Here is a 226376-nt window from a genome sequence, read left to right on the forward strand (position 1 = left end):
CTTCGCCCTGGGCCGTGACATGACCCAGTTCGAGCGGCAACTGGCCCCTGGCGAGCTCGCTATCAGATGGCGCTGCCACCGGAGCCACCATTGCGACCGAGATAGAGCGCGCTTTCCTTGTATTTGCGCACGGCATAGCGAACCAGGACCGAGGCAATCGCGGCCATGGGCACGGCCAGCAGCAGGCCGACGAAGCCGAAGAGCGCGCCGAGTGCCAGGAGGGCAAACATCATCCAGACCGGATTGATCGAAATCGCCGAGCCAACCAGCTTGGGATAGAGAATATTGCCCTCGATGAACTGCCAGAACAGGAAGATACCGCCGACGAGCACGACCATCCACCAGTTCGGCCAGAACTGGACCAGGGCGATACCGACCGAGAGGCCGAAGCCGAAGATGAAGCCGACGAAGGGCACAAAGCTCAACAGGCCTGCCATCAGGCCGACGACGAGGCCGAAATTGAGCCCGATCAGGCTGAGCGCGGTGGCGTAGAAGGCAGCATCGAGCAGCAGGACACCGCCCTGCCCGCGGATCACGCCGGCCATGGACTTGTCGATGTCGCGCAGGACAGACTGGATCTCGCCCTTGTGCTCCTGGGGAAGCAGGCTGTCGATGCCAGCCACCATGCCTTCCCAGTCGAGCAGGAGATAGAAGGAGATGACGGGCGTCAGCACGATGAAGCCGATGACGGTTGCGCCGGTCAGGCCGATATTGACCAGTTCGCCTGGGATGGTAGCGATGAAGCCAAGGGCCTGGCGGGCCAGATCATTGAGGCTGGTCTGCAGCTGTGCAGCACGTTCAGGGCCAAGCCACTCGGTGATTTCAGGCGACCAGCGGGCGAACAGGGCCTGCAGGTCCGCCACATAACCCGGCAGGCGCTGGATGAGGCCAATAATCTGCTGGCCGATCAACGGCACGAACATGAAAAAGATCGACAGGACCAGAGTGATCACGCTGAGCAACACCACGGTCGTCGCCCAGGCGCGGTTGAACCGCCATTTCTGAAGCTGGTTGACCAGCGGGTTGAGCAGATAGGCCAGAGCCACGCCAACCACGAAGGGCAAAAGGATGCCACGGAACAGCCAGAGCACCAGAACGAGCCCGATCAGCAGCCCAATCCAGATCAGCACTTGATTTCGTAGTGTCATGGTGCCGGGCGGCCCTTGCGTCAGTTGGGTGGAGAAGCTATCAGGCCTCTAGCTTCCGGCTCCGGAATTGGCAACCGCCTTGGCCTTCCGGTTCTGCCTTTTGCGCACGCTTTCCTCATATGGAACAGGGGCCAATGTCCGATCCGCAAAACCTGACACCAAACGGTCTCTCATACAAGCAGGCGGGCGTCGACATCGATGCCGGCAATGCGCTGGTAGAAGCCATCAAGCCCGCCGTTCGTTCCACGCGCCGTCCAGGCGCCGATGGCGAGATCGGCGGCTTTGGCGGATTGTTCGACCTCAAGGCTGCCGGCTTTACCGATCCGGTGCTGGTGGCGGCCAATGACGGCGTCGGTACAAAGCTCAAGATCGCGATCGATACGGGCAATCATTCGACCATCGGGCAGGACCTGGTGGCGATGTGCGTCAACGACATCATCGTGCAGGGTGCCGAGCCGCTGTTCTTCCTCGACTATTTTGCCACCGGCAAGCTCGATGTCGAACAGGGCACGGCCATCGTCAATGGCATTGCCGAGGGCTGTCGGATCGCCGGCTGCGCGTTGATCGGCGGCGAAACGGCCGAAATGCCGGGCATGTATCATGGCAAGGACTATGACCTCGCCGGCTTTGCCGTGGGCGCGGCCGAACGCGGCACGCTGCTGCCTCGCGCCGACATCGCCGAGGGTGACGTGCTGGTCGCCATTGCCTCTTCAGGCGTGCATTCCAACGGCTATTCGCTGGTGCGCAAGATCGTCGAGATCTCGGGCGCCGACTGGTACATGGACGCGCCCTTCCAGTCCGGCACGCCACTCAGCGAAGCGCTGCTGACGCCGACGCGCATATACGTGAAGCCGCTGCTTTCCGCCCTCAAGGCTGGCATCGGCATCAAGGCGCTGGCCCATATCACCGGCGGCGGCTTCATCGACAATATTCCGCGTGTGCTGCCCGACCATCTGGCCGCCCATGTCGACCTCAATGCGATCACCGTGCCGAAGGTCTTCGGCTGGCTGAGCCATGCCGGTGGCATGGAGGAGCGCGAAATGCTGCGCACCTTCAACTGCGGCGTTGGCATGCTGGTGGCGGTTGCGCCGGAAGATGCGGACACGCTGGTCGCGCATCTGAGCGAAGCCGGCGAGATCGCTTCGGTGGTCGGCAGGCTGACGGCGCGCGATGGCGAGCCGGTGACCTTCGAAGGCAAGCTGGCGCTATGAGCCGCAAGCGCGTCGCGATCCTGATTTCGGGCCGCGGCTCGAACATGTCGGCGCTGATCAAGGCGGCCAAGGCGGAGGACTATCCGGCAGAGATCGTCGGTGTCCTGTCCAATCGCGCGGCAGCGCCGGGCCTCGAGATCGCGGCGGCAGAAGGCATTGCCACGGCCTCGCTGGCGCAGAGCAAATTCCCCAGCCGGGACATGTTCGAAGACGTCATGACCCAGATCCTCGAAAGCTGGGACGTGGACCTGGTCTGCCTCGCCGGCTTCATGCGCATTCTGGGCGAGGATTTCGTCAATCGCTGGGAGGGCAAGATGATCAACATCCACCCGTCCCTGCTGCCGCTCTATCGCGGCCTCGACACCCACGCACGTGCCCTGGCCGATGGCGCCACGGTGCACGGCTGCACGGTGCATTTCGTGACGCCGGGGCTTGATGAAGGCGCAGCGATCCTCCAGGCCGAAGTCCCGGTGCTGCCGGGCGACACGCCGGAGACCCTCGCCGATCGCATTCTGGTGGAAGAGCACCGCATCTATCCCGAGGCGCTGCGTTTGCTGGCCTCGGGACAGGTTGTTGCGCCTTAGGGCAGAGCCTTGATGAAGGCCGTGACGACCTTGGCCGAATTGTCCGATGCCAGACCCATGAATGTGCCCATCTCATTCTCGCCTTCGCCGCCGCCGGCCAGATCGGACAGCGAACGGAAGGCGATGAAGGGCACGCCGTTGGCATAGGCGACATGGGCAACTGCGGCGCTTTCCATGTCCAGCACGCGCGCTTCGAAGGTGTCGAAGGCATATTCGCGGAACGCGGCATTGTCGACGAAGGCCGCGCCGGACACGCCATTGCCGCCGACATGGATGCCGGGTGCGCTGGTCAGGCAGGCCTTGTCGGCCGTGCAGTCATCCAGCGTAACATCGGCAGCCACGCTTTCCGCGACGGCCAGCAAGTCCGGGTCAACGGCGAACCAGAACTTGTTCTCCGGTTCTGCGTCAGCACGTGTAACCGTCACTTCCTGCGGGAAGATCATGCCGTAGTTGACATGCGATGCCTCGAGAAACGGCGGCGGCGTGAACTCACCTTCGGCGGTCTCGCGCGCCATGATTACTTCCAGATATTGGCCCCACTGCGCCGGAACGATCACGTCGCCGATATGCCGCTCCGGATCGACACCGCCCGCAATCCCGGAGAACACGATGCTATCCACGTTAAAGGAATCCAGCACCACCTGAGTGTTCATCGCCGCATTGACCATGCTGACGCCGGTCAGGAACAGCACCACCGGCTTGCCCTCGATCAGGCCGGTCGCAAAGGTCGTGCCATTGACGGAATAGTCCTTGCGCTCCTGCAAGACGGTCTGCAGCGCTACCCATTCCGGTGCAAAGGCCGACATCACAGCAATGCGTGGCGTGGTATCCAGCGTTTCCGCGGCCAGCGCTGGCGTGGCGCAGATGGCGCAAACTACCGCCACTGCGGCCAAATTCCCCTTAGTCATTGTATTTCCCTCATAATTGACCGTCGCAGGCTAGTCCGAGCCGATCTCTGGCAATAGCCGGTGGCGCTGCATGGCAGCATCCCATCACGCAAATTGATCGGGCCCATTGTCAAAATCGGTTCGACCTTTGTTCCATCGAGGCGTAGCGTCCGGCCTCTGCGAAGGGGAATCACATGTCTGTCCGCGATTGGTCCTGGATCATCCTGCTTGGCGCCATCTGGGGTTGCTCGTTCATTTTCAACGCGATCCTGATCCGCGAAATCGGCCCACTCTGGGTCACATCCTTCCGGGTCGGCATTGGTGCATTGGGCTGCTGGATAGTCATGGCCGCGCTGCGCAAACCGGTTCCGCGCGATCCAAAGCTATGGGTGCAACTGGGCCTGCTTGGCATTATCGCCTATGCCATCCCCTTCGCCCTGTTTCCCCTTGCCCAGGCGCATCTGGCCAGCGGCGTAGCCGCGATCATCAACGCGCTGACGCCGATGGTGACCGCGGTCATCTCCCATTTCTGGATCGGCGGCGAAAAGGCCTCGCGAACAAAGATGACCGGGGTCGCCATCGGCTTTGTCGGCGCAACCATCCTGGTCTCGCCGGCCCTCAGCGCTGGCGGCAGTTCCAACCTCTGGGCCATTGCGGCCTGTCTCGGCGCGACGCTCTGCTACGCCATTTCGCTCAACATCACGCGCAGCTTCAAGCATGTCGAGCCGACGGCCTTTGCCTCCATCGCACTGACCGGGGCCACGATCATCGCCGTGCCGATCGCTTTTCTGAGCGAAGGCGCGCCGGTGATGACGCGCCCCGAAACCTATGGCGCAGCTTTGGCCATCGGCCTGCTGTCGACGGCCTTCACGTTCCAGATCATGTATCGCATCCTGCCACGCGTCGGCGCGACCAATTTTGCAACCACGACCTTTATCGCGCCAATCTCGGCGCTGATCCTGGGTGTCACGGTGCTGCGCGAAACTGTGCTGCCGATCCAGATCCTGGGCATGGTGGTGATCTTTTTCGGGCTGCTGTTCATCGATGGCCGCATCCGCAAGATCTGGAACCGCGTTCCGGCCTGACGGAACCTGGCCTGGCGCACAGAGTTGGGGTCCTTGAGGAGCCCGACATGAACCAGAATAGACCTGACATCGATCCACGGCCCGTACCGGAAATCGTGCCGCAGCCAGAGCCCGCGCCGCCGCAGCCAGTCGACCCGGTGCCGCCCTCACCGCAGGAATTGCCTGATACTCCACAACCCGTGGAAGATCCCACTCCCGGCCAGCCTGCACCAGAGCCGGGCCCTGGCGGCGACCAGCCACCAACGAGGAGCTAGAGCAATGAGCGAGAAACATCCCCATTCCAAGCCCGAGACGCGCCGCCCCGACCCGGTGCCGCCCATGCCGGTGAACCTGCCCACCAGCAATGCCGATCACCCCGGCACGACCCCGCTCCGCCACGGCGAAAAGGATCCGCTGGACTATAACCTGCCGCCCGAACCCAAGAACGACTGGAATCCCTGAAACAGAAACGGCGCCTCGCGGCGCCGTTCTTTTTGACCCTACTCGATCCCGAGCTTTTGCTTCATCAGCTCGTTGAGAGCCTGCGGATTGGCCTTGCCGCCCGAGGCCTTCATGGCCTGGCCGACGAACCAGCCGAGCATGGTCGGCTTGGCGATGCACCTGCGCCACCTTGTCCGGGATTGGCCGCGATGATCTCGTCCACCGACGCTCTCGATGGCGCCCGTGTCGGTCACCTGCTTCATGCCGCGCGCCTCGACGATCGCGCGCGGTCGCCGCCTTCCTCGCGATGAGGATCTCAGCAGGTCCTTGGCGATCTTGGAGGAGATGGTCCGGTCGGCGATCAGGTCGACGATGGCCGGCGATCTGCGCCGGCTGAGATGGGTCCGAGACGGCGACGCCCTGACTCTTGTTGCAAAGCGCCGAACGTCGCTGATCACGAAATTGGCCGACCGCCTTGCCGTCCGCTGGCGCCTTGGCCACGCGCCTCGTAATAGTCGGCCGTGTCGCGCTCGGCCACCAGCACGCTGGCGTCATAGGCGGTGACGCCGTAGTCGCTGACGAAGCGCGCCTTCTTCTCGTCCGGCAGCTCCGGCAGGCCTCGGCCAGCTTGTCGACGAAGGCGTCGTCGAACTCAAGCGGCAGCAGGTCCGGATCGGGGAAGTAGCGGTAGTCATGCGCCTCTTCCTTGGAGCGCATGGAACGCGTCTCGCCGGCTTCGGGATCGTAGAGACGGGTTTCCTGATCGATGGAACCGCCATCCTCCAGGATCTCGATCTGGCGGCGGGCCTCGACCTCGATGGCCTGGCCGATGAAAGCGGATGGAATTGACGTTCTTGATCTCGCAGCGCGTGCCGAATCGCTCGCCCGGCTTGCGCACGGAGACGTTCACGTCGGCGCGCAGGATTGCCCTTCTCCATGTCGCCGTCGCAGGTGCCCAGATAGCGCAGGATGGTGCGCAGCTTGCGCCACATAGGCCTTGGCCTCCTCGGACGACCGCAGGTCGGGCTTGGAGACGATTTCCATCAGCGCGACGCCCGAGCGGTTGAGATCGACAAAGCTCATGTTCGGATGCTGGTCGTGGATCGACTTGCCGGCATCCTGCTCGAGATGCAGGCGCTCGATGCCAATCTCGATCTGCCCATCGGGCATGTCGAGATAGACCAGCCCTTCGCCGACGATCGGGATCCTTGAACTGGCTGATCTGGTAGCCCTGCGGCAGGTCGGGATAGAAAGTAGTTCTTGCGGTCGAAGACCGAGCGGTTGTTGATCTGCGCCTTGAGGCCCAGGCCTGTGCGCACCGCCTGGCGAACGCATTCCTCGTTGATGGCCGGCAGCATGCCGGGCATGGCCGCATCGACGAAGCTGACGTTGGCATTGGGCGGGCTGCCGAATTCGGTCGACGAGCCGGAGAACAGCTTGCTCTCGCTGGTCACCTGCGCATGCACTCTCCATGCCAATGATGACTTCCCAGTCGCCGGTGGAACCCTTGATGAAGCTCTTGGGATTGGGCGTGCGGGTGTCGATAAGGGTCAATTGAACAGTCCTGCGAGGCAAGGCGAAACTATGCCAAACGCATAGAGCCTAGGGGGAATGGATGCAATTGCTTTGAGCCAGATTCACGGCCCGGACGTCAGTCCTCGTCCTCGATGTCGCCTTCGAAGGGCATGAGGTGCTTTTCGAGATGGACGCTCATGAAGGGTTCGTGGGCGGCGCGGCCATCTGGGCGCAGGGCCAGGATGCGATAGCCCTGCTTTTCATAAAAGCGCACGGCGCGGACATTGTCGGCCGGGGTTTCGAGCTGGACGCGTTCGGCGCCCTCCAGTTCGAGCATGCTCTCCATGCGGCGCAGCAGGCGCGAACCGATGCCGTGGCCCTGCAATTCGGGCATGACGAAGAGGTAGGGAATATAGGCGCGGCGTGAGGAACGGGAGCACCAGCCGACGGCTATGCCATCGACCTCGGCGACAATGATGCGGCTCAGCGTTTCGCCGACCGCCTGGCTCAACCGGCGCTTTTCAGCGTCGCGCATGCCGGTTCGCTCGGTCAAAAGCGGCAGGATGCCCTTCTCCCAGGCGCGATAGGCGATCTCGGCCAAGCGGGGCGCATCAGACTTCTCGGCTTTGCGAATGCTGATACCGGGCATGAGGCCTCCTGCCAGATCAAGGAACTAGCCGCGCCGCCGCGCAGCGATGATGCCCTTCTCGTAGTTGATGTTCCAGTCGATCAGGGTCCGCCACACAAGTTCGGCCTGATCCTCGTCAAGATCAAGTGCCAAACTGCGATCGCGGACCTTGGCAATGACCGCTTCGATACGGGCCGGATCGCGCGCTTCGTGCGGATCGGTCTTGATTTGGGCCATGCGGGTCACATAGGCGTGGCGTTCGGCAAACAGCGTCAGAAGGGCCATGTCGACGCGGTCGATCTCGGCACGGACGTCGTCCTTGGTTTCGCAGGCGTCGGGCAGCTTGGTGGCAGTCACTTGGAATTCCCGTCTCGATTTGCTGTTGCTGGTTTGCACCGGCTGGGTCGCGATTTCAACCACACGGCTTGCGCATTTGGTCCAGTCGGGATTATCAAAACGTCATGTCTAGCCAGTTCGAGATTGCCTGAGACCCCGTCCAAAGCGTGACGGGGCAGAATGAACCAGCCGGGTGCCGGGCGTGATGCCGGCAGCTGGTACTGTTTGTTCGCGGGCTCAGGCCCGCCCAGGGCAACTGACATTTCATGGATATTTCCCGAGACGAACAGCGGGTGCTGCATGCACTGGCGCAGGGCGGCCGCATCGCGCTGCTCAAGACCGAGGCCGGCAAGGTGACGGGCCTCGAATTCTTCAACCGCGAGGGCTGGCTGATGAGCAATTGCAGCCTCGTGCTGTTCAGGAAGCTCAAGGCCAAGAAGGCGATCCGCTCGCAGGGTGGTGGCCCCTACCGGATCACCCGGCGCGGCCTCGAACTGGTGCGCAGCGAGGTGGATAACCGCTGACGATCCGGCTAAACCGCGCGGATAATTTGACAAATCTTCCGCCGCATTGCCCATTGGCAGTGTGGCGGGAGAGCTTTTCATGACGAGCCAGATACGCATGGGCGCCATTTTCTGGCTGCTGACGGTGGAATTCTTCATTGCCCAATTTGTGGCACAGGCTGCATTTGCCGGCTTTTCGCTGACCGAGATGGATATCAGCGTGTTGGGCGTGTCGGGCTGCGCGGGCGAAAATCCCAACGCATTGGCCCCCTACTGCTCGCCACTGCATCTGGTGTTCAATGGCGGCATCATCCTGAATGGCGTGCTGATCCTTCTGGGCATCTGGTTTACGCGCAGGCTCTGGCCACGGGGCGGACTGACCGCGGCGGGGCTCTGGCTGCTGGCCATTGGCGGGGGCGTCGGCAGCATCATGGTTGGCTTTTTTCCCTATGACATCAACCGGCCACTGCACACGGTGGGCGCCATCCTGGCCCTTTGTGTCGCGGGTTTTGGCATGCTGGCTTTGGCAGGCGCATTCTGGCGGCCGTTCCGGAAATTTGCCATCTATACGCTGGCCACCGGCGTGGTGACCCTTGTCGGCTTCGTGCTCTATGGGCTGAATATCCACCTGGGGATCGGTGGCGGCACAATGGAGCGCATCGCCGCCTGGCCCCACACCATCTGGTATGTGGTGGCCGGTGCGCTGATCCTGCGCGGCCATTTCAAAGACCGCGCAGCGCAGGCTTAGTGGCGGGTAACTTCGCTCAGGGCCGCGGCAATGTGTTCCCATTCGTTGGAAACGCTGGCCGTGGCGCGGCGCTTGCCGGCGCGGCGATACCAGTAATCGGCATTGCCCATGTCCGCTTCGATCCAGTGCATCAGGGCATGGACCCAGTCAAAGGCCTGAACGCCTTCCATGGCCTGGACGATATTGTGGGCCATTTCCCATTCGGGACCGACGCGCAATTCGCCCTTCTTCAGCCACCACAGGGCCTGGAGCGGCTTGCTCATGTCCCTTGGCGGCTCGGACCAGTCGAGCGTGGTAAAGATATCAACGGCCATCGGCTTGGTCCCTGTCGGCCCGGACGCAGCGGCAGGCCGCGTCACGACGAGTTTCAACTTATGCATGGGGCGCAAATAGTGCGGAAACGCCGTGCGATCAAGTCACACGCCGATTCTTGCTTACCACCAGGCCTTGGGAGCGAAGTCACCACCGGCGCTTTTCTCGATGACGCGGGCGGCGGCAAAGAGCGTTTCCTCGTCGAACGGCTTGCCGATCAGCTGCAGGCCGAGCGGCAGTCCCTTGCCGTCCTTGCCGGCCGGCAAGGCGATGCCGGGCAGGCCCGCCATGTTCACGGTAACGGTGAAAACGTCCTGCATATACATCGCCACCGGATCGGCGGCCAGGGTCTCATCGCCAATGCCGAAGGCGGCAGACGGCGTGGCCGGGGTCAGGATGGCGTCGACGCCGGCGTGGAAGGCGTCCTCGAAATCCTTCTTGATCAGCGTGCGGACCTTCTGCGCCTTGACGTAATAGGCGTCGAAATAGCCGGCCGACAGCACATAGGTGCCGATCATGATGCGGCGCTTCACCTCGCGGCCGAAGCCAGCGGCGCGGGTGAGCTCGTACATGTCAGTGATGTCCTTGCCCGTGACGCGCAGGCCGTATTTCACGCCGTCATAGCGCGCGAGATTGGACGAGGCCTCGGCGGGGGCGACGATGTAGTAGGCCGGCAGCGCGTATTTGGTGTGCGGCAAGGAAATATCCTTGACCGTGGCGCCTTCGGCCTTGAGCCATTCAAGACCCTGGCTCCAGAGCTTTTCGATCTCTGGCGCCATGCCATCGATGCGATATTCGCGCGGCACGCCGATGGTCAGACCCTTGACGCCACGCTCGACGGCAGCGGCGAAGTCGGGCACGGCGATATCGACGCTGGTCGAATCCTTGGGATCGAAGCCCGACATCGAGGTCAGCAGCAGCGCCGCATCTTCCACCGTACGCGCCATCGGACCAGCCTGGTCGAGCGACGACGCAAACGCAACAGTGCCCCAGCGCGAGGCGCGGCCATAGGTCGGCTTGATGCCAACCGTGCCGGTCAGCGCGGCCGGCTGGCGAATCGAACCGCCCGTATCGGTCGCGGTCGCGCCGGCACAGAGCCAGGCGGCAACGGCTGCAGCCGACCCGCCCGAGGAGCCGCCGGGCACCAGGTTTGCATTGCTGCCCTCGGCCCGGAACGGACTGACCACCGGGCCGTAGTAGGAGGTCTCGTTGGACGAGCCCATGGCGAATTCGTCCATGTTGAGCTTGCCCAGCATGACGGCACCATCGCGCCAGAGATTGGCGGTGACGGTGGATTCGTATTCGGGCTTGAAGCCATCGAGAATGTGACTGGCGGCCTGGGTGTGGACGCCCTTGGTGGCGAACAGGTCCTTGATGCCCAGCGGAATGCCTTCCAGGGTGCCGCCCTGCCCCAAGCCAAGCTTTTCGTCGCTGGCCTTGGCCATGTCGAGCGCCTGGTCAGGCGTCACGGCGACATAGGCATTGAGCGCCGGATTGGCCGTTTCGATCGCCTTGAGATAGGCGCCAGTCAGCTCGGTGGCGGTGAAGCTCTTGGCTTCTAGCCCCTTGCGGGCTTCGGCAATGCTCAGCTTGGTCAGATCAGTCAAAGTCTTGTCTCTCTTGTTCAAACGGCGGCGGCTTCAGCCACACACGCCGGAGCTGACAGGGGGAATTCGAAAAAGGCCGACCATTGGCTGTCGGGATAGTCGAGGAACGGACCACGCGCGACAAAGCCAGCGCGGGTATACAGCCGATGCGCCTCGGCCATGCCATCGCCAGTGCCGGTTTCGAGCATGACGACGGGCAGGTCGCGCTCCCTTGCGAGACCGACGATGCGCTCGAGCAGCAGGCTGCCGACGCGCTGGCCGCGGACCTCGGGAAGCGTGTACATGCGCTTGACTTCGCCCAGCTCGGCAGAATGGACTTTCAGCGCACCCATGCCGACCGCCCTGCCCGTCTCGTCGCGCGCCACAAACAGCGTCGTGTCGCTGTCGGCCATCTGCTCCACCGTCATCTTGAACTGGAATTCCAGCGGCGACAGCGGGATGAGATGGTCGTTGAGATGGGCGACAAGCATGCGCACATCGTCCTGCAGCGGTGTCTCTATGGCGATGGCGATCGCCATTACTCGATCACCTTTGGCACCATGAAGAAATTGTCTTCGGTCAGCGGCGCATTCTTGACGATGGTCTCTGCATAGCCACCATCGCTGATCACGTCATCACGGCGGCGCAGGGTCATCGGCGTGACCGACGTCATGGGCTCGACGCCATCGACATTGACCTCGGCAAGCTGCTCGACGAAGCCGAGGATGGCGTTGAGTTCGCTCTGGTAGGCTTCCACTTCGTTATCTTCGATGCGGATGCGCGCCAGGCGACCAATGCGCTTCACGGTTGCGGCGTCGACGGACATGGGAAACTCCAGATAGAACGGCTCTTGCGGCGTTATTAGCAATGCGTTGCGGCAAAAGACAATGAAAATGGCTGATGCGGCGGATCAGACTTCCAATGCAAGGCCGGGTTCGAGGGAAACCAACCCGCTGCCATCAAGCAGTTCGCGCAATATCGGTATGGCATGATCCACGTCAGCCTCGTCGGCAGCAAGAGCCAGCAGCCGCGGTGGCCGATCCTCCAGCACGGCTTTTCCCAGCCTTGCGATCTGGACACCCGTCCCGAACAGAACTGTGGTCGCAACCTCGGCCCAGCGTCCAAGCACAGGCGGCTCACCCGTGAGTAAAAGCAGCGGCGTCTCGCCCATGGCATCGATCAAAATCGATCCCTGCCCGACCGACCATAGCTCAACCTCCGGCAGCACTCCGCCCTCGTCGATCAAATTGAGCGGCTTGCGCGGTTTCCATTCGCGCCCGCTCACCTCAATCAGCTCCGCGCCGAACTGTTCGATGACGCGATCCGCACCGCTCACGAGCTCCCGTGCATCGATCCCCTTCGGCGCCCGGTTCGCGTCGACAACGAGAATCGCCCCGCCAATGTGGATGCGGATGGTGGTGCCGCCGAACCAGGTGAGTTTCATGAAGGTCGTTATCCTGTCGCCAAACCGGGCGGCACCCTATAGGACAAAGCCATGACCGACGAGCCCACCGAAGACTTTGCCAATCCCTTAGCCGCCATCCCCGCCACTGGCCGGATCATGGCGCTCGATCTCGGTACCAAAACCATCGGCGTCGCGATCAGTGACGGCATGCGCTATTCGGCGACGCCGCTCGAAACCATCAAGCGGACAAAATTCACCCAGGATGCCGAGCGCATTGTGGAACTGATCGGGCAGAATCAGATTGCCGCGATCATCCTCGGCCTCCCACTCAACATGGACGGGTCCGAGGGGCCGCGCGTGCAGTCGACGCGCGCCTTTGCCCGCAATCTGGCGCAGAAGACGCCGCTTCCCATCGCCTTCTGGGATGAGCGGCTTTCCACCAGCGCCGTGACCCGCATGATGATCGAAGCGGACCTCCGTCGTGATCGCCGCGCCGAAGTGGTCGATAAACTCGCCGCCAGCTACATTTTGCAGGGTGCGCTCGACCGTCTTCGTCGTTGATAGAGTCAACATTGGGTTGAACCGAGCCGCTCCCTCCGCTAGACCGCAGCAAATATCAGGGAGCGGAGCCTATGGCCGCAATGACGCTTGCCGGAACTTCCGGCGACTTTCCCCCCTTCGCCCAGCGACATCTTCTATCCATTGCCGATTTGAAGCAGCATGAGATCGTCGACCTGCTGGACCGTGCCGAGCGCATGGTGCCGGTGTCGCGGCAGGAGCGGAAAAGCCATCCGACGCTTTCCGGCAAGACGCAGATCAACCTGTTCTTTGAGCCGTCCACCCGTACGCAGGGCTCGTTCGAGATCGCCGGCAAGCGCCTTGGCGCACAGGTGATGAACATGTCGGTCAAGTCGAGCTCGGTCTCCAAGGGCGAGACGCTGGTCGATACGGCCGCAACGCTCAACGCCATGCGACCGGACGTGATCGTGGTGCGCCATTCGGCGGCTGGCGCGGTGGAGCTGCTGTCCCAGAAGGTGGGTTGCGCGGTGATCAATGCCGGCGACGGCGCGCATGAGCACCCGACCCAGGCGCTGCTCGATGCGCTGACCATCCGCCGACACAAGGGCATGCTGGCCGGGATGACCGTCGCCATCTGCGGCGATATCGCCAATTCCCGCGTCGTTCGGTCCAACCTGCTGCTGCTCGGCGCACTCAATGTCCGCACCCGCGTCATCGCTCCGCGCAATCTGTTGCCCGCTGGCATCGAGCATCTGGCGACGGAGGTCTTCACCGACATGCGCGACGGCCTCAAGGATGTCGACGTGGTGATGATGCTGCGCCTGCAGCATGAGCGCGCCAATGGCCGGATGATCCCATCGGTGCGTGAGTATTACCGCTTCTATGGCCTTGATGCGGAAAAGCTGAGCTATGCCAAGCCCGATGCCATCGTCATGCATCCCGGCCCGATGAACAGGGGGGTCGAGATCGACCCGGCCATTGCCGATGGCCCGGCCTCGGTCATTACAGACCAGGTAGAAATGGGTGTGGCCGTGCGCATGGCTGTGCTCGATGCTCTGCTGCCGGCAGGAGATGACGCATGAGCCGCCCCCTTCTCATTGAAAATGCCCGCGTCATCGATCCGGCTTCCGGCACGGATGCGCGCGGTGCGGTGCTGGTCGAGAACGGGTTGATCTCCGACCTGGCAACCAACGGCCCGGTCGGCGTGCCGGATGGGGCCGAAGTGATCAATGCCAATGGCCTGATCCTTTCCCCTGGCTTGATCGACATGCGGGTCTTTACCGGCGAACCGGGCAAGGAATATCGCGAGACGCTGGCTTCGGCGGGCGATGCGGCCGCTGCCGGCGGCGTCACCAGTTTCGTGATGATGCCCGATACGGCACCGGTGGTAGATGATGGCGCGCTGGTGGATTTTCTCATTCGCCGCGCCAAGGCCACGAGCAAGGTCAATGTGCTGCCAGCGGGCGCCATTACCAAGGGGCTGGCGGGTCAGGAAATGACCGAATTTGGCCTGTTGCAGGAAGCCGGTGCGGTCTGCCTGACGGACGGCCGCAATTCCATCCAGTCCAATTCGCTGCTCCGGACCGTGATGAGCTATGCCGCCAATTACGGCATGACGATCGTCCACCACGTTTCGGACAAGAGCCTGACCGGCGATGGCGTGATGAACGAGGGCCTGTTTGCCACGGTGCTCGGCCTCAAGGGCATTCCGCGCGAGGCCGAGACCATTCCGCTGGCGCGCGATCTGCAGCTGGCGGCACTGACCGCAACGAAGTATCACGCGGCGCAAATTTCATGCGCTGCTTCGGTGGATCTGGTGACGGCGGCCAAGACACGCAACCGGTCGGTTACGGCTGGGATCTCGATCAACAATCTGGCGCTCAACGAGAATGACATCGGGCGCTACCGGACCTTTTTCAAGCTCTCCACGCCCTTGCGCAGCGAGGATGATCGGCAGGCGGTAATCGCCGGGCTCAAGAGCGGCGCGATCGACACGATCCATTCCGACCACGATCCGCAGGATACCGAGGTCAAGCGTCAGCCATTTGCCGAGGCGTCGGATGGCGCCATCGGGCTCGAGACACTGCTCGCTGCGGCGCTGCGGCTGGTGCATTCGGGCGATGTCGACCTGATGACCATCCTGCGGGCCATGACCAGCCGGCCTGCCGATATTCTTGGCCTCCAGTCCGGCCGTATCGCCAGGGGCGCACCGGCCGACCTGATCCTGTTCGATCTCGACTATCCCTGGCAGGTTGCCGAGGGCGAAATCCGGTCGAAATCGCGCAATACAAGCTTTGAAGGCGCGCGCCTTGCTGGCAAGGTAATGCGCACCATCGTGGGCGGGCAAACCGTCCACACACATAAGGACTGAGCATGGACATCAATCTCATCTTTGCGGCGGTCTTTGCCTATCTCTGCGGGTCGATCCCCTTCGGCCTGTTGCTGACGCGGGCGGCTGGCCTTGGCGATATCCGGGCCATCGGCTCAGGCAATATCGGCGCAACCAATGTGCTGCGCACCGGCAACAAGGGCCTCGCGGCCGGCACGCTGGTGCTCGATGCTGCCAAGGCGGCGCTTGCGGTGCTGGTGGCGCGTCACTTCATGGGTGGCGAAACTGCCGCCATGGTGGCGGCGGTCTTTGCCTTCCTCGGCCATTGCTTCCCGGTCTGGCTCGGCTTCAAGGGCGGCAAGGGCGTGGCGGTAATGATCGGCTCGCTGCTGGCGCTGAGCTGGCCCGTGGGCCTGATCTTCTGCGCGGTATGGCTGCTGATCGCCTTTGCCCAGAAGATGAGTTCGCTGGCAGCGCTGACGGCGTCGGCAACCGCGCCGATCTTTGCCTTTGTCATCAGCGGCGATGTGTGGCTCGCCGGCACCGTGGCGCTGATGGCCCTCATGCTGTTCTACCAGCATCGCGAAAACATCTCCCGCCTGATGGCCGGCACCGAGTCCAAGATCGGCTCGGGCAAGCCCAAGGCGTAAGCGATGGCGGCGCGTGGACGTGCCGCCAGTCTTTCCGATCCGCAGCGCATTGCCTGGCTGCGCCTGATTCGCACCGACAATGTCGGTCCCGCCACATTCCGCCAACTGCTCAACCGCTTCGGCTCGGCCGAGGCGGCACTCGACGCCCTGCCCGACCTACTCAAGCGCACCGGCAAGCCAGTACGGATCGCCAGCCAATCGGCGGCAGAGGACGAGATCGCCGGCCTCATGCGCTACGGCGCGCGCCTCGTGGCGTCCAGCGAGCCGGAATACCCTGAATTATTGCATCACATCGCCCAGGCGCCGCCGCTCCTGACGATGGCCGGTGGCGCGCAGCTCGATTGGCAGCGCACGGTGGGGATCGTCGGCGCGCGCAATGCGTCTTCGGCTGGCATCAAGATGACACGGCTGCTGGCCGGCGACCTCGGCGAGCGCGGCTATACGGTGGTCTCGGGGCTGGCGCGGGGCGTTGATACGGCAGCGCATCGGGCGAGCCTCGGCACAGGAACGATTGCCGTGCTGGCCGGCGGTTTCGACAGGATCTATCCCGACGAGAACATCCCCCTGGCGCATGACATTCTCGACAGCGGCGGTGCGCTGCTAACCGAAATGCCGCTGGGCTGGGAGCCACGTGCCAGAGACTTTCCGAGGCGTAACCGGCTGGTGTCAGGTCTGTCGCTCGGGATCGTCGTGGTGGAGGCCGCCAAGCGAAGCGGTTCGCTGATCACCGCGCGGCTGGCGCTGGAGCAGAATCGCGATGTGTTCGCCGTGCCGGGGTCACCTCTCGATCCTCGGGCGGAAGGTGGCAATGCGCTGATCCAGCAGGGTGCAAAACTCATAACCTGCGCCGAGGACGTCATCGAGACGCTGGGCAGTGCCGACCCGGCCCGGCAAGCCCTGTTCGACCGCGACTGGGAGCCGGAGCTGACGCCGGATGAACCAGCACCCGGCGCCAACGACAAGGCGCACCTCCTGGCCGCGCTGACGGCCACGCCGATCGACGTCGACGAACTGATCCGCCAGTCCGGTCTTTCGGCGGCCGCCATGCAGATGCTGCTGCTCGAACTCGATCTGGCCGGGCAGATCGAGTGGTCGAGCGGGCAGCTGGTGGCGCTGAAATATTAGCGCCCGCCCTCGATCTTGCGGTTGCGCTGGCCGATGCCGCCCTCACCATAGGGATAGTCGGACATGTCCGGCTTGCTGACGGCGCTCAGGGTGGCGATTTCCTCGGGCGTCAGCGTGAGCGCTGCCGCGCCCAGATTGTCCTTGAGCTGGTCGGTGGTTCGGGCGCCCAGGATGACCGAGGTCACGGCGGGCTGGGCGGCCACCCAGGCCAGCGCGACCTGGGCCATGCTGGCGCCGCGTGCCTTGGCGATATCTTCCACGGCACCGATCACGTCCCAGGTGACGGCGTTGGAATTGCGCTTGTCGAAAGCTTCCATGCCGCGCTTGGGGTTTTCACCGAGACGGGTCGCGCCGCTCGGCATCTGGTCACGCTTGTATTTGCCGCTGAGCCAGCCACCACCCAGGGGCGACCAGGGCAGCAGACCAATCTCGGCATCGAGCGCAGCCGGCACGATCTCATGCTCGATATCGCGGACCAGCAGATTGTATTGCGGCTGCAGCGTCACCGGCGGCGCAAAGCCATTGGCCTTGGCGATCCAGACGGCCTTGGTCAGCTGCCAGCCGAGAAAATTGGAAAAGCCGTAATAGGCAATCTTGCCGTTACGGATCGAGTCATCGAGGAAACGCAGCGTCTCCTCCAGCGGCGTCAGCGCGTCATAGGCATGCATCTGGTAGAGATCGATATGTTCGACGCCGAGGCGTTTCAGCGAGGCATCGAGCGCCTCGCGCAGGTTCTTGCGCGACAGGCCAAGATGGTTGGGGCCGTCGCCGAGAGGAAAACGGCCCTTGGTGGTGATCACCAGATCGCGCAGCGCGCTCGGCTTGCCCTTTAGCCAGCGACCGAGAATTTCTTCGGACACGCCAGAGCTATAGACATTGGCTGTGTCGATGAAATTGCCGCCGGCGGCGACATAGTCGTCCATCAGGCGGAACGAGGTTGCCTCATCGGATTCTGCGCCGAAGGTCATGGTGCCGAGGGCGTAGTTCGAGACAACGGCGCCACTATTGCCGAGCTTGCGATACTGCATTGCGATTTCTCCTGGGATTATCCCAGTGTGGTCATCTGGTATGGCAGATTCAAGTCGGCGCGCAGAATTGTCCAAAATTCCTCTCTCTAAGAGAGAGTGTGACAGGGAGCGTTTTGCCCACATTGACAGGGGATCGGACCTTCACCATGTTGCGCCACTTCTTATACTGCGTTGCGGAACGGATACTCCATGAAGGTCGTCGTCGTTGAAAGTCCGGCTAAAGCCAAGACAATCAACAAATATCTGGGCTCGGGCTATGAAGTCCTGGCCTCGTTTGGCCATGTCCGCGATTTGCCTGCCAAGGATGGTTCGGTTCGTCCCGACGAAGACTTCGCCATGTCCTGGGAGGTCGATACGGCTTCCAAAAAGCGGCTGTCCGACATTGCCGGCGCGCTCAAGGGCGCTGACGGCCTGATCCTGGCGACCGACCCTGATCGCGAAGGTGAAGCCATTTCCTGGCACGTGCTCGACGTGCTGCGCCAGAAAAAGGCGCTCAAGAAAGATACGCCGGTGCAGCGCGTGGTGTTCAACGCCATCACCAAAGATGCCGTGACCTCTGCCATGGCCAAGCCGCGCGAAATCGACATGCCGCTGGTGGATGCCTATCTGGCTCGCCGGGCGCTGGACTATCTCGTGGGCTTTACCCTTTCGCCCATCCTCTGGCGCAAGCTCCCGGGTTCGCGCTCGGCCGGCCGCGTGCAGTCCGTGGCGCTGCGGCTGGTTTCCGACCGCGAACTCGAAATCGAAAAGTTCAAGTCGGACGAATACTGGTCCGTCGAAGCCAAGCTTGCGCAGAGCGGCAAGAGCTTCCTCGCCCGCCTGTTCTCGGTCGATGGCAAGAAGACCGACAAGCTCGACATCAAGACCGGCGAGAATGCCGCCGAGATCAAGAAGCTGATCGAAGCCGGCCAGTTCAACGTGTCGTCGGTGGAAAAGAAGCCGACCAAGCGCAATCCCTATGCGCCCTTCACCACGTCAAGCCTGCAGCAGGATGCGTCGTCGCGCCTCGGCCTCTCGCCCTCGCGCACCATGCAGATCGCCCAGCGCCTCTACGAGGACGGGTTGATCACCTATATGCGTACCGACGCCGTGCAGATGGCGCCGGAAGGCATTGCCATGGCCCGTTCGGTCATCGGGAAATATTTCGGCGAGGAATATCTCCCGGAAAAGGCGCGCATCTATCAGACCAAGGCCAAGAATGCGCAGGAAGCGCACGAAGCCATTCGCCCGACCGACATGTTCAAGCGCCCGGAAAGCCTGAGCCTTGATGCCGACCAGGCCAAGCTCTACGGCCTGATCTGGCGCCGCACGCTGGCGAGCCAGATGAAGTCGGCCGAAATCGACCGCACCACGGTCGACATCGCCGTCAACGTGCCCGGTCGCGCCGTCGACCTGCGCGCCGTCGGCTCCGTCGTCACCTTCCCCGGTTTCCTCAAGCTCTATGGCGTCGAGGTCAAATCCGACGAAGAGACCGACGACGAAGACGATCGCGAACTGCCGCCGCTGGCTGTCGGCGACAAGCCAAGCTTGCAGTCCGTCGATATCGAGCAGCATTTCACCCAGCCGCCCAGCCGCTATACCGAAGCGAGCATCATCAAGAAGATGGAAGAGCTCGGCATCGGCCGGCCCTCCACCTATGCGGCCACCGTCACCACGCTCAAGGATCGCGACTATGTCCGCCTCGAGGGCAAGGCGCTGCATCCGGAGGATCGCGGTCGCATCGTCACCGCATTCCTCGAAAATTTCTTCAGCCGCTACGTCGAATATGGCTTCACCGCCGGTCTCGAAGAGCAGCTCGACGAAATCTCCGACGGCAAGCTCGACTACAAGCAGGTCCTCCGCGACTTCTGGAAGGACTTCACCGGCGCCACGGACGAGATAAAGGATCTCCGAGTTTCCGAAGTGCTCGATGCGCTCAATGAGTCTCTGGCCAGCCGTATCTTCCCACCCAAGGAAGACGGTTCGGACCCGCGCAAATGCCCGACCTGTGGCACGGGCCAGCTGTCGCTGAAGCTGGGTAAATTCGGCGCCTTCATCGGCTGTTCCAACTATCCGGAATGCCGTCACACGATCCAGCTGTCCGATGCGGCTGCCGGCAAGTCGTCGGAAGCCGCCGCTGGCGATGGCGTACTGGGCACCGATCCCGAGAGCGGCGAAGAGGTTCATCTCAAGACCGGTCGCTTCGGCCCATATGTGCAGCTGGGCGATGGCAAGGAACCCAAGCGCAGTTCGCTGCCCAAGGGCTGGGATGCGGCGACACTTGGCCTTGAAGGCGCATTGAAGCTGCTTTCGCTGCCGCGCGAAGTCGGCCTTCATCCCGAATCCGGCCTGCCGATCTCGGCCGGCATCGGCCGCTATGGTCCCTTCGTGCTGCATGATGGCAAATATGCCAACCTGCCGGATGTGGAAGAGGTATTCACCGTCGGCATCAACCGCGCGGTCGATCTGATCGCGCAAAAGGCCGCTGGTGGCTTCAAGCGCGGCGGTGGCGCAACTGTCGCTGCCATCCAGACCTTCGAGCATGACAATGGCCCCATCACCGTTCGCCCAGGCCGCTATGGCCCCTATGTGAACCAGGGCAAGGTCAATGCGACCATTCCCAAGGATGTGGCGCCGGAAGCCGTGACCTTGGAACAGGCTCTTGCCTGGATCGAAGCCAAGGGCGGCGCGACCAAGAAGAAGGCGCCGGCCAAGAAGGCTGCCGCCAAGAAGCCGGCGGCGAAAAAGACCACGGCCAAGGCTGCAGCAGGCGAGAAGAAGCCCGCGGTCAAGAAGGCGCCGGCCAAGAAGATCGCGAAGTCGGAAGACGTGCCCTTCTAGGGCCGTCATTGTCCGCCACCGTCCAGCCGAAACGCCGGCTGCTGACCGCTATGGCGGTCGTGGGTCACCATGCTCGCGACCCGCTGTCGGCTGAACTCCAAGGTAGATAGATGTCCGAACTCGACGCCCGTATCGCAACCCGGATCGCCAGTGAAATCGCCGCCCGTGCCGAGCAGGTGCGTGCTGCGGTGGAGCTGCTTGATGGCGGCGCTACCGTCCCGTTCATTGCGCGTTACCGCAAGGAAGTGACGGGCGGGCTCGATGACACGCAGTTGCGTCTCCTCGCCGAACGGCTGACCTATCTGCGCGAGTTGGAGTCCCGCCGCGCGGCCATCATCAAATCGGTGGACGAGCAGGGCAAGCTGACCACCGATCTGACGGCCTCGATCATGGGCGCTGCAACCAAGGCAGAGCTGGAAGACCTCTACCTGCCCTTCAAGCCCAAGCGCCGCAGCAAAGCAGAGATCGCCCGCGAGCGTGGACTGGGGCCCCTGGCCGAGGCGATCCTTGGCAATCACGCGGCGGATCCGCTGCGGCTTGCCGGGAGCTATCTCACCGAAGAGGTGCCCGGCACCAAGGAAGCGCTCGAGGGCGCGCGCGACATCGTCATCGAGGGCCTGTCGGAAAACGCGGCTCTCCTGGGTCAGCTGCGCCAGCACATGCGCGACAAGGCGATGCTGAGCGCGAAGGTGCTCAAGGGCAAGGAAGAGGCCGGCGCAAAGTTCTCGGACTATTTCGCCCATTCCGAACGCTGGAACAAGGTGGCCGGGCATCGCGCCCTCGCCGTGATGCGCGGGCGCGACGAGGAGTTTCTGAGCCTCGATATCGAGGTCGATGCCGACAATACGGACCCGGTCAAACCCGCCGAGCGGCTGGTGGCCGGCGCTCTCGCGGCGCAGGGCACCGGCCCCGGTGATGCCTGGCTGCGCGAGGTCGCCGGCTGGGCCTGGCGCACCCGCCTGCGCATTACGCTCTCCATCGACCTGATGGTGGAGTTGCGCGAGCGCGCCGAAGTGGAAGCCATCCAGGTTTTCGCCCGCAATCTCAAAGACCTGCTGCTGGCTGCGCCGGCCGGGGCCCGGGCGACCATGGGCATCGATCCGGGCATTCGCACGGGCTGCAAGATCGCGGTAATCGATACGACCGGCAAGGTGCTCGATACCGAAACGATCTATCCGCTGCAGCCGCGCAATGACGTGGTTGGCGCGCAGGCTGTAATTCAGTTGCTGATCCGCAAGCACGGCGTGGAACTGATCGCCATAGGCAACGGTACCGGCAGCCGCGAGACGGAAAAGCTCGTCACCGACCTCATCGAACGCCTGCCGGCGCCCAAGCCGACCAAGGTGATCGTCTCGGAGGCCGGCGCCTCGGTCTATTCGGCCTCGGAACTGGCGGCGCTGGAATTCCCCAATCTCGACGTCTCGCTGCGCGGCGCGGTGTCGATCGCGCGGCGCCTGCAGGATCCGCTGGCCGAGCTGGTCAAGATCGAGCCCAAGGCGATCGGCGTTGGGCAATATCAGCATGACGTGGATCAATCCCGCTTGGGTCGGTCGCTGGATGCGGTGGTGGAAGATGCCGTGAACGCCGTCGGCGTCGACCTCAACACGGCGTCCGCGCCGCTGCTGGCGCGGATTTCCGGCCTTGGCCCCTCGGTCGCCGACGCCATTGTCGCCCATCGTGACGCCAATGGCCCCTTCGCGTCCCGCAAAGCGCTGCTCGACGTGCCGCGGCTAGGGCAGCGCACCTTCGAGCAGAGCGCGGGCTTTCTGCGCATAACCGGTGGCAAGGAGCCGCTGGATGCCTCGTCCGTGCATCCGGAAGCCTATGGGGTGGCGCGCAAGATCGTGGCGGCCTGCGGGCGTGACCTGCGCACCATCATGGGCGACAAGACGGCGCTCTCGGGCCTTGATGCAAAGAGTTTTGTCGACGACCGCTTTGGCCTGCCGACGGTGCGGGACATTCTCGCCGAGCTGGAAAAGCCCGGCCGCGACCCGCGCCCTGCCTTCAAGACGGCGACCTTTGCCGATGGCGTCGATGACATCAAGCATCTCAAGCCCGGCATGATGCTGGAAGGCACGGTGACCAATGTCGCCGCCTTCGGTGCCTTCGTCGATATCGGCGTGCATCAGGACGGACTGGTCCACGTCTCCCAACTCGCCGATAAATTCGTCAAGGACCCCCATGAGGTCGTCAAGGCCGGCGACGTGGTCAAGGTGCGCGTGGTGGAAGTGGATGTGGCGCGCAAGCGGATCGGCCTGACCATGCGCAGGGAGGTCGATACGACAGCGCCACGCGAGCGCCCGCGGGATGAGCCGCAGCGCTCCAACCGGCGCCCTCCGGCCGAAGCCCCGCGCAGCACGGGATCGCTTGGTGACAGGCTCAGCGAGGCCATGCGCAACAAGCGGTAACCGTAAAGCTGCGATAGAAAACGAGGCCTGTCGGCGGTTACCGATGGCAGGCAGGCAGAGTGGCCGGTCAGCACGAGCTGGCCACGCAGATCCGTCACGAAGCTGGCGACGGGCAGACCATTGGACGGCGAGAACGCGGTCAGTGGGCTCGGCATGGGCAAGAGCGCAATTGCGGACTTCCGCAGGCCCGGCGAGTCAGGCAATAGAATGCAGTCAGGTCGCGGCGCGAAGGGGCGCCTGGCCGTATAGCGTCACTCTTCCAGGTTCAGCCGTGTCCCAGGACTTTTCCGATCTGCTCAAGGTTTTGGCCGTGACCGCGCTGCTGTTTGCGGCCGGCACGCTGGTCATGCTCTACGTCATTCTGCTGTTGGCGACTTACGGCGCCAACCTGCCCATGGTTGGGTCGCTGCCGCTGGCCGCGCCGCCCGAAATGGTGCCGCTGCTGGCCGGCAGCCAGATTTTCAGCACCCTCGCCGCCGCCCATGTGACAGCAGCCGGTCTGGCGCTGATCGGCAATTTCAATACGCTCGACATGGCGCTGCTGATCACGTCGAAAGCCGTGGCGGTGGTGATCACCGCCCTGCTCGGCTTTATCGGCGGCCACATGGTCTATCTGCAGCTGACCGAGGGCACGGCCTTTTCGCTCGGGCCGCTGACGCCAACCGCTGTCGCGCTGGTCGCCTTCCTCGTGCTCTCGAGCTTTCTCAGCGTGCAGAACCTGCGCTCGCTCGGGAACCTGCGCTTCGCCGTGGCCATCGGCATGATCGTGATGGGGCCGATGCTGCTGGTGTGGCTGTAACCAGCTGTTCACGGCTGATTAGGGCAAATAGGCTGGACAGCTGGGCTTTTGCTCCAATCCCGTACAGTGTCAGCCGCCATTGAGCAGGTGGATGAAATGGTGCGTTTGTTATTTTTGGCAGCAGTTCTCGGCGCGGCCGGATATTTTGCCTGGAGCACCTGGCTAAGCCCGGATGCGAGGCAAGCCATGCTTGATGACTGCCACCGGGCAGCAGGCCAGTTTCAGGGTCTTCATGAGAGCCACAGCACTGACATCGCGAAGATGCAGGATGTGATGAGCAGGACACAACACTGCTCATCTGCCTTCGGTCAGATGTGGGCCGCCGACAATAGCGACTACGCCCAAAAGATGCGTGCCGAAGGCGCCGCTCTGAATTGAACGCCTAGGCCGCCAGCGTCACCACAACCGGGCCGCGCGGCGTTGCAACAATCGTATGCTCATACTGCACAGTGGGCGCACTCGGCTGGCTGATCAGCGTCCACTCGTCGTCGTCGGACTTCTGGTCGGCCATCTTGCCACCCAGCGACAGGAATGGCTCGATGGTGAAGACCAGGCCATTGGTCATGCGCCGGCGTTCGCCGCGATCGGGCCAGGTGGAGATTTCACCCGGTTCATCGTGCAGGCTATCGCCCACGCCATGGCTGGCGAGGTTGCGGATCAGCGTATACCCGCCCTTTTTGGCGAATTTGCCGATGGCGTGGCCGATATCGGCCAGCGGCGCGCCGGCCTTGACCACATTGATGCCGGCCCACATGGCTTTCTTGCCATCGCGGCAGAGATTGGCCAGGCGCTGATCGCCTTCGCCCAGGATATGGGACGAACCGCAATCGGCAAAGACGCCGTCCTTGACGGCCGAGACGTCGATATTGACGAGGTCCCCATCCCGCAGCACCCGGTTGCCCGGAATGCCATGGGCAATTTCCTCATTGACCGAAATGCAGGTCGCGCCGGGGAAATTATAGGTCACGATGGGGGCAGAATGCGCGCCATGCTCGGCCAGCAGTTTCGCCCCGATCTCATCAAGCTCCAATGTCGTCATGCCCGGGCGCATGGCCGAGGCCATGGCTTCGCGGGTGATGGCACAGATACGGCCGATGGCCTTGAGCTTTTCGAGTTGTTCTTCAGTCGTAATCGTCACGAAATCAGGCCTTGTTGGCTTGGTAAAAGGCGAGCAGGCCTTGCGTCGAGGCATCGTGGCCTTCGCCACTCTGCTTGCCTTCGACCTTGGGCAACAGGGCCTTGGCAAGCTGCTTGCCCAGTTCCACGCCCCACTGGTCATAGGAATTGACGCCCCAGATAACGCCCTGGGTGAAGACCTTGTGCTCGTAGAGCGCGACCAGCGAGCCCAGCGTCTCGGGCGTGAGTTGGGGGTAGAACAGGGTGTTGGACGGACGGTTGCCGGGAAAGACCTTGTGCGGGGTCAGCGCCTTGATCTCGGCCTTGCCGAGGCCCTGCGCCTTGAGTTCGGCGACGACTTCTTCCTCGCTCTTGCCCAGCATCAGCGCTTCGGACTGGGCCAGGACATTGGCGACCAGCTTGTCGTGGTGCGGCGGCAGCGATTCATGCGGACGGGCGGCGATCAGGAAATCGGCCGGGATGACATCGGTACCCTGGTGGATCAGCTGGTAGAAGGCGTGCTGGCCATTGGTGCCGGGTTCGCCCCAGACGATTGGGCCCGTCGACCAGCCGACCGGCTTGCCGGCCAGCGTCACTGACTTGCCGTTGGACTCCATGTCCTGCTGCTGCAGATAGGCGGCGAAGCGGGAAAGACGCTGGTCATAGGGCAGCACGGCATGCGTGGAAAAGCCCCAGACGTTGCGATACCAGACGCCGAGCAGCGCCATGATGACGGGCAGGTTGTTTTCCAGCTCGGTCGACAGGAAATGCCGGTCCATGGCATCGGCGCCGGCGAGGAATTTGGCGAAATTATCGTAGCCGACGGCCAGCGCAATCGGCAGGCCGATGGCCGACCAGACCGAATAGCGACCGCCAACCCAGTCCCAGAAGCCGAAGATGCGGTCTTCGCGGATGCCGAACTTCTGGCAGGCCGGGATATTGGTGGAAACGGCGGCAAAATGGTTGGGGACCGCGCCCTCACCCAGGGTATCGGCGATCCAGTCGCGTGCCGAATTGGCATTGGTCATGGTTTCGTCGGTGGTGAAGGTCTTGCTCGCCACGATGAACAGCGTGGTCTTGGCATCGAGGCGCTTCAGCACATCGTGGATATGGGCGCCATCGACATTGGAGACGTAATGGGCGCGCAGGTCGGCGCGGGTATAGGGCTCGAGCGCGAGGGTGACCATGGCCGGGCCGAGGTCGGAGCCGCCGATGCCGATATTGACCACGTCGGTGATCTGCGCGCCGCCATGGCCGCGGATTTCGCCGGAGCGGACGGCATTGGTATAGGCCTCGATCGCCTTCAGCACGCCGCGGACGTCGGGCATGACATCCTTGCCATCGACCGGCACAGGCTTGTCGCCCTGGTAGCGCAGCGCCATGTGCATGACGGCGCGGTCTTCGGTGATGTTGATATGCTCGCCTTCGCACATCTGGTCGCGGCGCTCCTCGACGCCGGCCGCGCGGGCCAGGTCGAACAGGGCGGTCATGACCTCTTCGTCGATGCGGTTCTTGGAATAGTCGAGCAGGATGCCGGCGCCTTCGGCCGAATAGCGCTTGAAGCGGTTCGGATCGACGGCGAACTGCACGCGCATGGGCTGCTCTTCGAGGCGCTTCTTGTGCTTGTTCAGGCTCGAAAAACCTGCCTTGCGTCCAGCTTTAGCCATGTCGGGAACCCTTTGTTTGATCAGAGGACCGGCAGATCGCCGGCGGCCCAGGCCGCGCGCGTCTCTGCCGCAAAATCATTGATGCGCTTGCCTTCGATTGCCACCCGGCAGCCCTGCACCAGCTCTTGATAATAGGCCAGGTTGATCTGCGAAAGGATCATCGCGCCCAAAATCTCTTCTGTCTTAACGAGATGATGCAGATAGGCCCGGCTCCAGCGTCGGCAATTCGGATTGGGCGAGGCCTCGTCGATCGGACGGTGATCATCCCTATGTCGGGCATTCTTCAGATTGATGACGCCGAAGCGGGTATAGACGTGACCGTGGCGACCGGCGCGGGTGGGATGCACGCAATCGAACATGTCGATACCGCGCTCGATGCCGCCAAGAATATCGTCGGGCTTGCCGACGCCCATAAGGTAGCGCGGGCGGTCGGTGGGGAGTTCTGGCGTGATGTCGCTGAGGACGCGGAACATGACCTCCTGCGGCTCGCCGACGGCGAGGCCACCGACGGCATAGCCGTCAAAGCCGATGGATTTGAGACCCGCAGCCGATGTGGCACGGAGTTCCGGATCGTCGCCGCCCTGCACGATTCCGAAGAGGGCGCGGTTGAGCTGGTTGTTGAAGGCACTCTTGGAGCGATCGGCCCAGCGCAGCGACAACTGCATGGCGCGCTCGATTTCCTTCTTCTCGGCCGGCAGCTTGAGGCATTCGTCGAGCTGCATGATGATGTCGCTGTCAAGCAGCGTCTGGATCTCGATCGAGCGCTCGGGCGTCAATTCGTAGGACGAGCCGTCGATATGGGAGCGGAAGGTCACGCCCTTTTCGGTCAGCTTGCGCAGCTGGGCCAGCGACATGACCTGGAAGCCGCCGCTATCGGTGAGGATGGGTCGCTGCCAGTCCATGAAATCATGCAGGCCGCCGAAGGAGGCGACACGCTCGGCGCCGGGGCGCAGCATCAGGTGATAGGTATTGCCCAGCACAATATCGGCGCCGGTGTCGCGCACCTGGTCGGGATACATGGCCTTGACCGTGCCGGCCGTGCCCACGGGCATGAAGGCCGGGGTCTGGATATCGCCGCGCGGCGTGTCGATGCGGCCGCGCCGCGCCATGCCGTCAGTGGCTGAAAGGGTGAAGGTGACTCGTTTGGTCGTGTCGCTCATGCGCGCGGTTCTAGCGCTTCGCGCGCCAACTCACAACGGGGAGGCCCATGGTCCGAATTTGGCCATGATTGACCTGATCTGTGGATCACATTGACGTCAATTGTTCAGTTTCATCAGAGTCTTGCCATGCAGCGTTTCCTCCTGCCTCTCCTTGTCGCCTCCCTTTTCGCAACCAGCGCCCATGCGGAGCCGCCTGAAGGCTGGGACGTCGCGGGGACCTATCACGGCTCTGGCGAAGGCGAACTGAGCGCCACCTTCGACCGGAAGGATGGCGACACCTTCGACGTCACACTCGAAACCGTGTCGGGCAGCTGCAGCGGCTCGATCGCGGGTGAGATGAAATTTTCCCTGGACGGCGGCACGCTCAAGGTTGCCAACGAGAATTACGAGGAAGGCGCCGAGACCTACTACGGCAGCGAAGAGTTCTGCGAAGTGACCATGAGTTTCGATGACGACGGTTTCCTCAATCTCGAGGAAAGCTCGGGCTGCGTGAACTTCCACGGCGCCGCCTGCAGCTTCGACGGCCAGATCATGAACATGAGTGCGGCCGGTTGATCCCGGTAATTGTTTCAAGAGGTGATATGATGCTGCGTACCGTTCTGATGACCGCCATTGCTCTTGCCGGCCTCACCGCCCTGCCCGCTCTGGCGCAGGAGCACCAAGGCCATTGGTTCGGTAGCGGCGAAGGCGACTTGACCGTCGACCTGACGCATATCCAGGAAGACCAGTATGGCATCGCCATTTCGACCGTGGTGCCGATTACCGAAGAATTCACCGGCTGTGCTGGCGGCATCGATGGCGAAGTCCTGCTCGACAGCGATGGCGGCAATTTCTTTGTCGAGAACGAAGGCTATATCGGCACCGACCCGGAAAGCCCGATGAACCAGCGCTATTGCGAGATCAGCCTCAAGTTCGACAAGAAGGGCATGCTGATCATCGAGGAGCAGAGCGGCTGCATGTATTACCACGGCGCGTCCTGCGGGTTCAGCGGGACACTGCAGCATGACGCGGCGGGGATCTGATCCCAGCGCAAAGCAGATCAGACCCCCGGAGCAATCCGGGGGTTTTTCTTTGCCTAGAATCCGTCGTCTTCCTCTGGCCGATCCGCCCGCAGCAGCAGCGAGGAATCACCGTAGGAGTAGAAGCGATAGCCGTCGGCAATGGCGTGGGCGTAGGCCTGCTTCATCACATCCATGCCAGCAAAGGCCGAGACCAGCATGAACAGGGTCGACTTCGGCAAGTGGAAATTGGTCATCAGCGCATCGACCGTTGCGAAGCGGAAGCCGGGGGTGATGAAGATATCTGTATCACCCATGAAGGGCTGCAGCGTGCCGGTCTTGCGCGATGCGGTTTCGAGCAGGCGCAGGCTGGTAGTGCCTACGGCGATGACGCGGCCGCCAAGCGCCTTTTTAACATGGATGCGTTCAACCGTCGCCTGATCGATCTCGCCCCATTCGGCATGCATGACATGGTCGTCGGTATCTTCCGCCTTCATCGGCAGGAAGGTCCCTGCCCCGACATGGAGCGTCACGCGCTCAATGGTGACGCCTTTTTCGGCGATCTGCTGCAACAGGCTCTCGGTGAAATGCAGGCCCGCCGTGGGCGCGGCGACGGCGCCGTCCTCGGCGGCATAGACGGTCTGGTAGTCGACGAGGTCGCGCTCCTCGACGCCGCGCTTGGCACCGATATAGGGCGGCAGCGGCATGGCGCCATGCGACTTGATGGCCTCGTCGAGCTGGGCACCGCCCAGATCAAATTCGAGGGTGACTTCACCGGTCTCGCCCTTCCCGGCGACGCGGGCTGTCAGCGCATCGGCCTGGCCATTGCCCAGTTCGAGATGATCGAGGATGGCGAGCTTCTTGGCCGGGCGGGCGAAGGCGCGCCAGGTGTGGGCATCGACGCGCTTGTGCAGGTTGAACGAGACATTGGCGCGGTTTTCCCCGCGGACGCGCGTGCCCTTGAGCTCGGCGGGCAGCACGCGGGTGTCGTTGACGACAAGCACGTCGCCAGGCTTGAGCAGCCAGAGCAGGTCGGGAATATGCCGGTCCGACAGGCCGACCTTAGGGTCGACGACGAGCAGGCGCGCGGAATCGCGCGGCTCGGCCGGATGCAGGGCAATGAGATTTTCAGGCAGGTCGAAGTCGAAGTCGGATACGCGCATGGCGGCTCCCTATCATGGGGCTGACATTGCCGAAACTGTCCGTGACCGCTGGAGGTTGCGGCAGGTCAGCAATGCTTACCCAGCGAGGCTTTGCTACAACACCCGGATCATCAGGGCGCCGGTGACCAGGAGGACGGCGCCGGCAATGCGACCCATGGAAATCTCGCGCACCGCCATGCCCATGAAACCGATCTTGTCGAGGACCATGCCACCCACCAATTGCCCCGCCACAGACAGCGCCATGACGGCTGCGGCGCCAATCATCGGCGTCAGCATGATGTTGGAAAACACGTAGAAGGCGCCCAGCACGCCACCGGCGACGAAAGTCCAGGGCGCCGGCGCACCGAAGTTGATCGGTATGCTGGCGACAGTGCTGTAGATGAAAGCAATGGCCCAGAGCAGGATGGCGCCCGCCACGAATGACACGCCGGCAGCCGCAATCGGCACGCCGAGGTTGCGCCCGAGACTGGCATTGATCGGCGCCTGCGTGGCAATGGCCGCTCCGGCCACGATGCCCATCAGCGCCCAGAGAATGGTGTCCATACGCAATCCATATCCTCACATAAAAAGACCCCCGGGCCTTGAGCCCGAGGGTCTGATGCTTTTGGCACGAGTCGCTGTCAGGCAGCGATGTCTGCCGCGACCTTGACCGAGATCATCTTGTCGGGGTTGATCACGGGCTCGCCGCGCTTGATCTGGTCGACATTGTCCATGCCTTCGATGACCTTGCCCCAGACAGTGTACTGCTTGTTGAGGAAGCCGGCATCGCCGAAGCAGATGAAGAACTGCGAATTGGCGGAGTCGGGGCTCTGAGCGCGGGCCATCGAGGCAGTGCCACGAACATGCGGCTCGGCGTTGAATTCCTGCTTGAGGTCCGGATACTTCGAACCGCCGGTGCCGCGGCCCTGCGGGCAACCGGTCTGGGCCATGAAGCCCTCGATCACGCGGTGGAACACGATGCCATCGTAGAAGCCTTCACGCGCCAGCTTCTTGATGTGGGCGACGTGGTTCGGCGCCAGGTCGGGGCGCATCTCGATGACGACATTGCCCTTGGTGGTTTCGATGATCAGGGTGTTTTCCGGATCGGCGTATTCAGCCATTTGTGCAATTCTCCGTTGGAATCTGTGGGCCGGATGTAAGGCCTATGGGCGTGCCGTGCAAGGCGGGCGTGGTCCGTCGACGCCCGCTCGCCTGGTCCTCGCCTACTTGTATTCGATCTTGGCCGAGACGATCTTGTCCGGATTGGCCACGGCGCCATTCTGTTCCTGCGGGCCCTTTTCGAGGCCGTCCACCAGTTCCATGCCGCTGACGACCTTGCCGAAAACGGTATACTGGCCATCAAGGAAGCTGGCATCGGCCGTGGTGATGAAGAACTGCGAGTTGAACGAGTTCGGATCCTGCGAGCGGGCTGCGCCAAGCACCCCGCGCCCGAAGCTTTCCGAATTGAACTCGGCCTCGACGTCGGGCAGTTGCGACCCGCCCATGCCGGCGCGGCTCAGGTCAAAGCCTTCGGCACCGGACTTGCCGAATTCGACGTCGCCGGTCTGGGCCATGAAGCCGTCGATGACGCGGTGGAAGACCACGCCGTCATAGGCGCCTTCTTCGGTGAGGGTCACGATGCGCTCGACATGCTTGGGCGCCAGCGCCGGCAGCAGTTCGATATCGACGTCGCCACTGTCCAGCGTCAGGATCAGATGCGGCGTGCCGGACTGGGCGAATGCCGGGGCAGAAACAAGCGCCGCGGCGCCGATGACAAGAGCGCCAAACAGGCGACGGGTAAGAGCGGTCATTTGCTTTTCAGAGCCTTGAGAACAATTTGCGGGACGAAGGCGGAGATATCGCCGCCCATTTCAGCGATCTGGCGCACCAATGTGGCCGAGATATGCCGCACCGGTGGGCTGGAGGGCAGGAAAACGGTCTGCAGGTCGGGCGCCATCTGGGCGTTCATCCCCACCATCTGCATCTCATAATTATAGTCGGTGGTGTCGCGCAGGCCCCGGATGATCAGCTTGGCGCCGTTTTCGCGCGCCGCATTGACCATCAGGCCGGAGAAATCGACGATCCTGAATTCGGTATCGGTGCGCTTGCCGACCGGCGCCAGCACCTGTTCCAGGATGGCGATGCGATCCTCATGGGCGAAGAGCGGGTTTTTCTTGGTGGCGCTGATGCCGACGGCGACCACCAGCGTATCGACCAGTTTGCAGGCGCGCTCGATGACATCGAGATGACCATTGGTCAGCGGATCAAACGAGCCCGGATAGAAGCCAACCAGCTTGCCCAAGGCGCCCTCCTTCTTGTTGTTGCATGGGTTTTGTCACGCGGGCGGGATCAAGGCAAGGCGCGGTGGAAGACATCGAGGTCATCCTTGCCGACACCGGTCTCGATCAATATCCAGCCACGTCCCGCATAAAAATCGCGCATTCGCGGCTTGGCCGACAGATAGACCTCTTCAAAGCCAAGCCCCTTCAGCCGAGCGTGCAGCGCGACCATCAGTGCGTCTCCGATGCCCTTGCCTCGCACCTCGGGCTCAACCCAAAGAGCCGCGAGGCATGGGCTCAGGCGCGGGCGATCGGGAATATCGTCCATGACCGCCGTGACCGTACCAAGAAACTGCCCATCGACACTGGCCACCAGTGAAAAGGGAAATCCTTCCGCGATCAGGATCTTGTCCAAGGCTTCGTCGACATCGGCCAGTGATCTGCCATCGGGTTCCCACCAGGCGCGCCAGATGCGGTCGGCGACCGTCGCGCGGTGTTTTGCTACGTCGCGTAGGTGGTCGATGCGATAATCGAGCGCCATGTCTTGGCCTAGGCGCGCTTCTGCAGCGCCAGCCAGATGCCGCCGGCCATCAGGATCAGGCCGGAAACGCGCGAGATCAGACGGACACGGGCGGTGCTGAGCAGGCCCCTCGCCTGCCCGGCCACGACGGCGTAGATCGCGTCGGTCGAGCCGGCGACGATCATGAAAAAGATACCAAGAAGCATGACCTGCGGGAAGGTCGGCTGGGTGACATCGACGAATTGCGGCAGGAAGGCCCCGAGAAAGATCAGCGCCTTGGGGTTGGAGAGAATGACGAGAAAGCCCTCCATGGCCATGGCAAGCCGAGACTTGCTGCGCTCGGCCTGCGCCGTGCCCAGTTCGCCATTGCTGCGCCACATCTTCCAGCCGAGCCACACCAGATAGGCGGCACCGACCAGCTTGATCCAGTCGAAGGCCCAGCCCATGAAGGCCACCAGCGCCTGCATGCCGAGGGCGACCACCAGCGTCATGACAAGAAAACCCGCCTGCGTGCCGGCAACGATCGCCAGTCCTGCACCGGTGCCCCGCGCCAGTGCATTGGCGACAATGACGGTGACCGTCGGGCCAGGCACGATGGCAAGCAGGAAACAGGCACCCAGATAGGGAATAAGTGTGACAGGATCGAACATGGCGAAGACTCCTCACCCAAGACCAAGCCATCGGGCGAGAGAGTTGGCAAGGGGCGTGAACGTGCCACCACTGAGCTTGGCGCGACTCATTGGCTGCGCTAGGTTTGGTGAACAGGCTTGGCCCGCGCCTCCCCCCTCCAATGGGGAAGTATCGTTCATACAGGGTAGCGACATCATCGAACCATCTGTTCGAGCACGCGCATAAGGAGGGATTGCGTTTCCGGCTCGCAATGGAGGTTCCATGACGAAACCAACTACGCCGATTTACCAGCTCAAGCGCCAGGCAAAGCAATTGGCGCGCATTCAGGATATCCAGCATGCCGAAGCCCTGGACATCATCGCCCGCCAACACGGCTTTTCCAGCTGGAGCCTGCTGGCCGCCCAACCCGATGCACCGACGCCATCGCTGCTATCCCGCCTGAGCCATGGCGATCTCTTGTTGCTGGGCGCCCGCCCAGGCCATGGCAAGACCCGGCTGGGCCTGCAGATGCTGCTCGACGCGGTCAGCGAAAGGCGACGGGCAGTTTTCTTCACACTCGAATATACCGAGCCCCAGGCCCGTGAACGCATAGCGAGGCTGGACACTGACGGATGTGGTAGCGCCATCGAGATCGTCACCACGGACGACATAGAGGCCTTCCATATCATCCGCCATCTCCAGGACGCTGCGCCCGGCACCGTGGCCGTCATCGATTTCCTGCAGATCCTTGACCAAAAGCGCAGCAAGCCGGCCCTGTCCGAACAGTTGGCCGATTTGCGTCGCTTCGCCCAGGACGCCGGCGTCATCCTGGCGTTCATCGCCCAGATCGACCGCTCGTTCGACCCTCAGAGCAAGCCGGTGCCGGACCTGGGAGATATTCGCCTGCCCAATCCAGCCGATCTGGGCGTCTTCTCAAAAGCCTGCTTCCTGCAGGGTGACGCCGTCCGGTTTGAAGCCCTCACCTGACCCGCCAATAAAAAGGGGCGCTTTCGCGCCCCCTTCCTTATTCCGTTGCCGGTGCTTCCGGCGGTGCCTCGGGACCATCAGGCGCGTCGGGCACATCCTCGGCCTCGGGCTCGCTGATGTGTTCAACCGACATGACCTTCTCGCCCTCGGCGGTATCGAAGACGATGACGCCCTGCGAGCCACGGCTGACGATACGGATCGGCTTGTCGCCGCCGACCGGCAGGCGGATTGTCTGGCCGCCATCGCTGATCAGCATGATCTGGTCGCTGTCTTCCACCGGGAAGCTCGCGACGAGATTGCCATTGCGCTTGTTGACCGCCATGGCGACGATGCCCTTACCGCCACGGCCGGTGATCCGGTATTCGTGACTGGAGGTGCGCTTGCCATAGCCGTTTTCGGAAATGGTCAGGATGAATTGCTCCTGCGCGCCCATCTTGGCGTAGAGTTCCTGTTCCAGCTCTCCGGCCTCGACACCGGCCTCGTCGGCTGCAGCCTCTTCCGTCTCGACCTCACCGCGCATGGCGCGGCTCCGCTTGAGATAGGCAGCCCGCTGCTCGGCTGTCGCCTCGGAGTGGTTGATCACCGCCATGGAGATGACGGTGTCGCCCTCGGCCAGCTGGATGCCGCGCACGCCCATGGAGTCGCGGCCCTTGAACAGGCGCACGTCGTCGGTGCGGAAGCGGATGGCCTGGCCGAGCGCCGTGGTCATCAGCACGTCGTCATTGACGCTGGCCGTCTCGACGCCGACGATCTGGTCACCCTCGTCGAGCTTCATGGCAATCTTGCCGTTCTGGCGCACTTCGACAAAGTCGGCGAGCGAGTTGCGGCGCACGGTGCCGCGTGTCGTGGCAAACATGATGTCAAGGTTTGCCCAGCTGGTCTCGTCCTCGGGCAGCGGCATGATGGTGGTCAGGCGTTCGCCCTGCTCGAGCGGCAGGATGTTGATCAGCGCCTTGCCGCGCGCATTGGCCTGGGCCAGCGGCAGGCGCCAGACCTTGAGCTTGTAGGCAATGCCGCGGTCGGTGAAGAACAGCACCGGGGTATGGGTATTGGCAACGAAGAGGCGGGACACGAAGTCCTCGTCGCGCGTCGCCATGCCGGAACGACCCTTGCCGCCGCGGTTCTGCGAGCGATAGGTCGAAAGCGGCACGCGCTTGATATAGCCCTCGTGGCTCACGGTCACGACCATGTCCTCGCGGGCGATCAGATCCTCGTCGTCGAAGTCGCCGACCACGTCCGAAATTTCGGTGCGACGCGGCTGGCCGAACTGTTCCTTCACCTCGGTCAGTTCAGCGCGGATGATTTCCACCACGCGCTCGCGGCTGCGCAGGATTTCGAGATAGTCCTCGATCTCGGCGCCCAAACCGTTGAGTTCGTCGCCGATTTCGTCGCGACCCAGCGCCGTCAAACGAGCCAGGCGCAGTTCGAGGATGGCGCGGGCCTGTTCTTCCGAGAGATTGAACGTGCCGTCCTCGTTGATGCGATGGCGCGGATCGTCGATCAGGGCGATCAGCGGGGCCACGTCCTGGGCCGGCCAGCGGCGGGTCATCAACTGCTCGCGCGCCGTCGCCGGATCGGGCGCGGTGCGGATCAGGGCGATGACTTCATCGATATTGGCCACGGCCACGGCGAGACCGACCAGGATATGGGCGCGATCGCGGGCCTTATTGAGGAGGAAGCGGGCGCGACGCGTCACCACTTCATGTCGGAAATCAATAAAGGCCGACAACATCTCGCGCAGGTTCATCAATTGCGGCTTGCCGCCATTGAGGGCGACGAAGTTGCAGCCGAAGGACGACTGCAGCGCGGTGAAGCGATAGAGCTGGTTGAGGACGACGTCGGGCAGCGCATCGCGCTTGATCTCGATGACGACGCGCATGCCTTCGCGCGAGCTCTCGTCGCGCATGTCGGCAATGCCTTCGATACGCTTGTCGCGCACCAGTTCGGCGATCTTTTCGACCAGCGCTGCCTTGTTCACCTGATAGGGCAGCTCGGTGATGATGATGGCTTCGCGTTCCTTGCGGATTTCTTCGATCGCCACGCGGCCGCGAACGAGAATGGAGCCGCGGCCCGTCTCATAGGCAGAGCGAATCCCTGCACGGCCCAGGATGATGCCGCCGGTGGGGAAATCCGGGCCGGGCAGCACTTCGAGCAGCTCTTCTGTGGTCACCTGGTCATTGTCGAGCATCAGCAGCGATGCATCGATGGTCTCGGCCAGATTGTGGGTCGGCACGTTGGTCGCCATGCCCACGGCGATGCCGCTGCCGCCGTTGACCAGCATGTTGGGGAAGCGCGCCGGCAGAACCGTCGGCTCGCGTTCGGAGCCGTCGTAGTTGTCGCGATAATTGACCGTATCCTTGTCGAGGTCATCGAGCAGGGAGTTGGTGATCTTTTGCATGCGCACTTCGGTATAGCGCATGGCCGCCGGCATATCGCCATCGACCGAACCGAAATTGCCCTGACCTTCGATGAGCAGCTCGCCCATGGAGAAGTCCTGCGCCATGCGCACCAGGGCCATGTAGACCGCGCTGTCGCCATGAGGATGATACTTACCGATCACGTCGCCAACGACACGCGCCGACTTGCGGTAGGGCTTGTTGTATTCGTAGCCATTCTCGCTCATCGAGAACAGGATGCGCCGGTGCACGGGCTTGAGACCATCGCGCACGTCGGGCAGTGCGCGGCTCACGATCACGCTCATCGCATAATCGAGATACGACTTGCGCATCTCGTCGGTGATGGAGATCAGCGAAATGTCGGAGGGCGGCAGGTCGCCGGTACCGTTTTCAGGCGTATCGGTCACTGGGGTGATTCTTGGTTGGTTCGGTTCCCTGATAGATAGGCGATTTCACGGAAAAATGCGAATTTTGCACGGCGGAAGCTGTGGAGATCAGGCCGGGGCGATGTGCTTGCGGTTCATCTGGCGGAAACTGGGCACGGCCAGTGGCGTGAGCGTGGCGATCCCATAGAGCATGGCGGTGATGCCAAGCGCCGTCGTTATGCCGAAGCCATCGACCAGCAGGCCTGCGTAAAGTCCGCCAAACGGGATCAGTGCCCAGCTCAGCGCGCCCACGAGGGCCACAACCCGGCCCACCATGGCTTTCGGGATGCGTTCGAAGAGAATGGCGCTGATGATCGGGTTGATGAAGCCCGCAGCCGTGCCACCAATCAGCAGGACCACGACGATGACCGGCAGCGGCAGGTCGACGGCATAGACCCCCATGGCCAGCGGTCCGGCGCAGAGGAAGCCGACTGTATACAGCAGCAGGCGCGGCAGGCGATCGCCCCATGCAGCAGCCATGGCGGACCCCGCGATGGCCGATCCGGAAAACACCGCCAGCAGGATACCCACCCAGGTGACATCCAGGCCTTCTGTCCGCACCCAGACGGGCAGCAGCACCAGCGAATAGGCCTGGTCGAACAGATTGGTGAAGGCGATCATCAGCACGAGCCCGACCAGCACCGCATCCCGGCGCATGAAATGCCAGCCGTCGGCGAGATCGGCGCGATAGCTGGAGACGGGCTTTTCGGCCGCGGTCTCTGCCCGCGCATTGTCTCGCACGCCCAGAGCCAGCACCACGCCCGAGAGCAGGAAGCCAAGTGCATTGACCAGGAGCGCGGACCCCTCGCCCACAAAGGCGATCAGCGCGCCGGCGCTGGCCGCGCCCAGCGTACCCGCCAGGCGTTCACCGGCGCTGACGACACCGGCGACCCGCTCCAGCGGCACGCCGGCAGCAGCAGCGACTGCGGGTACCAGGGATTGCTTCGAGGCATCGGAGGGCGCGCGTAGCACGCCGATCACTGCAACGGCCGGCAAAAGCACCCAGATCGACAAAAGTCCGGCCCAGAACAGCAGCGGCACGACGGCAACGGCTATGGCCGAAACAAGATCGAACCAGACCGCAATCCGCCGCGCACCGATCCGGTCAATCAAGGGACCACCCAAAGCCTTGGCCACCACATAGGGCAGCATTTCGGCAAAGCCGACCAGACCCGTCAGCACCGGGCTACCGGTCGTGGTCAGCACCAGCCAGGGGATAGCGATGGCCGAGAAGCGCGTGCCGGTAATGGAAAGGACGGTGGCTATGGCCAAGGCAATAAAGGGTCGACGCGACGTCATGGCTTGTCCTCGCTGACATGGGGCGCGGCATGCAGGATGATGGAAAAGGGGCGCGTGCCCTTGGGCAATTCGGAGCCGAGCGCCGGAGCGCTGGCGCCAGCCTCTTCGAGCAGGCCCAGGATCTTCTTGATCAGCACTTCTGCCTGCCCAGCCGTCAGCGCCATCGTATAGTCGCTGGCCGTCGAGGCGCTGCGCCATTCGGGAGCCAGCTCGGGATAGTTTGCGAGCGCCCCCTGCATCTGGGTGATCTGCCAGTTCAGCGCCGCCTGTCCAAAGGCCAGGCCCACTTCGAGCGCCTCGCCCTCTGCTTCCCTGGCCAGATAGTTGGTCACCTCATGGCGGGCGCGCCACCACCGGTCGCGCGCATTGCCGCGTTCGGCATCCTCTTCGATGAAACCATGCAGCGCCAGTTGCCGCAGGTGATAGCTCGTCGCCCCCGAGTTGAGCCCGAGCCGTTCGGCCAGCCCCGACGCCGTGGCAGGCCCATCGATGCGCAGCAACCCCAGCATGCGCAGTCGCATCGGATGCGCCAGCGCCTTGAGGGCTGTGGGATCGGGGGTGACGGTGGCAATCTTGCGCGGCTGAATGTCTGGCATGGCCACAAACTAGATCCACAAAGCAATGTTTGCAAATGTTTGCTTGCAATCAATTCAGGTCGCTATGCAGACGTCCAGTCTTTCAGGTTGAGCTCGCATGCCGACTGCAAGTCGACGCGGGACTTAGCTCTTCGGATTCTGGATCAGCCTCACCAGCGTGCAGTCGGGATCGATCAGTGCGGCGACCGTACCACCCCAGGTCTCGACGCGCGGCGGGTGCAGCCTCGGCCAGCCGGTGCGCTGGTTGGGAATGCCGGCCGCGGCGCAGACGGCATAGAGGCTATCGAGATCGTCCACCCGCAGGCAACAACTGAACCAGCTCGTGGCCGGGTCGAGTTCGGGATGGGGAAAGAATTCGAGCTTGAGCAACCCGCGCGTCATGATCATCCAGCCGTCGTCGCGCCACTCCTGCACGAAACCGAGCTTGCTGTAGAAGGCGCTGGTGACGTCGAAATCACGCGATGGCAGGTTGGGCGTGGCGTAGTCGGTCATGGCGGTGTCCCCCTCCATCCCAGTCTAGGAGAAATCCTTGGCTTAGGCTATGCAGCAGCATGGCAGACACCTATCGGGCATGGCTCCGCGGCGCCGTGAAATGGCAGGACATCGCGGTCATCGACCTGCGCGACGTGGACGGCATTGGCAAGCGCCTGCAGTTGGCCGGCCTGCGCACCCTGGGCGAGATCGACAAGATGGATAGCGCGGCGCTTCTCGAACGCGAGGGCATGGGCGTCGGCCTGCTGCGGCGCGTCCGTGGCATTATCCGCAGCTGCAAGGCCGAGGAGCGCCGTCGCAAGCCGGCGGCGCCCAAGCTCAGGATTCCAAAAGTGCGGTTGATGCCCTAGACGGCAGGCCTGGTTCAGCCGATTTCCTGCGCCACTTCCCAGACATGGCCGGCAGGATCTGCGAAAGCTGCGGTGCGGCGCCCCCATGGGCGGTCGATCGGACCGTTGAGGAGCGCAACACCCAGCCCTTCGAGCTCGGCACAGGTCGCATCGACATTCTCGACTTTGATGGTCAGCATCATGCGCACACCGGCGACAGCGGGCGCCACCGGGATCGGCGTGACCAATTCCGGCCCTTGCGTCGCTTGCAGTAGATTGACGATCAACCCACCAAACCGGAGCACTTCAGAAACCGCGTCGGCGAACAGGGATTCTGCCTTGAACACCCGGTGATAGAAGGCCTTGGTGGCCGCGATGTCGTCGGCGAGCAGGGTAATGACTTCGATTTCATTGAGGGCCACGGCGTTTCCTCCACTTAGGTGCTGATCACCATAGACGATTTCAGCCGTCCTCGATCGACACGTCCGTGAAAGATTTCCGGCCCGCCTAGGCGGCCACGTCGAATTCGACGCGGGCCGCACCAATGCGGGAGTGGTTGCTGGAGGCCCATTCGATCAGATGGCCAAACGGCACGATGATCGACTCTCCCAGCGGGGTCAGCCGATATTCCACCGACGGCGGCTTGGTGTCGAAGACCTTTCGCGCCACCATGCCATCGCGCTGCAGGTCACGCAGCGTCTGGGTCAGCATTTTCTGCGAGATATCGGGCACTTCGCGGCGCAGCTGGTTGAAGCGGCGCGGGCCGCTGGCCAGGGTCATCACCAGCAGCATGCTCCACTTGTCGGAAATCTTGTCGAGCACGCCGCGCACGGGGCAGTCGGGCGTCGACCCCTGGGCATTTTCGTTCCAGCGCTGCACGTAGAGGGCAGCTTCTTGGGCAGTGTTGCGCATTGACGGTTACTCCAAAGTGCCTCCTTTCGCTCCCGATCGAAGCGGCCTAGATAGCACTCTCTATTCGATACTTACTCTCCGAATGCAGCCACTGCAAGGACGAGTCGGTGACAACAAGGAGAGTGCAAATGACGCTATTCAAGGATCAGACCCTGCTGGTGACCGGTGCCGGTGGCAATCTCGGCCGTCTCGCGGTGGAAGAGCTGCTGGCGCGCGGCGCGACGAAGATCGTCGCCGGTACCCGTGATACCGCCAAGCTGGCCGATCTGGCTGCGAAGGGTGTGGACGTCCGTCACCTCGATTTCGATGACGCCGACAGCATCGCCAAGGCCCTTGCCGGCGTGGAGCGCATGCTCCTGGTCTCGACCATCGCGCCCAATCGCCTGGAACAGCAGACCAAAGCCGTCGCGGCTGCCAAGGCTGCCGGCGTCAAATACATCGCCTATACCTCGGCCCCCAATGCCCGCCCCAATGCGGACGCTGGCGGCATCACCGATCATTACTGGACCGAACAGGCGGTCGCGGCCTCCGGCCTCGATTTCACCCTGCTGCGCAATCACATCTATGCGGACATGACCATTGTCGGTGCTGGCCCGGCGCTGGCCAGCGGTCAGCTCTTCGATGCCACCAATGGCGGTGGCCGCAACTATGTGACCCGTCTCGATACGGCCCGTACCGCCGCCGGCGCCCTGCTCTCGGCAACGGGCAAGGAGATTGTCGACGTCACCGGCCCTGCCCCGGTCACGCAGGAGGAAGTCGCCGCGCTCTACACCAGACTCACCGGCAAGAGCGTTACCCGCGTCGGCCTCACCGGCGAGCAGTTGCAGGGTGGTCTTGAAGCCGCTGGCGTGCACCCGTTCATGGCGGCGCTGCTGGTTGCCTTCGACCTCGACGCTGCGGCTGGCTTCCACGCCGTCGTTACCGATGTGGTGGAACGCTTCTCCGGCCGCAAGCCGGAAACGCTGGAAAGCTTCCTCACCGCCAACAAGGCCGCCCTCACCGCCTGATGCACAAGGCTCCGCGCTTCGGCGCGGAGCTTTCCGCCCAAAAGCCCTGTGCAGGCAGTATCCTGTCTGCTGGACGGCACTCCGATAAAATCTTACCAATTGGCCGCACTACCCCTCATTGCGGAGTTGGGTTCCTTGGCTGCCGGTTCCCCGTTCAAGCGTCTCTGGGCGCGTTTCGTCCATGATCGATCGATCGGCTTCGGCCTCGAACATGTCGGGCTGACCACGCTGCGCTATCCGCGCGCCATCGCTATGGTCGTGCTGGCCTTTTCCATCTTCTGCATCACGCAACTGCCCAAGCTCGGCATTGATGGCGACCTGATGCGCATCTTCGCCCATTCCGGCGAGCATTACGACGCCTATGAGCACCTGTCCGACACCTTCGGCACTTTCGAGAACGACATCTATGTCCTCGTTTCCTCGCCGCGCCTGACCGAGCCCGAGACGCTGGAGCGGGTGCGCGAGCTCGCCTTCGATCTCGAGCTCAATGACTATGCCGTGGGCAGCATGTCGCCCTTCAGCCTGCGCACGCCGGTCGGCAATGGCGGTTCCGTGCCGTCCGTGCCGGAAAACCTCGACAATTTCGGCGATGTGGCGCGGGCGCTGAGCCACCTGCAGCAGAACGATCCGATGATGCGCAACCTGATCACGCCGGACCTTTCCGGCATGGTCATCATCATGTTCCCCGACCAGCAAAAGGTGCGCCAAGACGGCACTCGGGCCATGATCGAGGCCGTGCGCAAGACCGTCGCCTACTACGCCGATGACAATATTTCCATCGAGCTGACCGGCCCGCCGCTCTGGACTTCGGAGATGCTGGCGGCGGCCGTGACTGACCAGACCCAGTTTACCGTCTGGGGCTTTGCCCTGGGCGCCATCATCGCGCTGTTTGCCCTGCGCTCGCTGCCCGGTGCGCTGCTGGTCGCGGCCACGCCATTCCTGGCCGTCATGTGGACCATGGGCATGGTGCTGCTGCTGTTTGGCTCCTTCTCCTTCCTCACCATCATCGTCACCACGCTGGTGCTGGTGATCAGCTTTGCCGAGTCGATGTTCTTCGTCTTCAACTGGCTGGCCTATTGGCGCGACGGCATGGAGCCCAACAAGGCGGTCGATGCGACGGTCAAGCTCGTCGGCCCGGCCGCGGCGCTGACCATGCTCACCACTTTCGTCAGCTTCGCTTCCCTGGCGCTGACGCCCGGCCAGGGCGTCTATGAATTCGCCATCTCCGGCGCCATCGGCACCTTCCTGCTGTTTGTCTGCCTCATGACCTTCATGCCGCTGATGCTGAAAACCGCGATCCGGCTCGGCTTCAAGGCGCCGCGCCGCAGCAGCTACGTCTTGACCGCTCCCCTGCCCGTCAGCTGGTTCATTGCCAGCCGTTTCGGCCGCCCGCTGTCGATCGCCGCGATCGTTGTGACGGTCCTGCTGCTGATCCCCTACGGCCTGATCAAGCCGCATTTTTCCTTCGAGTATTTCGTCGCCAAGGACTCTGCCGCGCTCAGCACAGCCGAGCAGATCGACGATGGCGTCGGCGGCGTGGCGCCGCTCTATATCCGCGTCCCGCTGGCCGGGAATGATCCCAATATGAGCGATGCCGATTTCGCGACGGTACAGACCGCCCATCGTATCCTCGAAAGCCATATCGGGGAGAACAAGGTGATCTCGGCGGCCAGCATCACCAATTATGTCGAGAGCGGCTTTTCGCGCGAGGAAGTGTTCGAGAGCGTCGGCCCCTTCATGCGTCAGCGTTTCGTCACCGATGATGGCTCCCAGGCGCTGATCACCGGCTTCATGCCGGTCATCCTCGCCTCGGAAGATCTCAAGCAGCTGGTTGCCGACGTCAGCCAGGAACTGCAGGCCGCTGGCGTCGAAGGCGCCGAAATCGGCGGGCTGCGCGTGCTGACGACCTTTGGCACCGATCAGATCGTCACCGGCCTCCAGCTCGACCTGACGCTCTCGGTCATCATCAACATTGCCCTGATCGGCTTTGCCTTCCAGTCCTATCGGGTAGCGCTGGCCTCGGCCATTCCCAACCTCTTCCCGGTGCTGGGCACCATTGCCTGGCTCTATGTCACCGGCCAGGGCATGCAACTGACCACGGTCATCGCCCTCACCATCGCCTTCGGCATTGCCGTGGACGACACGGTGCATTTCCTGTCCCATTACCTCCATTCCCGCCGCGAGGAAGGCCGATCGCATATCGACGCCGTGCGGCACACGCTTGACCGCATCGGTGGCGCCATCGTTGGCACCACCATCATCCTCTGTGCTGGCGTCATCATCGTCGCCTTTTCCGACCTGCCGCAGGTGGCCCTGTTCGGCTCGCTGTTCATCGCCACGCTGCTGTTCGCGCTGGTGGGGGATCTCTTCATCCTGCCGGCCCTGATGGTGGCGGGCGGAAAGTTCTTCCATCCGCTTGGCCGCATCCGCGTCGCCACGGTTGACCATGATGCCACGCCGGACGATCCGACCGGCGACACCATCACCGGCGATGGTGGCACGGAAGGGCATTCGAGCCCTGCTTGAGCCACGCTTGCGGGTCAAAGAAGCGCTGGATTAGATGTTGCAGGCCGATTCGCTCGATGGCCGACAGGTGGCGCAGGAGGCCCAAGCGATGACCCATTCCGGACTTTTGGCGCGCGCGCTCCTGGCTGCCGGCATGCTGGCTGCAGGTGGTCTTGGTGCCCTGCCCGCCTTCGCGGGTCCGGCCGAGGTTGCGCTGATCAAGTCCTATATCGGGGAATGGCGCGGCCGTGGCGTGCTGATCGGCGCCAATACCGAAACCGTGGTCTGCCGCATGACCGTGACCCAGGGCAATCAGGACAAGGTCAACTATAGCGGGCGCTGTTCGCTCGCCGGCACCCAGCTCTCGGTCGCCGGTACCATGGCCTATGTCGAATCCAGCAAGCGCTACGAAGCGGCGATGAGTTCCAACGCAACCTTCACTGGCGTCGCCATCGGCCAGAAGCGCGGCAGCGGGCTGATCTTCAACCTGCGCGAGCGCGACAAGGACGAAGAGGGCAAGGACCTCAACATCACCGCCCAGATCCATCTGGAACAGGAATCGATCGCGGTCGCCTTCGAGGTCGTCTACGTGGAAAACGGGGACTACCTGAAGGCCGAGGTGCCCTTCGAACGGCAGTGAAACGTTACAATTTCTTTTGTTTGTCAGACATTTGCGGCTGACGAAGTGTTAACGATCCCGGCTTATCTTTTGATAAGTATCGGGAACGCCTTCATTGTCCACCATCACTGCCTCACCCCAGTCGGGTCACGACGCCACGGGCGATCTTGACCCGCGACTGCAACGTCTCTGCGCCCTGCTTGGCGTGACAGGAGCAAGGCTGTCTGTCATCAAGCCGACGGGCGCCGAGGTCATAGGGCAGCACGGGCCTTTCCCCGACAATCTGACCGTGCTGGAGACGACAGTGTCGCGTACCGGGCGATCGCGGATCATCGCCGACACGGGCGCGGATTCACCCGGTCTGGCACGGTTCTACATCGGCCTGCTGATCGAGTCCTATACGGGCAGCCACGGTTTCATCCTCAGCCTGTTCGATAACCGCCCGCGCAGCCGCCAGATGGCGGATCATCTGGCCATGCTGGCACGCGAGGCGACGGCTCTGCACCGGATCGAGCACCAGAAGCATCAGCTGGAGATCCAGCAGCGCACCATCACGGATTTCGAAGCCGTCGAGGAGCATCGGCGCAGCCTGTTCGACCGGGCTTCGGCGACCGCACGCATCGGCATCTGGCAGTGCAACCTTGCCGACCACAGCATCACCTGGACCAACGGCGTCTACGATATTTTCGAGATCCCGCGCGACGAACAGATCAGCCGCGCCAGCACCCTGTCGCTCTACACCGACGACTCCCGCCAGCGCATGGAAACGGCGCGGGCCGCGGCGATTGCCAATTGCAGTGACTTCTCGGTGGACTGCGAGATCGTCACCCGCACCGGCAAGCACCGCTGGATGCGTTTGACCGGCGCCGTGGAAAGCCGCGATGGTGTGGCCTATCGCATCTTCGGCATGAAGCAGGACATCACCGAGGAAAAGCTGATGGGTGACCAGACGCGCTTCCTTGCCGAGCATGACGTCATGACGGGCCTCGCCAATCGCAGTCAGTTCCAGTCGCGTCTGTCCGAACTGGATCAGGGCCGTCACACGTTTGGTGCCATGCTGCTGGTCGATCTCGACGGTTTCAAGCAGGTCAACGACACCTATGGCCATGCCGTGGGCGACGAATGCCTGCGCCAGGCCGCACGTCGTCTGCGTGAATGTGCCGATGATGCGGGCCTGGTGGCGCGCATCGGTGGCGACGAATTCGCCCTGCTCCTCCGCAACGGCATGACGGAGACCGACGTAAAGGCCATAGCCGACAGGATCGTCGCCCTGATCGCCCAGCCGTTCCTGCACCACGGCCACAAGATGGTTCTGGGCGCCTCGGTGGGCTTTGCCAGCTATACCGGAGGATCCGCGGAAGACCTGTTCCGTCAGGCCGATACCGCGCTCTATGCGGCCAAGGCTGCCGGGCGCAATACCAGCCGCTCCTTCATCGCCAACGCGGCCTGATCGATTTACTTCGACTTCCGACGGAAATCACCATACAACTATGGAAACGATTTCGGAATTTCTGCCGTTGCTTGAGCGACGGTGAGGCTGGGGAATATTCACATCGATACTGCGCGTTGGACGGCGCGCTTTCGGGGAGAGCAGAGGTGCTTGAACTCGTAGAACCGTTCATTGAACTGAGCCGCCGCATGCGGACTCGCCAGGATGTTCGGGCGGGCCTGGAGAAAACATGCGAAACATTCGGCTTTCGCTCAGCGATACTGATGGAATATACGCCCAGACTGGATGCCATCGTCGACTATATTGATACCGATGAAGCACGCAGCCTGCGGTGGAAAAAGCCGCAAACCACCAACAGCATCCGTCGTGTGGTCGACGACTCACAGCATCTGATCGAGCAGGGGCGCGTGGTCAGCTTTGCCGCTTCCCGCTTCGACAGTGCTGATCCCAGCCGCAAGATGGCCGAGGAACTGGACCTGCTGGACTGTGTCTCCGCGCCCATCGTCGAGGATCACGACGTGGCCGGCGCCATCTTCTTTTCCGGCCTGCCGCCGCTATCGCCCAAGCGGGAAACCGGGCTGCATGCCATTTCCTACCTGTTATTCGCGAGCCTGCGCACCGTGCGCCAGCATGACGATCCCGGCCACAGGGCCAGCCTCACGCCACGCGAGAAAGAGGTGATGATTCAGTCATCGCTGGGCTACACATCGCCCGAGATCGCCGGCATGCTGGGGCTGGCCGAGCGCACGGTCAACCAGCATATCGAGAACGTCGCCTACAAGTTCGGCACCAAGAACCGCATTCACACGGTGGCCAACCTGCTGCGACTGCACCTGCTCGACTAGAGCGTTCTCGGCAAAAGCTCTAGACCGGCTCGGTGGCCTTGTCGCGCGTCACCCAGGCCCCATCGCGCCATTCGCGGACGGTGACGACGATGCGTTCAGAATTGATATCGATGAGGTTATAGGCATTGGGCTCGCCGCGCAGCCGGGTCGAAATGGCGGAGGATGCCTGGACCACGAGGATCGGCGCCACCGTGGACTTGCTGAGCCCCATGGGCTGGCCTTCGCGTTCCTTGGTCTTGGCCTCATGCTTGCGTACGTAGGACAGGTGAAAGTGGCCGGAGAGCACCAGCCGGACGCCGAGGCTGGCGAAGGTTTCCAGCGCGTCGTCGGCGCGTTTGACCCGCTTGGTCTTCTGGATCATCTGCTCGGTCGGAAACAGCAGCGGATGATGGGCCACGATGACCCGGATGGCGTCGGGTGACGCCTTGGCCAGGCGATCGTCGAGATCCTCCAGCTGCCCGCGCGAAATCGTGCCATGACCCCAGTTCCACTCCAGCCGGGCGCGCCGCGAGGTGCGCATGCCGACGAGCACAACACCGTCCATTTCCAAAAAGGGCTCGAGGTCGCGGGAGATGAATTTCTTGTAGAGGCCATAGGGATTGATGAAGCGGCGCAGGATGTTGACCGCCGGCACGTCGTGATTGCCGGGCACGGCAAAGACCGGAGCCTTGAGCTTGTCGAGAAATTCGCGCGCCTGCTCGAATTCCTCCTTGGTGCCGATCTGGGTGAAGTCACCGCTGGCGACGATCAGGTCGGGCGTCTGTGCGTTGATGTCGTCGGCAAAGCCTTCGGCAAGCGCCGGGTCATGATGGCCGAAATGCAGGTCCGAGATATGGAGGATTTTCATTCTGCAGCCGCCGCCTGAACCACTTCTGCCGGAACCACGACCGAGAGGGCCTTGGGCCGGATGGTGAAATTGAGCGGTGTATGCATGGTTTCCACCTCGCCGTCGAACATGACCTTGATCAGGTCCTTGCGCGTGTCGATGGTCACCGAATCCACGCTTTCTACCGTGAGTGCCTCGTCATTGCGCCAGCGACCCAGCAGCATGCCGGTGGTCAGTCGGATGAAATCGCCCGTGGTGAAATGGTGCAGCACGTAAAGCGTGAGCGTGCCGCGATCGAGACTGCCACGCGAGAAGAACTGGCCCAGCCCCTCGTCATAAGCATTGGATGCCACGGCAATGGCCTGCACGCGCTGAACCCGGCGCTCGCCCTCGCCCGGATCGATGACAACCGCCATGCGCTTGGCGCGGGCAATGCGGCGGAAGAAATAGCGCATGAAGCCGATCTTGGCGCCCGGATCCTGCCGACCACGGATCTTTTCGCGTCCGGCCGCCATGCCGGGGATAAGGCCGATGACCACCTTGTGCAGGAAGATGCGGCCATTGACCTCGCCGACGTCGATGCGATGCGTCTCGCCCGTTGCCAGCGCCGCTACGGCTCCCTTGAGATCGAGCGGCACATGCAGGTCCTTGGCCAGGGCATTGACCGTGCCGAGCGGCAGGATGGCAAGGTTGCGGTCCGTTCCGACAAGGGCGGCCGCCAGCGCCGTGATCGTGCCGTCGCCACCCGCGGCCACGATGGTCGGCGCACCGCTCGCCAGGGCATCGTCGATGCGCTGCTGCAGCGGCAATTCGCTGCGGGCGTCCACCTCAGCATCGAGACCATGGTTCTCGAAGATGATCCTGACGGCGTCCGCATCGATGCCCAGCGCATTGGCCGTGCCGGCATTGGCGTTGAGAACGACGTAGTGAGAAATATCAGCCATGGTCGCGTGTGCCCTCGCATGCAAAATGACGCAGGCGGAACGTGCGGCGCGACCATGCGTTGCGTCGGGAAATGAGGAAGCGTCAAAATGTTGCATCGCTGGGGCAAATCTGCCCAGGTCCGCCGCGTGCGGGATTTCGTTACCGCCGAGGCGCCGCTGCTCGCCGCCATTGCCATCATCAGCGGGTTGATCCTTGCTTTCCTCAAGATTGCCGACGAGATGCTCGAAGGCGAGATGGAGGAGTTCGACAGTACGATCCTGTTCTGGTTCCGCGACCCCAACAATATCGACCAGACCATCGGGCCGAGCTGGGTGCATGAAATGGTGCGCGACATCACTGCCCTTGGCAGCTTCTCGTTGCTAGGCCTGATCGTCGTCGTGGTCTGCATCTGTCTCGTCATGGCGAGAATGCGCGGCGCGGCGCTGCTGGTCATCATTTCCGTGCTGGGCGGTACGCTGCTCAGCACCGTGCTCAAGACCAGCTACGATCGCCCGCGCCCGGACCTGACCACCATGTCGGAACAGTTCACCGCCAGCTTTCCCAGCGGCCATGCCATGCTGTCGGCTGTCACCTTCCTGACGCTGGGCGCCGTGCTGGCGCAGCTGGCGCCGACACGCGCGCTGCGCATCTTCAGCTTCACCATGGCCATCATCCTCACCGTCATGGTTGGCATGAGCCGCATCTATATGGGAGTGCACTTTCCCAGCGACGTGCTGGCCGGCTGGTGCCTGGGCGCCGCCTGGGCGCTGATCTGCAGCACGGTGGCGCTGTTTCTTGAGCGACGCGGCACCGTGGACCGCATCAACAAGGGCGGAAACCTAACTGACGGACAGGACCTCTAGCTCGTCATTGCCCAGGCTGACGACATCGCCCACCTGCTTGCCGATCAACAGGCGGGCGATGGGCGAGACGTAGGAAATCGAGCCGGCGGCCGGGTCGGCCTCGTCCTCGCCCACCAGACGATAGGTCTGCACGCGCCCGTCATTGCGGCTGAAAGTCACCGTGCTGCCAAAGGCGATAGTTTCGCCATCGGGCGTTGGCACGAGCTGGGCCGTGCGCAGGCGTTCGGTAAAATAGCGCAGGTCGCGCACCGGACCGGCCGACTGGCGGCGACGTTCGTTGATGTCATCCACGAGACTTGCCGCCTCATAGGCCAACTTTGCCTCAACCAGCTGCCGCTGCAGTGCCGCAAGACCTTCCTGAGTAACCAGATTGGCATGTTCGGAAATGGGCCGGTCCGGCAGCTGCGTTTCCGCCGCCGTCTCGGCACTGTCTTCCTTGGTGAAAGCGACGCTCATGTCCAGACTCCGCAGTCAAAATAGAAATGGGCCGCATGTCGCGGCCCATGATCTTCATTCCACACCGGCGTGTGGAGAATAAGGCTTTGGGACGTCGGAAATTGCACTCCCGTTGCCCCACCCACGATGTCACCCCGGCCTTGAGCCGGGGCCCATCTCGATATCGCACCACAGCCGCAAGGTGGTGGTGACAAATACAACGACCTTGCGGCAGGACGACCATCTCAGGATGGGTCCCGGCTCAAGGCCGGGATGACATCGAGGTAACGGAAACGCCCTGCGACATCTCGTTGTTAGAACGGGATATCGTCGTCCATGCCGCCGGGCTCGAAGGCGGGGGCGTTGGCACGAGGACGCTGACCGCCGCCACCACCATTGCCGCCATTGTCGCGGGCGCCGCGGAAACCGCCGCCGCCGCCATTGTCGCCATAGCCGCCGCCCGAATTGCCGTAGCCGGCATTGTCGCCGCCGCCTTCACCACGACCGTCGAGCAGGGTCATGTTGGAGTTGAAGCCCTGCAGCACGATCTCGGTGGAATACTTGTCCTGGCCGGACTGATCCTGCCACTTGCGGGTCTGCAGCTGGCCTTCGAGATAGACCTTGCTGCCCTTCTTGAGATAGCTCTCGGCGACGCGCGCCAGGCCTTCCGAGAAGATCACCACGCGATGCCATTCGGTCTTTTCGCGGCGCTCGCCGGTGTTCTTGTCCTTCCAGTTCTCGGAGGTTGCGATGGAGAGGTTCACCACCTTGCCGCCGCTGGGAAGGTTGCGCACTTCCGGATCCGCACCGAGATTGCCGACCAGGATCACCTTGTTGACACTGCCTGCCATCGCTCATTCCTTTCGATTCAGTCCCCGGGCCGCTGCCGCAGGGACGCTCACTTACATAGCGGCGGGATCATACTCCCGCGCCCTGCCCGGCGTCTCCGCCACAGACCAATTGTGAACAGCTCTTATTTGTTCCCTTTATGTTCTATTTCCACCTGCCCGTCAAGCGGCTGCTGACAGGAGCTGTCAGCAGGCGTGCCGCATCTGGCTGGTGCAGGCCTTGACCGAATCTGCATTGTTCTCATTATGTTCACGCGAACCAATGGCGCTTTGGCGAATTCCTGTAGACACGCTAAGGTGACCATATCGCGGGGTGGCCATGCGCCGGGGCCGCTTGCGAGAGCGGGAGTGGACGCCTATTTGAGACGCTTCCCGAGACACTGCCCTCTTCCGACTTTGCCGTCGTGCCGCCCCTTCGGCGCACCGAGCCATGGACTTGAATGATGACCGTTAAGCCAAGCCTCAACCGTGAGATCATCGTGCGCGGTGCCCGCGAGCATAATCTCAAGGGCATCGATCTCAAGCTGCCGCGCGACAGCCTGATCGTGATGACGGGCCTGTCGGGCTCGGGCAAGTCGTCGCTCGCCTTCGATACGATCTATGCCGAGGGCCAGCGCCGCTATGTCGAGTCGCTGTCGGCCTATGCGCGTCAGTTCCTCGAGATGATGCAGAAGCCCGATGTGGAACATATCGAGGGCCTGTCCCCCGCCATTTCCATCGAGCAGAAGACGACCTCGCGCAATCCGCGCTCGACGGTCGGCACCGTCACGGAAATCTACGACTATCTGCGCCTGCTGTTCGCCCGCGTCGGCGTGCCCTATTCGCCGGCCACCGGCCTGCCGATCGAGAGCCAGACCGTGTCGCAGATGGTCGATCGCGTCCTCGAACTGCCGGAAGGCACGCGCCTGTTCCTGCTCGCGCCGATCGCGCGCGGCCGCAAGGGCGAATACAAGAAGGAACTGGCCGACCTGATGCGCAAGGGGTTCCAGCGCGTCAAGATCGACGGGGAATATCACGAGATCGAAGAGGCCCCTGCCCTCGACAAGAAGTTCAAGCATGACATCGAGGTCGTGGTCGACCGCGTCGTGGTCGGTCCCGAGATTTCCGGCCGCTTGGCCGAAAGCTTCGAGACGGCGCTCAAGCTCGCCGAGGGCATTGCCCTGGTCGAATTTGCCGACGACAAGAATGAAGACGGCTCTGCCCGCCAGATCACCTTCTCGGAAAAGTTCGCCTGCCCGGTCTCCGGCTTCACCATTGCCGAGATCGAGCCGCGCCTGTTCTCGTTCAACAATCCCTTCGGCGCCTGCCCGGTCTGCGATGGCCTGGGGACCGAGCAGAAGATCGATCCCGACCAGATCGTGCCCGATGCGACGCTGTCGCTGAAGGACGGCGCCATCCTGCCCTGGGCCAAGACCTCGGCACCCTATTACCAGCAGACGCTGCAAGCCGTGGTGAAGCATTTTGGCGCTTCCACCGGCACCGCCTGGAACGAGCTGCCCTTCGAGGTCCAGCATGCCGTGCTCTATGGTACGGACAAGACCAAGATCGACTTCGTCTATGACGACGGTTTGCGCCAGTACAAAACTTCGAAAGTCTTCGAGGGCGTGATCGGCAACCTTGAGCGCCGCTATAAGGAAACCGAAAGCGCCGGCATGCGCGAAGAGATCGAGAAGTATATGTCGGCCAAGCCCTGCGTGGCCTGCGGCGGCTATCGTCTGAAGCCGGAATCACTGGCCGTCAAGATTGACGGTCTGCATGTCGGCCAGGTCACCGAAAAATCGATCCGCGACTCCGTGGCCTGGTTCAACCAGCTGACCGACAAGTTCACGCCCACCCAGGCGCAGATCGGCGAGCGCATCCTCAAGGAAATCCGTGAGCGGCTGAACTTCCTCGTCGACGTCGGCCTCGACTATTTGTCCATGTCGCGCAATTCCGGCACGCTCTCGGGCGGGGAAAGCCAGCGCATTCGTCTCGCCAGCCAGATCGGCTCGGGCCTCACCGGCGTGCTTTACGTGCTGGATGAGCCCTCGATCGGCCTGCATCAGCGCGACAATGCCAAGCTGCTGGAAACCCTCCGTCGCCTGCGTGATCTGGGCAATACGGTCATCGTCGTCGAACATGACGAAGACGCCATCATGACCGCCGACTATGTGGTCGATATCGGTCCCGGCGCGGGCGTGCATGGCGGCCATATCGTCGCCGAAGGCACGCCACAGGACGTGCTCAACCACAAGGATTCGCTGACCGGCCAATATCTCAGCGGCCGCATGGGCATTGCCATGCCGGCGGAACGCCGCGAGGCCAAGAAGGGCAAGACGCTTTCGGTCAAGGGCGCGACGGGCAACAATCTCAAGAATGTCTCGGTCGACGTACCGCTGGGCATGTTCGTCGCCATCACCGGCGTGTCGGGCGGCGGCAAGTCGACCCTGATGATCGACACCATGTACCAGGCCATTGCCCGCCGATTGAACGGCGCCCGCGTCGTCCCGGCCCCCCATGACAGCCTCACGGGCCTCGAATTCCTCGACAAGGTCATCGATATCGACCAGTCGCCGATCGGCCGCACGCCGCGCTCCAATCCAGCCACCTATACCGGCGCCTTCACGCCGCTGCGCGAGTGGTTTGCCGGCCTGCCGGAAGCGAAAACGCGCGGTTACGGACCGGGCCGCTTCTCCTTCAACGTCAAGGGCGGCCGCTGCGAGAAATGCGAGGGCGATGGCGTTCTCAAGATCGAGATGCATTTCCTGCCCGACGTTTACGTCACCTGCGACGTCTGCAAGGGCAAGCGCTACAATCGCGAGACGCTGGAAGTCCAGTTCAAGGGCAAGTCGATCTCGGACGTGCTCGACATGACGATCGACGAAGGCGTCGACTTCTTCTCGGCCGTGCCGGTGATCCGCGACAAGTTCGCCACCCTCCAACGCGTGGGCCTGGGCTATGTAAAGGTCGGCCAGCCGGCCAATACGCTGTCGGGCGGCGAAGCGCAGCGTGTGAAACTCTCCAAGGAGCTCTCCAAGCGCGCCACCGGCCGCACGCTCTACATGCTGGACGAGCCGACGACGGGCCTCCATTTCCACGACGTGGCAAAGCTGCTCGACGTGCTGCATGAGCTCGTCGACGGAGGCAATACAGTGGTGGTCATCGAGCACAATCTCGAGGTCATCAAGACCGCCGACTGGATCATCGACATGGGCCCCGAAGGCGGCGATGGCGGCGGCGAAGTCGTGGCCGTCGGCACGCCCGAAGACGTCGCCCAGGTCAAGCGCTCCTACACCGGCCAGTTCCTCAAGGAAGTCATGGCCCGCCGCCCGCATTTCGCCACCAAGGCGGCCGAGTAGGGCGTCGAGGCAGCCGCGACCACTACGCCCTCCTCCCCCGCCTGCGGGGGAGGTGCCGCCAACGGGCGGCGGAGGGGGGAGCCGCTTGCGTTGCGGCTTCGATTACCCCCAATTCTGGGCCCGCTACACGCCTCTCCGTCAACGGAAGAGAAAAGACAGCATCGCCCCAATCCCCGGTCCAGGCAGCAGGTTCAATTCCGCGCCGACAGTTCCTTACTCCCAAAATCCACTAAGTTTTCCCCCATCCCCTGGCCTGCCCTTATACTCTCCTCATCGCCTGCACACTGAGCACGGTCATGACGAGTGATGGTTGCAGGGACGGTCGGGGAGCATGGGTCGCCAGGCTCCCGCACGCACGCCGACTTTCTGTCCCGTTTCTGCGTGCCGAACAGGTCTTCTGACAAAAGGCCTGGGTGGTGAAGGTGGTGGACGGCTTGATGCCGCTGGGATCGCTCCGGTGAAGCGATCGCATGCTCAGTCGCCCCTGCCCTCAGCGCTCGGCGCAAAGGTCCGCCAGGAAAAAACTCGAAAGAGTCGGACCATCGGAGGCTCGTGCGAAAAATCCCGGCTTGGTGGCGAGGCCCTGCCTCACTTCCAAACTTGACTACCCCCCGAGGCGGCAAGCCTCGCCACCATCGCTCTCCTGGTGAGGGCCCGGACAATCCGAAAACCGCGTCGCAGGCGGCGCTTCTGCACGCGCCGAAGTCGCAAGGCCATGAGACCTAAAGCGAATACGCGCCCAGCGCGGAGTGGCCGACCACCTCGCCCCGTCCCTCCCATGCCCATTTGCAACAGTTTGACGAAAAGCGCCATGCGCATGACGCATGAGGAGCGTGACATTACGCGCATAGCGGAGCCGGACAAATCGGCGCATCTTCCCGCTCACTGCTCAAGGCCACAAAGGAGTAGGACGATGTTTGTACGTGCCGTCTGGCGCATCAAGCGCCTCGTAGATGTTAAGCAAACGTTACGCGAGATGGAGGTTCCCTCCTGCCGTGACGCCGACTTGCTGGGGCTTACAGGTCCCGATTTCTCCAAGATGACCCGGTCGCTGTTCGACCGCTGATCCCAGCCATTTGTAACCCGTGTGTCAGGCCGCAGGATTGTCATCCGGCGGCCTTAGTCCTGCCGGGCGCATTAACGGCAGATGAACCATGCCCTTCCGAGCCCTGCACAAAACGCATGACCCGTTTGACCAATACCCCACTGCTCATTTGTCGGGCACTGCTCTAAATACATCCTTGTAAACGAAAAGGAGACTTCAAATGGACATCCGCAAGACTTTCAAGAAGTGGGCAGCTTACCAGCAGACCGTTCGTGAACTGACCGCTCTCGACAATCGTCAGCTCAACGACCTGGGCATTTCGCGCACCGATATCAATCGTATTGCTCGCGATCATGCAGCCGGCCTCTAAGATTTGCTCTGCTAATCTTAAGCTCGACCCGAACCGAACAGCCGCTTCTCTCTGAGATGCGGCTGTTTTGTTTTGCTGCACAGCCCGCAGTCAAAACGCCAATTTGCCGACAAGTTCGGCATAGCTGACCATGATGGCTTTGCGGAATGCCGGGCGTTCCTGCAACCGGCGGTACCAGTTCTCGACCCCAGGCATGGCCGGTCGATCGATTTCCATGCTGAACCAGCGATAAAGCGCGACCCCGGCCGCGATATCGGCATAGCTGAGCCTGTCTCCCGCCAGATAGTCCCGTTCCGCCAGCGCCACATCGAGAAGGCGCAGCGCCGCAATGCTCTTGCCGAGCGCCGCCGCAATGGCTTTCGCGTCGTGCTGGGCTTTCGGCGTGCGCACGATCAGCCAGAAGGCGGCGATCCAGGCGGGCTGGAATGTGGTCGCCGTCCAGTCCGTCCACTGATCGACCAGCGCCCGCTGCCTTGGGTCTTCGCGCCAAAGCCGGTCCCGCCCATAGCTGGCCGCCAGGTAGCGCAGGATGGAATGGCTCTCCCAAAGCGCAAAATCGCCATCCTGCAGCACCGGCACGAGACCATTCGGGTTGAGCCTGCGGAACGCCGGATCATCGAGCCCGCCGTCACTACCGCCCGCCGGGCGGTGCTGATAGGGCAGTTCCAGTTCCTCCAGCGCCCACAGTGCCTTCTGCACATTGCACGAACTCTTCCGGCCCCACAGGGTCAGGTCTGGAATCATCGCTTGTCCTCCCAAAAGCTATGACATGCTAGTCTGCCGTTCGTGCGCGGCAAGTGGTGCGGCAATCCTGCCGGCTGTCGCCCCCGCAAGGCAATGCTGCCAGCAGAACGCCCGCCTCCTGTTGAAGGCGGGCGCCTGTCGATGCAGCGGGTCGGCTAAAGGTTACGCGTAAAGAACCAATGGGCGATCAGACCGATGCCCCAGGGAAAGATGACCCAGAGCACCCACCACGGTGGCCCGGTCATCACGTTGATAACGGTATTTACGGCAATTACGGCAATATACACAAAGGCGTGGATTTGTAGGCCCTTAGCAGTCGAAGACGCTGTCATTGCAAACCCCCAGATGTGAATCCGGTGTCTGACGTCCGTCCCAGAAGCCAGATCAACCGGCAAGGATGCATTATAGGCGTTGCAATCGCGCCAACAATTGCCTTTCTCTGCGGCTGTTGATTGCGTGGCCCCGGGCCATTTGCTATCTGCCTGCCATGTCCACATCAGAACCCATTCACATCATCGGCGGCGGTCTCGCCGGCTCCGAAGCCGCATGGCAGGCAGCCGAAGCCGGCGCCACGGTCATCGTCCACGAGATGCGCGGCCGTGCGCGAAACCGATGCGCATAGCACCGAGGGCTTCGCCGAGCTCGTCTGCTCCAACAGCTTCCGCTCCGACGACCACGAGCAGAATGCCGTTGGCCTGCTCCACGAGGAAATGCGGCGCCTGCAATTCGCTGATCATGCGCGCCGGCCGACGCAGCATCAGCTGCCCGCCGGCGGCGCTCTGGCGGTCGATCGCGACGGCCTTCTCCGACGACGTCACCGCGCGCCATCCACAGATCACCCCAATATCACGATCGATCGCGGCGAGGAGTCGCCGGCCTGGCCGCCCGAGGACTGGAACAATGTCATCATCGCCACCGGCCCGCTGACCTCCCCTGCCCTGGCCGAGGCCATTCGTCGCTGACCGGCGAGGATTCGCTCGCCTTCTTCGACGCCATCGCCCCGATCGTCCACAGGACAGATCGACATGGACATTGTCTGGGCCCAGTCGCGCTATGACAAGGCCGGCCCCGGCGGCACTGGCGCCGACTATCTCAACTGCCCGATGGACCGGACCAGTACTATGCCTTCGTCGAGGCGCTGCTCGCCGCCGCCGCTGCACCGAGTTCAAGGAATGGGAGACACGTGCCCTATTTCGACGGCTGCCTGCCGATCGAGGTGATGGCCGAGCGCGGCCGCGAGACCCTGCGCTGCGGGCCCGATGAAGCCGGTCGGCCTGACCAATCCGCGCAACCCGACCGTCAAGGCCTATGCCATCGTCCAGCTGCGGCAGGACAACGCGCTGGGCACGCTGTGGAACATGGTCGGCTTCCAGACCAAGATGCGCTACGGCATCCAGGCCGACATCTTCCGGATGATCCCGGGCCTGAGAACGCCAGTTCGCCCGGCTCGGCGGGCTGCATCGCAACACCTTCCTCAATTCGCCGAAGTGCTGCGGCCCGACCTCAAGCTCAAGGCCGATCCGCGCCTGCGCTTTGCCGGCCAGGTCACCGGGCGTCGAGGGCTATGTCGAGAGCGCCGCCTGCGGGCTGCATCGCCGGCCGTCATGGCTGCTGCCGAAGCGCGGGCGCGAAACCTGCCCATGCCGCCGGCACGACGGCGTTGGGCGCCTTGGTTGCACCATATCACCGGTGGTCACATGGAAGCCGAAGGCTATAGCGGCGCCCGCAGCTTCCAGCCGATGAACGTCAATTTCGGCCTGTTCCCGGAAGTCACCATCACCAAGCCGGAAGGCGCCGGCCGCTGGCGCGGCACGGAAAAAACCCAGGCCAAGCGCCGGGCGATCACCTCGCGGGCATTGACGGATCTGGAGGCCTGGGGCTAACGCCCCCGACTTATCCCCCACCACATCAGCCGTGTTATCTTGCGCCAGTCAGCTTCATCGCTGGCTGGCGCAAAGCTGTTGGCGCGACGGTTGAGCGCGGCAAGCTGGGGCTTGAGCAGGGCAATGGCGGCAAAGGCGGGTTTCAGTTTTGCAGGCAGCAGCGCAATGGCGCTTTCCGCCTTGCGCAGGTGCTCACCCGCCAGTTCGGCCAGCTGCCCGATCGCCTCATGCAGGCCTTCGCTCTCGGTGCGGGCAAAGATCTCGCCTTCGCGCACCCCGTTGGCCTCGAACACCGACCAGGGCAGCATGATGCGGCCCTGCGCCGCGACATAGCCAAAGGCGCGGAGATGGCCGATCAGCGCATGGGCGACACCAAGATGGCCGGCGGCGTCGCCAGCCTCGATCTGCTCGCCATCGTTGAGCACCATGGCGGCCAGCTGGTAGAGCGTCGAAACCGTCTCGCCAGCATAGCCCTCAAAACTCTGCAGGTCCGGCATCGGATCGTCATAAAGATCAAAGCGCCGCGCCCCGATCAGGCGCAACAGCGTGCCGGGGGGAATGTTGTAGCGGGCGATGGTCTCGAGCAAAGCATCGGCCACCGGGTTCTGCTGCACCATGCCATGGCCTTCGCCTTCCAGCGCGTCATTCCACCATTGCAGGCGGATTTCGCCGGGCGCCGGATCGGAAACGCGTTCGCGGATGGAGGCGACATCGGCATTGAAGGCATAGAGCGCCGTCACCGCATCGCGCTGCGCGCCGGTCAGCACCAGCGTCGTCAGATAGCGCTCGCGGTCGCCCTGGCGCAGGGCCTCGGCGGCATGGGCAAAGCTGGCTTGGGCCATTCAGCGAACCTTGTCGACGGCAATCAGGGCGGCAGCGACCGCCCGTTCCTCGGCCAGCAGCACATTATAGGTGCGGATGGCGCTGCCGGTATTGATCGCCTCGACGATGATCTTTCGCTCCCGCAGGGCTTCGCGCAAGTCCTTGGGGAAGGCCGCAATATCGGGGCCGAGGCCGATCATCAGCACGTCGATCTGGTCGGCCACGGCGAAAATGGGCGCGAGGGTTTCCAGCGTGATCTCGGCCGGCGTCGTCACCGGCCAGGCCATCATGCCGCTCGGCAGGCAAAGCAGCCCGCCCTTGTGCGACATGCCGGCAAACCGGAACCCGCCATTGCCATAGGCGTCGATCCCGGTCTGCGTCGAAAAGCGCGGCGCCTCGGTCAAGGCCTAGACCGATGCGCCATCGGCGGCCTTGGCAACCGGCTTGTCCTCGTCAACCTTCTGCTTGAGGCCGAAGTTGATCAGGATCGGGCCGTTGACGATGATCGACGAATACATGCCGACCAAGCACCCGAAGGTCATGGCGATGGTAAAGCTGCGGATGACTTCGCCACCCCAGATCACCAGCGGAATCAGCGCCAGGAACACGGTGAACTGAGTGATCGTCGTGCGCACGATGGTCTGGTTGATCGACAGGTCGATCAACTCCGGCAGCGGCATCTTGCGATGCTTGCGCAGGTTTTCGCGGATTCGATCCGACACGACCACGGTTTCGTTGAGACTGAGACCCACCAGCGTCAGCACGGCCGCAATGGAGGTCAGGTTGAATTCCAGCCCGGTTATCGAGAACAGCCCGATGGTCATGATGATGTCATGCGTCGTCGTGGTGACGGCAGCTAGGGCGAATTGCCACTCGAAGCGGAACCAGATGTAGATCAGGATTGCCGCCAGGGCGATCACGACCGCAATGGTGCCCTTCCAGGCCAGTTCGCTCGACACCGTTCCACTCACCGCCTCGGTGCTGCGGACGGTGTAATTCTCTGTCGCCAGTGCTTCGGTGATCGAGCGCACGGCGACCTGGTCAGCGTCCTGGCCGCCCTCCTGAGCCTGCACGCGAACCAGTACGTCCTCGGGCGTACCAAAGCCCTGCACCTGGATTTCGCCCAGGTTGAGCCCATCGAGCACTTCACGCACCTGGCCGACATCGGCGGGGCCGCCGTCATGCTGGATGACAATGGCCGTGCCGCCGACAAAGTCGATGCCGAGGTTGAAGCCCTTGAAATAGGCCGAGCCGATCGAGCCAATGCTGGCAATGATCGAGAAGGCGATCACATAGCGCGAGATCTTCATGAACGGGATATTGGTCCCGTCCGGAACGAAGCGGAAATGCTGGATTTTCAGGGTCTTGGGACGGACGCGGCGATACCAGGTCTGAACCTGGAACGAGGTGACCGTGTAAGAGGTGAAGAGCGACGTCAGGATGCCGAGCGCCAGCGTCACGGCAAAGCCCTGCACCGGGCCCGAGCCCATGAAATAGAGCACGATGGCCGCGATCAGCTGCGTCAGGTGCGAGTCGACGATCGTGCCCCAGGCGCGTTCGAAGCCGGCATTGATGGCCTGGATCGGCGATTTGCCGGCGCGCTGTTCTTCGCGCATGCGCTCATAGATCAGCACGTTGGCGTCCACGGCCATGCCGATGGTCAGGACGATACCGGCAATGCCCGGCAGGGTCAGCGTCGCGCCCAATGCCGCGAGCGCGGCAAAGATCAGCAGGATGTTGAGGATCAGCGAGACATTGGCAAAAACGCCCCACAGGCCATAGGCGGCCACCATGAAGGCGACGACGAGGACGGCGGCGATGACGCCGGCAGTCAGGCCATGCTGGATCGAGTCGGCGCCAAGGCTGGCGTCGACGGTGCGTTCCTCGACAACGTCGAGCGAGGCCGGCAGCGCACCGGCGCGCAGCAGCACGGCGAGATCATTGGCCGTGGCCGTCGTGAAATTTCCGCTGATCTGGCCCGAGCCGCCGGTGATCGGCTGCTGGATGACCGGGGCGGTAATGACCTGGTTGTCGAGCACGATGGCAAAGCGCTGGCCGACGTTCTGGCCGGTGATCTGGCCGAAGGTGATGGCGCCGCGGGTGTCGAACTTGAAGCTGACCACGGGCATGGCGCGCTGCTGGTCATAGCTGGGCTGGGCGTCGACAAGCGACTCGCCGCCAAGAGCAATGTCTTCGTAGAGCAGCTCGCTGCCGCCGTCGTTGCTGGGCAGGATCATGGTGCCGGCCGGCAGGCCCTGGGCCTCGGCCTGGGCAGCGCTCATGCCGGGATAGACCATGTGGAAGGTCAGGCGCGCCGTCTGGGAAATGATGTCCTTGAGGCGTTCGCTGTCGCCGAAGCCGGGGACCTGCACCAGCACGCGATTGGTGCCCTGGCGCTGAATGGAAGGTTCGGTCGTACCCAGTTCGTCGACGCGCTTGCGGATGACTTCGATGGACTGCGCGACAAGCGAGGACATGCGCTCGTTGACGCCGTCTTCGGTCAGGGTCACGGTCAGCTTGCCGTCGGGCGTTTCGCCAAATGCCAGCTCATTGGTGCCGCCGACGGCCATCATGGAATTGCTGATGGTGTTCTGCAAAGCCTCAATGGCGGTGCGGGCGGTTGCCTTCTGGCTGGGATCGGTCAGCTCGACCGTCAGCGTGCGGCTGTTCTGATCGGTGGTGATCAGGTTGCCGATGCCATTCTGGTTGGCCAGCGTGTTGCGAACGTCGCGACGCAGCGTCTGCAGGCGTTCGGTGATGATGCCGTCTTCATTGACCTGGAGCAGCAGATGGGAGCCGCCCTGCAGGTCGAGGCCGAGAACCACAGTCTGCTTGGGCAGGAAACTGGGCCAGGATTCACGCAGCTCCGGCGACAGGAAACTGGGTACGGCAAAGAGCACACCCAGCACGGCGACGAGAGCGATGATGATGGAGCGGATCGGCGAAGACTGCATGAAGGTCGTCCTGAAAGCAGAAAACCGGCGCTCGTGAGCGCCGGTGAAAGGCAGGTGCTGCGCTTAGGCAGGCTTGTTGTCGTTGACCGGCTCGCCCTTGGAGCGGACATCCGCCACCATGCCGCGAACCAGCTTGACCTTGACGCCGGTGGCGATCTCGACTTCGAGGTCTTCACCGTCGACGGCCTTGGTGACCTTGCCGACGATGCCGCCGGTGCTGACCACGGTATCACCGCGCTTGATCGCGCCGAGCATGGCCTGCTGGGCCTTGAGGCGCTTCTGCTGCGGGCGGAAGATCAAGAACCAGAAAATTACGACCAGCAGCAGGATCGGCATCAGCTGGATGAAAATATCGGTCATGCCACCGGCGGGGGCGGCGGCACCGGCTGCCTGGGCATAAGCGGGCGTTACAAACATGGGGCGAGGCTCCTATCGTTTCTTCTTTTGGCTTTTGGAGGGTCGGCGCCAGGGACCAGCATCAGTGTTAAGACGCTACTGGACGCATCTGGGGCTCGTAGCACTTGCACCCCGGTCAAAATCGGGCGGACTATACATTTGCACCCTGTTGAATGCAAAGGCATTCAGGGGGTTACAAAACGACGCGCAGAGCACAGGAAATACTGACTTTGAAGAGCAAAGACTACCTCGCCGAAATCGCTGCTTCGCTGGGCGAAATCGCTCGTTCGCTCAATGCCTTGGCGCCGCAGGAATCGGGCGGGGAGTCAGTTCTGGGTCCGGAAGACGCCTATCATTGGGATGGTGATCGCGAAAAGCTGATCGCCGTGCCCCGCGTCGCCAGGGTCCCGCTGGCCATGCTCAAGGGGATCGACTCCGTGCAGGATATCCTGCTCAGGAACACCGAACAGTTTGCCCGCGGGCATGGGGCCAACAACGCTCTGCTCTGGGGCGCCCGCGGCATGGGCAAGTCCTCGCTGGTCAAGGCCATCCACGGCGACATAGCGGCGCGGGGCGATGAAGGCTTCGAGCGGCTGGTGCTGATCGAGATCGCCCGCGAGGACCTTGAAACCCTCCCTGCCCTTATGCGCCGCATCGGCAGTCAAACCGCGCGCTTCATCGTCTTCTGCGATGACCTGAGCTTTGACACTGGCGAAACCAGCTACAAGTCGCTGAAAACCATTCTCGATGGCGGCCTCGAAGGCCGGCCGGAGAATGTGCTGTTTTACGCCACCTCCAACCGCCGCCACCTGATGCCGCGCGACATGATCGAGAACGAGCGTGCCACGGCGATCAATCCGGGTGAGGCGATCGAGGAAAAGGTGTCGCTGTCGGACCGGTTCGGCCTGTGGCTCGGCTTCCACAATTGCGACCAGCCGACCTTCCTCACCATGGTGCGCACCTATGCCGACCATTATGGTCTCGATCTCGACGACGAGGCCCTGCGCGCCCGGGCGATAGAATGGTCCGCCACCCGTGGCGCCCGCTCCGGCCGCGTCGCGATCCAGCTGGTCCGGACGCTGGCGGGTGAATTGGGGAAAGCGGTTTAAACTCGTTCTGTTCTACGCCAGCGCCTCCACCCTCACGGTGTCACCCCGACCTTGAGCCGGGGCCCATCTCGAGGTGATGCCTCGGCCGCAAGGTGGCAGTGAAAACCCAGACCATCTAGCGGCAGTACACACATCTCAGGATGGGTCCCGGCTCAAGGCCGGGATGACATCGAATTTGCGGAGCGCTCGCCGTTCCAAAACAAAAACCCCCGCTTTCGCGGGGGTTTTCAATTTCAGATGCTCGGATCTCAGCTGGCCAGCAGCGGCACCGGGTCGACCGGCGTGGCGCCCTTGCGCAGTTCGAAGTGCAGCTGCGGCTTGGTCACCGAACCAGTCATGCCGGCAGCGCCGATCGAGTCGCCGCGATTGACCGTGGTCCCCTTGGCGACAGCCATCGACGACAGATGCGCATAGGCCGAAACATAGCCGTTCTGGTGGCGGATCAGCACGAGATTGCCGTAGCCCTCGACGCCCGAGCCGACATAGATGACAGTGCCGGCTTCAGCAGCCTTGACGGTCGAGCCTTCGGGCACTTCGATATTGATGCCGGTGCCCTTGGACGAAGCGAAATCGGTGATCACGCGGCCGCTGGCGGGCCAGCGGAACTTGTCACCGCCCGATGCCGCTGGCTGGGCCGCGGGAACCGCTGCCTGCTGGGCGGGCGCCGCGGGAGCAGCCTGTGCCGGCGCGGTTGGGGTCGGTGTGACCGCAGCCTGGGCCGGAGCGACGGGCGTTGCAGCCTGCAGCGCATTGGCCGACTGCGGCAGTGTCTGCTGGGCTGGAGCGGGTGCTGCCGACGGCGCGATGCTGGCAACCTGGGTGGCGGCCGGCGCCTTGGTGGCGAGCAGATCGGCACGACCCGGGATGATTATCGACTGGCCGACGACGATCTTGTCCGGCGAGGACAGGCCATTGGCCTGCACCAGCGACTGGGTCGTCACCTCATAGCGGCGGGCGATCGTATAGAGCGATTCACCGCCAGCGATCGTGTGCTTGAACTGGCCAGCAGCGGCACTCGCGGCCGGCGCCGGGGTTGCAGCGGCCATGGCCGGCACGGAATTGTTGGTGGGCAGGCTTCCGAGCACGGCAGGCGATGGCATCGGAGCGGCGGAGGCGAGAGCGGGCTGTGCTTGCATGGCGGGCGTTCCCTGGGAAGCTTGGTTACTCAATACGGGAAGAGCTTGGGACTGGACGCCGGATGTCTGGATCGGCTGGTTCCAGGAATTCTGTGCGGGCTGGATCAGCGGCTGGCTTGCCGGCTGATTCCACGCCTGCTGGGCGGGCGGACTGTTCCAGCCGGCACCACCACCAACATTGGCCGGCGGCATATACTGGTTCTCCGCGACCATGGTCTGCGGCGAACCGATGCTGGCTGGCATCTGCTGGTTAAAACTGGACGGAGAATTGGATGGCACCGAACTGGTCGTGGTTCCGTCCCCGAAGGTACGACTACCAAGACTCGAACATCCAGTAAGGGCCACGGCAGCAACCAAAAGGCCAGCCATTGCAACGGCACCTTTGGGCGCCCGACGGGTTAGGCGGATACTCATCAGCTTACTCGTACACAGGTACTCAACACGAGTTTGAAACTAGGCGAGTAAGGTAAAGACGAGTTTAAAGTCGATGCGATTTGAGCAAATTCGGACGGATAAGATTCCGGATTGGGTAAGGTTAAGATCGGGGCACGGGCAGCGCCACGCCCTCATGGTTCGAGGCTCGCGAAGAGCTCGCACCTCACCATGAGGGCTACTGAGAGCTTGATCTTACCAACAGCCCTCATGGTGAGGTGCTTTGCGCAGCAAAGCCTCGAACCACGAGGGCGTGGCACTAAAGACTCAACGTCCCCTGCAACCGTGCAACGACATCCATATCGGTCTGCTGCAGGCGCATCGGCGTGACGGTGACGAATCCATCCCGCCGCATCACTTCAAAATCAGCTTGCCGATCCAGCGGCGTTGGCGTTGCGGGAATTGCCACGAAGAACTTGCCCGCATTGTCACTGGGATAGTGCCGGAAGGGCGAACGCGAGAATCGCTGGTGTGGCACCACGGCGATGCCCTTGGTCGTATCCGGGTCGCAGAAGGGGAAGTTGACGTTGTAATAGTGCTCGCGGCCTTGTGCGGCGGCGATGATGGCGCGGGCAGCGGCGGCGCCATGGCGGATGGAATTTTTCCAGTCCACCTCGCGGCCATTCTCGTAGTTGATGCCCTGGCTCATGGCGATGCCGATGGCGCCCTGCAGGGCCCCCTCGCGCGCACCGGCCGCCGTGCCGGAACAATTGATGATATCGCCCAGGTTCTGGCCGGCATTGACGCCAGAGAGCACGACGTCTGCGGGCTTGTCGCCCAGCAGGTGGGTCATGCCGGCGACAACGCAATCGGCCGGCGAACCGCCGAGCACGGCAAAGGTGCGCTTGTCGCGCTGATCGAGTTCGAGTTCACGACCCAGGGTAAAGCGATGCCCTGCCCCAGACTGGTTGCCATCGGGCGCCACGATCCAGACGTCGTCACTCAGGGTCCGGGCAATGTCGGCCATGATGGCGATGCCCGGCGCATCCACACCATCGTCATTGGTGATGAGGATGCGCAGGTTTTTCATCACTTGCCGCCGATGGAGGTCAGACCGCCCATATAGGGCTGCAGCACGGCGGGAATCGCAATCGAGCCATCGTCCTGCTGGTAGTTTTCCATCAGGGCGATGAGGCAGCGGCCGACAGCCGTGCCCGAGCCGTTGAGCGTGTGCACATAGCGCGGCGGCTGCTTTTCGCCGCTCGGACGATAGCGCGCCTCCATGCGACGGGCCTGGAAATCACCGCAGACCGAGACCGAGGAAATCTCGCGATAGGTGTCCTGGCCGGGCAGCCAGACTTCAAGGTCATAGGTCTTCTTGGCGCCAAAGCCGATATCGCCGGTGCAGAGGTTCATGACGCGATAGTGCAGGCCGAGCTTCTGCAACACGGCCTCGGCGCAGCCGAGCATGCGTTCATGCTCGTCCACCGAGGTTTCGGGCGTCGTGATCGACACCATTTCGACCTTGTTGAACTGATGCTGGCGCAGCATGCCGCGCGTGTCGCGACCGGCCGAACCGGCTTCCGAGCGGAAACAGGGCGTCAGCGCGGTGAGACGCAGCGGCAGCTCTTCTTCCGACAGGATGGATTCGCGGACGAAATTGGTCAGTGGCACTTCGGCAGTCGGGATCAGCGCGAGGCGGCCATCGCCATGCGGGGTGAAGAACAGGTCTTCCTCGAACTTGGGCAGCTGGTTGGTGCCAAACAGGGCTTCGTCGCGCACCAGCAGCGGCGGCTGCACTTCGGTATAGCCATGCTCGGTGGTGTGCAGGTCGAGCATGAACTGGCCAAGAGCGCGTTCGAGCCGGGCCACCTGGCCCTTGAGCACGACAAAGCGGCTGCCCGAAAGCTTGGCCGCCGTTTCGAAATCCATCGCACCCATGGCTTCGCCGAGCTCGTAGTGCTCCTTGGGGGCAAAGCCGAGGCTGGGCCTTGGCGCGCGAGTCTGGGCAACAGTCTCAGGCGAACCGTTGCGACCGAAATATTCGACATTGCCGCTTTCGTCACTGCCCTCAGGCACGTCCTCGAAGACGAGATTGGGGATGACCGAGAGCGCATTGCGCAGTTCGAGCTCGATCGCGCGTTCGTCAGCTTCGCCCTGCGGGATGAATTCCTTGAGTGCGGCGACTTCGGCCATCAGTTCGGCGGCCTTGGCCTCGTCCTTCTGCGCCTTGGCCTGGCCGATCTGCTTGGACAGCGCATTGCGCTTTTCCTGAGCCTCGTTCAGGCGGGCGATGATGTCACGACGCTTGTCGTCGATGGCCAGCAGATCGGCGGAGCGCACCGAAATCCCCTTGCGCCGCGACACGGCAACATTGAAGGCTTCGGGATTGGCTCGGATCCACTTGATATCAAACATCGGTTGTTACGGGTCGCTGCCCGCCTCTGGTTTGCTTGTCTGAGAATGACATTTTGCGACCTGTCTAAGGTCGAAGGGACTGCACGGCAATCCCCAAAGGCCCGAAGTCATCCGGCAGAAGCCGGATGATCTGGGTCAGGACTGATCGGAGGACGTGCCCGTCAGTTCGGCTTCCTGGGCCGCGAGGGCCGTGGCACGGCGCTTTTCGATGATGCGTACCGAAAAGATCGCCATCTCGTAGAGCAGGTAGATCGGCACGGCGAGACCGATCTGGGAGATCGGATCGGGCGGCGTGATGAAGGCGGCAAAGATCAGGATGCCGACGATGGCATAGCGGCGGCCCTTCTTGAGCTGATCGACATTGACCAGATCGATCTGTGCCAGGAGTGTCAGGATAACCGGCAGCTGGAAGGACACGCCAAAGGCCAGGATCAGCACCATGGCAAAGCCCAGATATTCGCTGACCGAGGTCAGCATCTCGATATCTTCGGTCTGCATGCCGGCAAAGAAATGCAGCGCCATGGGCAGGATCAGGAAATAGACCATGGCTGCGCCGGCAACGAAAAACAGCGGCGTCGCGACGAGATAGGGCAGGAATGCCTTGCGCTCGTGCTTGTAGAGGCCCGGCGCGACGAACATGTAGATCTGGCTGGCGATGATCGGGAAGCCGAGGAAAATGGCGCCAAAAAAGGCCACGTTCAGATAGGTGAAGAACAGCTCCTGCGGCGCCGTGAAGATCAGGTTCGTGTTCGGAACGGCGTTGCGATAGGGCTGCAGCAGCCAGTCGTAGATGGTGCTGGCGAAGATGAAACAGAAAGCCATCAGCGCCACCACGGTGACCGCCGAAATGATCAGCCGCTTGCGCAGCTCGATCAGGTGTTCGAGCAATGGCGCTTCGCTGCCGGCCAGTTCGTCGACCGGCTCGTTGGTCTTGTCTTCAATCTGCTTGGCGTCGGCCATAGCTTAGACTTCCTTGGCCGGTGTCGCGGGCTTCTTGACGGCAGGCTTGCGCGGCGCACGGGCCTTGGGCGTCTTGGTTGCCGGGGAATCTGCCGGTTCGGTCGGCAGCGCCGGCTTGGGCTCGGGATTGGTCACCTTGGGCGTGCGCGGCTTGCGGGCCGGCTTGGCGACGGGCTTGGTTTCGGCTGGCGCGGGAACGGCTTCGATCGGGGGCAGCTTGGCCGCAGCGACCGGCTTGGTCGGCGCCGCCTTGGCCCGTGCCGGCGCTTTCGGCCTGGTCGCGGCCTTGACCGGCATTGCCGGAGTGGCAGGAGCCTCGGTGACGACCGGCTTGACCGGGGTCATGCCCGCCTGGGCCTTGATCGCGTCGACGACGCTTTCCTTGCTCGGATCGGTCGGCTTGATCAGCCCGCTGGGCTTGGGACCGGTCGGGGTCATGGCGTTGAACTCGCGACGAATCTCGTCGCTCGTCTTCTTCAAGGGCGCCGTGATGGAATTGCGCAGGTTGCGCACCTCATCGAGACCGGTGGTCTTGTTGATCTCGCGCTGGAACTCGCTGCCCATGCGGCGGATCTGCCCGACAATCTTGCCGACGCGGTTCATCACCACCGGCAAGTCCTTGGGGCCAATGACGATCAGCGCCACAACGCCGATCACCAGCATCTCTGTCCAGCCCAAGCCGAGCATAGTCTATTCCTTCAAAGCAGCAGCGCGGCCGGCAGGACGTCTATCAGACGTCCTTCTTCTCGGTTTCGCGGATCACGTCGCCGTCGGCGGTCGTGGTCACGCGTTCGACCGGCTTGTCGTCGTCCTTCATGCCCTTCTGGAAGGCTTTGATGCCCGAGGCAACTTCACCCATCATGCCGGAGATCTTGCCGCGACCGAACAGCAGGATCACGACGACGGCGACGACGAGAATGCCCCAAATTCCTGGCGCGTGCATTTTGAACTCCTAAGTATTCGTCAGAACGCGTTACACGCGAAAGATAGGTCAGAAATAGGGTCAATCGCGCGGGAACACAAGAACGTGCTCGGGATTGAGGGTGACGAACACGTCTTGTCCAACGCTGAGTGAAGTGTCGGACGGCTGGCGCAGGCCCAGTGGCGCATCGAGGCCATCCACCGAGACCTCGCAGATATCGATGCCAATGGCGTCGCGCTTGGCGATGATGCGGCCCTTGGTGCCCGATCCATGCAGCGCGACGCTGGCGCCACCTGCAGGGCGAATGGCCACGGTGACCGCTGACCCATCGGCCAGGCCGGGCGTGGCAACCGGCCCCAGCGGGGTCCTGGCATGGTGGCCAGAGACAAATGTTTCGACTTCGCTCAGCGGCGAGAAGAAGCGGGCAGCGTTCAGGTCCACGGGCTGGCGATAGATTTCGGCCGGCGTGCCGATCTGGGCAATGCGCCCGTGCCGCAACAGCGCCACGCGATCGCCGAGCAGCATGGCCTCCTCGGGGTCATGGGTGACCATCAGGCTTGTGACATGGGTTTCCCGAAGCACGGCAAGGGTTTCCTCGCGCACGCCCTCGCGCATCCGGGCATCGAGGCTGGAGAATGGTTCGTCCAGCAGCAACACGCCGGGGCGCGGGGCGACGCTGCGGGCCAGGGCGAGGCGCTGCTGCTGACCACCGGATAGCATATGTGGATAGTCGGCCTCGCGATCGGCCAGGCCGACGCGGCGCAGCGCCGTGCGTGCCTGCCCCAAGGCCGCATCGCGGCTCAGGCGGCGGAGGCCGAAGAGGACGTTCTGCAGCACGGTCAGATGCGGGAAAAGCGCGAAATCCTGGAACATCAAGCCGATGCCGCGCTTGTCGGGCGGCGTGGTTTTGTGAGGCGCAGAAACCACTTCGCCATTGATCCGCACCGCGCCGGCCTGCACCGGCTGGATGCCGGCGGCGACGCGCAGGGCCGTGGATTTGCCCGAGCCGGATTCGCCGAGGAGACAAACGATTTCGCCGGGCTTGAGGCTAAGGCTGAGCTGGTCGAGCACCACCCTACCCCCGAGCTCGACCGAGACAGCATCGAAATCGAGCGTGGCGGCAAAGCTGACACCGGCGGAACCGCGGGCGCCCCAGGCGTTGATATCACTCAATATTCCGGCTCCTCGTCAGTGCCGAGGTCGTCCGGATCGAGTGGATCTTCGTCGTCGCGGAGGCTGCCATCGAAGGGCAAAGGGATCTGCAGGTTTGGCGGCAGACGGTTGGACAGCAGGCCCGAGCCCTTGAGCTCGTCCATGCCCGGCAAATCGCTCAGGCTTTCGAGGCCGAAATGGTCGAGGAATGAGTCGGTCGTGCCGTAAGTGACTGGCCGGCCTGGCGTTCTTCGCCGACCACGCATGCGGATCCAGCCTGCTTCCATCAACAGATCCAGCGTTCCCTTGCCCGTTGCGACGCCGCGAACCTCTTCGATTTCGGCGCGGGTGGCGGGCTGGTGATAGGCAATGATCGAGAGCGTTTCGAGGGCGGCGCGGGATAGGGGACGCGTTTCCTGCTCTTCGCGGCGCAACAGCAGGCCGAGGTCCTCGGCGGTGCGGAAAGCCCATTTTTCTCCGCGGCGCACGAGGTTTACGCCACGCGTGGCATAGCGCTGCTGCAGTGTCAGCAGAAGTCCGCCGATATCGGCTCCAGGTCCCACATAGGCTAACAGACTGTTAGCATCGACGGGCTCATCAGAGGCAAAAAGGATAGCCTCGAGGATGCGCAGGTGACGCTCCAGCACTTGGCCCTGTTCGATCGTCGCCTCGCTCACGTCGGCCCCGCCTTGTGGCGACGCATCAGCAGCGGCCCGAAGGTCTCGGTCTGGCGCAGATCGATCTGGCCAAGGCGCACCAATTCGAGGCTCGAGGCAAAGCTCGAGGCGCGGACGGTAGCGCGCTCGGCGGGCGTGGCGAGATAGTCGGCCAGATAGGTATCCATCGGCACCCAGTCGAAACTATCACCGATAAGGCGCTGCAGGATGTCGCGGGCGTCCTGCAGCGACCAGACGGTGCGCAGGTGCGGGGAATATTCGACGGTGGCGCCGCGTTCACGCTGGTTGGCATAGGCTTTGAGCAGATCGTAGAGCGAGGCCTCCCAGATGCTCTTGCGATTGACGACGATCGGCTCGGGCATGCCGCGGGCATAGACCTGAAAGCCGAGGCGCGGCCGGTTCATCAACTGGCTGGCCGCCTTGCGCATGGCTTCGAGGCGTTTCAGCCGGAATTGCAGCATGGCGGCGAGCATTTCGCCGGATGGCTCGTCGTCCGATGCGGCCTGGGGCACCATCAGCCGGCTCTTGAGATAGGCCAGCCAGGCGGCCATCACCAGATAGTCGGCGGCAACCTCGATGCGCTTCTCGCGTACGGTCTCGATGAAGGCGAGGTATTGCTCGGCCAGGGCCAGAACGGAAATGGCCGCCAGATCGACCTTCTGACGCCGCGCCAGGTCGAGCAGCAGGTCGAGCGGGCCTTCATAGCCATTGACGTCGACATGCATGACCTCTTCGGCCGCCGGTGGGGCCGGTGTGTCAAACCAGTCGGTCTGGGCTGTGGTCATGGAAAGTGCCGCGCAAAAAGTTCGCGCCATCCTTGGCCGCTGGGGTGTCCAGCGTCAAGCATGGCGCGATGTACTGTGACGATGTGGACGACCCATGGGCCGCCTGCCCTACATGACGACGCAGTCGCCGCCGGCGGCCTTGACGTTGTTGCACATGGTGTTGGCGGAATCGCGCGACTGGGCCGGGACGCGAACGCGGTAGTAGATGCCGCGCTCGCCGAGATCGACGCGCTGGACTTCAAGGTTGGCGCCGCCAAACAGCGGACCGAAGCGACCGACCATGGACTGGGCGGTGGTGCGGGCCTCGTTTTCGCTGCGCTGCGACGCGAGCTGGACATAGGCCGGCGCGGTATTGCCCAGGGCTTCGACTTCCGTCGCGCCGGGAACGGCGATGGGTGCGCGGTCGGCTTCGGTTGTCGCCGCGGGCGCAGCAGCCTGGGTCGACTGAGCCGCGGGAGCAGAAGTCGCCGTGGAGGTGGTGCCGCCCAGCAGATTGTTGCGTGGTGGCGGCGGCAGCATGTTGCCATTGCCGACACCTGAATTGACCACGGCATTGACCGGCGAGGTCGGCGCCGCGGCGGCAACCTCGGCAGCGCCGGGGCCCGAAAGGCCAGCCGGACGCTGCAGCGGCACGACGATGGTGCGGCCAGCCAGCGGATTGCCCGAAGTATCGAAGGCCGGAACCGTGGAGCCGGGCGTGACCGGGGTGACAGCAGGCGTGGCGGCAGCGGCAGGCGTTTGCGCCGTCGGCGTCTGCGTTGCGGCAGCAGTTTCAGCCGGGGTCGGCGTTGCCGTCGCAGTGCTGGTGGCCGTCGGCGTGGCGGCATCGCCCGCTGCGGCTGCCAGAAGCTCGGGGCTGGCCGTCTCGGCGCCCGGCACTTCGGGGACATTGGGGCGGGCCACGGGCAGGATATTGCTGCCGGCAACGGCGTCGTCGCCGCTGACGATCGTGCCATCGGGGCGGACCGTCACGGTGCGGACCTTGCGATTGGCGAGGCCCTCGTCGCTCGACTCCGTGGTCGGCGGCACCTGGGTGACTTCATTGACGTCGGCCTGATCGCGCGACACCAGCTGCTCTTCGGCACCAGGCACGACGCCGTCGATCTCGTTGAACACGACCGATTGCTGCGGCGTTGCGGCATCGGGATCGACCTCAGGCACTTCCTTGACCGGCGTTGCATCGGCAGTCAGCACCGGCGCCGGGCCGGTTTCGCGGCCAAGGCCAAGCACCCAATAAAGGCCAAAGCCGGCTGCCAGCAGCAGCGTGATGGCGACGAGCGGACCGGCAAAGGAACGCGAGAAGCGGAAGGAGCGCGGTGCGCGCTCGGCCTTCACCTTGCGTGGCTTCTTGCCCTTGGGCGTGACGACCTCGTCGACTTCGGGCGTATCGACCCAGCCGATCTGGACGCCGGCGGCCTGGGCTGCGGCGAAAATGGCTTCATCGGCGCCCGAAAAGTTGCGGCTGTCGGGCGCATGCTGCGGCAGGGTGGGCGTTGCGAGGCTGCGCAGGGCCGGGCTCGGCGCAGGCTGCGGCGCGACCGGCTCATCGGGCACATCGAGCTCGACGCGCATGGCGCGGCCGATCAGGCTTTCGATCTCGTCGATCGGATCACGGCCAAGCGTATCGCTCTCGGGGATCGGGGCTGCTGGCGCGGCAGGTGTCGGCGCCGTCTGCTTCCAGGCAAAGCTTGGTTCGGCGCGAACCGGGCTGCTGGCCGGCGCTGCTTGCTGCGGCGTGACGACGGGCGCCACCACGGGGGCTGCGACAGGCTCGCTGCTGCGCGAGCCAAGGCCGAAGACCGGCGCCACATTGAAGCGATCCTGCTCCGGCTTGGGCTCGGGGCGGACGTCGGTCTGATTGGTAGAAGGCGTCGGCGTCTCGCTGGCGGCAGGACGCTGCGAGGGCGGCAGGCCCCAATTGTGGGTGCGCGGCTGTGGCGTCGGGGCGGCAGCGACGGGCTGCGGCGCTACGGGAGCAGGCTGGGCAGCAGCGATGGGCGCAACCGGCTCAGCTGGCGTCACGGGCTTGGGCTCGGCCTCGCCCAGCAGCTCGGCGGCGATCAGGTCGGCAATGCTGTCGTGATCGACCGGCTTGAAATCGGGATCGGCGGCGGGACGAATCGGTGACGTCGGCGCGCTGGGCGAGGCCGCGGGCGCGCTGGGCGATGCCGTTGGCACGCTGGGCTCATGGCGCAGCGGCATGGAAGGCGCCGCTGCCTTGGGCGTCCCGATATCAAAATCGAAATTGAAGTTTTCGATCGGCTTGGCCGCGGCCGCAACAGCAGGCGCTGCCGCCTGGGGTGCGGGCGTCGGGGTCGGTGCGGCAGCGGTCGGCGCAGGCGCAATGGGCTCAGCAGCGCACGGCGCGACGGGGGCCGTCGCAGGGGCGCTGCTGAAGTCAAAGCGTGGCGTGGGCGCAGCCGGTGGGCGCGGCGGTGGCGAATTGGGAAGGACCAAAGGTGCCGCGTCACCGCCGGGAATGCGGACGGGGAATGTCGCATTTACCGGGGAAGCGGGGGTGTCGCTCTTGGCATCCTGCGCCATGAGCTTTGCCAGTTCGGCAATCAGGTCGTCTGATGTATCTGACTGTCCGGACATAGGCTGCGGTTTCGCTGTCATTTAAGCAGCGCCCTCTCGGTTACGACTTCGGCAAGTGCTGGGAGCATAATGCCGGCAGTCTTCACAGTATTGCGCCGGAATTATGAAAGTTCCTCTGGGGCGGAGACGCCCAGAATTGCTAGCGCGTTGGCGATGACCTGACGCACGGCATCGACCAGCGCGAGTCGAGCCAAAGTCAGCTTTGGATCTTCAGCGTTAACAAACCGTAACGACGCATCCGCCGAACCCTTGGCCCAGAAGCCGTGGAAGGCCGCCGCCAGCTCGTGAACATAGAAGGCAACGCGGTGCGGTTCGTGCGCAATTGCCGCAGCCGTAACGGTCCGCGGCCAGGCGGCCAGCACGCGGATCAGGTCGAGTTCGGCGGGGGTCACGATGCGGTCAACCTCGGCCGCAGCCAAAGCCGCGGGCGAAACATCGAGGTCGGGCATGTCGCGTGCGGCGGTCTTGAAGATCGAATGCGTGCGGGCGTGGGCATACTGCACGTAAAAGACCGGATTGTCCTTGGACTGTTCCTTGACCACGGCAAAGTCGAAATCCATGGCCGCGTCGTTGCGCCGGTACATCAGCATGAAGCGGGTAGCGTCGACGCCGACTTCCTCGACCACGTCGGACAGCAGGACAAGATCGCCGGAGCGCTTGCTCATCTTGAAGGGCTCGCCATTCTTGAGCAGGCGCACCAGCTGGCAGATGCGGACGTCCATATCGGCGGCATCGAGCGAGACGGCCTTCACGGCCGCCTGCAGGCGCTTCACATAGCCCGAGTGATCGGCGCCCAGCACATTGATCATGTGGTTGAAGCCGCGCAGGAACTTGTTGCGATGATAGGCGATGTCGGCGGCGAAATAGGTGTAGGAGCCGTCCGACTTGATCAGCGCGCGATCGGTGTCATCGCCATAGTCGGTGGCGCGGAACAGGGTTTGTTCGCGGTCTTCCCATTCCTCGGGCGTCTTGCCCTTGGGCGCCTCGAGCCGGCCTTCATAGACCATGCCCTTCTCGCGCAGCCAGGCCAGAGTCAGCTCGATATCGCCCCCTGCCCCATGCAGCACGCGCTCGGAAAAGAACGTGTCGTGGTGGATGTTGAGCTGCGCCAGATCGGCCTTGACCAACTCCATCATGCCGGCCAGTGCCGCCTCGCGGGCGATCAGCACGGCGTCCTCTTCCGGCTTGTCGAGCAGCGACGCGCCATACTCGGCAGCCAGCGCCTGTCCCACCGGAATCAGATAGGGGCCGGGATAGTAGCCGGACGGAATTTCGATGGTCTCGCCCAGCGCCTCGCGATAGCGCAGCAGGGCCGACTTGCCGAGGATAATGGTCTGGCCGCCGGTGTCGTTGATGTAATATTCGCGCGTCACTTCATAGCCCGAATAGGCCATCAGCGAAGCCAGCGTGTCGCCGAACACGGCGCCGCGGGTATGGCCGACATGCATCGGGCCGGTCGGATTGGCCGAGACATATTCGATATTGACCGCCTCGCCGCCGCCCAGGGTCGAACGGCCGTAATCGGCGCCCTGCTCGGCCACCGATTTCAGCACCTGGTGCCAGATCGGGGTATCGAGCCGGAAGTTGATGAAGCCGGGACCGGCGACCTCAACCGAGGTCACGTCACTATCGTGCTTGAAATGCTCGACGAGGGTATTGGCCACTTCGCGCGGATTTTTGCCCAGCGGCTTGGCGACGATCATCGCCGCATTGGTGGAAAGGTCGCCATGGCTCGCATCGCGCGGCGGCTCGACCACGATTCGGGCGAGCAGATCGGCACCGACCTCGGGGAAGAGAACCTGCATCGCATTGGCAATGCGCGCTGAGAAGAGGGCAAAAACGTCCATAACGAGACCTGATCCTTAGGGAAAACCGGGGTTAACGGAATTCCGGTCGAGCGTCAAACAGGCGGGCATATTCATCGAGCGCATAGGGGTCGGTCATGCCGGCGATATAGTCGGAAACGACGCGCGCCAGAGCGTGATCGCCATCGGCTTCCGCCGCACGAACACGCCAGTCTCCGGGCAGGTCGCGGGTCGCCATATAGCGCTCGAAGAGGTCGGCAACGATCTTCTCACTTTGGCGCACGGGGACCATTACCGTCTCGTGCCGGTAGACCCGTTCGAAGAGGAAAGCCTTGAGGCCTTTCTCGGCTTCGGCGGCGGCCGGCGAGAAGGTGACAAGAAGTCGTCCAGCATGCCTGACGTCATCCGGCGACCGGATGAAGGCCTCCGAAATATTGGCATAGGTGGTGGCGATGACATCCTCGATGCTGCGGGTGATCAGCCGCCGCTGCACTTCATGAGCCTGCCGCTTGGCATGGATATCGGGATAAAGCTCCAGCACCTCGCGCACGATCGGCCCGGCCAGCGGCACATCCTTGAGGTCTGACAGGCTGATGAGCCCGGCCCGCAAGGCATCGTCGATGTCATGGGCATTATAAGCGCAGTCATCGGCAATGGCGGCGGTCTGGGCTTCCAGCGAGGCAAAGCTCCAGAGTTTGAGGTCACCCCGCGCCGGAATGTCGTCCAGCCCGGTGGGCAGTCCCTCATCGGCATATTTGCCATAGGGGGCGCCGTCCTCATGGATTAAAGGCCCGTTGTGCTTGAGAATTCCTTCCAGGGTTTCCCAAGTGAGGTTGAGCCCGTCATGCTCGGCATAGCGATTTTCGAGCCGCGTCACGACGCGCATGGCCTGGATATTGTGATCGAAGCCGCCATAGGGCGCCATGGCGCGATGCAATGCCCGCTCCCCGGCATGGCCAAACGGTGTGTGGCCGAGATCGTGGCTCAGCGCGACCGCCTCGGCCAGATCCTCGTCCAGCCGTAGGGCCCGTGCCATAGAGCGCGCCATCTGGCTGACCTCCAGCGTATGGGTCAGCCGGTTGCGGAAATGCCCGCCAAACTGGAGAAAAACCTGGGTCTTGTGCTGCAGGCGACGGAAGGCCGTGGCGTGGATGATGCGGTCACGGTCGCGCTGGAACTCGCTGCGCGTCGGGCTGGGGCCGGTGGAGTGGAGGCGGCCCTGGGATTGCTCGGGCCTGCTGGCATAGGAAGCCGGATCGCTCATCGGTGATACTTAGGCCCTTTTCAATTGGGTCGAGAGTTACTATTTTAGCCTGACCGTTATGACATTACGGCTTGGAACTGACATGACCGCCACTGCTCTCGCCACACCCGAAGTCGTGCTGACCGACCGCGCTGCCAAGCGCGTGTCGCGCATTCTCGCCAAGGAGCCGGAAGGCACGGTCTTGCGGATTTCGGTGGCGGGCGGCGGCTGCTCCGGATTTCAGTATGAATACAACCTCGTACAGGAAAAGCCGGCCAGCGACGATATCGTTCTGTCCAAGGGCGATGCAACGGTTCTCATTGACGCAATGAGTCTGGAATTCATGGGCGGTGCCGAGATCGATTTTGTCGACGACCTGATCGGCCAGGCCTTCCAGATCAAGAATCCAAACGCCGTCGCGTCCTGTGGTTGCGGCACGAGCTTTGCGGTCTAACTCGGTAGCTTGCTGAATCTGTCGCGACTTCGCATAGTTGTCCTTCGAGAGGGCAAGCATGTCGAAGCTCGTTGATCGCGTTATCGAAAACGCCATAGACAACAAAAGCATTGTGGGGACGGAAGTCATCGCCGCGATCGGCGGTGAGGTGGTCTATCGGCGCTCAGCCGGATATTTTGACCGCGAGGCCGGCACTGCCATGCCCGTGAACGCGATCTACAGGCTGGCGTCGGTCACCAAACCCATTGTCGCGACCACTGCGCTTGCGATGGTGGACAAGGGCATGCTGCGGCTGAGCGACCTGATCGCCGACTACCTGCCGTATTTTCAGCCCAGGCTCGGCGATGGCAGCGTGGCCAAAATCACCATCGCGCAACTACTGACGCATACAGCGGGACTGAGCTACCGCTATCCGGATGATCCGAGCATTACGACGGGCATGCAGGATACCGAGTTCGATCACGCGGAAAACCTCACACGCATCGCGAATCAGCCGCTACTCTTCGCGCCAGGCGGGGGATGGACCTATTCCGTTGCCACCGACGTGCTCGGTGCAGTGCTTGCGGCAATCGGAGGCGGGAGCCTCGGTGAAGCGGCACGCCGCCATGTGACCGGACCGCTCGGCATGGGCGACACCGGGTTCGAAGTGTCCGACCTTACCCGACTGGCGCCTCCCTATGCTGACGGGGTGCCTGAGCCGACCCGCATGCTGGACCACCAGACCATCGTCACCGAGACTGGCGACACAACGGTATTTTCGCCTGTTCGGCTGTTCAACGCCAAGGCCTTTCAATCCGGCGGCGCGGGCATGGTAGGTACGGGCAGCGACATCCTCAAACTGCTGGAGGCCTTGCGAACGGGCGGTGGCGGGGTTCTTTCCCCTGCCCTGGTCGCGGCGGCCATGAGCAACCAGATCGGTGATCTACCGCGTGACGATGCCGGACTGCGTTTTGGCTATCTGGGCGCCGTGGTCGACGACCCTGCAGCGGCAAATACGCCGGAGTCGAGAGGCAGCGTCAATTGGGGCGGGGTATATGGCCATTCCTGGCTGGTGGACCCGGCCAGCGAACTGATAATGGTCTCGATGAGCAACACGGCCCAGGAAGGCTGCCTCGGGATGTTTCCGCGTAATGTGCGAAACGCCATCTATGCGGACTTCCTGCCTCGCCGAAACGCGTACTGACGGAGATTCGACCCATGCGTATCGCCACCTGGAACATCAATGGCATCAAGGCCCGTATCGAGCTGTTGGTGACGTGGCTGGCGCAGGAGAAGCCGGACATCGTGGTGCTGCAGGAGATCAAGACCGTCGACGAGGGGTTTCCGCGGGCCGAGATCGAGGCGCTGGGCTATAATATCGAGACGCATGGGCAAAAGAGCTGGAATGGTGTGGCGATCCTCTCGCTGCTGCCCTTCGACGAAGTGTCGCGCGGGTTGCCGGGCGATGACGCCGATGAGCAGGCGCGGCTGATCGAGGGCGTGTTTTCGACCGAGAGCGGAGCGATCCGCGTCTGTGGCATCTACCTGCCCAATGGTAACCCGGTGGATACGGAAAAATTTCCCTACAAGCTCAACTGGATGCGGCGGCTGGAGAGCTATGTCGAGGACCGGCTGGCGCTGGAGGAGGCCTTTGTGCTGCTCGGCGATTTCAACATCATTCCCGCCCCGATCGATGCGCATGATCCGCAGGCCTGGTGGGGGGATGCGCTGTTCCGGCCCGAGAGCCAGGAACGCTGGCGCACGCTGGTCAACCTCGGCCTGACTGACGCACTGCGCGCCACGACCTCGGAAGCGGCCTATACATTCTGGGATTTTCAGGCGGGTGCCTGGCGGCGCAATGCCGGTATCCGCATCGACCACCTGCTGCTGTCGCCACAGGCGGCGGATCGGCTGGAGGATGTTACCGTGCACAAGGATGTGCGCGGCTGGGACAAGCCGAGCGACCACGTGCCGGTCGAAGGGCGGTTCAGTTTCTGAAGAGCGTAAGAACCCCCGCCGCTCGGGCGTAGCCCTCGTGGCCTTCCGAGCTAAAAACGCGCCACTGGCGCGTTTTTGCCGCGTAGCGGCCGCTCAGAAGCCAGCGAATTGCGGGGTGATGGTATCCGCAAGCGAATAGGCTTCGGTAGTCTGTTCGGGCTTGGCCATGGCGATGGCCTTGTTGAGCTTTTCGTCGATCCAGCTGGCGTCGGCGGTGGCGGCGCAGCGGTTGTGGGACACGATCAGCCACATCAGGCCCTCGACGGGCTGCGGCTCGACACCGGCAACGCCGTTGAACAGCAGGTCGCCGAGTTGGGCCTGGGCCGGGCAATTGCCCTTGCGCGCGGCGAGCGAGAACCAGCGGGCGCTTTGCAGCGGGTTCACGCCGAGGCCATCGGCGCTCATGTAGAGCAGGCCCACGCGATACTGCGCATCGGCGTCGCCGAAATAGGTCGCGGCATGCAGCAGCAGCGCCTTGGAGCGTTCCATGTCGACGGGGATGCCGGCGTCTGGCACGCCTTCACGATAATATTCGCCAACCTTGACGAAGGACTGGGCCACGATATCGGCCTCGACGCCCTTGGGGGCCGCATCAGCGTGCTGGTTGGCGATCTGGGCAAAATAGCCGAAGGCCTTTGCCGGATCACGCGTCACGCCCTCGCCATTCTCATACATGGTGCCCAACTGCCACATGGCCATGGGCTGGCCGGCGTCGGCCGCATCTTCGAGCGCGGCGAGCAGGTCGTCACCCGACACGCCCCCGCCTGCTCCATCGAGCATATTGGCCATGTCGAGAGCAGCATCGGCTGCCGTCTGGGCGTGCACGGGCAGGACCGACGCAGCGAGCGTCAGAATAGCTGCCGTTGTCACGGAGATCAGGGAATAGTCCCTAAATGTCCGCATCTTGCTCCTTCTTGCCCGCTTTCTTGCGGGCGTACCATGTTCAGGGCCGTTTCTGGCCCAGCACTCGCCTGTTTCAACCATGCCCGAGGCGGATTACCGGGGACAGGAGGTGTTAATCTTTCGGTAAACTTCGTTTGTGACCGGAATCCGCCGGCGGCGTGGCGCCGCCAAGGATTCAGCACTTCGTTGCTTCACCGTTGGTCGCACGAGCAAGCTCGAACGGCCGGACCTTGACTACGGAGGGGAGACAAACGTGTAACCAGAGCGGACTTGTCCACACTGCTCACAGTCATCCGCCCCCAGATGCCTATGCCCTCTCGTTTACGGGGAGATTGTGGCGACAAACATCGCCAAATGGTTGCTTGGGATCGGTCGAAATGGGATTCGGTGACGTTGTTGCTGAATCGTCACAGAGCTGCTGCGGTTGCTGGTATCAGCGCTGTAACCGTCGCCGAGAGATTGAACTGGCTGTCCCGTCTATTTGCCGTATCCCAAGGCTCGATGAACCCGGGTTGGTGCGGTGAGGCGCCGAGTTTTCCACCGTATCTCCACAGAGGTGCTGGTGGTGCGCAAAAGCCACGTCGGCTGTCTCGTGTGCTGCGATGGCTTGTTTCACGATGCGGTGATCGACATAGTGCACAGACGCCAAACGAGGAGTGCGACCATGAAAACCCTGTCCGCAGTGGAAGGAGCAAAAATTCAACAGGACATGATTTCTCATGCAATCGCACAAACCGTGGCAGGAGCAGCGCCAAGACGCGAGCCGTAGCCACTTTCTTTTCAAGCTCGTTTCGAGACTGACCCGAAGCCGGGACGGCGATTCCGCGCGCAATGCGGCGCGGGCGCACAAATTCCTCGGCTACTACCGGCCCTATGTGCCGCTGCTGCTGGCGGACCTCGCCTGCGCCATTCTGGTTGCGGCCACAGCAATCGCCTTGCCGCTCTGCGCCGGCTATATCACCACCCGCCTGCCCGAACTTGCCCAAGCCGACAATGGGTTGTGGCAAATCCTCATCATGGGCGCGGTGATGCTGGCCGTATTCCTTGTGCAGTCGCTGGCGACCTATTTCGTGGATTACCAGGGCCATGTGATGGGCGCGCGCATCGAAGCCGATGTGCGCAAGGAACTGTTCGAACACTGCCAGAAACTCAGCTTCGGCTTTTATGACCGGCAGCGGGTCGGCCAGTTGATGAGCCGGATCAGCAATGACTCGCTGTGGCTGGGCGAGTTGTTTCACCACGGGCCGGAGGACATCGCCATAAGCCTGCTGAAGTTCGGTGGAGCGATGGTGGTACTGCTGCTGATCGATCCAGTGCTGGCCCTGCTGGTCATGCTGCTGGTGCCCTTCGCCGTGGCCTATGCCCGCTATTTCAACCGCCACATGGCCGTTGCCCTCCGCGCCAGCAAGGAGCGGATCGCGGCGGTCAATGAGCGGGTGGAGGATGCGCTGGGTGGTGTCCGCGTGGTGCAGAGCTTTGCCAACGAGGCCGAGGAGGTGCGGCGGTTCGAAGTGGAGAACCAGAACTTTTTCCGCAGCCGCACGGCGGGCTACCGCAGCGAGGCCCTGCTCTGGGTCGGCATGGATGGATTTTCGCAGCTGGTGACGATCCTCGTCATCGTGGTGGGCGCGATGCGTATCCTGACGGCGGACCTGTCAGTGGCCGACATGCTGACGGCGCTGCTCTGCGTGGGTGTGCTGGTCGACCCGATCCGGCGGCTGGATAACTTCATTCGCCTCTGGCAGGAGGGCGCCACAGGCTTTGTTCGTTGTATGGAGCTGCTGGAGGAAGAGCCCGACATTGCCGATGCACCGCATGCCCGGGATATCGGGCAGGTGAAGGGCGCCATCAGCTTCCGCGATGTCGGTTTTTCCTACGGCGAAGGGCACGGAGCGGTGTTCGAGAGGCTTTCTCTCGATATCAGGCAGGGAGAGTTCGTGGCGCTGGTCGGCTCGTCGGGCGTGGGCAAGAGCACGCTCTGTGCGCTGATTCCGCGCTTCTACGACGTGACCGGCGGCAGCATCACCCTGGATGGCATGGATGTGCGCGATGTGACACTTGCCTCGCTGCGGCGCAGCGTCGGCGTGGTGCAGCAGGATGTCTATCTGTTCAGCGGCACGGTGGAGGAGAACCTGCGCTATGGGCGGCCGGATGCGACCGACGAAGACCTCGTCGCGGCGGCCAGGGCGGCCAATGCGCATGAGTTCATCCTGGGCCTGCCAGAAGGCTACCAGTCCAATATCGGGCAGCGCGGGGTCAAGCTTTCGGGCGGACAGAAGCAACGTCTGACCATTGCTCGCGCCTTTCTCAAAAATCCGGCCGTGCTGATCTTTGACGAGGCGACCAGCGCGCTGGACAATGAGAGCGAAAGAGCGGTGCAGCAGGCGCTGCTGACGCTGGCGAAGGGAAGGACGACGATTGTCATTGCCCATCGGTTGTCGACGGTGCGGCATGCGGATCGGATTTTGGTGCTGACGCCGGAAGGGATCGGTGAGGAAGGCACGCATGAGGCGTTGATGGCGCAGGACGGGGTTTATGCCGGGCTCCATCGGGTGCAGGGGCGGATTTAGAGGCGAAGATGCGTCTGTGTGGGGTACCCCCTCCTAACCTCCCCCTGATAGGGGGAGGGACAGACCGAGTTTATGGCCCTATCTCACCCCATACGCCGAACGGTCCCTCCCCCTTTTCAGGGGGAGGATAGGTGGGGGTATTCTTACTCAGAGCCAATGTTTCTTCCGCATCCACCAGACGATGCCGAGCGAAAGCATGGTGAGGCCAATGCAGACGCTCCAGAAGGCGTGGGGACTGTCGGCGAAGGGAATGCCGCTGACATTGATGCCGAGAACGCCGGTGATCAGGGTCAGCGGCATAAAGACCACGGTGACGGCGGCCAGCAGCAACATCGTCCGGTTCAGCTTTTCGGCGCGCTCGTCCATGATCTGCTCACGGACGAGCACAGCGCGTTCGGACAGGGCCTGCAACTCGTCGCCGATGCGGGACGATCGCGCCGCGGCCTCACGCAGGCGGAGGCGGTCCTTTTCGGTGAAAAAAGACAGATCCTCGATTTCGAGCGTATTGAGCACGTCGCGCTGCGGCCAGACGAGGCGGCGGAAGTTGATCAGCGTGCGGCGCAGGTGTTCGAGCCGGTCCTGGGCCTTTTCGGTCTGGCGGGTGATTAGCGTTTCCTCGATCTCGTCGAGCTTGTCGCCAAGCATTTCGAGCAGGGGTTCAAGCCGGTCGGCAGCACGCAGACCAAGGCGGGCGACGAGGTCGGCGGGGGAAACGGGGGCATAGTTGGAGACTTCCCAGCGGGCGAGGCCGAGGAAATCGACGACATTGAGCTCGGAGGCAATGATGACGCGGCCCTTCTCCAGCCAGAGCGTCAGCAGCTGGCGGCCCAGATCATCGGGCGCGGCGCTGGGACGGACAACGCGCAGCATGACCAGGGCCTTGTCTTCCATGATGGTGCAGCGGGCGCGGGTGGTGGGCGCGGTCAGCATGTCGGCATAAAAGGGGCCGAGTTCCTCGCGTAGCCAGACCTTGAAATCGGGGGATTTGGAATTGCCGGCGACGAGCTTGAAGCCCTTGGCCGGAATTATGGGATGTTCGGCGCTGTTTTCGTGCCGGGTGACGCCACCCTTGCCATCAAAAACCAGAATGGTGCCGAGGCCCACCATGCCATTGCGCTTGGCGCGGTCGGTGGGCTGGTGTGCGATATCGTCCATGCTCGATCCCTTGGGAAGAAGCACAATCTAGCGCTGGCCGTGATCTGGCGAAAGCGGGAACCCTGCTTTGAGTGAAGCAGAGGTTCCCGGTTTCGTGTTGCTCACGTTTCCGAACCACAAAACCGGCGGCCAATTTGCTGGAAACGCGTTGGCGTGGTCGTCCTAGCTCAGGCGCTTGAGGGCTTCGAGGATGTGGTGACGCCGCTCGATGGCAGCTTCACGACGGGCCTTCTGCTCCTCGATCACTTCCTCGGGTGCCTTGGCGACAAACTGCTCGTTGCCGAGCTTCTTGTCGATTTGGGCGATCTCGGCGTCGAGCTTGACCACTTCCTTTTCGAGGCGAGCCTTTTCGACGGCAATGTCGATCACGCCAGCCAGCGGCAGGGCCCAGGTGGCTTCGCCGACCACGAATTGCGCGGATTCACCGGGGACCACATTGGTGGGGGTGATCTGTTCGAGGCGTGCCAGGCGGGTGATCAGCGAAGTGCCGGCGACGAGGCGACGAAGGGTTTCCTCCCCTGCCCCGACCACGAAGATCGGCAGCTTGGCGCCGGCGGGGACGTTCATCTCGCTGCGCACCGAGCGCACATTGGTAATGACATCGATCAGCCAGTTGAGCTCGGCATCGGCCTCGGCATCTTCGAGGCCAGCCAGATCCGGCCATTCGGTCAGGATCAGCATGTTCTGGCGCGGCGCGCCGAACTTGCCGGTCTCGGCCCAGAGCTCTTCGGTGACGAAGGGCATGAAGGGATGCAGCACGGTCAGGATCTGATCGAGCGCCCAGGCTGCCGTAGCGCGGGTCTCGGCCTTGGCCGCCTCGTCCTCGCCCATGAAGACGGGCTTGGCAAATTCGACATACCAGTCGCAGAAGGTGCCCCAGGTGAAGTCGTAGATCGAATTGGCGGCTTCGTTGAACTTGTAGTCGACGATGCCCTGGGTGGTGGCCGCAGCGGCGCGCGACACGGCGCCAACGATCCAGCGGTTGAGCGGCAGCTTGTTGGCTTTGGGGTCGTAGCCATCCACCCGACGGCATTCGTTCATCTCGAGGAAGCGCGCGGCATTCCAGATTTTCGTGACGAAGTTGCGATAGCCTTCCACACGCTGGATCGAGAGTTTCAAGTCACGGCCCTGCGCAGCCATGGCGGCAAGGGTGAAGCGCGTCGCATCGGCGCCATACTGGTCGATGAGCTGCAGCGGGTCGATGACATTGCCCTTGGTCTTGCTCATCTTCTGGCCCTTTTCGTCGCGAACCAGGGCATGCATGTAGACCGTGTGGAAGGGCTCCTCGTCGAGGAATTCGAGGCCCATCATCATCATGCGGGCGACCCAGAAGAAGATGATGTCAAAGCCGGTGACGAGGACGTCGGTCGGGTAATAGCGGCGCAACTCGGCCGTATCCTCGGGCCAACCCAGGGTCGAGAAGGGCCAGAGGGCCGAGGAGAACCAGGTGTCGAGCACGTCTTCGTCGCGCTTGATCGGCGTGGGCTGGCCATAGTGCGCGTCGGCCTGCGCCTGGGCCTCGGCCTCGTCATAGGCGACGAAGGCGTGGTTGTCCGGGCCATACCAGGCCGGGATCTGGTGACCCCACCAGAGCTGGCGCGAAATGCACCAGGGCTTGATGTTTTCCAGCCAGGCGAAATAGGTGTTTTCGTATTGCTGGGGCACGAATTTGGTGCGGCCCTCGCGCACGGCAGCGAGCGCCGGCTGGGCGAGGACATCGGCCTTGACCCACCACTGGTCGGTCAGGAAAGGCTCGATGACGACGAGCTTGGACTTCTCGTCATGGGGGACCATGATCTTCTTGTCTTCAATATGGTCGAGGCCGCGGGTCTCGTTGTCTTCGGCGAGAGCCGTCATGTCGGCGACGATGGCCTTGCGCGCGGCAAAGCGGTCGAGGCCACGATAGGCAGCTGGGATGAAGTCGTCCGAGATTATGGAACCGTTGGTGGTGAAGACGTTGATCTGGTCGAGATTGTTGCGGACGCCGACCTCGAAGTCGTTGAAATCGTGCGCGGGCGTGATCTTGACGGCGCCTGTCCCCAGGGTCGGGTCGGCGTATTCATCGGCGACCACCGGGATGCGGCGGCCGACCAGCGGCAGGTCGACGAACTTGCCGACCAGCGATGCATAGCGCTCGTCTTCTGGGTGCACGGCAATGCCAGAGTCGCCCAGCATGGTTTCGGGGCGGGTGGTGGCGACCATGATATAGTCGCGGGTCTCGTGGCCCGTGACATTGCCCTCTTCGTCCTTGATCGGAAAATCATAGGTCACGCCATCGGCCAGGGGATAGCGCAGGTGCCACATGTGGCCCTTGATCTCGATGTTTTCGACTTCGAGGTCGGAGATGGCGGTTTCGAGGCCGGGATGCCAGTTGACCAGCCGCTTGGCGCGATAGATCAACCCGCGCTTGTGCAGCTCGACGAAGACCTTGATGACGGCCTGGACCATCTGGTCATCAGGCGCGCCGTTTTCACCCATGGTGAAGCGTTCGCGGCTGAAGTCAGCCGAGGCGCCAAGGCGTTTGAGCTGGTTCATGATGGTGCCGCCGCTTTCGGCCTTCCAGTCCCAGACACGCTCCACAAACTTTTCACGGCCCATGTCGCGGCGACCGGGCTGCTGACGCTCGGCCAGCTGGCGCTCGACGATCATCTGGGTGGCGATGCCGGCGTGGTCGGTACCCGGCTGCCAGAGCACGTCCTTTTTCAGCATGCGGTTGAAGCGGATCAGGATGTCCTGGATCGTGTTGTTCAGCGCATGGCCGATATGGAGCGAGCCGGTGACGTTGGGCGGCGGAATGACGATGGTGAAGGTCTCGGCGCCAGGCGCAGCCCCTGCCCCGGCGGCAAAGGCATTGGCCTTGAGCCATTCGGCATAGACGCGGTCCTCGACGGCGCTCGGCTCATAGGACTTTTCAAGCATAGGTCACTCACAACGGAAAGCGCCCGACAAGGACAGCCTTGGCAGGGCGAAAAGAAGTTGGCTGACTTCAATCAAATGCGAGGAGCGTGGTCAACAGGGGAGCCAGCAGGCAACACATGCGTTAGACTATCGACAAGGCTCGGCACGGAGGCAGCGATGAAGCGTATATTTGGCGCAGCGATGATGGTTTTGCTCGCCGGGGCGCCGGCCATGGCCGCCTGCCCGGCTGCGGTGCCGGGCGACAGCGTCGAGGAGATCGAGGCGAACCGGCTGCGCGTCATCTGCCTGCAGCAGCAGGCATCGCAGGATGCGCGGATCCGGAGTATAGAGATGGATATCCAGATGCTGCAGATGAAACAACATCAGCTGGACCTGCAGCGACGGTTCGACAATCTTCCGCGTTACGAGCCGCCGAAGATTGTCATCCCACGATAGGGATTGGCCTATTCGCCGCGCGAGACGCGGGCGATTTCCTTTTCCACCATGCGCTCGACAACGGATGGCAGGTTCTCGTCCAGCCATTCCTTGAGCATGGGACGGAGCATGTCTCGCATTAGCGACTCGATGGTGGCGCCGGTATTGCCCAGGCCGAGGTTGTTGAGCTTGCTGATCGAACCACGCACGGCAGCCTGGGTGGCCGGCTCGAGCAACTGGTCGGCCATGCTGGCAGAAAGCGTCGGATCGGGCAGCGGCGCAGCCTGCGACACTGACGGCTGGGGCGGCGGCGTGAACACGGGCTCCGCCGCAGGGGCTGCGGCAAAAACGGGTTCCGGCTCTGGCTCGGGTTCAACGACCGACAGGGGCGGCGGATCGAAGGAAGGAAGGTCTTCTTCTTCCTCCTCTTCGGGCTCGCTGATGTCGAAGGCAATGTCTTCGGCTTCAACCAGCTTGGGCGATGCAGCCATGGGCTCGTCGGCGCTGGTGGTGTCGGCGAGGATGGAATCGAAGCTGAAGCCACCGATATCGTCATCGTCCTTGTCGACGATCTGCGACGGCGACAGGGCCAGCGGCTCGATGTCGTCAAGCATGTCGCTGAGGTCACGATCCAGCGGATTGGCGGCCGGGGTCGCCTGCATGGGAGGCGCGGCGGACTGCATGGAGGGCCGACGCGGCGCACCTGCTGCATCGTCATCGGCGATGATCTGCCGGATGGACGACAGAATTTCATCCATTGATGGTTCTTTGGGTGCCGGCTTGTTCATCAGTGCCTCATACTCATGCGCGCCCAAACCGGAATGCACCTTCCGCGAAGTGCCACTCACCCGATTCGTTACCAACACCTTAGCGGCAGGAGCGGCAATGGGGAATCACCCATAAGCCTGCACTCTGCTTCTTCCACTAAAACTTGTGGCCGGGCATTGCCCGGCCACAAAGGATGGTTCTTGGTGTTTGAAGCCTATTCGGCGACGGTGCGCAACTCCTGCCAGACGTCTTCGACAGCCTGGTTGTAGCGCACGGCCGACTTGATCTGCACCGGCAGGCCCAGATCCCGCGCTGTCAGGTGGCCCATGGCTGAGAGCAGCGAGAAGGTGGCGATCACCTTGTTGGAGGATGCGGTGATCAGCGCTTCACGCGCTGTGGTCAGTTCGGCCTGTGAATCCAGCACATCGAGCGTGGTGCGCGTGCCCAGGTCGCGTTCCTGGATGATGCCATCCAGCACGGTGCGGCTGGCGGAGACGCCGGCATTGGCAGCGGAAATCTGTGCGTCCGCGCTCTGGATACCAGCCCAGGCGGCAATGACCGCCTCGCGGATCTGGTCATAGGACGACATGGCCGTCACTTCGGAGCGGATCTGGTTGATGTTGGCGCGACGGACGCCTGCACCGATGGCACCACCTGCGTAGATCGGCACGGTGATGGTGAAGCCAACCGAAGCCGAGAGGCCCGTGCCGCCGGTCAGGGTGTTGTAGCCGGTGCCGACACTGCCCTCGACAGAGGCCGTCGGACCACCGGCGGCGGAGGCAGCATCGGAGCCTGCCTGGGCCGCGCGAATGGCTGCCTTGGCCTGGAGGATCGCCGGGTGACCGGCTTCGGCCTCGGCAATGGCGGTCTGAAGGTTTGCCGGAATCAGGCGGGCAAAATTGTGCGAGGAGTCGAGGTTGCCCGGCAGAGCGCCGACGAGGCGCTGGAAAGTGGCCTGGGCAATTTCGAGGCTGGCCTGGGCGGCACGATAGGTGGCGTCACCTGACGCCAGGCGCGCTTCAGCCTGGGCGACGTCGATACGGGTACCCTCGCCCACATCGAGCCGATCCTGCGCCGACTGCAGCTGGGCGCGGTAGAATTCCATGTTTTCCTGGCGCAGGGCCAGAAGCTGGCGACCGCTCAGCACATCCATATAGGCGCTGACAACATCGAGCAGGACGGTCTGCTCGGTGGTGCGGATACCATGCTCGGCGGCTTCGGCCGCCGCACGGGCGCCCTCGATTTCCGCATCGGTCCGGTAATTGTCAAAAATGGTCTGGTTGTAGCCAAGGCCCGCGGTGAAGGCAGCGCCGCCATCGACCCAAGTCCCTTCCGGGGTCAGCAGCAGTGACTGGTCACCACCGAAGGTGGCACCGACCGTCGGGCGCTTGCCGGCATTGGCCAGGGCAACGTCCTCGGCAGCGATCTTGGCATCGAGCAAGGCCGCCTGCAGGTCAGGAGCATGATCATACGCCTGGGTCAGTGCCTGGGTGATCGACTGGGCATGAGCCCCGCCAACAGACACGGATGCCAGAGTGAGCGCCAATGCACTGGCGACCAAATTTACGCGAAAACCCATTGCCCGACTCCAAATACCTTACAATCCTAAGCGCGACCGGCGTTTTCCACAACCTGCCGCAGCATTAACTGCTAAACTTTAATGCGCAGTTCATTTACCATTGTGCTCGGAAAGCAACACTTTGACTGTGCTTCAGAGCTCGAATTCCTTGACCACTTCATGCCCCGGCAAAAGCGGCAGCGATGCATTAAACGTCGACCGCTGCGTAACTTTACCGTCTGCGCTGACATAGACATGGGCCGTACCGATCGGGCCATTGCGCAAGAGAGCGACGATCCGCCCGCCGGGGCGCAGCAGATGCAGCCAGAGCGGGGGGACAGTATCAATCATCCCTTCCGCCATGATGACATCGAAGGCAGATGGGGAAAATTTCTCTAACCCGCCTGAAATCACGCGTGCATTGCCGATCTGTTGCACTGCCAAATTGGCTGTAGCGCGCTCTGCCAGGCCCGCATCAGGTTCAAGGCCGGTTACCGATGCGGCGAGCCCGGCCATCACGGCGGTGGCATAGCCAGTGGTAGCGCCGATATCGAGGACATCATCACTGGGCGCGATTTCAGCGAGCTGGATGAGTTTGGCAAGGATGGCCGGCGCCGGCATGAAGCGCCCGGCGGGGGGCCGGTCGAACCAGTGGAGATCATCGACATAGGCCAGGTCGCGGCGCGCTTCAGGCACAAAGCGTTCGCGCGGCAGGCGACCCATTTCGGAAATGAGGCGCGTCTCAAAGACACCGCCGGCGCGGAGCTGCCCATCGACCATGATCTGACGTGCCCGATCGAAGTCGATCATTGGTTGGATGCCCTGCTCGCGTTGTGCCCGAGGTGATTATCCATCGCCCGATGCGCTGGCAAGACTTGAACTTGGGCCAAATCGTTCCAGTGCAGCCTCTAAAAGCTTCGAAAGGCCGCTAGCTCCGCGTTAACTACGCCGGGGAAAGCGCCGAAACGGGGCGTGGTGCATGGCGTTGATCCTCTGAAGGAGCACGTCGATGACCACGGGTTTCAACGGATCAGAAGAGATAGAGATATCGCGACGGAGCCTTGCCAACTGGCGCGGCGTGGCGGTGCTGTCAAAGAGGCCCAATGAGATTGTACGCCTCTTGCGCGACGAGGTGCATGCTCTTGAGGCGCTGGCATTATCCCAGCCGCGGAATGCGCCAGCGGCGGCGCAGCTGATCGCTGCCTACGAAAGTCTGGTAGAGACCATGCTGCGACGCATCGGAAGCAGCCGACCGGATCGCCATGCAGCGAGGATGGCTGGCTAAGACCAGCCGCCGACCAGTCGGGTGATATAGACAGTTATATTGTGCAGCATGGCTGGATTGTACCAGAGATAGATGCCGCCGCCGATCACCCCAAGCAGGAAGACAAAGCCGATCACCTTCTTGAGGACCGAAAAGACTAGCCAGACGACCACTATGGCGCCGACCCCGAGACCAATGAGTGTGAGTGTATCGGCAGGAATCGGAATTCTCCTCAGAATCAGGGCAGTCCAGGCCGAATCTCACTCAACCATGCCCAAAGCGAGGCAAACAGGCAAAGGGCTCGTCCGTCGAGATAAGTGGCAATGTCGGGAAACTGGAGGCCTCGTCCGGAATTGAACCGGAGTACACGGATTTGCAATCCGCTGCGTAACCACTCCGCCACGAGGCCTCACGCCGCCTTTCTAGGGGTTTGCCGCTTCCTGTCAAGGCGGAGCTTGAAGCGGTGACGTGGACAGGCGTCAATGGCCGCCCTCGAGCTATCCGCTCATGTCAAAAGTCACTGCGGCGCGGAACAGGCGGCGTCGCTGCTGGTCGGCAACGCAGACTACGAGGACCAAGCGTCCGTCGCGCGGGATTTCCTCGGCAGCCATCTGAGCCAGTGTCTGAACGGCTTCGTGGCGGGCAGCGGGCTCATCGGCCAGATCGAGCCCCTCTTCGTCCGACCGCAATTGATCGTTTAGGACAATATCAAAATAGTATCGCGCCAATCCTGCGCACTCCATTGCCTGGTCGCTGGTTCACGGTTGGAACAGGCCGACAGAAAGTCGGCCCTGTTGATCACAATCCGACAACCGACTTCACCTCATCGTCGTCGCGCAGATGCAGATATTGGGGATCGAACTGGGCGAGTTCCTGCAGTTCGGCCCAGCGCAGGATGGTGACGACGCCCTTTTCGTAGTTGAGCAGCCCGGCGCCACGGATATCCTGCAGCGTGCGATTGGCGTGCACGGCGGAAATGCCGAGCATGTCGGCCAGGTCGATCTGGCTGACGGGAAGCGGAAAACTATCATTGCTCACAAGGCCAACTGCATCGGCGCGTACATAGAGTTCGCAGAAGAGGTGGGCCATGCGGGTATCTGCTTCGGCCTGACCGATCATCAGCATCCAGGCGCGGAAGGCTGCTGAATCGAGAATGGTGTCCCGCCACAGCAGCGCCGTCAGCGATTCCGATGCCCTGAGCAGGCCGCGAATTGCCGAATGATGGATCAAGGCAAGCTTGCAGGCGGAAGTGGCGACCAGGGAATGGTCCATGGTCTTGAGGTAAAGGCCATGCAGATCGGGAAGATCACCCGGCATGTGCAATGAGAAGATCTGCCGATGGCCATTGGGCAGGAGCTTGGAGCGATGGACAAAGCCGTCGATGACGAGGCAAGCCGTCGTGGGCTCGGCTCCTTCCTCGATGATTACATCCTGCCGCTGATAGCTGGCATATTGAACCGGCAGCGACTGCAGGGCGAGGCGATCATTGGGTCCAAGCTGACCAATGGCGTCAAGGCGCCTGATCAACCTGTCGATAGCGAGGGTCATGAGGTATCTCCGGTGCAGAGGAGAACGCCCGACGGCGAACAGGGTTCAAATCGGCATAATTGGCAGCGGGCGATGCAACAAACCGGGCATAAATCCTCATCCCGAGCGGGACTTAACTTATGTAAATGACACGGATTGGCGCGACTGCTGCATGACGGCATACAGGAGCGTCGTTGTTTCATCGTGTCCATTGCCAAGTATGCTCGGTTTGCCAGCTTTCAGTCTTATGAGGCGGCAGATCTACGCAGTTTTGAACTTATCAGCGGACCCCAGCGGGTTTGCGCAAAAGGGCAATTCCTCAATCACGAGGGGCAATCGACACCTGACGTCTATCGCTTGCGCTCGGGCTGGCTGTCCTGCAGCATCACAACGCCCGAGGGCGACCGGCAGATTACCAAGATCCATCTGCCCGGCGATCTTGTGGGCATGCCCAGCATGGCCCGCGAGGTAGCGGCAGAGACGATATCTGCGCTGACCGACTGCGTCGTCGATGTGCTGCCTCTCGAGGCATTTTCCGAGATCTTCCGCAAGCATCCCCGTATGGCCGGAATGCTGTTCATGTGGTCGCAGGAAGAACGCGTGCGCCTGATGCATCAGCTGACGCTGGTGGGACGCGTCCCCAGCGTCAAGCGGATGGCTGCATTCCTTCTCACCATCGTGCATCGCGTGCGACTGAGCGATCCGGAGATCGGGGACAGCTTTGTGTTGCCGCTGACACAGCAGGACTTGGGCGACGCGACGGGCATGAGCGTGGTGCATGCCAATCGCGCGCTGCGCATCCTGCGCGAGCGGGGTTATGCCTCTCTACAGAAGGGCGTGTTCACGGTGCATGACCATGCGGGGCTGACCGGATTTGCCGGATCGCCCGCCGATGCGAAGCGCTCGACGGTGTGGATCTAAGGCGCCCGTCAGTAAGCGAAGAGTACGGACGAGACCTGCGGCGACACGCGTCTGGTCAGCAACACTGCGCAGAGCGACAGCAGGAATGCGGCGGTGACTGCCAGCACGCCATAGCCGGCGCCGATGAACCGCCATGTCGGATAGAGTGCCAGCGGATGCACCAGATAGACGCCAAACATGGCACGGGAAATCGGCGTAACATCCCAGCGTGAAGCCCATTGGCGGGCCAGTGGCATCATGGCAATGGCGACAGCGATCATGCCGATGCCATAGGAAATCGCGCCTTTGGCGGGCAATAGCGCGATAAGGGCAACGGTGATCACAATGGCGAGGCCCCAGAGTCGGTTTCGATCGGGAAAGCGTATGGCGCCCAGGATGGTGCCGGCCAGAACGGCTGGCAGCACGTGGACATATTGGGTGAAGGGCACGCCGGCGGTCCAGGACCAGGGATACCACCAGGGGAAGGTAATCATGACGATCGCCAGGCAGGCGGTAGCCACCGCGCCGAGCACCAAGGCGGGCATGGCGCGTTTGGCGAGGACTATGATGGCGATGATGGCGGTGATGAAGGGCAGGAACCAGAGATGGATGCTGGAGCCCATGAGCACGCCGGGAATGAGGCCGTTATCGAGAGGCACGATGGGAATGCCGCGCACCAGGTTGAGCAAGCCGTAGATCGCCATCCAGATCGCCCAGGGGATGAGAAACCGCAACAGCGTCAACGCTTTTGGGGACGGCCCGTCGCGGCCAGAAACAAAAAGCGTGCTGAGGATGACGAAGACGATGAGACCACCGCCGGCATATTCGCTGCCGGTGGCGCCGCCGTGAAACCAGACGATGCCGAAGGCCGATGCGATACGAAGCAACTCGACGGCTTGATTGCGAACAACGGCCATATACGCAGGATCCAAAACAAGTCGATCACAGCTTATTGGCGGTTAACATCGGGCGCGGGTCAAGGCGTGTTTCGATAACAGATCAGGTTTATCCACCTGCCGATTACTATTTCGGTTAACTAGGTAAACTACTGTCGATGATCAACAAACCAAAGATCAAGAACAGTTTGGCGCAACAGCAGGGCTTCCTCCCAGCGATCGCTCAGGTCGCGGCCATCGGCGCCAGCAATGGCGTAGTAGGGTTGCGGGCCCAGTTCGGTGACGAAGGTGAGGGTATCATTATCCCCTGCCCGCTGGCGCCAGCTGGCAAAGCCGCGCTGCCACCAGGTGGTGAAGAGGTCGAGATAGCACTGGTGCTGGGGAAAGCTCAGCGGCAGCTGGACCTGTCCGGCACCGGCGACACGGCCGTGGAAGGCCCAGCAATGGTCAAGAATGCTTGATATCTGCTGGTCGGTTTCTGCCGAGACCGGCAGTTCGATCTCTCGAGCGACGACATAGTGCGAGAGATCGCCGAGGAGTTTGAGGTCCGGCCGTTCGGCGAGAATATCGAGCATGAACAGCAGGTCATTGGTCAGCCGCCCGCGATGGGTTTCGACATAGACCGGGAAATCGGCCTGGGCCGTGAGCTCGGTGAGGCGATCGAGGATGGCCAGAGCCTCCGCCAGCGTGCGCGGGCGCATGTTGAGCTGGAGATTGAGGTGGTGCAGGCCGTAGGTGCGGCCCCAATCGAGATAGTCGCCGACCTGTTCAATGTGGGTGGGAAGGCAGGTGCCCTCCACCACCAGATTCTCGGCCTTTGCCAGTGTGCCGGCCTGGCGGGCGATGGATTGGCTGTCCCACATGGTGCTGATGCCGTCGAAACCGGCCTGTTTGATGGTGGCGACATTGTCCTCGAAGCTGCGCTCACCCTCGACGTTGCGCAGGTTCTGCATGGCCCAGAGCGATTGCAGGACGAGTAGTTTTTGCATGTTCGGCAGTCCTCAGGCGATGTCGACCCAGCGCTGCTCATAATGGCTTTGTGCCATGGCGTGAACCACGCGTTCGATGCCGAGGCCAGTATCGAAGTCGATGACGCGAGCGTCCTCGCCAGCGATGCGTTTCAGCAGCTCGTGGCATTCGATGATCTTGAGGTCATTGAAGCCGAGGCCATGGCCAGGCGCGGGGATGAAGCGGTCATAGGGTGCATGCTGGGGGGCAGAGAGAATGGTGCGGAAGCCCTGTTCGGTCGGCTTGTCGGAGGTGACATAGAGCTGGAGCTCGTTGAAGCGCTCCTGATCGAAGACCAGCGTGCCCTTGCTGCCGAAGATCTGCAGCGCAATGCGGCCCTTACGGCCCCAGGCGGAGCGATCGAGCGCCATGACGCCGGAAATGCTGTCGCCCAACTCGAACAGCACGCTGGCGATATCAAAGGTTTCCACCGCGCGCGGCGTGCCGTCCTTGGTCGGACGCGTCGCATAGGGCTTGGTCAGGTGGGCAAAGACCTTGGTCGGCCGCCCGAACAGCACCTGCAGCAGGCTGAGCGGATGCACGCCGAAATCGTCAAGTGCGCCATAGCCGGAGCTGGCTTCGCTCTTCCAGTAGAACAGCGCCTCGGGATCAGCCATGAAATCCTCGTCCATTTCCAGGCGGACGTGGTTCACCGTGCCGATCGTGCCATCGGCCAGGATCTGACCGATCTGGCGGATGAGCGGATTCTGGATGTAATTGTAGCCGAGCACCGCCACCCTGCCCGCCTGTTTTGCCGCAGCGGCCATGCGCTCGGCATCGGCCAGCGCCACGGCCATGGGCTTTTCGCACCAGACATGCTTGCCAGCTTGCAGTGCAGCGATGGCCATTTCGGCGTGAAAGGCATTGGGCGTGGTGACGGAAACGACATGCACGGCCGGATCTGCGATCAGTTCGCGCCAGTCGCCGGTGGACTTTTCGAAGCCGAATTCATCGGCCTTCTTGCGGGCAATATCCGCATTGACCTCGGCCAGATGCGCCAGCACGGGTTTTGGTCCATCGCCGAACACGGCTTTCACGCCATTCCACGCCAAGGCATGGCACTTGCCCATGTAGCCGGTGCCGATCAGGCCAACGCCGATTGTCGATTTCATTCCATCCTCCACTCTTGCCGAAATGAATAGTTCATTCATTCCGTTTTCGGAATAGGCTTTCTATCAACACTTGATTGATGGCTGATATTGGGGATTATGGGCGCAAAAGCACGGGATCGACCATGTCAGAAGCCACAGCAAAAGTTCAGCCGCCACAGGATTTCGACTCACTGCGCGCGGCTATTCTCGAGCGAAAGGGCGAGTTGCCGAAGCGGCTGACCCAGGTCGCGGCCTATGCGCTGGATAATCCCGACGAGATCGCCTTTGGCACGGCAGCGAGCATTGCCATATCGGCTGACGTGCAGCCATCTACCCTTGTTCGCTTCGCCCAGCACTTCGGTTTCGACGGCTTTTCGGGGCTGCAGTTGCTGTTCCGCGCCCGGCTGCGCGAGCGGACTTCGTCCTATGAAGAGCGGTTGCGGACGCTGGAACAGGATGGCGCGGCGCTGGCGGAAAGCACGACCATATTCAACGGTTTCGTAGCGGCAGCCCATCGCTCGGTGGATGCAATTGCGGCGGCCGTGGAGCCGGATGCCTTCGAACGTGCCGTGACCCTCCTGGCCAAGGCCGAGACGATCTATCTGATCGCCAAGCGCCGTTCCTATCCGATCAGCAGCTACATGGCCTATGCCTTCGGCAAGCTGAAGGTGCGCTGCCAGTTGGTGGGGACCTCGGCCGGCATCGATGACGACATGCTGGCCATGGCCACGCCGCGCGATGCCGCCTTCGCCATCAGCTTTTCTCCCTATGCCTCGGAAAGCGCGGCCCAGGCGCGGACGATGGCACAGCGCGGCATCCCCGTCGTGTCGCTGACCGATTCGGCGTTTTCCCCGCTGGCGGAATGTTCCAAGGAATGGTTCGAAGTGGTTGAAGCCGACCATGCCGGCTTCCGCTCGCTCTCGGCCAGCATGGCCTTCGCCATGGCATTAACCGTATCGATTGCAGAAAAACGACGACGCCCCTAAGGCAATTCTGCCTCTGGAATGAACATTCCATATTGACGAATTGCCGGAACCCATGTTTCATGATTGTAACCAGCCCAGCTGGATGACTGCATACGGGCCGAAGGCCGCATGGGAGAGACAGCGTGAGCAATCCGCAGCCCGTTGACGGGACGAAGACACTCGACGTCATCACCATTGGCCGTGCCTCGGTGGACCTCTACGGCCAGCAGATCGGCACACGGCTGGAAGACATCGGCAGCTTTGCCAAGTCGGTCGGTGGCTGCCCTACCAATATCTCGGTCGGCACGGCGCGACTGGGCCTCAAGTCGGCGCTGATCACCCGCGTCGGCAATGAGCAGATGGGCCGTTTCATCCGCGAACAGCTCGCGCGTGAAGGTGTGGAGACTGCCGGCATCGCCACGGACAAGGATCGCCTCACCGCGCTGGTGCTGCTGTCGGTCGAGGCCGAAGGCGTGTCGCCGATGATCTTTTACCGCAGCGATTGCGCTGACATGGCGCTGGACGAGAGCAATGTGGACGAGGCGCTGATAGCCTCGTCTCGTTCGATTGTGGTTACGGGTACGCATTTCTCCCGCCCGCACGCCGAAGCAGCGCAGAAAAAGGCCATCTGCCTGGCGAAAGCCCATGGCGGCAAGGTGGCGTTCGATATCGACTACCGCCCTAATCTCTGGGGCCTCGCCGGGCATGAAGAGGGCTTTTCACGCTACGTCGCGTCCGACCACGTGTCGGAAAAGTACAAATCTGTCCTGCCCGATTGCGACCTGATTGTCGGCACCGAGGAAGAGGTGCTCATCGCCTCTGGCGAGGCCGACCTGCTTTCCGCGCTCAGGACGATCCGCGGCCTGTCCTCCGCCACGATTGTCCTGAAGCGCGGGCCCATGGGCTGTATCGTCTATGACGGCATCATTCCGGACAATCTCGAAGACGGGATCGTCGGCAAGGGCTTTCCCATCGAAGTCTATAATGTGCTGGGGGCCGGCGACGCCTTCATGAGCGGTTGGCTGCGCGGCTGGCTCAAGGGCGAGCCGCATGCGGTGAGCGCCACCTGGGCCAATGCCTGCGGTGCCTTTGCTGTATCGCGCCTCCTTTGTGCACCGGAATATCCAAGCTGGGACGAACTCAATCACTTCCTGACCAAGGGCAGCCGCAAGCGCGCCCTGCGCAATGACGACGACCTCAACCACATTCACGTCGCGACGACCCGACGCCGGGAATGGCCACAGCTGATGGCGCTGGCCATCGACCATCGCAGCCAGATCGAGGAGATGCCGGGCGCCAGCGAGGAAGGCATTGCCGCCTTCAAGGTGTTGGCCGTGCAGGCTGCGGCGCGTGTTGCCAACGGGCGACCGGGCTTTGGCATGCTGCTGGACGACAAGCACGGCCGCAAGGCGCTGTTTGCTGCCGAAGCGGAAGGCTTCTGGGTGGCTCGGCCGATCGAGCAGCCCGGCTCAAGGCCATTGCGCTTCGAATTCACGCAGGACGTGGGCAGCCGTATCACCGACTGGCCGGTGGAGCATGCCATCAAGGTGTTGTGTTTCTTCCACCCGGATGATCCCAAGGAACTCAAGCAGGCGCAGATCGACAAGCTGCAGTCGGCCCATGACGCCGCCCGCAAGGTGGGTCGGGATATCCTGATCGAGATCATCGCCAGCAAGCATGGCGCGCTCAAATCCGACACGATCGCACGGGCGCTGACCGAGCTATATGACGCAGGCCTCAGGCCAGACTGGTGGAAGCTGGAGCCGCAGGCCGATGTGGCGGCCTGGGCCGCCATCGACCAGGTGATTGAAACGCGCGACCCCTATTGCCGCGGCGTCGTTCTTCTCGGCCTCGAGGCACCGCATGATGTGCTGGAAGCCGGCTTCACTGCCGCCCGCAGCTCGCGCACGGTCAAGGGCTTTGCCGTGGGCCGCACCATCTTTGCCGAAGCAGCCAAGGGCTGGCTTGCCGGCACGGTGAGCGACGAAGCGGCCGTGGACGAGATGGCGCGCAAGTTTGGCGCGCTGGTGGACGTCTGGGAACGGTTGGGCGACAGCAAGGCCGCGTAGTTGATCCACACCCTCGTGGTTCGAGGCTTCGCTTTGCAAAGCACCTCACCATGAGCGTTACTGTGGCACAGATTGATTTGAGACCTGATGGTGAGGGCGAGCGCTTGCGAGCCTCGAACCACGAGGTCGGTAGGAGGAATAGGCCATGAGCCAGAAGACGATCCGCCTGACGATGGCCCAGGCCGTTGCAAAATTCCTGACCATGCAGAAGACCGAGATCGACGACGAGATCGTGCCGATCTTCGGTGGCGTGTTTGCCATTTTCGGCCATGGCAATGTGGCCGGTGTCGGCGAGGCGCTGCATGGCATCAAGGATGTGCTGCCGACCTATCGCGCGCAAAACGAACAGGGCATGGCCAGTGCGGCAGTGGCGTTTGCGAAAGCCAGTTTTCGGCGCCGCTTCATGGCTTGTACGACGTCCATTGGTCCCGGCGCGCTCAACATGGTCACCGCGGCGGCGATGGCGCATGTCAATCGTCTTCCGGTGCTGCTGCTGCCCGGTGATGTGTTTGCCAATCGCCTGCCCGACCCGGTATTGCAGCAGATGGAAGATTTTGGCGACGGCACGGCGACGGTCAACGACTGTTTCAAGCCGGTCAGCCGCTATTTTGATCGCATCACGCGCCCCGAGCAGATCATTCCTGCCTTGCGCCGCGCCATGGCCGTGCTGACCGATCCGGCCGAATGCGGCCCGGTGACGCTGTCACTGTGCCAGGATGTGCAGGCGGAAGCTTATGACTATCCCGAGAGCTTTTTCGAGGAGAAGGTCTGGCATATCCGCCGGGTGATGCCGGATGCAGAGGAATTCACCCAGGCGGCAGCGGCGCTGATCGGCGCCAAGAAGCCGGTGATCATCGCTGGCGGCGGTGTGCTCTATTCGGGCGCCTCGCGGGCGCTGGCGACCTTCGCCGAGCGCTATGGCGTGCCGGTGCTGGAGACGCAGGCCGGCAAGTCCGCCCTGCCCGACGATCATCCGCTGAACATGGGTTCGGTTGGCGTTACCGGTACGTCGGCGTCAAACCAACTGGCCGAAGAGGCCGATGTAGTTCTGGCCGTGGGTACGCGCCTGCAGGATTTCACCACCGGTTCGTGGGCCCTGTTCAAGAACGAGGACTTGCAGATCATCGGGCTCAATGTGCAGGTCTATGACGCGCAGAAGCATCGTGCGCTGCCGCTGGTGGCCGATGCACGCGTTGGCCTCGAGGCATTGAACGCAGCGCTGGCCGGCTGGCAGGCCGACGGCGAATGGACCGACAAGGCCAAGGGCGGCAAGGACGACTGGCAGGTTGCCGCGAGCGAAGCGGCCGCCGCCAGCAATGCCGAACTGCCGTCCGATGCGCAGGTGATCGGCGCAGTGCAGCGAGCGCGACCGGAGGCGACCGTGGTCTGCGCCGCGGGCGGCTTGCCGGGCGAATTGCACAAGCTCTGGAAGGCGCGTGGCCCGGGCAGCTACCACATGGAATATGGCTTTTCGACCATGGGCTACGAGATCGCCGGCGGGCTGGGCGTCAAGCTGGCGCGGCCGGAGCAGGACGTCATCGTCATGGTCGGTGACGGCAGCTATATGATGCTCAATTCAGAGATCGCCAGTGCGGTGATGCTGGGCGCCAAGCTCACCATCGTGCTGCTCGACAATGCCGGCTACGGCTGCATCAACCGGCTGCAGATGGCGACCGGCGGGGCGAACTTCAACAATCTGCTCAAGGACACCCATCACGTCACCCTGCCCGGCATCGATTTTGCTGCGCATGCCGGCGCCATGGGTGCCGATGCGCGCAAGGTGAGTTCGCTGGCGGAGCTGGAAACCGCATTGCAGGAAACCGAGGCCAGCGAGCGGACGACGGTGATCGTCATCGACACGGATCCGCTTGTGACCACCGATGCCGGTGGCCATTGGTGGGATGTGGCTGTGCCGGAGGTGAGCGATCGGCCACAGGTCAATGCCGCGCGCGAGGCCTATGTGACGGCACTCAAGGCGCAGCGGGCGGGGTGACCCAGCCACGCCCCCCGTGGTTCGAGGCTTTGCTGCGCAAAGCACCTCACCATGAGGGCTACTGAGATAACGGTGTTCCAACAGCCCTCATGGTGAGGCGGGAGCGCAGCGACCCTCGAACCACGAGGGCGTGGCAGGATGGAGAAAAGACGTGAAAGCCAAACTTGGCATGTCGCCGATTGCGTGGTGGAACGACGATCTGGTTGAACTCAGCGACGACGTATCCCTGGAGGAATGTCTGCGGCAGTCGCGCTCGGCGGGCTTTACCGGCATGGAAAAGGGCCGGCGCTTTCCCGATGATCCAGCGGTGATGCTGCCGATTTTGAAAGCCGCCGACGTGACGCTGTGTGGCGGCTGGTTCTCGGGGACGCTGGTCGACGAGGAACTGTCGGTCAACAAGGACCGCATCGCGCCCATGATCGAGCTGTTCAAGGCGGTCAATGCGCCCTGCATCGTCTATGGCGAGGTCGGCCGCTCGGTGCAGGGCAGACGCGAGGTGCCGCTGGCACAGAAGCCCAAGCTCGCAGATGACGAGATGAAGGCCTACGCTCGCAAAGTCACCGAGTTTGGCGAGTGGTGCGCGGACCAGGGGATGCCCCTCTCCTATCACCATCACATGGCGGCGGTGGTCGAGACCGAGGCGGAGCTGGACGCCTTCATGCGCCACTCCGGCCAAGGCATTCCGCTGCTGCTCGATGCGGGTCACCTGGCTTTTGCCGGTGGCGATGTGTTGCGGGCCATCGACAATCACCATGCCCGGATCAACCATGTGCATGTGAAGGATATTCGCCGATCGGTGGTCGACGGACTGGACCGGAGCCGGCAGAGCTTCCTCGACGCGGTGGCGCTGGGCGCCTTTACCGTGCCGGGCGATGGCTCGCTGGATTTCCGCGCGATCGTGCAGAAACTGGCCGATCATGGGTATGAGGGCTGGTTCGTCGTCGAGGCAGAGCAGGACCCGGTTGCCAATCCGCCGCTCAGGATGGCGCAGGTGGGACACAAGGAGCTGATGCGGGTGATGACGGCGGCCGGATATACGGTCGAGACGCAGGGCTTTCCCAACGCCTGATATTTGCTAGAAGGGCCACATTCATCTGGAGGATAAAGCGTGGCCCTCAAGCCCAATGACGTGACCTGGTTCAAGCCCCTGTGGCGGCGCGTTGCCGTCACCGTGTTTCTCGCCGTCTGGTGCGCCTGGGAGTGGTGGAACCAGGAAGCGTTCTGGGGAGTGCTGGTTGGCGCGGCGCTGGCCTATTCGCTCTATAATTTCTTCTATGCCTTCCCCAAAGAGGAGCCGGTGAATGAGCAAATCCCCCCTGTTGGTGAAACCGACGAGCAAGACGGGCCTCGTCCATGATGTGACGCCCGCCTCTGCGGGTTGGAAACATGTCGGCTTTGCGCTGCACAGGCTGGCTCTCGGTGAAGTCGCGGGCGGAGAGGCGGGAAGCCAGGAACTGTGCCTGGTGCTGGTAAGCGGCAAGGCGCGGATTTCCGTCGACGGCCACGATTTTGGCGAGATCGGCGAGCGCATGAGCCCGTTCGAGGGCGCGCCGTATGCGGTCTACGTCCCCAAAGGCAGCGAATGGGCGGCCGATGCGACCACGGCGCTGGAACTGGCGGTCTGCGCGGCGCCGGGTGGCGGCGACTACAAGCCGCATGTAATTGCGCCCGGGACGCATCCGCGCCTGTCGCGCGGCAAGGGCGCCAATGTGCGCCATGTCTACAATATCATGCCCGAGGATGACGGCGCGGCGCATTCGCTGCTGGTGGTGGAAGTGATCACCCCGCAGGGCAATACGTCGTCCTATCCGCCGCACAAGCATGATCAGGACAACCTGCCCAACGAGAGCTTTCTCGAGGAGACCTACTACCACCGCCTGAACCCGCCGCAGGGCTTTGCCTTCCAGCGCGTCTATACCGACGACCGGTCCCTGGACGAAGCCATGGCGGTGGAGGATGGCGACGTGACGCTGGTGCCCAGGGGCTATCACCCGGTGGCGACGACGGCAGGCTATGACCTCTATTATCTCAACGTCATGGCCGGCCCCAAGCGCGTGTGGAAATTCCACAACGCAGCCGAGCATGAGTGGCTGTTGAAATAGCCGGCTGGAAATTGGAACAGCAAAAAGGGCGCTCCAGGGCGCCCTTTTCGTTTGGTCGGCTGCAAACGGTCAGCGACCCTGGAACACGGTCTTGTCGGCCAATGCGCCGGTGACTTCGCTGACCTTGACCGCCCTTCCCTCCTTGACCGACTTCAGCGCGGCATCGGCCAGCGCAAGGGCGATGAGGCCGTCGAGGCCGCTGGGCGATGCCGGAGATTTCGATTCAACAGAATCGATGAAGGCACTGATTTCGTGGGCATAGGCCTCGGTGTAGCGGGTCATGAAAAAGTCGTGCAGCGGCGGGCGGGTGTAGCCGGTGGCATTGGCAACTTCGATGGAAACCGGGCGCTGGTTTTCGGCCGAGACGGCGCCCTTGCTGCCATGCACTTCAATACGTTGGTCGTAGCCATAGGTGGCGCGGCGCGAGTTGGAGATGGTGGCATGCTTGCCCGAGGCGGTGGAGAGCATGACGGACACCGAGTCATAGTCGCCCGCTTCGCCGATGGCCTTGTCGACGAGGACCGAGGCCTGGGCAGAGACGGTTTCGATTTCCTCGCCGAGGAGGAACCGGGCCATGTCGAAATCGTGGATGGTCATGTCGCGGAAAATGCCGCCCGAGCGCTTGATATAGTCGACCGGCGGGGCGCCAGGATCGCGCGAGACGATGGTGACCATTTCCACGGTGCCGATCTCACCCCTGGCGATCACATCGTGCACGGCCATGAAATGGGGATCGAAGCGGCGGTTGAAGCCGACCATGAGCGTCGCGCCTTCGGCATCGACGACCTTGAGGCAGGCTTTTACGCGCTCGACGTCGAGATCGATCGGCTTTTCGCAAAAGATTGCCTTGCCGGCCTTGGAAAACTGCTCGATCAGGTCGGCATGGGTGTCGGTGGGCGTGCAGATGACCACGGCGTCGATGTCAGTGGCCTTGAGGATGGCGTCGATGGTCCGCACTTCGGCACCATATTGAGTGGCGAGATCAGTGGCTGCTTTCTCGAAAGCATCGGCCACGGCAACGAGTTGGGCCTTGGCACTGGAAGTGATGGCCTTTGCATGCACCTTGCCGATGCGGCCGGCGCCGAGCAGGCCGAAACGAACAGTCATTTTAGTCTCCGATATTTTTGCCCTTTGGCAGGATAATTTCGCACCCACAATGTCATCCCGGCCTTGAGCCGGGATCCATCTCGAGATTTCAGGATGGGCCCCGGCTCGAGGCCGGGGTGACATCGCGTGTGTGGAGGCGTTGGCAGAATCAGACCTTCTTGCGCTTGTTCTGGCGATACTGGTCGGCCACCACGGCGGCGACAATGATCATGCCTTTGATGATTTCCTGATAGTAGGCATCGATGCGCAGGAAGGTGAAGCCCGAGGTCATGGTGCCCAGGATCACCGTGCCGATGACTGTGCCGGTAATGCGCCCCTTGCCACCCGAGAGCGAAGTACCGCCGATGACCGCTGCGGCGATGGCGTCGAGTTCATACATCACACCCATGCCGGCCTGGGCGGTCTGGGCGCGGGCCGCGGTGACGAGACCGGCGAGACCCGCCAGCATGCCGGCGATGGCATAGACCTTGATCAGGTGCTTTTCGATGTTGATGCCCGAAACGCGGGCTGCCTGCGCGTTGGCGCCGATGGCATAGGTAAACTTGCCGTAGCGGGTGTAGCGCAGGGCGATGTGGAAGATCAGCGCGACGCCGAGGAAAATCACTACGGGCCAGATGGAATAGCCGATGACAGTGAAGTCCGGGGTCAGGCCGGAAACCGGCTGGCCTTTGGTGTACCATTTGGCGACGCCGCGGGCCGAGACCATCATGCCAAGCGTGGCGATGAAGGGGGGAATTTTGGTATAGGAAATCAGCGAACCGTTGACGATGCCGGCGAGAATGCCGATGGCAAGGCCGATAACGATCGGGATGATGACCGGCAGGCCGACGAGAGCAGGATACACCGGGCGGGCCCAGTCGGCGCTCTGCGCAAAGCTGGCGGCGATCATGGCGGTCATGCCAACCACCGAGCCCGAGCTTAGGTCGATGCCGCCGGTGATGATGACCTGGGTCACGCCAACAGCGATGATGCCGACAACCGACACCTGCAGGATCATGATGGTCAGACGCTGCTGGTTCATCAGGAAGGACTGGCCGACGAAGATCCAGCCCAACGCCTCAAAGGTCAGGGCGATACCGGCAAGCACCAGCAGGATGGACAGTTCGGTCGGCAGTTTACGCCGGCGCACACGCGGGGGTGCGAGGCTATCGGAAGTGGTTGTCATGTCTGGGTCCTCCCCGCGACGGAATAGAATGGGCTTGCTGTCTGTCTGGTCCTGATCATCGCGCGGCCAGGTCCATGATCTTGACCTGATCGGCCTCGGCGCGATCGAGGAAACCGGTGGCGCGGCCGTGGTGCATGACCATGATGCGGTCGCTCATCCCGAGTACTTCGGGCAGTTCCGAGGAAATCATGATCACCGCCACGCCCTGTCGGGCGAGCTGGGTCACCAGCTTGTGGATTTCCGCCTTGGCGCCCACGTCGATGCCGCGGGTCGGCTCGTCGAGAATGAGCACCTTCGGATTGGTCAGCAGCCAGCGGCCGATGAGAACCTTCTGCTGGTTGCCGCCCGAGAGGTTCTCCACCCGCTCTGACAGGTTCGGCGTCTTGACGCGCAACTTGGAAGCCATTTCCTCGCAGGCGTTGTCGAGCGCACCCTGGCGAACGAAGCCCGAGCGCAGGTTGCCGCCCTTGAACACGGCCATCTGCATGTTTTCCTGGATATCCAGCGAAAGGAAGCAGCCTGTGTCCTTCCGGTCTTCAGTAAGAAAGGCCATGCCGTTGCTGATCGCCACCTGTGGATTGGTGACGGCGAGTTGCTTGCCGAAGAGAGTTATGCTGCCGGAGGATGCCGGCGTGACGCCAAAAAGGGTTTCGGCGACATTGGAACGACCGGAGCCGACGAGGCCGGCGATGCCGAGAATTTCGCCGGCGCGGACGTCGAAGGAAATGTCGGAGAAGACGCCGTTGAGGGTGAGGTCCTTGACCGACAGGACAACATCGCCGATCGGCACGTCTTCCTTGGGGAACATCTGGGTGATTTCGCGCCCGACCATCATGCGGATGATCTCGTCGCGGGTCACGTCGGTCGAAGCATGGGTGCCGATATAGCGGCCGTCGCGAAAGACAGAGACTTCGTCGGCGATGTCGAACAGCTCGCTCATCTTGTGCGTGATGTAGACAATGCCTTTGCCCTGGGCGCGCAGGTCACGGATGATGCGGAAGAGATGGGCGACTTCGGTTTCGGTGAGGGCGGAGGTCGGCTCGTCCATGATGAGCACATCGCTCTCATAGGACACCGCTTTGGCAATCTCGACCATCTGCCGGCTGGCGACGGAAAGCGTCGAAACCTGCACTTCGGGATCGATGTCGATATTGAGCTTCTGGAAAAGTTCTTCGGTCTGCCGGTTGAGCTGGCCATGATTGACGAAGCCCAGGCGGTTAAGCGGCTCGCGACGAATCCAGATGTTTTCGGCAACGGTCATCCAGGGCATCAGGTTGAGTTCCTGATGGATCATGGCAATGCCGTTTTCGAGCGCGTCGAGCGGCGACTTCAGCCGGATGTCCTGGCCGCGCAGCGTCACCGTGCCGCTATCAGGCGTATAGATGCCGGCAATGATCTTCATCAGCGTCGACTTGCCGGCGCCATTCTCGCCCATCAGCGCGTGCACGGTGCCGCGCTTGAGCTGGAGCGAGACGTCGTCCAGGGCAACCACGCCGGGAAATTCCTTGCGGGCGTTGCTGATTTCAAGAAGATAGGGCGCGTTGGGCACGGCGCCGCTTTCGCGGACCGCACGCATTGTCTGCGGGCTTACCATGGCCAGCCTCCCTGCCCTTTCCGGGCGTCATCGAGGGAGGATGCGCCGAATGAGCGGCGCATCCAAGAGTCATCCGAAGTGCAAAGGGCCTAGTTGCTGCCCTGGTAGTCGGCAAGGTTGGCCGGGGTCACCAGTTCGAAGGGAACCCAGACTTCGCGTTCGACGGTCTCGCCACGCGAAAGCGCAAGAGCGGCGTCGAGCGCGCCCTGCCCCTGACCGGCAGCGTTCTGGAACACGGTGACATCGAGGTCGCCGGCCTCCATGGCTGCCAGCGCGTCGGCAGTGGCATCGACACCGGCGACAATGACCTGGTCCATCGCCATCCCGGAAGACTTGAGGGCCTGGATGGCACCGATGGCCATTTCGTCATTGTTTGCAACGACGGCGTCAAAGGCGAGGCCTGCCGAGAGCCAGTTGGTCACGAGGTCGGCGCCCTGCTGGCGGGACCAGTTCCCCGTCTGCTCTTCGACGATCTTGATGAAGGAGCATTCGGGCGTGGCGATCACGTCATGCACGTCCTGGGTGCGCTGGCGGGCTGCCTGGTTGGACAATTCGCCCATCAGCACGACGATATTGGCTTCGGTCTTGCCGGCTTCGGTCAGCAGGCGGCAGACTTCCTTGGTCTCGAGAGTGCCGGAGTCCACTTCGTTGGATGCAACGAAAGCCTGCTTTTCCGGCAGAGAGTCGAGGTTGACCGGCTGGCGATTGACGTAGACCAGCGGAATGCCGGCATCGGCGGCAAGCTGGGACATGGGGGCTGTCGCATCGGTATCCACCGCATTGACGACGATGGCATCGACGCCCGAAGCGATGAAATTCTGGATCTGGCTCATCTGCTTGGAAACGTCGTTCTGGGCGTCTTCCACCTGCAGCTCGACGCCATCGAGCGTAGCAGCATAGTCGCCCATGCCATTGCGCAGCACGGTGAGGAAATTGTCGTCAAAGGCAGCCATGGATACGCCGATGGTTTCGGCATGGGCAGCGCCGGCAAAGCCGGTCGAAAGCATGGTGGTGGCCAAAGCGGCCAGCGCGATCTTGTTCATTTCGGTTTCTCCTCCACAGAGCGGGCGTCCGGTTAGCACCCCGTTTTTCCGGAATTTCCCTTTTGCGGGAATTCTTTTGCTCAGGCCGCCTGGGCCCTGAGCGCTTCGGTTATGAATTGCATGGACGCCTCCAGCGCCGCAGCCGGATCGGGCAACTGTCGCAGTTCCTCGGCAAAGGGCTCGAAGGACAGCGGGCCGGTATAGCCACCGCGGCGCAGGGCTGCGATCTGGCCAATATTGTCGAGGCGATCCTTCGGGCCGACCAGCAGGCGATGGCTGTCGCGCATGTCGCGCACCGCGATCAAGGGATCGTCCACGCCGGAAATGTGGATGAGGCCGGTCAATTCGGGGAAAATATCGGCTTCGCCGGCCAGATGATGATGGAAGGTATCGTGGGTCAGGCGGAAGACGTCACGGCCGTCGGCGGCGTCGATCGCGGCGACGGCTTCCTTCTTTGACCGTAGGGTGCAAGTTTCGAAGCCCAGGCATTCGACGAGGCCGATGATGCCGTGGCGGCGCAGGATGGGGGCAAGACCCTTCAGCGCTTCGGTGGCATGGGCGATGCGCGTGGCGCCGTCGATGGCCTGGCCGGAATTGTCTGCCACGAGCACCAGGGCTTCGGCACCACTCTCGGCGCAGTAGCGGGCCAGTGCCTCGGCCTCGGCGGCGCGTGCCTCTGACCAGAGGTTGAACTTTTGCAGGGCGTTGATGGTGATGATGGTTACGCCATGCGCGGCGGCGAGGCGCTTGACCTCCGCAGCAGGCGTGCCATCGAGTATGGCTTGCCCGCTGATATCATTGCGGATTTCGACGCGCGGAGCATTGATTTTGCTGGCAAGGACAAAGAAATCGGCCAGCGAAAGCTGGGGCGCCGTCATGTGATTGACCGCAAATTCGAGCGACAAAATCGCACCCTCCCGTGAGCGCCAGACTTGTGCCGTGAGGCGGTCTGATTATTTGCTATGTCAAATGAAACACAGGTTCTGCATTCCTGTCAATGCGGAATGTTCATTCCAAAATTGGAGCAGATGTGCCGGAATCCAGGGCAAATCGGCGACCAGATATTCCCCGTTCGAAACAGAAAACGTCTGATACGAATCGCCGGACCCGCAAGACCACAAGGCTCTGGGCGGTTTGGCGCATCTCGGCTCATGCCTGATCACTGCATGCTGGATGCCGTCGAAGAGTCGAAATTGACCAGTTGGGCAAAGTCGGCGAGCTGTGCTCGGATCTAGTCCCGCATCAGGGCCTTGAGCGCGCGGACATTGTCGACACTGGTCGCTTTGCGATTGAGGCTGACAAAGCCCAGTCGCGTCGCGGGGGCGCTGGCCGGCGCGGCGGGAGCCGAGCCGGAGCCGTGCAGGGCCGTGAGCGGTACACGGGCGAGGATGGTAGGCGCGGTCTGTGCATTCACTCCGGAGCCGGCCAGAATGGTGATGCGACCGGCGGCTGCCTGATGCGCCAGCGCCAGATTGTCCACGCCCTCCGCCGCGGTCAGGGCGCCGCCTGAGGTGAGAATGGTGTCGAAGCCAAGTTCCGCGGCCTGTTCGACGGCCTCGGCAAAATCGGGGACGAGGTCAAAGGCGCGGTGCAGTGTGCGCTTGAGGCCGGTGGAGGCCGCGACCAGCACGCGTAACATATCGGTATCCAATCGGCCGTCCGGAAGGCTGGCGCCAAGGACGACGCCTTCAAGGCCTGCGGCGCGAATAGCCGCTATATCGCCGAGCATGGCGTCGAGATCATGGGCGTCGAAGACGAAGTCGCCGGGCCGCGGACGAACCATGGCGCGGGTGGGGACTTTTGCCTTGGCAGCCAGCGCGATGAGACCTGGCGTGGGGGTCAAGCCGCCGAGTTCGAGGGCCGAACAGAGTTCGATACGGTCGGCGCCACCGTCAATGGCCGCGGCAAAGCCTTTGGCGTCGTCGACGCAGATTTCGAGCAGCATCAGGACCAGCCTTCCGAAAAACCGAGATTGGCCGCACCGATGAGGCCCGCGTCGACGGTGAGTTGGGCGGGGACCACCAGCGGCTGGTTCGTCTTGCGCAGGATCTGGCTGCGCACGGCCGTATCGAGCCTTGCGATCAGCGGCGCGCTGTTGCCCAGGCCACCGCCGACCGGGATGATGTCGGGTCCGACGATATTGGCGACCAGCGACAGCGGCTGGGCGACGAGTTCCACGTAGAGATCCACCGTGTGCGCCGCCGCGGCGTCGCCAAAGGTCCAGTTGTCGATGATGGCGGTACTGGCGAGGTCGGCTCCATGCAGGTGTCGGTGCAGTTTTTCGATGCCGCGGGCGCCACCGACCGTATCGAGGCATCCCATGCGGCCACAGCCGCAAGAAAAATGCGGCAGGTCGTAGGGTGGGACGGAAACTTTAGTAGCGGTGATGGTGCCGTGTCCCCATTCGCCCGACCAGCCACCGGCGCCCTGATGCAGCTTGCCGTCGACCACCATGGCGCCACCGACGCCAGTGCCCAGGATCGCGCCGAAGACCACGCGATGGCCCCTGCCCGCTCCGGCATGGGCCTCGGCCAGCACGAAGCAATCGGCGTCATTGGCGACGAGGACAGGGCAGCCGAGATGGTCACTGAGGTCGCCAGCCAGATTGCGGTTATGGATGGAGGGAATATTGGCGACGGTAGCAATGCCGGTGGCCGGATCGACCACGCCGGTGACGGATATGGCGACGGGCGAACCCGCGGGCGCGCCGCCCCGTTCGACCAGCGCGGCAATGGCTTCGGCCAGCGCGGAAAAATCCTGGAGCGGGGTGGGCACGCGGCCGATGGACGTCAGGGTTTCCGGGCCGCTGGCAGTCGCGGCCTTGATGGCGGAGCCGCCGATGTCGAAACAGGTGATCATGAAGATGTTCTAGCTGAAGAAGAGCCGGCCGGGCTCAGCCGAGCGGTATCAAGGGTTCAAATTCATGCCCGCGTCGGTGCCGCACTGTCAATCTGCGCGCTTTTGCGCTTCCCGCATGCCGCTGCGCCGCTTAGCTTGCCGTCGCGACTAGGGGGTATGTGTGTGAGCGAGATGACCATGGCCGGCGGTAGCCGGCGCGAATTCGTGCAGCCGATCATGGCGGGGGCGCTGGCGGCCGTGGTCGGCTATGCCAGCACCTTCACGCTGGTGCTGGCAGCACTGACCGGTGCCGGTGCCTCGCCGCAACAGGCCGGTTCTGGCCTGATGACGGTGTGCATTGCCATCGGCATTCTCAACATCGTGGTGAGTTCGCGCCTCAAGGTGCCGGTGAGCTTTGCCTGGTCGACGCCGGGCGTCGCCTTCCTGCTCACCGTCGGCGAACCCGTGGGCGGTTTTCCAGCCGTGGCCGGTGCCTTCCTCGTGGCTGCGGGGCTGATCGTGCTCACGGGCCTGATCAAGCCGCTGGCCCGCGCCGTCGCCGCGATTCCCGCGCCGATTGCCAATGCCATGCTGGCGGGCATGTTGCTCACGCTCTGTCTCGCGCCGATCACCGCCGTTGCGGAAATGCCGGCGCTGGCACTGCCGATTCTGCTGGCCTGGGTGGTGGGCATGCGCTTTGCCCGGCGCTATGCGGTGCCGATCGCCGTGGTGGTGACGGGCATTATGCTGGCTTTTTCAACCCATCTCCCCGCGCATGCGCTCGATGGCAGCTGGCCGGCCTTTGTGCCGGTGATGCCGGTCTTTACCTGGGACGCCATCATCCGCATCGGCCTGCCGCTCTATGTGGTCACCATGGCCTCGCAGAACCTGCCGGGTCTGGCCGTCATGCAAGCCAATGGTTTTACCCTCCAGCCGGCGCCGCTGTTCGTCTTCACCGGCATAGCCAGCGCAGCCACAGCCTTCTTTGGCGGACACACCGGCAATCTCGCCGCCATCACCGCAGCGATCTGCGCGGGACCGGAGGCGCATCCGGATCGCAACAAGCGCTGGGTGGCGCCGGTTTCGGCGGGCGTGGTCTACCTGCTGATCGCACCGGGCGCGAGCCTCGCCGCCGCCTTCATCGCCGCCTCGCCGCCGTTGCTGATTCAGGCGGTGGCCGGCCTCGCACTGTTGTCGTCTCTCGCCGCTGCGCTGTCGGGTGCGTTGGCAGCAGAGGAGACGCGGCTGCCGGCGGTTTTGACCTTTGTCACCACGGCATCGGGAATCACCATTGTCGGCGTGGGGGCGCCCTTCTGGGGACTGGTGGCCGGCATCGGCATGCTGTTGCTGCTCAGATTCGGCATCAGGGCCGAAAATTGAGCCTGCCACATGGGGTCATCATTGCCGGCGGCAAGGGTGAACGGCTCGGCAGCGTGCGCAAGGCGCAGATTCGCATCGGCGGAATCAGGCTGATCGATCGGGTTGCGGCGGCCTTGAACGGTCTCGAAACCTTGCTGGTGGCCGTGGGGCCGGTGGATGACGGGCGCAACACCCTGCAGCGGGCTGCAACGGTCACCGATCTTGATTCTCCTGTCGGCGGCCCTCTGGCGGGGCTAGCGGCTGCAGTGGACTGGCTGACGCGCAACGGCATTACACAGGGACAGCTGCTGTCCTCGGCCGTCGATACGCCCTTCCTGCCATCCGACTTCAGCATCGTTTTGCGCCACCATATCGGCGATGCGCCGGCAGCCTATGCGGCCTGGGACGATCAATTCTATCCACCCAATGCCCTGTGGCAGCTGTCAGCGCTGCAGGACCTGCCGGGCCGGGTACGGGACGATCGGGCGCCGCCAAGCCTCAAGGCGCTGCTGCGCGACCTGGGTGCCGTCGAGGTCGACTGGCAGACGCGAGCGGCGGAAAATCCCTTCGTCAATCTCAACACATTGGACGACCTCGTCACCCTTGGCAGGCGAATGAAAAAGGCGACGCTGTCACCACTTATTCACAAGCGCGATGATTGAGGGCTTGGCAAAGCAAAATTCATCGGCTAAACGGACCTCGCTTTCGCAAGAAGGCATCGATGTTCCGCGATAGCTCAGTTGGTAGAGCGTTCGACTGTTAATCGAATGGTCGCTGGTTCGAGTCCAGCTCGCGGAGCCATTTCCCTGAAATTGAAACGATTTTTGCGCTACGCCCGTTAGGGCGCGATGGCGTATATTGGCACACCCCTACCCTCGTGAGGATCCGGCATGAGCAACGGCATGGATATCGACGGCGAAAGCCAGATCACCCTTTCACGCACCATCGACGCCAATGTGAGCGACGTGTTTTCGGCCTGGACCGATCCGGCGCTGATCGAGCAGTGGCAGGCCGACGAGGCCGAACTTGATGCCTTCGAGGGCGGCGAATATACCTTCACCACATTCGGCGATGACGAAGATCCGGACGATCATACCGTAAGCGGAGAAATCCTGCAGTTTGTCGAAGACCAGAAGCTGGTGATGAGCTGGGTGCACAAGGATGGAGAAGGCGAGGATGAGGAGGAATTGATTTTCGTCCTCGACGTCAGTTTCCTGGCGCTGGGAAGTGATCAGACCAAGGTGACCATCGTCGAGCGGGGCCTGGCCCATGCCGATGCGCAGACCCGCATCTTTTCGATGGAAGCCTGGAGCGCCGCGCTCGAGCAACTGGCTGAAGTGCTGGAATAATTGAACCATTTCCGGCTTTCAGACGTATGACGTCTGGAGATTGGACTATGGGTACGACGAATATCGTCTGGCTGCGGAACGATTTGCGGATTGCCGACAATCCGGCGCTTCGCGCAGCCAGTGTTGGGGGCAGCGCCGTCGCGGCGCTTTACATCCACGAAACGACACCAGGTGTGCGGCCGCCAGGCGCAGCCGCCCGCTGGTGGCTCAATGCCAGCCTCAACTTGCTGGGCGAGGCGCTGGCCGAGCGCGGTGTCAGTCTCATCGTGCGCTCGGGCGATGCGCTGCAGGTCGTGCCGCATGTGGCCCGGGAGCTGGGCGCCGAAAGTGTCGTCTGGAACCGGCGCTATGGCAAAGCCGAGCGCGAGGCCGATGCGGCGATCAAGGCCGAGTTGCGCGAGCGCGGCTTTTCGGCAGCCTCCTGCCCCGGCAATGTGTTGATAGAGCCCTGGGACATCGCCACCGGCCAGGGCAAGCCCTATTCGGTGTTCACGCCCTTCTGGAAAAATCTGCGCGACATGCCAATCGCCAGCCCGCAGCGGCGGCCAGATGCCCAGGATGCTGTCCGGTTCGCCTGGGTCGACAAGGACTATCATCAGCCCAAGTGGAGCGAGAAGCTGGGCGAGCACTGGACGATCGGTGAGGACGGCGCCGCCAAGGCGCTGGGTGACTTTTTCGACGATCATCTCGACGACTATGCCGAGGGCCGCGATTTCCCGCGCAAGGATGTGACCTCGCGGTTGTCGCCGCATCTACGCTTCGGCGAGATCAGTCCGCGCCAGGTCTGGCATGCGGCGCAACATGTGGCCCATGGCGATCACACAAAACAGGCAGCGGTAGACAAATTCCTGTCCGAACTGGCCTGGCGTGATTTCAACTATCATCAGCTCTATCATCGCGACGATATCGCAACTGTCCCCATGCAGGCCAAATATGCCGCCATGGATTGGCGCCGGTCTGACAAGGACCTGCACGCCTGGCAGCAGGGTCGGACGGGTCTGCCGATCGTCGATGCCGGCATGCGCGAGCTATGGGCGACCGGGTATATGCAGAACCGGGTGCGCATGCTGGTGGCATCGCTACTGGCCAAGAACCTGCTTATCGACTGGCGCAAGGGCGAACAATGGTTCTGGGATTGCCTCGTCGATGGCGACGTGGCGAGCAATCCAGGCAATTGGCAATGGGTGGCGGGCAGCGGCCTCGACGCCTCGCCCTATTTCCGCATCTTCAATCCGGTAACGCAAGGCGGACGCTTTGATGGCACGGGCGACTATGTGCGCCGCTGGGTGCCCGAACTGGCCGACCTGCCGGACAAGTGGATCCATGAGCCAAGCGCCGCGCCCAAGGATGTGCTGGACAAGGCGGGCGTGGTGATCGGCAAGACCTATCCTGCGCCGATCGTCGATTTGAAGGAAAGCCGGGTGCGGGCGCTGGAAGCAGCGGGGCGGCTGTAAGCCCTGCCCATTCATCTTGGGATGGGTCCCGGCTCAAGGCCGGGATGACACCGCGTTTGTTGGCGCCACGTCGCAGACTGGAGCATTAAATTGCGTGGGTCATGAGTTGAAAGCAAAACCATACCACCTGCCCCAGTTAGCCCTTGTTGCCTCTGTACAGCGTACCTAACATAAGTCCTTACAAAAACTCACAGATCGAGCCATGGCCAAGCATCAAGACCTCATCGGCGCAATCGGCAATACGCCGCTGATCCGCCTGAATCGCGTTTCCCAGCTCACGGGCTGCGATATCTGGGGCAAGGCCGAGTTCCTCAATCCGGGCCAGTCGGTGAAGGATCGCGCTGCGCTGTTCATCATCCATGACGCGGTCAAGTCGGGTGCGCTGAAACCAGGTGGCACGATCGTCGAGGGCACGGCTGGCAATACCGGTATCGGCCTTACCCTGGTGGCCAATTCGCTCGGCTTCAAGTCGGTGATCGTCATCCCCGAAACGCAGAGCCAAGAGAAGAAGGATGCGCTGCGTCTTTACGGCGCTGAACTGATCGAGGTGCCGGCCAAGCCCTACAAGAACCCCAACAACTACATCAAGATTTCCGGGCGCCTCGCGGAAAAGCTCAACAGGGAACTGCCCGAAGGCGCGATCTGGGCCAATCAGTTCGACAATGTCTCCAACAGGCGGGCGCATATCGAGACCACCGGTCCCGAGATCTGGCAGCAGACCAAGGGCCGCATTGACGGCTTCATCTGCGCCGTCGGTTCGGGTGGCACGCTGGCGGGCGTGGCCGAAGCGCTGCGCTCGCGCAATCCCGATATCAAGATCGGCCTCGCCGATCCGGAAGGGGCCGCGCTTTACAACTACTATGCCAATGGCGAACTGAAATCGTCGGGCAATTCGATCACCGAAGGCATCGGCCAGGGCCGGATCACGGCCAATCTCGAAGGCCTCACCATCGACAATCCCTATCAGATCCCCGATAGCGAAGCCTTGCCCTATATTTTCGACCTGCTGGAACATGAGGGCCTGTGCCTTGGCGGTTCGAGCGCGATCAACATCGCCGGCGCCGTGCGCATGGCGCGCGACCTCGGGCCGGGCAAGACCATCGTCACCGTGCTTTGCGACTATGGCAACCGCTACGCCAGCAAGATCTTCAACCCTGAATTCCTGCACAAACAGGGCCTGCCGGTCCCCAATTGGATGGAAGAGCGGACGCCGATCGACATTTCAAGCGTGATCGAGGCGGAGCCGGTCTGACCGACCGGCCCCTGGGCTTACGGCGCTGAAAACCCGAGATTGATCGGCAGCTCGTGACGATAGGCGCGGCGGCGTTCAGGCTGGTTTGTCGCTGCCGCCAGCTCGACGGTGAAGTTGCGCGCCCGCAGCAAGCCGCGTCCCTGCAGCAGGAAGCCATAGTGAATCGAGACCGATTCATCAGGCACATCGAGGGTGATGGCGAAATCCGCCCAGTCCCGCGTGCCCTTGAGGTGCACATCCTTCATGTCCAATAGATTGGCGAAGCGAAGGCCGGTGCCGCGCCGATCATCAACGCGGAGCCACATCGTGCCGGCGCCATCGATATGCTCCGAGGACAGTTGGCAGGCAACGCGAACCGCGTTGTTTCGATAGGGTTCTGCATTGATGCTCTGCGACATGGTGCCGAATTGATCCTGCAGGGCATGGTCAGCCAGGGGTGTGCTGACGATGAGGGCACAACCCGTGTTGGCGGGGTCCAGCCCGATGCGGAAGTAGCCGTCCGGCTGAAAACCACCATTCGCCCAGCCTTCGGGCATTTGCAGGGGTAAGGATTGCAGGGCGGTGGCCTCAATCCTTGCACTCAGGATATTTCAGTTGGCAACGCCGAACTGGCGCGCGACCAGTTCAAGGCAGTCACTGTGCGAAAGTTCGATCTGCCGTTCGGCCAGTGACTGCCGCAGCAGCTTGGCCATGAGTTTTGCATCCATGAAGCTATGCATGGTCTGATCCTCTTGATGGGCAAGACTATCAGTCAGCGCTCGCGTTACTGACGGCCTGCCCGTGTCACAGGGTCAAACCAGCAGATAGACGTGCATTCACCGTCCCCGGAGGGTGCGAGCGGCGGGCTGCACGAGCCTTGTGTCAAGCCTAGCGGCGAATGGTCCGATGTCAACTGGCGGGATTGTCCGAAAGGGACGCCCTGATACAGTGAACGTCCCACGAATCCGGCGAGGCACCTTGATAGGCATTGATGATCTGCTGAAGGCGATTATCGCCGATTTCCATATCGTGGCGGCGATCACGCTGGCGATCTATCTGCTCGCCTTTGTCTGCGCGGTACGCGAGGTGATGAATTCTCGCACCTCGCAAGGGTCCATTGCCTGGATCCTGGCGCTGGCGCTGCTGCCCTTCCCCACGGCCTTTCTCTATCTGGTGCTGGGCTGGAAGGCGTTCGATGACTATGCCACCGACCGCATTCGCAATGGCCGCGCGGCCCGTCCCCTGCGGGCCAAGGACCTTGCGCTGATCGACCGCGAAACCAGCCACAAATGGCCGGTGCAGGTGAAGGTGTCGGAAGTGCCCTTCCTCACCGGCAATGAGGTGGAGGTGCTGGTCGATGGCATGGCGACCTTCGACTCGATCTTCGAAGGCATCGCCCGGGCAAAAAAGTATCTGCTAGTGCAGTTCTACATCGTGCGCGACGACGCGCTGGGCAAGGAACTGGCCGAACGGCTGATCGAGCGGGCGAAGGCCGGCGTCGAAGTCTTCCTGCTCTATGACGATATCGGCAGCACGGGCATGCCCAAGCGCTATCGCACGCAGTTGCGCGAGGCCGGGATCAGGGTGGCGGGGTTCAACCAGCGCCACAAATTTCTTCGCTTCTACGGCCCAAGCCGCATCAACTATCGCAATCATCGCAAGATTGTGGTTGTCGACGGCGAGCATGCCTGGGTTGGCGGGCACAATGTGGGCGTCGAATATCTCGGCGAGGATCCCAAATTCGGGCATTGGCGCGATACCCATGTGCGCGTTTCAGGCCCGGCAGCCCTGGGCTGCGCGCTGCTGTTCCGCGAGGACTGGGAATGGGCGACGGGCGACACCCTGCCCTCGACGCCGCCGGAGAGCGTGGCGACGCCGGGTGACCAGTCGGTGCTGGTGATGGGCAGCGGGCCGGCCGACAAGCTGGAAGAATGCGCCATCGCCTTTACCGATATCATCGGGCGGGCGCGCGAGCGCATCTGGATCGTCAGCCCCTATTTCGTGCCGGATACCGATATCCGTACGGCGCTGTTCGCGGCCAAGCTCCGCGGCGTCGATGTGCGCGTGATGCTGCCCGACGAGCCCGACCACAAGATCGTCTGGCTGGCCAGCATCGCCCATGCCGATGCCATGGTGGAACATGGCGTCGCCATTCATCGGTACACCGATGGCTTCCTGCATCAAAAAGTGGTGCTGATGGACGACGAGATCGCCTCCATCGGCAGCGTCAATTTCGACAATCGCAGCTTTGGGCTGAACTTCGAGATCACCCTCTGGTTTGCCGACCAGCAGACGATCAAAGATGTCGAGACCATGCTGGTGGAGGATTTCCGCAAGTGCCGTGTGGTGGATATCGAAGAGGTCAAGACGCGGTCGCTATGGATGCGTTTCCTGACCCAGGCGGCCCGATTGTTCTCGCCAGTGCTGTGACATCAGCTGTCTTGCGGGGACATGGCAAGAAGTCGTCCAGCATGCTGGCGCGCTAGCGGACGGGGGCCGCGTATTGCAGGCCGCCGTTTGACCACAGGCCATTCTGGCCGCGCAGCAGGGCGGCGCCGGTTTCGGGGCCGAAGTTGCGGTCGTAGAGTTCGCCATAATTTCCAATTGCCCGAATGACATCGGCCATGAAATCGGGCGAGAGGCCAAGCGGCGCGCCGAAATTACCCTCGACGCCGAGGATACGACGGACCGCCGGTGTCCGCGCCGCCAGCAGGGAGTCGACATTGACCGCAGTGATCCCCAGCTCCTCGGCATTGACCAGTGTAAACAACGTCCAGCGCACAATATTCAGCCACTGCTGGTCACCCTCGCGGACCACCGGACCCATGACTTCCTTGGAAATCCGCTCCGGCAGAATGCGATGAGCCGAGGGATCCGGCAGCGCCCGACGGATTGCTTGGAGCTGGCGACCGGAGGCCGAAACCACCTGGCAGCGGCCGGCGAGATAGGCGACAGCGAGGTCCGAGACATCCTCATAGGGCACTTCGGTATAGCGGGCCTGGTTGGAGAAAAAGAAGGACTGGATGCGCTCCACTTCTTCGCCGGAATTGACGATGCAGATGCTGATATCATCGAGTTCGAAGGCCGAAACGACGCCCATGCTCTGCGGCACGAGGAAAGCCTGGCCGTCAAAAAACGAGGTGCCAACGTAGGTTGCGCCATAGGTGGTGTCGCGTTGCTCGGTCCAGGGACCGTTGCGTGTGAGGACGTCAACCATGCCGGTCTGCAGCGGCGCGAAGCGCGCTTCACCGCGCAGCGAGCGGAATTCGATCTTGTTGGGATCGCCGAAAACGGCGGCGGCAATGCCGCGGCAGAGATCGACGTCAAAGCCCGACCAGCGGCCGCTGGCATCCTGCTGGGCAAAGCCCGGCAGCGGATTGGTGGCACCGCAGATCAGGAAGCCCCGATCCTGAACCAGCTGCAGCGTCTCGATTTTCTGGGCAGAGGCAGGCACCACCGCGAGCGTCAGCGCGCAGGCGAGGCCTGAAGCCGCTGACAGCAATCGCTTGAAAATTCCGGTCAATGAACGAGGTCCCTTCGTTGCCCGCATATTGGCAGGCCGAGTGCCGGGGTCAAGGCGGGGACCGGCCTGCCGGCCTCAATTCCACGGGACAATGCAAAAGCCCCCTGCCTTGCAGCAAGGGGCCTGGATTGTGCAGCCGAACGCAGAACCTCAGTGAAGGATCTGGCTGAGGAACAGCTTGGTGCGCTCGTGTTGTGGGTTGGAGAAGAAGCTCTCCGGATCGTTCTGCTCGATGATCTGGCCCTGATCCATGAAGATAACCCGATTGGCGACCTGGCGGGCAAAGCCCATTTCGTGGGTCACACAGATCATGGTCATCCCCTCTTCGGCGAGGCTGATCATCACCTCGAGCACTTCCTTGACCATTTCGGGGTCAAGCGCCGAGGTGGGTTCGTCGAACAGCATGATGGAGGGCTTCATGCAGAGCGAGCGGGCGATGGCGACGCGCTGCTGCTGGCCACCCGAAAGCTGGCCGGGGAATTTGTTGGCCTGTTCGGGGATCTTGACGCGTTCCAGATAGTGCATGGCAGTCGCCTCGGCATCGGCCTTGGGAATGCCGCGCACCCAGATCGGCGCCAAAGTCAGGTTCTGCAGGATGGTCAGGTGTGGGAAGAGATTGAAGTGTTGGAACACCATGCCCACCTCGCGGCGGACATCGTCGATGCGCTTCAGATCGGCCGTCAGTTCGGTGCCGTTGACGATAATCTGGCCTTCCTGGTGCTCTTCGAGGCGGTTGATGCAGCGGATCAGCGTCGACTTGCCCGAACCCGAGGGCCCGGCGATGACGATGCGCTCGCCGCGCATCACCTTGAGGTTGATATCGCGCAGCACATGAAAGTCGGAATACCATTTGTGCATGCCGACGACGTCGATGGCCACATCCGTCTGGGAGACCTGCATGTGAGAGGTGTCGATGTTGCGCTCGACGGTGGTTTCGGAAACTTGGCTCATTGACTTACCTCTTGTGCCCGGTGTCCAGGCGCCGCTCCATCCAGAGCGAATAGCGTGACATGGCGAAACAGAAAATCCAGAACATGAAACCGGCGAAGAGATAGCCGGTGATGGCCTGAGTTGGCGATGCCCAGTCGATGTCGGAGCTGGCGGCCTGCACGGTGCCGAGCAGGTCAAAAATGCCGACGATGGAGACCAAGGACGTGTCCTTGAACAGGGCGATGAAGTTGTTCACGAGGCCCGGGATGACGTGTTTCAGCGCCTGGGGCAGGATGATGAAATACATCCGCTTCCAATAGCCGAGACCCAGCGCCGCGGCGGCCTCATATTGGCCGCGTGGCAGGGCCTGGAGACCGCCACGGACCGTTTCGGCGACATAAGCCGAGGTGAAGAGCGTGACACCCACCAGGGCGCGCAGCAGCTTGTCCACCGTCGTGCCGGCGGGCATGAAGAGCGGCAGCATGATCGAGGCCATGAAGAGGACCGAGATCAGCGGCACGGCGCGCCAGAGTTCAATGAACATGACGCAGAGCGTCTTGATGATCGGCATTTTGGACTGGCGCCCGAGGGCGAGCAGGATGCCGATCGGGAAGGAGCAGATAATGCCCACCAGCGAGATGATGAGCGTGACCATCAGGCCACCCCATTCGCCGGTCGGCACATAGCGCAAGCCGAAGACGCCGCCATTGAGCAGATAGAAGCTGACGACCGGGAAGACCAGGAAGAAGAAGACCGCCGTGGTGCGCTTGAAGGGCGCGGAGGGCGTCAGCAGCATGACGATCAATGCCGCCAGCATCACAAAGACGATGTTGGGGCGCCAGTACTGGTCGATCGGGTAGAAGCCGTAGATGAAAAAGTTGAAGCGGGCATAGATATAGGCCCAGCAGGCTCCCGCCCCTTCGGCTCGGCATTCGAGGACCGTGCCGGTCGGACCGACGGCATGGCCGATGATGTAGTTGTAAATGGGCGGAACCGCCCAGAACAGGAACAGCATGCCGATGACGGTGTAAAGCGTATCGGTGGGCGTGGCAAAGAGGTTGCGCTGCAGCCATAGAACGGGCCCGCCGGTGCGGCCCGGGGCCGGCTTGGCGGGGATGAAGTCCTTGCGGACGAAGCCAAGGTCAATGGTCATGGTTCTACCGCTCCACCAGGGCCACGCGGCCGTTGTACCAGTTCATGAATGCCGAGGTCAGCAGTGAGAAGGTCAGATAGACGGCCATGGTCAGCGCGACCACTTCGATTGCCTTGCCGGTCTGGTTGAGCGTCGTGCCCATGAAGACGTTGACGAGTTCGGGATAGCCGATGGCTGCGCCGAGTGACGAGTTCTTGGTCAGGTTGAGATACTGGCTGGTCAGCGGCGGAACGATGACGCGCATGGCCTGGGGAATGATCACCAGACGCAGGCGGTCGCCTTCCTTGATGCCGAGCGACTGGGCCGCTTCGGTCTGACCCTTGTTGACGGCACGAATGCCGCCGCGAACGTTTTCGGCGATAAAGGCGGCGGTATAGATCGACAGGCCGAACACCAGGGCGACCAGCTCAGGCGGGAGCTGAACGCCGCCGCGGAAATTGAAGCGCTGCAATTCGGGGACTTCGAAGGCCAGTTCGGCGCCGATCAGGTAATAGATCAGCAGCGGGATGCCCGCGACCACCAGAATGGGCAAGGCGGTGGGGAACTTGCTGTCGTCGACCACCGTGCCGGCGATGCGCTGGATGGTTAGCCAACCCACCAGAAGGCCCAGGATAGCGCCAATCAGCATGAAGAGGATATGCGGCGCGGCTGCCGAAGCGTCCTCGGCCGCAGCATCTGCCACCACTTCGGCGCCCATCAGCAGATGGCCGAACATGCCGTTGAGGAGGTAAGAGGCAACGACGAAGCTGATGGCAAAGGCGATAAAGCCGCCGGCATAGGATCGTAATGGCGTAAAGGTTGCACCAGCCAGGATCGCACCACCGAGCGCCGCAATCAAAGGCTGGCCCAGGGTTGGGACGATAGTGCCAAGAAGCGTGAAGGCAAAGAAGCCGAGTGCGAACATCACGATGGCATTGGCGACGCGGGCAGCGAGCACAATGGCATTGGGGTATCGGCCGGTGAGCGTGCGCTGGCGGGTGGCCCAGACACCGATGGCGATGGCGGCGACAAGGCAGACGACGAAAGCGACGGCGACCCATAGGAATTCGTGATCGGGCAGTGGCTTGGGCACCATGATGCCGCGCTGGTTGACGTAGATGCCCAGCGGCAGAAGGAAGCTGTCACGCACGGCCGGCATGGCCTTGAGCACGGCGAAGTACCAAAAGAACAACTGCAGCAGCAGCGGAATGTTGCGGATGGTCTCGATGTAGACCGTCGCAACGCGGGCGATCAGCCAATTGGAGGACAGCCGCGCTATGCCGATGGCAAAACCCAGGATCGTTGCGAAGAAAATGCCGATCGCTGCCACGAGCAGCGTGTTGAGCAGACCGGCGAGAAATGCCTGCCAGTAGAGGGATGTGCGATCCCAGGAAAACAGCACGAAGCTGATGTCGAAGCCGGCGGTGCGGAACAGGAAGTCGAAACCCGTTGTCTTGTTCTGCAGGGCCAGGTTGGCCGCGGTATTGACCACGATCCAGGCAATGAAGGCGATAACGGCTGCCGCGACCACGACCTGATAGACAATGCCGCGGAAGACCGGGTCATTGAGCAGGGAGGTGCGCGGCGGCGCAGCGCCAAGATTTTCGTGCACAGCCATTGGGCATGCATTCCTTTGCTGCGAAGCGAAAGCTGCATCAGGAAACGGGAAGGCTTCGCCGGCGCGGCTTACGCCACGACGCCAAACGGCAGAGCCGTCCTAGTCCGGAACACAACGCTCGTTCAAAACCAAAACCGGCGCTCCTGTTGAGGAGCGCCGGGCTTGTCTATCGAGACTTAGCGGATCGGGGCAGCGTACTGCAGACCACCGTTGGTCCACAGCGCGTTCAGACCACGCTCCAGGCCGATATCGGTCGAGGGGCCGACGTTGCGGTCGAAGGATTCGCCGTAGTTACCGATCAGCTTGATGATCTGGTAGGCCCAATCCTTGGTGAGGCCGATCGGGGTGCCGAAGTCGCCCTCAACGCCGAGGAGGCGCTTGATTGCCGGATTGTCCGAACCGAGCATCTCGTCAACATTGGCCTGGGTCACGCCCAGTTCTTCGGCTTCTAGCAGCGCGAAATAGACCCAACGGTTGATCTTGAACCACTGATCGTCGCCCTGGCGAACCACCGGACCCAGGGGTTCCTTGGAGATGATTTCGGGCAGGATGATGTGGTCATCCGGAACGGCGAACTTGGAACGCTCGGCAGCGAGCGCCGAAGCGTCAGTGGTGTAGACGTCGCAGCGACCGTCTTCGTAGGCCTTCACGACTTCGTCCTGATCGACGAACACGACGGTGTTGAACTCAAGGCTGTTGGCCGCGAAATAATCGGCAGCGTTGAGTTCGGTCGTGGTGCCCGATTCGATGCAGATTGCGGCGCCGCTGAGGTCCATGGCCGAAGCAATTTCGTCAGCCTTGCGGACCATGAAGCCCTGGCCGTCATAATACATGGTGCCGATGAAGCTGATGCCCAGATCGGTATCGCGGCTCATGGTCCAGGTGGTGGTACGCGACAGGATGTCGATTTCACCGGCCGACAGTGCGGCAAAGCGTTCCTGGCTGGTAAGCGGCGTGTAGCGGACCTTTTCGGCATCATTGAAGATGGCTGCAGCGACAGCGCGGCAGAAGTCGACTTCCAGACCAGCCCAGACATTGTTGGCGTCGGGAGCGGAGAAACCGGCCACACCACCGGTCACGCCGCACTGTACATAGTCCTTGGCTTTGACATCGTCGAGCGTGGCAGCCTGCGCAGCCGTCGCGACCAGCCCAAGCGATGCTGCAGCAGCAAACGTTACGAGCATTTTTTTCATTGAGATTGCCTTTTGTTTCCTGACCTTTTGTCCCCGGAGCTCATAAAGCTTGCGCCATCGTCCCCGGTGGCACCGCCGCCCTTGAAAGGCGGTGTGATGCTGGTAAGCATGCAAGCGTCTATTGACCGTTGCGTCAAGGGCTCTTGCCCGCTTGGGACAGCAAGGCTGTCTCTTATTTAGACAGATAATCGAAGTTGATCCGAATTTGAGCATTGAGCCTATGACGAATGACAAAAAAAGCGGCAGTGCGCACAAGGCCTCTGTCGAGACATTACTGACCCATCATGGACGCGTGCCTGAGGACCAGTTCGGATTCGTGAATACGCCGGTCTATCGCGGATCGACGATCCTGTTCAAAACCCTGGCCGATATCGAAGCGCAGGAGCAGCGTTTCCTTTACGGCCGCGCCGGCAATCCGACGACGGAATGCGTCGAGGCCGTCGTGACCGAACTGGAAGGCGCCTATCGCACCAGGCTGGTGCCGTCAGGGCTCGCTGCCATCACCATTTCGCTGCTGGCCTGCGTCAAGGCGGGTGACGACATCCTGGTCACCGACAGTGCCTACGAACCGGGGCGCTCGTTCAGCGACGGGTTCCTGGCGCGGATGGGTGTCACCGTGCGCTATTACGATCCGCGCATCGGGGCGGGGATCAACGCCTTGATACAGCCCAATACGCGGGCCGTGCTGGCCGAGAGCCCCGGCTCTCTGACCTTCGAGGTGCAGGATCTGCCCGCACTCGCCAAGGCGGCACATGCCAACGGGGCGCGGCTGATCGTCGACAACAGCTGGGCCAGCCCGCTTTATCTCAAGCCGCTGGAGCTGGGGGCAGACATCGTTCTGCATGCCGGCACGAAAATGTTCGTGGGCCATTCCGATGCCTTTGCCGGCACGATTTCGACTACGGAAGAGGCGTGGCGCGACGTCGAGCGGGTGCGGCGCGAACTGGGCTTTTTCACCTCGGGCGACGACGCCTTTCTTGTCGCCCGCGGCTTGCGCACCCTGGCGATCCGCATGAAGGAGCATCAGGAGCGGGCGCTGGAGATTGCGCGCTGGCTCGAAGAGCAGGACGAGGTTGTGCAGGTGCTGCATCCGGCGCTGCCGAGCCATCCTGATCATGCGCTGTGGAAGCGCGACTTCTCGGGCTCGGGTAGCCTTTTCGGCGTGTTGCTGCGCCCTGCCCCGCGCGCTTCGGTGGCGGCATTCCTCGATCACCTGGAACTCTTCTCCATGGGCTATTCCTGGGGCGGGTTTGAAAGTCTCTGCCTGCCGGTGAAGCTGACCCAAAACCGCACGGCCAAGCCGTGGACTGCGGAAGGCAATCTCTTCCGCCTGCATATCGGGCTCGAAGGCGTGGACGATCTCAAGGCCGACCTGGCGGCAGCGATCAACCGCTACGCAGCGGCGCGCTGAAAGAGGCGTAGCCATGCCTGCCTGAGGTTTGGCAGATCCCGGAAGCGCACGGTGCCATCTGGCCGTTCAGCGAACAGCCAGCGGCGCCGGGCGAAGAGGTTGCGCATGGCAAAGGCGCCGATGATGCCGACGACATAACCGCCAACGATGTCGGTGGGATAGTGCTGGCCGAGCATGATGCGCGACAGGCCCGTGGCCAGCGCCAGCAGCAGGACCAGCATGAAGAGGCGCGGCGCGAGGAAACCGACAACGAGCGCGGTGGCCATGGCTGTGGTCGAATGACCAGAGGGAAAGCTCTGGAAGGTCCAGTCATTGAGCACATAGCGGAAATCGAAGGCGCCGACCTGATCGTAAATGACCGGGCGGCTGCGGCCGATCAGGCGCTTGAGGATATTGGTAGCGAGACCGGAGACGCCAATCGTCAGAAAGACGAAAGCTGAAACCTGACACAGTTCCCGGGTCGCGCGGCGCCACAAACCGGCAGGAACCAGGCGCATGCCAATGACGGTCAGGAGGAAAATGACGAGGCTCAGAATCAGCACGCCATCCGGCAGGCCGAATCTGGTCACGAAGGCATAGGGCGCGCGCCAGACCTCGGGTGTTTCGATGGCGCTGCGCGACGCCCAGACATCGAAAAACAGCAAGGCGAAGAGAATCAGGAGTAGTCCCTTGAGGTAGCGCGACCAATTGTCGTGACAGAGGCCGAGTGGCCAGCGTTTTCTCAAATCCAACATCTGTCCTGGCCCCCGCCGGAGAATGCATTGCGGGGATAGTTGATAAGCTGATGTTGTGACACTTGCTCAAAGCCGCCGAACAGGCTAACGGAGTGCGGCGATCTCGGAGTGTAGCTCAGCCTGGTAGAGCACCGGTTTTGGGAACCGGGGGTCCAAAGTTCGAATCTTTGTACTCCGACCATCGCCTTTGAAGCGTTTAGCGCATCGTGTTGAGGACTGTGCATGACCGCCCGTATCTACCGCCCGGCTCGTAACGCCATGCAGTCGGGCAAAGGGAAATCGAAAAGCTGGGTGCTGGTGCACGAGCTTGCCGAGTCCAAGTCGATCGATCCGCTGATGGGCTATACGACCTCGGGTGACACCCGCCAGCAGGTTCGCTTGAGCTTCGACACCCAGGAAGAAGCCGAAGCCTATGCGCAGAAGAACGGCATCGCCTATTCGGTGCAGCCAGCGCATGATGCCACACCAAAGAAGGTGAGCTATCCGGATAATTTCCGGCATGACCGCAAGACGCCCTGGACGCATTAGGCCAGCTTCAGACCGAGATTTAACAAAGCGCCGCAAGAAATTGTGGCGCTTTTGCTTTTGGAGGAAAGCGTATGGATGGAGGGCTACTGATTATTCTGCTGGGCGCGGTCGCCGCCGGCTTCGCGCAGGGCGTCTCGGGTTTTGCCTTTTCGCTGGTGGCGCTGTCGATCTGGGCCTGGGCGGTGGAACCGCAGATGGCGGCGCCGATGTCGGTGTTCGGGGCACTGGTCGGGCAGTTGGTCGCCCTGCCCTGGGTGTGGCGCGGCTTTGACATTCGCAAGCTGTGGCCGCTGGTGATTGGCGGATTGATCGGCGTGCCGCTGGGTGCGCTGCTGTTGCATTGGCTCGATCCGACGGTGTTCAAATTCGCACTCGGGCTGTTCCTGCTGCTCTATTGCCCGCTGATGCTGGTGCTGCCGGCCGACTTCACCTTCCGCCATGGTGGCCGGGTGGCTGACGGGTTTTCGGGCTTTGCCGGTGGTGTGCTGGGTGGTCTGGCCGGGATTTCCGGGCCGGTGCCGACGCTCTGGACGACGCTTCGTGGCTGGGACAAGGATACGCAGCGCGGCGTCCTGCAGGCGTTCAACATCGCCATGCATGTGGCGACACTGACGGCCTATGTGCTGGCGGGGTCGATCACGAACGAGGTGCTGGTGATGTTTGCCTGGATCACGCCGGCGCTGATGATCCCGGCTGTGCTTGGCGTACTGCTGTTCCGGCGGCTGGCAACGAGGACCTTCCGCCGGCTGATTCTGGTGCTGCTGCTTATCTCGGGGTTAACCCTGGTCTGGGGCAGCCTGACGCAGTGGCTCTAGCGATTTGCGTTCGCTACCCTATCTGAGAGGATAGACGACAGAGAGGATATGCCGATGAAGCTCAGCCCCCGCTGCCTGATCCCTGCCCTTGCGGCGCTTGGCCTGGCCAGTCCGGCCCTTGCGGCGCCGGGGTTGTGGGAGGTGCGCGACCAGGACAGTGTCCTGTGGATTTTCGGGTCATTCCACATTCTTCCCGAAGGGCTGGAGTGGCGGACCGAGCTGTTCGACACCATTCTCGCGGATGCAGACAAAGTGGTGTTCGAGGCCGATGTCGGACCACAAGCCATGGCCGCCGTTGGCGGCGCAGCCTTTGCGCGGGGCATTTATGTCGACGGGACGCTGCTGACCGACGTGATCGGGGACGACCTCGAGGTGCAGTTGCGGGACTATGCCGGCGAAGTCGGCCTGCAGCTGGGGCCAATCCTGGCGATGAAGCCCTGGATGGCGACCAATACGCTCAGCGTCGCGGCGCTGGCCGCCGAGGGGTATAACGAGCAGGGCGTCGAACTTCTGCTTCAGCCGGAGATCGAACGGGATCGCCTCGTCTTTCTCGAAACGGGCAAACAGCAGCTCGACGTTCTGGCCGGCGCGCCTGAGGAGGAGCAGGTGGCCATGCTGCAGTCCACGCTGGACGAGATGCACACGCTGCCCAAGGTGATGACCAAGATGCTGGATCACTGGTCGGCCGGCACGGCAGACCTGCTGGCGGATATGTTCCTGATGGAAATGGGGGGCTTTGAAACGGCCTTCATGGACCGGCTAATCTACGACCGGAACAGGAACTGGATCCCGCCGCTGGAGGCTATGCTCGAGGAGAACCAGAACAATCTGGTGATCGTGGGCGCGGCGCATCTGGTGGGCGACGATAGCGTGCTCGATCTGCTGGAGAAGGCGGGTTACACGGTCGAACGCGTGCAATGAAAAAAGGCGCCAGATTGGGCGCCCCTCTCGAATCTTGACCGTGTAACGATCAGACGTCGCTGAGTTTTGTCCACTTGCTGTCGTTCTGGCTCGACTGGACGGAGGCCATGATGAACTGCATGCCTTCGACCCCGTCGGCCAGCGAAGGCAACAGGCCCTCATAGTCGGCACCTTGGCCGCGGATGACTGCAGCGAACTGGCTGTAGAGCGTGGCGAAGGCTTCGAGATACCCTTCGGGGTGGCCCGAGGGGATGCGGATGTTCATGGTAGAAGCCGGCGAGCCGGTGATCGAGCCGCCGCGGGTCAGCAATTGCTTGGGTTTGCCGAATTCGGTGAACCACATGTAGTTGGGATTGTCCTGGCGCCATTCCAAACCGGCTTTTTCGCCATAGACGCGCAGCTGCAGGCCATTCTCGCAACCGACGGCGACCTGGCTGGCCCAGAGCATGCCCTTGGCGCCGTTAGCGAAGCGCAGCATGATGTTGACGTTGTCGTCGAGACGGCGGCCGGGCACGAAGCTGGTCAGGTCGGCGGAAACAGAGTCGGTTTCCAGCCCAGTCACGAAGCGCAACAGGTTATAGGCATGGGTGCCGATGTCACCAATGGCGCCACCGGCGCCTGAGCGGGCCGGATCGGTGCGCCATTCGGCGCCGGGCGCATTGCCGGCCTGTTCGACGGGCTCGGCCAGCCAGTCCTGCGGATATTCGGCCTGAACGACACGGATCTTGCCCAAGGCGCCGGAGGCGACCAGTTCGCGGGCCTGACGGATCAGTGGATAGCCCGTGTAATTGTGGGTCAGAAGGAATTTGGCGCCATTCTTGGGCTTGATCTCGGCCAGTTTGCGGGCGTCTTCAATCGTCGAGGTGATCGGCTTGTCACAGATGACGTGGATGCCGGCTTCGAGGAAGGCCTTGGCCGGGCCGTAGTGCATGTGGTTGGGCGTGACGATTGAAACCGCCTGGATGCCGTCGGGGCGGTCCGCTTCTGCCCGGGCCATCTCCTCATAGGAAGTATAGATCCGGTCTTCAGCGAGCCCGAGATTGCGTCCCGACTCCTTGGCCACTTCGGGGCGGGACGAGAGGGCACCAGCCACCAATTCATAGTCACCGTCGATACGGGAGGCGACGCGGTGAACATAGCCGATGAAGGCTCCGGTGCCGCCGCCGACCATGCCGAGGCGAATGCGCTTTGCGCCGTTTTCAGCCATTTTCGTCTTGCTCCTAGTTCAGTCCGAGAATTTTGCGGTTGGCAGCGCTGTCGGTGCCCGAGGCAGCGAAATCGTCGAACGCTTTTTCCGTTACGCGGATGATGTGGTTCTTGATGAACTCGGCGCCTTCGCGCGCGCCATCTTCGGGATGCTTGATAGCACATTCCCATTCGAGGACGGCCCAGCCAGCGAAATCATACTGCGCCATCTTGGAGAAGATCGAAGCGAAATCGACCTGGCCATCGCCCAGCGAACGGAAGCGCCCTGCCCGGTTGATCCAGCTCTGGTAGCCGCCATAGACGCCCTGGCGTCCGGTCGGATTGAACTCGGCATCCTTGACGTGGAACATCTTGATCCGCTCGTGGTAGATGTCGATGTAGTCGAGATAGTCGAGCTGCTGCAGCACGAAATGGCTCGGGTCATAGAGCAGGTTGGCGCGCGGGTGGTTCTTCACCTTATCGAGGAACATCTCGAAGGTTTCGCCATCGTGCAAGTCTTCGCCCGGATGGATTTCGTAGCAGACGTCGACGCCGGCCTCGTCGAAGGCATTGAGGATCGGTGTCCAGCGGCGAGCCAACTCGTCAAAAGCCTCATCGACCAGACCGGCCGGACGCTGCGGGAACGGATAGAGGAATGGCCAGGCCAGCGCGCCCGAGAAGGTCGCGTGTTCGGTCAGGCCGAAATTCTTCGAGGCCTGGGCGGCCCACAGCATCTGCTGCACAGCCCATTCCTGGCGCGCCTGCGCATTGGCATGCACTTCCTTGGGGGCAAAGCCGTCGAGCAGGGTGTCATACACCGGATGGGCAGCGACGAGATGGCCCTGGAGATGGGTCGAGAGCTCGGTGATCTGGATGCCATGCCTGGCGGCGACGCCGGCGATTTCGTCGGCATAGGTCTTGGAGGTTGCGGCCTTTTCGAGGTCGAACATGGCGCCGACACCGGTCGGAACCTGCACCCCCTTGTAGCCAAGGCCGGCGGCCCAGCCACAGATGGAATCGAAGGAATTGAACGGCGCCGTGTCGCCAGCAAACTGTGCCAGGAAAATGGCCGGGCCCTTGATGGTCCGCATGAAATCTCTCCTCTAACAGGGCGTCGAGGCCCAATTTCTCGTTGTAACAGCAGACAGGCGGCGGATGGCCGCCGCCTGTCTGTTTTGTCTGACACTCAATGTTGACCGGCTGGTTATGCCTGTCAACGAGGTACGCCCATCATTACTTGAGCAGGGCAGCCGCGTCGGCCGGCGTCAGGGCCAGCGGGCGCTCACAGGTGGTCGACAGGGTCAGGACCTGACCACTTTCACCGGCCTTGAGCAGGCTCGTCATCACGTCCACGGCATGGAGCGCCACGTCGAGACCACAACGGGCCTTATAGCCACCTTCGATGGAGGCCATCATGTCGGCGAGACCTGCCGTGCGATAATTGGCGCGCGGGTTTTCGCCATCGGCATCCTGGTTGATCTTGCCGAAGGGGTGATCCCAAGGCTCGACCTTGGTCTTGGTGCCGGCAATGTCGGTAGTCACCAGATCGCCGCCGAAGAAGTTGGGATCGGGAACGTAGAGCGAGCCGTCGGTGCCATAGAGCTCGATATTATGGTGGCCGTGGCTGGCCACGTCCCAACTGGCGCCGATGGTGATGATGGCGCCGGAGTGGAATTCCAGAATGCCGTGGATGGTCGTCGGCGTGCCGACCTTGACGAAAGTGCCCTTGTAGGGGCCTTCCGCGGTCACTTCGCGCTCGGTGCGGGCCATGTTGGTGAAAGCGGAGACGCGCTTGACTGGGCCGAGCAGGTGGATCAGGTCAGCGACATAATAGGGTCCGATATCGAGGATCGGGCCGGCGCCCACCTGGAAGAAGAAGTCCGGGTTGGGATGCCAGTGCTCCATGCCGCGGCTCATGACGTGAGTAGTGCCGCTCATAATCTTGCCGAGCTTGCCACTATCGATGATGTCGCGGGCCTGCTGGTGTGCACCACCGAGGAAAGTATCGGGAGCGGACCCGACCTGCAGGCCGCGGTCGTCGGCCGCCTTCTTGAGAGCCATGCCCTCTTCAAGGGTCAACACGAAGGGCTTTTCGGAATAGGCGTGCTTGCCGGACGAGACGATATCCATCGACACCGAATAGTGGGTCGCGGGGATCGTCAGGTTGACGATGATGTCGAGCTCGCTGTTCTTGAGCAGTTCATCGGGGGTCTGCGCAGCAACGCCGAATTCTTCGGCGCGCTTCTGGGCGGCGGCCGGAAGAATGTCGGCAACGGCGCGAACTTCGAGGCCCTTGAACAGCGGCGCGAGCTTGAGATAGGCGCTGGAGATATTGCCGGCACCCATGATGCCGACGCCATAGGTCTTTGCCATTTGGATTACTTCCACTTGCTGGCGGTTGCGATCGAGCGCGTGGCGAAACGCACTTCGTCAGAAGGCTTGTCGTGTTCGGCGACGAAATATTCTGCCTTTGTCTTGGCCTGGACCTTGCCGATCAGATTGTCCCAGTCGAGCGTGCCGTGGCCGACATCGGCCCAGCCGTCTTCATCAAGGTTCTCGCCGACGGGGGCGATATCCTTGACGTGGACAGCGGTGATGCGGCTGCCATAGCGGTCGAACCAGGCGATCGGATCGGCTTTGCCGCGCACGACCCAGGCGACGTCGCATTCCCATTCGATATCAGGCGCGGTCTCGAGGATGATTTCCATCGGCGTGCGTCCCGACGTGGTCGGCACAAACTCGAAATCGTGGTTGTGCCAGCCGAAAGCATACCCGTGCTTCTTGTAGGTCTCGGCGTGGCCGGCTAGCGTCTCCGCCAGTTCGAGCCACTTGGATTCGTCATCGCTGCGGCCCTCGGGGCCGATATGGGGCACGATGATCTTCTTGATGCCGAGCGTTTCGGCGGTCTTGAGGGTGGTCGAAACGTCGGCGGCCTGGGCCGGACCGAAATGGCCGGTCGGCATGGAGAGACCGTTCTTCTTCAGCGTTGCCGCCAGTGCTGCTGGGTCATCATAGAGGCCGCCGAAGCCCTCGACCTGAGTGTAGCCAAGCGAACCAAGCTTGGCGAGAAACTCTTCCTGATTGGGGTAGTTGCGGGCGCTGTAAAGCTGGAATGACAGGACGGTCATTTAGGCCTCTTCAATGTGTTAGATTAGGTGGTTGCGTTGGGATGGCAGCGTTTTAGCGGGGTGGAAACGTGCTGGTCGCCGCCTGCGGGCATCTGGAATGGTAGAAAGGTAATGTCGGCCGGCGAACAGAGCAGCGCCCTGCCCGCCGACCCTGCCAACTAGAGCCGATTCTCGCTCTGCGCGTCGAACAGCGAACCGCGGGCGATATCGAAGCCGATGGTCACGGTGTCGCCCACGGCAAGCGGGATATCGCTGCTGCAGCGGAAGGTGACCGCCTTGCCAGCAACCTTGGTCCAGGCCAGGGTTTCCGAGCCCATGGGCTCGACGATCTCGATTTCCGCCTGGGTCTTGAACGGCATGGCATTGGCAGCGTCACCAAGGAAGATGTGCTCCGGGCGCACACCCAGCACGGCCTTGGTTTCGCCCTTGGGCGTCGCGATGAAATCATAGGCGCCCAGCGGAATGGATGTGCCATCCTCGGCGATGAAGGTCTCGCCCCGCATCGTGCCGGGCAGGAAATTCATCGAAGGCGAGCCGATGAAGCCGGCAACGTAGAGGTTGGTCGGCTTGTTGTAGATGACATGCGGATCGGCGAGCTGCTGGATGACACCGCTCTTCATGATGGCGATGCGGTCGGCGAGGGTCAGCGCCTCGATCTGGTCGTGCGTGACATAGATCATGGTGTTCTTGAGCCGCTGATGCAGGCGCTTGATTTCGACGCGCAAGTCTGAGCGCAGCTTGGCATCGAGGTTGGAGAGCGGTTCGTCAAAGAGGAACACGTCAACGTCGCGCACCAGGGCGCGGCCGATGGCGACGCGCTGACGCTGGCCGCCCGACAGATTGGCCGGCTTGCGCTGCAGTAGCGGGCCGATTTGCAGGATTTCGGCGGCGCGCTGCACGCGGCTGGCGATCTCTGCCTTGGGCATGCCGGCGACGCGCAGGCCAAAGCTGAGGTTTCGTTCGACGGTCATCTGCGGATAGAGCGCGTAGGACTGGAACACCATGCCGATGCCGCGGTCCTTGGGCTCCTTCCAGGTGACATTCTTGCCCCCGATGAAGATCTGGCCGTCGGATACTTCCAGCAGGCCCGCGATGCAGTTGAGCAGGGTCGACTTGCCGCAACCGGACGGCCCGAGCAGCACGATGAACTCGCCTTGGGCGATGTCGAGATTGAGATGCTCGATTACCTTGACGCTGCCGAAATTAAGCGAAAGGTCTTTGATGGAAACGCTGTTTTGCATTGGATTATCCCTTCACCGCACCAGCGGCCACGCCGCGGACGAACCACTTGCCGGATATGAAATAGACCGTCAGTGGAACGAGGCCGGTCAGAACGGTGGCGGCCATGTTCACATTATATTCGGGCGTGCCCTGGGCCGAGTTGACGATGTTGTTGAGCTGCACGGTCATCGGATAGTTCTGCGTGCCGGCGAAGACGACGCCGAACAGGAAGTCATTCCAGATGCCGGTGATCTGCAGGATCAATGCCACGACGAAAATCGGCAGCGACATGGGCAGCATGATCTCGAAGAAGATACGCCAGAAGCCTGCCCCGTCGACGCGGGCTGCCTTGAACAATTCCTGTGGCAATGACGCGAAGTAATTGCGGAATAGCAATGTCAGGATGGGCATGCCGAAGACGGTGTGGATCAGGATGACGGCCTGTAGCGTGCCGAAGATCTTGAGCTCGCGGGTGATCATGACCAGCGGATAGAGCATCACCTGATAGGGAATGAACGAGCCAAAGATCAGGATGGCAAAGAAGATCTCCGACCCCTTGAAGCGCCAGTTGATCAGGGCATAGCCGTTCACTGCCGCGATGAAGATCGAGACGATGGTGGACGGAATAGTGATCTTGACCGAATTCCAGAACCCCGGCGACAGACCCTGACAGTTGAGGCCCGTGCAGGCGCTGGTCCAGGCACGGACCCAGGCGTCGAAATTGGGCGTCTGCGGCAAGGCGAAGATATTGCCGAAGCGGATCTCGGGCATGGTCTTGAGCGAGGTCACGACCATGATGTAAAGCGGGAACAGGTAGTAGAGCGAGAAGAATACCAGCGTCGTGTAGATGATGATCTTGCGCGGGGTGAAGAAGGGTTTCGGCCGCGGGCCACGGGCCTCGACGGTGCCGGCTTCGACGGGCGGGGAGCCCGCCATGGTTGCGGTCTGGCTCATGTGCGTTTTCCCTTGCCGCCGAATTCAAGATAGGCCCAGGGGATCATGATGATCAGGACCGTGAGCAGCATCATGGTCGCGGCCGCCAGGCCCTGACCGATATTGCCGCCCGAGAACATGTAGTTGAAGACGTATTTGGCGGGCACTTCGGAGGAAATGCCGGGGCCGCCATTGGTAAGCGCGACCACCAGGTCATAGAGGCGGACGATGCCGGAGCCGATGATAACCACAGCCGTGACCAGCACGCCGCGCATCATGGGCAGCACGATGGAAATATAGGTGCGCCAGGTGGGAATGCCGTCAACGCGTGCAGCCTTCCAGACCTCGTCGTCGACGCTGCGCAGGCCGGCCAGCATCAGCACCATGCAAAAGCCCGTGCCGTGCCAGAGGCCGGCGATGAGCAGCGCAAAGAGCACCATGCGAGGATTGGCGATCCAGTCGAAGGAGAAGCCGGTCCAGCCCAGATTGCGCAAGGTGCCCTGCAGGCCGAGCGTGGGGTTCATGATCCACTGCCAGACCAGGCCCGTCACGATGAAGCTGAGGGCGAAGGGATAAAGCATGATGGTACGGAGGGCGCTTTCGAAGCGGATCTTCTGGTCGATCAGCACCGCCAGGATGAAACCGATCACCAGCGTGAAGATCAGCGACATGGCGCCATAGGCGACCAGGTTCCACACCGACACATTCCAGCGCGAGGTGGCAAACAGGCGCTCATACTGGTCGAAGCCGACAAATTTGCCGGTCGGCAGGAGCTTGGAGTTGGTGAAGGAGTAGTAGATCGTCCAGATGGTGCAGCCGATGAAGACTACCAGCACCGTGGCGATCATGGGCAGGGCCGCGACCTTGGCGGACAGGTTGTGAAAGAATAATTTCCGCAGGGCACTGGGTCGACCGACAGAACCGGCGCCCTCTCCCGCTTGAACGGCAATATCCGCCATCAGGTATCTCTCCAATAAGAAAGTGGCCGACCTTGTCGAACAAGGCCGACCACCGCTTGCAGTGATGAGAGGCCGGGATCACCCGGCCTGACGGGGCTTAGTCAGCGGACTCGATGATCGAGGCATAGCGCTCGACATAGTCGTCGACCGTGATGCTGTCGTCGTCCAGGAACTCGATGTTGAGATCCTGCATCTGCTGCTGGGTGTCGCTGGAGAGAGCGAAGTCACCCGAGGGGAGCAGGCCGTTCTTGAGCAGTTCCAGAGCCTTGGCCATGCAGGCATTGGCGCCGGACAGATCGATGTCGGTGCGGATCGGCATGGAGCCCTTCTTCAGGTTGAAGGCGAGCTGGGCTTCCGGCGAAATGACGATCTTGGCCAGTTCGGTCTGGGCGTCGATCACTGCCTGGTCGGTGCCTTCCGGCAGGACCGGAAAGAAGAAGCTGTCGCCGCCGCCGGTCAGCTTGTCGCCGAGGCCGAGTGCGGGCAGGCATTCGTAGTTCTCACCGGGCACGCCGCCGGCCACCTGCAGGTCGCCCTGCAGCCAGTCGCCGTGGATATTGCCGGCAGCAGTGCCTTCCAGCAGCTGGTTGCCGACGTCGCCGAAGGACGGGACCATGGTTTCAGGCGAGATCACCTTGCGCAGACCGTCGAGAGCCTCGGCGACCTTGCGGAATTCCGGACCTCGAACGGCTTCGGCATCCTTGTCGCGGTTGATGGCGAGGACAAGGTCTTCGCCGCCGATGCCCGACATCAGAACGCCCGGGATACCAGTGAAGGGCCAGCCGGTGGCGAGGCCAAAGGGCAGGATGCCTGCTTCTTCGAGCTTGGGCCAGGAGGCTACATATTCGTTCCAGTCCTTGGGAACCGGCTCACCGATCTTTTCGTAGGCGGCGGTCGAGAGCCACAGCCAATCCCAAGAGTGGATATTGACCGGGAAGCAATAGATCTTGCCGTCATAGGTGCAGGGCTCGAGCAGCGTCGGATCGGCGTAGAAGTCGAGACCGCCCATTTCCTCGACGATCGGGGTCAGGTCGCGGATAAGACCAGCCTGGATCAGTTCCTCGGCGTCGCGGCCGGTATTCATCTGGGTGGCGCCCATCGGATCGCCGCCAATGATGCGGCTGATGATGACGGGGTTGGCGCCCGTGCCCGAACCGGCCAGGGCGCTGTCGACCCAGGTATTGCCAGTCTGTTCTTCGAAGACGCGGGCGAATTCGGCGACGGCGGCGGCTTCACCAGCCGAGGTCCACCAGTGGGTCACTTCCAGGTCCGCAGCCATGACGGCGGTGGAGCCAAGCAGAGCGGTCGCCATGGTGGCAACCAGCGTAAAATTCTTCATCAATGTCCTCCCAACGATCACTTGGAGCAGAGCTCCCGCGAAGTCGCCAGCCGCTAGGTTGTCTTCTTGTGAGACGTCCCGAGCTGGCCGTGTAATCGATTGCACCAAAACCTCCGCAATCGATTGCATTAGTTTCATACACGTCTTGCGCGGCTGTCAATAGCGATCTAGACCATGGCTGTTTCTGACAGCGAGAGGGGGCGCTGGCAGGCATGACCTTGATCAAGCTAGCGACGACGATTCAAGATGTTGCGCGGGTTTCTGGAGTTTCCACTGCAACAGTGAGCCGTGCATTGTCGAACCCCGATAGGGTTCGGGAAAGCACGCGTGCACGCATCGACGAGGCCGTTCGTGTCACCGGCTATACACCCAACCAGTCGGCGCGCTCGTTGCGGCAAAAAACGGCACGGACGATCCTCGTGGCACTGCCCGATATCCGCAATTCCTTCTTTTCGATCATCCTCGATTCCATCGAGCGGGAAGCAGCGGCGCGGGGCTATGGCGTGCTGGTGAGCAACAGGTTTTCAGACGATCCCGGAAGACGCATGCGGGACTATTTTTTGTCCAATCGCGTGGATGGTTTGCTGCTGTTCGACGGCTCCGTCGACCTGGAACAATTGATGGTGTTGACAGGGCACCCTGCCCCCGTTCCCCTGGTGGTCGCCTGCGAGGAAATTCCGCTGGCTCCCTTCCATACCGTCAAGACGGACAATGCATATGCGGCCGAGCGGGCGACACGACACCTGATCTCACTCGGCCATCGACGGATCGGCCATATCACCGGTCCATTTGGCAATGTTTTGACCGGGCAACGCGAATCAGGGTTTCGCAAGGCCATGGCCGATGCCGGTCTCGACATGCGAGACGATTGGCTCTTCGGCGGAACGTTCGAGATGGAGGCGGGGCTGAGTGCCGCCAGTCAGTTCCTGGCGCTCGAGGACCGGCCCACCGCGCTGTTTGTCGCCAATGACGAATGCGCCCTCGGCTTTCTCTCGGCGATTCGACGGCACGGACTGAGCTGTCCGGACGATGTATCCGTCGTGGGTTTCGACGATCTCGATATCTCCGCCCATATGTTCCCGCCGCTCACCACCATGCGGCAGCCGCGCGAGGCACTGGGCCGCATCGCGGCTGGGGCGCTGATCGATGTCATCGAAGGACAGCCGCAGAGCCGCCTGCCAATGAACATGGTGCTCAGCTCGGAATTGATTGTCCGCGGCAGTACGGCGCCGCCATCAGTTTCAACGAACAATCGCCCCTGAGGGCATTCCCTTTGCAGCGAAATGGGGTAAATGGGTTCATCTGCGCTGGTCCCGTAGCTCAGCTGGATAGAGCAGCAGCCTTCTAAGCTGTTGGTCGGAGGTTCGAGTCCTCCCGGGATCGCCAGACTTTTTCTAGAAATCAAAGCCCATCTGGGAAACCGGCGGCACTGGCGTGGTTTCTTTGGGCTGCTTGAACAGCGGAACAACCACAGGCTCGGGCGTCTTGACCGCAGGCACTGCGGCCTTGGACGGCTCGGCAGCTTTGGGTATGGCGCGCTTTGCCGGCGATTTTGCCGGCAGTGTCGCCTGCCTGGATATTGCGCCTTCGCGAATTTGCGCCAGCCATTCGGCCACCGGCTTCAGCTTTTCCGCATGCAGGGCGTAGCGGTTTTCGCGGCCGACCTTTTTCTCGCTGATCAGTTTTGCCTGCTTGAGGACACGCAGGTGGCGCGAGATGGCCGGGCGGCTGATCTTAAAGGCGCCAGCGACCACATGCACCGGCTGTGGTCCGTCGCGCAGGATTTCGACGATGCGGCAACGGGTCGGATCGGCAAGGGCAACGAGGACGGCGATTGGGGGCATGCTGGGTTCCAGAGTTTGAACCGCAGTAGTAACGGCAGGGTTACAGGTCAAGCACCCTGACCAAAGCCATCCCCGTTATTCACCATTTGTATCCTTGGGCCTTGCCACGCAGCCATTCAGGCGTGTTGATGGGGATATTGGTAACGTTAATGCTTGGTGACGGGGCGCAAGGGCATAATGGACCACGAACCGCGACAGGCCTTCTATACCTGGTGGAGTGCCAGCCAGCGCCAGTTCACCCGAGGTGAAATGCTCCTGGATGGCGCAGTCCATATTTTTGGCCTGATCGTCGCCATCGTGGCCGGCTCGATCTTGCTGACACTGGCGATCTTCGAGACAGCGCCCGAAGCCGTGCCGGCCCTGTCGCTCTATATCGGCACGCTGATTGTCGTATTGGGTGTATCCATGGCCTACAATATGTGGCCGGTTTCGCCGATGAAAATGTGGCTGGCGCGGTTCGACCAGGCAGCCATCTTTCTTTTTATCGCCGGGACCTACACGCCCTTCCTGGCCGTACTCGGCGGGACGACCTCGGGCCTCTTGATGACCAGCTTCGTCTGGGGCGCCTCGCTGATCGGGGTTGCGCTCAAGCTGATCGTGCCGCGCCGTTTCGGGCGGCTGGCCATCCTGCTCTATCTCGCGATCGGCTGGAGCGGCATACTGGTGTTCCAGTCGCTGGCGCAGAGCCTGCCGGTCTCGACGCTGTGGCTTATCCTGGCTGGTGGAATAACCTATTCACTCGGCATCATCTTCCATCTCTGGGAGACGCTGAAATTCCAGAACGCGCTCTGGCATGTCTTCGTTGTCACCGGCGCGAGCCTACATTTGTGGGCCGTCATGGACTGCATGGTCATCCACAGGCTTTAGCCTGCGGGTGTGGTGACCCGGTCATGTTCCATAGTGTCGCCGGCCTTGATGCCGAGCTCTTCCGAGCGGCCGCCGGGGATTTCCAGCACGAATTGCACCGGACCATCCGAGGGAATGCCGGTCACGTCATGCGGGCGGGCGTTGACGTGGATGTTCTGGATGACGCCCTCTGCATCGACGAAGATCATGTCGAGCGGGATGAAGGTGTTCATCATCCAGAAGGAAACCGGGCGTTCTTCCTTGAAGTCAAACAGCATGCCGGCGTCATCGGCCAGTTCCGTCACATACATCAGGCCCTTGGCGCGGGACTCAGGCGTGTCGACCACCTCAACCGTGAAGGTGTGGTCACCGGTCTCGGAATGCAGAACCAGCGTGCTTTCGTCGGCCATGGTTGCAAGCGGCGCCAGCATGGCGGCAAGGGCAATCGTGGCGCCGGCGCGGCGGAGCACCGGAGCGAGGCCTTGGGCGAAGAACAGCATGTTGGATTTCCTAGTGGGAGGACGGCGCGTCGCCCCAACCATCGGGCCGGATTTCGGCGACCATAAGGCCCTTTGGGCCATTGCCATAGCGCACCAGCACGAATTGACCCGGGCGCAGTTCGGTGATGCCGAAGCGACGAAGGGTTTCCATGTGGACGAAAATATCAGGTGTGCCCTCGCCAGCCGAGAGGAAACCGAAGCCGCGGATGCGGTTGAACCATTTCACCTCGAGGCGAACCATGCCGGAGGTCGGTTCGACCACGACATGGGTGCGCGGGGCCGGCATCTGGGCCGGGTGGCGAGCGGTCGATTCGTCCATGGAAATGACGCGGAATGCCTGCAACCCGCCGGGGCGATTCAGCGCCTCGACAACGATGCGGGCGCCTTCGTAGGCGGTCTGGAAGCCGTCGCGGCGCAAGCAGGTCACATGCAGCAGAACATCGGCCATGCCATTGTCCGGCACGATGAAGCCAAAGCCCTTGCCGGCATCGAACCATTTGATAGCGCCCGAAACTTCGATCGTATCGAGAGCGGCGTCGCCACCCGCAGACGTGACATCGGATGCGCGGCCGTCAAGCGAAAGCCCCGCCGTCTCGTCGTGATCGCCAGTGAACTTGGCCCCCATGCTCTCACAAGCCCTTTATACTCGCCCCGCCGCCGCGAGGTACTAGACACAAATCACACTCTGTCCGATTCAAGGTCAATTGTTAAGACTTTGTTTGGAATTGCCGCAATGGTTTGAGCTTGCTAGGCCAATGGCGCGAATTATCGAAGGAGAATGCCCATGAAATACCTGCACACCATGGTTCGCGTGACCGATGTGAAGGCGAGTCTTCGCTTTTATTGTCAGGGACTTGGCCTCGAGGAGGTGCGGCGGCGGGAGAACGAACAGGGGCGGTTTACGCTGATTTTCCTGAAGGCGCCGGGGGATGAGGGTGGCGAGGTCGAGCTGACCTATAATTGGGATCCGGAAGAGTATACCGGCGGGCGGAATTTCGGCCACCTCGCCTATCGTGTGCAGGATATCTACAAGCTCTGCCAACATCTTAGCGATATGGGCGTGGTCATCAACCGACCGCCGCGCGATGGGCACATGGCCTTTGTGCGCTCGCCGGACGGGATCTCGGTGGAGCTGATCCAGGATGGCACCCTGCCCCCGCAGGAGCCGTGGCTGTCGATGAAAAACACCGGCAGCTGGTAGAAGCAGTCTCGATCCGTCACCGCATCCGGACGGAGTTGGCTAACAGACTGTTAGCATCGAAGTAGCATTTCGCTAACCGTAGCGCTTAGCGCGCGGTTAGCGAAACTGATCGTATTTTAATGGCTTCACAGAAGGGACCATTGCCTGTTGCGCGCTTGCAACAGAGGTCATTCGGAAGCCATGAAGACCCCGCTCCGCTCCATAGTCGCCACGCTCGTCTGCGCCCTGTCGCTCGCCGCTTGCATGCCCATGGCGATGTTCGCCAGCAGCGGCGGCTCCGCCTATTCGGGCAAACGCAATGACTGGGGCACCTATGTGTCGAGCCGCGAGGTCAATGCGCTATGCCTATCGCCCAAGCTCAGATTTCTCATCTGGGAGTTCGAGGGCCAGTTCGGGCGTAAGGTCATCATGAACTCGGGTTACCGCGACGGCCAGCACAACAGCGCAGCCGGCGGGGCGGATAACTCCTACCACACCAAATGCATGGCGGCGGATTTCTACATCCCCGGCGTCGACAAGCAGGCGCTGATCGCCTTTGCCATTACCCGCAGCTCGGCGGGCGGCGTGGGCTGCTATCCGGGCCGCCAGTTCATCCATGTGGATGTGCGCGACCGGCCGCGCGGCTACAACCGGCCCGTCACTTTCTCGGGCTGTTGAAAAAGTTTAGGCATTTGTCACAAGGGGGTTGCGCGGATCAAATCACCCCTCTATACGACCCTCACCAGCGCTTAGGCGCCCTTCGTCTATCGGTTAGGACGGCACCCTTTCACGGTGCAGAGAGGGGTTCGATTCCCCTAGGGCGTACCATTCCTTCCCTTGCGGAAGTGATATAAAGTGTCTGGCAGTTCCAGGTCCGCGCCCATCGTCTATCGGTCAGGACGGCACCCTCTCACGGTGCAGAGCGGGGTTCGATTCCCCGTGGGCGTACCAGGACTTTTTCTCGATATATTCCTGTTCTTGTCGAATACTCCGTGCGAGTCTCGATGGCATTGCCTATAGCCGTCGGGTGACGAAAATCCTCCGCCCCCTTTATTTCATCGCCGGCCTGTTGCTGGTCGCCATCGGCATCGTGGGCATCTTCGTGCCGCTACTGCCGACGACCGGACCGCTGATCCTGGCCGCATGGTGTTTTGCCCGCTCGTCCAAACGCGCCGAGGCGTGGCTGCTGGCCAATCCCCAGTTCGGCCCGGCGATCATCGCGTGGCGCCAGAACGGCGCCATCGCACGCCGCCACAAGCTGATGGCGCTTGGCGGGATGAGTGTGGGGCTTGTGGTGTTCTGGTTGGGGTCGCAGCCAGCGTGGTGGCTGCTTGGCCTTGTAGCGCTGGCGCTGGTGGCCTGTGCGGTGTTCGTGTGGACGCGACCGGAGCCGGTTCGCGCAGAGAGCAACTAGAGTTCGAAGTCCGCCCGGTCATCCGGTGTCGCCAGCGGCGTGTTCACTGAGCTGGAGATTGCAGTTACCCAGATCATGTCACCTCGGAACATGTAATCGATCCAATAACCGTGGCGAACAAGCCGTCTGACCCCCGGAAAGGTTGACTGCTCGTCTTCAAAACCGGCTTGCGAGAAACGCGAAAGATCAGCCATCGCCTGCTTCATCCGCTGCGCGAATGCATTTGCAGCGGAGGGGCTGTGCTGGCGGAGATATTGTCCTTCCTGTTTCACATAATGCAGCGCATTCGGAGACAGGCGAACGCGCATCAGGCCGCGTCGCCGCGAACGATGGCTTCCAGTTCGGCAAGGACTACTTCCGCATCCTCCCCCTCACCGCGCTCAAGCTGCGCAATGCCTTCCGCGATAGCCAGAACGTCCTTGCCCTCACGAGCGATATATAGCCGCATGGCGCGGACCATGATCCAGCTTCGCGTGCGATCGGAGGCAGCGGCAATGCGCTCGATCTCCGCCAATACATCGACGGGCAGACGCAATGTGATGGGATCTGAGAGGTCTGGTTTGCTCATGGCATCCTCCACCGGAGACTACCTTGTATTACAAAATCCGATGATCGTCCAATCAGGCGTTGACGCCTTGCCCCGTCCCGACATGATGCCTGCCGATGGGGACGATCATGGGGGTTTCGGACACCGGATCGATGACGATGCGCGATTCCATGCCGAAGACGGTCTTCACGACCGCTTCGGTGATGACGTCGGCGGGACGGCCTTCGGCGACCAGCTTGCCGGCTTTCATGGCGACGATGTGGTCGGCATAGCGGCAGGCGAGGTTGAGGTCGTGGAGGACCACGACCACAGTGCGACCATTATGCTTGACGAGGTCGGTCAGGAGGTCGAGCACTTCCACCTGGTGGTTGATGTCGAGGAAGGTCGTCGGTTCGTCGAGCAATAGCAGATCGGTCTGTTGGGCGAGCGCCATGGCGATCCAGACGCGCTGGCGCTGGCCGCCGGAGAGTTCGTCGACCGGTCGATCGGCGATCTCGAGCGTGTCGGTGGCGCGCAGGGCCTCGGCGACGGCTGCGTCGTCCTCTGCCGTCCAGCGGCGGAACCAGCCCTGATGCGGATAGCGGCCGCGGCCGACCAGATCGGACACAACGATGGCATCGGGGGCGATGGGTGACTGCGGCAGCACGCCAAGGATAGTGGCCACGTCGCGCGTCGACATCTGATGGATGGGCTTGCCGTCGAGATAGACGGCGCCGCGCGTTGGAGCAAGCAGGCGGGCGAGGCCGCGTAGCACGGTGGACTTGCCGCAGGCATTGGCGCCGACGATGACGGTCAGCTTGCCGGGCGGGATGGTGAGGTTGAGATCATCGACGACCTTGCGATCGCCATAGCCCAGATCCATGCCGGCAGCGAGCAGTTGGTGCTTAGTGGTCATCGGGAACTCCAGTCCATATTCAATTGACCCGCCCTGCCCGGTTCGAGGCAATGAGCAGCCATAGCAGGAAGCCGGCGCCGAAGACGCCGGTGACAACGCCGACCGGCAGTTGCACATCGGGCAAAGCATGCTGGGCGATCAGATCGGAGCCGAGCATGACCAGTGCACCAACGAGTGCAGCCTGAACAAATCCCTTGCCGGCACCAGCGAGCAGGTTGCGGGCGATCGGTCCGGCGACGAAGGCAACGAAGGTGACAGGCCCGACAGCGGCCGTTGCGAAGGCGGCATAGGCGACGCCGGACAGCATCAGGCCGAGGCGGGCAAATTCGACACGGGCCCCGAGCGCAGTGGCCGTATCGTCGCCAAGCTGCAGCGCGTCGAGCGTGCGCACGAGCGCGATGGTGATGGGCAGCAGGACCAGCATGGCACAGGCCAGTGGCACGATGTCAGCGACATTGGCCGCGGTGAGGCTGCCAACCAGCCAGGCCAGCGACTGCTGCACTTCAAAGAGCCGGGCGCGGGTGAAGAGATAGGACATGAGCGCGGCCATCATAGCGGCAACGCCAATGCCGATCAGCACCACTCGATAGGCGGTGACGCCATTGCGCCAGGACAGGCCATAGATAATCAGAGCCGTGGCGATGGCCCCGATGAGCGCCCCAAGCGAGACCGCAACACCGGAAAAGCCAAGGATGATGATACAGAACACGGCCGAGGCGCTGGCGCCATGCGAGATGCCGATAATATCGGGACTTGCCAGTGGGTTACGCAGAAGCGTTTGGAAAATGATTCCGCTGAGCGCAAAGGCCGCGCCGGCGAGCACAGCCAAGGTGGCACGCGGCAGCCGGACGTTGAGCACGATGAAATCGACGCCGCGGTCGGTGAGGCCGGTGACGGGCGAGAACAGCGACTGCAGCACGCGCTCGGGCGCGACATAATAGTCGCCGAGATAGAGCGAGAGGCCAACGGCGAACAGCAGCAAGACGGTGAGCAGCAGCGTGATCGACAGGCGGCGCCGGGCGAGGCTATTGCGGATGGTGCTGACGGCGGTGGCGGCGTCCATGGTGGTCATCACAGGCTCGCCAGCTTGCGGCGGCGGACCAGCGCGATGAAGAAGGGCGCGCCGATGAAGGCGGTGACAATGCCGACCTGCACCTCGCCCGGTGGCGCCAGGATACGGCCCACAATGTCGGAGCCGAGCAACAGGATGGGCGCGAGCAGCATGGAGTAAGGCAGGATCCAGCGGTAGTTCGGCCCAGTGATGGCCCGGGCGACATGGGGCACGGTGAGGCCGACGAAGGCGATGGGACCGGCGGCGGCTGTCGCGCCCCCTGCAAGGATAACGGCGGCCAGACCGGCGATGGCGCGGGAGCGGCCGACATTCTGGCCGAGCGAGCGGGCGACGTCCTCACCCATCGAGAGACCATCGAGCATGCGGGCGCTCAGCAGGGCCAGGCCGATACCGACGGCCAGGAAGGGCGCGACCTGGACGACGATATCCATGCCGCGGCCGACCAGCGAGCCGACCTGCCAGAAACGAATCTCGTCGAGCGTGCGCGGGCTGGTGAGGAGGATTGCGCTGGTGATGGACTGCATGGCGGCGGTGACGGCCGCGCCGGCCAGGGCCAGCTTGATCGGGGTGGCGCCCTCGCGGCCAAGCGAAGCCACGGAATAGACCACCAGCATGGCGGCGCCGGCGCCAAGGAAGGCCAGCCAGACATAGGCGCTGAGCTGAGTGATGCCGAAGAGGGAGACGCCGAGTACAACGAAAACGGCAGCCCCGGAGTGAATGCCCAGAATCGAGGGATCGGCCAGCGGATTGCGCGTAGCGCCCTGCAGCACGGCGCCGGCGAGACCGAGGGCTGAACCGACAAGAAGGCCGACCAAGGTGCGCGGCAGGCGCAGGTCCCAGATGATGCGATGGTCGGTGGAGGCGGGGTCGAAGGCGGTAAAAGCTGCCCAGATGGTATCGATGGTCACCGGCCGGGCGCCAACTGTTATAGACAGAATTGCCACGGCCACGACTGCGATGGCCAGCGCCAGAAGGCCAAGCGAGAGCACGGCCTCCCTGGGTCGGGTCATGGTGGCTGGAAGGCTAGTCATCGCTAGGGGACCAGATCCTCGTCGGCGGCGTTGACGGCGTCGGTCAGCTTGTCGAGCGCACCAGCATAGGCGGCGTAGTTGCGCAGCCAGAAGGCAGGCCATTCGGTGACCGCACCGGCGGCGACGGCGGGCAGCGTCTCCCAGGTCGGCTGCATCAAGGCCAATTCAAGCGTCGAGGACAAGCGATTATCGACCATGATGAGGTCTGCCGGATATTTGTCGGCGTTTTCCCAGCTGACGGTCTCAAAGTAATTGTTGCCGGCCGCATCGACGCCTGAGGGCGTCACGATATCAAGGCCCCAGCTCTGCAGATCGAGCAATTCGGCAGCGCCGGCGGGATCCGCGACATAGATGGCATCGGCGCCGGTGTAGACGGCTTCGGCGATCAAGCCGGGCTTGGCCCCCGTGGCTGCCTTGAACGCGGCGAGCGAGGTCGCAAAGGCCGCCTTGGCTTCTGCTATCGAGGGTTCGGTCAGATCGGCACCAAGGCTTACGGCCAGCGCCTCATAGTCCTCGATCATGGCGATGATGGAATCGCCGGCCGCCGGGCCCGTGACCGGGGCAATTTCGGCCATTTGCGTGGCGATCTCGCCGCCGCTCCAGTCGGCATTGCGATCCCACCATTCGGCGATGATCAGGTCGGGCTGCAATGCAGCGACCTTTTCGATGTCGACCTCGCTCCAGCTCTGGCCGACGATCTCGATGCCCGACAGATCGAGGCCTTCCAGCGCCTTGACTTCGGATATGGCGCCGTCGGCATAAATGCCGACCGGGCGGATGCCCAATGGAATGAGGCCCGCAGCGGCATCCTGATGCATGATGATGCGTTGGGGGATGGCATCGAGCGTCACGGTCTGCCCGGTCGCGTCGGTATAGCTCCACGGTTCAGCCTGCGCGAATGCGGGGGCCAGGGCCAGAGCCGCGACCGAGACAGAAAGCAGTGACTTGAGAAACATGGGAAACTCGCGCTTGCCGGTTTGAATCCGAGGCTACCTAAGGCAGGATAATCTGATGGGTCAAGTCATGTTTCGGGGTGGTTGATCCATCTTTGACCCCGCTGCGTAGAGGGCTTACACAGCCGGAGCGGCCGATGTATGCGGTAGTGATGACGAATTCCGATTTGGGCGACTTCTCCACCCTGCCCGGCCCACAGGACCTGGGCCAGCTCGTGCTGCGCATCGCCCAGAAGCAGGACCGCTCGGCGCTGGCCGACCTGTTCGGCCAGCTCGGACCGCGGGTGAAATCCATGCTGCTCAAGCTGGGCGCCAGCGATGCGCTGGCCGAGGACCTGGTGCAGGAGACATTCCTCACCGTCTGGCGCAAGGCGCCGCTCTATTCCAGCCAGCGCGGCGCGGTGACGACGTGGATATTCACGATCGCCCGCAACCTGCGCATCGACCAGCTGCGGCGGCAGAGCAACAAGCCCTATGAGGACCTGGAGAAGGTCGCACTGGTCAGCGACAGTCCCTTGGGCAGTGCAGTGGTCGAGCAACATCAGGTGGTGGACCGGGTGACTGCGGCGCTGGGCTCGCTCTCGGAGGAGCAGCGTGAGGTGGTGCGACTGAGTTTTATCCACGACATGCCCCATGCCCAGATCGCCGAGGCGATCGGTATCCCCCTGGGCACCGTCAAATCGCGACTGCGCCTTGCCTATGAACGGCTCCGGCCCTTGCTGGAGGATTTGCAATGAGTATCCAACACCATCCCGATATTTCGACGCTGATGGCCTTCAGCGCCGGCACGCTGGACATGCCCTATGCCACGGTGATCGCAACGCATCTGGCGATGTCGGAAGGCGGGCGCGAGATCGTGCGGCGCATGGAAGGGATCGGCGGGGCGCTGCTGGCCGACGAAACGCCGGTTGCCCTGTCGGATGGCGCGCTCGACCGGCTGCTGGGCGCGGTGGATGGTCAGAAGATCGACCCGGTCGTGCAGAAGGGACCAACCGAGAGCTATGTGCCCCTGCCCTTGCAGGCCTTCCTGCCCAATGGGCTGGAGGGTGTGCGCTGGAAGTGGAACGGACCGGGCGTGGCGACGGCGGACCTGGCCTGGGGCGATGACGGCAAGTCGCGGCTGATGCTGCTGCGCGTGGCCGGCGGTCGCAGCGTGCCCGAGCATGGGCATGGCGGGCTGGAACTGACGCTGATCCTGGAGGGTTCCTATCGCGACCGCTTCGGCGTGTTCGCGCGTGGCGACATTGCCGATCACGACGAGGATGTCGAGCATCAGCCGATTGCCGAACCGGGCCCTGATTGCATCTGCCTCGTGGCGGTGGATGCCAAGCTCAACTTCCGCGGCCGGTTGATGCGCGCACTGCAACCGCTGTTCGGGATTTGAGACAAATGAAGCCAGGTGTCGCGTGGATTATCGGTGGTGGATCGGGCATTGGCGCGGCCGTGGCCAAGCTGCTTGCCGACCGCGGCTGGACGGTGGCGATCTCGGGCCGCCGGCAGGACAAGCTCGATGCGGTGGCCAAGGCCAGTCCGGCGATCCGGCCTTATGCGCTCGATGTGACCGATCGCGAGGCGATCGGGACGGTGATCGAGGCTATCGTGGGAGATCTCGGGCGGATCGATCTTTTCGTCTTCGGCGCAGCAGCCTGGCAGCCCATGGATGTGGGCGACTATGCGTTCGAAAAATTCGAAAAGGTCGTCGACACCAATTATCTCGGCCTGCTGCGGATTGCCGATCCGCTGCTCAAGCAGATGGAAAGCCAGGGCGGCGGGCATTTTGCGGCGATCGCCTCGGTGGCCGGCTATTTCGGCCTGCCGCGTTCGGCGGCCTATTCGTCAACCAAGGCGGGGATCATCAACCTGCTGGAGACGATGCGCAGCGAATTGGCGCCGAAGAACATCAAGGTCCGGATGATCGCGCCGGGCTTCGTCAAATCGGAGCTGACCGACAAGAATGATTTCCCGATGCCGTTCCTGATGGAGACGGATGATGCGGCGAAGCGGATTGTCGATGGTCTCACGCATTCCGACCGCTTCGAGATTGCCTTTCCCAAGCGGATGGTCTGGCTGATGAAGACGGTGCGCTGGCTGCCCTATCCCGTCTTCTTCTGGCTCACCGGCAAGATGCTACCGAAGGACTGATCAGGCCGGACGGCGGTATTGGTAGATGCCGACGTCGATGGAGCCCTCGGTGAAGCCGGCTTCGCAATAGCTCAGGTAGTAGACCCATTTGCGCTTGAAGACTTCGTCGTAGCCGAGCGGGGCGATCATGGGCCAGCGTTCGAGGAAGCGCTCGCGCCAGAGTTTGAGCGTCTTGGCGTAAGAAATGCCGAAGGTGTCGACGTTTTCCAGCACCAGACCATATTTGTCGCCGAAGTCCTTCATCACCGTCTTGGTCAGCAGCATGCCGCCGGGGAAGATGTAGCGCTGGATGAAATCGGGGCCGGAGCGGTAGCCGTCGAAATCGGCCTCATTGATGGTGATGGCCTGGATGGCCGCGGTGCCGCCGGGCTTGAGGCGATCATGCACCGTCTGGAAATAGCTCGGCCAATTGTCCTCGCCCACGGCCTCGATCATCTCGATCGAGCCAATATGGTCGAACTGCCCCTCGGTATGGCGATAGTCCTCGAAGACCAGCTTGGCGAAGCCGTCGAGGTTTTGGCGCGCGAGGCGCTCCTGGCCATATTTGAGCTGCTCCGCCGAAAGCGTGATGCCGCGCAGGTTGGCCTGGTAGTCGCGGGCGACGGTTTCGGCAAAGCCGCCCCAGCCGCAGCCGATCTCGAGCACGGAGGAGCCTGGCGTGACGCCGGCCATGTCGGCGACGCGACGGTATTTGGCGCGCTGGGCTTCCTCGAGGCTCTGGTCGCCGGACTGGAAGATGGCCGAGGAATAGGTCATCGAGGGGTCGAGCCACTGACCGTAGAAATCATTGCCGAGATCATAGTGCTCGGCGATGTTCTTCTTGGAGCCTTCGAGCGTGTTGCGACGCGACATGTGATAGTGCAGGTCGCTGGCAGCGCGGCGGAAAAAGCCCGGATTGGCGTTCTCGAACATGTCGCGGTTCTGCAGGAAGAAGCGGAACAGCGCCGTCAGGTCATCGACCTCGATGTCGCCATTCATATAGGCCGAGGCAAAACCAACCGTGCCACGCTGCATGGCCTCGGTGATGACGCGGAAATTGTTGAGGCGCAGCACCGAATGCTCGCCGGTGGCCGGATCGCCCAGCGTGCGCGTCCTGCCATTGGGCAGGATGACGGTCACGGCGCCATGACGCGGCTTGCCCAATGCCTTGTAGCCGATCTTTTCGACGGCCCAGGAGACGAGCCTGGTCCACGGCGTGATGCCGGTATTGCCTGTTTCTACGACGGTCTTGTTCATCGTGCCGCTTGATCCGAAATCTGTTTTAGATTTGCTCGCGGCGCTTGACGGGCCGCCTTAGTTTAAGCGTGGGCGGCACACCCTTGAGCCACAAAAGCAGTGCTTCCCAGTGTATGCCCGCGACCACTTTAGCGGTCATAAAGGGATATGCAAGCAGCAGTTTCAACAGCGTAGCGTCGGTCAACGCGCGCTCTTCGCCCTCGAAATAAGCCGTCAGCAGACCACCCTCTTCGTCCGACAAGGTCACGCCGAGAAAGACATTTTCGGCGGGCGGACGCACGGAAAATCGGTAGCGCCCCTCCATGGTGTTGAAGGGCGAAACGTAGAGCGCCTTGTCGGCCTCGTGGCGGATTTCGCCATCCACCGGGGTGACGCCCGCCTGATAGAAATGGTGCTCGCCGAAGGTGTTGCTGACCTCATAGGCCATGAAGCGCACGACGCCGGCTGCATCCTCGCAATAGTAGACCGTGATTGGATTGAAGGCGAAACCGAGAAGGCGCGGATAGGCCAGCATGCGGATGCGGGCGATGTTACCCACGCCTGCGGCCGCGGCCTGGCGGTGGATGAAGGCGGCGATGCTGGAGCCGTCGCGCGCGCCAAAGTCGCTGGTGACCAGCGAGACAAGGTTGAATCTATTCAAGGAGAAGAACCGCAGTTTCTCATCCAGACAATCAAGTCTGTCGAGATCGACCAGCATGGAAAAAACCCGGTAGCGCAGCGAGTGACGCTTGGGCCGGGCGCGCTTGTGCACGACGTCGCCGACGTAGATGGCGCCCGGGACGCTGTCCGTGTCTATCACTCGGCCGCCCACAGGCGCTGGTCTCCCTGGGCCCAGTTGTGCGCGATGCGACCGCGCTGCGCGGTGACCTGCCAGGGGCGCTGGACCGGGCCGATGCGCTCCGCCACTTCAAGGCCGGACTGCAGCCCGTCTTCGTGGAAGCCGTAACCCATCCATGCGCCGGCGAACCAGGTGTGGTTCTGGCCTTGGATCTGCCAGAGGTGCTGCTGCATCGCCACGGCTTCGGCATCGAACAGGGGGTGTTCGTAGTCGACCTGATGGATGACGCTTTCTGGCGCGATCTCGCGATGCGGATTGAGCGTCACGAAGAGGCTGCGCGTGGTCTGCAGCGGCTGCAGCTTGTTCATCCAGTAGGTCAGGCTTAGCCCTTCCTCGCCGTTACCGGCGCGCAGGTAGTTCCACGCCGACCAGAGATGTCGGCGCTTGGGCATGAAGCTCGGATCGGAATGGAGCACGGCGCGATTGGGGGTAAATCGGAATGCGGAGAGCACCCTGCCCTCGGCTTCGGTCGGATCGGCGATGAGCTTGAGCGCCTGGTCGGCATGGGTGGCGAAGACCACCTGATCGAAATGGCGATGGCTGCCATCGGCGAAGTAGATTTCCGCACCCTGCGCATGGCGTCGCACGGCGGTGATATCGGCCTTCAGCACGGTTTCCAGATCGGTCGCGGCGGTGAGCTTGTCGATATACTGACGCGAACCGTTCTTGACGGTGCGCCATTGCGGCCGGCCGAGCACCTGAAGCAGCGAGTGATTGGAGAAGAATTCGATGAAGGTTCTGGCCGGAAAATCCAGCATGCCGCGCGAGGGCGTCGACCAGATGGCGGCCGAAATGGGCAGGATATGGTCTTCGATGAAGGCTTCCGAATAGCCGAAGCGGACGAGGAACTCGCCGATGGAAAGGTCGTCGGTACAGAGCGCGATCTGTCCCTGCGCCTCGCGGAAGAAGCGCATGATATCGCTGACCAGCTGCCAGTGGCGCGGCCGGATGATATTGCGGCGCTGGCCGAACAGACCCCAGAGATACTCGCCGGAATATTCCATGCGACCTTCCCCGCAGGACACGGCAAAGCTCATGAAGGAGCGCGCGGTCTCGACGCCGAAGTGGTCGAAGAAGGCGGTCAGATTCGGGTAGTTCTTCTCGTTGTAGACGATGAAGCCGGTATCAACCGGGACGTCGCCCTGCGGGGTGGGCGCCAGGAGGGTATTGGAATGCCCGCCCAGAACCGCGTTCTTTTCGAACAGCGTGACCTGATGGGATTTTGACAGCAGCCACGCGGCGGACAGGCCGGATATTCCCGAACCGATAATGGCGATCGTGGCTTGCGTCATGGTCGGGCAGTCTCCGCGTCTTTGCGACAGGCTTGTTACGCAGAGAAGAACGACGTGGATCAGCGCAAAGTTTCTTTTATGACTTGGGTTTAGCCAAATCCGTCAAACGGAACTGGACCTGTTCGCGGCCCTGGTAGTGATCGATGGACAGGGCTCCAGCGAAATGGAAAGCAGCATCATTGTCGCGCAACAGAGCATCGCCGATGGCGGTATTGGCGGCGCGGAAGGCGATGGCCTTGAGGCGCGCGCCGTCTTCTGAAGTAAGGGTGAAGCTGACATGTCCGCCCTTGCCGACGATCTGGGCATAGCGGGCGCGGTGAGCCGGGAAGGCAAACAGCGGGCCAGGATTGCCGGCGCCATAGGGACCGGCTTTTTCCAGATCGTGGACGAGGTTGATGCTGGCGCCACGGGCGGTCAGCGCCGCGTCGATCGGCAGGGCCGTCGCGGCACGGGCGGCAGAGACGTCAGTCGAGAGTTTTGCGGCAAGGAAGGACCGGAAGGCGCCGAGCTGGTCCTGCTTGATGGTGATGCCCGCCGCCATGGCATGGCCGCCGCCCTTGACCAGCAGGCCCTGCTCCACAGCCTCGATCACGGCGCGACCGAGGTCGACGCCGGGCATGGAGCGGCCGGAGCCGGTGCCGGTGCCGTCTGGTTGCAGCGCAATGGCAAAGGTGGGGCGCTCGAACCGATCCTTGAGGCGCGAGGCGATGAGACCGGCAACGCCGGGATGCCAGTTGGCGGAGGCCAGCACGAGAACCGGCGGGCCCTCTCCACTGCCGATTTCGAGTTCGGCGACGGCGGCCGCCTCTTCGACGGCTTCCACCTCGATGCGCTGGCGTTCAGTATTGAGTTCGTCGAGCCGGGCAGCAATGGCCAGGGCATGATGTTCGTCGTCGACGGTCAGCAGCTCGGTGCCCAGCGCGGCATTGCCAATGCGGCCGCCGGCATTGATGCGCGGACCGAGCAGGAAACCGAGGTGATAGGGATTGATTGGACCAGACAGGCGCGCGGCCAGAGCCAGCGCGGCCATGCCCTTGTTGTCGCCGCGACGCGCCACTTCGAGCCCGCGCAAAACGAAGGCGCGGTTGAGGCCGGTGAGCGGGACGACGTCGCAGACAGTGGCGAGCGCCACGAGATCGAGCAGTTTCAAAAGGTCGGGCAGACCCGTATCGCCGCGGTTACGCAAAGCGCGGTTGGTGGCGACCAGGGTCATGAAGGTGACGCCGGCGGCGCAGAGATAGCCGAGCCCGGAGATGTCGTCGGGGCGGTTGGGATTGACCAGCGCATTGGCCTCGGGCAGAGCGTGATCGGCCAGATGGTGATCGACGACCAGCACATCGGCGCCGCGACTGCGGGCATGGGCGATGGGGGCGAAACTGGTGGTGCCACAATCGAGCGTGATGATGAGAGTTGCGCCCGCGTCGATCAGCTTGTCCATGGCCGCGATATTGGGGCCATAGCCTTCATAGATGCGGTCGGGGATATGCACCTGCGGCTCGATGCCGAAGTGGCGCAGGTAGCGGGCCATGAGCGCGCAGGAACAGGCGCCGTCGACGTCATAGTCCCCAAACAGCGCGATGGCTTCATTGTCGGTGATGGCCTGGGCCAGCCGCTCGCACAGCGGATCCATGGCGGTCAGCGTCGACGGATCGGGCATCAGATTGCGGATGGTGGGCTCTAGATAGGCCGCGGCTTCGTCGAGGCCAACACCGCGCGCCGCGAGAATGCGAGCGAGAATTTCGGAAATGCCGGCGCGCTGGGCAATGGCCGTGGCCGTGCGCGTGGTGCCGATATCCAGCCGATCGCTCCACATGCGTCCGGTGACGGAACGGGAAACGTCGAGGAATGGGCGCGAGGCATCAAGCATGGAGGAGGGTTAAGCGATTTGGGCATGGGTGGGAAGGGGTTGCGGCTGCCGCGAGAGCATGCTTGTTGCGCCGTCCAGCCCGAGGAGACGTGTCGATGACCGAGCCCGCCAGCATCATCTTTCTGCACGGCGCCTCCAGCAGTGGCAAATCCACCCTGGCGCGAATGCTGCAGGAGCGGATCGAATTGCCCTTCTGGCATATCTCCATCGATCATCTGCGCGACGCGGGCGTCCTGCCGCTGGCGCGGGTCAAGACGGGCGCGTTCAACTGGAAGCTGATGCGCAAGCCTTTCTTTGACGGCTTCCATGCTTCCCTGGCCGCCTACGCGCACGCAGGCAACAATCTGATCGTCGAGCATATTCTCGATACGCCGAACTGGCAGGCGGAGCTGGCAGAGCTGTTCACCCCGTTCGATGTGCTTTTCGTGGCCGTGCATTGCCCGGTGGACGAGCTGCGCCGCCGCGAGGAGGCGCGTGGCGATCGCCCCGGCGGCAGCGCCGAACAGGATTTTCTGACCATCCATCGCGACCGCAGCTATGATCTCGAAGTCCAGTCGCTCGATGGAGCCGAGGTCAATGTCGACAAGATTCTCAGCGGCTGGCGTGCAGAACGGCCAGTGTCAAACTTCTTCAAAGTGACAGCTGGCCGCTGACTACCTTGCGTGCTGTGCCTTGATCCAGCGCACGGTCTGGCTCCAGCTGCGCATGACGATGGTGGAGGTCTCGACCGCGTTGCGGCGCAGGCGGACGCCTTCTAATAAGGTGCCGTCGGTCACGCCGGTGGCGGCAACCAGCACGTCGCCGGAGGCTAGTTCGGTGACGTCGTAAATGCGGCTGGGGTCGGTGATGCCCATTTCGCGGGCGCGACTGCGTTTATCCGATGAGTCAAGGATCAGCTTGCCCTGCATCTGACCGCCGATGCAGCGCAGGGCTGCCGCGGCCAGCACGCCTTCGGGGGCGCCACCGGAGCCGAGGTAGATGTCGACGCCGGTGTCCTCGGTGTTGACGGCATGGATGACACCGGCAATGTCGCCGTCGCTGATGAGTTTGACCGCAACACCAGTGGTGCGCAGCTCCTCGATGAGGCCCGCATGGCGCGGGCGGTCGAGCACGATGGCGGTGATTTCGCTGAGGGGCACGCCCTTGGCCTTGGCCAGGGCCTTCACATTCTCGGTGGCCGTCCAGTCGATATGCACGGTTCCCGGCGCATAGCCGGCGCCGATGGCGATCTTGTGCATATAGACATTGCGGGCGACGTTGAGCAGGCCGCCGCGCTCGGCCATGGCGAGGACAACGATGGAATCGGGCTGGTTCTTGGCGCAGAGGGTGACGCCCTCCAGCGGATCGACGGCGATATCGACCTCGGGCCCTTGCCCGCCACCGACGGCCTGGCCGATGAAGAGATTGTCGACCTCGCCGGCCTCGCCCTCGCCGATGACGATGCGGCCGGAGATGGCGACGCTGTCGAGCTCGTCCTTCATGGCAGCGACGGCGGCTTCATCGGCCGCCTGTTCATTACCCTTGCCGCGCCATTCGGCGGCAGCAATGGCGGCGCTTTCGGTGACGCGCACCAGTTCGAGCGTCAGGCTGCGGTGCAGGTTGGCGGGGCTTCTGGCGCCCTCGGCCTTGGATAGCTTCATCTTCCCTCCCGGAGCCCTGTTCGCCCCGGTGGGGTTCAGAGCGTTTCGATCCGGATCAACTGCGGTTCACCCACGATAAACCCGTCGGCGGCGATCTGCGCAAGCGATTCACGCACGCCTGATTCCAAAGTCTGCTGGGTGATCATCACCACCGTGCGGGTGGGCGAGCCGTCCGGCGAGACGGCCTTAGCGTTCAAATCGGACCGCTGGATGACACTGTCGATGCTTATCCCCCGCTCGCCCATGCGCGTGGTGATGGCGGCGAGCGCGCCGGGCACGTCCTTGGCATTGAGGCGGATGTAATAGCCGCCGTCATGGGCGCGCATCGGAGCCTGTTTATAGGGCAGCAGTTCCTCGGACGGCACACCAAGCGGGGGCACGCGGGTGCCGCGGGCAATGTCGAGAATATCGGAGAGAACCGAGCTCGCGGTCGGCGGGCCACCGGCGCCGGGGCCGGCGAGCAGCAGCTCGTGCACATGGTCGGTTTCGAGCGCCACGGCATTCATCACGCCATCGACACCGGCAATGGCCGAGCCCTTGGGCACGAAGGTCGGATGCACGCGCTGCTCGATGCCCTGGTCGGTGCGCTGGGCGATGCCGAGCAGCTTAATCTTGTAGCCGAGTTCGGCGGCGACCTTAATGTCGTGCTGGGTGATGCGGGAAATGCCTTCCACCCGGATCTGGTCGGGGGCGATCTCGTAGCCGAAACAGAGCGTGGCAAGGATGGAGAGCTTGTGGGCGGTGTCGAAACCTTCGACATCGAAGGTCGGGTCGGCTTCGGCATAGCCGAGGGCCTGAGCATCCTTGAGGCAATCGGCGAAGGAGATGTCCTCATTGCCCATGCGGGTGAGGATATAATTGCAGGTGCCGTTCATGATGCCGAAGACTTTCGCGATCCGGGCAGAGCCCAGGCCTTCGCGAAGGGTCTTGATGACGGGGATGCCACCGGCCACGGCAGCCTCGAAGCCGAGCTGGGCGCCGGATTCCTCGGCCATCTTGGCGAGGGTCACGCCGTGTTTGGCGAGCAGCGCCTTGTTCGCCGTGACAACAGGACGCCCGATTTCGAGGGCGGCTTTCACCGCGGCAAAGGCCGGGCCGTCTTCGCCCCCGATCAATTCCACGAAAAGGTCGATGCCGTCGGATTTTGCCAGCGCCACCGGATCGTCGAACCATTCGAGGCCGGAAATGTCGATGCCGCGGTCGCGGGAACGCGAGCGCGCGGCAACGGCCGTCACCACCAGCTGGCGGCCCAGTTTCTTGGTGAGTTCGGCGCCGTCCTTCTGGAGAATCCGCACCAGCGTCGCGCCGACATTGCCGAGGCCCGCGACGCCGACGCGCAGCGGTGCCTGGGTTTCGCCATCACCAAAATCCTGCATGGCCTTGAGGATGCGCGTGCGGGTTTCCGAGCGCGGCTCGCGGCCTTCGCGCAGGTCGAAAACGAACAGCGGATCACCCGCGACGGTGCGGCCAAAACGGGTCGGCGTCCAGCCCCGGGCAGAGATGAAAGTTTCGACGGCGTGGCGGAAGGAAGCAATGTCACTCATGGGAGCGCATCTGCATAGGAATTCGCCTAGCCGTCAATAGGAGTTTGGGCCGCAGCCGAATGGCCCAAGCCTTTATTTGCCAGCAGCCTTCGCGGCTTCGGCGATCAATTTGATATATTGCGGGAAACCCCAACGGATCGAGAGGGCGGTGGGCGGGGAGATGGCATTGATCAAATCCGCGCCGATGACATGAGCGACGGCGCCTTTTTGCACCGTGGGATGCAGCGCGACGATTGGATTGGCGAAGAAGGCCGCGTCGGTTTCCGGGGTCTCGAAATAGGAGATCAGGATGTCGGCAGATAACTGGTCAAAGGTTTCGTAGCTCAGCGAATAGAAGAAGCTTTCGCCCTGGGCCAGCTCGGTGACGCTGGGGGCCAGCACCATGTCGAGGTCTTCGAGAAAGCTCATGCGCGGATCGAGGCCGGCATAGACGGCGACTTCGCCATTATATTCGGCAATGCCGGCGAAACTGGTGCCTTCGACCTCGGGATATTTCGCGGTTTCGTCGGCCATGAACTGCTGCAGTTCGGCGACCAGGTTCTCGGCCTCAACGGGCTTGCCGATGGCCTTGCCGGTTGTGGTGATCACCTCCTGCCAGGAGGTGCTCCACGGCACTTCTGGATAGGCCACTACGGGGGCGATGCCGCGGAGGATATTGTATTCGTCCTGGGTCAGGCCCGAATAGACGGCGATGATGAGGTCGGGCGCCAGCGCTGCAATGGCTTCAATCGGCGCGTCATTGCCGGCCGGCAGGATGGTGGGGAAATCACCGCCGAGCTCGGCGACGGCGTCACGGTCCCAACCGAGCGCGCCTTCGCTGTCGCCGCCATAGGCGAAATGGGGGATGCCGACGGGAATCTTGCCGAGCGCCAGAACGGCGTCCTGGCTGGCCCAGCCCCAGGTGACCACGCGCTGTGGCTCGGCCTCGATCGTGGTCTCGCCGAAGACATGCGGAATGGTGACCGGAAAATCCTGGGCGAATGCAGGCGCAGCCGGGGCGGCGAGCAGCAAAGCGACGAGCAGAGAGCGGATACGCATGGCGCGCCTTTCGTACGGAGATTGGTTTTCCATACGAAAGGTGAGCGATCATGTCATGTAATTTGTCGTGCGCAGCGCCTTAGCTGACCAGCGGCACGACATTGCCTGCCCCGGCCTTGGAGCCGAGCAGCTTCTTGATGTTGCGGGCGGCCTGGCGGATGCGCTGTTCGTTTTCGACGAAAGCCAGGCGGATATATTGATCGCCATATTCGCCGAAGCCAACGCCGGGCGCGACGCCGACGCCGGTTTCCTTGATCAGCAGCTTGGCGAATTCGAGCGAGCCGAGATGGGCGAACTGGGGCGGAATGGGCGCCCAGGCAAACATGGTGGCCTTGGGCACGGGAATGTCCCAGCCAGAGCGGGCAAAGCTTTCCACCATGACATCGCGGCGGTGCTTGTAGATTTTCCGCACTTCCTCGATCACGTCATCGGAGCCGTTGAGCGCTGCGGTGGCGGCGACCTGGATCGGCGTGAAGGCACCGTAGTCGAGATAGGACTTTACACGCGCCAATGCAGCGATCAGCCGTTCATTGCCTACGGCAAAGCCGACGCGCCAGCCGGGCATGGAATAGGTTTTCGACATGGAGGTGAATTCCACCGTGATGTCCATGGCGCCGGGCACCTGCAGCACGGATGGCGGCGGCGCGTCCTCGTCGAAATAGATCTCGGAATAGGCCAGATCGGACAGGATGAAGATGTCGTTGGCCTTACAGTACTTCACCACCTCGGTGTAAAAATCGAGGTCGGCCGTGTAGGCGGTCGGATTGGCCGGATAGTTCAGCACGATGGCAATCGGCTTGGGGATCGAGTGGCGCACGGCGCGGTCGAGCGAACGCAGGAAATCCTCGTTGGGATCGGCCGGCATGGAGCGCACGACGCCACCGGCCATCAGGAAGCCGAAGGAATGGATCGGATAGGTGGGGTTGGGCACCAGCACCACGTCACCGGGTGCCGTGATGGCGGAGGCCATGTTGGCAAAGCCTTCCTTGGAGCCCAGGGTCGCAACGACCTGGGTATCGGGATTGAGCTTCACGCCGAAGCGGCGGCCGTAATAGCTGGCCTGTGCCTTGCGCAGGCCTGGAATGCCGCGCGAGGTGGAATAGCGATGGGTACGCGGATCCTTCACCGTCTCCTGGAGCTTCGCGACGATATGCTCGGGGGTCGGCATGTCGGGATTGCCCATGCCCAGATCGATGACATCAACGCCCTCGGAACGTGCCTTGGCCTTCAGCGGATCGATATGGGCAAAGACGTAGGGGGGAAGACGACGGATCTTGTGGAAGTCTGCGCTCATGATTTCCTCGGGTGGCCGCGACGCGCCGATCAGCGCTACGCCTTCTGTTTGAGGCGTGGATTATCGCGGAATTATGGTTGTGAACGGGTTAAACGGCCTGCTTTGGGCCGGAATATCGTGTTCGGCTCTTCCCGGCCCATGGGCGGGCCACGCGGGAAGAGCTAGCGGGCGTTTGCCGCCGCGGAAACCGCAAGCGCAGCGATTGCTGACGCAACGCAGGGCACTGCACCAATGGCGAGCGAGGCTCCAACCTTAGCAACAGTGTATAGAGACGGCATGTCCCTTGCCCTTCAGAGATGATTTTTGTAAGGAAATCAGGTATCGATAAGGCCGTTCATAATTCCTTGCAGGGGTATTGTAAATGGTCCGAAGGGTGCCAACCTTCGGCTCAGGACGGCATATGGTGAGGTTACGAACTTGAAGCGCATTGCCCTGGTGACGATCGGCACGCAAGGCGACGTTCAGCCCTATCTGGCCCTGGCCATTGCGCTCAAGGAGCGCGGCTACTCCGTCGTTCTGGGCGCATCGGAAGAATTCCAGGACATGGTGGAAGGCTATGGAATCGAATTCCATACGCTTGGCCCATCGATCCAGTCCTTCCTCAACCAGCAGCGTTTCGAGAATGCGATGAGCCAATCCATGCTCATCAATGGCCCGAGCCTGCTACGGCAGGGCCAGCAGATCGTCGACACCGCCGCCCGCCATGCCTGGCGCATGTGCCAGGGTGCGGACATGCTGATCCTCAACATGAACACCAGCTTTGGCATCGACATTGCCGAAGCGCTGCGCATCCCGGCCATCATGGTCGCGCTGCAGCCGCTCAATTCGACCAGCGAATTCCCGCTCTGCATGTATTACGGCGCCGATTTCGGTCCAGCCTTCAACAAGCTGAGCTATGCGACAATGACCGTGCAGCAGATCTACTACAACCTGCCGCGCAACAAGCTGCGCCGCGAGCTGATGGGTCTGGAAGCGCGCAAGAATGGTGGCTTCTTCCGCAATACCGACGGCACGTACCTCACGACGCTCTACCCCTATTCCACCGTCGTGTCGCCGCGCCCGCGTGACTGGCCCAAGGGCGCCATCGTCACCGGCTATTGGCAGCTCAAAGACCGGACCGACTGGCAGCCGTCGCCGGAATTCCAGAAGTTCCTCTCCGAGGGCGACGCACCGGTCTATATCGGCTTCGGCTCGATGCCCTTTGGCGCCGAGCGCAACACCAAGATTCTCAAGGAAGCCGTCGCCATGTGGGGCGGCCGGGCCGTCGTGGCGCGCGGTTGGGGCGGCATCAATCCGCAGGACCTGCCCGATAGCATCTTTGCCATCGAGAAGGCGCCGCACGACAAGCTGTTCAAATATGTCTCGGCGGTGGTGCATCACGGCGGCGCTGGGACGACCTCGGCGGGTCTCCATCTTGGCCGACCGACCTTTGTCGTGCCGCAGATCGTCGACCAGCCCTATTGGGGCCGCCGGGTCTATGAGCTGGGCTGCGGCCCCAAGCCGGTGCGCCTGCGCAAGCTGACCTCGGAAATCCTCGCCGGCGCCCTGGCGGACCTCTCGACCAATGAAGACTACCGCCGCAACGCGGCCGACCTCGCCGAACAGCTGCATGGCGAACAGGGCACGGACAAGGCTATCAAGGTGATCGAGCGCGTGATGACCAGCTACGTGCCGCCACACCTCAAGAAGCCGAAAAAGGTCAAGCAGGCGAAGGCACCGCTCAAGCTGGTCGGCTGAAGCGCGTCATATTTCCATCGTCTTGTTTCTGCAGCCTGATTTGATTGAGGGCTACCCATGTTTTTGCGGGTTTTTAGAACTGCCGCCGTTATTTGCGCATTGCTTTTGAACGTCCCGACACAGGCGCAGTCGATCGCCACGGCCGCAGAAGTGGTTCAGGCGATGGGCTTCGCCGAGGACTATGACAGCTATGTCGACTTGACTGTGACGGGGATGACCGACAACGGCTTGATCGGCGGAACGACCAAGGATGTGCGCAAGCTGCAGGGCGAGGTGCGGCAGTATCTGCTCGATGAGCGGGCGCAGGTGACCAGCATGCTGGCGCTGAGCCTCGATCAGAACCGCAGCATGGGTGAATTGCAGATGCTCAAGCTCATGCTGGACGAGGGAATGTCGCTCGACGACCTGCCCGGTCAGGTGAGCTATGCGCTCAAGGCCGAAATTTATAATGCCATGTCCGCCTATGCCCTGGTGGTAGCGATGGGCAGTGGCGGCCATTAGCCAAGCCGTTGAAACACCACAATATCATCACGGTTCTCCCGCAGCTTCCATCCGTTTGATCATTTGCGGAGGCGAGACATTGCGCATGGGTCGATTTTTGAGTGGGTACGCGGCGGCTGTTGCCGTGGTGATGGGCCTCGGTTCCTCAGTTGCGGCGCAGACACCCGAAACTATTTCCCGGATCATTGAAGAGCTGAATTTCAACGGGGGCTATGAGGCGCGGGTCGATGCGCTGATCGAGCAATTCGCCGCAAAGCCTGCGGTCTGGCGCAATGACGCCGATCCGGTCGAAGTGCGTGCGGAGACGATGGCCCTGCAGCCCGAGGCCGAGGCCCGGCTGCGGGAGGTTCTGGCGATCAAGTTCTACGAGGACGAGTTGCAGGACGTGCTGGCCGAAGTGGAAGAAGCAGGCCAGGTCGATTTCACCCAAGAAGGGCTGCTATACGCGCTCAACCACGAGTTCGACAGCGCCATTTCCGATTTCGTGATGCCGATGATCGGCTGGTAGGCCGAACCCGTCTGAGGCACGAAAATATTCACACCTACGGTGTCACCCCGGCCTTGAGCCGGGGCCTATCCTGAGATCAAACCGCCGCCGCAAGATGGTTGTGGCCAGCACGACGACCTGGCGGCAGGATGCAAGATCTCGGGATGGGTCCCGGCTCAAGGCCGGGGTGACATCGCATGTGTTGACCGTCTGGTGATCAATTGCAGCCTATTGGGCCGCGGTGCAGAAGACTTCGAGATTATTGCCATCGGGGTCGATGACGAAGGCGGCGTAGTAGGTCGGGCTGTAGTCGCGCAGGCCTGGTGCGCCATTATCCTTGCCACCATTGGCAAGGGCGGCCTCGTAAAAGGCGCCGACGACACTGCGGTCATCGGTCTTGAAGGCCAGGTGGACATTGGAGCCGCCCTTTTCATCGGCGCCGATCCAGAAGTCGGCGTCGCTTTTACCCAGGCCGGCGGCCCCGGGATATTCCATCATGACGGTGTAGCCGATCGGCGCCAGAGTTGCCTTGTAGAAGGCCAGAAGTGCGTCGAATTGGGCCGTGCGCAGGCCGAGGTGATTGAGCATTGGAGGTCTCCTTGCATGGAGGCTCCATTGACCATGGCGCTGCTGACGGCTTGTGTCAGCAGATCACGAAAAAGGGAGGCTTGCGCCTCCCTTTCTGCATTTCGGCAATGTCTCTTGCCTATTGGGCCGGGACAGCACTGCCTTCATTGGCGTCGAGTGCCTCGATGCTTTCGCCGCGATCGTAGGCAGCCTGGTCGAGAATGCCTTCGCGCTTGGCGACGATGGTCGGGATCAGCGCCTGGCCAGCGACGTTGACAGCGGTGCGGCCCATGTCGAGGATCGGATCGACCGCAAGCAGCAGGCCGACGCCTTCGAGCGGCAGGCCCAGGGTCGAGAGGGTCAGCGTCAGCATGACGGTGGCGCCAGTCAGGCCGGCCGTCGCGGCCGAACCGATGACCGATACGAAGACGATCAGCAGATATTCCTGGATGCCGAGCTGGATGCCGAAGAACTGGGCGACAAAGATCGCCGAGATCGCCGGATAGATGGCGGCGCAGCCGTCCATCTTGGTGGTGGCGCCGAGTGGCACGGCGAAGGCAGCATATTCACGTGGCACGCCCAGGTTCTGCTCGGTGATGCGCTCGGTCAGCGGCAGGGTGCCGATGGAGGAACGCGATACGAATGCCAGCTGGATGGCCGGCCAGGCGCTCTGGAAGTAGCGGATCGGGTTGAGGCCATGGGCCTGCAGCAGGACCGGATAGACCACGAAAAGCACCAGGGCGAGGCCGATATAGATGGCCGCCGAGTACCAGCCGAGCTGGGCCAGCGCGTCCCAACCATAGACGGCCACGGCATTGCCGAGCAGGCCCACGGTGCCGATGGGCGTGAGACGGATGACCCACCAGAGGATCTTGTGGACGATCTTGAGGAAGGAACGGTTGAAGGCGAGGAAGGGGTCGGCGGCGGCACCGACCTTGAGGGCGGCGATGCCGACGGCGATCGAGACCACAAGGATCTGCAGCACGTTGAAGTTGAGGCTGGTGGTGGCCGAGCCGTCGGTGACGCGGGTGGATGCCTGCAGCCCCAGGATATTGGAGGGGATCAGACCCTTGAGGAAATCGAGCCAGGAGCCCGAGGAGGCCGGCGCCTTGGCGGCATCGGCAAGCACGGCGCTATTGAGGCCGGGCTGGATGATGAGGCCGAGCGCAATGCCGATGGCCACGGCGATCAACGCGGTGATGGCAAACCAGAGCAGCGTCTGCCAGACCAGTTTGGCGGCATTGTTGAGCTCGCGCAGATTGGCGATGGAGGCGACGATGGCGGTGAAGACCAGCACCGGGACCAGGGCGCGCAGCAGCGAGACGAAGGTGGAGCCGATGGTGGAAAGGGTCTGGACCAGCCAGTTCGGATTGCCGGCGGCGTCGGGGCCCATGGTGCGGGCGATGTAGCCGAGAGCTAGGCCGATCACCATGGCGGCGAGGACCTGGAAGCCGAAGGAGCGATAGAAGGGTTTGGGGGCCTTGGGCGCCCGGGCAGCGGAGAGGGTGGTGGGTGACATGCAGTGACCTGTTATTCTTGCCGATGGCGCCGCCCAGATATTGAGCGCTCTGCCTCGAAATTAGCCACAATCTACGCCCAGCCCGCGCGAGTTGCTGCGCACGGCGTTCCGTTTCCACAGGCGGAATGGAAAATTCATATCGAGTCTCACCCGGCTAGCGCAAAGCCAGTCCAGATCAGGCTTTTCTCAGGATCAAAGTTGCGATTCCGGCGAGGGCCGGCGGAAGCAACAGGGCCGTGGCGAAAGCCGTGAGCAGCACCCCTGCCCCGGTGTCGAACCAAGCCAGCGCGGCGAGCGCTATCGCGCAGAGGGCGAAGGCCAAGCCGGTGATGCGGTGCACCCAGCGCCAAGCGCTGTCAGAGCGGATCGACCAGGGCATGCGCAGACCGGCATAGGTGTGGCGCTCGGCCTCGAAGAGCACGACGCCCAGCCCGAACAGCGTGAGCGCCAGGGCAAAGCTGGTGAAGCGGATGAGGTCGAGGTCGGAGCCTATGCCCATGAACAGCAGGCCGAGCTGGCTGGCGGCGATGACGGCCATCACGAGGGTCATCGCCGGATCGAAGATGTGCTGGGTCTTGGCATAGTGGTTTTTCGTTAGCGCCCGGCCGAGGCCGAAGAACAGCGCCAGCAGCACAACCTGCAGCAGCGGCGCCACCAGCAGCACATCGCGCGGCCAGAGCCAGTCGGCATTGCTGGCAGACCAATGGGCGGGGAAGGCATAGGTCAGCGGAATGCGCAGATAGCCAACGCCGGTCAGCGCCAGGGTCACGGTCAGCAGCAGCAGGTGGAAGCGGGTGACGAGGTTTTGCATGCGGCCAGATATACGCACCCGCCGGTCGGGGGGAAGCTTTGCTGACAGGAAATGTCGTCCGGGAATGAAACCCTATTGCCGTTCAACAATTGGCCAATTGCAACGGAAGGATGTTTTCATGTTCATCATATTGGGTGCCAGCGGCAATATCGGCTCGCGCGTTACCGAGGCGCTGCGGCAGGCGGGCAAGCCCGTGCTTGCTGTCGTTCACAGCGCGGAAAAGGCAGATGCAATCAGGGCGGACCTGGTCGAGCCCGTCGTTGTCGACCTGCGCGACAATGCGGCGCTGGAGCGGATATTGCAGCGCGGCAAGCGCGCTTTCCTCCTCAATCCGCCGGGCGATCCGGCCGGTGACAGCAATGCCGAGGAACTGGGGACGGCACGCAGCATCACCTCAGCCCTTAACGCAAGCGGCCTGGGAAAAGTGGTCTTGGCTTCGACCTATGGCGCTCAGCCCGGGGATGGGATCGGCGATCTCTCGACGCTGCATGAATTCGAGTGCCTGGCGCTCGCCAGCGGCATTCCGGTCGCCATCAATCGCGGCGCCTATTACTTCACCAATCTCGACATGCTGGCCGAAGCAGCAGGCGAAGGTGTGTTGCCGACGGCTTTTCCGGCTGACCTCGCGCTACCGATGGTTGCGCTTGACGATCTGGCTGCAGCGGCGGTCGAGCGCCTGGTCAGCGGCGTCGAGGACGTCGGCATCAAATATGTGGAGGGCCCAGCCCGCTACAGCTTTTCCGATGTTGCGGCGAGCTTTGCGCGTCATCTTGGGCGGACAGTGTCCGTTCAGACCACGCCGCGGGACCAGTGGGAAGAAAGCTTCCGCGCCGTCGGATTTTCGGAGGTTTCCGCCAGATCCTTTGCCCGGATGACCGCTGCGACGCTCGACAAGCCGGATCTGCCGAGCAGCCCCACCCGCGGCCGTGTCACGCTCGACGACTACATCGCCGGGCTGGTGTCCTGAACGCCAAAAGAAAAGGGCCGGTTTCCCGGCCCTTTCCAAAAGATGCAGCAGTTCGAGCTTAGCGCTTCGAGAACTGGAACGAACGACGGGCCTTTGCCTTGCCGTACTTCTTGCGTTCGACGACGCGCGAGTCACGGGTCAGGAAGCCGCCCTTCTTGAGGATCGGGCGCAGGCCCGGCTCGAAGAAGTTCAGGGCCTTGGAAATGCCGTGACGAACGGCACCGGCCTGGCCGGACAGGCCACCACCGGCAACGGTGACGACGACGTCGTACTGGTCATTGCGTTCGGTGACGACGATCGGCTGCTTGACGATCAGCTGCAGAACCGGACGGGCGAAGTAGGTGGCGAATTCGCGACCATTGACGGTCACGGTGCCCTTGCCCGGCTTGATCCAGACGCGTGCGACAGCGTTCTTGCGCTTGCCGGTTGCGTAGGCGCGGCCCTGGGCGTCGAGCTTCTGGGCATGCACCGGAGCGGTGTTCACAGCCGGAGCGACGGTCGAGGTGCCGAGGTCTTCGAGGGAGTTGATGGTTTCGGCCATATTACTTCACCCGCGCATTCTTGGGATTCATCGCAGCAACGTCCAGCGTAGCCGGGTTCTGCGCTTCATGGGGATGCTCGGCGCCCGAGTAGACGCGGAGGTTCTTGAGCTGGGCGCGGGTCAGCGGGCCGCCCGGCATCATGCGACGCACGGCGTTCTCGAGCACGCGCTCGGGGAAACGGCCTTCGAGGAGCTGACGGGCAGTCCGGTCCTTGATGCCGCCCGGATAGCCGGTGTGCCAGTAGAACTTGTGCTGGTCGAGCTTGCGACCGGTCAGCTTCACCTTGTCGGCATTGATGACAACAATGTTGTCGCCCATGTCCATGTGGGGGGTGAAGGTAGGCTTGTGCTTGCCGCGCAGGCGCGAGGCAATGATCGAAGCAACGCGACCCACGACGAGGCCATCGGCGTCGATCAGGATCCACTTCTTTTCGATCTCGCTCGGTTTTGCCGAGTAAGTGCTCATGTTGAATTTCCCTAGAAATTGGGGGCTTGCAGCCTCCATCCAGAGACGAAAGCGGCACGTTCGGCGGTCCGTGTAGGGGGGATTCCACCCCTCGTCAATAGGTTTGATTTAGTGTTGTAAAATCAATGACTTAACTATACGGTATAATATTACCGCATTTTCGACTTCGAGGTAAGGGAGAGTACCCCCACCTAGCCTCCCCCTGTAAAGGGGGAGGGATCAGATCGCGTTCTTGGCACGATCTTGCCCTCACCACTACGCAGTCCCTCCCCCTATCAGGGAGACGATAGGTGGGGGTACCCGACAAAGACACTTCGCGTATCGCCTTATGCCCTCACCCGCCGCATGTCGGCGATATAGGCCATGGTGACGCCGGCCAGCATGAAGGCCAGGGCCTGGTGGCCGACGGCCAGCGAAATCGGCACGGCGTGCAGCAGGGTCATGATACCCAGCACGGCCTGCAGCAGAATGAGGATGGCGAGGCGCGGCAGCCAGCCGTGCACGCCCTTGTAGCCGCCCATGGCGTGTTGCTGCCACAGCAGCACGGCGACATAGGCCACAATGACATAGGCGATGGTGCGGTGGATGAACTGCACGGTCAGGTTGTTCTCGAAGAGATTGCGCCAGAACGGCTGCATGACGCCCAGCCCATCTGGCACCAGCGCGCCATCCATCAGCGGCCAGGTGTTGTAGCCCATGCCGGCGTCGAGCCCGGCAACGAAGGCCCCTGCCCCGATCTGGAGGATGATGAGCACGAGCAGGATGACGGCCGAGGCCATGTTCTGCCCGGAAACGAAGCCGGTGACCCGGCCCGGTTCCAGCGAGCGCGGCACGTAGATCAGCGCGATGAAAAGCAGCGACGCGGCGGTCAGATGGGCGGCGAGGCGATATTGGGAGACCGATGTCAGCTCGGTCAGCCCCGAGGAGACCATCCACCAGCCCAGCGCGCCCTGGAAACCGCCGAGGATGAAGAGGCCGAACAGCGGCCAGGCCAGTTGGGGCGTGAAGCGCTTCTGCACGAGGAAGACGAGGAAGGGCACGGCGAAGAGCACGCCCAGCACGCGACCGAGCAGGCGATGCAGATACTCCCAGAAGAAGATGTATTTGAAGTCGTTGAGCGACATCCAGCTGTTGTTGACCATATATTGCGGGATCTGCTTGTAGGCCTCGAACTCGGCATTCCAGTCGGCGTCGCTCAGCGGCGGAATCGTGCCCGAGATGGGCTTCCAGCTGGTGATGGAGAGGCCGGATTCGGTCAGCCGCGTGATGCCGCCGACTACCACCATGAGCAGCACGAAGGCGGCCATGGAATAGAGCCAGATCCGCACTGGGCGCAGGCGATCGCTGGCCAGGGTGGTCTCACTCAATGCGGCATTTTGGGCGGTGGTCACGGCAGTTTCCCGGTGTCGGTCATAAGCGCGGAGTGGTATGCCCCAGGGCCCGTCCCTGCAATAGGCCTCTTGCCGCACATGACCCAGCGCAACCGCAAAGCTCTTGGAATATTGCTGATCCTCGGCTCGATCGTGGCCTGGCTCAGCCTCTTCACCTCGGTCTACCTGGCCTTCCCGCCCGACCTGCCGATCTGGATCCTGATGCCCTATTTCATGGTTGCGGGCATGGGCTGGCTCTATCCGGCCATGGCGATCATCCGCTGGATGGCCAAGCCAGACGCCTGATTTATCCTGTAATTTTGCCCATGACCGAAAAGATGGCGCCGGTGGCAAAGACGTCGACAAAGCGCCGCGACTGGAAGAGGCCATTGAGCGAGACGCGCGGCAGGGCCAGTGGCGTCTGCGCGTGGTGGGCATAGAGGCCACCCGGGCGCGTCGTCACCGCCGTGGCAAAACCCAGCTCTTTCGCAAGATCAAATTCGCGTGGGCCGCAGGAGAGCGGACCGCCCAGGGGATAGGACAGATGCGCCGGGCGCTTGCCGAACTGGGCCAGCAGGATATCGGCCGACTGCTCGATCTCGCTGCGCGCCTGATCGAGCGGCAGCTTGGCCAGCTCATAGTGATGCACGGTGTGGGCGCCGATGGTGCAGAGCGGATCGCTGGCAAAGGCTTTGAGCTCCTGCCAGTCCATGATCAGCGCGCGGCATTGCTGTTCGAGGTCATAGCCATAGGCTTCGGTGAAGCTGCGCAGCAGTTTCAGGCGCTCGGGCTCGGGCGCCTTGCGCATCTGCCAGTAGAGCGTGTTGAAGGCGAGGTTCTTCTGCGCCGTGGTTTTGCTGTCGACATAGTCGGTATGGCCATTATTCGTCAGCGCGATGGCGTCCTGGCGGGCGATGACATCTTCGATTGCCTGCCACCAGAGCTCACCCACACCGTCGACCAGCGCCGTCGGCACATAGAGCGTGAAGGGCGCCTGGTGCTTGCGCAGGATCGGCAGGGCGTATTGCAGATTGTCCTTGTAGGCATCGTCAAAGGTCAGGACGACGAACTGCCGCCCACCCTCGGGCGCAGCGAGGCGTTCCATGGCTTCGTCCAGCGTCACGATGTCGAGGCCCAGCGCCCGGACGCGCTCGATGACATAGTCGAGGAAGTCGGGCTGCACCTGGAGGATCGCATTGGGCGAGAAGTCGGCAGGTTTCTCCGGCAACACACGGTGCAATGTGAAGATCACCCCGCGCGATTTGGAGAGCGTGCGGATGAGATGGGGCAGCCGCGACAGCCACAGGGCTTCGAACATCGCCCGGATGGCCGTGTATTTCAGCGACATGGCGGCGTCTCCGTCAGGCGGCGACCTGGGCCGGGGTTGACGTTACGTCGCAGCGGTCAAAGCCGGCATTGAGCAGCAGCTGGCGCGTCTCGGCCACGTCATCCATATTGTCGCCCGGACCGGCGACCAGCACCAGGCGGCCGTCGATGCCGTCAAAGAAGGGCAGGCTCGAGCCCATGCCGACCTTGCCGGTCATCAGGATCACCACTTCGTAGATATCGCCCAGAGCTTCGACCAGGGTCATCGGCTTGGTCGAGGCGCGGAGGATCGTGGCGCCCCTGCCCCAGGACACTTCGGCAAAACTATTGTCGGCCGATTTCTGCACGATATCGCCAAAGCTGGCCTCGTCAGTGCTGAGGTCGGTCAGGCCGGGTTCGTCGCCGGGCGTAGCGCTGCCGGCATCGATCAGGGCAACGCTGAGACCGCGGGCAATGGCATCGCCGATCAGCTCTTCGGCCAGGGCCTCGCAATCCTGATTGCTATTGTGGCCAGCCAGCATCATCAGATGCGTACGACCGAGCACGAGATCGGAGGCCAGTTCGGAAGACCGGGTCATGTGGATGGCCGGCAGCGGCATCTGCCGCGTCGGCATGGCGACAGGCTCATCGGCCTGTTTTGCCGGCTCGACCACCGGCTTGGCCATGGCGTCGAAGACGTCTTCGTCTGGTGCAGTTTCGGCGACGTTCTCCTCAGCCTCGGACTGTGCCGGAGCAAGATAGCGCTGGAAATGCGGTTCCTCGGCAAAGGTCGAGCGCGGCGGTTGTGCGACGGGGTCGCTTTCCAACTCGTCGTCGGGCTCTTCTTCGAGCACCACTTCGGCGACGACGGGCTCGACCACGATGACTTCGGGTTCGGCAACCTCTGCCACTACCGGTTCGATCTCGGCCTCTTCAGCCACGAAGGGCATTTCATCGAGCTCGTCCTGCGGACGAACGGGCACGGCAGCCGGGACAATGGCGCGGCCAGAGATCAGTTCGCCAAAGACGATCAGGCCCACCTGCACGGCCAGCGAGACGAGAGCCACGGCCAGCAGGATCAGTTGCGATTTGGGCGATGCCGGGCTGACGGCCGGTGCGGCGACGGTGACCACGCGCACATCGGGCAGGGCCGAGTTGGAGTCGACGCGCGAGACGGCTTCAGTATAGCGCTGCAGATAGCCTTCGAGCAGGTTGCGCTGCGCCGCGGCTTCGCGCTCCAGCGAATCCAGGGTCACGCTATCGCGGGTGACGGTGCCAGAGGACGACTGGGCCCGGGTGAGGTCAGCCTGCAGCGAGGTTTCGAGATCGGCTTCGATCTGCGCCTCGGCTTCGAGCGCATCGGCGACGCGACGACCTTCGAGGGTGATCTGGTTGTTGAGTTCGGCGATCTGGGCGCGGAGCGCCTGGATGGTCGGGTGATTGGGCAGGAGCGTTGCCGAACGCTGCGCCAACTCGCCCTGGAGGCGCCCCTTTTCCTGACCGAGCTGCTGGATGACGGCTGAATTGCGTACATCGGGCACGCCATCGATCGGCTGGCCCTGCTCGATCATCCTGCGGATCAGCGCGGCGCGTGACAGGGCGGTGTTCTTGCGTTCCTGGGCTGAGGTGATCTGACCGGCAACGGTCTGCACCTGCTGGTCTGCAAGGCTGGTGTTGTTGGCGCCGACGAAGATGCCATTGTCGACCTTGAAATCGGCGACGGCCGTTTCTGCAGCGGTGACGGTCACCCGCAGCTTGGCAATTTCCTCAGCCATCCAGGAGGAGGCTTCGGCGGTGTCGGAAATCGACAGCTGGGCCCGGCGCTGCACGTGGGCGGCAGCGACGGCATTGGCAATGTCCGCGGCCAGCTGGGGATCGGTGGAGCGGACAAGAACCGAGATGATGGCCGAGTCGCGCTCCTGGATGACGGTTAGGCGCTCGTAGAGGGTGTTGAGCACCGTCTCATCGACACTCACGGGCGCGGATGCACTACGACCCATCAGGCGCGAGATCAGGCCCATGGGGGAAAAACCGCCGCCACCGGCGCCATTGAATTCGGGCACGGAGCGGAGATCGAGCTTGTCGATGACCGTAAGCAGCGTGTCGCGCGATTTGATCAGTTCGATCTGGCTCGAGACCACGCCAGCTTCGCCGCCGCTCAGCGTTGGCGCCTGCTCGCCGAAGGGGCGGGCGTAAACATTGCTGCGCGGCTCGACGAGGATGGAGGCAGAGGATTCATAGAGCCGCGGCATGAACATGAGCAGCACGAAGGTCGCCGCCAGGAGCAATCCTGTCAGCAGGATGATCCGCGGCAGGCGCTTTACGACAGCGCCAATCACTGCACCGACATCGATGCGGGCATCGCGCACGGCCTGCGACTCATAGGTCATGGGTATTTCCTCGCACTACGCGGTAATTTATGGCCGCATCGTGGTAAGCATTCAGTTAATCGACCCGCCGCTCGCCAAGGAACAACAAGGCGCTAAGGACTTTTTTAACCATGCGGACCGACATTGGGGGCAGAACAAAGCCCTGGAATGATCATGCGCTGGTTGCCGATTCTCGCGATACTCGCCCTGCCCTTGCTGGCGGCCTGCGCATCGACGCGTCCAGCCACCTATCTGGTCGAGACCAAGGGACCCTATCAGCTCGACACCGGCGATACGCTGCGCGTCAGCGTCTATGGCGATGCCGAACTCAGCACGACCTACAAGGTGGATGACAGCGGCTCGATCGCCTTCCCACTTGTAGGACCAGTTCAGGTGCGTGGTACGACAACCAATGCCGCCGCCGGACGTGTCGCTGCCGCGCTGGCCAATGGCTATATGCGCAACCCCAATGTTGCCGTCGAGGTCGCCGAGTATCGCCCCTTCTTCATTCAGGGCGAGGTCAAGAATGCCGGACAGTTCCAGTATGTCTATGGCATGACCGTTCGCGCCGCGATCAGCACGTCGGGCGGTTTTTCGGAGACGGCGGACCGCAATCGCGCATTGGTCTATCGGCGCCAGGGCGATCAGATGGTCAAGGGCACGGTCGATCTCGACTTTCCAATTTATCCGGGCGATACGGTGGTCATTCTCGAACGCTGGTTCTGATGTGCCCGAAAACAGTCTGCGTATCCTCCAGGTCATGCGTGCGCCGGTGGGGGGACTCTTCCGCCATGTCGCCGACCTGACCCGCGAGCTGTCCGCACGCGGCCATAAAGTGGGCCTCGTTGTCGACAGTCTGGCCAATGACGCGCAGACCGAAGCTAGATTGCAAGAAGTCGTCCAGCATGCTGAGCTGGGCGTGCACCGCTTCGAAATGCCTCGCGTTCTGGGCAGCGGCGACCTCAAGACACCCTTTGGCGTGCGCCGTCTGGCCAGGTCGCTCGACGTCGACATCATGCATGGCCACGGCGCCAAGGGCGGGTTTTACGCAAGGCTGGCAAGGCTTTCCGGCAGCCGCGCCCAGGCGCTTTATACCCCGCATGGCGGCGTGCTGCACTTCTCCAAATCCTCGGGCTCGGGCCGCGTCTTCCACATGCTGGAGCGCTTTCTGATGGGCCAGACCGGCGCCATCATCTTCGAGAGCGCCTATGCAGAGGCGACCTATTCGGCCCTGATCGGCAAGCCGAACTGTCAGACGCGCGTCATCCATAACGGACTGGCGCCCAACGAATTTATCCCGGTCGAGACGGCGCCGGACGCAGCCGACTTCGTCTTCGTCGGCGAGTTGCGCGACCTCAAGGGCATCCATATCCTCATCGACGCCCTGCCCCAGGTGACCCGTCCGGACGGCAGTCCGGCGACGCTGGTGATGGCCGGCGATGGCCCAGCCCGCGCCGAGCTAGAAGCGCAGATTGCACGGCTGCAACTGTCTGAGCGCGTTCAACTTCTTGGCGCCCAGCCGGCCCGACCGACCTTTGCCAAAGGCCGCATTGCCGTCGTTCCATCGCTGGCGGAATCGCTACCCTATGTCGTGATGGAAGCCGCCGCAGCGCGCCTGCCGGTGATCTCCACCCGCGTCGGCGGCATTCCCGAAATCTTCGGCCCAACCGCGCAAGAGCTTGTGCCCGCTGGAGATTCCGACGCCCTGCGGGATGCAATGCAGGCCGCGCTGAGCAATCCATCGGCGGCAAAGAGCTCGATGGAACTACGACTGGCCCATATCGAGCAACACTTCTCGATCGCTGCCATGACCGACAGTATCGAGACGCTCTATCGCTCCCTTATGACTCGAGCTTAACCCGGCAACTTCACCGAGTTTAAACCCCTCGCCGGTGATAGTGACGCGCGAATTTTTTGCGGACGCGTCCAATGTATCGAGTAGACCCCAAGCAGGCCATGCTGGACCATGTGTCCAAGCAGACCGCTGCCGGAGAATCCGGCCGGCGCCTGTTGCCCCAGGCCGAAGTCATTATCGCAGCTCCCGTCGAACGCACGCTTTCGGGCGCCGTGGTGGCGGGCGTGGCGCAGGTCGTCGAGGCCGTGCTGATGGTGGTGCTGGGCTATGGCATCTACGAATACTATGTCGAGCTGGGGCAGCCGGCCTTCTATATCCCGGTGATCCTGGCCTCGTGCCTGCTCGCCAATGTGCTGTTCAACGCGGCGCGCACGCATCGCATTGCGGCCTATCGCACGATTTTTTCCCAGATTAGCCGGGTTCTGGTCGCCTGGACGCTGGTGATGACCGTCCTCATGGTCGGCATCTTCTTTCTCAAGGCAAGCGACTATTTCTCGCGCGTCTGGCTGGCCAGCTGGTATGTCGGCGGCGCCCTGATGCTGGTGGCCTATCGGCTTGGCCTGCGGGCGCTGGTCATGCGCTGGACGGCGCAGGGCCGCTTGCGGCGGCGCACGGTGGTGGTCGGTGGTGGCAAGGATGCCGAGGAGCTGATCGAAAAGATCGGATCCAGTGCGAGCAATGACATCATGCTGCTGGGCTTGTTCGATGACCGTATCGACGAGCGCTCGCCGGAAATGGTGGCGGGCTACCCCAAGCTTGGCAAGGTCGCCGACCTGATCGAATTTGCCCGCCGCACGCCGGTGGATCTGGTCATCGTCTCGATGCCGCTGTCGGCGGAAAAGCGCGTGCTCGACATGCTGACCCAGCTCTGGGTGCTGCCGGTTGACATCCGCCTCTCGGCGCATATGAGCAAGCTCAAATTCACCGACAAGGCCTATTCCTATGTCGGCGACATTGCCGTCTTCGACATGGCCGACCGGCCGATCTCGGACTGGAACCTGGTCTTCAAATGGGTGTTCGACAAGCTGGTGGCGCTGACGGCGCTGATCCTGCTATCGCCGATCATGCTGGTGACGGCCATCGCCATCAAGCTCGAGAGCCGAGGCCCGGTGTTTTTCATGCAGAGCCGGCATGGGTTCAACAATGAGCTGATCAAGATCTACAAGTTCCGCTCTATGCGGACCGACATGCTCGATGCCGGCGCGACAAAGCTGGTTACCAAGGATGATCCGCGCGTCACCAAGGTCGGCAAGTTCATCCGCAAGACCTCCATCGACGAGCTACCGCAGCTGTTCAACGTGCTCAAGGGTGAGTTGTCGATCGTCGGCCCGCGCCCCCATGCGCTGCAGGCCAAGGCCGACAACCAGCTGTATTACGAGGCCGTGGAAGGCTATTTCGCGCGTCATCGCGTCAAGCCGGGAATGACGGGCTGGGCGCAGATCAATGGCTGGCGCGGCGAGACCGACACGATCGACAAGATCATGAACCGCGTGAACCACGATCTCTATTACATCGAGCACTGGTCGATCCTGTTCGACCTCTACATCGTCATGATGACGCCGGTTTCGCTGGTCGCCAAGAACGAGAATGCCTATTGAGCACCGTGGGCACGGCTGATGCTGGACTGTTTGCGGCGGGCACGCAAAGCCTTGGCGCGGCCTTCCTGCGCAGCCGGCTGCATCGCATGCTCGACTTCATGGTGGCCTTCTGGATATTTTCCGGAGGCTTCGTGCTGGTCGAGCCTTCGCCATACGAGCTGACGTTCCTGATCGTGGTGCCGCTGGCGCTGGCAGCCGGTATCGGGCTCTACCGCTCGACCTTCGGCCTTTTTGGCATCCTGATGGGCTTTACGCCCTTTGCGCTGATTGCCGTGTTCCAAGCGCGCTACAATTCGATCACGGATTCGCTGATCTTCACGCTGGTGACGGTCTTCCTGCTGGTGACGTCCTATTTCGTTGCCAACTATGTCGCCGAGCAGACCGAGCGGCGCATGCGGCTGATCATGCGGGCCTATACGGCGATCGCAGTGATTTCGGCTGTTATCGGCACGCTGGCCTATCTCGGCATCATGCCGGGTGCGGAGCTGTTCACACGCTATGGCCGCGCCAAGGCCGCCTTCAACGATCCCAATGTCTTCGGGCCTTTTCTCGTGCTGCCGGCCATGTATGCGCTGCAACGCGTGCTGCTGGGAGACAAGCGCACGGCGATCATCGCCGGCGGCATCTACATGGTGTTGTTCGTTGGTGTCTTTGCCAGCTTTTCCCGTGCGGCCTGGGGGCATTTTGCCTTTTCGTCGCTGATTGTCCTGGTGCTGTGCTTCTGGCTGGAGGCCAAGGCGCGCGAGAAGGTGCGCATCATGATCATGTCGCTGGTCGGCGCCGGCATGCTGATCGTGGCGCTGGGCGGGCTGCTCAGCATTCCCGCCGTGTCATCGCTGTTCGAGCAACGCGCGGCCGGGCAGAATTACGATTCCGGCGACACGGGTCGTTTTGGCCGCCAGGGCTATGCGTTCGAGCTGGCGCTCAACAATCCGCTGGGCATCGGGCCGGGTGAATTTCGCAACCTGCGCATCGTGGAGGAGCCGCACAATGTCTATGTGTCGGTGCTGCATGTCTACGGCTGGGGCGGCGGGGCGATGTACTACCTGCTGGTCATCCTGACACTGTGGAAGGGCATTTCGGCGCTAAGGCGCCCGTCCCCCTATCGGCTGGTGATGATACCTTTGGTCGCGACCTTCACCATGCTCGTGGGCGAGTCGGCGATCATCGATAGCGATCACTGGCGGCACTATTACCTGCTGGTGGGTCTTATCTGGGGCATTGCGACCGCCATCCAGAACGGGCCGCGACAAGTGTCGGGCGACAGGAAAATCCTGATCTAGAGCGTTTCACCGTTTCCGAGAAACGATGAAGAACGCTCCAAGTTTTTGTTTGTGGCGTTTTCGAACCGCAAAAGTGAGGCCACTTTTGCTGAAAACGCTCTAGCCCCAGATCGGGCCGCGCAGATAGCGTTCGGCCAATTGCGCCGTCCCATCGGCAAAGCCCGACGTATGCTGGCGTGCGAGAGCGGTTTCGCTATGCGAGCCGATCCAGGCCAACAACGCCATGCGGCGCAGCATGACCATGGAATCAAGAGCAGCGATGTCCTCGGGCTGCAGCGGGCGGATGGTCTGGTAGCCTTCCAACCAGGCGGCCTTGAGCGCTGGAACAGCCTTGTTGGTCTCATGGAAGGAAGTGGCCGCCGCGAAGTCATAGGCGAACCAGCAGAAGCCGCAGTCGTCGAAATCGATCAGATGCACGGTGTCGCCGTCGACAAGCAGATTGCCCAGGCGCATGTCGGCGTGGATCAGGCCGTAGCGGTCTGCTCCGGTGCCATATTCGCCAAGCCGTCGCCAGAGCGCCGAATCGAGGCGGTCGAGGATCGGCCGATTACGCTCGTTGACGCCGGGCGCGACGCGCCAATCGCCCCAAAGGCCATCGGCGTCGAGAATGGTGGCGGCCTGCCAGATCTGGCGGTGAAAGCCGGCCGGACGCTGCCATTGGCTGGCATGGAGATGCATGGTGGCGGCATAGGCGCCGAGCTGGACGAAGATATTGCCCAGATTGCTGTCTGGCGTGGGCTCGCCACCCGGCAGGAACTGGAAGAGCACAGCGAGGCGTTCGCCATTGCCGGTGGCAAAACGCTGGATCAGTTCACCGTCGCGACCGGCAACGGGCCGAGGAATTGACAGGTCTGTGTCTCGGTGCAACGCCTTCAACCAGGCCAGTTCGCTCTCGATGGAGGGACGGGACTGATAACCCGCGCGATGAACGCGCAGGGTGAAACGCGCCTCGGAAGGCGTTTCCACAAGGAAGGTCTGGTTTTCGGAGTGGTTGATCTGGCGGGCAGAGCCGCCGGCGACCTCGTCCCAAAAGGAGAGTACAGGCTCAACGTCCCGCGCAAGGATCGGCATGGCAAGGTTCCCGACTTGCAGCCTGTGCCCGCAATTGACCCCAGGCTTACCGAAGAAGGAAGATGGTCGGAGCGGCGGGATTCGAACCCACGACCCTTTGTCCCCCAGACAAATGCGCTACCAGGCTGCGCTACGCCCCGACTGAGCGGAGACATAGAGAAACAGGGGATATGGCGCAACCCTGATTTTTCGCAGGTGTGTGAACAAAGCGCGATTTTTCATTCTGGCGGGACGGCTTGTCGCAAAAAGCCCACCCGGGACGATGGACTTTTGGCAGGCGGCGCGGGGACATTGAGCCGATCCGGAGCATTTGTGGCGGCGTCCAGGTTTCCTGCGACGCCGCCAAAGAAATCAGATACCCCTGCCCTCGAGCAGCGCTTTGACCTCGGGATCGCGGCCGCGGAACAGGCGATAGGCTTCGGCGAAGTCGCGCTTGCCACCGGCCGAGTAGATATATTCGTGCAGCCGCGCGGCGATCTTCGGATCGAAGGGATCGCCGGCTTCTTTGAAGGCCCCAAAGCCGTCGGCGTCGAGCACTTCGCTCCACAGATAGCTGTAGTAGCCGGCGGCATAGCCATCGCCAGAAAAGAGATGGAGGAAATGCGTGCTGGCGTGGCGCAGCGCGATTTCCCGTGGCATGCCGATGCTGTCGAGGACGCTCTTCTCGAAGTCGGCCACCGAGCCCGCCATGGGTTGGCTGTGATAATCCATGTCGAGAATGGCGGAGGAGACGAATTCTACCGTCTCGAAGCCGGAATTGGCGGTGCGGGCGCTGTGCATGCGTTCCAACAGGTCTGCCGGAATCGGTTCGCCGGTTTGCACATGGGTGAAACGGGCAAGCACCTGCGGCTCCTCCATCCAGTGTTCGTAGATCTGGCTGGGCAGTTCGACGAAATCGCGCGCCACATTGGTGCCGGCCAGACGCGGATAGGTCACGTCCGATAACAAGCCATGGAGGCCATGGCCCATTTCGTGAAAGACCGTGCGCGCCTCATCGAGCGAGAGCAGCGCGGGCTGGCCGGCCGGAGGCTTGACGAAATTGCAGGTGTTGACGATCAGCGGAATCGGCGCGCCGTCAAGCTTTGCCTGTTCACGGAACGAGGTCATCCAGGCGCCGGAGCGCTTGCCGGAGCGGGCGAAGTAGTCGCCGTAGAAGAGGCCGATGACCTTGCCGCCACGCGTGACCTCCCAGACCGCAACATCGGGGTGGTAGCCCGCGATATCGCTGCGCGGGGTGAAGGTCAGCCCGAACAGTTTGCCGGCGACGAAGAAGCCCGCCTCGACGACCTTTTCGAGCTGCAGGTAGGGCTTGAGTTCATTTTCGTCGAAATCGTAGCGGGCGACGCGCAGCTTTTCAGCGTAGTAGCGCCAGTCCCAGGCTTCGATTGGCCCGGCCTGCCCCTCGGCCGTGGCAAGATCCTGCAGGGCATCGCGATCGCGCTCGGCCCGTGCCTTGCCTCCCGCCCATACCTGTTCGAGCAGGGCCCGGGCCGCAGCGGGCGAGCCGGCCATGGTGTCGTCGAGCTTGTAGTCGGCGTAGCTGGCATAGCCAAGGAGCCTGGCCTGTTCGGCGCGCAGGGCGACGATCTCGGCGATCACCGCGGCATTGTCGTTCTTGTTGCCATTGGCGCCGCGCTTGATGAAGGCGCGCCAGACCTGCTCGCGAACATCGCGATTGCTGGCGAAATGCAGCACGGGCTCGACGCTGGAGCGCGATGGCGTGATGGCGAAGGGTTGCTCCAGACCCCGGCTACGGGCCGTTTCTGCCGCTGCCGAGCGCGCAAATTCGGGAAGACCGTCCATATCGGAAGCGGAAAAGGCCATGTGGCCCTCGTCTTCGTCCGCGAGAACATTCTGGCCGAACTGGGTGCCGAGCGTCGCCAGGCGCTCGGAAATGCCGGCGAAACGCGCGCGTTCGTCGGCGTCAAGCCGCGCCCCGGCGCGGGTGAAATCGAGATGGTAGCGCTCCAGCACCCGCAGCGCCTCGGCATCGAGCTGCGACTGATCGCGGTCACGATGGAGCGCGTCGATGCGGGCGAAGAGATCCGCGTTCAAAAAGATCTGGCTTTCGTGGCGTGCCAGGAGCACGGCGACTTCGCGTTCCACGGCCTGCAGCTCAGGGGTGGTCGCGGCCGAGGTGAGTTGACCAAACAGCATGGAGACGCGCTTCAGCGCCTGGCCCGACCGTTCCATCGCGAGCACCGTATTGTCGAAGCTCGGCGCCGCCGCTTCCTGCGCAATCGCGGCGATCTCGGCGCGGTGTTCGTCCAGTGCGGCGTCGAAGGCGGGCTGGAAATGCGTGGTCTCGATCAGGTTGAAGGGCGGGGTCTGATGGGGCGTGGTCCAGGCGGACAGCAAAGGGTTGGTCAAGGAATGGCTCCGGATTTTGCACCCAAGGTGTAGGTGAGAGACGGTTTCGACAAGCCCCTGCCCGGCAAAAGACTGGTTGGGTGGAAGGGTCTGGCAACGGAACGGAGGTTTGGTTGCGGCGTTCCTGCAAGCATATGCAGGAGGCAAGCATGGCGGCTCGACCCTATTGGCGCGGCTATCTCAAACTGTCGCTGGTGACCTGCGCGGTGACGCTCTCGCCGGCGACGACACAGGGCGAGAAGGTCCGCTTCCATACCCTCAACCGCAAGACCGGCGAGCGTATCCACACCCAGTATGTCGATGCCGTTACGGGAAAGAAGGTCGCCGATGACGACCAGACCCGGGGCTTCCAGAAGGCCGAGGATGACTATGTGATCCTTGAAGAGGACGATCTCGACTCGGTACAGCTCGAGAGTGCGCGCGCTATCGATATCGATGAGTTCGTTGCGGCTGACACGATCGAATGGGTGTATTTCGACAGCCCATATTTTGTCGTTCCGGCCGACGAGGTCGGCGAGGAGGCCTTCACGGTGATCCGCGAGGCCATGGCGGACGGGGATGTCGTGGGTATCTCGCGGCTCGTCATGGGCGGGCGCGAACGGGCGGTGATGCTGCAGCCCTGGGACAAGGGGATAATCCTGTGGACGCTGCGCTTCGGCGATGAAGTGCGCGACGAGGACGACTACTGGAAAAGCGTCAAGGCCGAGAAGCCGGACGCGAAAATGCTGTCGATGGTTGAGGATATCATCAAGGATCGCACCACGGCCTGGAGCGAGAGCATGGTCAAGGATCCGGTGCAGGACAGGCTGCTCGAGATCATCAAGTCCAAGAAATCAAGCAAGCGCAAGACCAAGCCGAAAGCGGACGACGAAGACGAAGTCGTGGCGCCACAGAGCAATGTCGTCGACCTGATGGCGGCGCTCAAAAAGAGTCTTGAGGGCAAGCCCACTGGCGGGAGGAAATCCCGGCGCTAGCTGGCCTTGCGGCGGGCGGCCGGTTTGGCGGCAGCAGTTTTCTTCGCCCGGGTTTTTCGTTTCGCCGGAGCCTCATCGTCATTGCCTGCGCTCAGGCGCAGCGCTTCGAGCAGGTCATTGGGCTTGGTGGGCTCGGGACGGCGCAGGGGAACGATCTTGCGGCCGTCGATCTTGGCCTTGACCAGTTCGGCCAGAGCTTCCTCGTAGCGATCATCGAACTTGTCGGGGTCAAATTTGCCGGCCTTTGTCTTGAGGATATGCTGGGCCAGCTTGAGCATTTCCGGCTCGATCTTGCGCTTCTTGATGTCGCTGAAAGCGTCGCTGGACGAGCGGACCTCGTAGTCGAAGTTGAGCGTCGTCGCGATCAGGCCTTCGCGGTGGGCGCGGATCAGGACCGGGCGCAGACGGCGGAACAGCACCGCGTGGGCAATGGCCGCGGTCTTCTGGTTACGCAGCGCCTCGCGGATCAACACGAAACTGTCCTCGGTCGCGTCCGATGCCGGCAGCAAGTAGTAGGGCTTGTCGAAATAGGTGGGTTCGATGCGGTTGCAGGCGATGAAGGCGTCGACCGTCAGGCTCTTGTCGCTGTTGGGGATGGCAGCGGCGATTTCCTCGGGTTCGAGCACGACATAGGAGCCCTCGTGGGTTTCGTAGCCCTTGACCTGGTCGGCGGTTTCGACGGGCTTGCTGGTCTTGTCATCGACATAGAGCCGGCGCAGGCGATTGCCGGTCTTGCGGTTGACCATGTGCAAGCTGATGCGGTCGGAGGTGGTTGCAGCCGTGTACATTTTTACCGGGCAGACGATCTCCGCGATCTTGATCACGCCACTCCAGACTGCCCGTGCTGCCATGTCTTGAAACCCTGGTGCCTTGGTGAGCAGCAACGTGCGGGAATTGCCTCAGTTCCGTGACCATGCATGCCGCCCCTGCAAAATCTGCGGCAACCTAGTGGTCAATCCGCCGTTGTGGCCCGCCGATCAACTGGAGCAAGCCATGTCCGAAATGCCCAAGTCATCCCGCCAGATCCTGCCTGGCGACTATACCAAGCTGGGCGCCAACTGGGATGGCGAAGGAACAAATTTCGCGCTGTTTTCGGCTTATGCCAGCCGGGTGGAGCTATGCCTGTTCGACGAGGGCAGCGGCGCCGAGATCGAGCGGATCACCCTGCCCGAATATACCAATGAAATCTGGCACGGTTATCTGCCCGGCGTCGGGCCGGGCACGCTATATGGCTATCGGGTCCACGGTGCCTTCGAACCTGCGCAGGGGCATCGGTTCAACGCCAACAAGCTGCTGATCGACCCCTATGCCCGAGAGCTGGTGGGGGACGTGCAGTGGTCTCCAGCCCATTTCGGCTACCATGCCGATGCGGAAGACAAGGACCTCTCATTCAATGAAGAGGACAGTGCATCGGTAACACCAAAGGCACGGGTGATCGATCCGCATGGCTACGACTGGTCCGGCGATCGCAAGCCCAATATCGACTGGGCCAAGACGATTTTCTACGAAACTCACGTCAAGGGCTTTACCCAGTTGCATCCGGCAGTGCCGGAGGAATTGCGCGGGACCTTCGAGGGTTTGGCGCAGCGCGAGGTGGTGGATTACATCAAGTCGACCGGCGTGACCTCGGTCGAACTGCTGCCGATCCATGCCTTTCCCGATGACGACTTCTTGCTGCAAAAGGGGCTCAGGAACTATTGGGGCTACAATACGCTCGGCTTTTTCGCGCCGGCCAGCCGCTATTACGGACCCAATGGGATCAACGGACTGCGCAACACGATCCGTGCCTTCCACGATGCCAATATCGAGGTCATCATGGACGTGGTCTACAATCACACGGCAGAGGGCAATGAAATGGGCCCTACCCTGTCGTGGAAGGGTATCGACAACTTTTCCTATTACCGCACCATGCCGGGCGACGCGCGTTACTACATCAACGACACCGGCACCGGTAACACGGTCAATACCAGCCATCCGCGCGTCATGCAGATGATCACCGACAGCCTGCGCTACTGGTCCGAGGAAATGCATGTCGACGGTTTCCGCTTCGATCTCGGCACTATTCTTGGTCGCGAGCCGGAGGGCTTTGACCAGCGCGGCGGCTTTTTCGACGCCGTTGGCCAGGACCCAGCCCTCGCCAAGGTCAAGCTGGTCGGCGAGCCCTGGGATATTGGCCCTGGCGGCTATCAGGTCGGCGGCTTCCCGCCCGGCTGGGCCGAGTGGAACGACAAGTATCGCGATACCGTCCGTGACTATTGGAAGGACACCGACCATACCTCGGGCGACTTCGCGGCGCGTTTCACCGGCTCGGGCGATGTCTACGACCTGCGTGGCCGCCGGCCGTGGGCTGGCGTCAATTTCCTCACCGCGCACGACGGCTTCACCCTGCATGACCTGGTCTCCTACAATGACAAGCACAATGAGGCGAATGGCGAGGACAATAACGACGGTCACAGTGACAACCGCAGCTATAACTACGGCGCGGAGGGCGAGACGGATGACGAGGGCATCGTCGCCGTGCGCGAGCGGCAGAAGCGCAACTTCCTTGCCACGCTCTTCCTGTCACATGGTACGCCGATGCTGCTGGCTGGCGACGAGTTCAGCCGTACCCAGAGCGGCAACAACAATGGCTATGCCCAGGACAGCGAAATTTCCTGGATCAACTGGGATTTCAACGACAACGCCAAGGCGCTGACCGATTTCGTTCGGCAGCTGGTGGCGATCCGCAATGCCCAACCGCTGATCCACCGCGACAACTGGCGCGATATGATGAGCGTCACCTGGTACAATCCGGGCGGCGGCGAGCAGCAGGCGGCCCATTGGCTTGATGCCGGCGCAACCACGCTGGGGATCCGACTGTCGCGTGACGACCTCAAGGGTCAGGACGGGGTGTGGTGGGAACTGGTTGTCCTGTTCAACCCGCATGATGGCGAGGTGGACTTCACCGTGCCCAAGCGGGGCGACGATACGCCATGGACGGCGGCGATCGACACGGCAATATCGGAGCAAGATGCTCGTTCAGTGCAGGGCGGCGAGGCCATCACGATGGCGCCGCGATCACTGATATTGCTACACTGAGACGATGGATTGGCGGCGGGCGTCGATGGACGCCCGCCAACATTACAATACTGGCTCAGCGGCGCAGCAGCTCGCGATAGACGACGCCGTCAAAATCGGTGTGCAGCGTCACCGGCTCGCCTTCGGGATCGGTGGCGTGCATTGCCAAAAGTCAGCAGCTTCTTACGAGCAAGTCCTGTGATTACCGTCGATCAGCAAGGCGGGGTCGAAGCGACCGCTGGCCAGGACAGCACGGAGCATGGCTTCGTGGCCGGTGATGTACAAATTCTGTTCAGCGAGCCAGGCATCGTCGAAATAGGTTTCGCGGTAGCGCTCGCCGCTGTCGCAGATCAGCGAAGCTATTGAACCGGCTTTGCCAGACTGGACAAGTCCATCGGCCGCCCAGAGCAGGCCGATGAAATTGGTGCCGGTGGACGCCCCTACCCGGCGGCCCAGCAGTTCGGACAGGATGCGGGTGGCGGCAATGGATGCCGTATCAGGCACCTTGAGCATGGCGCTCACCACATTGGGCACGAAGGATGGTTCGACACGCGGCCGGCCGATGCCCTCGATGCGGCTCGGTCGCTGGCACTTCGTCTCTACGCTATCGCCGCACCAACCTTCGAAAAAGGCTGAATTCTCGGCGTCGGGTACGCAGAGCTGGGTGCGCAGGCCGCGATAGAGGATGTAGCGACCGATCGTAGCCGAGGTGCCGCCGGTGCCGGCGCTCATCACGATCCAGTCCGGCTCGCTATGCTGCTCCAACGACATCTGGGAGAAGATCGACTCGGCGATATTGTTGTTGCCGCGCCAGTCGGCGGCGCGCTCGGCAAAGGTGAATTGATCGAGGTAGTGGCCGCTCTCGACCTGCGCAAGCTCCCTGGCCTCGTCGTAAATCCTGGAGGGGTCGTCGACATAGTGGCAATGGCCGCCATGCTGCTCGATCAGCTGGATCTTGCTGCGGCTGGTCGACCTCGGCAGGACGGCGATGAATTTTAGCCCGATCAGGCGGGCGAAATAGGCTTCGCTAACGGCGGTTGATCCCGACGATGCCTCAACCAGCGTGGTCGTCGGCCCGATCAGTCCATTGCAGATGCCATAGAGGATCAGCGAGCGGGCCAGCCGGTGCTTCAGGCTGCCGGTCGGATGGCTCGACTCGTCCTTGAGGTAGAAATCCACGCCGCTAAAAGATGGAATGGAGAGCGGAACAAGGTGAGTCTCACCCGAACGCCGCGAGTCCGCTTCCAACAGCCTGATCGCCGCGCGGCTCCAATCCGATCCAGTTTCTACGCTCATCGCTTTTTGAAGCATGCCATGCTCCTGTTAATTATTCCTGGAGTATCATATTCTCTTTATATCGTCATTCAAGCACATTCATGCCCATCGATCCACGGACGGGCTGATTGGCGTTCGGCTCAGAAAAAGAAAGCCCCGAGCGCAATTCGCCCGGGGCTTGAGAATGTCATCGCGATGCGCCGTCCTGGACAGCTTGCGCTAGGTGCGATGGGCGAGGCGCCGGTTGAGGCGAAGGGCGACGAGAGTGCAGATGGCGCCGGACAGCAAGTAGGCGCCCGAGGAGATGAGGCCAAACTGGCTCGACAGGACCAGAGCGGCGAGCGGCGCAAAGCCTGCGCCGAACAGCCAGGCGTGGTCAGAGGTCAGGGCCGAGCCGGTATAGCGATAAAGCTTGCTGAAATTGGCCGCCACAACGCCCGACGACTGACCGAAGGACAGACCAAGAAGGGTGAAGCCGATAACCATATAGGCGATTTCGCCGGTCGAGCCGCCTTCGAGCAGCAGCGGGGCGAAGATGGAATAGATGGCGATCAGTACGGCGGTAACGCCCAGCAGCCAGCGGCGGCCGAAGCGATCGGCCAGAACCCCGGAGAGGACGATGGTGGCGATACAGATCACGGCCGTCGCCGCCTCGATCAGCAGGAAGCCGACCGGCGTGTCCTCGGTGTAGAGAAAGACATAGGAGAGCGGGAACACCGTCACCATGTGGAAAAGGGCAAAGCTCGCCAGAGGGGCGAAGGCGCCGATGACCACATTCTGCCAGTTGTTGGCCAGGGTCTCGCGAATGGTGGTGGGGACGAGTTCGCCGCTTTCAAAGAGTTCGGTATATTCCGGGGTCACCACGATGCGGAGACGCGCAAAGAGCGCCACGACGTTGATGGCGAAAGCCACGAAGAAGGGATAGCGCCAGCCCCAGGCGAGGAAATCCTCGGCGCTCAGGCTCGCGGCGAGATAGGCGAACAGCAGGCTGGCGACGATCAGGCCGATGGGCGCACCAAGCTGGGGGATCATGGCGAACCAGCCGCGCTTGTCCTCGGGGGCGGTCTGCGACAGCAGCGAGGCCATGCCATCCCAGGTGCCAGCCAGGGCCAGGCCCTGACCGCACCGGAAGATGATCAGGATGGCCACGGCATACCAGCCGACCTGGTCATAGCTGGGCAGGAAGGCGATCGCCACGGTGGATACGCCAAGCAGCAGAAGCGCCAGGGTAAGCTTGATGCCGCGCCCGTAGAGACGGTCAAGAGCGGAGAAAATCACCGTGCCGGTGGGACGTGCGACAAAGGCCAGGGCGAAGACGGCGAAGGACAGCAGCGTGCCGGTCAGCGGGTCGGCAAAAGAGAAAATAACCGAAGGAAAAACCAGCACGGAAGCGATGGCATAGACGAAGAAGTCGAAAAATTCCGACGTGCGACCGATGATCACACCGATGGCGATTTCGTTGGCGTCGACCGGACGATGGTGAGCGTTGACGACTCTCGCGTCGTGCTCTGCAGAAGTCTCGGGAACTGGTGTTGATGACGTGGCCATGGCGCCAGATCCTTGTAAAGTAACGATTTTATCGTTCAGAGCGAATAGATTACCCGTCGGCCATAACAAGATGGCATGATGGAGACGGGCTGTCATGCACCAGATGCAGCGCAGCCGCGAGTGGACAAAATGTCCGATGGCGCAGAAACCATCATAAGCCTAGAGCGCAGTCACCGAAGACAAGAAATGTGGCCCCATGTCTCGCTTTGCCAAAAGCCCCGCTGCTGTTTTGACTCCATTTTTGCTCGCCGGGTGCACCATGGCACCCTCGGGCGACGTGGCCATGCAGCAACGCGATCTCATCCTGATCGCAACCTTCCTGATGCTGCTGATCATCATTCCGGTGATGGTCCTGGTGGTGGTGTTTGCCCGCAAATACCGCCATGGCAACACCAAGGCGCGTTACGAGCCGGACTGGGATCACTCGACGCAGCTCGAACTGGTGATCTGGGCAGCGCCGCTGCTCATCATCATCTGCTTGGGCGCCGTGACCTGGGTGAACACCCATCTGCTCGATCCCTATCGCGAGCTCGGACGCATACGCCCCGGCGAGGCTGTGGCGGCAAACGTCGAGCCCCTGCTGGTTCAGGTCGTCGCCCTGGACTGGAAATGGCTGTTCATCTACCCGCAGTATGACGTGGCGACGATCAACGAGCTGGTGGCGCCGGTCGACCGGCCGATCAAGTTCGAGCTGACCTCCGACACGGTGATGAATGCCTTCTATGTGCCTTCGCTGGCCGGCATGATCTATGCCATGCCAGGCATGCAGACGCAGCTCCATGCCGTGATCAACGAGCCTGGCGAATACAAGGGCATCGCCGCCCACTATAGCGGCCACGGCTTCTCTGGCATGCATTTCAAGTTCCACGGCGTGGACAATGCCGGGTTCGACCAGTGGGTCGCCGATGTGCGCGGCTCTGGCGACATGCTCAACCGCCAGCGTTATTTCGACGTCGAGGCACGCAGCGAGAACAATCCGGTGCAGCATTTCGCCGGCGTCGAGAACGGGCTGTTCACGGCCATCGTCAATATGTGCGTCGAGCTCGACAAGATGTGCCAGAACGAAATGATGGCCATCGATGCCAGCGGCGGTAGCGAATCCGGGGCGCATAATATGGCGCCGGCGCTCTATTCGGGCGGCGATGCACGCCTGCAGGAAGTGCTGGGCGTTCGCCGCACTTATGTGGGCGCCATCTGCACCCCCGAGGAAGCCATCGCCACGACGGCTGCCATTCCCTCCATCCCCGCTCCCAATCCGGCGCCGCTCAAGGGCCTGGGCCTCAATCGCCCCAGTGTCATGACCGCCGACCATCGGGAGGTCTTTGACTGGCTGGCCGGCAAGGTCGCCTCCATCGAATCCAACGCATCGAGTGCCCTATGAACGAGTTCTGGTCCTTTATCTTCGGGCGCCTGACGTGGGCGGCCCTGCCCTATGACCCGATCATCATCATCACCTTCGTGGTGGTGGCCATCGGCGGCCTCGCCGTCGTCGGCGCGCTGACCTATTTCAAGCTCTGGGGCTATCTCTGGACCGAATGGTTCACCAGCGTCGATCACAAGAAGATCGGCATCATGTACATGATCCTGGGCCTCGTCATGCTGATGCGCGGCTTTGCCGACGCGATGATGATGCGGCTCCAGCAGGCCATCGCTTTCAACGGGTCGGAGGGCTATCTCAACGCCCACCACTATGACCAGCTGTTCTCGGTGCATGGCGTGATCATGATCTTCTTCGTGGCCATGCCGCTGATCACGGGCTTCATGAACTATGTCGTGCCGCTGCAGATCGGCGCGCGCGACGTAAGCTTCCCGTTCCTCAACAATTTCAGCTTCTGGATGACCGCAGGCGGCGCCGTGCTGGTGATGATGAGCCTGTTCGTGGGTGAATTTGCCCAGACCGGCTGGCTGGCGTTCCCGCCGCTGTCGGGCATTGAGCAATCGCCGGCCTCCGGCGTCGACTATTACATATGGGCCCTGCAGGTGGCCGGCGTGGGCACGACGCTATCGGGCGTCAACCTCATCGCCACCATTATCAAGATGCGCGCCCCCGGCATGACGCTGATGAAGATGCCTGTCTTCACCTGGACCTCGCTCTGCACCAACGTGCTGATCGTCGCCTCCTTCCCGGTGCTGACGGCTGTGCTGACCCTGCTGTCGCTCGACCGCTATGTCGGCACCAACTTCTTCACCTCCGACTTTGGCGGCAACGCCATGATGTATGTGAACCTGATCTGGATCTGGGGTCACCCGGAGGTCTACATCCTCATCCTGCCGTGCTTCGGCATTTTCTCGGAAGTGGCCTCGACATTCTCGGGCAAGCGTCTGTTCGGCTACACCTCAATGGTCTATGCCACGGTCGTCATTACCGTGCTGTCATACCTGGTCTGGCTGCACCACTTCTTCACCATGGGGTCGGGCGCGAGTGTGAACTCGTTCTTCGGCATAACGACGATGATCATCTCGATCCCGACGGGCGCCAAGATATTCAACTGGCTCTTCACCATGTACAAGGGCCGCATCCGCTTCGAATTGCCGATGATGTGGCTCATTGCCTTCATGCTGACTTTCACCATTGGTGGCATGACCGGCGTGCTGCTGGCGGTGCCGCCGGCTGACTTCGTGCTGCATAACTCGCTGTTCTTGGTGGCTCACTTCCACAATGTGATCATCGGCGGCGTGCTGTTCGGCATCTTTGCCGGAATCAACTACTGGTGGCCCAAGGCCTTCGGCTACAAGCTCAACGAGTTCTGGGGCAAGGTGTCGTTTTGGTTGTGGAATGTCGGCTTCTGGCTGGCCTTTGCCCCGCTCTATGTGCTGGGCCTGATGGGCGTTACCCGCCGCATGCGCGTGTTCGACGATCCGAGCCTGCAGATCTACTTCGTGATCGCCGGCATCGGCGCCGTGGTGATTGCCGGTGGCATTGCCGCCATGGTGGTGCAGTTCGCCGTGTCGATCCTGAGCAAGAACAAGGATTGGGATACGACGGGCGATCCGTGGGACGGGCGTACGCTGGAATGGGCTACCTCCTCGCCGCCGCCGCAATTCAACTTCGCCTTCACCCCGGTGATCCACGACAACGACGCCTGGGCGGATATGAAGAAGCGCCATGCGCAGCGGCCGACCAAGGGGTTCCTCGAAATCCACATGCCGCGCAACACCTGGGCCGGCGTGGTCCTGGCGGGGCTCGCGACCGTGCTCGGCTTCGCGCTGATCTGGTACATGTGGTGGCTGGCGATCCTGAGCTTTGCAGCGATCATTGCCGTCGCGATCATCCACACGTTCAACTATGACCGCGACTACTACATCCCGGTCGAGGCCGTCGCCGACATCGAAGACCGGCGCACGACCCTCCTGGCAGGGAAGAAATAAGAGATGAGCACACGCGCACCCACTGCCGACGAGGCGCCCGAGTTCTATGAACTGACCGCCCATCACCATGCCCCGCATGGCTCGACGGCGATCGGCTTCTGGCTCTATCTGATGAGCGACTGCCTGATCTTTGCGACGCTGTTCGCCATCTATGGCGTGCTCGGGGCAAACTATGCGGCGGGGCCTTCCCCGCAGCATCTGTTCAGCCTGCCGCTGGTCGCAGCCAGTACCACCGCGCTGCTGCTGAGCTCGATCACCTATGGCTTTGCCATGCTCAACATGGACGAGGACAACAAGTCCCGCACCCTGATGTGGCTGGGCATTACCGGCGTGCTGGGCGCCGTTTTCCTGGGGCTGACGCTCTATGAATTCTACCACATGATCCATGAAGGTGCCGTGCCGCAGCGCTCGGCATTCCTGTCGGCCTTCTTCGTGCTGGTCGGCACCCATGCCCTGCACGTTGCCTTCGGCATCCTGTGGCTGGTGGTGCTGATGGTGCAGATCGCCCAGCGTGGTATCGGCGCCTCAAACCGCATCCGCGTGCAGTGCCTGTCGATGTTCTGGCACTTCCTCGACGTCATCTGGATCGGCGTCTTCACGATTGTCTATCTGATGGGGATGCTGCGATGAGCCAGAACCACGTTGTCGACCACGGTACGGCCAGCAAGATGGCGCATGCCCATCCCAATCCTGCGGTGCATGGCGATGGCCATGACCATGGGTCGCGTCGGACCTATCTGACCGGCTTTGCGCTGTCGGTGATCCTGACCGCCATCCCCTTCTGGCTGGTGATGAGCGGGGTGATCGGCGACAAGATGGTCACCACGCTGCTGATCATGGCCTTCGGCATGGCGCAAATCCTTGTGCACATGATCTATTTTCTGCACATGAACACCAAGTCGGAGGGCGGCTGGACCTTCATGGCGGCGATGTTCACCATCATCATCATCGTCATCGCCCTGTCGGGGTCGCTGTGGGTCATGTACCACCTCAACACCAATATGATGCCGGGCCACGAGATGAACCCGGCGACGCTGTTGCAGTGATCCATGTCGGATACGACGACAAAAAATCGTAGCCTGACAGCTATTTGGCCCATCCTCGTGGTGGGCCTTTTGGCTTGTGCGGGCTTTGCCGCGCTGGGTGTGTGGCAGGTGGAGCGGCTGGCCTGGAAGAATGGGCTGGTCGAAGCCGTGGAGACACGGGCTCATTCGAACCCGCTGGATCTCGACACTGCCGACTGGTCGGATATCGACCCGGTGGCGATTGAGTATCAGCGCGTCATGGTCAATGGTTCGCTGTTGCCAAAGGACAATTTCGTACAGGCGGTGACGGCACTGGGTGGTGGCTTCTGGGTGATGACGCCATTGCTAAAGCCCGATGGGCGCACGCTTCTTGTCAATCGCGGCTTTGTCCTTCCGGACGAGCGCGAGGCAGCGCGACTGACCGAGGAAACTCCCGTGACCATCTCCGGCCTGCTGCGGGTCACCGAGCCGGACGGCGGTTTTCTGCGGGCCAATGACCCGGAGGCGGGCCGTTGGTTCTCGCGCGACGTTGCCGAGATCGGCACAAGCATGGGCGTCAGCATGCTAGACGACTTCTTCATCGATGCGGATGAGGTTGTTGGTGACGCGGTTCAGGGTGGGCTGACGGTCCTCAGTTTCTCTAATAATCATCTGGTCTATGCGCTGACCTGGTTTGCCCTGGCGGCCTTTATCCTCGGGGCGCTCGTCTATGTGGTCCGGGACCGCGTCAGGGAAAAGCCGGCGACGTCCCAGGACTAAATCACCCTGCCGGGGTTGCCGCGGACCGCGTAAGCGGGCTCAATAGGCGTTTCGGATGAGGGAGGATTGTCCATGTCGCTACGCGTGCTTTTCATTGGTGGAACGGGGCAGATTTCCTATCCCTGCGTACAACGCGCGGTGGCGAGCGGCCATCAGGTCAGCGTGTTCAATCGCGGCAAGCGCGCTGACGCCCTGCCCGAGGGCGTGACCTCGATCGTCGGCGACCTCAACGGGCCGGAATATGGGGATTTGGCCAAGGCCAATTTCGATGTGGTGGCGCAATTCATCGCCTTTACGCCCGACCAGGTGCAGCGGGACATCGAGGTTTTCCGGGGCCATTGCGGGCAGTATGTCTTCATCTCGTCGGCCTCGGTCTACGAGAAACCGGCGCGGCATTATGTGATCACAGAGGAAACCCCGGCGATCAATCCATACTGGCGCTACAGCCAGGACAAGATCGCCTGCGAGGAATTGATCAATGCGACAGATGGGTTTGACTGGACCATCGTGCGACCCAGCCACACGGTGCGGACCGGGTTGCCGGTGATGATCGGCGATGCCGACGTGATGGCGCGGCGCATGCTTGATGGCGAGCCGACCATCGTGGCGGGGGATGGCCACACGCCATGGACGCTGACGCGGTCCGAAGATTTCGCCGTGCCCTTCGTCGGCCTGTTCGGCAAGCCGGCGGCGCTGGGCGAAATCTTCCACATCACCAATGATCGTGCCCATGTGTGGGATGACATCCAGACAGCAATCGGGGCGGCGCTGGGGGTGGAGGCCAAGATCGTGCATGTGCCGACCGACACGCTGGTGCGCTACGTGCCGGATTGGGTCGGGCCGCTTATCGGTGATAAGGCGTGGTCGGCGATCTTTGACAATTCCAAGGTCAAGCGCGTTGCCGGGGATTTCACCTGCGCCACGGATCTCAAAACCATTCTGGAAGAACCGATCCGGCACCTGAAGCAACGGCTTGCGGCCAAGCGGCCGGAGCGAGGTGCGTTCGACGATCTGGTCGATCGGATCTGCCGGGAACAGTCGGCACTGGGTTAGCCCGGGCCAACCTGTCGGGAAGGTCAAAACAAAGCCCGGCACTTGTGGTGCCGGGCTTTTTCATTGAGCGGTGATGAGCTGGCTATTCGGCCGGCTGGGGCTGGATGGTGCCATCGACCACCGGGGCCTTGGGGGCGTTGCCGCTGAGGGCAAGGCGCATCTGGTCTTCGTCCAACTCGCCTTCCCAGCGGGCGACGACGAGACAGGCCACGGCATTGCCGACGAGGTTGGTCAGGGCGCGGCACTCGGACATGAAGCGGTCAATGCCCAGGATCAGCGCCATGCCGGCGATCGGCACGGAGGGGACGACCGAGAGCGTTGCAGCAAGGGTGATGAAGCCGGCGCCGGTGATGCCAGCTGCGCCCTTGGAACTCAGCATGGCGACCAGCAGCAGCACGATCTGTTCCCAGAGCGAGAGTTCGATGCCCGTAGCCTGGGCAATGAACAGGGCTGCCATGGTCATGTAGATATTGGTGCCGTCGAGGTTGAAGGAATAGCCCGTCGGAATGACGAGGCCGACCACCGACTTCTTGGCGCCGGCGGCTTCCATCTTCTGCATCAGCGTGGGCAGCGCAGCTTCAGAAGACGAGGTACCCAGAACGAGCAGCAGTTCCTCGCGGATGTAGCGGATCAAGGCGAAGATCGAGAAGCCGTTGTACTTGGCCACCGCGCCCAGGACGACGGCGACGAAGAAGAAGGCGGTGGCGTAGAAAGTGCCGACCAGCAGCGCCAGGTTGGCGATCGAGCCGATGCCATAGCGGCCGATGGTGAAGGCCATGGCGCCGAACGCACCGATCGGGGCGAACTTCATCAGCATGGAGACGATCTTGAAGACCGGCGCCATGATGGCCTGGAAGAAGTCCAGAACCGGCTTGCCGCGCTCGCCGACCGAGGACAGGGCGATGCCGAAGAGCACGGCGACGAAGAGCACCTGGAGGATATTGCCCTCAGCAAGAGCGCTGACCATGGTGTTGGGGATGATGCTCATCAGGAAGCCGATGATGGTCGTCTCATGCGCCTGGTCGGCATAGCCCTGGACGGCCGACTGGTCGAGGGTTGCCGGATCGATATTGAGGCCGGCGCCGGGCTGGACGACATTGGCGACGATCAGGCCAACGATCAGCGCCAGGGTCGAGAAGGTCAGGAAATAGATCATCGCCTTGCCGACGACCTTGCCGACCTTGCCGAGATCGCTCATGCCGGCAATGCCGGTGGCCACGGTCAGGAAAATGACCGGCGCGATGATCATCTTGACCAGCTTGATGAAGGCATCGCCGAGCGGCTTCATCTCGGTGCCAATGGCTGGCCAGAAATGGCCGAGCGCAATGCCGATGATGATGGCGACGATCACCTGGACATAGAGGTGCTTGTACAGCGGAATTTTCTGGGCCGGTGCGCCGGCCGTTTGCGGAACCAACAAGTTCTCACTCCCCGATTTTTCGGCCGCGTTGGATGCCACGGCCTCTGGGATGACGGATAGCAAGGCGCGTGCCAGCCGAGGTCGCTGGCGCTAGGGCGCTGAATCTGCGTGGCAATTTGTTCGTGAATAATCGAACTAGACGTGGTTTTGTGCGGTCATTCGCACATGTGACTTGCCATTCGTGCGAAAAACCGCACAACAAAGGCATGGCTTCCCCTTTGTCCATTCGCAGGTTGTTCGGCGCAGAGCGCATGCCCTGGCTTGCGTTGGCCGTGGTCTGCCTTGTGCTGTCGGGCGTGGTGATCCTTGTGGCGGATCGTTACGCCAGCAGTCAGGCCGATGCGACTTTGGGAGCGCGTTTGCGGGCCACGACGAACCTGCAGGTTTCGGCGCTGACCTCGGCCCTCGACAAGCAGCGCGCCGTCCGCTTCGTCATTTCCCGCGATGCGGACGTCATCGCGACCCTCGCCGCGCCAGATGCGACCGCACTCGACGGGCTCAACGCCAAGCTGGAGACGCTGAACCAAGGCGCCGGCGCCAGTGTCATCTACATCATCAATACCGACGGCATTGCCGTGGCTTCGAGCAATTTTCGCGAACCGCGCAGTTTCGTCGGCAATGACTACAACTTCCGGGCCTATTACAACGACGCCATGGCGGGCGGGACCGGGCAGCTGTTTGCGCTGGGTTCGGTCAGCCGCCGGCCGGGCCTCTATATAGCCGAGCGCATCGAGGGGCCCGATGGTCCGCTTGGCGTGGCGGTGGTCAAGCTCGAGTTCGATGAGTTGGAGGCCATGTGGGGGTCGGAGGCCAGCGACACTTATGTGATGGACAGCCGTGGTGTCGTCATCCTGTCGAGCGTCCGCCAATGGCGGTTCTACATGCGTCAGGCGCCGTCGGCATCCGAGATCGCCAGCCTCAGGGACAGCCTGCAGTTTGGCGAGGCGCCATTGATCCCCCTGCCCGTCTCAACGATCAGCCCGATGGGGTCTGCCGATCTGGTGACGGCGCGATACCCCGGTACGCGGAAGGATATCGAGGCCATAAGGACCTATGCCGACGTGCCCGGCACGGACTGGACGCTATTCACCTTTTCGACTGTCGAAGAAAACCGGGCGTCGGCCATCAGCTCGGCGCGCGCCGTTGGCCTGCTGTCGCTGCTGGTGGTTGCCACGGGGGCTGCGCTCCTTCTCGCCTACCTCTTGCGCAACCGGCGGGCGCAGCGTGGCATGCAGGCCGAGAGCGCGCGTCTCGAACTGGCGGTTGCGGCGCGGACGCGGGACCTGCTGCAGGCGCTGGAGGATCGCCAGCAGGCAGAAGCCAAGGCCGGACGGTTGCGCGATGATCTCGCGCAGTCCAATCGCCTCGCCGTATTGGGACAGATTGCCGCCGGGGTGGCGCATGAGATCAACCAGCCGCTGGGGGCGATCCGCGCCTATTCCGAGAATGGTCGCGTGTTTGCCGGACAGCGGGACCTGGGTTCTGTCGACGACAACTTGGCGTCGATCACTGCGCTGACCGAGCGCATTGCTGCCATCACCGAGCAGTTCCGCACCTTTGCCCGCAAGGGCGGATCGAGCGTCGAGCCAGTGGACGCGGTTGAAGCCGTCGAGGCGGCCTTGGCCATGCTGCGCCACCGGCTGGCGCGCAATGGCATAGACGTGACCTTTGCCCCATCCGGGCGACCGATGCCAGTTCTGGCGGACCGGATCGGGCTGGAGCAGATCATCGTCAACCTGGTGCAGAATGCGATCGAGGCGCTTTCGGAGACGGAGATTCCGCGGATCGAAATCGACCTGATGCGCGCCGGGGGGCATGTCGCCCTGACCATCCTCGACAGTGGGCCCGGGATTCCGCCCGATATCCTCGAAAAGATGTTCGTGCCCTTCAACACCAACAAGCCCAAGGGCCTGGGGCTTGGCCTGGTGATCAGCCAGGAACTGGCCCTGAAATTTTCGGGCACGCTATCGGCCAATACGACGACCGATAGCGGCGCCTCGTTCACGCTCACACTGCCGGTTGCCCCATGACGGAATTGACTGTTGCCCTGGTGGATGACGATGCCGATTTCCGCACCGCCACCGCCCAGACCATTCGGCTGGCCGGCCTCACGGTCGAGACCTTTGCCGATGCGGCATCGCTGCTCGAAGTGGTGGGGACCGACTTTGCCGGGATCGTCGTATCCGACATCCGCATGCCGCGGGTCAGCGGGCTCGACCTGTTCGACCGGCTGCGGGCGGTGGACGAGGCCATTCCCGTGATCCTGATCACCGGGCATGGCGATATCGACATGGCGGTCAACGCCGTGCAGGCCGGGGCCTATGACTTCATCGCCAAGCCGGTGAGCGCGCAGCGGCTGGTGCAGTCGATCCGGCGCGCCATGGACATGCGCCAGCTGGTGCTGGAGAACCGCGACCTCGCCCGACGGCTGGAAACCGACGATGGCGCCCCCCTGCTCGGCCAGACGCCGGCGATGGAGCGGCTGCGCCGCACGTTGCGCCAGATTGCGGTGGCCGATATCGATGTGCTGGTCGAGGGCGAAACCGGCAGCGGCAAGGAAGTGGTGGCACGGGCACTGCATGAATGGGGACGCCGATCTGCAGCAGAATTCGTGGCGCTCAACTGTGGCGCCCTGCCCGAGACGGTGATCGAGAGCGAGCTGTTCGGCCACGAGCCGGGCGCCTTTACCGGCGCCACCGCGCGACGGATCGGGCGCATCGAGCACTCGTCGGGGGGCACGCTGTTTCTCGACGAAATCGAAAGCATGCCGCTGGCGACGCAGGTCAAGCTGCTGCGCGTGCTGGAGCAGCGCCGCATCAGCCCGCTGGGAACGAACAAGGAGCGCGACCTCGACCTGCGGGTGATCGCGGCGTCAAAACTCGACCTCAACCAGGCGTCGCGCGACGGAAAATTCCGCGAGGATCTCTACTACCGCCTCAATGTGGTGAGCGTTTCGATCCCGCCCCTGCGTGAGCGCAGGGACGATATCCTCCTGCTGTTCGCGCATTTCCTGGCGCGAGCGGCCAAGCGCTTCCAGGTCGAGACACCGCTGGTCAGCCCGATCCTGCGCGATTTTCTGGTCAGCCATGACTGGCCGGGCAATGTGCGCGAGCTGGGCCATTTTGCCGAACGCTTCGTGCTGGGCCTTGAAGTGGACGCCACGGGCGGCCAGGTGCTGCCGCCGGCGAGCTTGCCCGATCGCGTAGCCCAGGCCGAGGCCGCCATCCTGCGCGAGACGACCGAGCGGCACGATTGGAACATCGCCGCCTGCCTTGCCGAACTGGGTATTCCACGCAAGACATTCTACGACAAGCTCAAGCGGCACGGGATTTCGCGCGCTGAGCGCGCTCAGTAGCTGCGCATGCGATCCCTGACCTTGCCGAGGAAGCCATCGAGCTGGGCGGGCGTGCAATTGTTCATGTCGTAAAGCGCCAGATAGTCCGGTCGCGTGCGGAAGGTGGCCCAGCCCCAGCGCGTGGCGATGCGGCGCGGCGGATCGCCCATCACCCAGGTGCGGAGACGGTTGCCGCCATAGGTGGTGACGAAGGCGACCTTCTTGATATTGGTAAGGCTGGGTTTGAGCTTGCCGCGATCGCCACCGCCGTGCATGACGAAGGACACGCCGGGCAGGAAGATGCGATCGAAATAGCCCTTGAGGATGGCCGGATAGCCATAGTTCCAGACCGGATGGACGATGACGAGCGCCTCTGCGGCGCGCAGGCGATCGACATAGGGTTTGACCGCAGGCGTGAGATTGCCCGGCACGTCATGATAGCCCAGCCGTTCCTCGCGACTGAGCACGGCGGGAAAATCCTCGTCGTAGAGATTGAGCGCATCAACCTCATGGCCGGCCTCGGTCAGCCCGTCGATCGCGGCCTGGAACAGGGCGCGGTTGTAACTGGTTTCGACGGGATGGGCGTGAATGACATGGACCCGCATCAGGCAGCATGGACCGGATTGAGGCCATCGAAGAGCCAGGCCTTGCCGGCGGAGAAATCGAAGTCGGGATTTTCCCAGGCCACCATCTTGCCCGGATTGAGCATGCCCTTGGGATCGGCCTCGCGCTTGAAATCGAGCTGGCGTTGGTCGGTGCGCTTCATGCCGCCTTCTTCGAGGGTGAAGCGATGCGGATTGAAGACGTCGCAGCCATTGTCCTCGTGGATGCGGATGATCTCCTCGAGCCGCGCCTCGGTGGTGTAGCGCACCAGCGGCAGGCCGGAATAGGTCACCTTGCCGTCCTGGCGGGTGATTTCGATATGCATCAGCAGTTCGTCGCCGAGGATGGAACAGATCTTTTCGACATGCTCGCTGGTCGGATAGCGGGTCTGCAGATAGGTGATCGCGGGATCGACCTTGAGGGCGCGCAGGGTCGTGTGGTTCCAGGCCAGTTCATAGACCGGCGGCAGGCGCTTGATTTCTTCGGGGGTCGCGGTATCGGAGCGATAGCGCAGCTCGCCCTGGCGGTGGCGGATGAAGAGTTCCATGGCGGCCACGGCGACCGGCGCCACCATCAGCAGCACCACGGACTGCCCATCCTTGAGATAGGGCTTGTGGCGGTTGAAATAGGCTTCCGGGATAGGCGCGGCGCAGGGGGCGACTTCCTTGACCAGGAGACCATCCTGCAGGGCCACGGCTTCGGCAAAGCGGCAGGCGTCCATGAAATCGTCGAAGCCGACGATCATGTCGACCCAGTCATAGGCCTGGGCGAGCGGCATTTCGGCCTCGACGATGATGCCATTGGTGCCATAGGCGTGGGCGACCTTGAGAATGTCTTCGCCGCTCAGGTCGATCTCGCGCGGCTCGGCCTCGCAGGTGACGATCTTGAGGCCCAGAATGCTGCCCAGATTGCGCAATCCGCCCCAGCGGACGGAGCCGACGCCGCCCGAGCCGCCGGCGATGAAGCCGCCGAGCGAGGCCATGCGATGGGTGGAAGGGTGGAAGCGCAGCTCGCCATTCACGGCGGCCTTGGTCTCGTGGTCGAGCTTTTCCAGCACGGCGCCGGCCTGGGCGCGGACGCGATCAGGCTGGATGTCGAGCACCTTGTCCATGTTCATCAGGTTGAGCATGGCGCCGCCGGCCAGGGGCATGGCCTGGCCGTAATTGCCGGTCCCGGCGCCGCGCGGAGTGATCGGCACATCATGCTTGAAGGCGGCGCGCAGCACGGTCTTGACCTCTTCGGTCGAGCGCGGCGAGACGACGACTTCAGCGGTCACGTGGTCGAGCTTGGCCTTCAGCACGGGCGAGTAAAAGTAATGGTCGCGGCTGCGCTGCTGGACAATGCGGGCATTGTCCTCCTGGGGAATATCGCCCAGTTCGGCGCGGAAAGCGGCAATGCTCATCTGGTCACCATAAGGTCGTCGAGTTCGCGGTAGTCGGGAAGAGTCGTGTCGATGGAAAGGCCCGAGCGCAGTACGGTGCGGTCGGCTTGCGGACGCGACATGAGTTCGGTCCAGCTTCGGGCGCGGAACAGCACAAGATCGGCCGGCGCGCCAGGCGTGATCGTGGCCTGATAGGCAAAGCCGGCATGGGCGGCCGGATCGGCGCCGACCGCGCGGGCCCAGCTGAAGGCCTGGCTCTGAGGGTGATCAAAATGGAGGATGCGCGCGCCTTCGCGGAGGACTTCGAAGCCGTCGAGGTCGCCATAGGCGTAGAAGGGATCGCGGGTATTGTCCGAGGCGATGGCCACCGGCACGCCGGCTGCCTTGAGCTCGTTGAGCAGGGTCACGCCCCGCCAGCGGGGGGTGCGGATGCCATCGGTATTGTCGCGATCCTGCAGATACATGTTGCACATGGGCAGGCTGACCACCGCGATGCCGGCACGGGCGACCTTGTCGATAACCCGGTTGGCGACATCCTCGGCCTGCACCGACAGCGAGCAGCAATGGCCGGCGGTCACCTTGCCGGTGAAGCCGCTCTCGATCACGGCATCGGCGAGACATTCCAGCGCATTGGCGGCCGGGTCCGGGCTTTCGTCGGTGTGGAGATCGATGTCGAGGCCGAGCTCGCCGGCGATTGCCACCAGCTTGCGCATGATGGTGGGATTGTCGGGGTGTACGGCCGTCGAGCCGCCCAGGATGCCGCCGGCGGCCTTGGTGCGTTCGCCGATGGCGCGGAGAGCGGTGGGATCGAGGATGGTATCGGGACCCATGAGGCCCGCGGCCTGCAGTTCGATCCGGCCCGCCCAGCGGGCGCGCATGGCTTCGAAGACGTCCCAGGTGATAGTATGCTGGGGCGGCGCCATGTCGAGATGGGTGCGGATGGCGGCCGTGCCGTGGGCATAGGCGCAACGCAGGGAGAAATCCATGCGCCGTTCGACATCTGCCGCAGCCCAATTGGCCTGGCGGTCGGAGAGTACGGCCATCAGCGCACCGATCCAGGTGCCATCGGGGTTCTGCTTGCGTGGCCAGATGTGGCCCTTGTCGAGATGGGTATGGAGATCGACGAAGGCGGGCAGCACGATGCCGTGGTCGAGATCGATGACATTGGGGCCAGCGGTGCCACCAGCCGGGTTTACGCTGGAGATGGCGCCATCGGCGATGGCGATGTCGAACAGGCCGACAGCGCCGGAGGTTGCGTCACCCATGACGGACAGCGGCACGGTGGCATTGGCGATCGTATAGTGGCCGTCGGCCGGAATGTTGATCGCCACCTCAGTTCTCCCGCCGCATGGCGCTTTCGTGCCAGCGGTGCAGCAGCAGCCAGGAGATCAGCGAGGTCAGGGCGAAAATGACGATGCCGGTCAGCATCAGCAGGATCAGCGCCGCATAGAGCCGCGGATAGTTGAGGCGATAGCCCGATTCCAGCAGCCGGAAGGCCAGACCCGAGCCCCGGCCCGCCGAACCGACGGCAAATTCTGCGACCACCGCTGCAATTAGCGACAGGCCGCCACCAATGCGCAGGCCCGCGGCGAAATAGGGCAGCGAGGATGGCAGCTTGAGATAGAGCAAGGTCTGCCAGCGGCTGGCGCCGTTCAGCTCGAAGAGGTTGAGCAGGTTGTGGTCAACGCTTTTCAGACCCGCGACCATGTTGGAGAGTATGGGGAAGAAGGCGACGATGAAGGCGCAGGTCAAAAGGACGGACTGGGAATCCTTGATGTAGATGATCAGCAGCGGCGCAATGGCGATCATCGGCGTGACCTGCAGGATCACGGCGAAGGGGAAAATGGCCAGTTCGACCCATTTCGACTGGACGAGGATGATGGCGAGGCCCACCCCGCCAGCAAGCGCCAGCAGCAGCGCCAGTAACGTCACGCGGACGGTGACCAGCAGCGATGGATAGAGCGTCGGCCAATCGGTGAACAGGGCGACGATGACATCGCCGGGTGCCGGCATGATGTAGCGCGGCACCTGGTTGACGGTGATGTGCAATTGCCAGAGGCCGATGGCCAGCAGCACCATGGCGGTCGGGATCACGACGCGCAGGATGCGTTCGGTGAGACTGGTTCTGGCGACGACAATGGCAACGGCACTGTCGGTGCCGGCCTCGGAGGATTTGATGGCGGGGGCAGCGTCACTCATTTGCCGGCTGCTCCAATGTCGATGGCTTCCTGAAGGGCGCGCGACACCGTGTCGGTGGTCGCACGATACTCTTCTGAAGTGCGGTAATGCGCGTCGCGATCAATGGAGGTGAGGATGGGCAGGTCGGAATAGACCTGACCCGGCCGCGCCCGCATGACCACGATCCGGTTGGACAGAAAAGCGCTTTCGAACACCGAATGGGTGACAAAGATGACGGTGAGGCCGGTTTCGCGCCAGAGACGAAGCACGTCGTCATTGAGCTTTTGCCGGGTGATCTCATCGAGCGCCGCAAAGGGCTCGTCCATCAGCAGGAGCTTTGGCTTGGTCACCAGTGCCCGGGCGATGGAAACGCGCATTTTCATGCCGCCGGACAGTTCGCGCGGATAGGATTTGTGGAAATCGGCAAGGCCGACCGAGGCCAGCACTTCCATGATGCGCGGGCGCGCTGCGGATCTGGACATGCCTGCAAGGCGCAGCGGCAGGTAGACATTGCTGAACACCGTGGCCCAGGGCATCAGCGTCGGCTCCTGGAAGACGAAGCCGATGTCCCCCTGCGGCTTGCCGCGGCTGTCGATCTTGCTGGATGGCCAGTCGATCGTACCGCTGCTGGCCTCGCCGAGGCCCGCGATGATACGCAGCGCTGTGGATTTGCCACAGCCGGAAGGACCAAGCAGCGACAGGAATTCGCCGCGCCGCACATCCAGCGTCATGCCCTTGAGTGCGAGCGTGCCATTGGAAAACAGCTTGGAAACATTACGCATCGAAACCACGAGACGGCCCGAGGCCGCATTGGTCGCCGGTGCGGCGGCAAGAGATGTATCAGTCAAAGAACTATCGCCCGTTTGAGGGTCGCCACGACGCCGGCCGAGGTGCCGGCGCCGATGAGACGAAGGGTCGGCTTACTTCACGAGGTCCACGCCCAGCCCCTGGCAGACCAGTTCGGTCGTATAGGCCTGGGTCACATCGATGCCGGCGTCGTAGAGGCCAACCTCGACCATATTGTCGTAATAGGTCTTCCAGCGTTCGTCGGTCATGCAACCGATGCCCTGCGTCTCCGCTTCGCCCGAAATCAGGATGCCGTATTCCTTCATCTTGTCGATGGAATAGGCGATCTGCTCATCGGTCATTTCCGGATTGTCGGCCTTGATCAGGTCGTTGCCGGCCGTGTTGTCGCCGTAGAGATAGTTGTACCAGCCGATGATCGAGGCCTCGACGAAACGCTTGGCCACATCGGGGTTTTCGTCATACCAGGGCTTCATCGCTTCGATGGTCGTCGAATAGGGCGTATAGGTTCCCTGATCGGCCAGCAGCCACACGTCGGGCGCAAAGCCGGCCTCGGTCTCGATCGAATAGGGCTCGGAGGTCAGGTAACCCTGCTGGATGGCCATGTCGTCGGACAGGAAGGACGCCGGATTGAACTGATAGGGCTCGTATTTCTCGTCAACGAAGTCAGGCCAAGCGGCCTTCATCCAGCTGAAATAGCCGGCAAAGCCATCGGCGCTCAGGATGTATTTCGAGGCGCCCGCCAGTTCGGGGAAGGTGGCGAACTTGCCTGGATGCGACATCAGGATCTGCGGATCCTTCTGAAAGATTGCCGCCAGGGTAATGGTGGGAATGCCTTCCTTGACGCTGTTGATGGCACCCGTGGCGCCGCCCATGTAGAATTGCACCTGGCCGGAGACGAGCATCGGCCGGCCTGGCGACTGTGGGCCACCCTGGGCAATGGTCACGTCCAGCCCATATTCGGCATAGGTGCCGTCGGCGATAGCCTGGTAGTAGCCGCCGTGCTCGGCCTGGGCGAGCCAGTTGGTGGCGAAGGTCACCTTATCCTGCGCCACGGCGCCCCCAGCCGCGAGGCCGCCCGCCAGGATTGATGCGGTCAGGACAGTCGAAAGTCTCAGCATGCTATGCGCTCCCCTTTCCGGCCCCTCAGCCGGATGAAATTTGTGCGAGTGCTTCTCCGGGGCAAATGCTGACCGACTGATCAAAAAATGAAAAGCCAAAAAATAGGCATGTTCAGCGGATGCCTGCCATGCGTGCAAATATGTATCAATTGGGCTAGCCAGAGCGAAATCGGCTCGTTAGCATCCGCGCCAAATGACCACTTCACTCAACCCTCCCGACATCCATCCGCCTTTCGCCCCCTATAGCCACGGCATTGTCGTGCCGGCCGGGCAGAAGCTTGTTTTCTGCTCCGGACAACTCGGCATCGGCGCCGACAACGTCGTGCCGCCCGACTGCGGGGGACAGGCGCGCATCTGTTTTGACAACATTGCTGCGATCCTGGCCGAGGCGGGTCTGGGGCTCGAACATGTCGTCCGCATCAATGCCTTCGTCACCGGGCGCGAGCACCTGTCCGACTATATGGCGGTCCGGAACGGGCTCTTTGCAGCACCCTATCCTGCATCCACGCTGATGATCGTTTCGGGCTTTGCCCGGCCGGAATTTGTCGTCGAGATCGAAGCCATCGCGGCCGGTCCGGCCTGAGGAAACACATATGCCCCGCAAGATCTGGTGGACCGACTACGCCGCACGCGAATTCGACACTATCGACCCGATGAAGACCATTGCCATCCTGCCGATCGCGGCGGTGGAACAGCATGGCCCGCATCTGCCGGTCGGCACCGATACGATCATCAATACATCGATGATGGAATTGCTGGCCGAGCGCGCGCCCGCGGGTCTCGATATTCGCATCCTGCCCGTTCAGGCCATTGGCAAGTCCAACGAGCATATCTGGGCCAAGGGCACGATCACCCACACGGCCAACAATCTCATCGATGCCTGGACGCAGATCGGGCTCGAAGTGGCGCGGGCGGGGGTCAGAAAAATCGTCTTCGTCAATTCGCACGGCGGCAACGAGGAGATCATGGGCATTGTCACCCGCGAACTTCGCGTGCGCGCCGGCATGCTGGCGGTCAAGAGCGGCTGGCGCTTCACACCGCCTGACGTTTTGACCGATCTCGAACGCCGCCACGGCATTCATGGCGGCGATTCCGAGACCTCGCTGGTGCTTCATTTCAAGCCGCATCTGGTCGACATGCGCCGGGCGGAGAATTTTGTTTCCATCGCGGCCCGCGACGAGCAACAGTTCCGCTATCTCCGACCCACTGGCGCCTTCGGCCACGTCTATGCCTGGATCGCCTCGGACATCAATCCGGCCGGCGCGGTCGGCGACGCCAGTCTGGCGACCGCCGAAAAGGGACAGATCATTGCCGAGGCCAATGTGGCGGGCATGCTTGAAGTCCTGGCCGAAGTCGAGGCCATGCCCCTGCCCCAGTGACCGTCGCGAAGATTGCTGTTCGACTTTGGAGCGGCAAATTCTGGCAAAGACTAGCCATTTGACTATTCGAATAGATCAAACGATGGGCTTGCAAGCCCCTGCAACAGGAAACACAGTCAGCATCACTGACTGACCCAAACGACGGATATTGCTCAATTTTTATCGTTTGGGGCGGCCCTTTGCAAAGGAGCCTGCTGCTTGATCGTGCCTCACATTTCGCCGCGCCGATTCTAGCAGGGGGAAATCTTGGCGCTTTCGAGCGACCTCCAGAACATTCCCGGCGGAAATCATGCAGACGTTGCCATCGTGGGCGCAGGTGCGGTCGGCCTGCTGCTGGCCGCCGACCTCGCACGTGCCGGCAAGAGGGTGCTGCTGCTGGAAGCGGGGCAGACCGATCCCAACGCTGCGGACTATGTCTTTGACGAGATATCGAGTGCTGGCCGGCGGTTCACAGGGCTGCAGGAAGGGCGATTCCGGACGCTGGGTGGGACGACGACCCAATGGGGCGGCCAGCTGGTACCGCTCGAACCCATGGTGTTTGGCGAACGCGACTGGCTGGCGGAGAGCGGCTGGCCGATCGAGTCGACCGAACTTGCCGAAGCTTATCAGGCAACATTTGATCTGCTCGGCATGCGCGGACGTCTCAGCGAGCGGGAAGTCTGGCAGCAGCTCAGGGCCAAGCCGCCGGCAACGGGCGACGACCTCGACCTGTTCCTGACCCGTTGGGCACCCGAGCCCAATTTTGCGCGCCAGTTTGCCAGGGATCTCAGGGACAATCCCAGGCTCGTTGCGCTGACTGGCGCCACGGTCAGCAGCCTGTTCCTGCAGGGCGGCGGGCAGAGGGTCGGGCTGAACGTCACGAGTGGGACAGGCAATGTGCGGATAACGGCGGGCGCTGTCGTGCTGGCCAATGGCACAATCGAGATTGCGCGGCTGCTGATGCTGCCGCTGGAGGGCGCGGGCGTGGCGCCCTGGGCCAGTAACCCCTGGCTGGGGCGCGGCTTTGTCGACCATGTGGATGTCGATGCAGGTCTGGTGCGCGTGCTTGATGTCCAGCGCTTCCATGATGTCTTCGATGCCGCCGTCCTGGGAGGCCTCAAGTATCTCCCCAAACTCAAGCTATCGGAACAGGCGCAACGGCGGGACCGGTTGCTGGGTGTGGCGGCACATTTCGTTTCGACCTCGGCGCGGACGGCGCAATTGACTGCCCTCAAGACCATGGCGCGGAACCTGATCAACCGGACGGCGCTGGAGCATGAAGGGCTCGACTTCCGGCACCTGCCACTGCTGCTGGATACGATTGCCCGGACGGCGGAGCGTTTCCTGCTGCATCGCCGGATCTATAATCCTGACGATGGTGGAATCCTGCTGCGACTCACAGGCGAGCAGATGATGGTGCGCGAGAGCGGGCTGGCGCTGACCGACCAGCGCGACACGCTTGGCAGGCCGAGGGCGACGCTCGACTGGCGCGTGGATGGCGTGGAGCTTGGAACGCTGGCCAGTTTTGCTGTCCGGGTTGCCGACTATCTCGAAAGGGCGGGACTTGCGGAGGTCGAGATCGATCCCCAGCTCCTTGCACGCGACCCGGCGTTTCTCGAAAGGATCGAGGATGGCTTTCACCATATGGGCATGGCGCGAATGGGCGCTTCGCCGAGCGACGGCGTTGTCGATCGAGAGCTCAAAGTGTTCGGGACGAACAATCTTTTCGTCGCCGGTGCAGCCACTTTCCGATCTGCGGGTTTTGCCAATCCAACGCTAACGGCTTTGGCGCTGGCACTGCGCCTGTCGAGGGCGCTGCAGAGCGGCACGCCTTAGCGGCCCATTGATGGAGATGCCATGCCTTTCCCGTTTTTCCGCCGCGGTCGTCACCTTTCAAAGGGGCAGGTTGCACAGCTGACCATCGTCGATCTCGACGGCAGGCAGCAGGTGATCCACACCGCCGACAGCGTGATCGAAGCGCCCAACTGGACGCCGGACGGGCAATGGCTGGTGGTCAATGGCGGCGGGCGGCTGTATCGGCTGCCGGTGACCGGGGGCACGCTGGAGGCGATCGATAGCGGTGTGGCGACGCGGCTCAACAATGACCATGTGCTCTCCCCGGATGGTCGCACGGCCTATGTGAGTTCGGACGACGGCCATCTCTATGCCGTGCCGCTGGCCGGCGGCGTGACGCGGCGGATTTCCAACGACCATGCGACACCGCACCACTATTATCTGCATGGCATTTCGCCCGATGGGCAGACGCTGGCCTATGTGGCGGTGGAGGAGCCCGCTGGGAAGCGCATGGTCAATGTGTTCACGATCCCGGCGGCAGGTGGACCGGACAGGCGGTTGACGGAGGTCAGCGTGCCCTGCGACGGGCCAGAATATTCGCCGGACGGGAAATGGATCTACTTCAATTCCGAGCTCGCCGCCTCGCAGCCCGGCCATGCGCAGATTTTCCGGATGAAGGTAGACGGTAGCGGGATCGAACAATTGACTTTTGACGATCGGGTCAACTGGTTTCCCCATGTTTCGCCGGATGGCCGGCATGTCGCCTATCTCAGCTATCCGGAAGGCACGACCGGCCATCCGCCGGACAAGGATGTCGAGTTGCGGCTGATGTCGCCGGAGGGCGGGAACAACCGGTTGCTGGCGACCTGCTTCGGGGGCCAGGGGACGATCAATGTCAATTCCTGGTCACCGGACAGCAGGCGGCTGGCCTTTGTCGCCTATCCGCGGGCGAGTGCCCGGCCTGGCTAGTCGTCGCCGGGCCAATCCTGCTACGCCAGGGTTACCAGTTGGCGGCTATGTATTTGGTTTCGCAGAATTCGAGGATGCCGTGGTGCGCACCTTCGCGGCCGAGGCCGCTCTGCTTGGTGCCGCCGAAGGGTGCGGCGGGGTCGGAGATGGCGCCGCGATTGAGGCCGACCATACCGCTTTCCATGCGCTCCGAAACCCGCAGGCCGCGCGCGAGGTCCGATGTAAAGACGTATGACACGAGGCCAAAGTCGCTGTTGTTGGCGGCGGCGATGGCCTCATCCTCGGTGGCGAAGGTGGTGATGGCGGCGATCGGTCCGAAGATTTCCTGGCGGGTGATGTCGGCGTCTTCTGCGACATCGAACAGGACGGTCGGGGGGAAGTAGAAGCCGTCGCGGACCAGCGGCTTGCCGCCCACCAAGATTTTGGCGCCGCGCTGCTCGGCATCAGTGACGAGGCCGGCCACGCGGTCGACGGCAGCCTGGGTGATGAGCGGGCCGCATTGAGTCCGGCTGTCATAGCCGGCGCCGACGACGAGGGCGCCCATGCGTTCAGCGAGCTTTTGCGAGAAGGCTTCGGCTATGCCCTGCTGTACGTAAAAGCGATTGGCGGCGGTGCAGGCCTCGCCGCCATTGCGCATCTTGGCCAGCATGGCCCCTTCGATGGCGAGATCGAGATCGGCATCGTCGAAGACGATGAAGGGCGCGTTGCCGCCCAGCTCCATCGAGCAGGAAATGACCTGGTCGGCGGCTTCCTTGAGGAGGATGCGGCCGACCGGCGTCGAGCCGGTGAAGCTGAGCTTGCGGACGCGCTTGTCATGCAGCATGGCGCTGGTGACCGGGCCAGCGGCGCTGGTGGTGATGACATTGACGACACCGGGCGGCAGGCCGGATTCCTGGTAAATCTGCGCCAGCGCGAAGGCGGTCAGCGGCGTTTCGCTGGCGGGTTTGAGCACGCAGGTACAGCCCGCGGCCAGGGCCGGAGCGATCTTGCGGGTCGCCATGGCGGCGGGAAAATTCCACGGGGTGATCAGCACCGCCACGCCGATGGGCTGGTGCTCGACGATGATCTTGTTGGCGCCGCTGGGCGCCGTATAGATTTCGCCGTTGAGGCGCACGGCTTCTTCGGCGAACCAGCGAAAGAACTCGGCGGCATAGGTGACTTCGGCCAGCGCATCGGGAAGCGCCTTGCCGTTTTCGAGACTGATCAGCTCGGCCAGCATCTCCCGGCGCTCGATCATCAGCGCGTAGCATTTGCGCAGGATTTCCGATCTGTCGCGCGGTGGCGTGGCGGCCCATGCAGGCGCGGCGTCATGTGCCGCTTTCACTGCGTCTATGGCATCTTCGACGCTGGCATCGGCAATGGTGACGATGACGACCCCGGAGGAGGGATCGACCACATCGATGCGCTTGCCGGTGGCGCTTTCGTGCCATTTTCCGGCGATATGCAGATCCCTGGGGATGGCGCCGATATCGAAACTGAGCTGCGCCGTTATGGTCTCGATTGCGTTCATGCCAGCTATCCTTCTTGCGTCCCCGTGAGTAACCCGGCGGGACCAGCTTCGACCAGAGGCTTGCTGCGATGTGATGGCGCGGGAAGGCTGCCTCCCCTCACGAGGGGGGAGGCAGGATGATCAGGCGACGGCCTCGCTGGCAGCAATAGCGGCCATGTTGACGACGCCGCGGCTGGTGACGGACGGCGCCAGGATATGGGCCGGCTGGCGCGTCCCCATCAGGATGGGACCGACCGGGAGCGCATTGTTGAGCTCCTTGAGCAGGGTCATCGAGAGGTTCGCCGACTCCAGATTTGGGAAGATCAGCAGGTTGGCTTCGCCGCGCAGCACGGAGTTGGGAACATAGCGGTCGCGCAGGCCCTCGTTGATCGCCAGGTCGCCCTGCATTTCGCCATCGACGACCAGGTCCGGGGCCACGACCTTGAGGCGCTCATAGACTTCGCGCATCTTGATCGACGTATCGCCATCACGCGAGCCGAAGTTGGAATAGCTGAGCAGCGCTGCCCTAGCTTCGATGTTGAAGCGCTTGAGGTGGTCGCGCGCCTGGAGGGTGATTTCGACGATCTCGTCGGCGCTGGGGTCGATGTTGACATAGGTATCGGCGAGGAAGAAGACGCCGCGTGACATGACCAGCATGGAAAGCGCGGAGAGCTGGGACGAATTGTCGGCCAGGCCAATGACCGACTGGATGTCGCGGGCGTGCTTGATGAAGCGGCCCTGCAGGCCGCAGATCAGCGCATCGGCCTCCTTGCGGCGCACGGCTAGGGCACCGATCACCGTTGTATTGGTGCGGACAATGGTGCGGGCGGTGTCAGGGGTCACGCCCTTGCGACCAACCAGCTCCTGGAAATCGCTGACGTAGTCGCGATAGCGCGGATCGTCCTCGGGGTTGATGACCTCGAAATCCTTGTCTGGACGAATGGTCAGGCCAAAGCGTTCGAGGCGGCTTTCGATGACCGAGGGGCGGCCGATCAGGATCGGGCGGGCAATCCTGTCTTCCAGCAGAACTTGGGCAGCACGTAGGACGCGTTCGTCCTCACCATCGGCGAAGGCGATGCGGGTGGCCTGGCCCTGTGCCCGCTCGATCATCGGCTTCATAACGAGGCCGGAGCGGAAGACGAAGCGATTGAGCTGGTCGTGATAGGCGGCGAAATCGCCGATCGGGCGCTGGGCGACGCCGCTTTCCATCGCCGCTTTTGCCACCGCGGGGGCGATGCGAAGGATCAGGCGCTGATCGAAGGGATTGGGGATGAGGTATTCGGGACCAAAGATTGCCGGGACGCCATGGGCGCTGGCTTCGAGGCCCGGCTCATGGGCGAGTTTTGCGATGGCATGGGCGGCGGCGGCCTTCATGTCTTCGTTGATGACGGTTGCACCGCAATCGAGCGCGCCGCGGAACAGGAAGGGGAAGCAGAGAACGTTGTTGACCTGATTGGGGTAATCGGAGCGCCCCGTGCAAATCATGGCGTCAGGCCGGGCTTCGCGGGCCAGTTCGGGCATGATCTCAGGGATGGGATTGGAGAGCGCCAGGATCAGAGGATTAGGCGCCATGTCCTTCATCATTTCGGGCTTCAGCGCCCCGGCCTTGGAGAGGCCGACATAGATGTCGGCGCCGGCCATGACTTCGCTGAGTTCGGTCTTGTCGGTGTCCTGCGCAAAGGCACCGCGCCAGCGATCGACATTGTTGTGACGGGCCTTTGTCACGAGACCCTTAGAGTCAGCGATCCAGATGTTTTCCCGGCTCGCGCCGACGGCGATCAGCATGTTCATGCAGGCAATGGCGGCAGCCCCTGCCCCCGAGGTCACGATCTTGACCTTGGCAATGTCCTTGCCGACCAGCTTCATCGCATTGATCACGGCGGCGGCGACGATGATGGCCGTGCCGTGCTGGTCGTCGTGGAAGACCGGGATATTCATGCGCTCACGCAGCGCTTCCTCGATCTCGAAGCATTCGGGCGCCTTGATGTCTTCGAGGTTGACCCCGCCGAAGCTCGGCTCGAGCGGCGCGACGATCTCGATGAAGCGCTTGGGATCCTGCTCGTTGACTTCGATGTCGATACTGTCGATGCCAGCGAACTTCTTGAACAGGACCGCCTTGCCTTCCATCACCGGCTTGGATGCCAGCGCGCCGATATTGCCCAGCCCCAGCACCGCAGTGCCATTGGAGATGACAGCAACCAGGTTGCCCTTGGCCGTATATTTGTAGGCGGCCTGCGGGTCGGCGGCGATTTCCTCGCAGGGGATGGCGACGCCAGGGGAATAGGCCAGCGACAGGTCGCGCGTATTGGCCAGCGGCTTGGTGGCGACGATTTCGAGCTTGCCAGGCCGTGGATGCTCGTGGAAATGCAGGGCCGCATCGCGCAGGCTGGAGTTGGTGTCGTTTGCCATGGTGCTTCTCCGGGATCAGGCTTTGCCAGTTCGGCTCCCGCGCAGCCCATGGGCTACGGCAGTGAGGAGCCCTCAGGTGGCGTTGCCCTTCGAAGATCAGGGCGGCAGCCGTCGTGGAAGCTATACTTTCGTCGAGGCGGGGCGCCAGAGGCAAGCGAGGCGAGGTATCAGCCGCCAAAGGCCAGCGGCACGTCGAAGGTCCAGTCGGCGCGGCCGGCACCTGAGGGGATGGGCGGGAATGGCGCTGCGCGCTGGACCAGGGCAATGCCGGCCTGATCGGTCGAGCCATTGCCAGAGGAACGGGCGACGCTGATGCCGGACAATTGGCCATTCGACAGCACGGTGAAACGCACGATGACTTCGCCGGCCTGTCCATTGGCGCGGCGCAGGGCGGAGCGGAGCTTGCCGATGACCTGGCTGGGATAGCGCGCCACTTCGGCGCTGCCGCCACTGCCATTGCTGGCGCTCTGTTGCGGTGCGCCGCCGGCAGCCGCTACCGAGTCGGCCTGGCTGTTGCCACCATTGCCCGCGGTCTGCGGCGCGGGCTGTTGCTGGGGGCGCGGCTGTTGCTGCTGGGTCGGCGGCCTTGGGGCGTGGACGACAGGCTTGGATGGTCGCTGGAAGCTGAGCTGATGCGGCACGGGCGCGGTGGACAGGTCCTCGGCGCTGACAGGCTCGAGCGGCGCAGGTGTTTCGGCGTCCACCGTCGAGGGCTGGACCGGGGTTTCGACCGGCTGCGGCTCTATGGCTTCGACGGGCACGGAGGGCAACACTGGCGCGGCCGACAGGGCGCTCTCTGCCGTCGACGACAGTTCCGCCACTTCAAGAGGCGCCGCTTCCAGCGGCTCGATGGGCTCTGCCTGTTCGGAAACCTGGGTCGACTGCACAGGCTCGGCCTGCTCGGCAGTCTCGACTGGCTCCGCTTCTGCGACCTCGACCGGCTCGACGGGCTCGGCCTCCGGCTGTTCTGTGGGTTCGACAGGTTCGATCGTTTCAGAGGTCACTGGCTCGACCGGCTCGGTGGTCGGCTCAACGGGGTCGGGCGTGATCGGCTCGATGGTGGTCGCCGCATTGCCGGCAGAGACGGAGGAGACCGTGCTGTCGGAGTCGACCTGTTCGGTCGAATTGGTGCTTACCGTGGTCATGGGGATGATATCGACCGTCACCGGCACGGCGGCAGCCGCGTCATCGGCATCCGGCCAGGCGAAGCCGACCAGCAGGGCCCCGACAAGGCCGGCATGGACCAGAGCCGAACCGGAGAGCGCGATGCGCATCAGTTGGCCTCTTTGCGCTCGGTGATGAGGCCGATCTGGCCATAGCCGGCGGCCGACAGCATGCCCATCACTTCCATGATGGCGCCATAGGCCGTGGTGGCGTCACCACGGACATAGAGGCGTTCGTCCGTGCCATCCTGCGCCAGACCATCGACTGTCGTGACCAGCGTTTCCATGGTGACCGGGTCGCCGTCGATCGACAGGGCGCCATCGGGCGTCACCGTTATGGTGATCGGCTTGGCTTCGATCGGCATGACCTGAGCATCGGTCTTGGGCAGGTTGATCGGCACACCCATGGCCATCAGCGGGGCTGCCACCATGAAGACAATGAGCAGGACCAGCATGACGTCGACCATGGGGGTGACGTTGATCTCGCTGATCGGGGCGACCGTGCCGCGACCCCTGCCCCGTCCGCGCTGGTGCCCGCCCGGGCTCATTCCCATGCCCATCACGCCACCTTCGAGGAATCGAGCTGGCGCGACAGCAGCGCCACAAGGCGATTTGCGAAGGCGTCGAGGCGGCCAATCAGATAGCCCGAGTCGGCGCTGAGCTTGTTGTAGCCAATGACGGCCGGAATGGCGGCGAGGAGGCCAAGGGCTGTCGCGAGCAGTGCCTCGGCAATGCCGGGCGCTACGACGGCGAGGCTGGTATTTTCAGCCGTGGCGATGGCGGTAAAGGCATTCATGATGCCCCAGACCGTGCCGAAGAGGCCGATGAAGGGGCCGGCAGAGCCGACGGTCGCGAGTACGCCGAGGCGTTTCTGGAGGGCTGCGGCCTGTTCGGTGACCACCAGATCGAGCGCGATCTCGAGGCGCGTCTGCAGTCCATGTGGGGTCGCGGCCTGTGCTTCGTGGCTCCGGTCCCACTCATCCATGCCGGCTGCAAGAACCGCGGTGAGGCCGGTGGGCGGATTGTCGCCCTGCCCCTGGCGCAGCTGCTCGAGCGATTGGCCGGAGGCAAAGGCGCGGTCGAAGGCGGTCATATCACGCTTGGTCTGCGCATAGAGCGCGGCGCGATTGGCGATGATGGCCCAGCACCAGACGGAGGCCAGCAGGAGGCCGACCATGATGGATTTGACGATCCAGTCGGCCTGCATGAAGAGGCCGAGAATGGAGAAATCGTGTGCAACCGTTTCCATGGATCAGGCACCGAAGGCGATGTCGGAGCGGGTCGTGGTGACCAGCCCGGCCAGACACGCGGTGGCCACGAGGTCGGGACCTTCGCAGGCGGTGATGTCATTGATCAGGACGCGACCAACATTGTCGCAGTCGAGCCCGGCCAGTTCGAACTGCAGCACCTTGGTCTTGCCTTGCGACAGCGCGCGGAAATCGAGCGTAACGATGCGGTCGATGGTGCCGGCGCTGTCGAACAGGGCCATTTCCACCGAAGCACGGTCGAGTTGGCTGCCGAGCTCATTGGTGGCGAGGAAGGTGACGCGGCAGCCGGCAGCGGCGGGGTGGAGGGCATTGAGCTCGAGCGTGAAGGCGGCGGCATTTTCCGGGGCCACGGGCGTGTCCTGAGCGATGGCTGGACTGGCGCAGCACAGGGCGAAGATGATGGCTAGAGCGTTTTTCATTCAGGCAACCCGGGATTGGAGAGAGGTGTGCTGCGCCGATTGCGGCAGCACGAAAGGCGCATCGGCCGTGGGCACGACGCCGACGCGGAGTGGCGCGTCAAAGACCGACAGGATGGTCGAATCGGTCAGGACCTCGGCCGGCGTGCCGGCGGCGACGAGGCGGCCATTGGCGAGGGCGACGATGTGATCGGCATACATGGCAGCCAGGTTGAGATCATGCAGCACGGCGATGACGCCGCCGCCGGCATCGGCATGGCTGCGCGCCGTGTCCATGATCATCAGCTGGTGCTTGACGTCTAGGCTCGAGACCGGTTCGTCAAGCAGCAGGAAACGGGGAAGGCCGTCGAGGACGGGCTGCCACACCTGGCAGAGGACGCGGGCGAGTTGCACGCGCTGCTGCTCGCCACCGGACAGCTCGCCATAATAGCGGCCACCAAAGTCAGCGAGATCGACCCGCGCCAGGGCGCGCTCCGGCAGGGAGCGGAGGGCTTCGCCGGAGGGACCTGGACGACCCGCCGTGGTTCCCATGGCAACGACTTCGCGCACGGTGAAGGGGAATGGCAGAGTGCTCGACTGGGGTAGCACGGCGCGCTGGCAGGCGGTTTCCATGGCCGACATATCGGCCAGGTTGCGTCCGTTGATCCGGACCGTTCCGGTATAGCGATAGTCGCGGGAGATGGCCTTGAGCAGGGTCGATTTGCCTGACCCATTGGGGCCGATGATGGCGGTGAGCTTGCCCGCCGGTGCAGCAAAGCCGATGCCGGACAGGATGGTACGGCCGGCGAGGTCAACGCTGAGGTTTTCGGTTTCGATCATGGCGCTCACCAGGCAAAGGCGGAGCGGCGCCGCAGCAGGATCCACAGGAAGAATGGTCCGCCGAAGGCCGCGGTAACGATGCCGATCGGCAATTCGGCGGGCGAGACGATGGTGCGGCTGATCGCGTCGGCCATCAGCAGGAAGCTTGCGCCGAGCAAGGCGGTGGCTGGCAGCAGGTAGCGATGATCGGGTCCGATGACGAGGCGCAGCAGATGCGGCACGACGATGCCGACGAAACCGATGCCGCCGCTGACCGCTACCGAGGCGCCGGTTGCCGCGGCGACCGAGACGATGGTGAGAATCTTGAAACGCTGGACCTGGAGGCCCAGATGGGCGGCCGTCGCCTCGCCCAGCGTCAGGGCGTTGAGCCCCTTGGAGAGGAAGGCGGCGACCAGCAGGGCTATGGCGATGATCGGGCCGGCGGCGGCGATCTTGATCCAGGTGGCACCGGCCAGCGAGCCCAGGCCCCAGAAAGTCAGGTCGCGCAATTGCGCATCGGTTGCGACATAGACCAGCACGCCCGAAACAGCACCAGCCAGTGCGCCGATGGCGATGCCGGCCAGCAGCATGGTGGCAATGGCGGTCTGACCGCCGCTGGTGGCCACGCGGTAGAGGATGGCGGTGGTGAGCAGACCACCACCAAAGGCGGCGATCGGCAGGGCGAAGATACCCAGCGCCTGGGTGAAGGGCGCAAAGACAGTGGTGCCGAGGACGATGATGAAGATGGCGCCGAGCGCCGAGCCGCTGGAGACGCCGACCAGGCCCGGATCGGCCAAGGGATTGCGGAACAGGCCCTGCATCAGCAGGCCCGAAACGGCAAGGCCCGCGCCGATCAGCACGCCCAGCAGCATGCGCGGCAGGCGGATATTGTAGATCACCGCCTGGTCACGCAGAAACTGGGCCGAATCCTCGGGCATGATACCGAACCAGGAGCCGATGACAGCCCAGGCCGAGGCGCCGGACGCGCCCGTGGTCATGGACAGGAGCATGGCCACGATCAAGGCAAATGCGAGCACAATGACGGTGATCCGGCCGAGCTGGCTGCGATCACCGGCCTCGCGTCGAGTCGCGGCAGTATCGGAAACGAGCACAGTGCCGGCCACCATCATCGCCTCCTAATGTGCCGGTGCGCCGTAGAGCAGATCAGCCAGTTCATTGGCCGCCGCCGCGGTGCGCGGGCCGAAGCCGAGCAGATAGGCGCCGTCGAGGCGGTAGATCGCCTTGTTCTGGCCGGCAGGGGTCAGGGCAATGGCTGGATGGCCCAGCAGTTCGGCATCGCTGGCGGAATGGTCGCCACCGCGATCCATCATGACGATGGCGTCGGGCGCGGCCTCGGTGATGGCTTCCTCCGAGAGCGCCTTGTAGCCGTCGTAGTCGCTGATGACATTGGTGGCGCCGGAGAGTTCGATCATGCCATTGGCGGCGGTGCCGGTGCCGGAAGCCTGGATCTGGCCGCCCTGGTTGGACAGGATGAACAGCACGCGCTTGGGTTCGGTGACGGCTGCGTTACGGGTTTGCAGCGCAGCGAACTCGTCTTCGACCTTTGCCGCGAGGAGTTCGGCCTTGTCGGTGACGCCAAGCGCCTGGCCAACAGCCCGGATCTTGGTGACGACGCCGTCGGCCGAAAAGCTTTCCGGCACGGTCTGGAATTCGACGCCGGCGTGGGACAGCACCTCGAGGGCGTCAGGGGGACCACTGCCCTCGATGACCAGCAGGGCCGTCGGGCTGACCGAAAGCACGCCTTCAGGGGCGAGCTGGCGCATATAGCCGACGTCGGGCAGCGTATTGACGGCCTCGGGATAGGTTGCGGTCTGGTCGCGGGCGATCAGCCTGCCCTCTTCGCCGAGCTCATAGATGATCTCGGTGAGCGAACCGCCGATGGAAACGAGACGCGAGGAGTCGGCAAATTCGGTCAGGTCCTGCGCCCAGGCAAGGCTAGGGACGATGATCGTGGCCAACAAGGCGGCTGCAGAGAAAGTGTAGATGCGCATGGTCTGGCTCACGCTGCGTTGGACTTGGAATAGACGGGAAGGTTCTGCACCACATTGCGCCAGCCTTCGCGTTCGCCGTGGCCCTCTTCGCGCTGGCCGAAGAACTGCATGATCAGCTCCCGATTGGCGTCGTAGAGCTCGACCGAGGTGATGTGGCCATCCGAGGTCGGCTTGCGCACACCCCAGGCCGAAACCACCTGGTCGAGGCGCAGGTGCATATGGAAGGTCTCGTCGAGAATGTTGAGCCAGGGGCCCATCGGCTTGATATTGGTGATCGGGCCAGCATGGATCTGGATGCAGCCCTGGTTGCCGATGAAGGCCATGATCGGCAGGTCGGTGCCGGCGACGCTGTCGAACAGGCCCTGGACGGCGGCGTGATCGAGCTGCCAGGCGAAATCCTCGCCCGCCAGTTCCAGCGCATCGAGGCGCGGCAGGTTGTGCTTCTTGAGCAGGCCGAAGAACTGGTGCGTGTCGGTCATGGCGGACCAGCCTTCCCGCAGGGCGGCGGCGTCGGAGGGTTCACCCAGCACTTCGGGAACGGCCGGAACCGTCACGACGCTGTCGAGCTGCTCCTCGTGGCGCAGGTTGGCGACGAGAATGTTCCAGGCTTCTTCATTGGTGGCGGGGCGCGCATGCACCTTATGCACGGCATCGCCCTGGGCATCGAAGAACTGCAGCGAGCGCTTGACGGCACCGTCTTCGGCGGTCTTTTTCACGGCAAAGCCGAAGGCCCAGCGCGAGGGGAAGATGCGCAGATCGATCTGGGCGCCCAGCACGAGGGATGCGCGCGGACCGAGCACGATCTTTTCGTAGGGACCGATCTTTTCGTGCACGGCGCTTTCATTGCGGGTCAGCGCCATGACTTCGCCGACAGCCGTAAGGCCGTTGAGCAGGATGTCGAGATCGACGTTGAGCCGAATCGCCGTGCTGCCGACCTGGGCCGCGACGAGCTCGGCCTCGGAGATCGAATGCACGCGGGCAAAATCGCGCTCGCGCATCTCGGGATGCAGGGCACGCAGCTGACGGATTTCGTCGGGGGATTTTGTCTCAACTGAGGTCACTTTGAGGCCTATTTTGTAAGAATGAGCTTGTCTTGCCGCGTGATGCGTAGCCGGTATGGGGCGCCCCGGTGCATGATCAGCACTTCCGGTTTGCCTGCAAACAGCTCCTCGCTCGTGAGCTCGCGCGCTGGAGCGCTTTCAGGTTCGGGTTCCGGCAAGGGCTTGGCAGACATGATAAATTTCCAAACTTATCCGCTGCCTCTTGCAGCGCTTTTGCCACAATTTTGACACCAGAAAACTTGACTTCCATAGACATATTATTTACAGCCCGCAATAGGTGATCGTCAAACTCATGAATCGATCCGGCAAGCCAGCCAGAAGCCAGCCAGCCATCAACAATTTACCGACTGGAGACTTTGAATGGGGCTGGTTAAGTCGCGTGCCGCGACCCTTATGGGTGGCGTGGCGCTTGCAATCGTGGCTGCGCAGGGCGCCGCAGCACAGAATGTCAACACGACCAATGTGACGCTGCTGGAACGCCTGGTGATCGGCGCGGGTGCGCCGAAAGTGGCAATCGATACGCCGCAGGCGGTGACGGTCATTGACCAGGAAGATCTGGACAAGACCCAGGCCACGACGGTTGGCGATATTTTCGAAAGCGTTCCCGGTGTGACGATGCTCGGTTCGGACAATGTCCTGGGCCAGGCGTTCAATATCCGCGGTATCGGCGTGACCGAAAACACCGCTGACGCGGCCCGCATCATCATCAATGTGGATGGTGTGCCGAAATTCAACGAGCAATACCGTATGGGCTCGTTCTTCTCGGAGCCCGAGCTGTACAAGCAGGTAGAAGTGCTGCGTGGTCCTGCGTCGTCCACGCTCTACGGAGCCGGTGCCCTCGGTGGCGTGATCAACTTCACCACCAAGGACGCATCCGACTTCATAGCCGACGGCAAGACCGGCGCTATCCGCGCCAAGGCCTCCTACGATTCCAACGGCGATGGTACGCTGCTCTCGGGTATCTGGGCGCACCAGCTCAACGAGACGTTCGACATCCTCGCTGCAGGCAACTGGCGCCGGGCCGAAGACTTCACCTTCGCCGATGGCACCATCGGTCAGGGTACCGACTTTTCGACACTCTCAGGCCTGATCAAGGGCACTGCCCAGTTTGGCGAGAATGACGAGCAGGTGCTCCGCCTGTCCTATCAGCGCTGGAATTCGGATGATCCGGACCAGCCCTATGTGCAGACTCAGATCGATCCGGCGTTCAACACTGCCTTTGGTTTCACCGACCGCACTGTGACCGACGACACTGTCGTCCTGTCGTATGAGAATCCGGCCAGCGACAATCCCTGGCTCGATACGAATATCCAGCTCTCATATTCGAACACGCAGAATAGCCAGTCTGACGGCACCTCGTCGGCCATACCTGGCGTCCCAAGCACGGCAATTCTGGATGACACGACCTATGTGTACCGGAACTACCAGCTAAAAGCTGACAACACCGTCGAGTGGATTGGCGACAACTTCGAAAACTACTTCACCTTCGGCTTCCAGGCCAGCCATCAGGATCGCCTTGCCGAACGTCCGAACCCGTCGAGTGCCCAGCGTTTGCTGCAGCACCCGGAAGGCACCGAGGACAAGCTGGGCTTGTTCGTGCAGAACGAGTTCGTCTACGACGAGCGCCTTACGTTGATCGCCGGTATGCGCGGCGACTTCAGCGCCATTTCGCCTTCAGCGGAAATCACGGGCGCACGCGATATCAGCAACGAAGCGTTCTCACCCAAGATCGCGGCACTTTACGACATCAATGACAATATCGGCGTGTTCGGCTCGGTCGCCTATACTGAACGCCTGCCGACCATCGATGAACTCTACACCGTTCAGAACAGCGGCGCGGGCATGAACATGGACCTGCTCAAGGAACGGGCGGTCAACTATGAGCTGGGCGGCACGCTGTCCGGCTTCGATCTGATCCAGTCTGGCGACCAAGCATCGCTGAAGCTCACGGGCTTCTACAATGACCTGCACGACCTGATCGCAACCAGCGGCTCGCGCTCGTCGGCAACCTTCCCGGCTGTCGTCTACTACGCCAACGTCGATCGGGCCCGCATTTACGGCATCGAGGCGGAAGCGGCCTATAACTCGGACCTGTTCTTTGCCAATCTCGCCTATACGGCGACCTGGGGCTACGACAACAGCAACGATCGTCCGCTGCGCGCAATTCCGGCTCACCGCGTCGTGCTGTCAGCTGGTGCCCGTGTTCCCGAGTTCAATCTTGAAGTGGGTGCACGCGCCAAGCTTGTCTCGGATTCCGAAAACAGTGTAGCAGCCACCACCACAAGCCCCGTGGTACCGCGCGACGGCTACCAGAGCTACGATCTCTTTGCATCGTGGAAGCCCGATACCGGCGTGTTTGCCGGCACCACGCTGCAGGCGTCGATTGAGAACATCTTCAACGCCGATTACCGCGACAACCTCTCGCAGACGGATTCTAAGGGCCGCACATTCAAGCTGACCCTGTCCAAGCAGTTCGACTACTAAGTCCTGCTGACCCCCTACCCATGCATTGAACGCTACGCTCGCCCGGAAGGGCGGGCGTTTTTGTTTGTCGCACCAGCGCGGAGGGTTGACCGTTGCAGGAGACCTCCCTGCCCGGCTGTGTCAGCGGCGACCGTTCCATCACAAGCAAAAGGGCGGCAGCACGATTGTGCTGCCGCCCTTCAAATCGGGATCGCTCCCACGTGACCTGCCCTGCAGATCAGAAGTTCCAGTCTTCGTCCTCGGTGGAAATGGCCTTGCCGATGACATAGGACGAGCCCGAACCCGAGAAGAAGTCGTGGTTCTCGTCGGCGTTCGGCGACAGGGCCGAGAGGATTGCCGCGTTGACCTTGCAGGCCTCGGGCGGGAACAGGGCTTCGTAGCCCAGGTTCATCAGCGCCTTGTTGGCGTTGTAGTGGAGGAACTTCTTGACGTCCTCGGACAGGCCGACGCCGTCATAGAGTTCTTCGGTATAGCGGGCTTCGTTGTCATAGAGCTCGAGCAGGAAGTCGAAGGCGAAATCCTTGATCTCCTGGCGGCGCTCTTCGGAGACGCGTTCCAGCTCGCGCTGGAACTTGTAGCCGATGTAATAGCCGTGCACGGCCTCGTCCTTGATGATCAGGCGGATGAGGTCGGCGGTATTGGTGAGCTTGGCGCGGCTCGACCAGTACATGGGCAGGTAGAAGCCGGAATAGAACAGGAAGCTTTCGAGGAAGACCGAGGCGACCTTCTTCTTCAGCGGATCGGCGCTGTCATACTGCTCCATGATCAACGAGGCCTTGCGCTGCAGGAACTCGTTTTCTTCCGACCAGCGATAGGCGTCGTCGACGTCCGGGGTCAGGCAAAGCGTCGAAAAGATCGACGAATAGGAACGGGCATGCACCGCTTCCATAAACGAGATGTTGGACAGCACCGCCTCTTCATGCGGGGTCTTCGCATCAGCCATCAGTCGAACGGCGCCGACGCCGTTCTGGATAGTGTCGAGCAGCGTCAGGCCGGTGAAGACGCGGATGGTGAGCTGCTGCTCGAGCGGGTTGAGCGTTGCCCAGGACGGGATGTCATTGCTCAGCGGCACCTTTTCAGGCAGCCAGAAATTGGAAGTCAGGCGGTTCCAGACCTCGAGATCCTTGTCGTCCTGGACACGGTTCCAGTTGATGGCGCGGACGCGGCTGAGCGGCTTGATGTGAACGTTCATGTCGGGTCCTTGTGTCAGAGCGCGCAGGAAACGCAGCCCTGCACCTCCGTGCCTTCCAGCGCCATCTGGCGCAGGCGGATGTAATAGATGGTCTTGATGCCCTTCTTCCAGGCGTAGATCTGCGCCTTGTTGATATCGCGGGTGGTCGCGGTATCGCGGAAGAACAGTGTCAGCGACAGGCCCTGGTCGACGTGCTGGGTGGCTGCGGCATAGGTGTCGATGATCTTTTCCGGACCGATCTCATAGGCGTCCTGGTAATATTCCAGGTTGTCATTGCTCATGAAGGCAGCCGGATAGTAGACGCGGCCGATCTTGCCTTCCTTCCGGATCTCGATCTTGGAGACGATCGGGTGGATCGAGGAGGTCGAGTGGTTGATGTAGGAGATCGAACCGGTCGGCGGCACGGCCTGCAGGTTCTGGTTGTACATGCCGGTCATCATGACCTTGGCCTTCAGATCCTTCCAGTCTTCCCGGGTCGGGATGTGAATGCCGGCGTCTTCGAACAGCTTGGCAACCTTTTCGGTGGCCGGCAGCCATTCTTGGTCAGTGTACTTGTCGAAATATTCGCCTGACGCGTATTTGGAATTGCCGAAGCCCTTGAAGGTCTCGCCGCGTTCTGTGGCGATCAGATTTGACGCCCTGACGGCGTGGTAAGCCACGGTCAGGAAGTAGATATTGGTGAAGTCGACACCTTCTTCCGAACCGTAGAAGATGCGCTCGCGGGCCAGATAGCCGTGCAGGTTCATCGCGCCCAGGCCGATGGCATGGCTCTCGTCATTGCCCTTGGCGATCGAGGGAACGGACG

The 226376-nt window shown here is 62.6% G+C and carries 221 protein-coding genes, 7 tRNA genes and 2 pseudogenes (2 of these 230 running past the window's edge); 94 read left to right on the top strand and 136 right to left on the bottom strand.

The genetic code is table 11. The annotated features are described in order from the left end of the window. Nucleotides 1-79: the 5' end (the start) of a hypothetical protein gene (locus P0Y65_08450; GenBank protein ID WEK06259.1), read on the bottom strand. 659 nt of this gene lie to the left of the window's left edge; only the first 79 of its 738 coding nucleotides appear in the window; its start codon is at nucleotides 77-79; the stop codon falls past the left edge of the window. Continuing rightward, entirely contained in the window at nucleotides 63-1130 is a 1068-nt protein-coding gene (locus tag P0Y65_08455) for an AI-2E family transporter (protein ID WEK06260.1), read from the bottom strand. The genes P0Y65_08450 and P0Y65_08455 overlap by 17 nt, the downstream gene beginning before the upstream one ends. Before the next feature lie 152 nt (nucleotides 1131-1282). Here P0Y65_08455 and purM point away from each other — a divergent pair, with 152 nt between their 5' ends. Beyond that, complete coding sequence (purM, locus tag P0Y65_08460; GenBank protein ID WEK06261.1) at nucleotides 1283-2359, top strand: phosphoribosylformylglycinamidine cyclo-ligase; 1077 nt, start codon at nucleotides 1283-1285, stop codon at nucleotides 2357-2359. Then, on the top strand, nucleotides 2356-2943 hold the full coding sequence (gene purN / locus P0Y65_08465; protein ID WEK06262.1) for a phosphoribosylglycinamide formyltransferase: 588 nt from the start codon (nucleotides 2356-2358) through the stop codon (nucleotides 2941-2943). Before purM ends, purN begins: the two co-directional genes overlap by 4 nt. Here purN and P0Y65_08470 read toward each other — a convergent pair. Continuing rightward, nucleotides 2940-3851, bottom strand: a complete 912-nt coding sequence (locus P0Y65_08470; GenBank protein ID WEK06263.1) for a 5'-methylthioadenosine/S-adenosylhomocysteine nucleosidase — start codon at nucleotides 3849-3851, stop codon at nucleotides 2940-2942. The genes purN and P0Y65_08470 overlap by 4 nt on opposite strands. Nucleotides 3852-4024: 173 nt before the next feature. Between P0Y65_08470 and P0Y65_08475 the strand changes: the two genes are divergently transcribed. Both P0Y65_08475 and P0Y65_08480 read left to right on the top strand, forming a co-directional pair. Beyond that, a complete protein-coding gene (locus P0Y65_08475; protein WEK06264.1) occupies nucleotides 4025-4915 on the top strand; it encodes a DMT family transporter in 891 nt (296 codons plus the stop codon). 258 nt (nucleotides 4916-5173) lie between these two features. Beyond that, on the top strand, nucleotides 5174-5356 hold the full coding sequence (locus tag P0Y65_08480; GenBank protein ID WEK06265.1) for a hypothetical protein: 183 nt from the start codon (nucleotides 5174-5176) through the stop codon (nucleotides 5354-5356). Nucleotides 5357-5394: 38 nt separating this feature from the next. Here the strand turns inward: P0Y65_08480 and gatB are convergent. The 3 genes and pseudogenes from gatB to P0Y65_08495 all read right to left on the bottom strand — a co-directional run bounded on the left by gatB (nucleotide 5395) and on the right by P0Y65_08495 (nucleotide 7835). Further along, a pseudogene (gene gatB, locus P0Y65_08485) lies at nucleotides 5395-6847 on the bottom strand (Asp-tRNA(Asn)/Glu-tRNA(Gln) amidotransferase subunit GatB). 139 nt (nucleotides 6848-6986) lie between these two features. Beyond that, complete coding sequence (locus P0Y65_08490; protein ID WEK06266.1) at nucleotides 6987-7499, bottom strand: GNAT family N-acetyltransferase; 513 nt, start codon at nucleotides 7497-7499, stop codon at nucleotides 6987-6989. A gap of 24 nt (nucleotides 7500-7523) precedes the next feature. Continuing rightward, on the bottom strand, nucleotides 7524-7835 hold the full coding sequence (locus P0Y65_08495) for a chorismate mutase (protein WEK06267.1): 312 nt from the start codon (nucleotides 7833-7835) through the stop codon (nucleotides 7524-7526). 245 nt (nucleotides 7836-8080) lie between these two features. Here P0Y65_08495 and P0Y65_08500 point away from each other — a divergent pair, with 245 nt between their 5' ends. Both P0Y65_08500 and P0Y65_08505 read left to right on the top strand, forming a co-directional pair. After that, nucleotides 8081-8338 carry a YjhX family toxin gene (locus P0Y65_08500; GenBank protein ID WEK06268.1) on the top strand — a complete coding sequence of 86 codons (258 nt, stop codon included), beginning with the start codon at nucleotides 8081-8083 and terminating at the stop codon, nucleotides 8336-8338. A 79-nt stretch (nucleotides 8339-8417) separates the two neighbouring features. Further along, complete coding sequence (locus P0Y65_08505) at nucleotides 8418-9065, top strand: DUF998 domain-containing protein (GenBank protein ID WEK06269.1); 648 nt, start codon at nucleotides 8418-8420, stop codon at nucleotides 9063-9065. Here the strand turns inward: P0Y65_08505 and P0Y65_08510 are convergent. The 5 genes from P0Y65_08510 to P0Y65_08530 form a co-directional block, all read right to left on the bottom strand. Then, nucleotides 9062-9379 carry a hypothetical protein gene (locus P0Y65_08510; protein WEK06270.1) on the bottom strand — a complete coding sequence of 106 codons (318 nt, stop codon included), beginning with the start codon at nucleotides 9377-9379 and terminating at the stop codon, nucleotides 9062-9064. The two genes, P0Y65_08505 and P0Y65_08510, sit on opposite strands and share 4 nt — an antisense overlap. Nucleotides 9380-9499: 120 nt before the next feature. Further along, nucleotides 9500-10984: an Asp-tRNA(Asn)/Glu-tRNA(Gln) amidotransferase subunit GatA gene (gene gatA, locus P0Y65_08515; GenBank protein WEK06271.1), complete on the bottom strand. Its 1485-nt coding sequence runs from the start codon at nucleotides 10982-10984 to the stop codon at nucleotides 9500-9502. A 17-nt stretch (nucleotides 10985-11001) separates the two neighbouring features. Further along, nucleotides 11002-11502 (bottom strand): GNAT family N-acetyltransferase, encoded by a 501-nt coding sequence (locus tag P0Y65_08520; GenBank protein WEK06272.1) that lies wholly within the window; start codon nucleotides 11500-11502, stop codon nucleotides 11002-11004. Beyond that, entirely contained in the window at nucleotides 11502-11789 is a 288-nt protein-coding gene (gene gatC / locus P0Y65_08525; GenBank protein WEK06273.1) for an Asp-tRNA(Asn)/Glu-tRNA(Gln) amidotransferase subunit GatC, read from the bottom strand. Before gatC ends, P0Y65_08520 begins: the two co-directional genes overlap by 1 nt. Nucleotides 11790-11873: 84 nt before the next feature. Beyond that, nucleotides 11874-12407: a hypothetical protein gene (locus P0Y65_08530; GenBank protein ID WEK06274.1), complete on the bottom strand. Its 534-nt coding sequence runs from the start codon at nucleotides 12405-12407 to the stop codon at nucleotides 11874-11876. Between the two features lie 51 nt (nucleotides 12408-12458). On the opposite strand from P0Y65_08530, the gene ruvX reads away from it, so the two are divergent. The 5 genes from ruvX to dprA all read left to right on the top strand — a co-directional run bounded on the left by ruvX (nucleotide 12459) and on the right by dprA (nucleotide 16991). Further along, a complete protein-coding gene (gene ruvX / locus P0Y65_08535) occupies nucleotides 12459-12929 on the top strand; it encodes a Holliday junction resolvase RuvX (protein WEK06275.1) in 471 nt (156 codons plus the stop codon). A gap of 71 nt (nucleotides 12930-13000) precedes the next feature. Next, nucleotides 13001-13969, top strand: coding sequence for an aspartate carbamoyltransferase catalytic subunit (locus P0Y65_08540; GenBank protein WEK06276.1), 969 nt, complete (start codon nucleotides 13001-13003; stop codon nucleotides 13967-13969). Next, complete coding sequence (pyrC, locus tag P0Y65_08545) at nucleotides 13966-15258, top strand: dihydroorotase (GenBank protein WEK06277.1); 1293 nt, start codon at nucleotides 13966-13968, stop codon at nucleotides 15256-15258. The genes P0Y65_08540 and pyrC overlap by 4 nt, the downstream gene beginning before the upstream one ends. A gap of 2 nt (nucleotides 15259-15260) precedes the next feature. Beyond that, nucleotides 15261-15866, top strand: a complete 606-nt coding sequence (gene plsY / locus P0Y65_08550; protein WEK06278.1) for a glycerol-3-phosphate 1-O-acyltransferase PlsY — start codon at nucleotides 15261-15263, stop codon at nucleotides 15864-15866. Between the two features lie 3 nt (nucleotides 15867-15869). Beyond that, the gene (gene dprA / locus P0Y65_08555; GenBank protein WEK06279.1) at nucleotides 15870-16991 is read left to right on the top strand and encodes a DNA-processing protein DprA; all 1122 of its coding nucleotides are present in this window, start codon (nucleotides 15870-15872) and stop codon (nucleotides 16989-16991) included. On the opposite strand, the gene P0Y65_08560 is transcribed toward dprA, so the two are convergent. Next, nucleotides 16988-18019 (bottom strand): aldo/keto reductase, encoded by a 1032-nt coding sequence (locus tag P0Y65_08560; GenBank protein ID WEK06280.1) that lies wholly within the window; start codon nucleotides 18017-18019, stop codon nucleotides 16988-16990. The two genes, dprA and P0Y65_08560, sit on opposite strands and share 4 nt — an antisense overlap. A gap of 189 nt (nucleotides 18020-18208) precedes the next feature. Between P0Y65_08560 and topA the strand changes: the two genes are divergently transcribed. The 4 genes from topA to P0Y65_08580 all read left to right on the top strand — a co-directional run bounded on the left by topA (nucleotide 18209) and on the right by P0Y65_08580 (nucleotide 24424). After that, a complete protein-coding gene (topA, locus tag P0Y65_08565) occupies nucleotides 18209-20839 on the top strand; it encodes a type I DNA topoisomerase (GenBank protein ID WEK06281.1) in 2631 nt (876 codons plus the stop codon). Between the two features lie 110 nt (nucleotides 20840-20949). Next, on the top strand, nucleotides 20950-23247 hold the full coding sequence (locus P0Y65_08570) for a Tex family protein (protein WEK06282.1): 2298 nt from the start codon (nucleotides 20950-20952) through the stop codon (nucleotides 23245-23247). Nucleotides 23248-23518: 271 nt separating this feature from the next. Further along, complete coding sequence (locus P0Y65_08575; protein ID WEK06283.1) at nucleotides 23519-24046, top strand: hypothetical protein; 528 nt, start codon at nucleotides 23519-23521, stop codon at nucleotides 24044-24046. Nucleotides 24047-24112: 66 nt separating this feature from the next. Then, complete coding sequence (locus P0Y65_08580) at nucleotides 24113-24424, top strand: hypothetical protein (protein WEK06284.1); 312 nt, start codon at nucleotides 24113-24115, stop codon at nucleotides 24422-24424. Between the two features lie 4 nt (nucleotides 24425-24428). Here the strand turns inward: P0Y65_08580 and map are convergent, their stop codons facing one another. The 3 genes from map to tgt are packed head-to-tail and all read right to left on the bottom strand — an operon-like array spanning nucleotide 24429 to nucleotide 27989. After that, entirely contained in the window at nucleotides 24429-25184 is a 756-nt protein-coding gene (gene map, locus P0Y65_08585) for a type I methionyl aminopeptidase (protein ID WEK06285.1), read from the bottom strand. 4 nt (nucleotides 25185-25188) lie between these two features. Next, nucleotides 25189-26829: a glucose-6-phosphate isomerase gene (gene pgi / locus P0Y65_08590; protein WEK06286.1), complete on the bottom strand. Its 1641-nt coding sequence runs from the start codon at nucleotides 26827-26829 to the stop codon at nucleotides 25189-25191. A gap of 20 nt (nucleotides 26830-26849) precedes the next feature. Continuing rightward, nucleotides 26850-27989, bottom strand: coding sequence for a tRNA guanosine(34) transglycosylase Tgt (tgt, locus tag P0Y65_08595; GenBank protein ID WEK06287.1), 1140 nt, complete (start codon nucleotides 27987-27989; stop codon nucleotides 26850-26852). 126 nt (nucleotides 27990-28115) lie between these two features. On the opposite strand from tgt, the gene P0Y65_08600 reads away from it, so the two are divergent. Both P0Y65_08600 and P0Y65_08605 read left to right on the top strand, forming a co-directional pair. Then, nucleotides 28116-28544 carry a hypothetical protein gene (locus P0Y65_08600; protein WEK06288.1) on the top strand — a complete coding sequence of 143 codons (429 nt, stop codon included), beginning with the start codon at nucleotides 28116-28118 and terminating at the stop codon, nucleotides 28542-28544. Nucleotides 28545-28570: 26 nt separating this feature from the next. Further along, a complete protein-coding gene (locus P0Y65_08605; protein ID WEK06289.1) occupies nucleotides 28571-29011 on the top strand; it encodes a hypothetical protein in 441 nt (146 codons plus the stop codon). 53 nt (nucleotides 29012-29064) lie between these two features. On the opposite strand, the gene queA is transcribed toward P0Y65_08605, so the two are convergent. The 7 genes from queA to P0Y65_08640 form a co-directional block, all read right to left on the bottom strand. Then, a complete protein-coding gene (gene queA, locus P0Y65_08610; protein WEK06290.1) occupies nucleotides 29065-30150 on the bottom strand; it encodes a tRNA preQ1(34) S-adenosylmethionine ribosyltransferase-isomerase QueA in 1086 nt (361 codons plus the stop codon). A gap of 93 nt (nucleotides 30151-30243) precedes the next feature. After that, nucleotides 30244-30693: a DMT family transporter gene (locus P0Y65_08615; protein ID WEK06291.1), complete on the bottom strand. Its 450-nt coding sequence runs from the start codon at nucleotides 30691-30693 to the stop codon at nucleotides 30244-30246. Nucleotides 30694-30770: 77 nt separating this feature from the next. Beyond that, nucleotides 30771-31250 carry a peptidylprolyl isomerase gene (locus P0Y65_08620; GenBank protein WEK06292.1) on the bottom strand — a complete coding sequence of 160 codons (480 nt, stop codon included), beginning with the start codon at nucleotides 31248-31250 and terminating at the stop codon, nucleotides 30771-30773. Nucleotides 31251-31352: 102 nt separating this feature from the next. Next, nucleotides 31353-31940 (bottom strand): peptidylprolyl isomerase, encoded by a 588-nt coding sequence (locus P0Y65_08625; protein ID WEK06293.1) that lies wholly within the window; start codon nucleotides 31938-31940, stop codon nucleotides 31353-31355. Next, nucleotides 31937-32431, bottom strand: a complete 495-nt coding sequence (gene coaD / locus P0Y65_08630) for a pantetheine-phosphate adenylyltransferase (GenBank protein WEK06294.1) — start codon at nucleotides 32429-32431, stop codon at nucleotides 31937-31939. The genes P0Y65_08625 and coaD overlap by 4 nt, the downstream gene beginning before the upstream one ends. Nucleotides 32432-32478: 47 nt before the next feature. Next, a complete protein-coding gene (locus P0Y65_08635; GenBank protein ID WEK06295.1) occupies nucleotides 32479-32949 on the bottom strand; it encodes a GNAT family N-acetyltransferase in 471 nt (156 codons plus the stop codon). A gap of 8 nt (nucleotides 32950-32957) precedes the next feature. Then, nucleotides 32958-33578 (bottom strand): LysE family translocator, encoded by a 621-nt coding sequence (locus P0Y65_08640; GenBank protein ID WEK06296.1) that lies wholly within the window; start codon nucleotides 33576-33578, stop codon nucleotides 32958-32960. 241 nt (nucleotides 33579-33819) lie between these two features. On the opposite strand from P0Y65_08640, the gene P0Y65_08645 reads away from it, so the two are divergent. Continuing rightward, on the top strand, nucleotides 33820-34524 hold the full coding sequence (locus tag P0Y65_08645) for a DNA helicase (GenBank protein ID WEK06297.1): 705 nt from the start codon (nucleotides 33820-33822) through the stop codon (nucleotides 34522-34524). 37 nt (nucleotides 34525-34561) lie between these two features. On the opposite strand, the gene gyrA is transcribed toward P0Y65_08645, so the two are convergent. The 4 genes from gyrA to P0Y65_08665 all read right to left on the bottom strand — a co-directional run bounded on the left by gyrA (nucleotide 34562) and on the right by P0Y65_08665 (nucleotide 39732). Continuing rightward, entirely contained in the window at nucleotides 34562-37327 is a 2766-nt protein-coding gene (gene gyrA, locus P0Y65_08650) for a DNA gyrase subunit A (GenBank protein WEK06298.1), read from the bottom strand. A gap of 87 nt (nucleotides 37328-37414) precedes the next feature. Further along, the gene (locus P0Y65_08655) at nucleotides 37415-38644 is read right to left on the bottom strand and encodes an MFS transporter (protein ID WEK06299.1); all 1230 of its coding nucleotides are present in this window, start codon (nucleotides 38642-38644) and stop codon (nucleotides 37415-37417) included. Beyond that, nucleotides 38641-39240, bottom strand: coding sequence for a helix-turn-helix domain-containing protein (locus tag P0Y65_08660; GenBank protein ID WEK06300.1), 600 nt, complete (start codon nucleotides 39238-39240; stop codon nucleotides 38641-38643). Before P0Y65_08660 ends, P0Y65_08655 begins: the two co-directional genes overlap by 4 nt. A gap of 123 nt (nucleotides 39241-39363) precedes the next feature. Continuing rightward, entirely contained in the window at nucleotides 39364-39732 is a 369-nt protein-coding gene (locus P0Y65_08665) for a bleomycin resistance protein (protein WEK06301.1), read from the bottom strand. Between the two features lie 59 nt (nucleotides 39733-39791). On the opposite strand from P0Y65_08665, the gene P0Y65_08670 reads away from it, so the two are divergent. Further along, nucleotides 39792-40082 carry a hypothetical protein gene (locus tag P0Y65_08670; protein WEK06302.1) on the top strand — a complete coding sequence of 97 codons (291 nt, stop codon included), beginning with the start codon at nucleotides 39792-39794 and terminating at the stop codon, nucleotides 40080-40082. Nucleotides 40083-40096: 14 nt separating this feature from the next. Here the strand turns inward: P0Y65_08670 and P0Y65_08675 are convergent, their stop codons facing one another. After that, a complete protein-coding gene (locus P0Y65_08675) occupies nucleotides 40097-40483 on the bottom strand; it encodes a VOC family protein (GenBank protein ID WEK06303.1) in 387 nt (128 codons plus the stop codon). 85 nt (nucleotides 40484-40568) lie between these two features. Continuing rightward, the gene (locus P0Y65_08680) at nucleotides 40569-40973 is read right to left on the bottom strand and encodes a helix-turn-helix domain-containing protein (GenBank protein ID WEK06304.1); all 405 of its coding nucleotides are present in this window, start codon (nucleotides 40971-40973) and stop codon (nucleotides 40569-40571) included. 128 nt (nucleotides 40974-41101) lie between these two features. Between P0Y65_08680 and P0Y65_08685 the strand changes: the two genes are divergently transcribed. The 5 genes from P0Y65_08685 to P0Y65_08705 all read left to right on the top strand — a co-directional run bounded on the left by P0Y65_08685 (nucleotide 41102) and on the right by P0Y65_08705 (nucleotide 47399). Next, on the top strand, nucleotides 41102-41980 hold the full coding sequence (locus tag P0Y65_08685; protein ID WEK06305.1) for an NAD(P)H-binding protein: 879 nt from the start codon (nucleotides 41102-41104) through the stop codon (nucleotides 41978-41980). A 135-nt stretch (nucleotides 41981-42115) separates the two neighbouring features. Continuing rightward, nucleotides 42116-44506: an efflux RND transporter permease subunit gene (locus P0Y65_08690; protein ID WEK06306.1), complete on the top strand. Its 2391-nt coding sequence runs from the start codon at nucleotides 42116-42118 to the stop codon at nucleotides 44504-44506. A 34-nt stretch (nucleotides 44507-44540) separates the two neighbouring features. Next, complete coding sequence (locus P0Y65_08695; GenBank protein WEK06307.1) at nucleotides 44541-45125, top strand: hypothetical protein; 585 nt, start codon at nucleotides 44541-44543, stop codon at nucleotides 45123-45125. A gap of 94 nt (nucleotides 45126-45219) precedes the next feature. Continuing rightward, nucleotides 45220-46554: a sensor domain-containing diguanylate cyclase gene (locus P0Y65_08700; protein WEK06308.1), complete on the top strand. Its 1335-nt coding sequence runs from the start codon at nucleotides 45220-45222 to the stop codon at nucleotides 46552-46554. 146 nt (nucleotides 46555-46700) lie between these two features. Next, nucleotides 46701-47399 (top strand): helix-turn-helix transcriptional regulator, encoded by a 699-nt coding sequence (locus P0Y65_08705; GenBank protein ID WEK06309.1) that lies wholly within the window; start codon nucleotides 46701-46703, stop codon nucleotides 47397-47399. A gap of 19 nt (nucleotides 47400-47418) precedes the next feature. Here the strand turns inward: P0Y65_08705 and P0Y65_08710 are convergent, their stop codons facing one another. Beyond that, nucleotides 47419-48246: a metallophosphoesterase gene (locus P0Y65_08710; protein WEK06310.1), complete on the bottom strand. Its 828-nt coding sequence runs from the start codon at nucleotides 48244-48246 to the stop codon at nucleotides 47419-47421. Beyond that, nucleotides 48243-49169 (bottom strand): diacylglycerol kinase family protein, encoded by a 927-nt coding sequence (locus P0Y65_08715; protein WEK06311.1) that lies wholly within the window; start codon nucleotides 49167-49169, stop codon nucleotides 48243-48245. The genes P0Y65_08710 and P0Y65_08715 overlap by 4 nt, the downstream gene beginning before the upstream one ends. Nucleotides 49170-49256: 87 nt before the next feature. Here P0Y65_08715 and P0Y65_08720 point away from each other — a divergent pair, with 87 nt between their 5' ends. Further along, the gene (locus P0Y65_08720; GenBank protein ID WEK06312.1) at nucleotides 49257-50012 is read left to right on the top strand and encodes a phosphatase PAP2 family protein; all 756 of its coding nucleotides are present in this window, start codon (nucleotides 49257-49259) and stop codon (nucleotides 50010-50012) included. Here the strand turns inward: P0Y65_08720 and greA are convergent. Both greA and ssb read right to left on the bottom strand, forming a co-directional pair. Next, complete coding sequence (greA, locus tag P0Y65_08725) at nucleotides 49989-50468, bottom strand: transcription elongation factor GreA (GenBank protein WEK06313.1); 480 nt, start codon at nucleotides 50466-50468, stop codon at nucleotides 49989-49991. The two genes, P0Y65_08720 and greA, sit on opposite strands and share 24 nt — an antisense overlap. Before the next feature lie 293 nt (nucleotides 50469-50761). Next, complete coding sequence (gene ssb / locus P0Y65_08730; protein WEK06314.1) at nucleotides 50762-51298, bottom strand: single-stranded DNA-binding protein; 537 nt, start codon at nucleotides 51296-51298, stop codon at nucleotides 50762-50764. Between the two features lie 440 nt (nucleotides 51299-51738). On the opposite strand from ssb, the gene uvrA reads away from it, so the two are divergent. The 3 genes from uvrA to P0Y65_08745 all read left to right on the top strand — a co-directional run bounded on the left by uvrA (nucleotide 51739) and on the right by P0Y65_08745 (nucleotide 56048). Beyond that, nucleotides 51739-54633, top strand: a complete 2895-nt coding sequence (gene uvrA, locus P0Y65_08735) for an excinuclease ABC subunit UvrA (protein ID WEK06315.1) — start codon at nucleotides 51739-51741, stop codon at nucleotides 54631-54633. Nucleotides 54634-55546: 913 nt separating this feature from the next. Next, nucleotides 55547-55699 carry a hypothetical protein gene (locus P0Y65_08740; protein ID WEK06316.1) on the top strand — a complete coding sequence of 51 codons (153 nt, stop codon included), beginning with the start codon at nucleotides 55547-55549 and terminating at the stop codon, nucleotides 55697-55699. 199 nt (nucleotides 55700-55898) lie between these two features. Next, a complete protein-coding gene (locus tag P0Y65_08745) occupies nucleotides 55899-56048 on the top strand; it encodes a DUF1127 domain-containing protein (protein ID WEK06317.1) in 150 nt (49 codons plus the stop codon). 90 nt (nucleotides 56049-56138) lie between these two features. Here P0Y65_08745 and P0Y65_08750 read toward each other — a convergent pair whose 3' ends face one another. Both P0Y65_08750 and P0Y65_08755 read right to left on the bottom strand, forming a co-directional pair. Next, nucleotides 56139-56792 carry a glutathione S-transferase family protein gene (locus tag P0Y65_08750; GenBank protein WEK06318.1) on the bottom strand — a complete coding sequence of 218 codons (654 nt, stop codon included), beginning with the start codon at nucleotides 56790-56792 and terminating at the stop codon, nucleotides 56139-56141. 155 nt (nucleotides 56793-56947) lie between these two features. Then, complete coding sequence (locus P0Y65_08755) at nucleotides 56948-57124, bottom strand: 2TM domain-containing protein (protein ID WEK06319.1); 177 nt, start codon at nucleotides 57122-57124, stop codon at nucleotides 56948-56950. A 155-nt stretch (nucleotides 57125-57279) separates the two neighbouring features. On the opposite strand from P0Y65_08755, the gene P0Y65_08760 reads away from it, so the two are divergent. The 3 genes from P0Y65_08760 (at nucleotide 57280) to P0Y65_08770 (ending at nucleotide 58675) form a co-directional block, all read left to right on the top strand. After that, entirely contained in the window at nucleotides 57280-57414 is a 135-nt protein-coding gene (locus tag P0Y65_08760) for an FAD-dependent oxidoreductase (GenBank protein ID WEK06320.1), read from the top strand. After that, entirely contained in the window at nucleotides 57392-57754 is a 363-nt protein-coding gene (locus P0Y65_08765) for an FAD-dependent oxidoreductase (protein ID WEK06321.1), read from the top strand. The genes P0Y65_08760 and P0Y65_08765 overlap by 23 nt, the downstream gene beginning before the upstream one ends. Before the next feature lie 297 nt (nucleotides 57755-58051). Then, on the top strand, nucleotides 58052-58675 hold the full coding sequence (locus tag P0Y65_08770; protein ID WEK06322.1) for an FAD-dependent oxidoreductase: 624 nt from the start codon (nucleotides 58052-58054) through the stop codon (nucleotides 58673-58675). Here P0Y65_08770 and P0Y65_08775 read toward each other — a convergent pair. The 4 genes from P0Y65_08775 to yajC form a co-directional block, all read right to left on the bottom strand. Further along, nucleotides 58672-59517 (bottom strand): phytoene/squalene synthase family protein, encoded by an 846-nt coding sequence (locus tag P0Y65_08775; GenBank protein ID WEK06323.1) that lies wholly within the window; start codon nucleotides 59515-59517, stop codon nucleotides 58672-58674. The genes P0Y65_08770 and P0Y65_08775 overlap by 4 nt on opposite strands. Then, nucleotides 59518-59901, bottom strand: coding sequence for an MTH938/NDUFAF3 family protein (locus P0Y65_08780; GenBank protein WEK06324.1), 384 nt, complete (start codon nucleotides 59899-59901; stop codon nucleotides 59518-59520). A 3-nt stretch (nucleotides 59902-59904) separates the two neighbouring features. Then, on the bottom strand, nucleotides 59905-62451 hold the full coding sequence (gene secD / locus P0Y65_08785) for a protein translocase subunit SecD (GenBank protein WEK06325.1): 2547 nt from the start codon (nucleotides 62449-62451) through the stop codon (nucleotides 59905-59907). 63 nt (nucleotides 62452-62514) lie between these two features. Beyond that, nucleotides 62515-62868: a preprotein translocase subunit YajC gene (gene yajC / locus P0Y65_08790; protein ID WEK06326.1), complete on the bottom strand. Its 354-nt coding sequence runs from the start codon at nucleotides 62866-62868 to the stop codon at nucleotides 62515-62517. 209 nt (nucleotides 62869-63077) lie between these two features. Between yajC and P0Y65_08795 the strand changes: the two genes are divergently transcribed. Then, the gene (locus P0Y65_08795; GenBank protein ID WEK06327.1) at nucleotides 63078-63956 is read left to right on the top strand and encodes an ATP-binding protein; all 879 of its coding nucleotides are present in this window, start codon (nucleotides 63078-63080) and stop codon (nucleotides 63954-63956) included. A 248-nt stretch (nucleotides 63957-64204) separates the two neighbouring features. On the opposite strand, the gene P0Y65_08800 is transcribed toward P0Y65_08795, so the two are convergent. The 12 genes from P0Y65_08800 to P0Y65_08855 form a co-directional block, all read right to left on the bottom strand. After that, the gene (locus tag P0Y65_08800) at nucleotides 64205-65335 is read right to left on the bottom strand and encodes a peptidoglycan DD-metalloendopeptidase family protein (protein ID WEK06328.1); all 1131 of its coding nucleotides are present in this window, start codon (nucleotides 65333-65335) and stop codon (nucleotides 64205-64207) included. A gap of 448 nt (nucleotides 65336-65783) precedes the next feature. Further along, nucleotides 65784-66554 (bottom strand): 5'/3'-nucleotidase SurE, encoded by a 771-nt coding sequence (gene surE / locus P0Y65_08805; protein ID WEK06329.1) that lies wholly within the window; start codon nucleotides 66552-66554, stop codon nucleotides 65784-65786. Beyond that, on the bottom strand, nucleotides 66554-67882 hold the full coding sequence (serS, locus tag P0Y65_08810; protein ID WEK06330.1) for a serine--tRNA ligase: 1329 nt from the start codon (nucleotides 67880-67882) through the stop codon (nucleotides 66554-66556). The genes surE and serS overlap by 1 nt, the downstream gene beginning before the upstream one ends. 135 nt (nucleotides 67883-68017) lie before the next feature. Then, complete coding sequence (tatC, locus tag P0Y65_08815; GenBank protein ID WEK06331.1) at nucleotides 68018-68842, bottom strand: twin-arginine translocase subunit TatC; 825 nt, start codon at nucleotides 68840-68842, stop codon at nucleotides 68018-68020. 3 nt (nucleotides 68843-68845) lie between these two features. After that, nucleotides 68846-69529, bottom strand: coding sequence for a Sec-independent protein translocase protein TatB (gene tatB, locus P0Y65_08820; protein ID WEK06332.1), 684 nt, complete (start codon nucleotides 69527-69529; stop codon nucleotides 68846-68848). A gap of 43 nt (nucleotides 69530-69572) precedes the next feature. After that, the gene (gene tatA / locus P0Y65_08825; protein ID WEK06333.1) at nucleotides 69573-69785 is read right to left on the bottom strand and encodes a twin-arginine translocase TatA/TatE family subunit; all 213 of its coding nucleotides are present in this window, start codon (nucleotides 69783-69785) and stop codon (nucleotides 69573-69575) included. Nucleotides 69786-69845: 60 nt separating this feature from the next. Further along, on the bottom strand, nucleotides 69846-70937 hold the full coding sequence (locus tag P0Y65_08830; protein WEK06334.1) for an ABC transporter ATP-binding protein: 1092 nt from the start codon (nucleotides 70935-70937) through the stop codon (nucleotides 69846-69848). Further along, nucleotides 70934-71593 carry an SMC-Scp complex subunit ScpB gene (gene scpB / locus P0Y65_08835; protein WEK06335.1) on the bottom strand — a complete coding sequence of 220 codons (660 nt, stop codon included), beginning with the start codon at nucleotides 71591-71593 and terminating at the stop codon, nucleotides 70934-70936. Before scpB ends, P0Y65_08830 begins: the two co-directional genes overlap by 4 nt. After that, the gene (locus P0Y65_08840; protein ID WEK06336.1) at nucleotides 71590-72378 is read right to left on the bottom strand and encodes a ScpA family protein; all 789 of its coding nucleotides are present in this window, start codon (nucleotides 72376-72378) and stop codon (nucleotides 71590-71592) included. The genes scpB and P0Y65_08840 overlap by 4 nt, the downstream gene beginning before the upstream one ends. A gap of 108 nt (nucleotides 72379-72486) precedes the next feature. Continuing rightward, entirely contained in the window at nucleotides 72487-74976 is a 2490-nt protein-coding gene (locus P0Y65_08845) for an SPOR domain-containing protein (GenBank protein ID WEK06337.1), read from the bottom strand. A 101-nt stretch (nucleotides 74977-75077) separates the two neighbouring features. After that, nucleotides 75078-76823 (bottom strand): arginine--tRNA ligase, encoded by a 1746-nt coding sequence (gene argS / locus P0Y65_08850; protein ID WEK06338.1) that lies wholly within the window; start codon nucleotides 76821-76823, stop codon nucleotides 75078-75080. A gap of 31 nt (nucleotides 76824-76854) precedes the next feature. Next, a complete protein-coding gene (locus P0Y65_08855; GenBank protein WEK06339.1) occupies nucleotides 76855-78045 on the bottom strand; it encodes a deoxyguanosinetriphosphate triphosphohydrolase in 1191 nt (396 codons plus the stop codon). An 82-nt stretch (nucleotides 78046-78127) separates the two neighbouring features. Between P0Y65_08855 and P0Y65_08860 the strand changes: the two genes are divergently transcribed. Genes P0Y65_08860 through xth form a run of 3 tightly spaced genes read left to right on the top strand, consistent with a single transcriptional unit; the run spans nucleotide 78128 to nucleotide 80455 of the window. Further along, nucleotides 78128-78478 (top strand): iron-sulfur cluster assembly accessory protein, encoded by a 351-nt coding sequence (locus P0Y65_08860; GenBank protein ID WEK06340.1) that lies wholly within the window; start codon nucleotides 78128-78130, stop codon nucleotides 78476-78478. Between the two features lie 58 nt (nucleotides 78479-78536). After that, nucleotides 78537-79661: a serine hydrolase gene (locus P0Y65_08865; GenBank protein WEK06341.1), complete on the top strand. Its 1125-nt coding sequence runs from the start codon at nucleotides 78537-78539 to the stop codon at nucleotides 79659-79661. A gap of 14 nt (nucleotides 79662-79675) precedes the next feature. Next, a complete protein-coding gene (xth, locus tag P0Y65_08870) occupies nucleotides 79676-80455 on the top strand; it encodes an exodeoxyribonuclease III (protein WEK06342.1) in 780 nt (259 codons plus the stop codon). A 93-nt stretch (nucleotides 80456-80548) separates the two neighbouring features. Here xth and P0Y65_08875 read toward each other — a convergent pair whose 3' ends face one another. Further along, complete coding sequence (locus P0Y65_08875; GenBank protein WEK06343.1) at nucleotides 80549-81358, bottom strand: tetratricopeptide repeat protein; 810 nt, start codon at nucleotides 81356-81358, stop codon at nucleotides 80549-80551. Between the two features lie 719 nt (nucleotides 81359-82077). Here P0Y65_08875 and P0Y65_08880 point away from each other — a divergent pair. After that, nucleotides 82078-83928 carry an ABC transporter ATP-binding protein gene (locus P0Y65_08880; protein WEK06344.1) on the top strand — a complete coding sequence of 617 codons (1851 nt, stop codon included), beginning with the start codon at nucleotides 82078-82080 and terminating at the stop codon, nucleotides 83926-83928. 147 nt (nucleotides 83929-84075) lie between these two features. Here P0Y65_08880 and P0Y65_08885 read toward each other — a convergent pair whose 3' ends face one another. After that, nucleotides 84076-85083 (bottom strand): CorA family divalent cation transporter, encoded by a 1008-nt coding sequence (locus P0Y65_08885; GenBank protein WEK06345.1) that lies wholly within the window; start codon nucleotides 85081-85083, stop codon nucleotides 84076-84078. Nucleotides 85084-85245: 162 nt separating this feature from the next. Further along, complete coding sequence (locus P0Y65_08890; GenBank protein ID WEK06346.1) at nucleotides 85246-88002, bottom strand: valine--tRNA ligase; 2757 nt, start codon at nucleotides 88000-88002, stop codon at nucleotides 85246-85248. Nucleotides 88003-88158: 156 nt separating this feature from the next. On the opposite strand from P0Y65_08890, the gene P0Y65_08895 reads away from it, so the two are divergent. Continuing rightward, the gene (locus tag P0Y65_08895; protein ID WEK06347.1) at nucleotides 88159-88437 is read left to right on the top strand and encodes a hypothetical protein; all 279 of its coding nucleotides are present in this window, start codon (nucleotides 88159-88161) and stop codon (nucleotides 88435-88437) included. An 8-nt stretch (nucleotides 88438-88445) separates the two neighbouring features. On the opposite strand, the gene P0Y65_08900 is transcribed toward P0Y65_08895, so the two are convergent. The 3 genes from P0Y65_08900 to P0Y65_08910 form a co-directional block, all read right to left on the bottom strand. Beyond that, nucleotides 88446-89174 (bottom strand): DUF2497 domain-containing protein, encoded by a 729-nt coding sequence (locus P0Y65_08900; GenBank protein WEK06348.1) that lies wholly within the window; start codon nucleotides 89172-89174, stop codon nucleotides 88446-88448. 224 nt (nucleotides 89175-89398) lie between these two features. Further along, on the bottom strand, nucleotides 89399-90763 hold the full coding sequence (locus P0Y65_08905) for a TolC family outer membrane protein (GenBank protein WEK06349.1): 1365 nt from the start codon (nucleotides 90761-90763) through the stop codon (nucleotides 89399-89401). A gap of 132 nt (nucleotides 90764-90895) precedes the next feature. Next, a complete protein-coding gene (locus P0Y65_08910) occupies nucleotides 90896-91552 on the bottom strand; it encodes a protein-L-isoaspartate O-methyltransferase (GenBank protein ID WEK06350.1) in 657 nt (218 codons plus the stop codon). A gap of 199 nt (nucleotides 91553-91751) precedes the next feature. On the opposite strand from P0Y65_08910, the gene P0Y65_08915 reads away from it, so the two are divergent. Beyond that, on the top strand, nucleotides 91752-92027 hold the full coding sequence (locus tag P0Y65_08915; protein WEK06351.1) for a hypothetical protein: 276 nt from the start codon (nucleotides 91752-91754) through the stop codon (nucleotides 92025-92027). On the opposite strand, the gene P0Y65_08920 is transcribed toward P0Y65_08915, so the two are convergent. Beyond that, the gene (locus P0Y65_08920; protein ID WEK06352.1) at nucleotides 92024-92179 is read right to left on the bottom strand and encodes a hypothetical protein; all 156 of its coding nucleotides are present in this window, start codon (nucleotides 92177-92179) and stop codon (nucleotides 92024-92026) included. The two genes, P0Y65_08915 and P0Y65_08920, sit on opposite strands and share 4 nt — an antisense overlap. A gap of 162 nt (nucleotides 92180-92341) precedes the next feature. Further along, nucleotides 92342-92415, bottom strand: a tRNA-Cys gene (locus P0Y65_08925). 73 nt (nucleotides 92416-92488) lie between these two features. Here P0Y65_08925 and P0Y65_08930 point away from each other — a divergent pair. Next, a complete protein-coding gene (locus P0Y65_08930; protein WEK06353.1) occupies nucleotides 92489-92707 on the top strand; it encodes a hypothetical protein in 219 nt (72 codons plus the stop codon). Nucleotides 92708-92804: 97 nt separating this feature from the next. Here the strand turns inward: P0Y65_08930 and P0Y65_08935 are convergent, their stop codons facing one another. After that, a complete protein-coding gene (locus P0Y65_08935) occupies nucleotides 92805-93554 on the bottom strand; it encodes a Crp/Fnr family transcriptional regulator (protein WEK06354.1) in 750 nt (249 codons plus the stop codon). A 183-nt stretch (nucleotides 93555-93737) separates the two neighbouring features. On the opposite strand from P0Y65_08935, the gene P0Y65_08940 reads away from it, so the two are divergent. Next, nucleotides 93738-94454: a Crp/Fnr family transcriptional regulator gene (locus P0Y65_08940; GenBank protein ID WEK06355.1), complete on the top strand. Its 717-nt coding sequence runs from the start codon at nucleotides 93738-93740 to the stop codon at nucleotides 94452-94454. 8 nt (nucleotides 94455-94462) lie between these two features. Here the strand turns inward: P0Y65_08940 and P0Y65_08945 are convergent, their stop codons facing one another. The 3 genes from P0Y65_08945 to P0Y65_08955 all read right to left on the bottom strand — a co-directional run bounded on the left by P0Y65_08945 (nucleotide 94463) and on the right by P0Y65_08955 (nucleotide 97449). Beyond that, a complete protein-coding gene (locus P0Y65_08945) occupies nucleotides 94463-95350 on the bottom strand; it encodes a hypothetical protein (GenBank protein ID WEK06356.1) in 888 nt (295 codons plus the stop codon). 128 nt (nucleotides 95351-95478) lie between these two features. Further along, entirely contained in the window at nucleotides 95479-96318 is an 840-nt protein-coding gene (locus tag P0Y65_08950) for a sugar phosphate isomerase/epimerase (GenBank protein ID WEK06357.1), read from the bottom strand. Nucleotides 96319-96330: 12 nt separating this feature from the next. Beyond that, entirely contained in the window at nucleotides 96331-97449 is a 1119-nt protein-coding gene (locus P0Y65_08955) for a Gfo/Idh/MocA family oxidoreductase (protein WEK06358.1), read from the bottom strand. A 122-nt stretch (nucleotides 97450-97571) separates the two neighbouring features. Here P0Y65_08955 and P0Y65_08960 point away from each other — a divergent pair, with 122 nt between their 5' ends. The 6 genes from P0Y65_08960 to iolB all read left to right on the top strand — a co-directional run bounded on the left by P0Y65_08960 (nucleotide 97572) and on the right by iolB (nucleotide 104557). Then, nucleotides 97572-98414, top strand: a complete 843-nt coding sequence (locus P0Y65_08960) for a MurR/RpiR family transcriptional regulator (GenBank protein WEK06359.1) — start codon at nucleotides 97572-97574, stop codon at nucleotides 98412-98414. Between the two features lie 122 nt (nucleotides 98415-98536). Continuing rightward, nucleotides 98537-100462, top strand: a complete 1926-nt coding sequence (gene iolC / locus P0Y65_08965; protein WEK06360.1) for a 5-dehydro-2-deoxygluconokinase — start codon at nucleotides 98537-98539, stop codon at nucleotides 100460-100462. Between the two features lie 145 nt (nucleotides 100463-100607). After that, a complete protein-coding gene (gene iolD / locus P0Y65_08970) occupies nucleotides 100608-102455 on the top strand; it encodes a 3D-(3,5/4)-trihydroxycyclohexane-1,2-dione acylhydrolase (decyclizing) (GenBank protein WEK06361.1) in 1848 nt (615 codons plus the stop codon). A gap of 151 nt (nucleotides 102456-102606) precedes the next feature. Continuing rightward, nucleotides 102607-103524 (top strand): myo-inosose-2 dehydratase, encoded by a 918-nt coding sequence (gene iolE / locus P0Y65_08975; protein ID WEK06362.1) that lies wholly within the window; start codon nucleotides 102607-102609, stop codon nucleotides 103522-103524. Nucleotides 103525-103563: 39 nt separating this feature from the next. Further along, complete coding sequence (locus tag P0Y65_08980) at nucleotides 103564-103812, top strand: hypothetical protein (GenBank protein ID WEK06363.1); 249 nt, start codon at nucleotides 103564-103566, stop codon at nucleotides 103810-103812. Further along, nucleotides 103757-104557, top strand: coding sequence for a 5-deoxy-glucuronate isomerase (iolB, locus tag P0Y65_08985; protein ID WEK06364.1), 801 nt, complete (start codon nucleotides 103757-103759; stop codon nucleotides 104555-104557). Before P0Y65_08980 ends, iolB begins: the two co-directional genes overlap by 56 nt. A 69-nt stretch (nucleotides 104558-104626) precedes the next feature. Here iolB and iolG read toward each other — a convergent pair whose 3' ends face one another. The 7 genes from iolG to P0Y65_09020 form a co-directional block, all read right to left on the bottom strand. Next, entirely contained in the window at nucleotides 104627-105664 is a 1038-nt protein-coding gene (gene iolG / locus P0Y65_08990; GenBank protein ID WEK06365.1) for an inositol 2-dehydrogenase, read from the bottom strand. A gap of 148 nt (nucleotides 105665-105812) precedes the next feature. Continuing rightward, nucleotides 105813-106829 carry an ABC transporter permease gene (locus P0Y65_08995; protein WEK06366.1) on the bottom strand — a complete coding sequence of 339 codons (1017 nt, stop codon included), beginning with the start codon at nucleotides 106827-106829 and terminating at the stop codon, nucleotides 105813-105815. A 55-nt stretch (nucleotides 106830-106884) separates the two neighbouring features. Then, nucleotides 106885-108423 carry a sugar ABC transporter ATP-binding protein gene (locus tag P0Y65_09000; GenBank protein ID WEK06367.1) on the bottom strand — a complete coding sequence of 513 codons (1539 nt, stop codon included), beginning with the start codon at nucleotides 108421-108423 and terminating at the stop codon, nucleotides 106885-106887. Nucleotides 108424-108512: 89 nt separating this feature from the next. After that, nucleotides 108513-109466, bottom strand: a complete 954-nt coding sequence (locus P0Y65_09005; protein ID WEK06368.1) for a sugar ABC transporter substrate-binding protein — start codon at nucleotides 109464-109466, stop codon at nucleotides 108513-108515. Between the two features lie 80 nt (nucleotides 109467-109546). Beyond that, the gene (locus P0Y65_09010) at nucleotides 109547-110374 is read right to left on the bottom strand and encodes a TIM barrel protein (protein ID WEK06766.1); all 828 of its coding nucleotides are present in this window, start codon (nucleotides 110372-110374) and stop codon (nucleotides 109547-109549) included. A 323-nt stretch (nucleotides 110375-110697) separates the two neighbouring features. Then, nucleotides 110698-111420: a copper homeostasis protein CutC gene (locus P0Y65_09015; GenBank protein WEK06767.1), complete on the bottom strand. Its 723-nt coding sequence runs from the start codon at nucleotides 111418-111420 to the stop codon at nucleotides 110698-110700. Then, entirely contained in the window at nucleotides 111411-112325 is a 915-nt protein-coding gene (locus P0Y65_09020; protein WEK06369.1) for an ROK family protein, read from the bottom strand. The genes P0Y65_09015 and P0Y65_09020 overlap by 10 nt, the downstream gene beginning before the upstream one ends. A 171-nt stretch (nucleotides 112326-112496) precedes the next feature. Between P0Y65_09020 and P0Y65_09025 the strand changes: the two genes are divergently transcribed. The 6 genes from P0Y65_09025 to P0Y65_09050 all read left to right on the top strand — a co-directional run bounded on the left by P0Y65_09025 (nucleotide 112497) and on the right by P0Y65_09050 (nucleotide 117718). Next, nucleotides 112497-113684 (top strand): benzoate/H(+) symporter BenE family transporter, encoded by a 1188-nt coding sequence (locus P0Y65_09025; protein WEK06768.1) that lies wholly within the window; start codon nucleotides 112497-112499, stop codon nucleotides 113682-113684. Then, complete coding sequence (locus P0Y65_09030) at nucleotides 113681-114325, top strand: molybdenum cofactor guanylyltransferase (protein WEK06370.1); 645 nt, start codon at nucleotides 113681-113683, stop codon at nucleotides 114323-114325. Before P0Y65_09025 ends, P0Y65_09030 begins: the two co-directional genes overlap by 4 nt. A gap of 63 nt (nucleotides 114326-114388) precedes the next feature. Next, nucleotides 114389-114464, top strand: a tRNA-Asn gene (locus P0Y65_09035). Between the two features lie 89 nt (nucleotides 114465-114553). After that, nucleotides 114554-115012 (top strand): SRPBCC domain-containing protein, encoded by a 459-nt coding sequence (locus P0Y65_09040; GenBank protein ID WEK06371.1) that lies wholly within the window; start codon nucleotides 114554-114556, stop codon nucleotides 115010-115012. 47 nt (nucleotides 115013-115059) lie between these two features. Continuing rightward, nucleotides 115060-116466 (top strand): deoxyribodipyrimidine photo-lyase, encoded by a 1407-nt coding sequence (locus tag P0Y65_09045; protein WEK06372.1) that lies wholly within the window; start codon nucleotides 115060-115062, stop codon nucleotides 116464-116466. 202 nt (nucleotides 116467-116668) lie between these two features. Further along, entirely contained in the window at nucleotides 116669-117718 is a 1050-nt protein-coding gene (locus tag P0Y65_09050) for a cysteine synthase A (protein ID WEK06373.1), read from the top strand. 17 nt (nucleotides 117719-117735) lie between these two features. On the opposite strand, the gene P0Y65_09055 is transcribed toward P0Y65_09050, so the two are convergent. Then, entirely contained in the window at nucleotides 117736-118254 is a 519-nt protein-coding gene (locus P0Y65_09055) for a hypothetical protein (GenBank protein WEK06374.1), read from the bottom strand. Nucleotides 118255-118311: 57 nt separating this feature from the next. Further along, nucleotides 118312-118437 (bottom strand): annotated as a pseudogene (locus P0Y65_09060) (glyoxalase superfamily protein). A 238-nt stretch (nucleotides 118438-118675) separates the two neighbouring features. On the opposite strand from P0Y65_09060, the gene cls reads away from it, so the two are divergent. Continuing rightward, nucleotides 118676-120127: a cardiolipin synthase gene (gene cls, locus P0Y65_09065; protein WEK06375.1), complete on the top strand. Its 1452-nt coding sequence runs from the start codon at nucleotides 118676-118678 to the stop codon at nucleotides 120125-120127. A 52-nt stretch (nucleotides 120128-120179) separates the two neighbouring features. On the opposite strand, the gene P0Y65_09070 is transcribed toward cls, so the two are convergent. The 5 genes from P0Y65_09070 to P0Y65_09090 all read right to left on the bottom strand — a co-directional run bounded on the left by P0Y65_09070 (nucleotide 120180) and on the right by P0Y65_09090 (nucleotide 126093). Beyond that, the gene (locus P0Y65_09070) at nucleotides 120180-121220 is read right to left on the bottom strand and encodes an amino acid ABC transporter substrate-binding protein (protein WEK06376.1); all 1041 of its coding nucleotides are present in this window, start codon (nucleotides 121218-121220) and stop codon (nucleotides 120180-120182) included. A gap of 150 nt (nucleotides 121221-121370) precedes the next feature. After that, the gene (locus P0Y65_09075; GenBank protein ID WEK06377.1) at nucleotides 121371-122171 is read right to left on the bottom strand and encodes an amino acid ABC transporter ATP-binding protein; all 801 of its coding nucleotides are present in this window, start codon (nucleotides 122169-122171) and stop codon (nucleotides 121371-121373) included. Between the two features lie 4 nt (nucleotides 122172-122175). Then, nucleotides 122176-123303, bottom strand: a complete 1128-nt coding sequence (locus P0Y65_09080; protein ID WEK06378.1) for an amino acid ABC transporter permease — start codon at nucleotides 123301-123303, stop codon at nucleotides 122176-122178. Between the two features lie 4 nt (nucleotides 123304-123307). Beyond that, nucleotides 123308-124900, bottom strand: coding sequence for an ABC transporter permease subunit (locus P0Y65_09085; GenBank protein WEK06379.1), 1593 nt, complete (start codon nucleotides 124898-124900; stop codon nucleotides 123308-123310). A 176-nt stretch (nucleotides 124901-125076) separates the two neighbouring features. Beyond that, entirely contained in the window at nucleotides 125077-126093 is a 1017-nt protein-coding gene (locus tag P0Y65_09090; GenBank protein ID WEK06380.1) for an amino acid ABC transporter substrate-binding protein, read from the bottom strand. A gap of 220 nt (nucleotides 126094-126313) precedes the next feature. Here P0Y65_09090 and metC point away from each other — a divergent pair, with 220 nt between their 5' ends. After that, nucleotides 126314-127504: a cystathionine beta-lyase gene (metC, locus tag P0Y65_09095; protein ID WEK06381.1), complete on the top strand. Its 1191-nt coding sequence runs from the start codon at nucleotides 126314-126316 to the stop codon at nucleotides 127502-127504. Here the strand turns inward: metC and P0Y65_09100 are convergent. Further along, nucleotides 127486-128229: a phosphatase PAP2 family protein gene (locus tag P0Y65_09100; protein ID WEK06382.1), complete on the bottom strand. Its 744-nt coding sequence runs from the start codon at nucleotides 128227-128229 to the stop codon at nucleotides 127486-127488. The genes metC and P0Y65_09100 overlap by 19 nt on opposite strands. 113 nt (nucleotides 128230-128342) lie before the next feature. Here P0Y65_09100 and P0Y65_09105 point away from each other — a divergent pair. The 4 genes from P0Y65_09105 (at nucleotide 128343) to P0Y65_09120 (ending at nucleotide 130502) form a co-directional block, all read left to right on the top strand. Beyond that, nucleotides 128343-128419: transfer RNA gene (locus P0Y65_09105), tRNA-Pro, on the top strand. Between the two features lie 41 nt (nucleotides 128420-128460). Beyond that, complete coding sequence (locus tag P0Y65_09110; GenBank protein ID WEK06383.1) at nucleotides 128461-128766, top strand: ETC complex I subunit; 306 nt, start codon at nucleotides 128461-128463, stop codon at nucleotides 128764-128766. A 71-nt stretch (nucleotides 128767-128837) separates the two neighbouring features. Beyond that, nucleotides 128838-129581: a sulfite exporter TauE/SafE family protein gene (locus P0Y65_09115; GenBank protein WEK06384.1), complete on the top strand. Its 744-nt coding sequence runs from the start codon at nucleotides 128838-128840 to the stop codon at nucleotides 129579-129581. A 54-nt stretch (nucleotides 129582-129635) separates the two neighbouring features. Continuing rightward, entirely contained in the window at nucleotides 129636-130502 is an 867-nt protein-coding gene (locus P0Y65_09120) for a TraB/GumN family protein (protein WEK06385.1), read from the top strand. 49 nt (nucleotides 130503-130551) lie between these two features. Here P0Y65_09120 and P0Y65_09125 read toward each other — a convergent pair whose 3' ends face one another. The 8 genes from P0Y65_09125 to P0Y65_09160 all read right to left on the bottom strand — a co-directional run bounded on the left by P0Y65_09125 (nucleotide 130552) and on the right by P0Y65_09160 (nucleotide 139267). Further along, the gene (locus tag P0Y65_09125) at nucleotides 130552-131709 is read right to left on the bottom strand and encodes a Gfo/Idh/MocA family oxidoreductase (GenBank protein ID WEK06386.1); all 1158 of its coding nucleotides are present in this window, start codon (nucleotides 131707-131709) and stop codon (nucleotides 130552-130554) included. A gap of 13 nt (nucleotides 131710-131722) precedes the next feature. Then, entirely contained in the window at nucleotides 131723-132778 is a 1056-nt protein-coding gene (locus P0Y65_09130) for a sugar phosphate isomerase/epimerase (protein ID WEK06387.1), read from the bottom strand. A gap of 142 nt (nucleotides 132779-132920) precedes the next feature. Next, complete coding sequence (locus tag P0Y65_09135) at nucleotides 132921-134060, bottom strand: Gfo/Idh/MocA family oxidoreductase (protein ID WEK06388.1); 1140 nt, start codon at nucleotides 134058-134060, stop codon at nucleotides 132921-132923. Between the two features lie 5 nt (nucleotides 134061-134065). After that, entirely contained in the window at nucleotides 134066-134815 is a 750-nt protein-coding gene (locus P0Y65_09140) for a sugar phosphate isomerase/epimerase (GenBank protein WEK06389.1), read from the bottom strand. A gap of 158 nt (nucleotides 134816-134973) precedes the next feature. Then, nucleotides 134974-136056: an ABC transporter ATP-binding protein gene (locus P0Y65_09145; protein ID WEK06390.1), complete on the bottom strand. Its 1083-nt coding sequence runs from the start codon at nucleotides 136054-136056 to the stop codon at nucleotides 134974-134976. Between the two features lie 4 nt (nucleotides 136057-136060). After that, nucleotides 136061-136972 carry a carbohydrate ABC transporter permease gene (locus tag P0Y65_09150; protein WEK06769.1) on the bottom strand — a complete coding sequence of 304 codons (912 nt, stop codon included), beginning with the start codon at nucleotides 136970-136972 and terminating at the stop codon, nucleotides 136061-136063. A 14-nt stretch (nucleotides 136973-136986) separates the two neighbouring features. Next, nucleotides 136987-137928, bottom strand: a complete 942-nt coding sequence (locus tag P0Y65_09155; GenBank protein WEK06391.1) for a sugar ABC transporter permease — start codon at nucleotides 137926-137928, stop codon at nucleotides 136987-136989. Between the two features lie 97 nt (nucleotides 137929-138025). Continuing rightward, nucleotides 138026-139267, bottom strand: a complete 1242-nt coding sequence (locus tag P0Y65_09160; GenBank protein ID WEK06392.1) for an ABC transporter substrate-binding protein — start codon at nucleotides 139265-139267, stop codon at nucleotides 138026-138028. Nucleotides 139268-139479: 212 nt separating this feature from the next. On the opposite strand from P0Y65_09160, the gene P0Y65_09165 reads away from it, so the two are divergent. After that, nucleotides 139480-140529, top strand: coding sequence for a LacI family DNA-binding transcriptional regulator (locus P0Y65_09165; protein ID WEK06393.1), 1050 nt, complete (start codon nucleotides 139480-139482; stop codon nucleotides 140527-140529). A gap of 47 nt (nucleotides 140530-140576) precedes the next feature. Continuing rightward, nucleotides 140577-140653, top strand: a tRNA-Arg gene (locus P0Y65_09170). A gap of 8 nt (nucleotides 140654-140661) precedes the next feature. Here P0Y65_09170 and P0Y65_09175 read toward each other — a convergent pair. Then, nucleotides 140662-141111 carry a metalloregulator ArsR/SmtB family transcription factor gene (locus P0Y65_09175; GenBank protein WEK06394.1) on the bottom strand — a complete coding sequence of 150 codons (450 nt, stop codon included), beginning with the start codon at nucleotides 141109-141111 and terminating at the stop codon, nucleotides 140662-140664. A gap of 177 nt (nucleotides 141112-141288) precedes the next feature. Here P0Y65_09175 and P0Y65_09180 point away from each other — a divergent pair, with 177 nt between their 5' ends. Beyond that, on the top strand, nucleotides 141289-141978 hold the full coding sequence (locus tag P0Y65_09180) for a hemolysin III family protein (GenBank protein ID WEK06395.1): 690 nt from the start codon (nucleotides 141289-141291) through the stop codon (nucleotides 141976-141978). Here P0Y65_09180 and P0Y65_09185 read toward each other — a convergent pair. Continuing rightward, nucleotides 141975-142457, bottom strand: a complete 483-nt coding sequence (locus P0Y65_09185) for a DUF192 domain-containing protein (GenBank protein WEK06396.1) — start codon at nucleotides 142455-142457, stop codon at nucleotides 141975-141977. The genes P0Y65_09180 and P0Y65_09185 overlap by 4 nt on opposite strands. 10 nt (nucleotides 142458-142467) lie before the next feature. Continuing rightward, entirely contained in the window at nucleotides 142468-143082 is a 615-nt protein-coding gene (locus P0Y65_09190; protein ID WEK06397.1) for a cold-shock protein, read from the bottom strand. A gap of 159 nt (nucleotides 143083-143241) precedes the next feature. Between P0Y65_09190 and P0Y65_09195 the strand changes: the two genes are divergently transcribed. The 5 genes from P0Y65_09195 (at nucleotide 143242) to P0Y65_09215 (ending at nucleotide 145051) form a co-directional block, all read left to right on the top strand. Continuing rightward, on the top strand, nucleotides 143242-143658 hold the full coding sequence (locus P0Y65_09195) for a VOC family protein (protein WEK06398.1): 417 nt from the start codon (nucleotides 143242-143244) through the stop codon (nucleotides 143656-143658). 180 nt (nucleotides 143659-143838) lie between these two features. Next, nucleotides 143839-144315, top strand: coding sequence for a D-Ala-D-Ala carboxypeptidase family metallohydrolase (locus P0Y65_09200; GenBank protein WEK06399.1), 477 nt, complete (start codon nucleotides 143839-143841; stop codon nucleotides 144313-144315). Nucleotides 144316-144390: 75 nt separating this feature from the next. Next, nucleotides 144391-144465, top strand: a tRNA-Glu gene (locus tag P0Y65_09205). Nucleotides 144466-144513: 48 nt separating this feature from the next. Next, nucleotides 144514-144588: transfer RNA gene (locus tag P0Y65_09210), tRNA-Glu, on the top strand. Between the two features lie 76 nt (nucleotides 144589-144664). Beyond that, nucleotides 144665-145051 (top strand): YbaN family protein, encoded by a 387-nt coding sequence (locus tag P0Y65_09215; protein WEK06400.1) that lies wholly within the window; start codon nucleotides 144665-144667, stop codon nucleotides 145049-145051. Here P0Y65_09215 and P0Y65_09220 read toward each other — a convergent pair. Genes P0Y65_09220 through P0Y65_09245 form a run of 6 tightly spaced genes read right to left on the bottom strand, consistent with a single transcriptional unit; the run spans nucleotide 145048 to nucleotide 149552 of the window. Continuing rightward, on the bottom strand, nucleotides 145048-145359 hold the full coding sequence (locus P0Y65_09220) for a type II toxin-antitoxin system RelE/ParE family toxin (protein WEK06401.1): 312 nt from the start codon (nucleotides 145357-145359) through the stop codon (nucleotides 145048-145050). The two genes, P0Y65_09215 and P0Y65_09220, sit on opposite strands and share 4 nt — an antisense overlap. Next, the gene (locus P0Y65_09225; GenBank protein WEK06402.1) at nucleotides 145359-145619 is read right to left on the bottom strand and encodes a ribbon-helix-helix protein, CopG family; all 261 of its coding nucleotides are present in this window, start codon (nucleotides 145617-145619) and stop codon (nucleotides 145359-145361) included. Before P0Y65_09225 ends, P0Y65_09220 begins: the two co-directional genes overlap by 1 nt. Before the next feature lie 52 nt (nucleotides 145620-145671). Next, entirely contained in the window at nucleotides 145672-146493 is an 822-nt protein-coding gene (locus P0Y65_09230; protein ID WEK06403.1) for an ABC transporter ATP-binding protein, read from the bottom strand. Between the two features lie 19 nt (nucleotides 146494-146512). Further along, nucleotides 146513-147565, bottom strand: coding sequence for an iron chelate uptake ABC transporter family permease subunit (locus P0Y65_09235; protein ID WEK06404.1), 1053 nt, complete (start codon nucleotides 147563-147565; stop codon nucleotides 146513-146515). After that, nucleotides 147565-148575, bottom strand: a complete 1011-nt coding sequence (locus P0Y65_09240) for an iron chelate uptake ABC transporter family permease subunit (protein ID WEK06405.1) — start codon at nucleotides 148573-148575, stop codon at nucleotides 147565-147567. Before P0Y65_09240 ends, P0Y65_09235 begins: the two co-directional genes overlap by 1 nt. A gap of 23 nt (nucleotides 148576-148598) precedes the next feature. Then, a complete protein-coding gene (locus tag P0Y65_09245) occupies nucleotides 148599-149552 on the bottom strand; it encodes an ABC transporter substrate-binding protein (protein WEK06406.1) in 954 nt (317 codons plus the stop codon). A 149-nt stretch (nucleotides 149553-149701) separates the two neighbouring features. On the opposite strand from P0Y65_09245, the gene P0Y65_09250 reads away from it, so the two are divergent. Genes P0Y65_09250 through P0Y65_09260 form a run of 3 tightly spaced genes read left to right on the top strand, consistent with a single transcriptional unit; the run spans nucleotide 149702 to nucleotide 151691 of the window. After that, the gene (locus tag P0Y65_09250) at nucleotides 149702-150286 is read left to right on the top strand and encodes a sigma-70 family RNA polymerase sigma factor (protein ID WEK06407.1); all 585 of its coding nucleotides are present in this window, start codon (nucleotides 149702-149704) and stop codon (nucleotides 150284-150286) included. After that, complete coding sequence (locus tag P0Y65_09255; GenBank protein ID WEK06408.1) at nucleotides 150283-150933, top strand: ChrR family anti-sigma-E factor; 651 nt, start codon at nucleotides 150283-150285, stop codon at nucleotides 150931-150933. The genes P0Y65_09250 and P0Y65_09255 overlap by 4 nt, the downstream gene beginning before the upstream one ends. A 5-nt stretch (nucleotides 150934-150938) precedes the next feature. Beyond that, the gene (locus P0Y65_09260; protein WEK06409.1) at nucleotides 150939-151691 is read left to right on the top strand and encodes an SDR family NAD(P)-dependent oxidoreductase; all 753 of its coding nucleotides are present in this window, start codon (nucleotides 150939-150941) and stop codon (nucleotides 151689-151691) included. Here the strand turns inward: P0Y65_09260 and P0Y65_09265 are convergent, their stop codons facing one another. The 4 genes from P0Y65_09265 to recJ all read right to left on the bottom strand — a co-directional run bounded on the left by P0Y65_09265 (nucleotide 151692) and on the right by recJ (nucleotide 156924). Beyond that, on the bottom strand, nucleotides 151692-152927 hold the full coding sequence (locus P0Y65_09265; GenBank protein WEK06410.1) for a cyclopropane-fatty-acyl-phospholipid synthase: 1236 nt from the start codon (nucleotides 152925-152927) through the stop codon (nucleotides 151692-151694). A 25-nt stretch (nucleotides 152928-152952) separates the two neighbouring features. Next, a complete protein-coding gene (locus P0Y65_09270; GenBank protein WEK06411.1) occupies nucleotides 152953-153726 on the bottom strand; it encodes a DUF1365 domain-containing protein in 774 nt (257 codons plus the stop codon). After that, entirely contained in the window at nucleotides 153723-155057 is a 1335-nt protein-coding gene (locus P0Y65_09275) for an FAD-dependent oxidoreductase (protein ID WEK06412.1), read from the bottom strand. Before P0Y65_09275 ends, P0Y65_09270 begins: the two co-directional genes overlap by 4 nt. Before the next feature lie 76 nt (nucleotides 155058-155133). Beyond that, on the bottom strand, nucleotides 155134-156924 hold the full coding sequence (recJ, locus tag P0Y65_09280) for a single-stranded-DNA-specific exonuclease RecJ (GenBank protein ID WEK06413.1): 1791 nt from the start codon (nucleotides 156922-156924) through the stop codon (nucleotides 155134-155136). Nucleotides 156925-157019: 95 nt separating this feature from the next. On the opposite strand from recJ, the gene P0Y65_09285 reads away from it, so the two are divergent. Next, the gene (locus tag P0Y65_09285) at nucleotides 157020-157577 is read left to right on the top strand and encodes an AAA family ATPase (GenBank protein WEK06414.1); all 558 of its coding nucleotides are present in this window, start codon (nucleotides 157020-157022) and stop codon (nucleotides 157575-157577) included. Here P0Y65_09285 and glpX read toward each other — a convergent pair whose 3' ends face one another. The 4 genes from glpX to P0Y65_09305 all read right to left on the bottom strand — a co-directional run bounded on the left by glpX (nucleotide 157578) and on the right by P0Y65_09305 (nucleotide 162440). Continuing rightward, the gene (gene glpX / locus P0Y65_09290) at nucleotides 157578-158564 is read right to left on the bottom strand and encodes a class II fructose-bisphosphatase (GenBank protein ID WEK06415.1); all 987 of its coding nucleotides are present in this window, start codon (nucleotides 158562-158564) and stop codon (nucleotides 157578-157580) included. Nucleotides 158565-158599: 35 nt separating this feature from the next. Next, the gene (locus P0Y65_09295) at nucleotides 158600-159940 is read right to left on the bottom strand and encodes a homoserine dehydrogenase (GenBank protein WEK06770.1); all 1341 of its coding nucleotides are present in this window, start codon (nucleotides 159938-159940) and stop codon (nucleotides 158600-158602) included. 240 nt (nucleotides 159941-160180) lie between these two features. After that, the gene (locus P0Y65_09300; GenBank protein WEK06416.1) at nucleotides 160181-161146 is read right to left on the bottom strand and encodes an ABC transporter substrate-binding protein; all 966 of its coding nucleotides are present in this window, start codon (nucleotides 161144-161146) and stop codon (nucleotides 160181-160183) included. 79 nt (nucleotides 161147-161225) lie between these two features. Further along, nucleotides 161226-162440, bottom strand: coding sequence for an LL-diaminopimelate aminotransferase (locus P0Y65_09305; GenBank protein ID WEK06417.1), 1215 nt, complete (start codon nucleotides 162438-162440; stop codon nucleotides 161226-161228). A 417-nt stretch (nucleotides 162441-162857) separates the two neighbouring features. On the opposite strand from P0Y65_09305, the gene P0Y65_09310 reads away from it, so the two are divergent. The 3 genes from P0Y65_09310 (at nucleotide 162858) to P0Y65_09320 (ending at nucleotide 165186) form a co-directional block, all read left to right on the top strand. Continuing rightward, nucleotides 162858-164177: a glycosyltransferase gene (locus tag P0Y65_09310; protein ID WEK06418.1), complete on the top strand. Its 1320-nt coding sequence runs from the start codon at nucleotides 162858-162860 to the stop codon at nucleotides 164175-164177. A gap of 105 nt (nucleotides 164178-164282) precedes the next feature. Beyond that, nucleotides 164283-164678, top strand: a complete 396-nt coding sequence (locus P0Y65_09315; GenBank protein ID WEK06419.1) for a hypothetical protein — start codon at nucleotides 164283-164285, stop codon at nucleotides 164676-164678. A gap of 85 nt (nucleotides 164679-164763) precedes the next feature. Further along, complete coding sequence (locus P0Y65_09320) at nucleotides 164764-165186, top strand: hypothetical protein (protein WEK06420.1); 423 nt, start codon at nucleotides 164764-164766, stop codon at nucleotides 165184-165186. A gap of 207 nt (nucleotides 165187-165393) precedes the next feature. On the opposite strand, the gene P0Y65_09325 is transcribed toward P0Y65_09320, so the two are convergent. The 3 genes from P0Y65_09325 to P0Y65_09335 form a co-directional block, all read right to left on the bottom strand. After that, on the bottom strand, nucleotides 165394-165753 hold the full coding sequence (locus P0Y65_09325) for a VOC family protein (GenBank protein WEK06421.1): 360 nt from the start codon (nucleotides 165751-165753) through the stop codon (nucleotides 165394-165396). 118 nt (nucleotides 165754-165871) lie between these two features. Further along, nucleotides 165872-167251 carry a dicarboxylate/amino acid:cation symporter gene (locus P0Y65_09330; protein WEK06422.1) on the bottom strand — a complete coding sequence of 460 codons (1380 nt, stop codon included), beginning with the start codon at nucleotides 167249-167251 and terminating at the stop codon, nucleotides 165872-165874. 175 nt (nucleotides 167252-167426) lie between these two features. Then, nucleotides 167427-168062 (bottom strand): SdpI family protein, encoded by a 636-nt coding sequence (locus P0Y65_09335; protein WEK06423.1) that lies wholly within the window; start codon nucleotides 168060-168062, stop codon nucleotides 167427-167429. A gap of 118 nt (nucleotides 168063-168180) precedes the next feature. Here P0Y65_09335 and P0Y65_09340 point away from each other — a divergent pair, with 118 nt between their 5' ends. Continuing rightward, nucleotides 168181-169029, top strand: coding sequence for an NAD(P)H-binding protein (locus P0Y65_09340; protein ID WEK06424.1), 849 nt, complete (start codon nucleotides 168181-168183; stop codon nucleotides 169027-169029). Nucleotides 169030-169087: 58 nt separating this feature from the next. Here the strand turns inward: P0Y65_09340 and rpsI are convergent, their stop codons facing one another. The 3 genes from rpsI to P0Y65_09355 form a co-directional block, all read right to left on the bottom strand. After that, complete coding sequence (gene rpsI / locus P0Y65_09345) at nucleotides 169088-169570, bottom strand: 30S ribosomal protein S9 (GenBank protein WEK06425.1); 483 nt, start codon at nucleotides 169568-169570, stop codon at nucleotides 169088-169090. 1 nt (nucleotide 169571) lies between these two features. Continuing rightward, on the bottom strand, nucleotides 169572-170036 hold the full coding sequence (gene rplM, locus P0Y65_09350) for a 50S ribosomal protein L13 (protein ID WEK06426.1): 465 nt from the start codon (nucleotides 170034-170036) through the stop codon (nucleotides 169572-169574). 326 nt (nucleotides 170037-170362) lie between these two features. Further along, nucleotides 170363-171427 (bottom strand): COX15/CtaA family protein, encoded by a 1065-nt coding sequence (locus P0Y65_09355; GenBank protein WEK06427.1) that lies wholly within the window; start codon nucleotides 171425-171427, stop codon nucleotides 170363-170365. A gap of 78 nt (nucleotides 171428-171505) precedes the next feature. On the opposite strand from P0Y65_09355, the gene P0Y65_09360 reads away from it, so the two are divergent. After that, the gene (locus P0Y65_09360) at nucleotides 171506-171712 is read left to right on the top strand and encodes a DUF2842 domain-containing protein (GenBank protein WEK06428.1); all 207 of its coding nucleotides are present in this window, start codon (nucleotides 171506-171508) and stop codon (nucleotides 171710-171712) included. A 1-nt stretch (nucleotide 171713) separates the two neighbouring features. Here P0Y65_09360 and P0Y65_09365 read toward each other — a convergent pair whose 3' ends face one another. Further along, nucleotides 171714-172754, bottom strand: a complete 1041-nt coding sequence (locus P0Y65_09365; GenBank protein WEK06429.1) for a polysaccharide deacetylase family protein — start codon at nucleotides 172752-172754, stop codon at nucleotides 171714-171716. 13 nt (nucleotides 172755-172767) lie between these two features. Beyond that, a complete protein-coding gene (locus P0Y65_09370; GenBank protein ID WEK06430.1) occupies nucleotides 172768-175101 on the bottom strand; it encodes a GumC family protein in 2334 nt (777 codons plus the stop codon). Nucleotides 175102-175254: 153 nt separating this feature from the next. Between P0Y65_09370 and P0Y65_09375 the strand changes: the two genes are divergently transcribed. The 4 genes from P0Y65_09375 to P0Y65_09390 all read left to right on the top strand — a co-directional run bounded on the left by P0Y65_09375 (nucleotide 175255) and on the right by P0Y65_09390 (nucleotide 179816). Beyond that, complete coding sequence (locus P0Y65_09375) at nucleotides 175255-175806, top strand: polysaccharide export protein (GenBank protein WEK06431.1); 552 nt, start codon at nucleotides 175255-175257, stop codon at nucleotides 175804-175806. A gap of 1 nt (nucleotide 175807) precedes the next feature. Beyond that, entirely contained in the window at nucleotides 175808-176938 is a 1131-nt protein-coding gene (locus tag P0Y65_09380) for a glycosyltransferase family 4 protein (GenBank protein WEK06432.1), read from the top strand. A 71-nt stretch (nucleotides 176939-177009) separates the two neighbouring features. Next, entirely contained in the window at nucleotides 177010-178533 is a 1524-nt protein-coding gene (locus P0Y65_09385) for an undecaprenyl-phosphate glucose phosphotransferase (GenBank protein ID WEK06433.1), read from the top strand. Next, a complete protein-coding gene (locus P0Y65_09390) occupies nucleotides 178530-179816 on the top strand; it encodes a hypothetical protein (protein WEK06434.1) in 1287 nt (428 codons plus the stop codon). Before P0Y65_09385 ends, P0Y65_09390 begins: the two co-directional genes overlap by 4 nt. Before the next feature lie 99 nt (nucleotides 179817-179915). On the opposite strand, the gene P0Y65_09395 is transcribed toward P0Y65_09390, so the two are convergent. From P0Y65_09395 to P0Y65_09405, 3 genes are all read right to left on the bottom strand, one after another. After that, on the bottom strand, nucleotides 179916-180887 hold the full coding sequence (locus P0Y65_09395; protein ID WEK06435.1) for a phosphotransferase: 972 nt from the start codon (nucleotides 180885-180887) through the stop codon (nucleotides 179916-179918). 63 nt (nucleotides 180888-180950) lie between these two features. Continuing rightward, nucleotides 180951-181027: transfer RNA gene (locus P0Y65_09400), tRNA-Pro, on the bottom strand. 211 nt (nucleotides 181028-181238) lie between these two features. Beyond that, complete coding sequence (locus tag P0Y65_09405) at nucleotides 181239-183257, bottom strand: M3 family metallopeptidase (protein ID WEK06436.1); 2019 nt, start codon at nucleotides 183255-183257, stop codon at nucleotides 181239-181241. Nucleotides 183258-183406: 149 nt separating this feature from the next. On the opposite strand from P0Y65_09405, the gene P0Y65_09410 reads away from it, so the two are divergent. Continuing rightward, nucleotides 183407-184231 (top strand): Ku protein, encoded by an 825-nt coding sequence (locus P0Y65_09410; GenBank protein ID WEK06437.1) that lies wholly within the window; start codon nucleotides 183407-183409, stop codon nucleotides 184229-184231. Here P0Y65_09410 and P0Y65_09415 read toward each other — a convergent pair. Next, nucleotides 184228-185082 carry a Ku protein gene (locus P0Y65_09415; protein ID WEK06438.1) on the bottom strand — a complete coding sequence of 285 codons (855 nt, stop codon included), beginning with the start codon at nucleotides 185080-185082 and terminating at the stop codon, nucleotides 184228-184230. The two genes, P0Y65_09410 and P0Y65_09415, sit on opposite strands and share 4 nt — an antisense overlap. Nucleotides 185083-185233: 151 nt before the next feature. On the opposite strand from P0Y65_09415, the gene glgX reads away from it, so the two are divergent. Next, nucleotides 185234-187309: a glycogen debranching protein GlgX gene (glgX, locus tag P0Y65_09420; protein WEK06771.1), complete on the top strand. Its 2076-nt coding sequence runs from the start codon at nucleotides 185234-185236 to the stop codon at nucleotides 187307-187309. 162 nt (nucleotides 187310-187471) lie between these two features. On the opposite strand, the gene P0Y65_09425 is transcribed toward glgX, so the two are convergent. After that, the gene (locus P0Y65_09425) at nucleotides 187472-188599 is read right to left on the bottom strand and encodes a PLP-dependent cysteine synthase family protein (protein ID WEK06439.1); all 1128 of its coding nucleotides are present in this window, start codon (nucleotides 188597-188599) and stop codon (nucleotides 187472-187474) included. A 183-nt stretch (nucleotides 188600-188782) separates the two neighbouring features. After that, nucleotides 188783-190111, bottom strand: a complete 1329-nt coding sequence (locus tag P0Y65_09430) for an MFS transporter (GenBank protein WEK06440.1) — start codon at nucleotides 190109-190111, stop codon at nucleotides 188783-188785. Between the two features lie 196 nt (nucleotides 190112-190307). Between P0Y65_09430 and cyoA the strand changes: the two genes are divergently transcribed. From cyoA to P0Y65_09460, 6 genes are all read left to right on the top strand, one after another. Next, nucleotides 190308-191492, top strand: a complete 1185-nt coding sequence (cyoA, locus tag P0Y65_09435; GenBank protein ID WEK06441.1) for a ubiquinol oxidase subunit II — start codon at nucleotides 190308-190310, stop codon at nucleotides 191490-191492. Beyond that, on the top strand, nucleotides 191489-193480 hold the full coding sequence (gene cyoB, locus P0Y65_09440) for a cytochrome o ubiquinol oxidase subunit I (GenBank protein WEK06442.1): 1992 nt from the start codon (nucleotides 191489-191491) through the stop codon (nucleotides 193478-193480). Before cyoA ends, cyoB begins: the two co-directional genes overlap by 4 nt. Nucleotides 193481-193483: 3 nt before the next feature. Next, complete coding sequence (cyoC, locus tag P0Y65_09445; GenBank protein WEK06443.1) at nucleotides 193484-194110, top strand: cytochrome o ubiquinol oxidase subunit III; 627 nt, start codon at nucleotides 193484-193486, stop codon at nucleotides 194108-194110. A 38-nt stretch (nucleotides 194111-194148) separates the two neighbouring features. Then, nucleotides 194149-194526 (top strand): cytochrome o ubiquinol oxidase subunit IV, encoded by a 378-nt coding sequence (cyoD, locus tag P0Y65_09450; protein ID WEK06772.1) that lies wholly within the window; start codon nucleotides 194149-194151, stop codon nucleotides 194524-194526. Nucleotides 194527-194529: 3 nt separating this feature from the next. Next, nucleotides 194530-195264 carry an SURF1 family protein gene (locus P0Y65_09455; protein ID WEK06444.1) on the top strand — a complete coding sequence of 245 codons (735 nt, stop codon included), beginning with the start codon at nucleotides 194530-194532 and terminating at the stop codon, nucleotides 195262-195264. A 72-nt stretch (nucleotides 195265-195336) separates the two neighbouring features. Further along, nucleotides 195337-196317, top strand: a complete 981-nt coding sequence (locus P0Y65_09460; protein WEK06445.1) for an SDR family oxidoreductase — start codon at nucleotides 195337-195339, stop codon at nucleotides 196315-196317. A gap of 82 nt (nucleotides 196318-196399) precedes the next feature. Here the strand turns inward: P0Y65_09460 and P0Y65_09465 are convergent, their stop codons facing one another. Next, on the bottom strand, nucleotides 196400-197737 hold the full coding sequence (locus P0Y65_09465) for a dicarboxylate/amino acid:cation symporter (protein ID WEK06446.1): 1338 nt from the start codon (nucleotides 197735-197737) through the stop codon (nucleotides 196400-196402). Nucleotides 197738-197988: 251 nt separating this feature from the next. On the opposite strand from P0Y65_09465, the gene P0Y65_09470 reads away from it, so the two are divergent. Then, the gene (locus P0Y65_09470; GenBank protein WEK06447.1) at nucleotides 197989-199767 is read left to right on the top strand and encodes an ATP-binding protein; all 1779 of its coding nucleotides are present in this window, start codon (nucleotides 197989-197991) and stop codon (nucleotides 199765-199767) included. Next, nucleotides 199764-201092: a sigma-54 dependent transcriptional regulator gene (locus P0Y65_09475; GenBank protein ID WEK06448.1), complete on the top strand. Its 1329-nt coding sequence runs from the start codon at nucleotides 199764-199766 to the stop codon at nucleotides 201090-201092. The genes P0Y65_09470 and P0Y65_09475 overlap by 4 nt, the downstream gene beginning before the upstream one ends. Here the strand turns inward: P0Y65_09475 and P0Y65_09480 are convergent. From P0Y65_09480 to P0Y65_09505, 6 genes are all read right to left on the bottom strand, one after another. Beyond that, a complete protein-coding gene (locus tag P0Y65_09480; GenBank protein ID WEK06449.1) occupies nucleotides 201086-201676 on the bottom strand; it encodes an NAD(P)H-dependent oxidoreductase in 591 nt (196 codons plus the stop codon). The genes P0Y65_09475 and P0Y65_09480 overlap by 7 nt on opposite strands. After that, a complete protein-coding gene (locus P0Y65_09485) occupies nucleotides 201676-203076 on the bottom strand; it encodes an FAD-binding oxidoreductase (GenBank protein ID WEK06450.1) in 1401 nt (466 codons plus the stop codon). Before P0Y65_09485 ends, P0Y65_09480 begins: the two co-directional genes overlap by 1 nt. Further along, on the bottom strand, nucleotides 203073-204386 hold the full coding sequence (locus P0Y65_09490; protein ID WEK06451.1) for a cytosine deaminase: 1314 nt from the start codon (nucleotides 204384-204386) through the stop codon (nucleotides 203073-203075). Before P0Y65_09490 ends, P0Y65_09485 begins: the two co-directional genes overlap by 4 nt. A 1-nt stretch (nucleotide 204387) precedes the next feature. After that, complete coding sequence (locus P0Y65_09495) at nucleotides 204388-205254, bottom strand: ABC transporter permease (GenBank protein WEK06452.1); 867 nt, start codon at nucleotides 205252-205254, stop codon at nucleotides 204388-204390. Next, nucleotides 205251-206081, bottom strand: coding sequence for an ABC transporter ATP-binding protein (locus P0Y65_09500; protein WEK06453.1), 831 nt, complete (start codon nucleotides 206079-206081; stop codon nucleotides 205251-205253). Before P0Y65_09500 ends, P0Y65_09495 begins: the two co-directional genes overlap by 4 nt. Before the next feature lie 72 nt (nucleotides 206082-206153). After that, a complete protein-coding gene (locus P0Y65_09505) occupies nucleotides 206154-207158 on the bottom strand; it encodes an ABC transporter substrate-binding protein (GenBank protein WEK06454.1) in 1005 nt (334 codons plus the stop codon). Between the two features lie 193 nt (nucleotides 207159-207351). Between P0Y65_09505 and P0Y65_09510 the strand changes: the two genes are divergently transcribed. From P0Y65_09510 to P0Y65_09525, 4 genes are all read left to right on the top strand, one after another. Further along, nucleotides 207352-207741, top strand: coding sequence for a Rid family hydrolase (locus P0Y65_09510; protein ID WEK06455.1), 390 nt, complete (start codon nucleotides 207352-207354; stop codon nucleotides 207739-207741). Nucleotides 207742-207751: 10 nt separating this feature from the next. Next, nucleotides 207752-208537 carry a creatininase family protein gene (locus tag P0Y65_09515; GenBank protein WEK06456.1) on the top strand — a complete coding sequence of 262 codons (786 nt, stop codon included), beginning with the start codon at nucleotides 207752-207754 and terminating at the stop codon, nucleotides 208535-208537. Between the two features lie 246 nt (nucleotides 208538-208783). Next, complete coding sequence (locus P0Y65_09520) at nucleotides 208784-210352, top strand: FAD-dependent oxidoreductase (protein ID WEK06457.1); 1569 nt, start codon at nucleotides 208784-208786, stop codon at nucleotides 210350-210352. A gap of 21 nt (nucleotides 210353-210373) precedes the next feature. Continuing rightward, nucleotides 210374-211279: a biopolymer transporter Tol gene (locus tag P0Y65_09525; GenBank protein ID WEK06458.1), complete on the top strand. Its 906-nt coding sequence runs from the start codon at nucleotides 210374-210376 to the stop codon at nucleotides 211277-211279. A gap of 31 nt (nucleotides 211280-211310) precedes the next feature. On the opposite strand, the gene P0Y65_09530 is transcribed toward P0Y65_09525, so the two are convergent. The 11 genes from P0Y65_09530 to P0Y65_09580 form a co-directional block, all read right to left on the bottom strand. Beyond that, nucleotides 211311-212789, bottom strand: coding sequence for an NAD-dependent succinate-semialdehyde dehydrogenase (locus tag P0Y65_09530; protein ID WEK06459.1), 1479 nt, complete (start codon nucleotides 212787-212789; stop codon nucleotides 211311-211313). Between the two features lie 120 nt (nucleotides 212790-212909). Then, a complete protein-coding gene (locus P0Y65_09535) occupies nucleotides 212910-215177 on the bottom strand; it encodes an NADP-dependent malic enzyme (GenBank protein WEK06460.1) in 2268 nt (755 codons plus the stop codon). Nucleotides 215178-215344: 167 nt separating this feature from the next. Beyond that, nucleotides 215345-216451, bottom strand: a complete 1107-nt coding sequence (locus P0Y65_09540; GenBank protein WEK06461.1) for a TonB family protein — start codon at nucleotides 216449-216451, stop codon at nucleotides 215345-215347. Beyond that, the gene (locus tag P0Y65_09545) at nucleotides 216451-216900 is read right to left on the bottom strand and encodes a biopolymer transporter ExbD (protein WEK06462.1); all 450 of its coding nucleotides are present in this window, start codon (nucleotides 216898-216900) and stop codon (nucleotides 216451-216453) included. The genes P0Y65_09540 and P0Y65_09545 overlap by 1 nt, the downstream gene beginning before the upstream one ends. Continuing rightward, the gene (gene tolQ, locus P0Y65_09550) at nucleotides 216900-217589 is read right to left on the bottom strand and encodes a protein TolQ (protein WEK06463.1); all 690 of its coding nucleotides are present in this window, start codon (nucleotides 217587-217589) and stop codon (nucleotides 216900-216902) included. The genes P0Y65_09545 and tolQ overlap by 1 nt, the downstream gene beginning before the upstream one ends. Nucleotides 217590-217592: 3 nt before the next feature. Continuing rightward, on the bottom strand, nucleotides 217593-218027 hold the full coding sequence (locus P0Y65_09555; GenBank protein ID WEK06464.1) for a hypothetical protein: 435 nt from the start codon (nucleotides 218025-218027) through the stop codon (nucleotides 217593-217595). After that, on the bottom strand, nucleotides 218028-218843 hold the full coding sequence (locus tag P0Y65_09560) for a heme ABC transporter ATP-binding protein (protein WEK06465.1): 816 nt from the start codon (nucleotides 218841-218843) through the stop codon (nucleotides 218028-218030). A gap of 5 nt (nucleotides 218844-218848) precedes the next feature. After that, nucleotides 218849-219952: an iron ABC transporter permease gene (locus tag P0Y65_09565; GenBank protein ID WEK06466.1), complete on the bottom strand. Its 1104-nt coding sequence runs from the start codon at nucleotides 219950-219952 to the stop codon at nucleotides 218849-218851. A gap of 6 nt (nucleotides 219953-219958) precedes the next feature. Continuing rightward, on the bottom strand, nucleotides 219959-220834 hold the full coding sequence (locus tag P0Y65_09570) for an ABC transporter substrate-binding protein (GenBank protein ID WEK06467.1): 876 nt from the start codon (nucleotides 220832-220834) through the stop codon (nucleotides 219959-219961). 8 nt (nucleotides 220835-220842) lie between these two features. After that, nucleotides 220843-221895, bottom strand: a complete 1053-nt coding sequence (locus P0Y65_09575) for a hemin-degrading factor (GenBank protein WEK06468.1) — start codon at nucleotides 221893-221895, stop codon at nucleotides 220843-220845. Between the two features lie 8 nt (nucleotides 221896-221903). Next, a complete protein-coding gene (locus P0Y65_09580) occupies nucleotides 221904-222068 on the bottom strand; it encodes a hemin uptake protein HemP (GenBank protein WEK06469.1) in 165 nt (54 codons plus the stop codon). A gap of 187 nt (nucleotides 222069-222255) precedes the next feature. Here P0Y65_09580 and P0Y65_09585 point away from each other — a divergent pair, with 187 nt between their 5' ends. Next, a complete protein-coding gene (locus tag P0Y65_09585; GenBank protein WEK06470.1) occupies nucleotides 222256-224379 on the top strand; it encodes a TonB-dependent receptor in 2124 nt (707 codons plus the stop codon). A gap of 217 nt (nucleotides 224380-224596) precedes the next feature. Here P0Y65_09585 and nrdF read toward each other — a convergent pair whose 3' ends face one another. Together nrdF and nrdE are read right to left on the bottom strand one after the other, a co-directional pair. Continuing rightward, on the bottom strand, nucleotides 224597-225571 hold the full coding sequence (gene nrdF / locus P0Y65_09590; protein WEK06471.1) for a class 1b ribonucleoside-diphosphate reductase subunit beta: 975 nt from the start codon (nucleotides 225569-225571) through the stop codon (nucleotides 224597-224599). 14 nt (nucleotides 225572-225585) lie between these two features. Continuing rightward, nucleotides 225586-226376, bottom strand: the 3' portion of a protein-coding gene (nrdE, locus tag P0Y65_09595; protein ID WEK06773.1) for a class 1b ribonucleoside-diphosphate reductase subunit alpha. 1315 nt of this gene lie beyond the right edge of the window; only the last 791 of its 2106 coding nucleotides appear in the window; its start codon lies off the right edge, out of view — the gene reads right to left on this strand; the stop codon is at nucleotides 225586-225588.

Source organism: Candidatus Devosia phytovorans, assembly GCA_029202405.1.
GTDB classification, from domain to species: domain Bacteria; phylum Pseudomonadota; class Alphaproteobacteria; order Rhizobiales; family Devosiaceae; genus Devosia; species Devosia phytovorans.

Excerpts from the sequence above, each read along its gene's own strand:
- P0Y65_08775 (WEK06323.1), bottom strand. The coding sequence starts at position 59,517 with ATGGCCCAAGCCAGCTTTGCCCATGCCGCCGAGGCCCTGCGCCAGGGC.
- cyoD (WEK06772.1), top strand. The coding sequence starts at position 194,149 with ATGGCGCATGCCCATCCCAATCCTGCGGTGCATGGCGATGGCCATGAC.
- P0Y65_08895 (WEK06347.1), top strand. The coding sequence starts at position 88,159 with ATGAAGCGTATATTTGGCGCAGCGATGATGGTTTTGCTCGCCGGGGCG.
- P0Y65_08740 (WEK06316.1), top strand. The coding sequence starts at position 55,547 with ATGTTTGTACGTGCCGTCTGGCGCATCAAGCGCCTCGTAGATGTTAAG.
- P0Y65_08670 (WEK06302.1), top strand. The coding sequence starts at position 39,792 with ATGGCAGACACCTATCGGGCATGGCTCCGCGGCGCCGTGAAATGGCAG.
- P0Y65_09555 (WEK06464.1), bottom strand. The coding sequence starts at position 218,027 with ATGAAAAACGCTCTAGCCATCATCTTCGCCCTGTGCTGCGCCAGTCCA.
- plsY (WEK06278.1), top strand. The coding sequence starts at position 15,261 with ATGGACATCAATCTCATCTTTGCGGCGGTCTTTGCCTATCTCTGCGGG.
- P0Y65_08645 (WEK06297.1), top strand. The coding sequence starts at position 33,820 with ATGACGAAACCAACTACGCCGATTTACCAGCTCAAGCGCCAGGCAAAG.
- P0Y65_09250 (WEK06407.1), top strand. The coding sequence starts at position 149,702 with ATGACGAATTCCGATTTGGGCGACTTCTCCACCCTGCCCGGCCCACAG.
- P0Y65_09585 (WEK06470.1), top strand. The coding sequence starts at position 222,256 with ATGGGGCTGGTTAAGTCGCGTGCCGCGACCCTTATGGGTGGCGTGGCG.
- P0Y65_09055 (WEK06374.1), bottom strand. The coding sequence starts at position 118,254 with ATGCCCGAAGGCTGGGCGAATGGTGGTTTTCAGCCGGACGGCTACTTC.
- P0Y65_09300 (WEK06416.1), bottom strand. The coding sequence starts at position 161,146 with ATGCGTATCCGCTCTCTGCTCGTCGCTTTGCTGCTCGCCGCCCCGGCT.
- P0Y65_08520 (WEK06272.1), bottom strand. The coding sequence starts at position 11,502 with ATGGCGATCGCCATCGCCATAGAGACACCGCTGCAGGACGATGTGCGC.
- P0Y65_09540 (WEK06461.1), bottom strand. The coding sequence starts at position 216,451 with ATGCGCATCGCGCTCTCCGGTTCGGCTCTGGTCCATGCCGGCCTTGTC.
- P0Y65_08470 (WEK06263.1), bottom strand. The coding sequence starts at position 3,851 with ATGACTAAGGGGAATTTGGCCGCAGTGGCGGTAGTTTGCGCCATCTGC.
- metC (WEK06381.1), top strand. The coding sequence starts at position 126,314 with ATGACGAATGACAAAAAAAGCGGCAGTGCGCACAAGGCCTCTGTCGAG.
- P0Y65_09375 (WEK06431.1), top strand. The coding sequence starts at position 175,255 with ATGCGCTGGTTGCCGATTCTCGCGATACTCGCCCTGCCCTTGCTGGCG.
- xth (WEK06342.1), top strand. The coding sequence starts at position 79,676 with ATGCGTATCGCCACCTGGAACATCAATGGCATCAAGGCCCGTATCGAG.
- P0Y65_09135 (WEK06388.1), bottom strand. The coding sequence starts at position 134,060 with ATGGCAAAGACCTATGGCGTCGGCATCATGGGTGCCGGCAATATCTCC.
- P0Y65_09430 (WEK06440.1), bottom strand. The coding sequence starts at position 190,111 with ATGGCCACGTCATCAACACCAGTTCCCGAGACTTCTGCAGAGCACGAC.
- P0Y65_09305 (WEK06417.1), bottom strand. The coding sequence starts at position 162,440 with ATGAGCGCAGACTTCCACAAGATCCGTCGTCTTCCCCCCTACGTCTTT.
- P0Y65_09425 (WEK06439.1), bottom strand. The coding sequence starts at position 188,599 with ATGCTTCAAAAAGCGATGAGCGTAGAAACTGGATCGGATTGGAGCCGC.
- P0Y65_09160 (WEK06392.1), bottom strand. The coding sequence starts at position 139,267 with ATGAAGAATTTTACGCTGGTTGCCACCATGGCGACCGCTCTGCTTGGC.
- P0Y65_09455 (WEK06444.1), top strand. The coding sequence starts at position 194,530 with ATGTCGGATACGACGACAAAAAATCGTAGCCTGACAGCTATTTGGCCC.
- glgX (WEK06771.1), top strand. The coding sequence starts at position 185,234 with ATGCCCAAGTCATCCCGCCAGATCCTGCCTGGCGACTATACCAAGCTG.
- P0Y65_08680 (WEK06304.1), bottom strand. The coding sequence starts at position 40,973 with ATGCGCAACACTGCCCAAGAAGCTGCCCTCTACGTGCAGCGCTGGAAC.
- P0Y65_09260 (WEK06409.1), top strand. The coding sequence starts at position 150,939 with ATGAAGCCAGGTGTCGCGTGGATTATCGGTGGTGGATCGGGCATTGGC.
- P0Y65_08635 (WEK06295.1), bottom strand. The coding sequence starts at position 32,949 with ATGGCGCTCGATTATCGCATCGACCACCTACGCGACGTAGCAAAACAC.
- P0Y65_08875 (WEK06343.1), bottom strand. The coding sequence starts at position 81,358 with ATGCGGACATTTAGGGACTATTCCCTGATCTCCGTGACAACGGCAGCT.
- P0Y65_08860 (WEK06340.1), top strand. The coding sequence starts at position 78,128 with ATGACCGCCACTGCTCTCGCCACACCCGAAGTCGTGCTGACCGACCGC.
- P0Y65_09200 (WEK06399.1), top strand. The coding sequence starts at position 143,839 with ATGAAGACCCCGCTCCGCTCCATAGTCGCCACGCTCGTCTGCGCCCTG.
- P0Y65_08480 (WEK06265.1), top strand. The coding sequence starts at position 5,174 with ATGAGCGAGAAACATCCCCATTCCAAGCCCGAGACGCGCCGCCCCGAC.
- P0Y65_09475 (WEK06448.1), top strand. The coding sequence starts at position 199,764 with ATGACGGAATTGACTGTTGCCCTGGTGGATGACGATGCCGATTTCCGC.
- P0Y65_09045 (WEK06372.1), top strand. The coding sequence starts at position 115,060 with ATGGGTACGACGAATATCGTCTGGCTGCGGAACGATTTGCGGATTGCC.
- P0Y65_09225 (WEK06402.1), bottom strand. The coding sequence starts at position 145,619 with ATGAGCAAACCAGACCTCTCAGATCCCATCACATTGCGTCTGCCCGTC.
- P0Y65_09535 (WEK06460.1), bottom strand. The coding sequence starts at position 215,177 with ATGGCAAACGACACCAACTCCAGCCTGCGCGATGCGGCCCTGCATTTC.
- P0Y65_09125 (WEK06386.1), bottom strand. The coding sequence starts at position 131,709 with ATGGCTGAAAACGGCGCAAAGCGCATTCGCCTCGGCATGGTCGGCGGC.
- secD (WEK06325.1), bottom strand. The coding sequence starts at position 62,451 with ATGCAGTCTTCGCCGATCCGCTCCATCATCATCGCTCTCGTCGCCGTG.
- tatA (WEK06333.1), bottom strand. The coding sequence starts at position 69,785 with ATGCACGCGCCAGGAATTTGGGGCATTCTCGTCGTCGCCGTCGTCGTG.
- P0Y65_09460 (WEK06445.1), top strand. The coding sequence starts at position 195,337 with ATGTCGCTACGCGTGCTTTTCATTGGTGGAACGGGGCAGATTTCCTAT.
- serS (WEK06330.1), bottom strand. The coding sequence starts at position 67,882 with ATGTTTGATATCAAGTGGATCCGAGCCAATCCCGAAGCCTTCAATGTT.
- P0Y65_09050 (WEK06373.1), top strand. The coding sequence starts at position 116,669 with ATGGCCAAGCATCAAGACCTCATCGGCGCAATCGGCAATACGCCGCTG.
- P0Y65_09530 (WEK06459.1), bottom strand. The coding sequence starts at position 212,789 with ATGAACGCAATCGAGACCATAACGGCGCAGCTCAGTTTCGATATCGGC.
- P0Y65_08910 (WEK06350.1), bottom strand. The coding sequence starts at position 91,552 with ATGATCGACTTCGATCGGGCACGTCAGATCATGGTCGATGGGCAGCTC.
- P0Y65_09190 (WEK06397.1), bottom strand. The coding sequence starts at position 143,082 with ATGGGGGCCAAGTTCACTGGCGATCACGACGAGACGGCGGGGCTTTCG.
- P0Y65_09285 (WEK06414.1), top strand. The coding sequence starts at position 157,020 with ATGACCGAGCCCGCCAGCATCATCTTTCTGCACGGCGCCTCCAGCAGT.
- P0Y65_08915 (WEK06351.1), top strand. The coding sequence starts at position 91,752 with ATGACCACGGGTTTCAACGGATCAGAAGAGATAGAGATATCGCGACGG.
- P0Y65_08625 (WEK06293.1), bottom strand. The coding sequence starts at position 31,940 with ATGACCGCTCTTACCCGTCGCCTGTTTGGCGCTCTTGTCATCGGCGCC.
- P0Y65_09085 (WEK06379.1), bottom strand. The coding sequence starts at position 124,900 with ATGGCTGTGCACGAAAATCTTGGCGCTGCGCCGCCGCGCACCTCCCTG.
- P0Y65_09510 (WEK06455.1), top strand. The coding sequence starts at position 207,352 with ATGACCACTTCACTCAACCCTCCCGACATCCATCCGCCTTTCGCCCCC.
- P0Y65_08605 (WEK06289.1), top strand. The coding sequence starts at position 28,571 with ATGATGCTGCGTACCGTTCTGATGACCGCCATTGCTCTTGCCGGCCTC.
- recJ (WEK06413.1), bottom strand. The coding sequence starts at position 156,924 with ATGCTTGATGCCTCGCGCCCATTCCTCGACGTTTCCCGTTCCGTCACC.
- P0Y65_08720 (WEK06312.1), top strand. The coding sequence starts at position 49,257 with ATGTTGCATCGCTGGGGCAAATCTGCCCAGGTCCGCCGCGTGCGGGAT.
- P0Y65_09025 (WEK06768.1), top strand. The coding sequence starts at position 112,497 with ATGACCATGGCCGGCGGTAGCCGGCGCGAATTCGTGCAGCCGATCATG.
- P0Y65_09075 (WEK06377.1), bottom strand. The coding sequence starts at position 122,171 with ATGAGCCAAGTTTCCGAAACCACCGTCGAGCGCAACATCGACACCTCT.
- P0Y65_09340 (WEK06424.1), top strand. The coding sequence starts at position 168,181 with ATGTTCATCATATTGGGTGCCAGCGGCAATATCGGCTCGCGCGTTACC.
- P0Y65_09560 (WEK06465.1), bottom strand. The coding sequence starts at position 218,843 with ATGATCGAAACCGAAAACCTCAGCGTTGACCTCGCCGGCCGTACCATC.
- yajC (WEK06326.1), bottom strand. The coding sequence starts at position 62,868 with ATGTTTGTAACGCCCGCTTATGCCCAGGCAGCCGGTGCCGCCGCCCCC.
- P0Y65_08955 (WEK06358.1), bottom strand. The coding sequence starts at position 97,449 with ATGAAATCGACAATCGGCGTTGGCCTGATCGGCACCGGCTACATGGGC.
- P0Y65_09570 (WEK06467.1), bottom strand. The coding sequence starts at position 220,834 with ATGCGCATCTACACTTTCTCTGCAGCCGCCTTGTTGGCCACGATCATC.
- P0Y65_08900 (WEK06348.1), bottom strand. The coding sequence starts at position 89,174 with ATGGATGAAATTCTGTCGTCCATCCGGCAGATCATCGCCGATGACGAT.
- P0Y65_09120 (WEK06385.1), top strand. The coding sequence starts at position 129,636 with ATGAAGCTCAGCCCCCGCTGCCTGATCCCTGCCCTTGCGGCGCTTGGC.
- P0Y65_08840 (WEK06336.1), bottom strand. The coding sequence starts at position 72,378 with ATGACCACAGCCCAGACCGACTGGTTTGACACACCGGCCCCACCGGCG.
- P0Y65_08865 (WEK06341.1), top strand. The coding sequence starts at position 78,537 with ATGTCGAAGCTCGTTGATCGCGTTATCGAAAACGCCATAGACAACAAA.
- P0Y65_08745 (WEK06317.1), top strand. The coding sequence starts at position 55,899 with ATGGACATCCGCAAGACTTTCAAGAAGTGGGCAGCTTACCAGCAGACC.
- P0Y65_09230 (WEK06403.1), bottom strand. The coding sequence starts at position 146,493 with ATGACCACTAAGCACCAACTGCTCGCTGCCGGCATGGATCTGGGCTAT.
- P0Y65_08530 (WEK06274.1), bottom strand. The coding sequence starts at position 12,407 with ATGAAACTCACCTGGTTCGGCGGCACCACCATCCGCATCCACATTGGC.
- iolB (WEK06364.1), top strand. The coding sequence starts at position 103,757 with ATGAGCAAATCCCCCCTGTTGGTGAAACCGACGAGCAAGACGGGCCTC.
- P0Y65_09395 (WEK06435.1), bottom strand. The coding sequence starts at position 180,887 with ATGCCGATCCTTGCGCGGGACGTTGAGCCTGTACTCTCCTTTTGGGAC.
- topA (WEK06281.1), top strand. The coding sequence starts at position 18,209 with ATGAAGGTCGTCGTCGTTGAAAGTCCGGCTAAAGCCAAGACAATCAAC.
- P0Y65_09180 (WEK06395.1), top strand. The coding sequence starts at position 141,289 with ATGGACCACGAACCGCGACAGGCCTTCTATACCTGGTGGAGTGCCAGC.
- P0Y65_08660 (WEK06300.1), bottom strand. The coding sequence starts at position 39,240 with ATGCCAGACATTCAGCCGCGCAAGATTGCCACCGTCACCCCCGATCCC.
- ruvX (WEK06275.1), top strand. The coding sequence starts at position 12,459 with ATGACCGACGAGCCCACCGAAGACTTTGCCAATCCCTTAGCCGCCATC.
- P0Y65_08505 (WEK06269.1), top strand. The coding sequence starts at position 8,418 with ATGACGAGCCAGATACGCATGGGCGCCATTTTCTGGCTGCTGACGGTG.
- P0Y65_09505 (WEK06454.1), bottom strand. The coding sequence starts at position 207,158 with ATGCTGAGACTTTCGACTGTCCTGACCGCATCAATCCTGGCGGGCGGC.
- P0Y65_09545 (WEK06462.1), bottom strand. The coding sequence starts at position 216,900 with ATGGGCATGGGAATGAGCCCGGGCGGGCACCAGCGCGGACGGGGCAGG.
- P0Y65_09110 (WEK06383.1), top strand. The coding sequence starts at position 128,461 with ATGACCGCCCGTATCTACCGCCCGGCTCGTAACGCCATGCAGTCGGGC.
- P0Y65_09335 (WEK06423.1), bottom strand. The coding sequence starts at position 168,062 with ATGCAAAACCTCGTCACCCGCTTCCACCTGCTGCTGCTGACCGTGACC.
- P0Y65_08715 (WEK06311.1), bottom strand. The coding sequence starts at position 49,169 with ATGGCTGATATTTCTCACTACGTCGTTCTCAACGCCAATGCCGGCACG.
- P0Y65_08620 (WEK06292.1), bottom strand. The coding sequence starts at position 31,250 with ATGGCTGAATACGCCGATCCGGAAAACACCCTGATCATCGAAACCACC.
- pyrC (WEK06277.1), top strand. The coding sequence starts at position 13,966 with ATGAGCCGCCCCCTTCTCATTGAAAATGCCCGCGTCATCGATCCGGCT.
- P0Y65_08685 (WEK06305.1), top strand. The coding sequence starts at position 41,102 with ATGACGCTATTCAAGGATCAGACCCTGCTGGTGACCGGTGCCGGTGGC.
- greA (WEK06313.1), bottom strand. The coding sequence starts at position 50,468 with ATGAGCGTCGCTTTCACCAAGGAAGACAGTGCCGAGACGGCGGCGGAA.
- dprA (WEK06279.1), top strand. The coding sequence starts at position 15,870 with ATGGCGGCGCGTGGACGTGCCGCCAGTCTTTCCGATCCGCAGCGCATT.
- P0Y65_09495 (WEK06452.1), bottom strand. The coding sequence starts at position 205,254 with ATGAGTGACGCTGCCCCCGCCATCAAATCCTCCGAGGCCGGCACCGAC.
- P0Y65_09005 (WEK06368.1), bottom strand. The coding sequence starts at position 109,466 with ATGAACAAGATCGCGCTGGCCGCTTTGGCCACCACCATGCTTTCGACC.
- P0Y65_08755 (WEK06319.1), bottom strand. The coding sequence starts at position 57,124 with ATGACAGCGTCTTCGACTGCTAAGGGCCTACAAATCCACGCCTTTGTG.
- P0Y65_08800 (WEK06328.1), bottom strand. The coding sequence starts at position 65,335 with ATGCCAGCCAGCATCGGTTCGCCGCAGACCATGGTCGCGGAGAACCAG.
- rpsI (WEK06425.1), bottom strand. The coding sequence starts at position 169,570 with ATGGCCGAAACCATCAACTCCCTCGAAGACCTCGGCACCTCGACCGTC.
- P0Y65_09265 (WEK06410.1), bottom strand. The coding sequence starts at position 152,927 with ATGAACAAGACCGTCGTAGAAACAGGCAATACCGGCATCACGCCGTGG.
- cyoB (WEK06442.1), top strand. The coding sequence starts at position 191,489 with ATGAACGAGTTCTGGTCCTTTATCTTCGGGCGCCTGACGTGGGCGGCC.
- P0Y65_09515 (WEK06456.1), top strand. The coding sequence starts at position 207,752 with ATGCCCCGCAAGATCTGGTGGACCGACTACGCCGCACGCGAATTCGAC.
- P0Y65_09000 (WEK06367.1), bottom strand. The coding sequence starts at position 108,423 with ATGGTAAGCCCGCAGACAATGCGTGCGGTCCGCGAAAGCGGCGCCGTG.
- iolG (WEK06365.1), bottom strand. The coding sequence starts at position 105,664 with ATGACTGTTCGTTTCGGCCTGCTCGGCGCCGGCCGCATCGGCAAGGTG.
- P0Y65_09525 (WEK06458.1), top strand. The coding sequence starts at position 210,374 with ATGCCTTTCCCGTTTTTCCGCCGCGGTCGTCACCTTTCAAAGGGGCAG.
- cyoC (WEK06443.1), top strand. The coding sequence starts at position 193,484 with ATGAGCACACGCGCACCCACTGCCGACGAGGCGCCCGAGTTCTATGAA.
- P0Y65_09360 (WEK06428.1), top strand. The coding sequence starts at position 171,506 with ATGACCCAGCGCAACCGCAAAGCTCTTGGAATATTGCTGATCCTCGGC.
- P0Y65_09325 (WEK06421.1), bottom strand. The coding sequence starts at position 165,753 with ATGCTCAATCACCTCGGCCTGCGCACGGCCCAATTCGACGCACTTCTG.
- P0Y65_09470 (WEK06447.1), top strand. The coding sequence starts at position 197,989 with ATGCCCTGGCTTGCGTTGGCCGTGGTCTGCCTTGTGCTGTCGGGCGTG.
- P0Y65_08905 (WEK06349.1), bottom strand. The coding sequence starts at position 90,763 with ATGGGTTTTCGCGTAAATTTGGTCGCCAGTGCATTGGCGCTCACTCTG.
- P0Y65_09195 (WEK06398.1), top strand. The coding sequence starts at position 143,242 with ATGAAATACCTGCACACCATGGTTCGCGTGACCGATGTGAAGGCGAGT.
- P0Y65_08950 (WEK06357.1), bottom strand. The coding sequence starts at position 96,318 with ATGCAAAAACTACTCGTCCTGCAATCGCTCTGGGCCATGCAGAACCTG.
- P0Y65_08845 (WEK06337.1), bottom strand. The coding sequence starts at position 74,976 with ATGTCCGGACAGTCAGATACATCAGACGACCTGATTGCCGAACTGGCA.
- P0Y65_08475 (WEK06264.1), top strand. The coding sequence starts at position 4,025 with ATGTCTGTCCGCGATTGGTCCTGGATCATCCTGCTTGGCGCCATCTGG.
- P0Y65_08890 (WEK06346.1), bottom strand. The coding sequence starts at position 88,002 with ATGCTTGAAAAGTCCTATGAGCCGAGCGCCGTCGAGGACCGCGTCTAT.
- P0Y65_09580 (WEK06469.1), bottom strand. The coding sequence starts at position 222,068 with ATGTCTGCCAAGCCCTTGCCGGAACCCGAACCTGAAAGCGCTCCAGCG.
- pgi (WEK06286.1), bottom strand. The coding sequence starts at position 26,829 with ATGGCTAAAGCTGGACGCAAGGCAGGTTTTTCGAGCCTGAACAAGCAC.
- ssb (WEK06314.1), bottom strand. The coding sequence starts at position 51,298 with ATGGCAGGCAGTGTCAACAAGGTGATCCTGGTCGGCAATCTCGGTGCG.
- P0Y65_09255 (WEK06408.1), top strand. The coding sequence starts at position 150,283 with ATGAGTATCCAACACCATCCCGATATTTCGACGCTGATGGCCTTCAGC.
- P0Y65_09485 (WEK06450.1), bottom strand. The coding sequence starts at position 203,076 with ATGAGCATTGCCGCTTTCCGCGCCGAACTGGGCGATATTCCCCAGGAG.
- P0Y65_09175 (WEK06394.1), bottom strand. The coding sequence starts at position 141,111 with ATGCCCCCAATCGCCGTCCTCGTTGCCCTTGCCGATCCGACCCGTTGC.
- tatB (WEK06332.1), bottom strand. The coding sequence starts at position 69,529 with ATGCTCGGCTTGGGCTGGACAGAGATGCTGGTGATCGGCGTTGTGGCG.
- P0Y65_09080 (WEK06378.1), bottom strand. The coding sequence starts at position 123,303 with ATGACCATTGACCTTGGCTTCGTCCGCAAGGACTTCATCCCCGCCAAG.
- P0Y65_09140 (WEK06389.1), bottom strand. The coding sequence starts at position 134,815 with ATGACCGTCCTGTCATTCCAGCTTTACAGCGCCCGCAACTACCCCAAT.
- P0Y65_09415 (WEK06438.1), bottom strand. The coding sequence starts at position 185,082 with ATGGCAGCACGGGCAGTCTGGAGTGGCGTGATCAAGATCGCGGAGATC.
- P0Y65_08665 (WEK06301.1), bottom strand. The coding sequence starts at position 39,732 with ATGACCGACTACGCCACGCCCAACCTGCCATCGCGTGATTTCGACGTC.
- P0Y65_08770 (WEK06322.1), top strand. The coding sequence starts at position 58,052 with ATGAAGCCGGTCGGCCTGACCAATCCGCGCAACCCGACCGTCAAGGCC.
- P0Y65_09165 (WEK06393.1), top strand. The coding sequence starts at position 139,480 with ATGACCTTGATCAAGCTAGCGACGACGATTCAAGATGTTGCGCGGGTT.
- P0Y65_08935 (WEK06354.1), bottom strand. The coding sequence starts at position 93,554 with ATGACCCTCGCTATCGACAGGTTGATCAGGCGCCTTGACGCCATTGGT.
- P0Y65_09145 (WEK06390.1), bottom strand. The coding sequence starts at position 136,056 with ATGCAAAACAGCGTTTCCATCAAAGACCTTTCGCTTAATTTCGGCAGC.
- P0Y65_08930 (WEK06353.1), top strand. The coding sequence starts at position 92,489 with ATGGCCGCCCTCGAGCTATCCGCTCATGTCAAAAGTCACTGCGGCGCG.
- P0Y65_09365 (WEK06429.1), bottom strand. The coding sequence starts at position 172,754 with ATGTCGCTGAAATACACGGCCATCCGGGCGATGTTCGAAGCCCTGTGG.
- P0Y65_09480 (WEK06449.1), bottom strand. The coding sequence starts at position 201,676 with ATGCGGGTCCATGTCATTCACGCCCATCCCGTCGAAACCAGTTACAAC.
- P0Y65_08490 (WEK06266.1), bottom strand. The coding sequence starts at position 7,499 with ATGCCCGGTATCAGCATTCGCAAAGCCGAGAAGTCTGATGCGCCCCGC.
- surE (WEK06329.1), bottom strand. The coding sequence starts at position 66,554 with ATGAAAAACCTGCGCATCCTCATCACCAATGACGATGGTGTGGATGCG.
- P0Y65_09235 (WEK06404.1), bottom strand. The coding sequence starts at position 147,565 with ATGACCACCATGGACGCCGCCACCGCCGTCAGCACCATCCGCAATAGC.
- P0Y65_09115 (WEK06384.1), top strand. The coding sequence starts at position 128,838 with ATGGATGGAGGGCTACTGATTATTCTGCTGGGCGCGGTCGCCGCCGGC.
- P0Y65_09370 (WEK06430.1), bottom strand. The coding sequence starts at position 175,101 with ATGACCTATGAGTCGCAGGCCGTGCGCGATGCCCGCATCGATGTCGGT.
- P0Y65_09090 (WEK06380.1), bottom strand. The coding sequence starts at position 126,093 with ATGAAAAAAATGCTCGTAACGTTTGCTGCTGCAGCATCGCTTGGGCTG.
- P0Y65_08640 (WEK06296.1), bottom strand. The coding sequence starts at position 33,578 with ATGTTCGATCCTGTCACACTTATTCCCTATCTGGGTGCCTGTTTCCTG.
- P0Y65_09565 (WEK06466.1), bottom strand. The coding sequence starts at position 219,952 with ATGATGGTGGCCGGCACTGTGCTCGTTTCCGATACTGCCGCGACTCGA.
- argS (WEK06338.1), bottom strand. The coding sequence starts at position 76,823 with ATGGACGTTTTTGCCCTCTTCTCAGCGCGCATTGCCAATGCGATGCAG.
- nrdF (WEK06471.1), bottom strand. The coding sequence starts at position 225,571 with ATGAACGTTCACATCAAGCCGCTCAGCCGCGTCCGCGCCATCAACTGG.
- tatC (WEK06331.1), bottom strand. The coding sequence starts at position 68,842 with ATGGCCGACGCCAAGCAGATTGAAGACAAGACCAACGAGCCGGTCGAC.
- P0Y65_09410 (WEK06437.1), top strand. The coding sequence starts at position 183,407 with ATGGCGGCTCGACCCTATTGGCGCGGCTATCTCAAACTGTCGCTGGTG.
- P0Y65_08960 (WEK06359.1), top strand. The coding sequence starts at position 97,572 with ATGTCAGAAGCCACAGCAAAAGTTCAGCCGCCACAGGATTTCGACTCA.
- P0Y65_08510 (WEK06270.1), bottom strand. The coding sequence starts at position 9,379 with ATGGCCGTTGATATCTTTACCACGCTCGACTGGTCCGAGCCGCCAAGG.
- iolD (WEK06361.1), top strand. The coding sequence starts at position 100,608 with ATGAGCCAGAAGACGATCCGCCTGACGATGGCCCAGGCCGTTGCAAAA.
- P0Y65_08615 (WEK06291.1), bottom strand. The coding sequence starts at position 30,693 with ATGGACACCATTCTCTGGGCGCTGATGGGCATCGTGGCCGGAGCGGCC.
- P0Y65_08655 (WEK06299.1), bottom strand. The coding sequence starts at position 38,644 with ATGACGTCGCGTCGACCCTTTATTGCCTTGGCCATAGCCACCGTCCTT.
- purN (WEK06262.1), top strand. The coding sequence starts at position 2,356 with ATGAGCCGCAAGCGCGTCGCGATCCTGATTTCGGGCCGCGGCTCGAAC.
- purM (WEK06261.1), top strand. The coding sequence starts at position 1,283 with ATGTCCGATCCGCAAAACCTGACACCAAACGGTCTCTCATACAAGCAG.
- P0Y65_09385 (WEK06433.1), top strand. The coding sequence starts at position 177,010 with ATGTATCGAGTAGACCCCAAGCAGGCCATGCTGGACCATGTGTCCAAG.
- P0Y65_09130 (WEK06387.1), bottom strand. The coding sequence starts at position 132,778 with ATGCGGACCATCAAGGGCCCGGCCATTTTCCTGGCACAGTTTGCTGGC.
- tgt (WEK06287.1), bottom strand. The coding sequence starts at position 27,989 with ATGAGCGACACGACCAAACGAGTCACCTTCACCCTTTCAGCCACTGAC.
- queA (WEK06290.1), bottom strand. The coding sequence starts at position 30,150 with ATGCGCGTATCCGACTTCGACTTCGACCTGCCTGAAAATCTCATTGCC.
- P0Y65_08560 (WEK06280.1), bottom strand. The coding sequence starts at position 18,019 with ATGCAGTATCGCAAGCTCGGCAATAGTGGCGCCGTTGTCTCGAACTAC.
- P0Y65_08995 (WEK06366.1), bottom strand. The coding sequence starts at position 106,829 with ATGACAACCACTTCCGATAGCCTCGCACCCCCGCGTGTGCGCCGGCGT.
- P0Y65_09150 (WEK06769.1), bottom strand. The coding sequence starts at position 136,972 with ATGGCGGGCTCCCCGCCCGTCGAAGCCGGCACCGTCGAGGCCCGTGGC.
- P0Y65_09295 (WEK06770.1), bottom strand. The coding sequence starts at position 159,940 with ATGCAGGATTTTGGTGATGGCGAAACCCAGGCACCGCTGCGCGTCGGC.
- P0Y65_08540 (WEK06276.1), top strand. The coding sequence starts at position 13,001 with ATGGCCGCAATGACGCTTGCCGGAACTTCCGGCGACTTTCCCCCCTTC.
- P0Y65_09245 (WEK06406.1), bottom strand. The coding sequence starts at position 149,552 with ATGTTTCTCAAGTCACTGCTTTCTGTCTCGGTCGCGGCTCTGGCCCTG.
- P0Y65_09040 (WEK06371.1), top strand. The coding sequence starts at position 114,554 with ATGAGCAACGGCATGGATATCGACGGCGAAAGCCAGATCACCCTTTCA.
- glpX (WEK06415.1), bottom strand. The coding sequence starts at position 158,564 with ATGAAGCTATCCAAGGCCGAGGGCGCCAGAAGCCCCGCCAACCTGCAC.
- P0Y65_09320 (WEK06420.1), top strand. The coding sequence starts at position 164,764 with ATGGGTCGATTTTTGAGTGGGTACGCGGCGGCTGTTGCCGTGGTGATG.
- P0Y65_08570 (WEK06282.1), top strand. The coding sequence starts at position 20,950 with ATGTCCGAACTCGACGCCCGTATCGCAACCCGGATCGCCAGTGAAATC.
- P0Y65_08710 (WEK06310.1), bottom strand. The coding sequence starts at position 48,246 with ATGAAAATCCTCCATATCTCGGACCTGCATTTCGGCCATCATGACCCG.
- P0Y65_09275 (WEK06412.1), bottom strand. The coding sequence starts at position 155,057 with ATGACGCAAGCCACGATCGCCATTATCGGTTCGGGAATATCCGGCCTG.
- P0Y65_08750 (WEK06318.1), bottom strand. The coding sequence starts at position 56,792 with ATGATTCCAGACCTGACCCTGTGGGGCCGGAAGAGTTCGTGCAATGTG.
- P0Y65_08855 (WEK06339.1), bottom strand. The coding sequence starts at position 78,045 with ATGAGCGATCCGGCTTCCTATGCCAGCAGGCCCGAGCAATCCCAGGGC.
- P0Y65_09185 (WEK06396.1), bottom strand. The coding sequence starts at position 142,457 with ATGCTGTTCTTCGCCCAAGGCCTCGCTCCGGTGCTCCGCCGCGCCGGC.
- tolQ (WEK06463.1), bottom strand. The coding sequence starts at position 217,589 with ATGGAAACGGTTGCACACGATTTCTCCATTCTCGGCCTCTTCATGCAG.
- rplM (WEK06426.1), bottom strand. The coding sequence starts at position 170,036 with ATGAGCACTTACTCGGCAAAACCGAGCGAGATCGAAAAGAAGTGGATC.
- P0Y65_08885 (WEK06345.1), bottom strand. The coding sequence starts at position 85,083 with ATGGACGATATCGCACACCAGCCCACCGACCGCGCCAAGCGCAATGGC.
- P0Y65_08500 (WEK06268.1), top strand. The coding sequence starts at position 8,081 with ATGGATATTTCCCGAGACGAACAGCGGGTGCTGCATGCACTGGCGCAG.
- P0Y65_09155 (WEK06391.1), bottom strand. The coding sequence starts at position 137,928 with ATGGCGGATATTGCCGTTCAAGCGGGAGAGGGCGCCGGTTCTGTCGGT.
- P0Y65_09220 (WEK06401.1), bottom strand. The coding sequence starts at position 145,359 with ATGCGCGTTCGCCTGTCTCCGAATGCGCTGCATTATGTGAAACAGGAA.
- cyoA (WEK06441.1), top strand. The coding sequence starts at position 190,308 with ATGTCTCGCTTTGCCAAAAGCCCCGCTGCTGTTTTGACTCCATTTTTG.
- P0Y65_09020 (WEK06369.1), bottom strand. The coding sequence starts at position 112,325 with ATGATCACCTGTTTCGACATCGGCGGCTCCGCCATCAAGGCCGCGACT.
- gatC (WEK06273.1), bottom strand. The coding sequence starts at position 11,789 with ATGTCCGTCGACGCCGCAACCGTGAAGCGCATTGGTCGCCTGGCGCGC.
- P0Y65_09330 (WEK06422.1), bottom strand. The coding sequence starts at position 167,251 with ATGTCACCCACCACCCTCTCCGCTGCCCGGGCGCCCAAGGCCCCCAAA.
- uvrA (WEK06315.1), top strand. The coding sequence starts at position 51,739 with ATGACCGTTAAGCCAAGCCTCAACCGTGAGATCATCGTGCGCGGTGCC.
- P0Y65_08760 (WEK06320.1), top strand. The coding sequence starts at position 57,280 with ATGTCCACATCAGAACCCATTCACATCATCGGCGGCGGTCTCGCCGGC.
- P0Y65_09240 (WEK06405.1), bottom strand. The coding sequence starts at position 148,575 with ATGACCCGACCCAGGGAGGCCGTGCTCTCGCTTGGCCTTCTGGCGCTG.
- P0Y65_08880 (WEK06344.1), top strand. The coding sequence starts at position 82,078 with ATGCAATCGCACAAACCGTGGCAGGAGCAGCGCCAAGACGCGAGCCGT.
- P0Y65_08695 (WEK06307.1), top strand. The coding sequence starts at position 44,541 with ATGTTGCAGGCCGATTCGCTCGATGGCCGACAGGTGGCGCAGGAGGCC.
- P0Y65_08945 (WEK06356.1), bottom strand. The coding sequence starts at position 95,350 with ATGGCCGTTGTTCGCAATCAAGCCGTCGAGTTGCTTCGTATCGCATCG.
- P0Y65_08600 (WEK06288.1), top strand. The coding sequence starts at position 28,116 with ATGCAGCGTTTCCTCCTGCCTCTCCTTGTCGCCTCCCTTTTCGCAACC.